The organism is Methylocystis sp. NC52PC, assembly GCF_055698645.1.
In genome coordinates this window covers 3671923-3895962 of record NZ_CP170127.1, presented here as the reverse complement: position 1 = coordinate 3895962, position 224040 = coordinate 3671923, and the positions used below count along the sequence as shown (strand labels likewise).

At 64.9% G+C, this 224040-nt stretch carries 223 protein-coding genes, 1 tRNA gene, 1 pseudogene and 1 riboswitch (2 of these 226 cut by a window edge); of the genes and pseudogenes, 128 read left to right on the top strand and 97 right to left on the bottom strand.

The features are described from left to right. A protein-coding gene (locus ACETII_RS21185) for a hypothetical protein (RefSeq protein ID WP_363349286.1) crosses the window boundary here: on the bottom strand, positions 1-167 show its 5' portion. It extends 16 nt beyond the left edge of the window; the window shows 167 of its 183 coding nt (coding positions 1-167); its start codon is at positions 165-167; its stop codon lies off the left edge, out of view. Between the two features lie 419 nt (positions 168-586). Between ACETII_RS21185 and ACETII_RS21180 the strand changes: the two genes are divergently transcribed. The 18 genes from ACETII_RS21180 to ACETII_RS21095 all read left to right on the top strand — a co-directional run bounded on the left by ACETII_RS21180 (position 587) and on the right by ACETII_RS21095 (position 21135). Then, the gene (locus ACETII_RS21180; RefSeq protein ID WP_363349285.1) at positions 587-1606 is read left to right on the top strand and encodes a 30S ribosomal protein S2; all 1020 of its coding nucleotides are present in this window, start codon (positions 587-589) and stop codon (positions 1604-1606) included. A 133-nt stretch (positions 1607-1739) separates the two neighbouring features. Beyond that, positions 1740-2666: a translation elongation factor Ts gene (tsf, locus tag ACETII_RS21175; protein ID WP_363349284.1), complete on the top strand. Its 927-nt coding sequence runs from the start codon at positions 1740-1742 to the stop codon at positions 2664-2666. A 395-nt stretch (positions 2667-3061) separates the two neighbouring features. Beyond that, positions 3062-3955 carry an SDR family oxidoreductase gene (locus ACETII_RS21170; protein WP_363351165.1) on the top strand — a complete coding sequence of 298 codons (894 nt, stop codon included), beginning with the start codon at positions 3062-3064 and terminating at the stop codon, positions 3953-3955. 81 nt (positions 3956-4036) lie between these two features. Further along, positions 4037-4762: a UMP kinase gene (gene pyrH, locus ACETII_RS21165; protein ID WP_363349283.1), complete on the top strand. Its 726-nt coding sequence runs from the start codon at positions 4037-4039 to the stop codon at positions 4760-4762. 154 nt (positions 4763-4916) lie between these two features. Next, positions 4917-5477 carry a ribosome recycling factor gene (gene frr / locus ACETII_RS21160; protein WP_472786854.1) on the top strand — a complete coding sequence of 187 codons (561 nt, stop codon included), beginning with the start codon at positions 4917-4919 and terminating at the stop codon, positions 5475-5477. Positions 5478-5555: 78 nt separating this feature from the next. Continuing rightward, positions 5556-6332 (top strand): isoprenyl transferase, encoded by a 777-nt coding sequence (locus ACETII_RS21155; RefSeq protein ID WP_363349281.1) that lies wholly within the window; start codon positions 5556-5558, stop codon positions 6330-6332. A 14-nt stretch (positions 6333-6346) separates the two neighbouring features. Beyond that, on the top strand, positions 6347-7195 hold the full coding sequence (locus tag ACETII_RS21150; RefSeq protein WP_472786853.1) for a phosphatidate cytidylyltransferase: 849 nt from the start codon (positions 6347-6349) through the stop codon (positions 7193-7195). A 7-nt stretch (positions 7196-7202) separates the two neighbouring features. Continuing rightward, the gene (gene dxr / locus ACETII_RS21145; protein ID WP_472786852.1) at positions 7203-8435 is read left to right on the top strand and encodes a 1-deoxy-D-xylulose-5-phosphate reductoisomerase; all 1233 of its coding nucleotides are present in this window, start codon (positions 7203-7205) and stop codon (positions 8433-8435) included. Between the two features lie 55 nt (positions 8436-8490). Beyond that, positions 8491-9630 (top strand): M50 family metallopeptidase, encoded by a 1140-nt coding sequence (locus tag ACETII_RS21140; RefSeq protein ID WP_363351163.1) that lies wholly within the window; start codon positions 8491-8493, stop codon positions 9628-9630. Between the two features lie 286 nt (positions 9631-9916). After that, positions 9917-12412, top strand: coding sequence for an outer membrane protein assembly factor BamA (gene bamA, locus ACETII_RS21135; protein WP_363349278.1), 2496 nt, complete (start codon positions 9917-9919; stop codon positions 12410-12412). A gap of 68 nt (positions 12413-12480) precedes the next feature. After that, on the top strand, positions 12481-13539 hold the full coding sequence (gene lpxD, locus ACETII_RS21130; RefSeq protein WP_363349277.1) for a UDP-3-O-(3-hydroxymyristoyl)glucosamine N-acyltransferase: 1059 nt from the start codon (positions 12481-12483) through the stop codon (positions 13537-13539). Positions 13540-13589: 50 nt separating this feature from the next. After that, positions 13590-14054 carry a 3-hydroxyacyl-ACP dehydratase FabZ gene (gene fabZ / locus ACETII_RS21125; protein ID WP_472786851.1) on the top strand — a complete coding sequence of 155 codons (465 nt, stop codon included), beginning with the start codon at positions 13590-13592 and terminating at the stop codon, positions 14052-14054. Between the two features lie 11 nt (positions 14055-14065). Further along, positions 14066-14869 (top strand): acyl-ACP--UDP-N-acetylglucosamine O-acyltransferase, encoded by an 804-nt coding sequence (gene lpxA, locus ACETII_RS21120; RefSeq protein ID WP_472786850.1) that lies wholly within the window; start codon positions 14066-14068, stop codon positions 14867-14869. Further along, entirely contained in the window at positions 14866-15993 is a 1128-nt protein-coding gene (gene lpxB / locus ACETII_RS21115) for a lipid-A-disaccharide synthase (protein ID WP_472786849.1), read from the top strand. The genes lpxA and lpxB overlap by 4 nt, the downstream gene beginning before the upstream one ends. 293 nt (positions 15994-16286) lie before the next feature. Further along, entirely contained in the window at positions 16287-17615 is a 1329-nt protein-coding gene (locus ACETII_RS21110) for an amino acid permease (RefSeq protein ID WP_405044871.1), read from the top strand. A gap of 15 nt (positions 17616-17630) precedes the next feature. Next, the gene (locus tag ACETII_RS21105; RefSeq protein ID WP_472786848.1) at positions 17631-19052 is read left to right on the top strand and encodes a cryptochrome/photolyase family protein; all 1422 of its coding nucleotides are present in this window, start codon (positions 17631-17633) and stop codon (positions 19050-19052) included. Positions 19053-19166: 114 nt separating this feature from the next. After that, positions 19167-20165, top strand: coding sequence for a nicotinate-nucleotide--dimethylbenzimidazole phosphoribosyltransferase (gene cobT / locus ACETII_RS21100; protein WP_472786847.1), 999 nt, complete (start codon positions 19167-19169; stop codon positions 20163-20165). Between the two features lie 52 nt (positions 20166-20217). Next, the gene (locus tag ACETII_RS21095) at positions 20218-21135 is read left to right on the top strand and encodes a LysM peptidoglycan-binding domain-containing protein (RefSeq protein WP_472786846.1); all 918 of its coding nucleotides are present in this window, start codon (positions 20218-20220) and stop codon (positions 21133-21135) included. A gap of 32 nt (positions 21136-21167) precedes the next feature. Here the strand turns inward: ACETII_RS21095 and ACETII_RS21090 are convergent, their stop codons facing one another. Next, on the bottom strand, positions 21168-22193 hold the full coding sequence (locus ACETII_RS21090) for a cytochrome-c peroxidase (RefSeq protein ID WP_472786845.1): 1026 nt from the start codon (positions 22191-22193) through the stop codon (positions 21168-21170). 144 nt (positions 22194-22337) lie between these two features. Beyond that, entirely contained in the window at positions 22338-22415 is a 78-nt protein-coding gene (gene pqqA, locus ACETII_RS21085) for a pyrroloquinoline quinone precursor peptide PqqA (RefSeq protein ID WP_154420341.1), read from the bottom strand. A gap of 400 nt (positions 22416-22815) precedes the next feature. Here pqqA and ACETII_RS21080 point away from each other — a divergent pair, with 400 nt between their 5' ends. From ACETII_RS21080 to ACETII_RS21060, 5 genes are all read left to right on the top strand, one after another. Next, positions 22816-23919 (top strand): formylmethanofuran dehydrogenase, encoded by a 1104-nt coding sequence (locus tag ACETII_RS21080; protein WP_472786844.1) that lies wholly within the window; start codon positions 22816-22818, stop codon positions 23917-23919. Next, complete coding sequence (locus tag ACETII_RS21075; protein ID WP_472786843.1) at positions 23913-25547, top strand: formylmethanofuran dehydrogenase subunit A; 1635 nt, start codon at positions 23913-23915, stop codon at positions 25545-25547. Before ACETII_RS21080 ends, ACETII_RS21075 begins: the two co-directional genes overlap by 7 nt. Further along, positions 25535-26443: a formylmethanofuran--tetrahydromethanopterin N-formyltransferase gene (gene fhcD, locus ACETII_RS21070; RefSeq protein ID WP_363349266.1), complete on the top strand. Its 909-nt coding sequence runs from the start codon at positions 25535-25537 to the stop codon at positions 26441-26443. The genes ACETII_RS21075 and fhcD overlap by 13 nt, the downstream gene beginning before the upstream one ends. Next, a complete protein-coding gene (locus ACETII_RS21065; RefSeq protein ID WP_363349265.1) occupies positions 26440-27249 on the top strand; it encodes a formylmethanofuran dehydrogenase subunit C in 810 nt (269 codons plus the stop codon). Before fhcD ends, ACETII_RS21065 begins: the two co-directional genes overlap by 4 nt. Positions 27250-27316: 67 nt before the next feature. Further along, entirely contained in the window at positions 27317-27532 is a 216-nt protein-coding gene (locus ACETII_RS21060; RefSeq protein ID WP_363349264.1) for a hypothetical protein, read from the top strand. A gap of 6 nt (positions 27533-27538) precedes the next feature. Here the strand turns inward: ACETII_RS21060 and ACETII_RS21055 are convergent, their stop codons facing one another. Next, positions 27539-27856: a DUF1330 domain-containing protein gene (locus tag ACETII_RS21055; RefSeq protein ID WP_472786842.1), complete on the bottom strand. Its 318-nt coding sequence runs from the start codon at positions 27854-27856 to the stop codon at positions 27539-27541. 172 nt (positions 27857-28028) lie between these two features. Here ACETII_RS21055 and putA point away from each other — a divergent pair, with 172 nt between their 5' ends. From putA to ACETII_RS21040, 3 genes are all read left to right on the top strand, one after another. Beyond that, entirely contained in the window at positions 28029-31082 is a 3054-nt protein-coding gene (putA, locus tag ACETII_RS21050) for a bifunctional proline dehydrogenase/L-glutamate gamma-semialdehyde dehydrogenase PutA (protein ID WP_472786841.1), read from the top strand. 137 nt (positions 31083-31219) lie between these two features. Then, on the top strand, positions 31220-31729 hold the full coding sequence (locus ACETII_RS21045) for an Hsp20/alpha crystallin family protein (RefSeq protein ID WP_472786840.1): 510 nt from the start codon (positions 31220-31222) through the stop codon (positions 31727-31729). 117 nt (positions 31730-31846) lie between these two features. Beyond that, complete coding sequence (locus tag ACETII_RS21040; protein ID WP_472786839.1) at positions 31847-32323, top strand: ferritin-like domain-containing protein; 477 nt, start codon at positions 31847-31849, stop codon at positions 32321-32323. Between the two features lie 6 nt (positions 32324-32329). On the opposite strand, the gene ACETII_RS21035 is transcribed toward ACETII_RS21040, so the two are convergent. After that, a complete protein-coding gene (locus tag ACETII_RS21035) occupies positions 32330-32452 on the bottom strand; it encodes a hypothetical protein (RefSeq protein WP_363349259.1) in 123 nt (40 codons plus the stop codon). A 223-nt stretch (positions 32453-32675) separates the two neighbouring features. On the opposite strand from ACETII_RS21035, the gene ACETII_RS21030 reads away from it, so the two are divergent. The 8 genes from ACETII_RS21030 (at position 32676) to ACETII_RS20995 (ending at position 40381) form a co-directional block, all read left to right on the top strand. After that, positions 32676-33887, top strand: coding sequence for an MFS transporter (locus ACETII_RS21030; RefSeq protein WP_472786838.1), 1212 nt, complete (start codon positions 32676-32678; stop codon positions 33885-33887). 128 nt (positions 33888-34015) lie between these two features. Beyond that, complete coding sequence (gene sdhC / locus ACETII_RS21025) at positions 34016-34423, top strand: succinate dehydrogenase, cytochrome b556 subunit (protein WP_363349257.1); 408 nt, start codon at positions 34016-34018, stop codon at positions 34421-34423. 14 nt (positions 34424-34437) lie between these two features. Further along, positions 34438-34833 carry a succinate dehydrogenase, hydrophobic membrane anchor protein gene (gene sdhD / locus ACETII_RS21020; RefSeq protein ID WP_363349256.1) on the top strand — a complete coding sequence of 132 codons (396 nt, stop codon included), beginning with the start codon at positions 34438-34440 and terminating at the stop codon, positions 34831-34833. Between the two features lie 53 nt (positions 34834-34886). Then, positions 34887-36719: a succinate dehydrogenase flavoprotein subunit gene (gene sdhA, locus ACETII_RS21015; protein ID WP_363349255.1), complete on the top strand. Its 1833-nt coding sequence runs from the start codon at positions 34887-34889 to the stop codon at positions 36717-36719. Position 36720: 1 nt separating this feature from the next. Further along, positions 36721-37500 (top strand): succinate dehydrogenase iron-sulfur subunit, encoded by a 780-nt coding sequence (locus tag ACETII_RS21010; RefSeq protein WP_472786837.1) that lies wholly within the window; start codon positions 36721-36723, stop codon positions 37498-37500. A gap of 274 nt (positions 37501-37774) precedes the next feature. Next, entirely contained in the window at positions 37775-38098 is a 324-nt protein-coding gene (locus ACETII_RS21005; RefSeq protein WP_472786836.1) for a hypothetical protein, read from the top strand. A gap of 28 nt (positions 38099-38126) precedes the next feature. Beyond that, positions 38127-39161 (top strand): aspartate-semialdehyde dehydrogenase, encoded by a 1035-nt coding sequence (locus ACETII_RS21000; protein ID WP_472786835.1) that lies wholly within the window; start codon positions 38127-38129, stop codon positions 39159-39161. A gap of 242 nt (positions 39162-39403) precedes the next feature. Beyond that, a complete protein-coding gene (locus ACETII_RS20995) occupies positions 39404-40381 on the top strand; it encodes a hypothetical protein (RefSeq protein WP_472786834.1) in 978 nt (325 codons plus the stop codon). Positions 40382-40816: 435 nt separating this feature from the next. Here the strand turns inward: ACETII_RS20995 and ACETII_RS20990 are convergent, their stop codons facing one another. Continuing rightward, positions 40817-41695, bottom strand: a complete 879-nt coding sequence (locus tag ACETII_RS20990) for an outer-membrane lipoprotein carrier protein LolA (protein WP_472786833.1) — start codon at positions 41693-41695, stop codon at positions 40817-40819. A 220-nt stretch (positions 41696-41915) separates the two neighbouring features. Here ACETII_RS20990 and ACETII_RS20985 point away from each other — a divergent pair, with 220 nt between their 5' ends. Then, positions 41916-42062: a hypothetical protein gene (locus ACETII_RS20985; protein WP_363349250.1), complete on the top strand. Its 147-nt coding sequence runs from the start codon at positions 41916-41918 to the stop codon at positions 42060-42062. A 16-nt stretch (positions 42063-42078) separates the two neighbouring features. On the opposite strand, the gene ACETII_RS20980 is transcribed toward ACETII_RS20985, so the two are convergent. The 3 genes from ACETII_RS20980 to ACETII_RS20970 form a co-directional block, all read right to left on the bottom strand. Then, complete coding sequence (locus ACETII_RS20980; protein ID WP_472786832.1) at positions 42079-44625, bottom strand: DNA translocase FtsK; 2547 nt, start codon at positions 44623-44625, stop codon at positions 42079-42081. Between the two features lie 80 nt (positions 44626-44705). Next, entirely contained in the window at positions 44706-45548 is an 843-nt protein-coding gene (locus ACETII_RS20975; RefSeq protein ID WP_472786831.1) for a YihY/virulence factor BrkB family protein, read from the bottom strand. Between the two features lie 70 nt (positions 45549-45618). Further along, entirely contained in the window at positions 45619-46428 is an 810-nt protein-coding gene (locus ACETII_RS20970) for a DUF72 domain-containing protein (RefSeq protein WP_363349247.1), read from the bottom strand. Between the two features lie 156 nt (positions 46429-46584). Between ACETII_RS20970 and ACETII_RS20965 the strand changes: the two genes are divergently transcribed. From ACETII_RS20965 to ACETII_RS20955, 3 genes are read left to right on the top strand one after another with little or no spacing between them, the layout of a single operon-like run. Continuing rightward, positions 46585-46989: a DUF350 domain-containing protein gene (locus ACETII_RS20965; protein WP_472786830.1), complete on the top strand. Its 405-nt coding sequence runs from the start codon at positions 46585-46587 to the stop codon at positions 46987-46989. A 3-nt stretch (positions 46990-46992) separates the two neighbouring features. Beyond that, complete coding sequence (locus ACETII_RS20960; RefSeq protein ID WP_472786829.1) at positions 46993-47373, top strand: hypothetical protein; 381 nt, start codon at positions 46993-46995, stop codon at positions 47371-47373. Continuing rightward, positions 47373-48527, top strand: coding sequence for a glutathionylspermidine synthase family protein (locus tag ACETII_RS20955; protein ID WP_472786828.1), 1155 nt, complete (start codon positions 47373-47375; stop codon positions 48525-48527). Before ACETII_RS20960 ends, ACETII_RS20955 begins: the two co-directional genes overlap by 1 nt. A gap of 1 nt (position 48528) precedes the next feature. Here ACETII_RS20955 and ACETII_RS20950 read toward each other — a convergent pair whose 3' ends face one another. After that, positions 48529-49230: a hypothetical protein gene (locus ACETII_RS20950; protein WP_472786827.1), complete on the bottom strand. Its 702-nt coding sequence runs from the start codon at positions 49228-49230 to the stop codon at positions 48529-48531. 126 nt (positions 49231-49356) lie between these two features. Between ACETII_RS20950 and ACETII_RS20945 the strand changes: the two genes are divergently transcribed. Together ACETII_RS20945 and ACETII_RS20940 are read left to right on the top strand one after the other, a co-directional pair. Next, entirely contained in the window at positions 49357-49842 is a 486-nt protein-coding gene (locus ACETII_RS20945) for a YbhB/YbcL family Raf kinase inhibitor-like protein (RefSeq protein ID WP_472786826.1), read from the top strand. 23 nt (positions 49843-49865) lie between these two features. After that, positions 49866-50960, top strand: coding sequence for a hypothetical protein (locus ACETII_RS20940; RefSeq protein ID WP_472786825.1), 1095 nt, complete (start codon positions 49866-49868; stop codon positions 50958-50960). A 28-nt stretch (positions 50961-50988) separates the two neighbouring features. Here ACETII_RS20940 and ACETII_RS20935 read toward each other — a convergent pair whose 3' ends face one another. Next, positions 50989-51339 carry a DUF3147 family protein gene (locus ACETII_RS20935; RefSeq protein WP_363349240.1) on the bottom strand — a complete coding sequence of 117 codons (351 nt, stop codon included), beginning with the start codon at positions 51337-51339 and terminating at the stop codon, positions 50989-50991. A 150-nt stretch (positions 51340-51489) separates the two neighbouring features. On the opposite strand from ACETII_RS20935, the gene ACETII_RS20930 reads away from it, so the two are divergent. Next, on the top strand, positions 51490-52266 hold the full coding sequence (locus tag ACETII_RS20930) for a tetratricopeptide repeat protein (protein ID WP_363349239.1): 777 nt from the start codon (positions 51490-51492) through the stop codon (positions 52264-52266). 278 nt (positions 52267-52544) lie between these two features. Beyond that, the gene (gene der / locus ACETII_RS20925) at positions 52545-53948 is read left to right on the top strand and encodes a ribosome biogenesis GTPase Der (RefSeq protein WP_472786824.1); all 1404 of its coding nucleotides are present in this window, start codon (positions 52545-52547) and stop codon (positions 53946-53948) included. 105 nt (positions 53949-54053) lie between these two features. Here der and ACETII_RS20920 read toward each other — a convergent pair whose 3' ends face one another. From ACETII_RS20920 to ACETII_RS20890, 7 genes are all read right to left on the bottom strand, one after another. After that, on the bottom strand, positions 54054-54641 hold the full coding sequence (locus ACETII_RS20920) for a hypothetical protein (protein WP_472786823.1): 588 nt from the start codon (positions 54639-54641) through the stop codon (positions 54054-54056). Between the two features lie 73 nt (positions 54642-54714). Then, positions 54715-55335, bottom strand: coding sequence for a hypothetical protein (locus tag ACETII_RS20915; RefSeq protein WP_472786822.1), 621 nt, complete (start codon positions 55333-55335; stop codon positions 54715-54717). Positions 55336-55410: 75 nt separating this feature from the next. After that, the gene (locus ACETII_RS20910) at positions 55411-55797 is read right to left on the bottom strand and encodes a hypothetical protein (RefSeq protein ID WP_472786821.1); all 387 of its coding nucleotides are present in this window, start codon (positions 55795-55797) and stop codon (positions 55411-55413) included. A 572-nt stretch (positions 55798-56369) separates the two neighbouring features. Next, positions 56370-56951, bottom strand: a complete 582-nt coding sequence (locus ACETII_RS20905; RefSeq protein ID WP_472786820.1) for a hypothetical protein — start codon at positions 56949-56951, stop codon at positions 56370-56372. Between the two features lie 76 nt (positions 56952-57027). Next, entirely contained in the window at positions 57028-57612 is a 585-nt protein-coding gene (locus tag ACETII_RS20900; RefSeq protein WP_472786819.1) for a hypothetical protein, read from the bottom strand. A gap of 249 nt (positions 57613-57861) precedes the next feature. After that, entirely contained in the window at positions 57862-58425 is a 564-nt protein-coding gene (locus ACETII_RS20895; RefSeq protein ID WP_472786818.1) for a hypothetical protein, read from the bottom strand. Positions 58426-58622: 197 nt separating this feature from the next. Then, a complete protein-coding gene (locus ACETII_RS20890) occupies positions 58623-59216 on the bottom strand; it encodes a poly-gamma-glutamate hydrolase family protein (protein WP_472786817.1) in 594 nt (197 codons plus the stop codon). 34 nt (positions 59217-59250) lie between these two features. Here ACETII_RS20890 and ACETII_RS20885 point away from each other — a divergent pair, with 34 nt between their 5' ends. The 18 genes from ACETII_RS20885 to ACETII_RS20800 all read left to right on the top strand — a co-directional run bounded on the left by ACETII_RS20885 (position 59251) and on the right by ACETII_RS20800 (position 77653). Continuing rightward, positions 59251-60267: a methyltransferase gene (locus ACETII_RS20885; RefSeq protein ID WP_472786816.1), complete on the top strand. Its 1017-nt coding sequence runs from the start codon at positions 59251-59253 to the stop codon at positions 60265-60267. Between the two features lie 153 nt (positions 60268-60420). Next, complete coding sequence (locus ACETII_RS20880; protein WP_363349230.1) at positions 60421-60840, top strand: rubrerythrin family protein; 420 nt, start codon at positions 60421-60423, stop codon at positions 60838-60840. Positions 60841-60970: 130 nt separating this feature from the next. Next, positions 60971-62314: a heterodisulfide reductase-related iron-sulfur binding cluster gene (locus ACETII_RS20875; RefSeq protein ID WP_472786815.1), complete on the top strand. Its 1344-nt coding sequence runs from the start codon at positions 60971-60973 to the stop codon at positions 62312-62314. A gap of 257 nt (positions 62315-62571) precedes the next feature. Continuing rightward, a complete protein-coding gene (locus ACETII_RS20870) occupies positions 62572-63162 on the top strand; it encodes a DUF3501 family protein (RefSeq protein ID WP_363349228.1) in 591 nt (196 codons plus the stop codon). 146 nt (positions 63163-63308) lie between these two features. Next, positions 63309-64898, top strand: coding sequence for a peptide chain release factor 3 (locus ACETII_RS20865; RefSeq protein ID WP_363349227.1), 1590 nt, complete (start codon positions 63309-63311; stop codon positions 64896-64898). 174 nt (positions 64899-65072) lie between these two features. Beyond that, complete coding sequence (locus ACETII_RS20860; RefSeq protein ID WP_472786814.1) at positions 65073-65450, top strand: hypothetical protein; 378 nt, start codon at positions 65073-65075, stop codon at positions 65448-65450. Positions 65451-65494: 44 nt separating this feature from the next. After that, positions 65495-66214 (top strand): DJ-1/PfpI family protein, encoded by a 720-nt coding sequence (locus ACETII_RS20855; protein ID WP_472786813.1) that lies wholly within the window; start codon positions 65495-65497, stop codon positions 66212-66214. Between the two features lie 51 nt (positions 66215-66265). Continuing rightward, positions 66266-66712 (top strand): nucleoside deaminase, encoded by a 447-nt coding sequence (locus ACETII_RS20850; protein ID WP_472786812.1) that lies wholly within the window; start codon positions 66266-66268, stop codon positions 66710-66712. A 241-nt stretch (positions 66713-66953) separates the two neighbouring features. Beyond that, the gene (locus tag ACETII_RS20845; RefSeq protein WP_472786811.1) at positions 66954-68261 is read left to right on the top strand and encodes a P-loop ATPase, Sll1717 family; all 1308 of its coding nucleotides are present in this window, start codon (positions 66954-66956) and stop codon (positions 68259-68261) included. Beyond that, a complete protein-coding gene (locus ACETII_RS20840) occupies positions 68159-69304 on the top strand; it encodes a P-loop ATPase, Sll1717 family (protein ID WP_472786810.1) in 1146 nt (381 codons plus the stop codon). Before ACETII_RS20845 ends, ACETII_RS20840 begins: the two co-directional genes overlap by 103 nt. Positions 69305-69465: 161 nt before the next feature. After that, positions 69466-70740, top strand: coding sequence for a serine hydroxymethyltransferase (glyA, locus tag ACETII_RS20835; protein WP_363349223.1), 1275 nt, complete (start codon positions 69466-69468; stop codon positions 70738-70740). Between the two features lie 100 nt (positions 70741-70840). Then, on the top strand, positions 70841-71320 hold the full coding sequence (gene nrdR / locus ACETII_RS20830; RefSeq protein WP_363349222.1) for a transcriptional regulator NrdR: 480 nt from the start codon (positions 70841-70843) through the stop codon (positions 71318-71320). Continuing rightward, positions 71321-72445, top strand: a complete 1125-nt coding sequence (ribD, locus tag ACETII_RS20825; protein ID WP_472786809.1) for a bifunctional diaminohydroxyphosphoribosylaminopyrimidine deaminase/5-amino-6-(5-phosphoribosylamino)uracil reductase RibD — start codon at positions 71321-71323, stop codon at positions 72443-72445. Between the two features lie 73 nt (positions 72446-72518). After that, complete coding sequence (locus tag ACETII_RS20820; protein WP_472786808.1) at positions 72519-73124, top strand: riboflavin synthase; 606 nt, start codon at positions 72519-72521, stop codon at positions 73122-73124. Positions 73125-73322: 198 nt separating this feature from the next. After that, positions 73323-73805 carry a 6,7-dimethyl-8-ribityllumazine synthase gene (gene ribH, locus ACETII_RS20815; RefSeq protein ID WP_472786807.1) on the top strand — a complete coding sequence of 161 codons (483 nt, stop codon included), beginning with the start codon at positions 73323-73325 and terminating at the stop codon, positions 73803-73805. Next, positions 73802-74254 (top strand): transcription antitermination factor NusB, encoded by a 453-nt coding sequence (gene nusB, locus ACETII_RS20810; protein WP_363349218.1) that lies wholly within the window; start codon positions 73802-73804, stop codon positions 74252-74254. Before ribH ends, nusB begins: the two co-directional genes overlap by 4 nt. A 90-nt stretch (positions 74255-74344) precedes the next feature. Then, the gene (gene thiL / locus ACETII_RS20805; protein WP_472786806.1) at positions 74345-75295 is read left to right on the top strand and encodes a thiamine-phosphate kinase; all 951 of its coding nucleotides are present in this window, start codon (positions 74345-74347) and stop codon (positions 75293-75295) included. 165 nt (positions 75296-75460) lie between these two features. Next, on the top strand, positions 75461-77653 hold the full coding sequence (locus tag ACETII_RS20800; RefSeq protein ID WP_472786805.1) for a sodium-translocating pyrophosphatase: 2193 nt from the start codon (positions 75461-75463) through the stop codon (positions 77651-77653). A 53-nt stretch (positions 77654-77706) separates the two neighbouring features. On the opposite strand, the gene ACETII_RS20795 is transcribed toward ACETII_RS20800, so the two are convergent. Continuing rightward, complete coding sequence (locus ACETII_RS20795; RefSeq protein ID WP_363349215.1) at positions 77707-78000, bottom strand: formate dehydrogenase subunit delta; 294 nt, start codon at positions 77998-78000, stop codon at positions 77707-77709. After that, a pseudogene (fdhF, locus tag ACETII_RS20790) lies at positions 77997-80856 on the bottom strand (formate dehydrogenase subunit alpha). Before fdhF ends, ACETII_RS20795 begins: the two are co-directional and overlap by 4 nt. Positions 80857-81129: 273 nt before the next feature. On the opposite strand from fdhF, the gene ACETII_RS20785 reads away from it, so the two are divergent. Further along, positions 81130-83163 carry an NAD(+) synthase gene (locus ACETII_RS20785; RefSeq protein ID WP_472786804.1) on the top strand — a complete coding sequence of 678 codons (2034 nt, stop codon included), beginning with the start codon at positions 81130-81132 and terminating at the stop codon, positions 83161-83163. A 61-nt stretch (positions 83164-83224) separates the two neighbouring features. On the opposite strand, the gene ACETII_RS20780 is transcribed toward ACETII_RS20785, so the two are convergent. Both ACETII_RS20780 and ACETII_RS20775 read right to left on the bottom strand, forming a co-directional pair. Further along, positions 83225-83398 (bottom strand): DUF1328 domain-containing protein, encoded by a 174-nt coding sequence (locus ACETII_RS20780; protein WP_363349213.1) that lies wholly within the window; start codon positions 83396-83398, stop codon positions 83225-83227. A 158-nt stretch (positions 83399-83556) separates the two neighbouring features. After that, on the bottom strand, positions 83557-84414 hold the full coding sequence (locus ACETII_RS20775; RefSeq protein ID WP_472786803.1) for a D-amino-acid transaminase: 858 nt from the start codon (positions 84412-84414) through the stop codon (positions 83557-83559). A 182-nt stretch (positions 84415-84596) separates the two neighbouring features. Between ACETII_RS20775 and ACETII_RS20770 the strand changes: the two genes are divergently transcribed. Together ACETII_RS20770 and ACETII_RS20765 are read left to right on the top strand one after the other, a co-directional pair. Continuing rightward, positions 84597-86000: a glutamate-cysteine ligase family protein gene (locus ACETII_RS20770; RefSeq protein WP_363349211.1), complete on the top strand. Its 1404-nt coding sequence runs from the start codon at positions 84597-84599 to the stop codon at positions 85998-86000. 2 nt (positions 86001-86002) lie between these two features. Beyond that, positions 86003-87037, top strand: a complete 1035-nt coding sequence (locus ACETII_RS20765) for a M14 family metallopeptidase (RefSeq protein WP_472786802.1) — start codon at positions 86003-86005, stop codon at positions 87035-87037. A 46-nt stretch (positions 87038-87083) separates the two neighbouring features. On the opposite strand, the gene ACETII_RS20760 is transcribed toward ACETII_RS20765, so the two are convergent. Together ACETII_RS20760 and ACETII_RS20755 are read right to left on the bottom strand one after the other, a co-directional pair. Beyond that, positions 87084-88487 carry a DUF1254 domain-containing protein gene (locus ACETII_RS20760; protein ID WP_472786801.1) on the bottom strand — a complete coding sequence of 468 codons (1404 nt, stop codon included), beginning with the start codon at positions 88485-88487 and terminating at the stop codon, positions 87084-87086. Positions 88488-88542: 55 nt separating this feature from the next. Continuing rightward, a complete protein-coding gene (locus ACETII_RS20755; protein ID WP_472786800.1) occupies positions 88543-89493 on the bottom strand; it encodes an endonuclease/exonuclease/phosphatase family protein in 951 nt (316 codons plus the stop codon). Between the two features lie 140 nt (positions 89494-89633). Here ACETII_RS20755 and ACETII_RS20750 point away from each other — a divergent pair, with 140 nt between their 5' ends. From ACETII_RS20750 to ACETII_RS20725, 6 genes are all read left to right on the top strand, one after another. Continuing rightward, positions 89634-90323, top strand: coding sequence for a Crp/Fnr family transcriptional regulator (locus tag ACETII_RS20750; RefSeq protein WP_363349207.1), 690 nt, complete (start codon positions 89634-89636; stop codon positions 90321-90323). 91 nt (positions 90324-90414) lie between these two features. Beyond that, positions 90415-90747 (top strand): polysaccharide deacetylase, encoded by a 333-nt coding sequence (locus ACETII_RS20745; protein WP_363349206.1) that lies wholly within the window; start codon positions 90415-90417, stop codon positions 90745-90747. 187 nt (positions 90748-90934) lie between these two features. Continuing rightward, positions 90935-92266 (top strand): hypothetical protein, encoded by a 1332-nt coding sequence (locus ACETII_RS20740; RefSeq protein ID WP_472786799.1) that lies wholly within the window; start codon positions 90935-90937, stop codon positions 92264-92266. 11 nt (positions 92267-92277) lie between these two features. Further along, entirely contained in the window at positions 92278-93159 is an 882-nt protein-coding gene (locus tag ACETII_RS20735) for a FecR family protein (protein ID WP_472786798.1), read from the top strand. A 109-nt stretch (positions 93160-93268) separates the two neighbouring features. After that, positions 93269-95485: a CHASE2 domain-containing protein gene (locus ACETII_RS20730; protein WP_472786797.1), complete on the top strand. Its 2217-nt coding sequence runs from the start codon at positions 93269-93271 to the stop codon at positions 95483-95485. Further along, positions 95464-96177, top strand: a complete 714-nt coding sequence (locus tag ACETII_RS20725; RefSeq protein WP_472786796.1) for an HD domain-containing protein — start codon at positions 95464-95466, stop codon at positions 96175-96177. The genes ACETII_RS20730 and ACETII_RS20725 overlap by 22 nt, the downstream gene beginning before the upstream one ends. Positions 96178-96179: 2 nt before the next feature. On the opposite strand, the gene ACETII_RS20720 is transcribed toward ACETII_RS20725, so the two are convergent. Further along, entirely contained in the window at positions 96180-96674 is a 495-nt protein-coding gene (locus tag ACETII_RS20720) for a CinA family protein (protein ID WP_472786795.1), read from the bottom strand. 289 nt (positions 96675-96963) lie between these two features. Between ACETII_RS20720 and rpsU the strand changes: the two genes are divergently transcribed. After that, the gene (gene rpsU / locus ACETII_RS20715; protein WP_472786794.1) at positions 96964-97263 is read left to right on the top strand and encodes a 30S ribosomal protein S21; all 300 of its coding nucleotides are present in this window, start codon (positions 96964-96966) and stop codon (positions 97261-97263) included. Positions 97264-97295: 32 nt separating this feature from the next. Next, the gene (locus ACETII_RS20710) at positions 97296-97514 is read left to right on the top strand and encodes a hypothetical protein (RefSeq protein WP_363349199.1); all 219 of its coding nucleotides are present in this window, start codon (positions 97296-97298) and stop codon (positions 97512-97514) included. Between the two features lie 271 nt (positions 97515-97785). Here ACETII_RS20710 and ACETII_RS20705 read toward each other — a convergent pair whose 3' ends face one another. The 10 genes from ACETII_RS20705 to ACETII_RS20660 all read right to left on the bottom strand — a co-directional run bounded on the left by ACETII_RS20705 (position 97786) and on the right by ACETII_RS20660 (position 112324). Further along, on the bottom strand, positions 97786-99279 hold the full coding sequence (locus tag ACETII_RS20705) for a bifunctional metallophosphatase/5'-nucleotidase (RefSeq protein ID WP_472786793.1): 1494 nt from the start codon (positions 99277-99279) through the stop codon (positions 97786-97788). A gap of 116 nt (positions 99280-99395) precedes the next feature. Further along, positions 99396-100388 (bottom strand): L,D-transpeptidase, encoded by a 993-nt coding sequence (locus ACETII_RS20700; RefSeq protein ID WP_363349197.1) that lies wholly within the window; start codon positions 100386-100388, stop codon positions 99396-99398. 341 nt (positions 100389-100729) lie between these two features. Then, positions 100730-103123 carry a glycine--tRNA ligase subunit beta gene (glyS, locus tag ACETII_RS20695; RefSeq protein ID WP_472786792.1) on the bottom strand — a complete coding sequence of 798 codons (2394 nt, stop codon included), beginning with the start codon at positions 103121-103123 and terminating at the stop codon, positions 100730-100732. Between the two features lie 116 nt (positions 103124-103239). After that, positions 103240-103479: a CDGSH iron-sulfur domain-containing protein gene (locus ACETII_RS20690; protein WP_363349195.1), complete on the bottom strand. Its 240-nt coding sequence runs from the start codon at positions 103477-103479 to the stop codon at positions 103240-103242. A 9-nt stretch (positions 103480-103488) separates the two neighbouring features. Continuing rightward, on the bottom strand, positions 103489-104454 hold the full coding sequence (gene trxB, locus ACETII_RS20685; RefSeq protein WP_363349194.1) for a thioredoxin-disulfide reductase: 966 nt from the start codon (positions 104452-104454) through the stop codon (positions 103489-103491). Positions 104455-105858: 1404 nt separating this feature from the next. After that, entirely contained in the window at positions 105859-106839 is a 981-nt protein-coding gene (locus tag ACETII_RS20680; protein ID WP_472786791.1) for a mitochondrial fission ELM1 family protein, read from the bottom strand. A 47-nt stretch (positions 106840-106886) separates the two neighbouring features. Further along, positions 106887-107360, bottom strand: a complete 474-nt coding sequence (gene greA, locus ACETII_RS20675) for a transcription elongation factor GreA (protein ID WP_363351160.1) — start codon at positions 107358-107360, stop codon at positions 106887-106889. Positions 107361-107544: 184 nt separating this feature from the next. Continuing rightward, positions 107545-110880 carry a carbamoyl-phosphate synthase large subunit gene (gene carB / locus ACETII_RS20670; RefSeq protein ID WP_472786790.1) on the bottom strand — a complete coding sequence of 1112 codons (3336 nt, stop codon included), beginning with the start codon at positions 110878-110880 and terminating at the stop codon, positions 107545-107547. 472 nt (positions 110881-111352) lie between these two features. Then, complete coding sequence (locus tag ACETII_RS20665; protein ID WP_472786789.1) at positions 111353-111514, bottom strand: hypothetical protein; 162 nt, start codon at positions 111512-111514, stop codon at positions 111353-111355. A 126-nt stretch (positions 111515-111640) separates the two neighbouring features. Continuing rightward, positions 111641-112324: a helix-turn-helix transcriptional regulator gene (locus ACETII_RS20660; RefSeq protein ID WP_472786788.1), complete on the bottom strand. Its 684-nt coding sequence runs from the start codon at positions 112322-112324 to the stop codon at positions 111641-111643. Positions 112325-112484: 160 nt separating this feature from the next. Between ACETII_RS20660 and ACETII_RS20655 the strand changes: the two genes are divergently transcribed. Both ACETII_RS20655 and ACETII_RS20650 read left to right on the top strand, forming a co-directional pair. Then, a complete protein-coding gene (locus ACETII_RS20655) occupies positions 112485-112832 on the top strand; it encodes a c-type cytochrome (protein ID WP_363349189.1) in 348 nt (115 codons plus the stop codon). A 1-nt stretch (position 112833) separates the two neighbouring features. Continuing rightward, positions 112834-113214: a GtrA family protein gene (locus ACETII_RS20650; RefSeq protein ID WP_472786787.1), complete on the top strand. Its 381-nt coding sequence runs from the start codon at positions 112834-112836 to the stop codon at positions 113212-113214. A 4-nt stretch (positions 113215-113218) separates the two neighbouring features. Here the strand turns inward: ACETII_RS20650 and hemF are convergent, their stop codons facing one another. The 3 genes from hemF to ACETII_RS20635 form a co-directional block, all read right to left on the bottom strand. Next, on the bottom strand, positions 113219-114109 hold the full coding sequence (gene hemF, locus ACETII_RS20645; RefSeq protein WP_472788199.1) for an oxygen-dependent coproporphyrinogen oxidase: 891 nt from the start codon (positions 114107-114109) through the stop codon (positions 113219-113221). A 101-nt stretch (positions 114110-114210) separates the two neighbouring features. Then, complete coding sequence (locus tag ACETII_RS20640) at positions 114211-114900, bottom strand: hypothetical protein (protein ID WP_472786786.1); 690 nt, start codon at positions 114898-114900, stop codon at positions 114211-114213. A 133-nt stretch (positions 114901-115033) separates the two neighbouring features. Beyond that, positions 115034-115519, bottom strand: coding sequence for a tRNA (cytidine(34)-2'-O)-methyltransferase (locus ACETII_RS20635; RefSeq protein WP_472786785.1), 486 nt, complete (start codon positions 115517-115519; stop codon positions 115034-115036). A 267-nt stretch (positions 115520-115786) separates the two neighbouring features. On the opposite strand from ACETII_RS20635, the gene petA reads away from it, so the two are divergent. The 3 genes from petA to ACETII_RS20620 all read left to right on the top strand — a co-directional run bounded on the left by petA (position 115787) and on the right by ACETII_RS20620 (position 118505). Continuing rightward, on the top strand, positions 115787-116317 hold the full coding sequence (petA, locus tag ACETII_RS20630) for a ubiquinol-cytochrome c reductase iron-sulfur subunit (RefSeq protein WP_363349185.1): 531 nt from the start codon (positions 115787-115789) through the stop codon (positions 116315-116317). 63 nt (positions 116318-116380) lie between these two features. Then, the gene (locus tag ACETII_RS20625; RefSeq protein ID WP_472786784.1) at positions 116381-117619 is read left to right on the top strand and encodes a cytochrome b; all 1239 of its coding nucleotides are present in this window, start codon (positions 116381-116383) and stop codon (positions 117617-117619) included. A 34-nt stretch (positions 117620-117653) separates the two neighbouring features. Continuing rightward, positions 117654-118505: a cytochrome c1 gene (locus ACETII_RS20620; RefSeq protein ID WP_363349183.1), complete on the top strand. Its 852-nt coding sequence runs from the start codon at positions 117654-117656 to the stop codon at positions 118503-118505. 15 nt (positions 118506-118520) lie between these two features. Here ACETII_RS20620 and ACETII_RS20615 read toward each other — a convergent pair whose 3' ends face one another. Further along, positions 118521-119153, bottom strand: coding sequence for a MarC family protein (locus tag ACETII_RS20615; RefSeq protein WP_472786783.1), 633 nt, complete (start codon positions 119151-119153; stop codon positions 118521-118523). Positions 119154-119363: 210 nt separating this feature from the next. Here ACETII_RS20615 and ACETII_RS20610 point away from each other — a divergent pair, with 210 nt between their 5' ends. From ACETII_RS20610 to guaA, 6 genes are all read left to right on the top strand, one after another. Further along, complete coding sequence (locus ACETII_RS20610; RefSeq protein ID WP_472786782.1) at positions 119364-120662, top strand: homoserine dehydrogenase; 1299 nt, start codon at positions 119364-119366, stop codon at positions 120660-120662. Between the two features lie 12 nt (positions 120663-120674). Next, the gene (locus tag ACETII_RS20605) at positions 120675-121655 is read left to right on the top strand and encodes a fructose-bisphosphatase class II family protein (RefSeq protein ID WP_472786781.1); all 981 of its coding nucleotides are present in this window, start codon (positions 120675-120677) and stop codon (positions 121653-121655) included. A gap of 74 nt (positions 121656-121729) precedes the next feature. Beyond that, positions 121730-123046 (top strand): RsmB/NOP family class I SAM-dependent RNA methyltransferase, encoded by a 1317-nt coding sequence (locus ACETII_RS20600; protein ID WP_472786780.1) that lies wholly within the window; start codon positions 121730-121732, stop codon positions 123044-123046. Between the two features lie 67 nt (positions 123047-123113). After that, positions 123114-123428, top strand: coding sequence for an endonuclease domain-containing protein (locus tag ACETII_RS20595; RefSeq protein ID WP_472786779.1), 315 nt, complete (start codon positions 123114-123116; stop codon positions 123426-123428). Continuing rightward, positions 123374-123511: a hypothetical protein gene (locus ACETII_RS20590; protein ID WP_472786778.1), complete on the top strand. Its 138-nt coding sequence runs from the start codon at positions 123374-123376 to the stop codon at positions 123509-123511. Before ACETII_RS20595 ends, ACETII_RS20590 begins: the two co-directional genes overlap by 55 nt. A gap of 80 nt (positions 123512-123591) precedes the next feature. Next, positions 123592-125193 carry a glutamine-hydrolyzing GMP synthase gene (gene guaA / locus ACETII_RS20585; RefSeq protein ID WP_472786777.1) on the top strand — a complete coding sequence of 534 codons (1602 nt, stop codon included), beginning with the start codon at positions 123592-123594 and terminating at the stop codon, positions 125191-125193. 69 nt (positions 125194-125262) lie between these two features. Here the strand turns inward: guaA and ACETII_RS20580 are convergent, their stop codons facing one another. The 6 genes from ACETII_RS20580 to ACETII_RS20555 are packed head-to-tail and all read right to left on the bottom strand — an operon-like array spanning position 125263 to position 131242. Next, a complete protein-coding gene (locus tag ACETII_RS20580) occupies positions 125263-126054 on the bottom strand; it encodes an energy transducer TonB (protein ID WP_472786776.1) in 792 nt (263 codons plus the stop codon). Next, positions 126051-126497, bottom strand: a complete 447-nt coding sequence (exbD, locus tag ACETII_RS20575) for a TonB system transport protein ExbD (protein ID WP_472786775.1) — start codon at positions 126495-126497, stop codon at positions 126051-126053. Before exbD ends, ACETII_RS20580 begins: the two co-directional genes overlap by 4 nt. Before the next feature lie 6 nt (positions 126498-126503). Further along, positions 126504-127307 carry a tonB-system energizer ExbB gene (gene exbB, locus ACETII_RS20570; protein WP_472788198.1) on the bottom strand — a complete coding sequence of 268 codons (804 nt, stop codon included), beginning with the start codon at positions 127305-127307 and terminating at the stop codon, positions 126504-126506. 5 nt (positions 127308-127312) lie between these two features. After that, positions 127313-127996 carry a Fe2+-dependent dioxygenase gene (locus ACETII_RS20565; protein WP_472786774.1) on the bottom strand — a complete coding sequence of 228 codons (684 nt, stop codon included), beginning with the start codon at positions 127994-127996 and terminating at the stop codon, positions 127313-127315. Positions 127997-128000: 4 nt separating this feature from the next. Next, positions 128001-128681 carry a Fe2+-dependent dioxygenase gene (locus ACETII_RS20560; RefSeq protein ID WP_472786773.1) on the bottom strand — a complete coding sequence of 227 codons (681 nt, stop codon included), beginning with the start codon at positions 128679-128681 and terminating at the stop codon, positions 128001-128003. A gap of 11 nt (positions 128682-128692) precedes the next feature. Beyond that, positions 128693-131242, bottom strand: a complete 2550-nt coding sequence (locus ACETII_RS20555) for a TonB-dependent receptor (protein ID WP_472786772.1) — start codon at positions 131240-131242, stop codon at positions 128693-128695. 329 nt (positions 131243-131571) lie between these two features. On the opposite strand from ACETII_RS20555, the gene hemP (ACETII_RS20550) reads away from it, so the two are divergent. The 3 genes from hemP (ACETII_RS20550) (at position 131572) to ACETII_RS20540 (ending at position 133318) form a co-directional block, all read left to right on the top strand. Further along, entirely contained in the window at positions 131572-131760 is a 189-nt protein-coding gene (gene hemP, locus ACETII_RS20550) for a hemin uptake protein HemP (RefSeq protein WP_472786771.1), read from the top strand. Between the two features lie 157 nt (positions 131761-131917). After that, positions 131918-132097, top strand: coding sequence for a hemin uptake protein HemP (gene hemP, locus ACETII_RS20545; RefSeq protein WP_472786770.1), 180 nt, complete (start codon positions 131918-131920; stop codon positions 132095-132097). Positions 132098-132739: 642 nt separating this feature from the next. Beyond that, entirely contained in the window at positions 132740-133318 is a 579-nt protein-coding gene (locus ACETII_RS20540; protein WP_472786769.1) for a J domain-containing protein, read from the top strand. Between the two features lie 2 nt (positions 133319-133320). Here ACETII_RS20540 and uvrC read toward each other — a convergent pair whose 3' ends face one another. Then, positions 133321-135309, bottom strand: coding sequence for an excinuclease ABC subunit UvrC (gene uvrC, locus ACETII_RS20535; protein WP_472786768.1), 1989 nt, complete (start codon positions 135307-135309; stop codon positions 133321-133323). A gap of 53 nt (positions 135310-135362) precedes the next feature. Further along, positions 135363-135533 (bottom strand): Flp family type IVb pilin, encoded by a 171-nt coding sequence (locus tag ACETII_RS20530; RefSeq protein WP_472786767.1) that lies wholly within the window; start codon positions 135531-135533, stop codon positions 135363-135365. Between the two features lie 157 nt (positions 135534-135690). Here ACETII_RS20530 and ACETII_RS20525 point away from each other — a divergent pair, with 157 nt between their 5' ends. Both ACETII_RS20525 and ACETII_RS20520 read left to right on the top strand, forming a co-directional pair. Then, the gene (locus ACETII_RS20525) at positions 135691-136800 is read left to right on the top strand and encodes a calcium:cation antiporter (protein WP_363349166.1); all 1110 of its coding nucleotides are present in this window, start codon (positions 135691-135693) and stop codon (positions 136798-136800) included. A 16-nt stretch (positions 136801-136816) separates the two neighbouring features. After that, positions 136817-137461 (top strand): glutathione S-transferase family protein, encoded by a 645-nt coding sequence (locus tag ACETII_RS20520; protein ID WP_472786766.1) that lies wholly within the window; start codon positions 136817-136819, stop codon positions 137459-137461. A gap of 545 nt (positions 137462-138006) precedes the next feature. Here the strand turns inward: ACETII_RS20520 and ung are convergent. The 5 genes from ung to tolQ form a co-directional block, all read right to left on the bottom strand. Continuing rightward, entirely contained in the window at positions 138007-138675 is a 669-nt protein-coding gene (gene ung / locus ACETII_RS20515) for a uracil-DNA glycosylase (RefSeq protein WP_472786765.1), read from the bottom strand. A 79-nt stretch (positions 138676-138754) separates the two neighbouring features. Continuing rightward, on the bottom strand, positions 138755-140053 hold the full coding sequence (tolB, locus tag ACETII_RS20510; RefSeq protein ID WP_363349163.1) for a Tol-Pal system beta propeller repeat protein TolB: 1299 nt from the start codon (positions 140051-140053) through the stop codon (positions 138755-138757). Between the two features lie 42 nt (positions 140054-140095). Further along, the gene (locus ACETII_RS20505; RefSeq protein WP_472786764.1) at positions 140096-141280 is read right to left on the bottom strand and encodes a cell envelope biogenesis protein TolA; all 1185 of its coding nucleotides are present in this window, start codon (positions 141278-141280) and stop codon (positions 140096-140098) included. A gap of 10 nt (positions 141281-141290) precedes the next feature. Further along, positions 141291-141740: an ExbD/TolR family protein gene (locus ACETII_RS20500; RefSeq protein ID WP_363349161.1), complete on the bottom strand. Its 450-nt coding sequence runs from the start codon at positions 141738-141740 to the stop codon at positions 141291-141293. Between the two features lie 3 nt (positions 141741-141743). Further along, positions 141744-142487 (bottom strand): protein TolQ, encoded by a 744-nt coding sequence (gene tolQ, locus ACETII_RS20495; RefSeq protein ID WP_472786763.1) that lies wholly within the window; start codon positions 142485-142487, stop codon positions 141744-141746. Positions 142488-142728: 241 nt separating this feature from the next. Here tolQ and ACETII_RS20490 point away from each other — a divergent pair, with 241 nt between their 5' ends. Further along, the gene (locus ACETII_RS20490) at positions 142729-143703 is read left to right on the top strand and encodes a PstS family phosphate ABC transporter substrate-binding protein (protein ID WP_472786762.1); all 975 of its coding nucleotides are present in this window, start codon (positions 142729-142731) and stop codon (positions 143701-143703) included. 30 nt (positions 143704-143733) lie between these two features. Here ACETII_RS20490 and ybgC read toward each other — a convergent pair whose 3' ends face one another. The 3 genes from ybgC to ruvB all read right to left on the bottom strand — a co-directional run bounded on the left by ybgC (position 143734) and on the right by ruvB (position 145659). After that, positions 143734-144153, bottom strand: a complete 420-nt coding sequence (ybgC, locus tag ACETII_RS20485; protein ID WP_472786761.1) for a tol-pal system-associated acyl-CoA thioesterase — start codon at positions 144151-144153, stop codon at positions 143734-143736. Between the two features lie 144 nt (positions 144154-144297). Next, complete coding sequence (locus ACETII_RS20480) at positions 144298-144585, bottom strand: hypothetical protein (RefSeq protein WP_472786760.1); 288 nt, start codon at positions 144583-144585, stop codon at positions 144298-144300. A 33-nt stretch (positions 144586-144618) separates the two neighbouring features. Continuing rightward, the gene (gene ruvB, locus ACETII_RS20475) at positions 144619-145659 is read right to left on the bottom strand and encodes a Holliday junction branch migration DNA helicase RuvB (RefSeq protein WP_472786759.1); all 1041 of its coding nucleotides are present in this window, start codon (positions 145657-145659) and stop codon (positions 144619-144621) included. Positions 145660-145719: 60 nt separating this feature from the next. Here ruvB and ACETII_RS20470 point away from each other — a divergent pair, with 60 nt between their 5' ends. Then, a complete protein-coding gene (locus ACETII_RS20470) occupies positions 145720-146304 on the top strand; it encodes a Uma2 family endonuclease (RefSeq protein ID WP_472786758.1) in 585 nt (194 codons plus the stop codon). Here the strand turns inward: ACETII_RS20470 and ACETII_RS20465 are convergent. The 4 genes from ACETII_RS20465 to ACETII_RS20450 form a co-directional block, all read right to left on the bottom strand. Further along, a complete protein-coding gene (locus ACETII_RS20465; RefSeq protein ID WP_472786757.1) occupies positions 146280-146873 on the bottom strand; it encodes a methyltransferase family protein in 594 nt (197 codons plus the stop codon). The two genes, ACETII_RS20470 and ACETII_RS20465, sit on opposite strands and share 25 nt — an antisense overlap. 66 nt (positions 146874-146939) lie before the next feature. After that, positions 146940-147557 (bottom strand): Holliday junction branch migration protein RuvA, encoded by a 618-nt coding sequence (gene ruvA / locus ACETII_RS20460; RefSeq protein ID WP_472786756.1) that lies wholly within the window; start codon positions 147555-147557, stop codon positions 146940-146942. Then, on the bottom strand, positions 147554-148063 hold the full coding sequence (gene ruvC, locus ACETII_RS20455) for a crossover junction endodeoxyribonuclease RuvC (RefSeq protein ID WP_363349152.1): 510 nt from the start codon (positions 148061-148063) through the stop codon (positions 147554-147556). The genes ruvA and ruvC overlap by 4 nt, the downstream gene beginning before the upstream one ends. Before the next feature lie 60 nt (positions 148064-148123). After that, positions 148124-148555 (bottom strand): iron-sulfur cluster assembly scaffold protein, encoded by a 432-nt coding sequence (locus ACETII_RS20450; RefSeq protein WP_472786755.1) that lies wholly within the window; start codon positions 148553-148555, stop codon positions 148124-148126. Positions 148556-148810: 255 nt separating this feature from the next. Between ACETII_RS20450 and folE the strand changes: the two genes are divergently transcribed. From folE to ACETII_RS20435, 3 genes are all read left to right on the top strand, one after another. Further along, positions 148811-149509 carry a GTP cyclohydrolase I FolE gene (folE, locus tag ACETII_RS20445; protein WP_363349150.1) on the top strand — a complete coding sequence of 233 codons (699 nt, stop codon included), beginning with the start codon at positions 148811-148813 and terminating at the stop codon, positions 149507-149509. Beyond that, the gene (hisI, locus tag ACETII_RS20440) at positions 149509-149892 is read left to right on the top strand and encodes a phosphoribosyl-AMP cyclohydrolase (RefSeq protein ID WP_363349149.1); all 384 of its coding nucleotides are present in this window, start codon (positions 149509-149511) and stop codon (positions 149890-149892) included. The genes folE and hisI overlap by 1 nt, the downstream gene beginning before the upstream one ends. Positions 149893-150099: 207 nt before the next feature. Next, a complete protein-coding gene (locus tag ACETII_RS20435; protein ID WP_363349148.1) occupies positions 150100-151158 on the top strand; it encodes a patatin family protein in 1059 nt (352 codons plus the stop codon). A gap of 55 nt (positions 151159-151213) precedes the next feature. Here the strand turns inward: ACETII_RS20435 and ACETII_RS20430 are convergent, their stop codons facing one another. Together ACETII_RS20430 and ACETII_RS20425 are read right to left on the bottom strand one after the other, a co-directional pair. After that, positions 151214-151645: a CBS domain-containing protein gene (locus ACETII_RS20430; protein WP_363349147.1), complete on the bottom strand. Its 432-nt coding sequence runs from the start codon at positions 151643-151645 to the stop codon at positions 151214-151216. 75 nt (positions 151646-151720) lie between these two features. Continuing rightward, positions 151721-152485 (bottom strand): rhomboid family intramembrane serine protease, encoded by a 765-nt coding sequence (locus tag ACETII_RS20425; protein WP_472786754.1) that lies wholly within the window; start codon positions 152483-152485, stop codon positions 151721-151723. Between the two features lie 396 nt (positions 152486-152881). Between ACETII_RS20425 and ACETII_RS20420 the strand changes: the two genes are divergently transcribed. Together ACETII_RS20420 and ACETII_RS20415 are read left to right on the top strand one after the other, a co-directional pair. Then, positions 152882-153454 (top strand): PAS domain-containing protein, encoded by a 573-nt coding sequence (locus ACETII_RS20420; RefSeq protein WP_363349145.1) that lies wholly within the window; start codon positions 152882-152884, stop codon positions 153452-153454. A gap of 90 nt (positions 153455-153544) precedes the next feature. After that, complete coding sequence (locus ACETII_RS20415) at positions 153545-154159, top strand: PilZ domain-containing protein (protein WP_363349144.1); 615 nt, start codon at positions 153545-153547, stop codon at positions 154157-154159. Between the two features lie 7 nt (positions 154160-154166). Here ACETII_RS20415 and ACETII_RS20410 read toward each other — a convergent pair whose 3' ends face one another. The 5 genes from ACETII_RS20410 to ACETII_RS20390 all read right to left on the bottom strand — a co-directional run bounded on the left by ACETII_RS20410 (position 154167) and on the right by ACETII_RS20390 (position 156902). Then, on the bottom strand, positions 154167-154367 hold the full coding sequence (locus ACETII_RS20410) for a hypothetical protein (RefSeq protein WP_363349143.1): 201 nt from the start codon (positions 154365-154367) through the stop codon (positions 154167-154169). An 89-nt stretch (positions 154368-154456) separates the two neighbouring features. Further along, positions 154457-154684 carry a hypothetical protein gene (locus tag ACETII_RS20405; protein ID WP_363349142.1) on the bottom strand — a complete coding sequence of 76 codons (228 nt, stop codon included), beginning with the start codon at positions 154682-154684 and terminating at the stop codon, positions 154457-154459. Between the two features lie 301 nt (positions 154685-154985). After that, on the bottom strand, positions 154986-155273 hold the full coding sequence (locus ACETII_RS20400; protein WP_363349141.1) for a PsiF family protein: 288 nt from the start codon (positions 155271-155273) through the stop codon (positions 154986-154988). A 218-nt stretch (positions 155274-155491) separates the two neighbouring features. Then, a complete protein-coding gene (locus tag ACETII_RS20395; RefSeq protein ID WP_363349140.1) occupies positions 155492-155833 on the bottom strand; it encodes a hypothetical protein in 342 nt (113 codons plus the stop codon). Between the two features lie 109 nt (positions 155834-155942). Continuing rightward, positions 155943-156902: a histidine kinase dimerization/phosphoacceptor domain -containing protein gene (locus tag ACETII_RS20390; RefSeq protein WP_472788197.1), complete on the bottom strand. Its 960-nt coding sequence runs from the start codon at positions 156900-156902 to the stop codon at positions 155943-155945. 273 nt (positions 156903-157175) lie between these two features. Between ACETII_RS20390 and ACETII_RS20385 the strand changes: the two genes are divergently transcribed. Then, positions 157176-157397, top strand: a complete 222-nt coding sequence (locus ACETII_RS20385) for a hypothetical protein (RefSeq protein WP_363349139.1) — start codon at positions 157176-157178, stop codon at positions 157395-157397. On the opposite strand, the gene ACETII_RS20380 is transcribed toward ACETII_RS20385, so the two are convergent. Genes ACETII_RS20380 through ACETII_RS20370 form a run of 3 tightly spaced genes read right to left on the bottom strand, consistent with a single transcriptional unit; the run spans position 157394 to position 158812 of the window. After that, positions 157394-157690 carry a chaperone modulator CbpM gene (locus tag ACETII_RS20380; protein ID WP_472786753.1) on the bottom strand — a complete coding sequence of 99 codons (297 nt, stop codon included), beginning with the start codon at positions 157688-157690 and terminating at the stop codon, positions 157394-157396. The genes ACETII_RS20385 and ACETII_RS20380 overlap by 4 nt on opposite strands. A gap of 6 nt (positions 157691-157696) precedes the next feature. Then, positions 157697-158590: a DnaJ C-terminal domain-containing protein gene (locus ACETII_RS20375; RefSeq protein ID WP_472786752.1), complete on the bottom strand. Its 894-nt coding sequence runs from the start codon at positions 158588-158590 to the stop codon at positions 157697-157699. 51 nt (positions 158591-158641) lie between these two features. Continuing rightward, positions 158642-158812 (bottom strand): hypothetical protein, encoded by a 171-nt coding sequence (locus tag ACETII_RS20370; RefSeq protein WP_472786751.1) that lies wholly within the window; start codon positions 158810-158812, stop codon positions 158642-158644. Positions 158813-158993: 181 nt separating this feature from the next. Between ACETII_RS20370 and ACETII_RS20365 the strand changes: the two genes are divergently transcribed. Continuing rightward, complete coding sequence (locus ACETII_RS20365; RefSeq protein ID WP_363349135.1) at positions 158994-159641, top strand: FABP family protein; 648 nt, start codon at positions 158994-158996, stop codon at positions 159639-159641. 58 nt (positions 159642-159699) lie between these two features. Here ACETII_RS20365 and ACETII_RS20360 read toward each other — a convergent pair whose 3' ends face one another. Then, positions 159700-159867 (bottom strand): hypothetical protein, encoded by a 168-nt coding sequence (locus tag ACETII_RS20360; RefSeq protein ID WP_363349134.1) that lies wholly within the window; start codon positions 159865-159867, stop codon positions 159700-159702. A 313-nt stretch (positions 159868-160180) separates the two neighbouring features. On the opposite strand from ACETII_RS20360, the gene ACETII_RS20355 reads away from it, so the two are divergent. Next, a complete protein-coding gene (locus tag ACETII_RS20355; RefSeq protein WP_363349133.1) occupies positions 160181-161113 on the top strand; it encodes an outer membrane protein in 933 nt (310 codons plus the stop codon). Positions 161114-161300: 187 nt separating this feature from the next. On the opposite strand, the gene ACETII_RS20350 is transcribed toward ACETII_RS20355, so the two are convergent. The 5 genes from ACETII_RS20350 to ACETII_RS20330 form a co-directional block, all read right to left on the bottom strand. Beyond that, positions 161301-161831: a cob(I)yrinic acid a,c-diamide adenosyltransferase gene (locus ACETII_RS20350; protein ID WP_472786750.1), complete on the bottom strand. Its 531-nt coding sequence runs from the start codon at positions 161829-161831 to the stop codon at positions 161301-161303. Positions 161832-161897: 66 nt separating this feature from the next. Beyond that, positions 161898-162452, bottom strand: coding sequence for a hypothetical protein (locus ACETII_RS20345; RefSeq protein ID WP_472786749.1), 555 nt, complete (start codon positions 162450-162452; stop codon positions 161898-161900). Between the two features lie 80 nt (positions 162453-162532). After that, positions 162533-163114 (bottom strand): DUF7676 family protein, encoded by a 582-nt coding sequence (locus tag ACETII_RS20340; protein WP_472786748.1) that lies wholly within the window; start codon positions 163112-163114, stop codon positions 162533-162535. Between the two features lie 59 nt (positions 163115-163173). Then, entirely contained in the window at positions 163174-165747 is a 2574-nt protein-coding gene (locus ACETII_RS20335) for a TonB-dependent siderophore receptor (RefSeq protein WP_472786747.1), read from the bottom strand. A gap of 121 nt (positions 165748-165868) precedes the next feature. Continuing rightward, positions 165869-166067: riboswitch (cobalamin riboswitch) on the bottom strand. 416 nt (positions 166068-166483) lie between these two features. Further along, complete coding sequence (locus ACETII_RS20330) at positions 166484-166621, bottom strand: hypothetical protein (protein ID WP_363349128.1); 138 nt, start codon at positions 166619-166621, stop codon at positions 166484-166486. A 297-nt stretch (positions 166622-166918) separates the two neighbouring features. On the opposite strand from ACETII_RS20330, the gene ACETII_RS20325 reads away from it, so the two are divergent. From ACETII_RS20325 to ACETII_RS20310, 4 genes are read left to right on the top strand one after another with little or no spacing between them, the layout of a single operon-like run. Then, a complete protein-coding gene (locus ACETII_RS20325) occupies positions 166919-167320 on the top strand; it encodes a FixH family protein (protein ID WP_472786746.1) in 402 nt (133 codons plus the stop codon). Continuing rightward, on the top strand, positions 167317-168555 hold the full coding sequence (locus ACETII_RS20320) for a TolC family protein (protein ID WP_472786745.1): 1239 nt from the start codon (positions 167317-167319) through the stop codon (positions 168553-168555). Before ACETII_RS20325 ends, ACETII_RS20320 begins: the two co-directional genes overlap by 4 nt. Next, positions 168552-169946 carry an efflux RND transporter periplasmic adaptor subunit gene (locus ACETII_RS20315; protein ID WP_472786744.1) on the top strand — a complete coding sequence of 465 codons (1395 nt, stop codon included), beginning with the start codon at positions 168552-168554 and terminating at the stop codon, positions 169944-169946. The genes ACETII_RS20320 and ACETII_RS20315 overlap by 4 nt, the downstream gene beginning before the upstream one ends. Next, on the top strand, positions 169943-173137 hold the full coding sequence (locus ACETII_RS20310) for an efflux RND transporter permease subunit (protein ID WP_472786743.1): 3195 nt from the start codon (positions 169943-169945) through the stop codon (positions 173135-173137). Before ACETII_RS20315 ends, ACETII_RS20310 begins: the two co-directional genes overlap by 4 nt. On the opposite strand, the gene ACETII_RS20305 is transcribed toward ACETII_RS20310, so the two are convergent. From ACETII_RS20305 to ACETII_RS20295, 3 genes are all read right to left on the bottom strand, one after another. Then, positions 173119-175380: a copper-transporting P-type ATPase gene (locus ACETII_RS20305; protein WP_472786742.1), complete on the bottom strand. Its 2262-nt coding sequence runs from the start codon at positions 175378-175380 to the stop codon at positions 173119-173121. The two genes, ACETII_RS20310 and ACETII_RS20305, sit on opposite strands and share 19 nt — an antisense overlap. A 357-nt stretch (positions 175381-175737) precedes the next feature. After that, positions 175738-175815 (bottom strand) — tRNA-Pro (locus ACETII_RS20300). Between the two features lie 43 nt (positions 175816-175858). Next, positions 175859-176467 (bottom strand): MerR family transcriptional regulator, encoded by a 609-nt coding sequence (locus ACETII_RS20295; RefSeq protein ID WP_472786741.1) that lies wholly within the window; start codon positions 176465-176467, stop codon positions 175859-175861. A 159-nt stretch (positions 176468-176626) separates the two neighbouring features. On the opposite strand from ACETII_RS20295, the gene ACETII_RS20290 reads away from it, so the two are divergent. From ACETII_RS20290 to ACETII_RS20275, 4 genes are read left to right on the top strand one after another with little or no spacing between them, the layout of a single operon-like run. After that, entirely contained in the window at positions 176627-177739 is a 1113-nt protein-coding gene (locus tag ACETII_RS20290; protein WP_472786740.1) for a COX15/CtaA family protein, read from the top strand. Between the two features lie 8 nt (positions 177740-177747). After that, positions 177748-178665: a TIGR04222 domain-containing membrane protein gene (locus ACETII_RS20285; protein WP_472786739.1), complete on the top strand. Its 918-nt coding sequence runs from the start codon at positions 177748-177750 to the stop codon at positions 178663-178665. Further along, positions 178652-179482, top strand: a complete 831-nt coding sequence (locus ACETII_RS20280; protein ID WP_472786738.1) for an MbnB/TglH/ChrH family RiPP precursor modification enzyme — start codon at positions 178652-178654, stop codon at positions 179480-179482. The genes ACETII_RS20285 and ACETII_RS20280 overlap by 14 nt, the downstream gene beginning before the upstream one ends. Further along, positions 179473-180033: a hypothetical protein gene (locus tag ACETII_RS20275; RefSeq protein WP_472786737.1), complete on the top strand. Its 561-nt coding sequence runs from the start codon at positions 179473-179475 to the stop codon at positions 180031-180033. The genes ACETII_RS20280 and ACETII_RS20275 overlap by 10 nt, the downstream gene beginning before the upstream one ends. Positions 180034-180118: 85 nt before the next feature. On the opposite strand, the gene ACETII_RS20270 is transcribed toward ACETII_RS20275, so the two are convergent. Beyond that, positions 180119-180523: a flagellar export protein FliJ gene (locus ACETII_RS20270; protein WP_472786736.1), complete on the bottom strand. Its 405-nt coding sequence runs from the start codon at positions 180521-180523 to the stop codon at positions 180119-180121. A gap of 224 nt (positions 180524-180747) precedes the next feature. Between ACETII_RS20270 and ACETII_RS20265 the strand changes: the two genes are divergently transcribed. Continuing rightward, positions 180748-181596 (top strand): hypothetical protein, encoded by an 849-nt coding sequence (locus tag ACETII_RS20265; protein ID WP_472786735.1) that lies wholly within the window; start codon positions 180748-180750, stop codon positions 181594-181596. 2 nt (positions 181597-181598) lie between these two features. Here ACETII_RS20265 and ACETII_RS20260 read toward each other — a convergent pair whose 3' ends face one another. Both ACETII_RS20260 and ACETII_RS20255 read right to left on the bottom strand, forming a co-directional pair. After that, positions 181599-181940: a septal ring lytic transglycosylase RlpA family protein gene (locus ACETII_RS20260; protein WP_363349115.1), complete on the bottom strand. Its 342-nt coding sequence runs from the start codon at positions 181938-181940 to the stop codon at positions 181599-181601. A gap of 211 nt (positions 181941-182151) precedes the next feature. Beyond that, entirely contained in the window at positions 182152-182736 is a 585-nt protein-coding gene (locus ACETII_RS20255; RefSeq protein WP_472786734.1) for a hypothetical protein, read from the bottom strand. Between the two features lie 193 nt (positions 182737-182929). Between ACETII_RS20255 and ACETII_RS20250 the strand changes: the two genes are divergently transcribed. Together ACETII_RS20250 and ACETII_RS20245 are read left to right on the top strand one after the other, a co-directional pair. Continuing rightward, complete coding sequence (locus ACETII_RS20250; RefSeq protein WP_472786733.1) at positions 182930-184105, top strand: AAA family ATPase; 1176 nt, start codon at positions 182930-182932, stop codon at positions 184103-184105. Positions 184106-185101: 996 nt separating this feature from the next. Further along, a complete protein-coding gene (locus tag ACETII_RS20245; RefSeq protein ID WP_363349112.1) occupies positions 185102-185401 on the top strand; it encodes a GIY-YIG nuclease family protein in 300 nt (99 codons plus the stop codon). 570 nt (positions 185402-185971) lie between these two features. On the opposite strand, the gene ACETII_RS20240 is transcribed toward ACETII_RS20245, so the two are convergent. Beyond that, positions 185972-189601 carry a vitamin B12-dependent ribonucleotide reductase gene (locus ACETII_RS20240; protein ID WP_472786732.1) on the bottom strand — a complete coding sequence of 1210 codons (3630 nt, stop codon included), beginning with the start codon at positions 189599-189601 and terminating at the stop codon, positions 185972-185974. Positions 189602-191245: 1644 nt separating this feature from the next. Next, entirely contained in the window at positions 191246-191803 is a 558-nt protein-coding gene (locus tag ACETII_RS20235) for a hypothetical protein (RefSeq protein WP_472786731.1), read from the bottom strand. A 164-nt stretch (positions 191804-191967) separates the two neighbouring features. Between ACETII_RS20235 and ACETII_RS20230 the strand changes: the two genes are divergently transcribed. The 5 genes from ACETII_RS20230 to ACETII_RS20210 all read left to right on the top strand — a co-directional run bounded on the left by ACETII_RS20230 (position 191968) and on the right by ACETII_RS20210 (position 195654). Continuing rightward, positions 191968-192519: an SRPBCC family protein gene (locus ACETII_RS20230; protein WP_363349108.1), complete on the top strand. Its 552-nt coding sequence runs from the start codon at positions 191968-191970 to the stop codon at positions 192517-192519. 21 nt (positions 192520-192540) lie between these two features. Then, positions 192541-193092 carry an SRPBCC family protein gene (locus ACETII_RS20225; RefSeq protein ID WP_472786730.1) on the top strand — a complete coding sequence of 184 codons (552 nt, stop codon included), beginning with the start codon at positions 192541-192543 and terminating at the stop codon, positions 193090-193092. Positions 193093-193361: 269 nt separating this feature from the next. After that, on the top strand, positions 193362-194258 hold the full coding sequence (locus ACETII_RS20220; protein ID WP_472786729.1) for a beta-propeller fold lactonase family protein: 897 nt from the start codon (positions 193362-193364) through the stop codon (positions 194256-194258). Between the two features lie 92 nt (positions 194259-194350). After that, the gene (locus ACETII_RS20215; protein ID WP_363349105.1) at positions 194351-194758 is read left to right on the top strand and encodes an NADH:ubiquinone oxidoreductase subunit NDUFA12; all 408 of its coding nucleotides are present in this window, start codon (positions 194351-194353) and stop codon (positions 194756-194758) included. A gap of 95 nt (positions 194759-194853) precedes the next feature. After that, positions 194854-195654: a DUF2155 domain-containing protein gene (locus ACETII_RS20210; RefSeq protein WP_472786728.1), complete on the top strand. Its 801-nt coding sequence runs from the start codon at positions 194854-194856 to the stop codon at positions 195652-195654. Positions 195655-195682: 28 nt separating this feature from the next. Here the strand turns inward: ACETII_RS20210 and aat are convergent, their stop codons facing one another. From aat to lptG, 8 genes are all read right to left on the bottom strand, one after another. Next, entirely contained in the window at positions 195683-196351 is a 669-nt protein-coding gene (gene aat / locus ACETII_RS20205; RefSeq protein ID WP_363349104.1) for a leucyl/phenylalanyl-tRNA--protein transferase, read from the bottom strand. Positions 196352-196416: 65 nt separating this feature from the next. After that, entirely contained in the window at positions 196417-196740 is a 324-nt protein-coding gene (locus ACETII_RS20200) for an MliC family protein (protein WP_363349103.1), read from the bottom strand. 29 nt (positions 196741-196769) lie between these two features. Further along, positions 196770-198128 (bottom strand): acetyl-CoA carboxylase biotin carboxylase subunit, encoded by a 1359-nt coding sequence (gene accC, locus ACETII_RS20195; RefSeq protein ID WP_363349102.1) that lies wholly within the window; start codon positions 198126-198128, stop codon positions 196770-196772. An 8-nt stretch (positions 198129-198136) separates the two neighbouring features. Further along, positions 198137-198727, bottom strand: coding sequence for an acetyl-CoA carboxylase biotin carboxyl carrier protein (gene accB / locus ACETII_RS20190; protein WP_363349101.1), 591 nt, complete (start codon positions 198725-198727; stop codon positions 198137-198139). A gap of 18 nt (positions 198728-198745) precedes the next feature. After that, on the bottom strand, positions 198746-199177 hold the full coding sequence (gene aroQ / locus ACETII_RS20185; protein ID WP_363349100.1) for a type II 3-dehydroquinate dehydratase: 432 nt from the start codon (positions 199175-199177) through the stop codon (positions 198746-198748). Between the two features lie 135 nt (positions 199178-199312). Continuing rightward, the gene (locus tag ACETII_RS20180) at positions 199313-200104 is read right to left on the bottom strand and encodes a DsbA family protein (RefSeq protein WP_472786727.1); all 792 of its coding nucleotides are present in this window, start codon (positions 200102-200104) and stop codon (positions 199313-199315) included. Positions 200105-200199: 95 nt separating this feature from the next. Next, positions 200200-202776 carry an LPS-assembly protein LptD gene (locus ACETII_RS20175; protein ID WP_472786726.1) on the bottom strand — a complete coding sequence of 859 codons (2577 nt, stop codon included), beginning with the start codon at positions 202774-202776 and terminating at the stop codon, positions 200200-200202. Then, on the bottom strand, positions 202776-203861 hold the full coding sequence (gene lptG / locus ACETII_RS20170) for an LPS export ABC transporter permease LptG (protein WP_363349097.1): 1086 nt from the start codon (positions 203859-203861) through the stop codon (positions 202776-202778). The genes ACETII_RS20175 and lptG overlap by 1 nt, the downstream gene beginning before the upstream one ends. Before the next feature lie 354 nt (positions 203862-204215). Between lptG and ACETII_RS20165 the strand changes: the two genes are divergently transcribed. The 13 genes from ACETII_RS20165 to ppx all read left to right on the top strand — a co-directional run bounded on the left by ACETII_RS20165 (position 204216) and on the right by ppx (position 217271). Continuing rightward, positions 204216-205760 carry a leucyl aminopeptidase gene (locus tag ACETII_RS20165; RefSeq protein ID WP_472786725.1) on the top strand — a complete coding sequence of 515 codons (1545 nt, stop codon included), beginning with the start codon at positions 204216-204218 and terminating at the stop codon, positions 205758-205760. A gap of 205 nt (positions 205761-205965) precedes the next feature. Then, a complete protein-coding gene (locus tag ACETII_RS20160) occupies positions 205966-206376 on the top strand; it encodes a DUF4383 domain-containing protein (RefSeq protein WP_472786724.1) in 411 nt (136 codons plus the stop codon). 69 nt (positions 206377-206445) lie between these two features. Next, positions 206446-206757 (top strand): BON domain-containing protein, encoded by a 312-nt coding sequence (locus ACETII_RS20155; RefSeq protein ID WP_472786723.1) that lies wholly within the window; start codon positions 206446-206448, stop codon positions 206755-206757. 71 nt (positions 206758-206828) lie between these two features. Beyond that, the gene (locus ACETII_RS20150; protein WP_363349093.1) at positions 206829-207314 is read left to right on the top strand and encodes a DNA polymerase III subunit chi; all 486 of its coding nucleotides are present in this window, start codon (positions 206829-206831) and stop codon (positions 207312-207314) included. Continuing rightward, entirely contained in the window at positions 207311-208015 is a 705-nt protein-coding gene (locus tag ACETII_RS20145; RefSeq protein WP_472786722.1) for a class I SAM-dependent methyltransferase, read from the top strand. The genes ACETII_RS20150 and ACETII_RS20145 overlap by 4 nt, the downstream gene beginning before the upstream one ends. Further along, positions 208012-209061: an ABC transporter ATP-binding protein gene (locus ACETII_RS20140; protein WP_472786721.1), complete on the top strand. Its 1050-nt coding sequence runs from the start codon at positions 208012-208014 to the stop codon at positions 209059-209061. Before ACETII_RS20145 ends, ACETII_RS20140 begins: the two co-directional genes overlap by 4 nt. Before the next feature lie 151 nt (positions 209062-209212). Further along, the gene (locus tag ACETII_RS20135) at positions 209213-210124 is read left to right on the top strand and encodes an ABC transporter permease (RefSeq protein WP_472786720.1); all 912 of its coding nucleotides are present in this window, start codon (positions 209213-209215) and stop codon (positions 210122-210124) included. After that, on the top strand, positions 210121-210912 hold the full coding sequence (locus ACETII_RS20130) for an ABC transporter permease (protein WP_472786719.1): 792 nt from the start codon (positions 210121-210123) through the stop codon (positions 210910-210912). Before ACETII_RS20135 ends, ACETII_RS20130 begins: the two co-directional genes overlap by 4 nt. Before the next feature lie 28 nt (positions 210913-210940). Next, positions 210941-211489 (top strand): CDP-alcohol phosphatidyltransferase family protein, encoded by a 549-nt coding sequence (locus tag ACETII_RS20125; protein WP_363349085.1) that lies wholly within the window; start codon positions 210941-210943, stop codon positions 211487-211489. A 3-nt stretch (positions 211490-211492) separates the two neighbouring features. After that, positions 211493-212734 (top strand): AI-2E family transporter, encoded by a 1242-nt coding sequence (locus ACETII_RS20120; protein WP_363349083.1) that lies wholly within the window; start codon positions 211493-211495, stop codon positions 212732-212734. A gap of 3 nt (positions 212735-212737) precedes the next feature. Further along, on the top strand, positions 212738-213442 hold the full coding sequence (locus tag ACETII_RS20115) for a P-loop NTPase family protein (RefSeq protein ID WP_472786718.1): 705 nt from the start codon (positions 212738-212740) through the stop codon (positions 213440-213442). Positions 213443-213511: 69 nt separating this feature from the next. Beyond that, entirely contained in the window at positions 213512-215746 is a 2235-nt protein-coding gene (locus ACETII_RS20110) for an RNA degradosome polyphosphate kinase (RefSeq protein ID WP_472786717.1), read from the top strand. Then, positions 215739-217271, top strand: coding sequence for an exopolyphosphatase (gene ppx / locus ACETII_RS20105; protein WP_472786716.1), 1533 nt, complete (start codon positions 215739-215741; stop codon positions 217269-217271). The genes ACETII_RS20110 and ppx overlap by 8 nt, the downstream gene beginning before the upstream one ends. A 37-nt stretch (positions 217272-217308) precedes the next feature. Here the strand turns inward: ppx and ACETII_RS20100 are convergent, their stop codons facing one another. The 5 genes from ACETII_RS20100 to ACETII_RS20080 form a co-directional block, all read right to left on the bottom strand. After that, positions 217309-218256 (bottom strand): 2Fe-2S iron-sulfur cluster-binding protein, encoded by a 948-nt coding sequence (locus ACETII_RS20100; RefSeq protein ID WP_472786715.1) that lies wholly within the window; start codon positions 218254-218256, stop codon positions 217309-217311. Further along, on the bottom strand, positions 218256-218630 hold the full coding sequence (locus tag ACETII_RS20095) for a group I truncated hemoglobin (RefSeq protein ID WP_363349073.1): 375 nt from the start codon (positions 218628-218630) through the stop codon (positions 218256-218258). Before ACETII_RS20095 ends, ACETII_RS20100 begins: the two co-directional genes overlap by 1 nt. A gap of 141 nt (positions 218631-218771) precedes the next feature. Beyond that, the gene (locus ACETII_RS20090; RefSeq protein WP_472786714.1) at positions 218772-219146 is read right to left on the bottom strand and encodes a hypothetical protein; all 375 of its coding nucleotides are present in this window, start codon (positions 219144-219146) and stop codon (positions 218772-218774) included. A 412-nt stretch (positions 219147-219558) separates the two neighbouring features. Next, positions 219559-220779 carry a ribonuclease D gene (rnd, locus tag ACETII_RS20085; protein ID WP_363349069.1) on the bottom strand — a complete coding sequence of 407 codons (1221 nt, stop codon included), beginning with the start codon at positions 220777-220779 and terminating at the stop codon, positions 219559-219561. A 49-nt stretch (positions 220780-220828) separates the two neighbouring features. Next, the gene (locus ACETII_RS20080; RefSeq protein WP_363349067.1) at positions 220829-221152 is read right to left on the bottom strand and encodes a YbjQ family protein; all 324 of its coding nucleotides are present in this window, start codon (positions 221150-221152) and stop codon (positions 220829-220831) included. A gap of 140 nt (positions 221153-221292) precedes the next feature. Here ACETII_RS20080 and ACETII_RS20075 point away from each other — a divergent pair, with 140 nt between their 5' ends. Next, positions 221293-222216: a tetratricopeptide repeat protein gene (locus ACETII_RS20075; protein WP_472786713.1), complete on the top strand. Its 924-nt coding sequence runs from the start codon at positions 221293-221295 to the stop codon at positions 222214-222216. 67 nt (positions 222217-222283) lie between these two features. Here the strand turns inward: ACETII_RS20075 and ACETII_RS20070 are convergent, their stop codons facing one another. Next, positions 222284-222769, bottom strand: a complete 486-nt coding sequence (locus ACETII_RS20070) for a peroxiredoxin (RefSeq protein ID WP_472788196.1) — start codon at positions 222767-222769, stop codon at positions 222284-222286. Positions 222770-223025: 256 nt separating this feature from the next. Between ACETII_RS20070 and ACETII_RS20065 the strand changes: the two genes are divergently transcribed. Next, positions 223026-224040 carry the 5' end (the start) of an AsmA-like C-terminal region-containing protein gene (locus ACETII_RS20065; RefSeq protein ID WP_472786712.1) on the top strand. Its footprint extends 2483 nt past the window's final position, so the window shows 1015 of its 3498 coding nt (coding positions 1-1015); it begins with the start codon at positions 223026-223028; its stop codon lies beyond the right edge, outside the window.

Here is a 224040-nt window from a genome sequence, read left to right as displayed (position 1 = left end):
ACGGTGCGGCCGACGCCCGGATCGGTGCCGTTGCCCGTACCGTTGGTGCCCTCGGGGGAGATCCAGTCCGGAACCCACGTGAGAGCGACGATGACGAAGCCGACGAAAGCGGCAACCCAGATCAGCATCTTGCCAATGTCGCCGGAGTTGTGAACGTTGACGGCCATGCGTTTTCCCCCTGTTGTTTTTTTACCAGAATGCTTGCCGCATCGAGGTAACCCTAGCTCGATTCAAAACGCTTGGCAATGCGCCTGTAAAACCGGTTTTTAAGGGTTCAAAATTGCCATATAAGCCAATAAATTCATGGCATTAGACTGCGACAACAGGTCGCGGAGGAAATAATTTTTGCGTCGCAAAATTTAAAGTTTTCGCCCTCACGGGTCCTTTCCCGGCGGGCTGCTCGGGCGCGCGCGGGGGTCGGCGCGCAACCGGCGCGACGAGGCTATTGCTCCTTGGCTGCGCTTCGCCTATAAGCGCGCGCATCCCACAGGCGAAAGTCTCACGGCGTCTGATCCAAGACGTCGTTTCCGGTGGTCGGATTTCCGGCCCGTCCAAGCTTTCGCCGAGGCTCAACCGGAGAAAAAACATGGCGATTCCCGATTTTTCCATGCGCGGCCTTCTCGAGGCGGGCGCTCATTTCGGCCACCAGGCGCATCGCTGGAACCCGAAGATGGCCCCTTATATCTTCGGCGCGCGCAACAACATCCACATCATCGACCTCGCCCAGACGGTGCCGCTGCTGCATCAGGCGCTGAAGGTCGTCTCCGACACGGTGGCCAAGGGCGGCCGCGTGCTCTTCGTCGGCACCAAGCGCCAGGCGCAGGACCAGATCGCCGACGCCGCCAAGCGCAGCGCGCAATATTACATCAATTCCCGCTGGCTCGGCGGCACGCTGACCAACTGGAAGACGATTTCCGGCTCTATCAACCGTCTTCGCAAGCTCGACGACCAGCTCTCGGCCGGCGCCCAGGGCGTCACGAAGAAGGAACGCCTGCTGCTGACGCGCGAGCGCGAGAAGCTCGAAAAGGCGCTGGGCGGCATCAAGGACATGGGCGGCACGCCCGACCTGATCTTCGTCATCGACACCAACAAGGAGCAGCTCGCGATCAAGGAGGCCAACCGCCTCAAGATCCCGGTCGTGGCGATTCTCGACACCAACTGCGATCCCGACGGCGTGACCTTCCCGATCCCCGGCAATGACGACGCCGGCCGCGCCATTGCGCTTTACTGCGATCTCATCGCCAAGGCGGCGATCGACGGCATCTCCCGCAGCCAGGGCGCGCTGGGCGTCGACCTCGGCGAGGCCGAGGCGCCGGAAGCCGAGCCCGCGGTCGCCGACAGCGCTGGCGCCGGCGCGGCTTATGAGTCGACGGAAGCCTTCGAGCTTCTCGCCGCCCCGCGCGGCGCGCCCGACGATCTCGCCAAGCTGAATGGCGTCGGTCCGCAGCTCGTCAAGAAGCTCAATGACGCCGGCGTCTTCCATTACTGGCAGATCGCCGCGATGACGCCCGCCGACGTCGAGAAGGTCGACGCCGATCTCAAGCTCAACGGCCGCATCTCCCGCGACGGCTGGGTCGATCAGGCGCGCGCGCTTTTGTCCGCGTAACGCGGACCGTCATTTTTTGGCTTTACCCCGGGCGCCGGCTCTTTCCTGAGCCGGCGCCCGTCGCAATAAACGCCCCAGAGAGCCGGGAAGCCGCCCGCATGCTTCCAACCGGCGAAACAGAAGGATTTCAACCATGGCCACGATCACCGCCGCCCTCGTCAAGGAACTGCGCGAGAGCACTGGCGCCGGCATGATGGATTGCAAGGCCGCGCTCACCGCGACCGAAGGCGAATTCGAGGCTGCGGTCGACTGGCTGCGCAAGAAGGGTCTCTCCAAGGCCGCCAAGAAGGCCGATCGCGTCGCCGCCGAAGGCCTGGTCGCCGCGCTGACCGGGGACAAGACCGGCGTCGTCGTCGAGGTGAACTCCGAGACCGACTTCGTGTCGCGCAACGCCGACTTCCAGACGCTCGTCAAGAACATCGCCGAAGTCGCGCTCAAGAGCGGCAAGGCTGACGCCGCGGACCTCGGCGCGCAGGCCTATCCGGGCGGCGGCACGGTCGCCGAGAACGTCACCAGCGCCGTCGCCACCATTGGCGAGAATCTCACGCTGCGCCGCGCGGCCGCGCTCACGGTCGGCGACGGCGTCGTCGGCCGCTATGTGCACGGCCAGGTCGTCGACGGCCAGGGCAAGATCGCCGTCATCGTCGCGCTGGAGTCGACGGGCGACAAGGAAGTCCTCGCCAAGCTCGCCCGCGAGATCGCGATGCATGTCGCCTCGGCCAATCCGCAGGCGATGGACGCGTCGGGCCTCGACCCGGCCGTGGTCGAGCGCGAGGCCAATCTGCTGCGGGAGAAGAACGCCGGCAAGCCGGAGAACGTGCTGGCCAAGATCGTCGAGTCGGGCGTGAAGACCTTCGCCAAGGAAGTCTGCCTGCTCGATCAGGTCTCCAACCACCCGGAGCACAACGGCAAGACCGTCGCGCAGGCGGTGAAGGAGCTCGAGGGCAAGGCCGGCGCGCCGATCGCCATCAAGGGCTTCATCCGCTACGCGCTCGGCGAGGGCATCGAGAAGCAGACGAGCGACTTCGCGGCGGAAGTGGCCGCGGCGGCGAAGGGCTAAGGCCCCGCGGGCAGGCCGGGGCGCTCACGCCTCGGCCGCGTCAAGAACCAGGCATTCATGCCCCTCATGCTTCGAGACGCCGCCTTCGGCGGCTCCTCGGCAGGAGGGGCTTTTCATTTTTGCGGCGCTCACTGAGGCCTTATCCAGCCGCGCGCGCCGCGCGCGTGCGAAGGACGAGGCCGCCTCGCGATCAGAAACTGAGCGGGCGGGCATTCCCTTCGTTTCCGCCGGGACCGCGGCCGAGCATCCTGAAACAATCCCGATTCCCCCGCGTTTCGCCCGACTGGCGGGGCGCCGGGAGGGTTGCGATGCCTGCGCATGAACATCCAATCGAAGAAACCATCCGGGAGAATGTGTCGGTCAACGGCATCGAGAGCGAGCCGGTCGCGCCGGGCATGACGCAGGGCGATGGTCTGCGCGATCCGCGCGAGCTTTATCCCAAGCCGCCCTTCGACAAGCAGCCGCAGCCCTGGCCGGGCCTTGCCTGCAAGATGCGTCCGCGCCCCGATCACGGCGAGATGAGCTATCGCGGCTCGGACCGGCTCGCCGGCCGCCGGGCGTTGATCACCGGCGGCGACTCGGGGATCGGGCGCGCCGCGGCGATCGCCTTCGCCCGCGAGGGAGCGGACGTCGCCATTAATTACCTGCCCGAGGAGGAGGAGGACGCGCGCGAGGTCGTGGAGCTCATAAATGACGCCGGCTGCAAGGCGGCGGCCCTTCCCGGCGACATACGCGACGAGACCTTCTGTAAGCGCCTGGTCGAGGACGCCGTGGCCGAGTTCGGCGGGCTCGACCTTCTCGTCAACAACGCCGCGCGCCAGCATGTGCACGAGTCCATCCTCGAAATCACCACGGAAGACCTCGACTGGACCTTCCGCACCAACCTCTACGCGCTGTTCTGGATCACCAAGGCCGCGATCCCGCACATGCCGCCCGGCTCGACCATCATCAACACGACCTCGATCACCGCCTACCAGCCCTCGCAGCATCTGCTCGATTATGCGGTGACCAAGGCCGGCATCCTGAATTTCACCTGGGGTCTCGCCAAGCAGCTCGCCTCGAAGGGCATTCGCGTCAACGCCGTCGCGCCCGGCCCGTTCTGGACGCCGCTGCAGCCGTCGGGCGGACAGACGCAGGAGCATCTGACCGAATTCGGCGGCGACACGCCGCTCGGCCGCCCCGGCCAGCCGGCGGAAATCGCGCCGCTTTACGTGCTGCTGGCGTCGGCGGAATCGAGTTACGCAACCGGCCAGGTCTTCGGCGCGACGGGCGGCGAGACCGGACCGTGAGCGCTGCTCACGCACTTGCGAAGGCGGCGCTCGGTTCGTATGTAAAGCGCGCCCCGCCCGAGCAAGACAGCGAGATCCGCCATGCCCGACTACGCTTCGAAGCGATACAAACGCGTGGTCGTGAAGCTTTCGGGGGAGGCGCTTCAGGGCTCCTCTCCCCATGGGCTGGACGCCGTTACGCTGGAACAGATCGCCAGGGATCTCGCCACCGCCTCGGAGAACGGGCACGAGATCGCGGTCGTCGTCGGGGGCGGCAATTTCTTCCGTGGAATCAAAGGCGCGGAAACCGGAATCGAGCGCGCGCGCGCCGATTCGATCGGCATGCTCGCGACGGTCATGAACGGTCTTGCGCTGGAGCAGGCCGTGGAAGGGCAGGGGCGTCCGGCGCGTTGCCTCTCGGCGGTGCCCATGCCCTCGTTGTGCGAATCGTTCTCGCGCCGCGCCGCGCTGCACCATCTCGCCAAGGGCCGGGTCGTGATCGCGGCGGGCGGCACCGGCAATCCCTTCTTCACGACCGACACGGGCGCCGTGCTGCGCGCGGCGGAGCTTTCCGCCGATGCGGTGCTGAAGGCGACCCAGGTCGACGGGGTCTATACGGCCGATCCCAAACGCGACCCTTCAGCGCGACGTTACGATCGCTTGACCCACGACGAGGCCATCGCGCAAAATCTCGCGGTGATGGACACGGCGGCTTTCGCGCTGGCGCGGGACAACCGGATTCCGATCATTGTTTTTTCCATTGGGGAGCCCGGGGCTATCGCCTCGGTTCTATCCGGGGGCGGGCGATCCACCCTCGTCGCGCCATAGGGCCAGGACGCTTTCCACGCGCGTCGGTTCTAAAAACATGCCATAAGGGGCCCTTGCTTCGCGCATCCCGGCCTCCCGCGGGCTCGGGTCGCAAAAAAAGACCGCCCCCGTGCGCGTTGCGTCGCCGGGAGCGTAAGACAGGTTTGGGGAGATCATGACGGATAAATTCGACCTCGCGGATTTGAAGCGCCGCATGCAGGGCGCCATCGCGACGCTGAAACACGAATTCGGCGGCCTGCGCACGGGTCGCGCCTCGGCGAGCCTGCTCGACCCGGTCCATGTCGACGCTTACGGCCAGGTTTCTCCCCTCAACCAGGTCGCCACCGTCAGCGTCCCGGAGCCGCGCATGATCTCGGTGCAGGTGTGGGACAAGGCGCTGGTCATCGCCGTCGACAAGGCGATTCGCGAGGCCAATTTGGGTCTTCAGCCGACCGTCGAGGGCCAGATCTTGCGTATCCGCATGCCGGAGCTCAACGAGCAGCGCCGCAAGGAACTGGTCAAGGTCGCCCATAAATACGCCGAGGAGGCCCGCGTCGCCGTGCGTCACGTGCGTCGCGACGGTCTCGATATCCTCAAGAAGCTCCTGAAGGATCACGCCATCCCGGAGGATGACGAGAAGCGGCACGAGACTGAAGTGCAGAAGGCGACGGACGAGGCGGTGAAGGAGATCGACGCCGCGCTGGCGACGAAGGAAAAGGAAATCATGCAGGTCTGAGCGGCGGCTCGGACTTGGGACCATTGGGGTCAAGCCTGGGTCTCTGTTAGGATTTCTCCGACGAACTGGAACGTGAGGATGGCGGAAGGCGAGATTCTCGACATGGCGGCGACGTCTCTCGGCGTTCCGGCGGCGCCGCGGCATGTCGCGCTGATCATGGACGGGAACGGCCGCTGGGCCGCCGCCCGCGGCCTGCCGCGCTTCGAGGGCCATCGACGCGGGGTCGAGGCGCTGCGGCGGGCGGTGCGCGCCGCGATCGATCTCGAGATTTCCTACCTGACCGTCTATTCCTTTTCGGCCGAAAACTGGTCGCGGCCGCGCGAGGAGGTGCAGAGCCTGCTCGGCCTGCTGCATCGCTTTATCCGCAACGATCTGGCGGAACTGCACGCAAACAACGTGCGCGTGCGGGTCATTGGCGCGCGCGACGATCTCGCGCCCGAGATCGCCGACCTCCTGAAGGAGGCCGAGCAGGTCACCGAGGCCAACACCGGCTTGACGCTCGTCGTCGCCTTTAACTATGGCGCGCGTCAGGAGATCGCCGCTGCGGCGCGAGCGCTCGCACAGATGGTGGCGGAGGGGCGTCTGTCGCCGCAGGAGATCGACGCCGACGCGATTTCCGCGCAGCTCGACACAGCCGACATCCCCGACCCCGACGTCATCATCCGCACCTCCGGCGAGCAGCGTCTGTCCAATTTCCTGCTCTGGCAGGCGGCTTACGCCGAATTCGTATTTCTGCCGATCCTCTGGCCGGACTTCGACCGCGCGGCCATGGTCGCGGCGCTCGAGGAATATGCGCATCGCGAGAGACGCTTCGGGCGGGTCGAGGCCCCGCGCAGCGCCAAGACCGCGTCATGAGGAGGCAAGCTTAAGTGAGCGCCACGCCGAATAGCGCGGGCGCTGGGAGCGGCGGCTTCGCTGATCTCGGCCCGCGCGTCCTGTCCGCCGTCGTGATGGTCGGGGCGGCGCTGCTGACGCTCTACCTGGGTGGAGACGTCTTCGCCCTCTTTTGGATTCTGGCGGGATTTGCGATCAACTGGGAATGGCAAGGCCTTGTCGGCGGCGACCGGCGGCGGTGGCGCGTCGCGGCGGGCGGCGCGGCGGTGGCGGCTGCCGCAGCCCTGGGGCAGACGGGCCTCGTCGGCGTCGCGGCGCTGACCATCGCCGTTTTTGCCGCCGTGGCGGCGAGTCTGGCGGGACCGGAGCGGCGGATCTGGGCGGCCGCGGGCGTCGCCTACGCCAGCGCCCCGATCTTCTCGGTCTGCTCGTTGAGGCAATCGCCCGACCATGGAATCCTCGCCATCGCCTTCCTCTTCGCCATTGTGTGGGGCACGGACATCTTTGCCTATTTCGGCGGCAGGTTGATCGGCGGGCCGAAGCTCTGGCCGCGCGTCTCCGCCGGGAAGACCTGGTCCGGCACGATTACGGGCGTTCTCAGCGGGGCGGCCTTAGGGCTCGCGACCGCCTATTTCGGCGGCGGCCCGGCGCTTGCAGGCGCAAAGACCTTTTTGGTCGCGCTGCTGGCGGCGGCCGTGTCGCAAATGGGGGACTTGTTCGAGTCTTCGGTCAAGCGCCGCTTCGGCGTGAAGGATTCGAGCCGGATCATTCCCGGCCATGGCGGCGTGATGGACCGTCTGGACGGCTTCATTTTCGCCTGCGTCCTGGCCGCGGCGATCGGCGTGGCGGGCGGCAATCCCAACCACAATCTGTTTTTCTGGTGACGAGAGCATGGGTTTGAACAAGGCAAAGGCGAACGGGCGCGCGCGGCCCCCGCGCCGCATCGTTCTTCTCGGCGCGACTGGATCGATCGGCCGGTCCACTGTGGATCTTCTGGAGCGCGATCCCGATCGCTTTTCGGTCTCCGCGGTGGCGGGCGGACGCGATGCGGCGGCGCTTGCGGACGTGGCGCGCCGCACCAAAGCGGAATTCGCGGCGATCCGCGACGAAAGCGCTTATGTGGCGCTCAAGGAGGCGCTGTCCGGCACGAATATTCAGGTCGCCGCGGGTCGCGACGCCGTGATCGAGGCGGCCGTCCGTGACGCCGATCTGGTAGTTTCCGCCATTGTCGGCGCGGCGGGCGTGGAGCCGACCCATGCGGCGATTTCGCTGGGGCGGGCGGTGGCGCTCGCAAACAAGGAATGTCTGGTTTGCGCGGGCGCCCCCTTCATGCGCACGGCGCGCCGCATGGGGGCGCATCTGCTGCCCGTGGACAGCGAGCATAATGCGATTTTCCAGGCCCTCGGCGGCGAGGACCCCGCCCGCATCGAGCGCATGATCGTCACGGCCTCCGGCGGCCCGTTCAGGACCTGGAGCAAGGAGCGCATCGCCGCCGCGACCGTCGACGAGGCGCTCAATCACCCCAATTGGGCGATGGGCCCCAAGGTGACGGTCGATTCGGCCGGGCTGATGAATAAAGGCCTGGAGCTCATTGAAGCGCATCATCTTTTTGGCGTGCCGGCCGAAAAGCTCGAAGTCGTGGTGCATCCGCAGTCGATCGTGCATGGCCTCGTCACCTTCTCCGACGGCTCCGTCACCGCCGGTCTGGCCCCGCCGGACATGCGCGTGCCGATCGCCCATTGCCTGGCTTTTCCCGAACGGCTGACGACGCCGGCGCGGCGGCTCGATTTCGCGCAGATCGGCTCGCTGACCTTCGAGGCCCCGGATTTCGAGCGCTTCCCGGCCTTGAAGCTGGCCCTCGACGCCCTGGGTCAGGGCGGGGGCCTCGCCACAGTCTTGAACGCGGCCAACGAAATCGCCGTCGCGGCGTTCCTCGATCGGCGCATCCCCTTCTCCGGCATCGCCAAACATGTGGCGGAGGCTTGTGAGGCGGCGCTTCGTGACGGCTATGCGCAGGAGCCGGCAAGCGTGGAAGAAGCGCTCGGCGTTGACCATATTGTCAGAGAAAGATCGCGGCGGGCCTTGGCCGTTGACACGCCATCGGGCATGTTAACCCTTCAGTAACCACGCTGCGGCCCGCGGCGTGAAGCGTTGGAGGCGACGAGTGCTAGACATGCTGATGACTTTTGCAACCTACGTCATCCCCTTCGTCTTCGTCCTGAGCATCGTCGTTTTCATCCACGAATTCGGCCATTTTATCGTCGGCCGCTGGTGCGGCGTGCAGGTCGACGCCTTCTCCATCGGCTTTGGGCCGGAGCTTTTCGCACGCGTCGACCGGCGCGGCACGCGCTGGCGCGTCGCCGCCATTCCCCTCGGCGGCTACGTCAAATTCCATGGCGACGCCAATGCCGCGAGCGGTCCCGACGCCGAGTCGGTCGAGGCCATGCCGGCGGCTGAGCGCGCAGTGACGTTCGCCGCGCAGCCTGTCTGGAAGCGTTCGGCGATCGTTTTCGCCGGGCCCTTCGCAAACTTCATTCTGGCGATCGTAATTTTCACCGGCATGTTCTCGATTTACGGCCGGATCACGCTCGCCCCCCGCGTCGGCTCGCTGGTGGCGGGCGGCGCCGGTGAGAGCGCTGGCTTCCAGACGGGCGATCTCGTGCTGTCGATCGACGGCGTCGCGATTCCGACATTCGCGAAGATGCAGGAAATCGTTGCGAGCTCCGCCGAGACGAAGCTGGTTTTCGTCGTGCGCCGGGGCGAGCGGGACGTGACGATCGAGGCCACGCCCGCGCTGAAGGACGTCGAGAGCGCGGCCGGGAAGGTTCGAATCGGCATGCTCGGCCTCAAGGCGTCGACCTCGCCGGCGGACATGCACGAGGAGCGCTACGGGCCGGTGGCGTCGGTCGGGGCGGCCGTGGACGAGACCTGGCAGATCGTCCGCCGCACGGGCGTTTACATCGGCGGCTTGATGACTGGGCGGGAGCGCGCGGATCAGCTTTCCGGCCCGATCGGCATTGCGCAGATTTCGGGCCATATGGCCCAGGCTGCGCCGAAGGTCGGGTTGGGGCCCTTCCTCAACCTGATCGCTATCCTGTCCGTCTCCATCGGCCTGTTGAACCTGTTGCCGGTTCCGCTGCTCGATGGCGGTCATCTGCTGTTTTTCGGCATCGAGGCGATTCGCGGCCGCGCGCTCAACGATCGCGCTCAGGAAGTGGCTTTCCGACTGGGCCTCGCCATGGTCGGCACGCTGATGATCTTCTCGACCTATAACGACATCGCGCGCTTGATCCAGCGCCTGGCCGGCGGCTCCTCCTAAGCCAGCGCCGTTGTCGGCGATTTTTGGCGAAACCGTGGCCGCCGCCACGGTTTTGTCGTTTTTCGCCGGAGGCGTCGCCGGCGATTAACGATCTGCTGACCATGAATCGTGGCTTTGCGGCCACGCCTTCGACAAATTGCTCGAACAGATTTTATTCTGCGTTTGCAGGGTAGGTTAAACCCTGTAGAAGGTTCAACTGGACCGATATGGCGTCTTTCGCCATGTACATATCATTGTAAACATGCCGCGCTCCGGGCGGTGACGTTGCGACGAGGACCTGCTTTACATGCAATCCATCTGCGGCATCTGGAAATCTTCGTCATTGCTGGCCGCCCTGCTGGCGGCGCTGGTGGTGTTGTCAACGCCAGCCGCCGCGGCGATCATCGTTCAGGGCAATACGCGCGCCGACGCGGAAACCATCCGGTCCTATTTCACCGGGTCGAGCCCGCAAGAGGTGGAGAAGGGACTGGAGGCGCTGCGCGACAGCGGTCGGTTTGCGACGGTCTCGGCGTCCCGCAAGGGCAATGACGTGATCATCCGCGTCACCGAAGGCAATCAGATCAATCGCGTCGTCATCGAAGGCAACAGCAAGGTCAAGACCGAGAATCTGCAGCCCGAATTGCGCACCCGCGCCCATGGCGCCTTCAGCCAGCAAGTGGCCGAGGCCGACGTCGCCCGCCTCACCGAGATTTATCGTCGCGCCGGCCGCGCGGCGGCGAAGGTCTCCTATCGCACCGTCGAGCTGCCGAACGGCCGCATCGACGTCGTCTTCGCCGTTGCGGAAGGCGACAAGACCGGCGTCAAGGAAATCCGCTTCGTCGGAAACAACGTCTATTCGAATCGCCGCCTGGTCGGGCTCATGGAGACGACGGAGATGAATCTCCTGTCGTTCCTCAAGACCAGCGACGTTTACGATCCCGACCGTATCGCCTCCGACCTCGAACTCGTGCGCCGCTTTTATCTGAAGAACGGCTACGCGGATTTCCGCGTCGTGAGCTCCGACGCCCAGTTCGATCCCGCCTTGGGCGGCTACATCATCACCATCGTCGTCGAGGAAGGGCCGCAATACCATGTCGCTTCCGTCGACGTGGAATCGCACCTTCCCGACATCAACGGCGCGGCGCTGAGCGATCTGCTGCGCATCTCGCCCGGCGACGTCTATAACGGCGACGCGGTCGAGAAGACGGTCGAGTCGCTCACGCGTGAGGCGGCAAGGAAGGGCTACGCCTTCACTCAGGCGCGTCCGCGCGGCGAGCGCAATCCCGCCGCCCAGACGGTGTCCATCCACTTCGTTCTCGACGAAGGGCCGCGCGTCTACATCGAGCGCATCAACATTCGCGGCAACACCCGCACGCGCGACTATGTGATCCGGCGCGAGTTCGACATCGGCGAGGGCGACGCCTACAATCGCGTCCTCATCGATCGCGCCGAGCGTCGCCTGAACGGCCTCGGCTTCTTCAAGAAGGTGAAGATCACCAATGAGCCGGGATCCTCGCCCGACCGCGTGATCCTCAATGTGGATGTCGAAGATCAACCCACCGGCAACTTCGGCGTCTCCGGCGGCTATTCGACCAACCAGGGCTTCATCGCGGAAGTCTCGGTCTCGGAAAGCAACTTCATGGGCCGCGGCCAGGCTGTCCGTCTGTCGGTGCAGGCGGGCCAGATCGCGCGCGGCGTGAATTTCAGCTTCACGGAGCCCTATTTCCTCGATCAGCGCATCTCCGCCGGCTTCGACGTCTTCGCCCGTCGCCAGGACGCCTACAGCTACTCGATCTACTCGTCGACCTCGGTCGGCGGCACGATCCGCTTCGGCGTTCCGGTGACCGACGAACTCAGTTTCTCGCCGCGCTACTCGCTGTATCAAACGACGATCTCGATCCCCAACACGAACAACAAGCCGTACAATGACTGTACCGTTCCGACGGCGGTCACGCCCGGCCCCTCGCCCTTCTTCCCCTATGACCAGGGCTACCCGAACCTGCAGTACAACTGCTTGTCGAACGGCGAAGCGTCGCTCGCGATCAAGGAGTCGCAGGGCACGATCACGACCTCGTCGATCGGCTATTCGCTGAACTACGCCACGATCGACAACTTCATGAACCCGCACAATGGCTGGATGGTCAATTTCAGCCAGGACGCGGCGGGTCTCGGCGGCTACTCGCGCTACCTGCGCACGACGGGCGACGTCCGCTACTTCCACGAGGTCCCCTATCTGGATGACGTGGTCGGCATCGCGCGCCTGCAGGGCGGCAATCTGACGCCCTTCGGCGGCTATACGCCGCGCATTCAGGACAACTTCAACCTCGGCCCGAGTCTCGTGCGCGGCTTCGCGCCGGGCGGCATCGGTCCGCGCGACTCCAATCTGTTCACGACGTGGAACGCCCGTAACGGCAACTCGCTCGGCGGCACCGACTATGTCGGCGGGTCGCTCGAAGTTCAGTTCCCGCTCTGGGGCGTGCCGAAGGATCTCGGTTTGAGAGGCGCGCTGTTCGCCGACGCCGGCAGCCTTTGGAACTTCCAGGGCCGCACCAATTACGCCAACAATCTGCCGACCATCCCGGGCGTGACCTGTCTCGCCGCCTATACGCCAGAGGCGGGCTATGGCCAGGGCACCTGCGTGGTGCCGGCGTCCAACGGCTTCCGCCTCCGCTCGTCGGTCGGCGCATCGATCCTGTGGAACTCGCCGATGGGACCGATTCGCTTCGACTATGCGGTCGTCACGTCGAAGGCGGCGACCGACATCACACAGAACTTCCGCTTCTCCGGCGGCGCCAACTTCTGATAATGCATTGGCTCGCCGGGCGATCCTCGCCCGGCGAGCCTTTTTGCGTCCGGAGTCCCGCGACCGAAATGAGCGTTGCAGCCTTTTTTCATCTGTCCCGGCCCTTCTCTGTCGCGGAAATCGCCGAGGCGACCGGCGCGACAATCAAAGAGGCCGGCAGGGACGCGGCCCCGCCGGTGATCACCGGCGTCGCCCCGCTCGCCGCGGGCCATCAGGGCGATATCTGCTTCTTCTTCTCGCCGCGCTATCGCGAGGCGCTCGCCTCATGCCGGGCGACGGCCTGTTTTCTGAAGCCCCGGCACGCGCATCTGCTGCCCGAGCGCATCATTGGCCTGCTCGTCGACGATCCCCAGCGGGCCATGACGGTCGCCGCTTCACGCCTGTTTCCGGAGGCGCTGCGGCCGGGATCGCTGTTTCGGGGCAATGGCGTGTCGCCGAGCGCGATCGTGCATCCCGAAGCGCGGCTCGAGCCGGGCGTCACGGTCGACCCCTGTGCGGTGATCGGACCGGGCGCTGAAATCGGGGCCGGCACGATCGTCGGCCCGCAAGCGGTCATCGGGCCGGACGTGCGGATCGGGCGCGACTGCTCGATCGGCGCGCAGGCCAGCGTCATCTGTTCGCTCATCGGCGACCGGGTGATCATTCACCCCGGCGCGCGGCTGGGACAGGACGGCTTCGGCTTCGCGCGCGGCGACAAGGGCTGGCTCAAGACGCCGCAGCTCGGCCGGGTCATCGTGCAGGACGACGTCGAGATCGGCGCCAACGCCGCCATCGACCGCGGCGCCACGCGCGACACCATCATCGGCGAGGGCACGAAGATCGATAATCTCGTGCAGATCGGTCACAATGTCGTCATCGGCCGGTTCTGCGCGATCGTCGCTCAGACCGGCGTCGCCGGCTCCTGTGAAATCGGCGACTATGTGGCGCTCGGCGGACAGGCGGCGATCGGCGGCCATCTCAAGATCGGCGAAGGGGCCGCCATCGCGGCGAAATCCGGGGTCATGCGCGACGTGCCGGCGGGCGCGCGCTATGGCGGAGCGCCCGCGCGGCCGCTGCGGCGCTATTTGCGCGGCGAGACGCTCATCGACAGGATGGCGCAGCGCGACAAGCCCGACGAGGCGATATAAAAGACCCCGCGGGCCGCGGCAGACGCCCAGATCAACGAGGGGGGACGACCATGTCAGAGACTGAAGCCGGCGCGACGCTGGAGAGCGCGGACATTTTGGAGATCATGCGCCTCCTGCCGCATCGCTATCCATTTCTGCTCGTCGACCGCATCGTCGACATTCGTGGAGACGAGGCGGGGGTCGGGATCAAAAACGTCACGATCAACGAGCCCCAGTTCATGGGCCATTTCCCCGAGCGCCCGGTGATGCCGGGCGTGTTGCTGGTCGAGGCCATGGCGCAGACGGCGGGCGTCATCGTCATGCGCGCGCAAGGCCAAACCGAGCGGCCCAAGCTCGTTTACTTCATGACCATCGACGGCGCGAAATTCCGCAAGCCGGTGACGCCCGGCGACCGCGTCGAATTCCACATGACCAAGACCGCGCAGAAGCGGAATATCTGGTGGTATCAGGGCCGGGCGCTGGTCGACGGCGCGCTCGTCTGCGAGGCGCAGATCAGCGCGATGATGGGCGTCTGACTAGCGCCTCGATGACGGCCGCAATCCATCGCAGCGCGATTGTGGAATCGGGGGCGAGGCTCGGCGAGGGCGTCGTGGTCGGACCGTTCTGCCACATCGGCGCCGCTGTCGAGATTGGGCCCGGGAGCCTGTTGCATGCGCATGTGGTCGTCGCGGGACTCACGGCCATTGGGTCCGGCGCGCGCATTTTCCCTTTCGCGTCTGTTGGAACGCCGTCGCAGGATCTCAAAGCCGCTCTTGCGGAGGGTCGGGTCGCCATTGGCGCCGATTGCGTCATTCGCGAGGGCGTCACGATCAATTCAGGCGGCGGCGCCGGCACGCATATTGGCGCCGGTTGCGCCTTGCTGGCCCATTCGCATGTCGCGCATGACTGTCGCCTTGGCGACGGCGTGGTGCTCGCCAATCAAGCGCTGCTCGGCGGCCATGTCGAGATCGGCGATCACGCCTCGATCGGCGGCGGCGCGGCGATTCACCAGAATGTGCGCATCGGCGCCCACGCCTTTGTCGGCGGCCTCGCCGGCGTCGAAGGCGACGTTATTCCTTTTGGCCTCGCGAGCGGCGATCGCGCGCATCTGTTCGGCCTCAATCTCATTGGCCTGCGGCGGCGCGGTTTTTCCGCCCAACGCATCTCGCGGCTGAAAGAAGCGTATCGCCGGCTTTTCGGAAAAGAAGACGCGCGGCCGCTGCGCGAGAGGCTCGACGGCGTGGCCGCCGCCCATGCGGGGGACGCCGACGTCTTGCGCCTTATCGATTTCCTCCGCGCCCCCACGCAACGCCCGCTCTGTGCGCCGCGCGCGCGGACAGGGGGCCGGTGACCCGCATCTTCGTCATCGCGGGCGAGGCGTCGGGCGACGCGCTCGGCGCCGCGCTCATACGCGCCTTGCGCAAGCATTGTCCGCCCCTTCGCGTCGAGGGCGTCGGCGGCGCGGCCATGGCCGAGCAGGGGCTCGCCTCGCTCTTTCCGATTTCCGACATTGCCGTGATGGGATTGACGCCGGTTCTGGCGCGCCTGCCGAAACTCGTCGCCCGCATCGCTCAGACGGCGCGCGCAGTGGTCGCGGCGAGGCCGGATTGCCTTGTAATTATCGACTCGCCGGACTTTACGCACCGGGTGGCGCGCAAGGTGCGGCGGGCGCTGCCCGATCTGCCCATTGTCGATTATGTGAGCCCGACCGTCTGGGCGTGGCGTCCTGGTCGCGCCAAGGCGATGCGCGCCTATGTCGATTGCGTGCTGGCGCTGCTTCCGTTCGAGCCCGAGGCCCATGCGCGGCTCGGCGGCCCGCGCTGCCTTTATGTCGGCCATCCGCTCGTCGAGCGCCTCGACGAGCTTGAGCCTGCGCAGAGCGGGCGGCCTTCGCTCCTCGTGCTCCCTGGCTCGCGACGCGCGGAAATCGCCCGCATGACGCCGCTTTACGGCGAGGCGCTGGAGCTGCTGACGCGCGGGCGAGACGACCTCGACGTCGCCATTCCAGTCGCGCCGGACATGGATGCGCCGTTGCGAGAGGCCTTGCGCAGCTGGCCGCTGGCCCCGCGGCTCATTGGCCAGAGCGAGAAATTCGCAGCCTTCCGGCAGGCGCGCGCGGCGCTGGTCACGTCCGGCGCGGCGACGCTGGAGCTGGCGCTGGCCGGCGCGCCGATGGCGGTGGCCTATCGCGTCTCCGGCCTCGAATCGCGGTTGCGCTTTCTCGTGACGGCGCCTTCGATCGTGCTGCCGAACCTCATCATCGGCGATAACGCGATCCCCGAGTTCATCCAGGAGGCGGCGACCCCTCGGGCGCTCGCCGACGCCTTGGCGCCGCTCCTCGAAGACACGCCAGCGCGCGCCGCGCAGCTCGCCGCCTTTGGCCGGGTGCGGGAGCGGCTGCTCGAGGCCGGCGCCCATCCGAGCGCGCGCGCGGCGGCCATCGTCCTCGATTATGCGGCGCGCGGGCGGGATTGAGGCGGGCTTCGCCAAGGAGCGCGCGCTCGGCCTTTTCCGCTTGTATCTTTTTGCCCCGCACTCATAATCCTTGGGAACTGAAGGCCTCGTCCTGACGGCGCGAGCGACGCTTGCGCACGAAGGACGAGACAGCCTATGGGCGGCTCCCGCCGCTCGCGCGAAAGGGAGCTGCATTGAGCGTCGTGGCGACAAAGAGAATCTATCTCACTCGGAAATCCCTGCATGCGATCATCGCGGCGCATGAGGCTGAAGGCGAGGGCGGCCTCAAACGCGCGCTCGGCTGGGCGTCGCTCATGTCGCTTGGCATCGGCGGCATCATCGGCGCCGGCATTTTCGTTCTCACCGGCACGGCCGCCGCCAATTACGCCGGCCCGGGCGTGATGGTCTCCTTCATCCTCTCGGGAGCCGCCTGCGCCTTCGTCGCGCTGTGCTACGCCGAACTCGCCGCGCTCATTCCGGTTGCGGGCAGCACCTACACCTACACTTACATTACGCTCGGCGAAATCTTCGCCTGGATCATCGGCTGGAACCTCATTCTCGAATACGCGGCGGGCGCCGCCACGGTCGCTGTCGGCTGGGGCGGCTATTTCAATCGCGTTTTGCACGGCTTCAACATCCACGTGCCCGACGCCTTCACCACCCCCACTTTCGCGCCGCTCGCGAGCGATCCGTCGGCGCATGGTTTCTTCAACGTCCCGGCGGCGGGCGTCATCCTCCTGCTGACGGCGCTGCTCGTGCGCGGCACGTCGGAATCGAGCCTCTTCAACAACGTCATCGTCGCCATCAAGGTCACCGTGGTGCTGATGGTGATTTTCTTCGGCGCCGGGCATGTCGACGCCGCCAATTGGTCGCCGCTCATTCCCGAGAACGCCGGCGAATTCGGCGTCTACGGCTGGAGCGGCGTCGCGCGCGGGGCCTCGGTCGTGTTCTTTGCCTATGTCGGCTTCGATTCTGTTTCGACCGCCGCGCAGGAGGCCCATACGCCGCAGCGCGACATTCCCATCGGCATTATCGGCTCGCTCATCATCTGCACGATTCTTTATGTCGCGGTCGCGGCCGTGGCGACGGGCGTCGTTAATTACAAAGAACTCGGCGTGCCGGATCCGATGGCGCTAGTCATGGACCGCACCGGCATTTCATGGCTCGCCTGGGTCGTGAAATTCGGCGCGCTCGCCGGCCTCACCACCGCGATTCTGGTGCTGCTCTACGGGCAGACGCGCATTTTCTTCACAATGGCGCATGATGGATTGCTGCCGGCGGTCTTCGGTCGGCTGCACGCGCGCTACCGCACGCCTGCGGTCAGCCAAATTCTCGTCGGCGTCGTGGTGGCGCTGGCCTCGGGCCTGTTCCCGATCGACATTCTCGGCGAGATGGTCAGCATCGGCACGCTGGCGGCCTTTGCGCTCGTTTGCCTGGCCGTGATGAATCTGCGCACCATGCATCCCGAACTGCACCGGCCGTTCCGAGCGCCGGGCATTCCGGTGATGCCGATGCTCGGCATTTTGTCCTGCCTCGCGCTGATGGTGGCGCTGCCGCTCGACACCTGGCTGCGGCTCCTTATCTGGACCGCTTTGGGTCTCGCGATCTACATGGTCTACGGGGTCAAGCACGCGAGACGCTAAGCGCGAGGAGGCGCAATGGCCGCGCCGCTCATCCTCTGGTTTCGCAACGACCTGCGCCTCGACGACAACCCGGCGCTCGAGGCCGCCGCCCGCAGCGGCGCGCCGGTCCTCGCTCTTTATGTTCTCGACGACGAGAGCGCCGGGCGCTGGCGCATGGGCGCCGCGAGCCGCTGGTGGCTGCATCATTCGCTCGCGGCGCTCGCCGCCGATCTCGGGCGGCTCGGCGTGTCGCTGATCTTGCGGCGCGGGCGCGCCGAATTCGTGCTCGAAGGGCTGCTCGAGGAGACGGGCGCGGGCGCGGTTTATTGGAACCGGCTCTATGAGCCCTGGGCGATGCGGCGCGACGGCGAGATCAAGGCGTCGCTGCGCGCGCGAGGGCTTACGGTTGAGAGCTTCAATGGCGCGCTGCTGTTCGAGCCGGCGCATATGCGCAACAAACAGGGCGAGACGTTCAAGGTTTTCTCCCCCTTCTGGCGCGCCTGCCTCGCCAGCGGCGGACCGTCGCCGCCGCTGCCGGCGCCCAAAAAGCTCGCCGCCGCGCGGGCGCCCGAAAGCGACGCGCTCGACGACTGGCGTCTGCCGCCGACAAAGCCCGATTGGGCTCAGGGACTGCGCGAGACCTGGCGCGTCGGGGAAAAGGCCGCGCGGGCGCGACTTTCCGAATTCGCGAAGGACCGCTTGCGCGATTACAAGACGGCGCGCGACTTCATGGGCGAAGAGGGGACCTCCCGGCTGTCGCCACATCTTCATTTCGGCGAGGTTTCGCCACGCCGCGTCTGGGCGGAGGCGACCAGCCAGGCCGGCGAAGCCGGCCTTCCGTTCTTGCGCGAACTCGGTTGGCGCGAATTCTGCCATCACCTGCTCGTCGCCTTCCCCGAAATGCCCGATCGCGGGCTCGACAAGCGTTTCGACGCCTTCTCATGGCGAGACGATCCCGCGGCGCTCGCGGCGTGGCGCAAGGGCGTGACCGGCTATCCGCTCGTCGACGCGGGCATGCGCCAGCTCTGGCTCACGGGCTACATGCACAATCGCGCGCGCATGGTGGCGGCGAGCTTTCTCATCAAGCATCTGCTCATTCCGTGGCAGATCGGCGAGCGCTGGTTCTGGGATACGCTGGTCGACGCCGATCTCGCCAACAACAGCGGCGGCTGGCAATGGGTCGCGGGCTGCGGCGCCGACGCCGCGCCTTATTTCCGGGTGTTCAACCCGGTGCTGCAGGGCGAGAAATTCGACCCCTATGGCGACTATGTGCGCCGTTATGTGCCGGAGCTCGCCGGACTCGACGCGCGCTGGATTCACCGGCCCTGGGAGGCGCCTGCGGATGTGCTGGGCCAAGCCGGCGTGCGGCTCGGCGAGAGCTATCCGCGTCCGATCGTCGACCATGCAGAGGCGCGCGCGCGGGCGCTGGCGGCGTTCGAGGACGTGCGGCTCAATTGAGACTTTGGGCCCAACGCCCTGCTTGCTTTGCCGCGCCCGGGATGAGAAACCCGCCGGCGTAGCTTGCCCATTGGACCCATGCCCTCAGAGATCAGACCTTTCGAAGAAATCCGCATGCTGTTCGCCGCATTGCCGGGGCCGAGCGCCGACAGCGTCGCGGCCGTGCGGGCGCGCGACGCCCAGCTCACCAAGCCGCCGGGATCGCTCGGCCGGCTCGAGGAGATCGTCGAATGGCTGGCGGCCTGGCAAGGGGCCCCACAGCCCGCTGTCGAGCGGCCGCTGGTCGCGGTTTACGCGGGAAATCACGGGGTCGTCGCGCAGGGCGTTTCGGCCTTTCCGGCGAGCGTCACCGCGCAGATGGTCGAAAATTTCAGGAGCGGCGGCGCCGCGATCAATCAAATCTGCAAGGCCCATGGCGTCGGGCTGAAGGTGTACGAACTCGCGCTCGAGCGCCCGACGCAAGATTTCACCCAGGCGCCGGCCATGGACGAGCGGGAAGCCGCCGCGACCTTCGCCTATGGTTTCGAGGCGATCGAGGGCGGCATTGATCTGCTCGCCCCGGGCGAGATGGGCATTGGCAATACGACGAGCGCCGCTGCGATCTACGCCGCGCTTTACGGCGGCCCCGCGTCGCGCTGGACGGGGCGGGGGACCGGCGTGGACGACGCCGGGCTCTCGCGCAAGAACGCCGCGATCGAGGCGGCGCTGGCGCTGCATGGGCCGCATCTTTCCGATCCGCTCGAGATCATGCGGCGGCTCGGCGGCCGCGAAATCGCCGCCATGATGGGCGCCATTACGGCGGCGCGGCTCAATCGCGTGCCGGTCGTGCTCGACGGCTATGTCGTCTGCGCGGCGGCGGCGCTGCTTCACGCCATGACGCCGGACGCCATCGCGCATTGCGTCGCCGGCCACGTGTCGGCGGAGGGCGCGCATCGGGAGGCGCTGGAGCGGCTCGGCAAGAAGCCGCTGCTCGATCTCGGGATGCGGCTCGGAGAGGGGTCAGGCGCCGGCCTCGCGATCGGGCTCATCAAGACCGCTCTCGCCTGCCATCGCGACATGGCGACTTTCGCGAGCGCCGGGGTAAGCGGGAAAGAAACTCAGCCCGCACCATGAATTGTCATATCGAGACGGTAAGGTTGGCTCAGTCGAAGGGAAGCGCCGCCGCATGAATCCTGCACTTTTGTCCGCCAATCTTTCCCTGGCGTTCCTGCCCGTCGCGTTCCTTGCGCTGCTCGCGCACCTCAGCCATCTCGCGGCCCCGAACCGGCTGATCCATCTCTTCGACGCCGCCATCGCGGCCGGACTGGTTTACCTCTTCGGCTCGCGCGCTCTTGGCTGGGCCTTCATGCCCCGCGAGGCGCTGCTGGGCCTTTACGCCCTTATTTTCGTCGCGGTCGCCGCGGTTTCCATCCAGCGCAAGATGCGAGGCGCCAACGCAGGCTTCGCCTCGGGATCAATGCTGACGCAGAGCGCGGCGATGGCCTATGTGTTCGGCCCGCTCGATTACTGGAAGCCCATCGTCTCGGGCCTTCTCGTCATCTATTTCGGGCTGGAGCTGCTTCGCTGGCTGGCCGGGACCGAGCAGGCGGTCGAACAGCGCGAGGAAACAGACCACCGTCCGCCCCTGTTCCCGCCCAAACGCGTGCGCGGCCGACGTGAAATCGCCCTTGCCGGCGTCGCGGCGGCCTTCGTCTATCTGTTCGTCACCGGAATGGGAAGGACGCCGCCCTCGCTCGCGTCGCAGGAGTCCGCCGACGCTCAAAATACCGCATCCGCGCCGGCGGAAAGCGGCGCGGCCCCGTCCGATGAAACGGCGACGTCGAACGACGCACGAGGCGGCGCCGAGGCCAACGCCAATATGGGCGAGCGGGGGTCCGTGAACGCTTCGGATCCGGCTGCCGCAGCGCCCCAACAGTCGGCCGGGAAGAACCTCTACACGGCGGCCGCCGGCGATACGCTCAAATCCGTTGCAAAGAAGCTTTATGGAAAGCCGGAGAAATGGCGCGCCCTCGCCGCCGCCAATCCCGGCCTCAAGCCTGCGACGAAGCTCAAGGCGGGGCAGGCGATCTCCGTGCCAAAGTAAATTTTGGCGAAGGCCGCGCTTAGACGGGCCTCTTACCTCGCGTCGGGGAAGGGCTCCGGCGCGGCGTAATTCGCCGGGGCCGCGCCCGTCAGAGCTCCGAGGAACGCGACGATGTCCGCGGTCTCCTGCCGGGACAAAGTCTTGCCGAGCTGGGTTTTGCCCATGATTTCGACGGCCTTCGGCAGGTCCTCGACCGAGCCGTCGTGGAAATAGGGCGCGGTCTTCGCTACGTTCCGCAGGCTCGGGACTTTGAAGACGTAGAGGTCGACGTCGTTCTTGGTCACGTCGGCGCGGCCCTTGTCCGGCGTCTTCGCGCCCGTCTCTTTCCAGTAATCCTCAACTACGCCGAATTTCTGGAAGGAATTGCCGCCGACGCCCACGCCGTTGTGACAGGCGGCGCAGCCCGTGTCGATGAACAGGCGCAGGCCGGCGAGCTGTTGCGGGGTCAACGCCTTCACGTCGCCGGAGAGGAAGGCGTCGAATTTCGACGGCGTCAGCAGCGTTCGTTCGAACGCCCCGACGGCGACGCCCCAGTTCCGTGAATTGACCGGGTCCTTGTCGCCCGGGAAGGCTTTGGCGAAGGCCTCGGGATAGGCGGGAATCGCCTTCAGCTTGCCCATGGCCGTGGCCTGGTCCGGATTGCCGAAGCTCGCGGGGCCGAGCAGCGACTTTTCCGCCTGGTCCTCGAGCGATTCGCGATCGCCCCGCCAATGCTGCTTGACGTTGAGCGCAGCGTTGAAAATCGACGGCGCGTTGCGCGGGTTCTCCTTGCCGAAAACGCCGATCGCCTTCGGCAGGCCGTCGCTCGCCTGCCTGTCGGGCAGATGGCAATGCGCGCAGTTTACGTTGCCGTCCATCGAAACCCTGTTCTCGAAGAACAGTCGGCGGCCGAGCTCGACTCGCGCGGCTTCGACCGAGTCCTTGGCGACGGGGACAGCGGGAAGCGGCTGAAAGACTGCCTTCGCCTCGTCGAGGAGTTTCTTTGAATCAAGGGCGCCGGCGGCGGCGGGCGCCGCAAAGCCGGCCACCAGAAGCAGGGAAAGGATGGGCTGTCGCATATCAACCCCGCGGTGGCCCGCGGCCTCTGAAACCAGGCAAAAAAAATCGAGCCAAGTAGAGACGCCGGCGTGCCGCCGCGCTGTTCCTACCGGCTCGATTTTTTGTGAGCAGACCGCCGAAAAGGCGGCGACTCGCGTGAAATCTTAGATTTCGGCCGACGAGTAGGCGGTGACTTCCATGCCCACGCAAACTTCGACGATCACAGGGGTGGTCCAGGCCATTGTATTTCCTCCGTTTGGAACTCAGTCGGCTGCATCCTGCTCTTGGATGTCCTCGGCTTCTCGGGCCGGGCGACGGGGGCAGGTTCGAGCTCGGCGAGACGATTATCACGTTCATCTCGGCGGCGCAATTGGCCTAGCCTGCGCGCCTGTTCAAAAGAAACGCAGGCGCGTGACCGCGCGGGTGCGGCACCTTACGTCTCGACATGGGGCGTGACGGCTGCTAGGCATAATCGGCCTTCGGAAGGGGCGGCGGCGCAAGCGGCCCGGCCCGAAGCGCGTCAAACAAAAAAGCCTTTGAGTTTTCCTCCGGCCGCCGGCATAGCGAGGGCGACTTGGGCCCGCGTGGCGACCCGCCCGCGGCATTTTCAACGACCGCCCAGCGGCACGAGGCAGGAAGCGGATGAGCAAGGCGACGCTCGACGGCAAAGCGATTGCGCTCGAAGACGCCTATAAACAGGCGGCGCGGATTCTGAGCGGCGCGACATTTCCTCTTGTCGGGGGCCTGGGGGCCGACGTTCCGGGCGCCCGCGCGGCGATTCTTCTCGCCGAGCGGCTGCGCGGCGCCTTCGATCATCTCGCCTCGCGCGATTCCCTCGCCGATCTCGACGTCAAGCGCTCCTTCGGCATGTTCACGACGACGGCCAACGAGGCCCGCGTGCGCGCCGACGTCGTGGTGCTTCTCGGCCCCGGCCTGACAAAGGAATGGCCCGGCATGCTGGAGCGCCTCGCGCTCGATCAGGCCCCGCGCCACGGCTCGCAGGCCGGCCAGCCGCGCAAGGTGATCTGGCTCGGGCCGGACGCCGGCGAGACGGACGCCGTTCCCGGCGCCAAAATCATTCCCGCCAGCCTTCAGGAAATCTCCGGCGTCCTCGCCGTATGGCGCGCGCGCGTCGGCGGCCGTCCCGTGGCGCTCGACGCGGCCAAGCTCGAACGCGTCGACGGTCTTGCGGAGACGCTGAGGAGCGCGCGCTTCGGCTGCTTCGTCTGGGCGGCGTCGACCGGGCTCGACGCGCTCGCCATCGAGATGATGCAGGCGCTCGTGACCGACTTGAACGTCACCACCCGCTTCACCGGCGTCCATATCGGGGCCCGCGCCGGCGCCGCAGGCGTGACCCAGGCGTCGGGCTGGATGACGGGCTTTCCGCCGCGCACCGGCTTCGGCCGCGGCTATCCGGAGCACGATCCATGGCGCTTCGAGGCCGCGCGCCTCGTCGACAGCGGCGAAGCGGACGCGGCCTTGTGGATTTCCGCCTTCGACGGCGAGGCGCCGCCGTGGTCGCGCAACGACATTCCGCTTGTTACGCTCGCACCGGCGGGCGCCGCGCCCGCGCGCGGGCTTTACATCGAGGTTGGCCGGCCCGGCGTCACCCATGACGCCGTGCTCATGGCCCAGGAGACCGGCGGCCTGACGCTGCGCGCGGCGACGGCGCCGTCGGACGCGCCGACAGTTGCGCAAGTCATCGACGCCATCATGGCGAATGTTTCGGAGGTCGCGCCTTGCTGACAGTTTTGCGTGGCGGCCATGTCGTCGATCCGGCGACGGGCAAGGACGGCGTCGGCGACGTCTGGTTCGAAGACGGCCGCATCGTCGCGCCGCCGGCGGGCCGCAAGGCCGATCGGGAAATCGACTGCACGGGCCATGTCGTCATGGCCGGAGCCATCGACATCCATTCGCACATTGCCGGCGGCAATGTGAACACGGCGCGCCTGCTGCTCCCCGAGCTGCACCGCGCGATCCGCGCGCGTCTTTCCGGCACGCCGCTCTCGACGGCCAAATGGTCGACCTATGAGACCGGGCGGCTCTATGCGCAGATGGGCTTCACCACCGTCGTCGAGCCGGCGATGGCGCCGCATCATTCGCTGCAGACGCACTTCGAACTCAACGACGTGCCGATCATCGACAAGGGCGCATTGACGGTTCTCGGCAATGACGACTTCCTGCTGCGCCAGTTGCGCGCCGGCGAGTCGGAGACCGCGATCAACGATTATGTCGCTCAAACCGTGAGCGGCACGAAGTCGCTCGGTTTGAAGTGCATCAATCCGGGCGGCTGCGAAGCCTTCAAGGAAAATATGCGCGCCTTCGGTCTGGACGACGAGGTGCCCTTCTACGGCCTTACCTCGCGCAAGATTTTCCAGTCGCTGCAGAAGGCGACGCAGGCGGTGGGCATCCATCACCCGCTGCATCTGCACATGAACAATCTCGGCATCGCCGGCAATATTCAGACGGCGCTCGACACGATCGACGCGTCCCAGGGCCTGCCGCTGCATCTCGCCCATGTGCAGTTCTACGCTTACGGCACGGAAGGGAAGAACGCCTTTTCTTCCGCCGCAGCCGCCTTCGCCGAGAAGATCAACGCCAATCCGAATGTCACGGTCGACGTCGGCCAGGTGATGTTCTCGCAGACGGTGACGATCTCGTCGGATGTGCTGAAGCAGTTCAACAGCATGCCGGGCGGCAGCCCCAAGAAGGGCGCGATCTTCGACGGCGACGCCAATGGCGGCGGCATCGTGCCTTACGCCTACAAGATTTCGAACTACTACAACGCCGTCCAATGGGCGGCGGGGCTGGAGCTGTTTCTGCTCATCAAGAATCCCGAGCAGGTCTTCTTCACCACCGACCATCCGAACGGCGGCCCCTTCACCGCCTATCCGGAACTTTTTGCGCTGCTGATGAGCGCGGATCTGCGCGAACAGGTCATGTCGCGCCTGCCGGCCGAGGTGCTGGAGCACACGACGTTGCCGTCGCTCAAGCGCGAATATTCCTATTACGAAATCGCGCAGATGAGCCGCTCGGGCGCGGCGAAGCTCTTCGGCTTCACCGATCGCGGCGCGCTCGCGCCGGGAGCCATCGCCGACGTCGCAGTCTATAAAGAGAGCCGCGACAAGGCGGGCATGTTCCGCCGCGCGGCTTATGTCTTCAAGGACGGCGACCTTGTCGTGCGCGACGGCGAGGTTTCGCATTACCGTCGCGGCAAGACGCTGCACATCAGCCCGCGTTTCGACACGTCCATCAACAAGCGGCTCGACAGCTATTACGAGGAGCTCTACGGCCTGCCGCGCGGCGTCTTCGACGTGCCGGACGCCGCTCTGCCGCACAAGGACGCCTTTGCGGAGGTCGCATGCAAGGTATAGTTCGCAACGGCGTTCGGATCGACGATAGTTTCGCCGAAGCCTTTCCCATGGCCGCGACGGGACTCATCGTCACGGCGCCGACTCGCAAATGGGCCAATCAGGCGGCGGCGACGGCGACGGGCTACGCCACCTCGGTCATCGGCTGCGACTGCGAAGCGGGAGTTGACGCCGAGCTTTCCGAAGACGAGACGCCCGACGGCCGCCCCGGCGTCCGCCTGCTGTTCTTCGCCTTTTCGGCGAAGGGCGCGGAGAAGGCCCTCGTCAATCGCGTCGGCCAGTGCATTCTCACCTGTCCCGGCACGGCCCTTTATTCGGCGTTCGACGGCGATCTGAAAATCAAGGTCGGCGACTCGATGCGCCAGTTCGGCGACAAATGGCAGACGTCGAAGGCGATCGACGGGCGCCGCTTCTGGCGTGTGCCGGTGATGGACGGCGAATTCTTCGTCGAGGGCCAGGTCGGCGTGCTGAAGAAATGCGTCGGCGGCGGAAATCTGCTGGTGATGGGCGCGGACTGGGAATCGACCATGCGCGCCACCGAGGCGGGGGTGAACGCTATCCACGCCGTCCCGGACGCGATCATGCCCTTCCCGGGCGGCATCGTGCGTTCGGGCTCCAAGGTCGGCTCGCAATACAAGGGCATGAGCGCCTCGACCAATGACGCCTACTGCCCGACGCTGAAGGGCGTGACCAAGACCGCGCTCGAGCCCGACATCGGCTGCACCCTGGAAATCGTCATCGACGGCTTGACGGACGACGCCGTGCGTCAGGCCATGCGCGCCGGCCTCAAGGCGATCATCGATCTCGGTCCCGAAAAGGGCGCGAAGCGCGTCGGCGCCGGCAATTACGGCGGCAAGCTCGGACCGTTCCACTATCACCTGAAGGATTTGCTGCCGTGAAGCCCTTCACCTTCACGCTTCGCCAGGAGCCGCCGCAGCGCGTCGACCTCTCGGCGCTCACGCCCGATCGCCTCGCCGGCAAATCCCTTGCCGAGATCGAGAAGATCGAGATCGGAACGACCCGCGCCTCCGCCAAGGTCGGCGATCTGTTCAAGCTCGCCGAGGGCGACCTCAAGAGCGTCCGCTACGACGGCGGCTCCGCGCGCTTCGACCGCGTCGGCGCCAAGCTGCTGCCCGGCTTCTCGATCCATGTCGACGGCGACGTGGGTTTGGAGCTCGGCCGCCTCGCCAAGGGCGGCGTCATTACCGTGACGGGCGGCGCCGGAGCCTATGCCGCCTCCGGCAATGAAGGGGCCCATATCGAGATCAAAGGCGACGCGGGCGAGATGCTGGCGGGTCCGCTCGCCGGCGAACTCGCCGGCATGTCGGGCGGGCGGGTCGTCGTGCGCGGCAAGGTCGGCGCGCGGGCGGGCGATCGGCTGCGGCGCGGCATTCTGATCATTGAAGGCGACGCCGGCGACGATCTGGGCGCGCGCTTCATCGCGGGCACGATCATCGCGCTGGGTCAGACCTCGGGCCGGGTCGGCTATCTCAACAAGCGTGGCTCGATCATTCTCGCCAAGCGCCCCGAGCTTTTGCCGACTTATGTTGATTGCGGCGCGCATGTCTTTACATTTGCAGGGCTTTTCGCGCGCGCGCTGAAGGCGGACAGCGCCGGCGCGGCGGCGTTGCTTTCGCAAAAGCTGCATCGTTATGGCGGCGATACGGCGGTCTTTGGCAAGGGCGAGATATTGACCCCCGCTTGACCGGCATTACCCTTGCTTAATGTCAAACGCCGCCGTCAGGGCGGCGTTCACGCAAGGGGTGTTGCCGATGAATTTCGTCCAACTCATCCTGACGGTCTGCGCCATTTCCCAGCCGACGTCCTGCGACGAGCGCAAGCTGACGCTCGAATCCGCCACCGGATCGACGCGCAACTGCGTCATGCAAGCTATGCCCTACATCGCGCAATGGTCAGGCGAGCATCCCAATGTGACGGTCACGCGCTGGCGCTGCGTCACGCCGGGCGCCGAGGGCGACAAGATTTAACGGCCTTCACACTTTCGGGTCCGGGTCCTTCGTATTGTCGCGCCCTTCTTGCAAAATCATGCGGCCGCTCGATGAGGCGCGCCGAAAGGCGGCGGCGCTCTGGTAGTCCGCGTCGTTGTACCAGGCCAGCGCGGTCGCTCGGTCGGGGAATTCGAGGATGACCATACGCTCGGCGAAGGCGGTCCCCTCGACCGTCGTCACCTCGTCGCCGCGGGTGAGAAATTTGCCGCCATAGCGGGCGACGGTCGCCGGGGTAAGCGCCGTGTATTTGCGGTAGGTCTCGGGATCGTAGATTGTCATCGTGCAGATGAAATAGGCGGGCATCCGCGTTTCCTGGCTATGGGCGCGAACAGTCGAACGACCCAAGGACTGCTATAGACGAGAGCGTGCGCGCGGAGAAGCTCCAGGGCGCGACCTTTACCGTCCGCCCTTTGCCGGCGCGCGTCGGCGACCCCATATCCTTCTCGCAGGAACTTGAACAAGGCGCTGCGAGCCCATGCCGCACGACCCACCGCCGCCATTCGCCGCGCCCTATGCGCCGCCGGACGAAGCGCTTGCCGCGCGCCTGCTCGCTCACCGCCCGGACCTGCAGACGCGCAACGACATCGAAGGCGTAGCGCGCGCGCTGATCCGCGGGATGCGGGCCGGCCGTAGCGCGCTCGGCGGCGTCGAGGATTTCCTGCACGAGTTCTCGCTTTCGTCCCGCGAAGGCCTCGCCGTCATGGCGCTGGCGGAATCGCTCCTGCGCGTGCCCGACGACGCCACCGCCGATCAGCTCATCGTCGACAAGCTCGCGGCCGGCGATTTCTCTCATCACGCGGCGGATTCGGACGTGCTGCTCGTGCAGGCCTGCGCCTTCGCGCTCGGCTTTTCCGCGCGTCTCGTGGGTCCGGGGGAGCCGCGCGGGCTCGTCGCCGATCTCGCGCGGCGCATCGGCCTGCCGGCGCTGCGCGGCGCTGCGCGGCGGGCCATGCGCCTGATGGGATCGCATTTTGTGTTCGGCGAAACGATCGGCGACGCGCTGGAGCGCGCGCATGGCCGGCGCGAGCGCTTCTCCTTCGACATGCTCGGCGAAGGCGCGCGCAGCGGCGCGGACGCGAAACGGTATTTCGACGCTTACGCAAGCGCCATTGAGGCGATCGGCGCGCAGGCCGGCGACCAGGGGCTCCCGGCGCGCCCGGGCATTTCCGTGAAGCTCTCGGCCCTGCATCCGCGTTACGAGGCGATCTCCCGGGAGCGCGTGCTGTGTGAATTGCCGCCGCTCGTTCTGGAGCTGGCGCGGTTGGCGCGCGCCCGCGATCTCGCTTTTACGATCGACGCCGAAGAAGCGGACCGGTTGGAGTTGTCGCTCGACGTCATTGCGCGGGTCGTGGCCGACCCATCGCTTACCGGTTGGGAAGGGTTCGGCCTTGCGGTTCAGGCGTATCAGAAACGCGCCGACGCCGTGATCGATTATGCGCTCGCTCTCGCCGAGGCGCATGGTCGCCGCTTCATGGTGCGTCTCGTGAAAGGCGCCTACTGGGACAGCGAAATCAAGCGCGCGCAGGAGCGGGGGCTCGCCGAATATCCGGTGTTCACCCGCAAGGCGATGACCGACCTCAATTACGACGCCTGCGCCGCGAAACTGCTCCAGGCGCCGCGCCTCTATCCCCAATTCGCAACCCACAACGCCCGCAGCGTCGCCGAAGTTCTCGTGCGCGCCGGTCAACGGAAAGATTTTGAATTCCAGCGCCTGCACGGCATGGGCGAACCGCTCTATGAAGCGCTCGCGGAGAGGAGCGACGCGCCCGTCCGCGTTTACGCGCCGGTCGGACCGCATCGCGATCTCTTGGCTTATCTCGTCCGTCGGCTGATCGAGAACGGCGCCAATTCGTCCTTCGTCGCGCGGGCCGCCGATCCTCAGACGCCCGAAGCGGCCCTGATCGCCGATCCGCACGACGTCATCGGCGACGCCACGCACGCGCGTCACCCGCGCCTGCCCTTGCCGGCGGAGATCTACGAACCTCTGCGCGGCAACTCGATGGGCGTGGAGTTCGGCGACAGAGCGGCGCTCGCGGCGCTGCTTGCCGAGATCGAAGCGGCGCGCGGCCGCAGCGAGGCCCGCCCGGAAAGCTCGGCCGGCAAGCCGTCGCGCCCCGTCGTCTCGCCGATCGACGGCGCGGCGATTGGCGAGGTGATCGAGTGTGACGACGTGGCGGCGCGTGACGCGATGGCCAGCGCGGCGCGCGCCTTCGCCGGCTGGAACGCCACGCCCGTCGAGACGCGTGCGCGCATCTTCGATCGCGCCGCCGATCTCCTGGAGGCGCGGCGCGGCGTCTTTCTCGCGCTTCTGCAAAGCGAAGCCGGCAAGACGCTCGACGACGCGCTCGCCGAGGTGCGCGAGGCGGCGGATATGTGTCGCTATTACGCCAATCAGGCGCGGCTCGTCTGCCGCGAAGCGCGGCTTCCCGGTCCAACGGGCGAAGACAATCGTTTACGTTACGAAGGGCGCGGCGTTTTCGTTTGCATTTCGCCATGGAATTTCCCCTTGGCGATTTTCCTCGGGCAGGTCGTCGCTGCGCTCGTCACGGGCAATGCGGCCGTCGCCAAGCCGGCCGAGCAGACGCCGCTCATCGCCGCGAGAGCGGTCGCGCTTCTCCATGAAGCGGGCGTTCCTCGCGCGGCGCTGCGCCTCGCGCCGGGCGCGGGCGACGTCGGGGCGGCCCTTGTCGACGATCCGCATACGGCGGGCGTCGTCTTCACGGGCTCCGTGGAGGTCGCACAGCAGATCAATCGCGCCCTCGCGGCGCGCGAAGGGCTTTTGGCGCCGCTCATCGCCGAGACCGGGGGCGTCAACGCGATGATCGTCGACTCTACCGCCCTGATCGAGCAGGTGGTCGACGACGTGCTGGCCTCCGCCTTTCGCTCGGCGGGTCAGCGCTGCTCGGCGCTGCGGCTCCTGTGCCTGCAGCACGATATCGCCCCGGCGGCGATCGAGACGTTGATCGGCGCCGCGAAGGAGCTGCGAATCGGCGACCCGCGAACGCTCGGCGTGCATGTCGGGCCGGTGATCGACGCGGCGGCCAAGGAAAAGCTCGATCGCTATGTGGCGCGCGCCAGGGCCGAGGGCCGGCTGCTCTATGCGGGGGAGGCGCCTTCGGCGGGAACCTTTGTCGCGCCCGCCATCATCCGCCTCGATCGCGCCGCCGACCTGCGCGAGGAGGTGTTCGGCCCGGTCCTGCATATCACGACATGGCGCGCCTGGGCCTTCGAGGCTCTTGTGGAGGAAATTCAGGCGGGCGGCTATGGCCTGACTTTTGGTCTCGAGACCCGAATCGGCGAACGGATCGAGGAGGCGGCGCGGCGGGCGCCGGCGGGAAACATCTATGTGAACCGCAACATGATCGGCGCCATCGTCGGCAGCCAGCCTTTCGGCGGCTTCGGCCTGAGCGGCACGGGGCCGAAAGCCGGCGGCCCCGATTATCTGCGCCGCTTCGTCCGTGAAACAACGGTGACGATCAACACCGTGTCGAGCGGCGGCGACGCCACGCTCCTCTCGCTTCAGGAATAGCCGCGACGTTTCGGCGCAAAGCGTCGCGCTTGAATCGCTGATTTTCGGCCCCGATTTCTACGTCGTCGTCAAAAGGTGACGAACCTCGCTCAAATTCGTTGTGTCATTTGTGCATCATCACGAAACGGAGGAGAAAAATGGCTCAAGAGCAAAACGCCCCGGAAAAAAAGGACGGCGGCGCATTGATCTCTCCCGATCTCTGGGACTGGCGCCCCTTCGAGGCGCTGCGTCGTCAGCTCGACCGCTTCTTCGACGAAGCGCCGTTGCAAAAGCGCGGCGGCGGACTGGAGCCGTTCGGATTCATGGGTTGGCAGGGCACGCCGCCTGTCGACTTCGTCGAGCGCGACAATGATTACGAAGTGACGGCGGAGCTTCCGGGCCTCGATGAGAAGGACGTCGAAGTGAAGCTCGCCGGCGGCGCGCTCGTCATTCACGGCGAGAAGAAAATGGAGCGCGAGGAGAAAAAGGAAGGCATGTTCTTCTCCGAACGGCGCTACGGCTCGTTCAGGCGCAGCTTCCATTTGCCCGAGAACGTCGACGTCGCCAACATCTCCGCGTCTTTCGACAAGGGGGTGCTCAAGGTGACCCTGCCGAAGGCGGTCCAGACCAAGACTGAAGAGAAGAAAATAGAGATCGCGGCGAAATAACAGGCGCCGCCAATGCAGGCGAACCGCCTAGCATATGGTCTTGGAGAGGCGGAAGCGGCGCGCGATAATGCTTCAGCGCGCCGTTTTGTTTTGCGCCTTGCTCCCAAGGATCAGGTCATGAAGGTCGAGGATTTTCTCGCTCACGCCGTCCAGCTGGAGGCGGAAGCCGCCATGCGTTTCGACCAGCTCGCCGACGCCATGTCGACGAACGGCAATCCGAAGGTCAGCAAGTTGTTTCGTCGGCTTGCCGACTATTCGCGCCTGCATCTCTCCGACGCGCGCGCCCGGTCGGGGTTCCGCGAGCTGCCGGAGCTGCGTCCCGAGGAGTTCGTCTGGCCTGATCTCGAGAGCCCCGAAAGCGCCGCCATCTGGGGCGCAGATCCGTTCATCGGGCGCGAAGAGGCGCTGAAAATCGCGCTTCAGGCGGAAATGGCGGGACTGGACTACTACCAGTCGGTTCACGACAACACGGACGACCCGGAGACCAGGATCCTCGCCAAGGAATTCGCCGACGAGGAGCGCGACCACGTCTCCGAATTGCGCAAGTGGATCGCCGCGCACGCCGCCGGCGACGCTTTGCCCATCGACCCTTGAGGCGCGCTAGCGCATCATATGGCTCAGAGCCTCGAAGAGGCCGAAATCCACCGCCGCCAGCATCACGCCAATGAGCGCCGCCTGGGCGATGAAGCGATAATTATAGCGATAGCTGGACTGCGCCCGCATCTGACGCTCCTCTCTCCTTCGCCGGAGTTAGAGGGAGGTTCGGGTCCGGCAAGCGGCCGGCTCTCCAACATTTCTCAATATTCGCCGCGCCTCCCGGCGCCCTCTCCCCGCAGGCGCGTGCGCCAGATCGCGAACGCCGCTTCTCCCGCTTGCGGGAAGAGGGGTGGGGTGAGTGTCCTCCCGGACCTCTCGTGCTAGAAGCCGCGCGAGAACAGGCCCCGATATGATCGACGATTCGCCCCTCCGCTACGCCCGCCTCCGTCAGATCCCGTCGAGCGTCTGGGCGCTGGGGGTTGTCTCCCTGCTGATGGATTTCTCGTCCGAGATGATCCATGCGCTGCTGCCCCTCTATCTCGTCGGCGCCATGGGGGCGACGATGGCGGAGGTCGGCGTGATCGAGGGCGTCGCCGAAGCGACAGCCTCGGTGGTCAAAGTTTTTTCGGGCGCCGTTTCGGATTGGTTCGCGAGTCGGAAGCTGCTGGCGATCCTGGGCTACGGGCTCGCGGCCGCGACCAAGCCGATGTTTCCGCTGGCGCCCAATGTCGCCTGGGTGATGGCGGCGCGCTTCATCGACCGGGTGGGCAAGGGCGTTCGAGGCGCGCCGCGCGACGCGCTGGTCGCCGACGTCACGCCGCCGGATTTGCGCGGCGCCGCTTTCGGCCTGCGGCAATCGCTCGACACGGTCGGCGCCTTTCTCGGCCCCGCCGTCGCGATTCTCGCCATGTGGCTGACGGTCGACGATATGCGCGCCGTATTCTGGGTGGCGACGATTCCCGCCGCGCTCGCCGTCCTCGTTCTCGCCGCCGGCGTCAGCGAGCCGGCCGATACGCGCCCGTCTCGCCCGGCGCGCTTTCCGCTTCACTGGGACGAGTTGAAGCGGCTCGGCGGCGGTTTCTGGCTGATTGTGGCGGTGGCGACGCTCTTCGGCCTGGCGCGTTTTTCGGAAGCCTTTCTGATTCTCAAGGCCGCCTCCGTCGGCTTGCCGGACGCGCTCGCGCCGCTGGTGCTCGTCGTCATGAATATCGTTTACGCGGGCGCCTCCTATCCCGCCGGCGCCTTCTCGGACCAGGGCGACCGACTGACGCCGCTGGCGGCGGGGATGGGCGTGCTGCTCCTCGCCGACGTCGCCCTCGCTGTTGCGCCGTCTCTCCCTCTGGTCTGGGTCGGCGTCGCCCTATGGGGACTGCATATGGGGCTGACGCAGGGACTGTTCGCGGCGCTGGTCGCCGACACGGCGCCGGGAGCGCTGCGCGGCACGGCCTTCGGCGTCTTCAACCTGGCCGGCGGGCTCGCCCTGCTGCTTTCGAGCCTCGGCGCCGGGAAGCTTTGGGACCTCTACGGCCCCTCTGCGACATTCGCCGCAGGCGGGCTTCTGGCGGCGCTATCCCTCGTGGCGATCGTTCCGCTCTCAACAGCCGCACGACGCGCGCCGTGACGGACAGGGTTCATCCTTCGAACCGGGTCAGGAAATGGTAGAGTTGCGGCGCCGCACCATTTGAATTATCCACTCCGAGGGGGCGTTTTTCGGAAACATTCCGGAAAAGCGCGGAAGAGGAAGCAAGCATGGCAAACGCCGGAATCGACGAGCGCGCCGCGAAGCGCCCGCTGTCGCCGCATCTGACCATCTTCAGGCCCTGGCTGACCATGGCCATGTCCATGGCCCACCGCATCACCGGCGTCGCGCTCTATGCGGGCATGGCGCTGCTCGCGCTTTACCTGCTCGGGGCCGGCTTCGGGGGCTTTCTCCACGCGCTCACCGGCTGGCTCGCCTCGGGCTTCATCGGCGGCTTGATCGTCTTCCTCATCACCTGGGCGATTTTCCATCACACGCTCGGCGGGGTTCGGCACGCGCTGTGGGATCGCGGTCTCTACATGGACCCACAAGGCCGCGAGCTTCTGGCTCAGGCGACGCTCTACGGCGGCGTCGGCTTGACGTTGCTGCTCTGGGTTCTCAAGTCTCTCGTCGGCTGAGGAAAGGCGCGTAGATGTCGGTTCCGACTCACTTCAAAAGCGGGCGCACGGGGCAGGGCGAGGCCTATGTCTCTGATCACGAGGGCTCGGTCCACGCCCGCTTCATGCGCCTCTCCTCCTATGCGCTGGCGCCGCTCGGCGTCCTGTCCGCCTGGTGGCTCGCGGGCCTCGTCGGCAAAACGCTCGAGGGCGTCAAGGCCGAGATCGGGCATCCGATTCCGGCGATCGTGCTCATCGTCTTCGGCGTCGTCGGCATGATCCACGCCCGCCAGGGCATGAATGAGATCATCGAGGACTACGTGCATGACGCAGCGCTGCAGGAAAAGGCGCTTTATTGGAACAAGGTCGCATCCATCGCGATCGCCGCCGCCTGGACGCTGGGGATCATGCTGATCGCCGCCCCCAAATAAGCGCGATTTCTGACGAAAAAGCCGCTCAAACGACGACAACAAAGGCTTTGATTATGGTTGCCACTGACGCTGCGACTTCCGTTTCCGTCGGCGGACGGGCCTATCCGATCACCGACCACACATTCGACGTCGTGGTCGTCGGCGCCGGCGGCGCCGGTCTGCGCGCGGTCGTCGGCTGCGCCAAGGCGGGTTTGAACGTCGCCTGCGTCACAAAGGTTTTTCCGACCCGTTCGCATACCGTCGCGGCCCAGGGCGGCGTCGCCGCAGCGCTCGGCAACATGGGGCCGGACGACTGGAAATGGCACATGTACGACACCGTCAAGGGCTCCGACTGGCTCGGAGACCAAGACGCGATCGAATATCTGTGCCGCAACGCGCCGCAGGCGGTCTATGAGCTCGAGCACTGGGGCGTGCCTTTCTCGCGCACGACCGAGGGCACGATCTATCAGCGCCCCTTCGGCGGCATGACCACAGACTATGGCAAGGGCCCGCCTGCCCAGCGCACCTGCGCCGCCGCCGACCGCACCGGCCACGCCATGCTGCATACGATGTACGGCCAGGCGCTCAAGCATGAGACGAAATTCTTCGTCGAATATTTCGCGATCGACCTCATCATGGACGCCGAGGGCGCCTGCCGCGGCGTCGTCTGTCTCAAGCTCGACGACGGCACGATCCATCGCTTCCGCTCGGCGCTCACCGTGCTCGCGACCGGCGGCTATGGCCGCGCCTATCTCTCGGCGACCTCGGCGCATACCTGCACCGGCGACGGCAACGCCATGGTGCTGCGCGCCGGCCTGCCGCTGCAGGACATGGAGTTCGTGCAGTTTCACCCGACCGGCATTTACGGCGCGGGCTGCCTCATCACCGAGGGCGCGCGCGGCGAAGGCGGCTATCTGACCAACAGCGAGGGCGAGCGCTTCATGGAGCGCTATGCGCCTTCCGTGAAGGACCTCGCGCCGCGCGACATGGTCTCCCGCGCCATCACCGTGGAGATTCGCGAAGGCCGGGGCGTCGGCAAGCGCAAGGACCACGCCTATCTGCACCTCGAGCATCTCGATCCGCAAATTTTGCACGAACGTTTGCCGGGCATTTCGGAGAGCGCCAAGATTTTCGCCGGCGTCGACGTGACGCGCCAGCCGATCCCGATCCTGCCGACCGTGCATTACAACATGGGCGGCATCCCGACGAATTATCACGGCGAAGTGCTGCGCAAGGTCGGCGACGATCCGGACGCCGTCGTGCCGGGGCTGATGGCGCTCGGAGAGGCGGCCTGCGTCTCCGTGCATGGCGCAAACCGTCTCGGCTCCAACTCGCTCATCGACCTCGTCGTCTTCGGCCGCGCCGCAGGCCTGCGCGCCGCGGAACTCGTCAAACCCGGCCAGTCGCAGCCGGAGCTCCCGGCCGATTCCGCCGAATTGCCGCTCGCGCGCCTCGACTTCTTCCGCAACGCCAATGGCGAGACGTCCACGGCGACGCTGCGCGACAGGATGCAGCGCGTGATGCAGTCGCATTGCGCGGTCTATCGCACCGGCGAAGTGCTCGCGGAAGGCGTCGCAGGCGTTCATGAAGTCTGGCAAGAAGCGGCGGACGTGAAGGTCACGGATCGCTCGCTGATCTGGAACTCCGATCTGGTCGAGACGCTGGAGTTCGACAATCTCATCGTGCAGGCGGCGGTGACGATCGAGTCCGCGGCGAACCGCAAGGAGTCTCGCGGCGCGCACGCCCGCGAGGATTTCCCTGAGCGCGACGACAAGCACTGGATGAAGCATACGCTGGCGGCGATCGATCGCGACAAGAAGACCGTGTCGATCGATAACCGGCCGGTGCACAGCTACACGATGACGAATGAGGTCGCTTATATCGAGCCGAAGGCGAGGGTCTACTGAGATGGTCGAATTCACCCTCCCCAAGAACTCCGTCGTCGCCGAAGGCAAGGTCTGGCCGAAGCCGGAGGGCGCGGCCAATCTGCGTGAGCTCAAGATCTATCGCTATAATCCCGACAGCGACGCCAATCCGCGCATCGACACCTTCTTCGTCGATATGGACGACTGCGGGCCGATGGTCCTCGACGCCATCATCTGGATCAAGAACAAGGTCGATCCGTCGCTGACCTTCCGCCGCTCCTGCCGCGAGGGCATTTGCGGCTCCTGTTCGATGAATATCGACGGGGTGAATGCGCTCGCCTGCACCAAGGGCATGGACGAGATCGAGGGGCCGATCAAACTCTACCCGCTGCCGCATATGGGCGTGGTGAAGGACCTCGTGCCGGACCTCACGATTTTCTACGAGCAGCATGCGGCGATCGAGCCCTGGCTGCACGCCGGCGTCAATCCGGAGAAGGAGCGGCTGCAGTCGCCGGAAGACCGCGCCAAGCTCGACGGCCTTTACGAGTGCATCCTCTGCGCCTGTTGTTCGACCGCCTGTCCGAGCTATTGGTGGAATTCCGACCGCTTCCTCGGGCCGGCGGCGCTGCTCCAGGCCTTCCGCTGGGTGCAGGATTCGCGCGACGAGGCGATCGACGAGCGGCTCGGCTATGTCGACGACGTCTTCCGTCTCTACCGCTGTCATACGATCATGAACTGCACCAAGGTCTGCCCCAAGGGGCTGTCGCCGGCGAAGGCCATCGCCGAATTGAAGAACATGGCGATCGCCCGGCAGGAGGGGTGACCCTCCGGGGACTTTGGGGCGCGCCCGCACGCGACCCCGCCTGCGGCGGCTTTCGGCGCGATCTTTGACTTCGCCCACGACGCCAGCGCCGCGCGCGTCTCAAAGGGCGGGCCGCCTTTGGCCAGTTGCTCCTCAGAGGCGCAGGCCCCGGTGATCCCGGCGCTTGATCCCGCCGCCTTGCGGGGTTAGGACGGCTGACTGTTTCATGGAGAACAAGGCTATGCGTTCCAGCGCGCGTCTTTTTCGTGGATCTATCCTCCTCGCCGCGTTCCTGATGGGCGTTGGGTTTGAAGCCGCCCTCGCTCAGGAATTGCAGCTCGACCCCAAGGCGCTCGATTCGTCCGGCGCTTCCTCTGTTCAGGTCAAGCGCAAGGGCAAGAAAGGCGCTGACGCCGCCGCCCAGCAGCCGGCGCAGGGCGGAAAGGCCGGCGCCGCCGCTTCCGGGCCGAACCGTCAGTTCGGCGAACTCGAAGGCTGGTCGCCTGGCAAGGCCCCGCCGAAGCCCAAGGACAGCAAGGACCCGGACCCGTCGCCGAGCCAAGGCAACGCTGTCAACGTGACCCCGTCGGGCAATATGTCCGTCGGACTTCCCTTCTGATATCGGCCAAGGCCGCACGGAGTTCAAAATGGCGTATAAGGTCGCCGTCGCCGGCGCCACCGGCAATGTGGGCCGCGAGATGCTCGACATTCTGGCCGAGCGGCGCTTCCCCGTGTCGGAAGTCGTGCCGCTCGCCTCCTCGCGCTCGATCGGCCTTGAAGTCTCCTTCGGCGACAAGACGCTGAAGTGCAAGCATCTCGACACGTACGACTTCTCCGACACCGACATCTGCCTGATGTCGGCCGGGGGAAGCGTCTCCAAGGAATGGTCACCGAAGATCGGCGCGCAGGGCTGCGTCGTCATCGACAATTCCTCGGCCTGGCGCATGGACCCGGACGTGCCGCTGATCGTGCCGGAGGTGAACGCCGACGCGACGGCGGGCTTCACCAAGAAGAACATCATCGCCAATCCGAACTGCTCCACGGCGCAGCTCGTGGTGGCGCTGAAGCCGCTGCATGACGCCGCGACGATCAAGCGCGTCGTGGTCTCGACCTATCAGTCGGTCTCCGGCGCCGGCAAGGAGGCGATGGACGAGCTCTTCGCGCAGACGCGCTCGGTCTTCGTCTCGGACCCGGTCGAAGCCAAGAAGTTCCCCAAGCGCATCGCCTTCAACCTCATTCCGCAGATCGACGTCTTCATGGAGGATGGCTTCACCAAGGAAGAGTGGAAGATGGTCGCGGAGACGAAGAAGATCCTCGATCCGAAGATCAAGCTCGTCGCGACCTGCGTGCGCGTGCCGGTCTTCATCTCGCATTCGGAAGCGGTGAACATCGAGTTCGAAAATCCGATTTCGGCCGACGAAGCGCGCGACATCCTGCGCGAGGCGCCCGGCGTGCTCGTCATCGACAAGCGCGAACCCGGCGGCTACATCACGCCGCATGAGGCGGCGGGCGAGGACGCGACCTATATCTCGCGCATTCGCGAAGACCCGACGGTCGACAACGGCTTGGTGCTCTGGTGCGTCAGCGACAATCTGCGCAAGGGCGCCGCGCTCAACGCGGTGCAGATCGCCGAAGTGCTGATGAACCGCAAGCTGCTGACGCCGAAGAAGGCGGCGGCATGAGCTTGCAATCAAAGAGTTTTTATTCTCGAGCTGAGGACTGGGCGGCAACAATCCTGAATGCTGCTTCCTCCTTCTCAAACTGGTTGCCGTGAGCTCGCCTGCGCACTCGGGGCCGACCCGAGCTACGGCCGTGGACGGTGCGACGGTTCCTTGCACTGGCGCAAACGCCGGCATAGCTTCCCCCTGAGCCGCCGAGTCGGCTCGCGTTGGCCTCTCCCTTTTAATTTGAAAAAGCATCCCGTTTGAGCAGCATCTCTCACCAACGAAAAAGCCTGCGCACACTCACACACGGTTTGCTCCAGTCCGTGTCGAGGTGGAAGAAATGGGCGAAGATCGTATTGGTGCTTGGCGGAGCCCTGATATCGGCGCTAGCTAGCCAGTTTTCCAATCTGTATCCTGCTGAGTTGCGCTGGGCATTCTACCTGACCCAAGGCGTTGCAGCCGTTCTTGTCTTCATAGGTGCCGTTTTATTGGAGGCTGTCGACGAAAACGCCGCGGATGCGCTTAATCGCGCTAACGAGCTGCTAGAGAGCTTAGAGGAACGCGAGAAGGAAATTGAGTCGCTAGGCAATGACTTCAATTGGTTTACCTGTCTTTATGCGACTGCTGGGGCGCTCCGCGATATCGTTGAAAGCGTGATCGTTAATGGGCCGGGCGATTACGTCGACCAGAATAAGCGATTTGGCTCAATGCTTGACGTAGTAGTTGCCGAAAAGGCGATCTTGTTTGGCATTGATTCGGATAGATGGAACTTTGCAGTTTACCTACACGATCCGGTGCTCGATCAGTTGAATTGTGTTGCTTGCCGTAGGCCTATCCGCGCCGAGGAAGACGCTCCACATCGCTCCTGGAAGCCCGGACAGGGCCATGTCGGAGCCGCTTTTCAAATGGAGAGGGAGATTGTCGCTGGGGATACGTCCGAGAGAGAGGCAAGGGCACTTTTTGACTCTCCTGATGCCAGCCGCCATGAAACCGATCGCCGTCATTACCGCTCGATAGCGTCAATACCCATCAGATTGGCCGGCGAGCCGATTGTGGGAATCCTTGTCGCGACCAGTGATATACCGCAGCGTTTTCGTCTACGTCAGCCGTCCGAAGCGGCAATGGACCCGGTCGAGCCATTGCGAATTCTGGCGAGCGCCCTTGCTTTCGCTATCAAAAGCACCGATTTTCATCTCAGGGCGGAAAAGGTCGTGAATCATGAGCCAGAACAAAAGTGAATGGCCTACCTCCGTTATCGAGACGATAGATCGCAAGATTTCGGAGAAACTTCAAAGAGTTGCGGCTGGAAAGGCGACCTCTGAAGAGGTCAGCGAGGCGAGTGGTCTTATCAGAGCGCGGGCAGATTTTATGATGCCGGGAATTTTTAGAGCCGCGCGGGCGCGTAAGGGAGTGAAGCAGGCAAGCTAGCCGGGCGATTGGAAGGCGAGGCCCAGACAAGCCGTTTTGCTTCATTGATCGCGTGCTTTCTCTGATGCTGCTCCAGACAGGGTTGATAGAGGCCGAAAAATGTATGCCTCCTCACAACAGCCGAAACTCTAGGATGTTGCGCAATACGCATGCAATCTTAATTGCGTGCGAAGAGAAGGTACCCGGAGCGGTCAAGCGGCCCTTCGACCGCTTCGGTCGCTACCCACTTGGCAACAAAAGGTTGCTCACTTGCTGATCTTGAACAGCGCCGGGTCGGGCGTCTTGGTCTGATCGATGTTGAAGAGCGTGATCAGCGTCTCGTAGCCCTGCGGGTCTTTCACCTGCCATTGTTTCAGCTTGAACGACCGCGGGTCGAAGATCAGGCGCAGATGCGAGGTGCCGCCGAAGGTGGCCTTGTCCTCGATAAAGATGGTGACGCCGGAGTCGTCGATCTGCACGTCCTGGACGGTGACGTCCTTGTCGAGATCGATCTTCTCCTTCATCAGGAATTTGAGCGGCGTCTGATTGATGAAATAGAGATCCTGCGTATTGAGCTTTCGGTCGCGCACCGCGACCTGCGCGCCGTCCGCCACGACTTCCATGGTCGCCGGCTGGGCATATTCGAAGCGCACCCGGCCGGCGCGCTGCACATGCAGCTTGCCCTCAGAGCGCAGGCCGTCGGCGCCGATCTGCACGAAATCCGCGGTCATCACCGGCGAGGCGTTGAAAAAGGCGTTGGCGCGCTTGAGCGCCTCGTCGCGGGTGAGCGGCTTGGCGGGTTCGGGCGGGGTCGCCGGATTGGCGAGCTGCACCGGCTCGCCCGGCTTCGCGGCGGCGGCAGCCTTAGCGCCCTTCTTGCCGGGCTTTGCGGATTTCGCGTCCGAGGGCTTTTCCTCAGGCCCCTTTGCCTCCGATCCTTTGCCCTCCGATCCTTTAGCCTCCGACCCTTTGGCGTCGGCCGGCTTGGCCTCCGCGGGTTTTCCCTCCACAGGCTTGCCCTCCACAGGCTTGGCCTCAGCCGGTTTTGCCTCCGCGGGCTTGGGCGCGGTGGGCGTGGCCTCCTCGGCGACGGCCGGCGCGGCGAGGGCGCATGCGAGGGCGATGGCAAGGGCGGTGTGCTTCACTGGGCGGTCATCCGGTGTTCAGGGGCCGAGGTTTCGTCTTCGTAACATAACTTGGCGGAAATAGGGGCGCCCCGCGCTCGCAGCCGCGCGCCGTTTTGACTTTCCCCAAAAGGCGGGTCGAAGAAAGCGGCCGCGACCTCGGGAGCCAAAACAATGATCGACTGGATATATGATTATCCACCCGGCTGGGTCGGCTTTTTCGCCGCGACGGGGCTCGCCTTTGTCACCTGCGCCGGCCTATATCGGGCTCGTCACCGCCTTCATCGCGGTCATGGATCGCCCCTTCCGGGGGGAGTTCAACAAGGGCCCGACGGCGATTGTGGATGTGCTGAATAATGTGATGTCGAATCCAAGCGCCCACAAATAGGCAAGCGTCGCCCGCCTCACTCCGCCGCTTCGATGTCGAAGGCGCCGCGGTCGATCCCGCCGCCGACCAGGATCTCGCGCTTGCCGGCATGATTCGGGGCGGAGACGACGCCCTCTTTCTCCATGCGCTCGACGAGCGAGGCGGCCTTGTTGTAGCCGACCGAGAGACGGCGCTGGATGTAGCTCGTCGAGCATTTCTTGTCGCGCAGCACGATGGCGACGGCGCGGTCGTAGAGGTCGCCGCCTTCCTCCGCGTCCATCGAGCCGGGCAGGGGCGCTTCGCCGTCGTCGCCCATCTCGTCGTCGTCGGCGGTGATGGCGTCGAGATATTGCGGCGCGCCCTGGGCCTTGAGATGGGCGACGACGTGTTCGACCTCGGCGTCGGAGACGAAGGGGCCGTGCACGCGCGAGATGCGCCCGCCGCCGGCCATGTAGAGCATGTCGCCCTGGCCCAGGAGCTGCTCTGCGCCCTGTTCGCCGAGAATGGTGCGGCTGTCGATCTTCGAGGTCACCTGGAAGGAGATGCGGGTCGGGAAATTGGCCTTGATCGTGCCGGTGATAACGTCGACGGAGGGGCGCTGCGTCGCCATGATGAGATGAATGCCGGCGGCGCGGGCCATTTGCGCGAGACGCTGAATCGCGCCTTCGATGTCCTTGCCGGCGACGAGCATGAGATCGGCCATTTCGTCGACGATGACGACGATATAGGGCAGCGCCGAGAGATCCATCTCCTCATGTTCGAAGATGGCTTCGCCGGTCTCGCGGTCGAAGCCCGTCTGCACCGTGCGGGTGATCGTCTCGCCGCGCTTCTGCGCGTCGGCGACGCGGGCGTTGTAGCCGTCGATGTTGCGCACGCCGAGCTTCGACATTTTCTTGTAGCGGTCCTCCATCTCGCGGACCGCCCATTTGAGCGCCACGACCGCCTTCTTGGGGTCGGTGACGACGGGCGTGAGAAGATGCGGGATGTTGTCGTAGACGGAGAGCTCCAGCATTTTCGGGTCGACCATGATCAGCCGGCACTCCTCCGGCTTGAGCCGGTAGAGCAGAGACAGGATCATGGTGTTGATCGCCACCGACTTGCCGGAGCCCGTGGTGCCGGCGACGAGGAGATGCGGCATGCGGGCGAGGTCGACGATCACCGGCTCGCCGCCGATGGTCTTGCCGAGCGCGATGGCCAGCTTGTGGTTCGAATGGATGAAATCCTCGCTGCCGATCAGCTCGCGCAGATAAACCGTCTCGCGGCGCTGGTTGGGGAGTTCGATGCCGATGGCGTTTCGGCCCGGCACCACGGCGACGCGCGCCGAGACCGCCGACATGGAGCGGGCGATGTCGTCGGCGAGGCCGATGACGCGCGAGGATTTGATGCCCGGCGCGGGCTCCAGCTCATAAAGCGTGACGACGGGGCCGGGACGGACATTGATGATGTCGCCGCGCACCGAGAAGTCTTCCAGAACGCCCTCCAGAACGCGGGCGTTGGATTCGAGAATGTCTTCTGAAATTTTGACTGCGCCAGCGGTCTTCTTGGGTTCCGCGAGGAGCGTCACCTCGGGATAGTCGTAGACGCCCGGCGCGACCCGCTGCGGACGGGGGGCGGCCTCGCGGGTGACGCGGCGCGTCGGCGCCGGCGATGGGGCTTGCGCGGCCGTCCGCGCCGACGTCGCCCGCTCGGGGGACACGTCGTCGTAGGAGTCCTCTTCATCGTCTTCGACGGCGGCCGCCTGGCGCGCGCGACGGGGCGCGTAAGGCATATAGACTTCAATGTCGTCGAATGTCGGCTCGACGCGCGGCTGCGGGGCCGCTGGCTCCTTGGCGGCCGGTCGCGGGGCGAGGCGGCTGCGCATCTTCCCGGCAAGGCGCAGGAGCGACGCTTTTGCGGTGAGGCCGAGATGGATCAGGGCGCCGATGGAAATGAGCGCGAAGCCAGGCTCGCCGGCCCGATCCTCGTCGTCCTCGGCGTAGGGCAGCGGCTCTTCTTCCGGCTCGAAGGCCTCGTCGCGAATGTCATTCGTGGACTCGAAGCCGAGCCCCATGGCCCCGCTGACCGAGAGAATGGCGACGAAGGCCGCGCCGAGGCCGAAGATCGCCATGATCACGCCCGAGCCCGCAAACATGGTGCGGGGCACGGCGAGAATGGCGTCTCCGGCGACGCCGCCGAGGCCCGTGGGCAGCGGCCAGCGGTCGGTCGGCGGCAGCAGCGAGGCGGTGGCGGCGGTCGCGAAAACGCCGGCCACCCAGAGTCCGAGACGCAGCGCGGCGCGCTCGATGCGGCCGCGCCGGATCATGCGCAGGCCCTGGGTCGCCAGCGGCAGGATCGCCGCAATGGCGCCGAAGCCGACGAGCTGCATGAGAATATCCGCCACCGCCGCGCCCGGATGGCCGAGCAGATTGCGGACATGGCCGCCCGTCGCATGGTTGAAGGAAGGGTCCTGCGCGGACCAGCTCACCAGCGCGAGCGTCATGGCGCCGGCGCTTCCCACCATCAGCGCGCCGGCGGCCTCCGCCGCGCGCCGCGCGGAGAATTCGCGAAGCTGTTCGGAAAAATGGTGAAAGCGATGGCTACGCATGTAAAAAAAGCCCGCATGGGGAGGCGCTTCACGAAGGCGCGCCGACTCCGCGACGGTAAAAAACCTCGGTTAAGACGCGCTTAACCCTCGCCGCGCTTATGCGGAAAGCCCATTGCGACGGTTTGGTTCAGTTCTGCGCCGTAGATGAAGATGAGCGCCAAGGTGTAGAGGAAAACGATCGCGATCATGATCGAGGCCAGCCCCGCGTAGGTCGAGACGTAATTGCCGGCGAAGGCCGCGAGATAGGCGCCGAACCCGGCGCCGAAGGCGAGCGAGAGGATCAGCGTCAGCAACAGGCCGGGCGCGACCTTGAGCAGGCTGCGCCGCCCGGCGGGCAGGAGCTTGTGCGCGGCGAGAACCGCAAGGCCGACGACGGCGGAGGTGACGCCGTAGCGCACCGGCGCATAGAGCGGCTCGAGTTCGTGCATCAGCCCCGGCGCATGTTTCTCCGCGATCGCGCGCGCCAGCGGCGCAAGCACCATCAGAAAGGCGATGGCGAGGAGCGACGCCGCGCCGAGGAAGACATAAATAATCGACTCGAGCCGCAGCAGCCACCACGGGCGCTCATCGCGCACGTCGTAAGCGCGGTTGAGCGCGATGCGCAGCGCCTCGACGCCGCTCGATGAGAAATAAATGGCGAGCACGGCGCCGACGGTGAGCAGGCCGCCGCGCGGCTGGGTCAGCACATTATGGATTTCTCCGGCAATGGGCCCCGCGACATTGGGCGGCCAGGTCTCGAAGATGAGCGCGGTCGCTGCGTCGGCTTCCGCGCGGAGCCCGAGAAAGGCGGCGAGCGCGGTGAGGAAAATGAGAAAGGGAAACAGGGAGGTGAGAATCGAGAGCGCAATATGGCTGGCGATGGCCCAGCCGTCGTCTCGGTTGAGCTTCAGATAGGCGTCGAAAAGGAGTCGGATCAGCCGCATCGCAGCCAGCCTAACGGCGACGGGCTTGGGTGGCTAGCGCGGCGCGGAAGCGGCAAGCCGCTGGCCGACGTCACGCCTGCGCCTCTTGCAGGCGCCCGATCAGCGCCATGGCGGCGGCCGGGTTTCGCGCCTTCGCCCCGCGGATCACGTAGAGAAACACGTCGCGCGCGGCTCGCCTCGGCGAATTGGCGGCGAGCCGCGGCAGATCGTCGGGGGAACCGCCGGCGGCCCAGGTCAGCGCCCGCGACGCCCAAAGATCGAGCCCCGCGGCGTCGTATCCCATGCGCCGCGTCGCTTGCGCGCCCATAATGCGCGCATAGACGAAGGAGGCCGTAAGGTCGGGGATCAGCGGAAAATCGGAGTCGCCCGCGATGACGACGGCGGCGCGATGCGCGCGCGCCAGCGCGACGAATTCGGTCGTTTTGAAACTGTCGTTTCTGACTTCGAGGGCGTGGCGCAAAGCGGCGCCTTCCCATTGCTGCGGCAAGGCTGCGAGAAACCCCTCGAAAAATTGAGGGTCGAATTTGCGGCTCTGCGGAAACTGCCACAGAATCGGCCCGAGCTTCTGGCCCAGCGCCGTGACGCCGCTGTCAAAGAAGCGCAGGATCGATTCTCTCGCCTCCGGCGCGCTGCGGCGCGTGACGGCGTAGCGCGGCGCCTTGACGCTGAAGACGAAGCCCTCGGGCGTGGCGTCGCGCCATTTGAGAAAAGTCTCGCGGGTCTGGGTGCGGTAGAAGGTGGCGTTTATTTCGATCGACGTCAGCCGCCGGCTGGCGAACTCGAGCTCATGCGCGTGCGGGAGGTCTTTCGGATAAAAGAGGCCGCGCCAGGGCGCGAAGCTCCAGCCGCCGACCCCGACGTAAATGCGGCCCGCCGCCATTTGCGCGCTCCTTTCCCAGAGAGCGCAGGTAGCGCGCGCGTTTTGGGGAGCGAGCGGCGAAAGGCGTTTCCTTACGCCGCCGGCTGTGTCGTCGCGCACAGCCCAACGCTTCCTGCGTGATATATTGCCTCGACTCAGCCCGGGAGCAGATTGTTCATGCCGGAGTTCTTTCACGGCCTGTTGGCCTTCGCGGTTTATTTCGCCGGCGCGGTCGGCTTCTGCGCGGCATTCTGCCTGCTCTATTCGCGCGTGACGCGACACGACGAATTTTCGCTGATCGTCGAAGAGCACAATGCTTCCGCCGCCATCGCCTTCGGCGGCAGTCTTCTCGGCTTCGCCATCGCCCTGGCGGCCGCGATTCATCACACCGGTTCCGTCGCCGAGTTCCTGACATGGGGCCTCGTGGCGCTGGTGACGCAGTTTATCGCCTATGGCCTGGCGCGGCTTGCGCATCCCGGCCTGTCGCGCGCGATCGAGGAGAACGCGCTCGCCGCGGCCGTTTGGGTCGCCGCGGTCTCGGTTTCCGCGGGTCTGCTCAGCGCCGCCTGCATGAGCCCGTAAGCCATGACGGAGAAGAAGCCGAAGGAGCCCGGCAAACGCCCGCCTCGTCCGGTCGTCACTCACAAGCCGGCGGCGCGGGGCGCAAATGCGGGTCTTGGGCAGAAGCGGTCGCTGGCCGTAACGCTCGTCATCATGGGCGCCGTGTCGCTCGGCGCCTATGAGGCGTTCGACTGGATCGACCGCAAGCTCAATTGCGAGCCCGATCCCGCCAATCCCGAAGAGCCCATCTGCAAGCATCGCAGCGGCTCCTCGTATCGCCGCTCCAGCAGCAGTTGGTCGTCGTCACACGGCTCGTCTTATTCGTCGCACAGTTCCTATTCGACCCATGGCCTGTCGTTCGGTGGCTTCGGCCATTCCGGCTCCGGCCATTCAGGGGGCGGCTGATGCGGCGGGAATCCTCGCCGCCGCGCGCAGACGCCAAGGCGCATTTCGAGAAGATCGGTTTTGCTTATGCGCAGATGGACGGCGCGCCCTATTGGGACGAGAGCGCCCGCTATGTGTTCACGCTGCGCGAGATCGAGGAGGATATCGAGGCGGCGGCAAGCGAGATCGACGCCATGTGCCTCGAGCTGGCGGGCCGCATCATCGCCAGCGAATCGCTGATGAATCGTCTGCGCGTCCCTGAACACGCTCGCGAAGTCATTGCGGAAAGCTGGAATCGCCGCGACCCCTCGCTCTACGGGCGTTTCGATTTCGCCTATGACGGCAAGGGGCCGGCGAAGCTTCTCGAATATAACGCCGACACGCCGACGAGCCTGTTCGAATCCGCGGTGGTGCAGTGGCATTGGGTCGAGCAACTCGTCGCGCGCGGCGATCTTCCCGACGGCGCCGATCAGTTCAATTCGCTGCATGAGCGGCTCGTGGCTCGCTGGGCGGAAATTCTCGGCAAGCGCTTCGTGCATCTTGCGGCGATGAGCGACAACGTCGAGGATTTCGGCACGGCCGCCTATCTCGCCGATTGCGCCGCGCAGGCCGGCAGCGCCGCCGCGCTGCTCGACATGCAGGACATCGGGCTCAAAGACGCGCAATTCTACGATCGCGACGGCCGCCCGATCGAGACGCTCTTCAAGCTTTATCCCTGGGAATGGATGTTTGCCGACGAATTTTCCCATGCGCCGGCCATGCGCGTCACGCGCTTTCTGGAGCCGCCGTGGAAGGCGGTTCTTTCCAACAAGGGCATGCTGGCGTTGTTGTGGGAGATGGCGCCGGGTCATCCCAATCTGCTCGAATGCTATTTTTCCGACGACCCGCGCGCCGGCGCGCTCGGCAGCTACGCCGAGAAGCCGATCTATTCTCGCGAGGGAGCCAACGTCGTGCTGGTGCAAGAGGGGCGGACCTTCGCAAGCGCTTCCGGCGGCTACGGGGCCGAGGGCCATGTAAGGCAGGCTTTGCATCTGCCGCCGTCCTTCGACGGACGCTATCCGGTCGTCGGCGCCTGGATCGTCGGCGGCGTCCCGGCCGGCATGGGCCTCCGCGACGACGCGACGCCGCTTACGTCAAACCAGTCGCGCTTCGTGCCGCATGTCATCCTGGGATGACTTAGAATTTCGGCGCCGGATGAGTCTTGGGTTCCGGATCGACCCAGTCTTCCGACTCGGTGACAAAGCTGACGCCGCGGCTGTGGAGGAAGTCGATGAGACGCCGCTCGACCTCGTCGCGCAGCGCGAAATCGGGCGTGTAGACGAGGCGCCGCCAGGGCAGGAGCGGCGGCTCCAGCGTGACGGCGAGGATGTAATCTTCGGCCGGCTCGTCGGGCAGGGGCCGTCCGGCATGGGCGATCGCGACCCAAAGCGGTGAAAAGCCCTTCTCGCCGATCCAGAAACCCCACCCGTAATCCTCGCCGACCGGATCTCCGAGCTTCAGACGCTCGCCTTCGCGGGCTCGAAGAAACTCGGTGAAATCCAGCGCGAACTGGCGGCCCGGGTGGCCGTGGATATTCTGCGCGCCGCTCGGATCGCCGACGTAACGGTCGGTCGTCGCCTCGAACAACCGCCCCGCGTTTCGGTCGCGCGACATGATGAGCGCCAGCCGGACATTGGCGGCGGAGATGAGCGCGGCCAGGAGGACAAAGGGGACGAGCAGCGCTTTCTCCGGCGTGAATTCATAGATCGCCAGAGAGGGGTCGAGCGCGGCGGAGATTCCCGTGAGCACGCCAAACGGCAGGAGCAGGATCAGCGCGGCGAGCGCCGGGCCGGACAACAGGGCGACAACAAGGGTCCAAAGCAACCGCGTTCTCGTCATTCAGGCTCTCCCGGCTCCGGCGGCAAAGCAGAAACTAGGCAAATTTGGTGGGAAGGCAAAGGGCCGGCTTTCCAGTCCGGCGCGACCTGCGCGGCGTAGGGTCGCCGCTCCGCAGGAGGCAATGAAATGAAACTGATGAGCGAGGCGTTTATCGACGGCGGGGCCCTGCCGCCGCATTTCACCTGCGACGGCGAAGACATGTCGCCGCCGCTGCACTGGAGCAACGCTCCAAAGGCGGTGAAGAGCTTCGTCCTGTTCGTCGACGATCTCGATGCGCCGGACGGCGTCTTCCACCACTGGGCCTGCTACGATATTCCCGCCTATCACACCGCCCTGGTCGAAGGGGCGGGCCGTCCCGAAGGCTTCGAGGACTTTCGGCATGGCGTGAATGACTTCGACGAACTCGGCTATGTCGGCCCCTGTCCGCCGGAGGACGACGGCCTGCATCGCTATCGATTCCGCCTGCTGGCGCTCGACTGCGCCGAACTCGCGATCCGCACGCATCCGAGTTGCGAAGAGGTCGAGACAGAAGCCTCGAAACACGTTCTCGCGCAGGCGCAGATCACGGGGCTCTATCGACGGCGCCTGGATGAAGGCTCTTCGCCAGGGTAAACTCTGGCCTCCGGGAGGAGGCGATGGGCGTCTTCGATTTTCTGCGGCCCCGACGGGAAAAGGCGGTCGAGCCCGCGATCGAGGCGGTGGCCGAGGCGGTTCGCGCCAATCTTGCGGCGCTCGGCCTTCGTGTCGGCGCGCAGTCTTACGGGAGGCGCTTCGTCGAGATCAGGGGGTCGACGTCGGACAGGCTCATCACCACGCCCGACAGCATGGAGGCGTCCGGCGTCGCCGTGCTCCTCGCTGGCGGCTACGAGCCGCCGGCAATTGTGTTCGAGCAGATCAATTCGATCGAGCCGGGGCTCGGCCGGCGGATGGTTGGGGCCGTGCTGGCGGGGGCGCGGACCAGGCCCGGCCTCTTTCCCTGCGTCAAGGTCAATGACCTCTCGCCATTCCAGCGCGACGGGCGGCGCTGGTGGGCGCATGTGGCGGACGCCCATGGGGACTTCGACTGGCGCATCACCCACGACCCCGACGACTCCCACTGGCCCGCGCCGTCGGAGGATGTCTCCGACACGCCGGATTTTCTGCGCAAGCGTGAGAAGCTTCGCGCCTTGGCTGTCGAATTCGGCCACGACCCCGCCGTCGTGACGCTCAGCCCCGAGCGCAAGGTCTTTCCCTATCTCGGCCAGAGTTTCGCTTCGGAGGGAGAGGCGACGCCCGATGGGCGCGTGACGATCTACTACGACCCCGACATGAGCGACGCGCGGCTCGGCTGTTGTCTCGCCCATGAGCTTCAGCATCTGCGCTATTTCGTGGTCCGCGACGCCTGGCGCGCGGAACCCCCGGACGGCCCGCTGCATCGCCGCTTCGCGCCCTTCACGCCCGAGCTTCTCGCCGCGCAACGCGGCGTCTCCAATTACGCCAATGAACATTGGGACGCCTGGGCGGGGCCCAGCCTACCCCGGCTGTTCTCGGACGAACTCGCGGAGGGCGGCAGCGAACCGATCAACGAAACGATCGCCGAGGTGGCCAAGGCGCTTTACAATTGGGGGCCGGAGGCGCGGATCAATGTCGTCTGGCGGTCGTTGCGCGAGGCCATAGATCAGGAATGCCAGCGCGTCATGTGCGCCCCTCGAACCGCGCCCGGCCAGAAGCGCGGGCCGCCTCGACCGTAAAGGGAGGGAAGAGCGGCGAGCCTCTTCCTCAAATTCCAACGCCGAAGCGCCGCAGGAGCGGCAGCATCATCAGATAGGCGCCCGCCGTCGCCGCCATGGACAGCCCCAGGCTCGTCCAGAACCCGAATCCGTAGCGGACGAGCAGGGGCAAGGTCGGGAACAGCACCAGCGACGGGATGATCAGCCAGAAAATCTGCGCCGAGAGCTCGGCGATCCTGCTTGGCTCGGCGCCATCGATCCTGAGCCAGACGAAGGCGAGCAGGGAGGTGAGCGGCAGCGAGGCGACGAAGGCCGCGACGGCGGTGGAGCGCTTGGCGATTTCCGAGACGGCGACGATGACGAGGGCGGAGAGGAGGACTTTGACGACGTAATAGAGCATGGCGGGCGGGACTGTAGCTTTTCAGCGGCGGGTCGGGCAATGGCGCTTCCTCTCGCGTCATGCTCGCCTTTCCGGCCCGCCTGTGCTAACCCCGACGCTCCCCGCCGGGGCAAGAACAACGGGTCAGGAAACGCAAGGGTCGCGCGAGAGATGTCGGACATTTTCCATGAGGTCGACGAGGACGTCCGCCGGGACAAGGCCGCCGAACTGTGGCGGCGCTATCAGACGCCGATTTTCGTCGTCGCCTTTCTCATCGTCGCCGCGACCGGCGCCTGGAGCTATTATCAGGACAAGCGCCTGAAGGCCGCGGAGGCTGCGAACGCCCGCTATGTGGCCGCCGTGCAGCTCGCCGAAGAGGGCAAGAACGCCGAGGCGGCGGCCGCCTTCGACGCGCTCGCCAAGGACGCTCCCAAGGGCTATGCCGCGCTCGCCCGCATCCGCGCCGCCGAGGCGCGGCCGGATAAGACGCAAGCTTTCGCCGAACTTAACGCCATCGGCGAAGACCCCAACGTCGACAAGCTGACCCAGCATATCGCGCTGCTGCGCGCCGCCTTGATCGTGCTCGAGGGCGACGACCGGCAGAAGCTGGAGCGTGCGCTGGGGCCGCTGATGATCTCGGACGGCCCCTTCCGCTTCTCCGCGCAGGAATGGAACGGCCTCGACGCGCTCTTCAACGACGATTTCGACGAGGCCGAACGGGTCTTCGAGCAGGTGCTCGCCAACGCGGACGCGCCCCAATCCATGCGCCAGCGCGCCTCGGCCTATAAGGGGCTTCTGCACGCCAAGCGCGGCCCCAAGCCCGCGCCGGCCGCGGCTGGCGGCGGGGTCGACGGCGGCAAGATCAACGTCACCCCGGTGATCGAGCCCGAATCCGGCGGGGCCATGCCCGCCGGCAGCGCCCCGCTCGAGGCTTCGCCTGCGAAGTGAGAGGCGGGGCTCCTTCGAGACGCGAGCTTCGCTCGCTCCTCAGGATGAGGCTTCGAGACGCGAGCTTCGCTCGCTCCTCAGGCTTCGAGACGAGAGCTTCGCTCGCTCCTCAGGATGAGGCCTCAGGCAGGATGCGGCGATAGACAGCCCCTCATGCTGAGGAGCCGCCGAAGGCGGCGTCTCGAAGCACGAGGGGCGGTGCTCCGCACTGGTCGTTGACATGGGACCCTCTCCTGCCCGGAGAGGGTTTCGCGTTATAAAGGTTCAAGGGTTCGCCCATGTCTTTCTCGCTCGCCATCATCGGCCGGCCCAACGTCGGCAAGTCGACGCTGTTCAACCGGCTGACCGGCAAGAAGCTGGCGCTGGTCGACGACAGGCCGGGCGTGACCCGCGACCGCCGCGAGGGCGAGGCGAAGCTCGCGGATTTGCGCTTTACGATCATCGATACGGCGGGGCTCGAGGAGGGGGCGCGCGCGACGCTCGAGGGGCGCATGCGCGCCCAGACCGAGAACGCCATCCTCTCCGCCGACGCCATTCTCTTCGTCATCGACGCGCGCGCCGGGGTGACGCCGGAGGACAAATATTTCGCCGATCTCGTGCGCCGCGCGGGGAAGCCGGTGATCCTCCTCGCCAACAAGGCGGAAGGGAAGGCGGGGGAATCCGGCGTGCTGGAGAGCTTCTCGCTCGGCCTCGGCGATCCCGTGCCCTTTTCCGCCGAACATGGCGAAGGCGCCGGCGCGCTTTATGACGCGCTGCGCGAGGCGCTTCCCGAACAGACCGCAGAGCCCGCCGAGGAACACGAGACGCAGGAGGAGAATCTCTACGACGACGAAGAGGACGGCAGCGACCTCGACGTCTCGAAGCCGCTGCGCATCACTGTGGTGGGGCGGCCCAACGCCGGCAAGTCGACGCTCATCAACCGCATCCTGGGCGAAGAGCGGCTGCTCACGGGGCCGGAAGCGGGCATCACGCGCGACTCGATCGGCGTCGACTTCCTCTGGCGCGACCGCAAGATGAAGCTCTTCGACACGGCGGGCCTGCGCAAGCGCGCCAAGGTCGTCGACAAGCTCGAAAAACTCTCCGCCGCCGATGCGCTGCGCGCGGTGCGCTTTTCGGAAGTGGTCGTGCTGCTCATCGACTCGACCATCCCTTTCGAAAAGCAGGATCTGACCATCGCCGATCTCGCCGCCCGCGAGGGACGCGCTTTCGTGATCGCGCTCGGCAAATGGGACTTGGTGGAAGACAAGGGCGCGACGCTTACGAAGCTGCGCGAGGACGCGGAGCGCCTGCTGCCGCAGGTGCGCGGCTGTCCGGTCGTGCCGGTCTCGGGCGCGACGGGGCAGGGGCTCGACAGGCTCATGGAGGCGATCGTCTCCGTCCATGAAGTGTGGAACCGGCGCATCGCCACGGCGCGGCTGAACCGCTGGCTGTTGCAGGCGGTCGAGGAGACGCCGCCGCCGGCCGTCTCGGGCCGGCGCATCAAGATCCGCTACATGACGCAGGCGAAATCGCGCCCGCCGCATTTCGTGCTGTTCGGCAACCAGCTCGAGGAATTGCCGACGAGCTACGAGCGCTTCCTCATCAACGGCCTGCGCAAGACCTTCGATCTCCCGGGCGTGCCGATCCGCATTTCCCGGCGCGCGGGCGAAAATCCCTATGCCGGGAAAAAGCGGAAGGGGTGAAAATCCGTCGATCACCGCCCTCGCTCTGAGAGCCGCCTCAGCGGCTCCTCGACGAGGGGGCTGCGGCGAACGGCATCCCGGCCTGATGAGGCGCTCCAGAAGAGCTCATTGCTTCTCTAGCCGGATTCTGTAGGCCGGGACGTAGGCCGGAAGGGCGCGCGGATCGGACGGGTACCGCGTGGCGAGGTTCGCTGGGTCCAAGGTCGCGATCAAAACAGAGCCGTTGGCCGCTACTGTAAGATTGTATATTGGCCGCGGTCCCAGATACTCTTGCTCCGTCTTATTGCCATTTTGATCAAACCACATAGCATTCATTCCGCTCTTGAAAGGAAGGGAGAGTGTGCCCCTGCAGGCGTCCTCGTCCCACGTCAAGGAATACGTTGGATAGTCGAGGTAATAACCATAGTCGCCGAAAGCGGACGTCGGGACGCCGGGCTGTGGCGGCGTGCGCACGACTATACGGAAATTCCCTCCTCCGCCTTTTGCGTAGTTCGTCGGATCTTTTATGGGGATGAACCCTTTCCAGGTTTCAGACTGGTTCCCGAGCAGCGCGCCCCCTGGGGCGTAAACCGGCCCTGCGCCGCCGCCGACAAACGAGCCGTTCGGCCTGGCGCAGCGGGCCAGGGCCGGCGAAACCAGCGAGACTGCGAAGACAGTGGCGATGCAGATAGGCATAGCGTTGTAGTTAGGCATCTCTCGCTCCCGAGCGTAAGCCGTTCCCGGCTCTGTTTACGCAGATGTATTGGAGGTTGTCCCTGGACCTGCTCTATTGCTTCTCGAGCCGTATGCTGTAGGCCGGGACGTAGGCTGGAAAGGCGTCGTCACGGGGCAGGAATCGTTCGGCGAGGTTCGTTGGGTCCAAGGTCGCGATCAAAACAGAGCCGCCGGCTGCGGCCGTCAGGTTGTATCTGATCTTCGGCAAATGGAGCGGCGTGTCGTTTAACGAAGAACCGCCTGTCTTGTCGCCTTTTTGGTCGACCCACGTGGGGGTTATGTATACGTCATTCGTCAAGCGAAATGAGAGAGCGCCCCTGCAGGCGTCCTCGTCCCAGCTCACAGATCCATCTGGATACTGCATGCTCAAGTGATAATATCCAAAAACGGATGTTGGGACGCCGGGCTGGGGCGGCGTCCGAACGTCTATGTCAACGCTCGACGCCAGCTTCCCTTGCCCTTTTGGGCCAGCCGCCGGCTCCGTTTTCGCGATGAAGGCGTCCCAGGTTTCAGACTGGTTCCCGAGCGGCGCGCCGCCTTTTGAATAAACCGGACCTGCGCCGCCGCCGACAAACCGGCCGTTCGGCCTAGCGCATCGGGCCAGGGCCGGGGAATTCAGCAAGAGAGCGACGATCGTGGCGGTATGAATCGTTAGAAGGTTGTATTTTCTCATCTCTCGCTCCCCGGGGCGCAAGCTCGTTTCCTGCTGTCTATGCAGGCGTTTTCCTTTGTCGCTTCTAGAGCTGCTTCATTGCTTCTCGAGCCTGATCTTGTAGCCCGGAACGAATGGGGGAAAGGCCGAGGGAGACGGTCGGAACTGCGCGGCGAGGCTGTCTCGATCCCAGGACAGAAGCAAAGCCGCATTGTTATCCGTGATCGTGAACTCGTAGGTCTTTGTTGCTCCCCCTACATACGACTGCGTCTTCTTGTTCCCACTTTGATCAACCCACGTGACAAGGGGATTGAAATTCAGGGTGAGAAGGCCTTTGCAATTGTCTTCATCCCAGACGATGGGAAAGCCGCCGGCTGCTGCGGCCGTCCCTTCCGGTAGAATCGCCAAATCCTTGGCCGCATAGAATCCGAAAGCGGAGGTCTGGTCGCCGGGCTGGGGCGGGCTCTGAACTTCGAGCGTCAAGCGCCCCGCCACTTTTTTTGTTGGGAGCTGCAAATACCAACTTTCGACCTGGCCTCCGACCGGCGCGCTCCCAACTAAGGTGACCGGCCCCGCGCCGCCGCCGACATAGACGCCAGTCGGCTGCGCGCATTTCGCCAGGGCCGGAGAGGCCAATAGGAGTGCGACGGCGGCAGCGACGCTGACGGGCGCTATTTTGTTTTGTGACATCTCTCTCGCTCTCCGATCCCAGCCGGTCAGGCGGCCGTTTACAGACAAGCTCAAGATGTCTCATTTTGGCGCAGTTGCCAATGTTGCGCTCAAGTTGTGCGAAAAAGCTCGGGTTGAGTCGCGCGCGACGAAGCGTCGTAAAGGGTCATCCTGCAAAGGCGGCGAGAGAGATAGAAGAAGCGTCTTTCGGTCGCCGGCATCGAACAAAGCGCGAAGCCGCCTTATCGCGCCTTCGCGCCGCGCGGCGCGCACGACATCAGCGAAGGCATGATGTCGTGCTTCGTCACTACGGCCGTCTTTGCGGCTCCTGGACGAGGCGCCGGCAGGCAACGCATCATCGCGGCCTGACGACTCGTCGTTACAGCTTATTGCTTCTCGAGTCGGATGCTGTAGGCCGGGACATAGGCCGGAAAGGCGTACGGATCGGGCCGGAACCCCTCGGCAAGGATGGTTGGGTCCAAGGTCGCGATCAAAACAGAGCCGCCGGCCGCAGCCATATAGTTATATTTTCTGTCCGCCCTGACGTAAGTCTGCGTCGTCGCATTGCCTTTTTGATCAATCCAGGTGGCTTGGAAGGGTTCAACGTCAAAAGTGAGAGTGCCCGTGCATTCGTCCTCATTCCAAGTCAAACGAAATTTTCTAGTCGCGTTATTACGTTCGTAATAGCCGAATGCGGACGTTTGGACGCCGGGCTGGGGCGGCGTCTGAACGAGTATTATACCGGAGCCCACCGCACTCTTTGGACCGCGCTGCGGCTCGTTATAGAGACGTATTCTCCAGGTTTCAGCCTGGCTTCCGAGCGGCGCGCCCCCTTTCGCATAAACCGGCCCTGCGCCGCCGCCGACAAACACGCCGATCGGCTGGGCGCATCCGGCCAGGGCCGGGGAAGCCAGCGAGAGTGCGACAAGAGTGATGATATTGACGAGAAGAACTTCGTATTTAGGCATGTCAAACTCCCCGAGCATAAGCTCGCTTTCCCTGCTATTTGCGAATGTTCATTTCGATGACGTCGCGAGAGAAGCTTTATTGCTTTTGGAGCCGGATGTTGTAGCCGGGGACGAAGGCGGGAAAGGCCAAGGCGGTGGGTTGGAATTGACTGGCGAGGCTGGACGGATCCAAGGCCAACACCAAAGTCGAGCCGTTATCTGCGATCGTGATATTGTATACTTTGTCCGCTCCCCCTAAATACGATTGCGTCTTCTTGTTCCCGCTCTGATCAACCCAGGTGACAACGGGGTTGAAATTTATGGTCAGAGTGCCCGCGCAGAGGTCAGCGTCCCAAGTGATGGGATAGGCGCCGACGGACCCGACTGGCAGGATCACCAAATCGTTGACGGAATAGAATCCGAAAGCGGACGTCGGGACGCCCGGCTGGGGCGGCGTCTGCACTTGGAGCCTCATCCGCCCTACGACTGTTTTTGTTGGGAGCTGCAAATACCACGACTCGACCTGGCCTCCGGCCGGCACGCTCCCCGGTAAAGTAACCTGTCCCCCGCCGCCGCCGACATAGACGCCAGTCGGCTGCGGGCAATTCGCCAAGGCCGGGGAAGCCAGCAGGAGCGCGACGGCAGTCGTAACGCTGAAGTGTAGGAACTTATTTTTTGACATCTCACGCTCTCCGATCCCGGCCGAGTTGAGCGACCGCTTACAGACAAGCTCAAGATGCGCGATTCTCACGTTCGCGCCAATGCTGCGCTCAGGTTGCAGCGTCGAGCGGAAGCTCGCGAACGGGATAGGCGCGAGAGGCGTATTTGCTGCGCAGGTTCAACACGCGTTTAGGCGCGCGGGCGCTACTGTGGCCCCCCGCCTCCGCGCGTAATCAAGCAGCGCCCCACGCATGGGACGCCGCTGCGTCATTTACTCCTGCTCGAGCCGGATGCTGTAGCCCGGAATGTAGGGGGGAGGCGACGCAAGGCCGGCTGGGAACTGAGCGGCGACGCTATCCGGGTCCATCGTCAGTATCACGACGTCGCCGCGATTCGAGCTCCTGTAATTGTATTTTTGAGGTTGGCGCACATACGTCTGGAAGGTTTTTGTTTTATTCTCGCCGTACCACGTGATGTTGACGTTTGCGTCGACCCAAATCGAACCCTTACAGCCCGCCGGATCCCAGGTTATTTTGGCCCCGATCTGGGGCCTGTCAGTAAAGGAATAGGTTCCGAAAAGTGACGTAGCTACGCCGGGCTGGGGAGGCGTCCGAACGTCTACTGACAATGTGCCGTCGAGCGTCTTGGTGGGGAAAGTCAGATCCCAGTTTTCTACCTGATTACCCAGCAATGCGCCTGCCTTAGAAAACGCTGGACCCGCGCCCCCTCCGAAATATCTCCCGCTCGGTTGCGTGCATTTGGCCGAGGCAGGCGCAGCCAGCAAGAGTGCGGCCACAGTGGCGACGCTGACGGGCAGGAACTTGTTTTTTGACATCTCTCGCTCTCCGATCCAGGCCGAGTTAAGCGACCGTTTACAGACAAGCTCAAGATGGCTCGTTTCGGCGGCGCTGCCAATGCTACGCTCAGGTTGTTGGCGTGACGCTCAGGTTGCGCCGTTGCAACAAGCGGCGAGAGCGACGAAGACGCCGAGTTCGGTCGCGAGCGTCGAGCACAGCACGCAGGCGCCGTGTCTCATCCGCCCTGACGCAGCGCCCCGCGCACAGCGTCGGCGAAAGCATGGCGGCTGGCTTCGTCATGCGAAAAGCTCATGCGCAGCGCGCGTGGGATTTCGAGTTGCACGCCCGCGCCACAGCGCCCCCTGTTGCAGATATTTCGGGGGTCGCGTCCGGCGAGCGGATGCCCTTCGCCAACCGGCTTGGCGCGAAACCCGCTGTCCAGAAGCGCGGCGCATATCGAGTCGCGCAACGCCTCGTGCAATCCGCCGACCCAGACAGACGCCCCGTCGTCGCCATTCTTGCGGCCATGCACGCCGATCACGACTTCTGACGCGGCCACGAGTTGCAACGCTTGCGGCTCGTCGAAGCGCGTGGAAGTAATGTGCAGGCCGTCGCCCTTGGCGCGCAGCGTCAGACTTTCGAAGCAATAGAACGAAAAGCATTCGTGGGCGATTGCGAGCGCCGCCTCCGACGTGCCCGGCTCGATGAAGCCGCCGTGCGGCGCGACAATGGCGAGGGGCGAGGCGCGTCGCGCGACTCGAATTCGATAATGCGCGCCCTCGATCTCTCGCGCCGCCAGAGCGGCGAAGCTGTCATATCGATCCGCCATAGAACGAAACTAGCTGCATAGGGAGGCGTATTCCATGACCTTGAAGCCCTCGCCCGAAAAACTCCTCTCGCTGGGCATGTCCTTCTGGAACGCCAAGGCGTTGCTCACGGCGGTGGAGCTCGGCGCGTTCGACGCGCTTTGCGAAGCGCCCGCAGACTGTGAGACGTTGAGAGAAAGGCTGGGCCTGCATCCCCGTTCCGCGCGCGATTTCTTCGACGCGCTGGTGGCGCTGAAGCTTCTCGAGCGCGAGGAGGGGGTCTATCGCAACACCGCCGAAACCGACTTTTTTCTCGTTCGCGGCAAGCCGAGCTATGTCGGCGGCCTGCTGGAGATGGCTAACGCCCGCCTCTATGAGAGCTGGGGCCATCTCTCCGAAGCCCTGAAGACCGGCAAGCGTCAGAGCGAGAACAAGGAGGAGGGCGATCTCTTCGCGGCGCTCTACGCCGATCCGGCGCGGCTGCGGGGCTTTCTCGCGGCGATGAGCGGCGTCAGCGCCGGCGCCGCCAACGCCATCGCCGACAAGTTTCCCTGGAGCCGCTACAAGAGCTTCGTCGATATCGGCGCGGCGCAGGGCATGGTCCCGGCCACAATCGCCCGCGCGCATCCGCATCTGACGGGCGGCGGCTTCGACCTGCCGCAGGTGAAGCCCATCTTCGAGGAATTCGTCGCCGCCCATCGCCTCGCCGACCGGCTGCGCTTTTACGCCGGCGACTTCTTCGCTGATCCCCTGCCGGCCGCGGATGTGCTCATCATGGGCCATATCCTGCACGACTGGGACCTGGCCCAGAAACGCACGCTGCTCAAAAAGGCCTATGACGCTTTGCCCTCGGGCGGCGCGCTGATCGTCTATGAGGCGCTGATCGACGACGATCGCCGCGATAACGCTTTCGGCTTGCTGATGAGCCTCAATATGCTGATCGAGACGGCCGGCGGCTTCGACTACACCGGCGCCGACTGCCAGGGCTGGATGAAGGAAGCAGGCTTCGCGGAGACGCGGGTCGAGCATCTGGTCGGCCCCGACGCCATGGTGGTCGGAATCAAGCGGGGGTGAGGCTTAGGCCCCGCCGCAGCCCGCGCTGGGCGAAAAGCGGCGGGCAAATGTCTAAAATCAGTTGGCCGTCGGCCAGTTTTGAATTATTCTAAGGAAGCGTCGCCGGAGCTCCTGGCGGGTTCCGCGCGCGCCCAATTCTCCTTGGAGGCAATAATGGCATCGCTCAAGGGCAGCAAGACCGAAGAGAACCTGAAGGCCGCTTTCGCCGGCGAGTCGCAGGCAAACCGCCGCTATCTGTATTTCGCTCAGAAGGCCGACGTCGAAGGCTACAATGACGTGGCCGCCGTGTTCCGTTCCACCGCCGAAGGCGAGACCGGCCACGCCCATGGCCACCTCGAATTCCTGGAGGGGGTCGGCGATCCGGCGACGGGCCTGCCGATCGGCAAGACGTCCGACAATCTGAAGGCCGCCGTCGCCGGCGAGACCCATGAATATACCGACATGTATCCCGGCATGGCCCGCTCGGCGCGCGAAGAGGGCTTCGACGAGATCGCCGACTGGTTCGAGACGCTGGCCAAGGCCGAGCGTTCGCACGCCGGCCGCTTCCAGCGCGCGCTCGACGAGCTGAAGTAAGCGCTTTAGATCCCTCTCCCCGCACGCGGGGAGAGGGTCAGGGTGAGGGGCAGAAAAATCAACGTCGGCCCTTTACTCAGCCCTTCCCCGCATGCGGGGAGAGGACGACTCGGGTTTTGACAGGACGATCATGAGAGAAGGCAGTCTCGAAGCGCCCACTCGGCATCCGCTGGACTGGGAAAATCCCGATTTCTATGACGAGGAGAAGCTCGACGCCGAGATGCGGCGCGTCTTCGATATCTGTCACGGCTGCCGCCGCTGCTTCAATCTCTGCGACTCCTTTCCGCGGCTCTTCGATCTCGTCGACGAATCGAAGAGCGGCGAACTCGACACGGTCGCGAGCGCCGATTTCAAGAAGGTTGTGGACGCCTGCACGCTCTGCGACATGTGCTTCCTCACCAAGTGCCCTTACGTGCCGCCGCACGAGTTCAATCTCGACTTCCCGCATCTGATTTTGCGCTATCGCGCAGTGGAAGCGAAGAAGAACGGCGTTGGCGCGATCGATCATGCGTTGACCGAGACGGACCGCAACGGCAAATGGGCGACCCTGATTTCCGGCGCCGTCAATTGGGCGACGCGACGCGGCAGCCCGTTGCGTGGGCTCGAAGAGAAATTCGCCGGCATCGACAAGGACGCCGAACTGCCGGAATACGCCAACCAGTCGCTGCAGGCGAAAGCCAAGGCCATTCCGCCGGCGCGCAACGAGAAGGCGCCCGCGCGGGCGCGCAAGGCGGCGCTCTACGCCACCTGTTACGGCGATTACAACGACACATCGATCGGCATGGCGGCGCTCGCCGTGCTCGCCAGGAACGGCGTCGAGACCGAGGTGGTGCATCCGCACTGCTGCGGCATGCCCAAGCTCGAACAGGGGCTGCTCGGCGAAGTCGCCGAAGCCGCGCGTAAGGTTGCGGCCGCTTTCGCACCCTACATCGAGCAGGGCTACGATATTGTGGCCCCTGTCCCCTCCTGCGCGCTGATGCTGAAATTCGAATGGCCGCTGATTCTGCCCAATGACGTCAGCGTGAAACGGCTCGCCGAGGCGACCTTCGATCTTTCCGAATATATCGTCGACATCGCGCGCAAGGAGGGGCTCGTCGACGGCATGGCGCCGATCGAGGGCGGCGTCGCCTTCCATATGTCCTGCCATTCTCGCGCGCAGAATTTCGGCCAGAAGGGCGCTGAGCTGCTCAATCTCATCCCCCAGGCGGATGTCGCCGTCGTCGAGCGCTGCTCCGGACATGGCGGCGCCTGGGGCTATAAGAAGGGCAATTTCGAAACGGCGATGAAGGTCGGCAAGCCGGCGATGCGCCAGCTCAATACGGCGGGCAAGAAACATGTGGTCTCGGAATGCCCGCTCGCCGGCATTCATCTGGAGCAGGGAATCGAACAGCTTGCCGGCGACGCGCCGAAGCCGGAGCGGGTTGGTCACCCAATCGTGCTGATGGCGCGGGCTTACGGGGTGACGAGCGAATAGAAGCGCGCGGCTCGCTTTTCCTCATCCTGAGGAGGCCGCTTGCGGCCGTCTCGAAGGACGCAGGAAAAAGCCGCTAATACTGAGAGGCGGCCTCGTCCTTCGAGACGCGAGCTTCGCTCGCTCCTCAGGATGAGGCCCAAGTGGATGCGACAACGAGCAAGCCCCTCATGCTGAGGAGCCGCCAAAGGCGGCGTCTCGAAGCACGAGGGGCGCCCTTGGTTTGACTGCGTAGTTCGAGGTTACGGAGCACCAACGAGATGACGAACCGTCACGAACTCACCCGCGCCGACATTCTTCCCTGGGCGGAATACGCCAAGGGGCGCGCCGAGCATCGCCGGCGCATCACCGCGATCAAGCGAAACCGACGCGTCGAGGTCGGTCCCTTCGTGACCTTCTATTTCGAAAGCTTCGACACGATGTGGCTGCAGGTGCAGGAGATGCTGCACATCGAGCGCGGCGGCGACGCGCAGATCCCTGAAGAGCTCGCCGCCTATAATCCGCTGATCCCCAAGGGGCGCGAGCTGGTCGCCACCTTCATGATCGAGATCGACGATCCCTTGCGGCGCGCGCGCGTGCTCGCGGGGCTCGGCGGCGTCGAGGAGACCGCCTTTATCGAGGTCGGCGGCGCGCGGGTCGGCGCCAAAGCCGAAACCGATCAGGACCGCACCAGCGCCGACGGCAAGGCGAGCTCGGTGCAATTCGTGCACTTTCCTTTCACCGACGCCGAGGTCGCGGCCTTCCGCGAACCGAATACGCGGGTGATTCTGGGCCTCTCGCATCCCAATTACAGCCATATGGCGGTGTTGTCGGAAGCGACGCGGGCGGCGCTGGCGCAAGATTTCGCGTAAACCTTCACTGTTCCTCCCTTCGCGCCGAACGCGAAGACGGCCCCGCGAAGCGGGCCGACGAGGGGGGTTGAATCCGTCTCGGGATTGCGAAGGGACGCGCTTGCCTTTAAGGCGTGCGCCAGACCAATTGGCCAAACGAGCTTTCCTTGACGACTCCCGATACCCGAGACCCAGTCTCACGGCGACGCACCTTCGCGATCATCTCGCACCCCGACGCCGGCAAAACGACGCTCACCGAAAAGCTGCTGCTTTTCGGCGGCGCGATCCAACTCGCCGGCGCGGTGAAGGCCAAGCGCAATGCGCAGCAGACGCGCTCGGACTGGATGAGCATCGAGCGCGAGCGCGGCATTTCCGTCGTCACCTCCGTGATGACCTTCGAATATGGCGGCTGCGTTTTCAATCTGCTCGATACGCCCGGCCACGAGGACTTTTCGGAAGACACCTATCGGACCCTTTCCGCCGTCGACGCCGCCGTCATGGTGATCGACGCCGCCAAGGGCATCGAGGCGCGCACCCGCAAGCTCTTCGAAGTCTGCCGCCTGCGCGACATTCCCATCGTCACCTTCGTCAACAAGCTCGACCGCGAAGGCCGCGATCCCTTCGAGCTTCTCGACGAGATCGAAAAGACGCTGGCGCTCGATACGACGCCCGTCACCTGGCCGATCGGCTCCGGCAAGAATTTCGCCGGCACCTATCGTTTCGCGACGAAGACCATTCGCAAAATCGACAAGGACGACGAGCTCACGCAGACGCGCGGCCTCGACGATCCGATCTTGGACACGCTGTTGCCGCAAGGCGCCGCCGACGCCTGGCGGGACGAAGCGATGCTGGCGGCGGAAGGCTCGAAACCCTTCGATCTTTCAGCGTTCCGAGAGGGCCATCTCACGCCCGTCTTCTTCGGCAGCGCGCTGCGGAACTTCGGCGTGCGCGACCTGATCGACGCGATGGCCGAATATGCGCCGAGCCCGCGCGCGCAGGCGGCCGACAAGCGCGCCGTCGAAGCCGGCGAGCCGAAGATGACCGGCTTCGTCTTCAAGATACAGGCGAATATGGATCCCAACCATCGCGACCGCATCGCCTTCATGCGCGTTTGCTCGGGCAAGCTCACGCGCGGGATGAAGGCGAAGCTCATTCGCACGGGCAAGAACATCCCATTGAACGCACCGCAGTTCTTCTTCGCGCGCGACCGCTCCATCGCCGACGAGGCCTATGCCGGCGATGTGGTCGGCCTGCCCAATCACGGGCAGCTGCGCATTGGCGATACGCTGACGGAGGGCGAGGATCTCGTGTTTCGCGGCGTGCCGAGCTTCGCCCCTGAAATTCTCCGCCGCATTCTCATCTCGGACGCGATGAAGGCCAAGAAGCTGCGCGAAGCCTTGCAGCAGCTTGCGGAAGAGGGGGTCGTGCAGGTTTTCACGCCGCATGACGGCTCCGGCTCGATCGTCGGCGTCGTGGGCGCGCTGCAGCTCGACGTGCTCGCGACGCGTCTCGACGCCGAATATGGCCTCACGACGCGGTATGAACAGCCGCGCTTCACCGTCTGCCGCTGGGTGACGTCGGACGATCCCGTCAAGCTCAAAAGCTTTCTCGACTCGCATGGTTCGAGCATCGCCGACGATCTCGACGGCGCGCCGGTCTTCATGTCGCCGTCGGCCTTTCAGCTCAATTATGACGCCGAGCGAAACCCGGACATCAAATTCTCGGATGTGAAGGACTATCAGAAAAAGGCGGCTTGACAGGCGCAAAGCTCCGCCGCCTGGCTTGCCGGGAGGACTGGAGCGGGTTTTCGGCGCAAAGCGACATATCTTATTTCCTCTGGCTTCAGAGGGTCGTCGATGTTTGCAGGGAGCGCCACAGCCGCCTTTTTTGTCTTTGCATTGGCGCTGAGCCCAGCCGTGGTGCAGTCCGGCATGGCCAGGCAGTTAGCCAAGTCTTTACGTCTGGAAATCGCCGAGTCACGGAAATTGGAGTGCGTCTTCGGGAAGGAGGGCGCGCCTTCCAAAGTCACCATCAAGCTCGCCTCCAAGAACTCAGGCGACGACGGGTCCGTCTACAACGGGCGCATATGGCTCGACAAAAAGCTCATGTTCGGGGACTCGATCAAATTTCTGTATTCCAAAACGGAAGACGGCAAAGCGACGCTCGGCGCCGGCGTTCTCACGCAAAAGCGCACGCTCTTCTACACGGAGCTTTTCATCAATTATGACCCCGACAGCGGCGAGGCCACTTTCGAAGCGGCCACGAACAAAGTGTCGACCAAACTGCAGGGACGTTGCACATTGAACTAATTTGCAGCCAATATCGCGGACGAGCTTTCATTGAAAGGGCGGTCATGCTGCAGATTGCAATGCTGATCTATCCGAATATGTTCGACGTCGACCTCATCGGGCCGCAGACTTTTCTGCAGCGTCTCGGCGACGCGGACGTTTTTTATGTTTGGAAAGACCGGGGACCGATCGTCAGCGATCTGGGCGTGACCTACGCCGCCACGCACGACTTCGCTTCCTGTCCCGCAAATCTCGACGTTCTCTTCGTTCCTGGCGGCCTCAAGGGCGCGATCCCGCTCCTGCGCGACGGCGCCGTGCTGGACTTTCTCGCCGATCGCGGCGCGCGCGCGAAATATGTCGCAAGCGTCTGCACGGGGTCGCTGCTGCTCGGCGCCGCAGGGCTGCTCACGGGCTACAAGGCGACGAGCTATTGGATGGTGCGCGACCTGTTGCCGCTGTTCGGCGCCGAGCTCGTGCCCGAGCGCGTCGTCATCGACCGCAACCGCGTGACGGGCGGCGGCGCGACCGCGGGGCTCGATTTCGGCCTGACGCTCGCGAGTTTGCTGCGCGGCGAAGATCACGCCAAGATGCTGCAGCTTCTCGTCGAATACGACCCGCAGCCGCCCTATGACGCCGGCGCGCCGGAACGGGCGCCGGCGGGGATGGCCGAGCGGATCAGAGACAAGCGGGCAGGCGAGATGGCGGCCGCGCGGGAAGCGGCGCATTCCGCGGCGAAGCGGCTGGAGGGCGGGCGAGGGCGCCCGCGATCCTCGAACGGCGCTTGATCGCTCCGCCAGCGATGCGAGAATGCCGCATTGGTTCTCGGGGAAAAGACGATGCTTGCTTCTGACGCAGAATTCATGGCCGAGGCCTATCGGCTCGCCGAAAAGAGTTTCTCGGAGGGCGGGCTTCCGATCGGGTCGGTGCTCGTGCGCGACGGAAAGATCATCGGCGGCGGGCATAATCAGCGCATACAGCGCGGCAGTCCCATCCTCCACGGGGAGATGGACTGCCTCGAAAACGCCGGTCGGCAAAGCACCTATCGGGACACGACCATCTATACGACCCTCTCGCCTTGCATGATGTGCTCGGGAACGATCGTGCAATTCAAGATCCCCCGCGTCGTCGTCGGCGAGAACGTGAATTTCGGCGGAAACGAAGACTTCCTGCGGTCGCAGGGCGTCGAGGTCGTCGTTCTGAACGATCCGAAATGCGCGGCGCTCATGCGTCGTTACATCGAGCTCCACCCCAGCGAATGGGGGGAGGACATCGCCGAGACATAAATCAAGCCTTGTGCAGAGGGGGTTTCGCCCGGCCTGTGACGGTAATACGCATAAGCCGTCCTTTCCATTCGGGTGCCGCGTCGAGTTTGGATTCGCGCCGCCGCTCCCGAGCCTGCAGAAGCTCCCGCAGCCGCCCGCCCTGGCGCGGATTGCCGAGTCAATCAAAGGCAGGCGGCTGAGGGTATTATAGCTGTGGAGATGGCGACGGTGGCAATGCTTTCAAGGAGACTTTGCTTTAAGATTGTCATCTGTCATTCACGTGGATCGTGACATGCTTCAAAAATTTAGGAAAGCATTTTTTGCTTATCCCGGCCAACCCGCAGATTTGGCGGACACCATTAACGCTGCAGTGGAGTTAGCCAATCAGCAGTCGGACCGGGTAAGCATAAAACCCTGGCCAGAAATGCATATTTTCGGAGTCGGCCTCGCTGATAGGGTACGCGAGGAGATAAGCTCCGCGGAACTTGTTCTCTGCGATATAACCACCCGAAACTTGAATGTATATTATGAGGTTGGCTACGCTATCGGATGCGGGAAATCGATCGCGCCTGTGCTCAATGATTCCTTTTTGAACGCAACTAAGGAAGCGACTATTAACGGTTTCTTCGATGGGGTTGGCTTTAGGACATACGAGAATTCACAACAATTGGCTGACGTATGTTTGGATTTTCCACCTCACAGTCTTCTCGACCTTTATAGCAAGCCCATAAATTTTCAGCAGCCCCTCTACATCCTTGACACTCTCAAGAAAACTGATTTTCGAAATGCGATAGTGTCCGCTGTCAAAGCGTCGGGTGTTTTTTTCCGTAGTTTTGACCCGGTCGAGGTCCCGCGTTTCTCTACGATACCAATCGTTTCAGAAATCACTGCTTCCGCCGGGATCGTTGTCCCCTTGTTGGCACCCCACATTGAAGATGCGACTCGACATAATCTGCGCGCCGCTTTCATAGCGGGCTTGGGTCATGGGCTAGGTCGCGAAACGCTTATTTTGCAGCGCAACTATGATCTGGTGCCGATGGATTATCGCGATTTCGTTGAGTCTATTTCAAACGAACGGGAGGTTGATGAGAAAGTCGGAGAATTCGCAAGGACCGCAGTGATCTCGGCGCAGTCCGTATCTCAGGCTAGGTCTCGGAAGTCAAAGAGCTCGCTGCAAAAACTGACGCTCGGATCTTCATCAGCCGAGAATGAATTTCGATCGCTCGATACCTACTTCGTGGAAACCTCCGAGTACCTCAGGGCTATCAGAGGCGAAGCACGAGTCGTAGCTGGACGAAAGGGATCGGGGAAGACGGCTATTTTTTTCCAGGTTCGAGACTTCTATAGAGAAATTCGAAACTCAACGGTAACTGACCTGAAGCCTGAGTCTCACCAGCTGAGCTTATTCCGAGAAGAGCTATTGAGGATATCCGACGTTGGGATATTCGATCATACTCTAGCTGCATTTTGGTACTTCGTTCTGTTATCGGAGATTCTCGTAACTATTCGAGCCACTTCGAGCGAAAGGCAAAAAGGGATGGCAGTGCGCTGGAGCCTATCCGGGAGCTAAGCGCCGTCTTAGATAATTTCGGCGTATTCGACAGCGGAGATTTCACCTCGAGAATTAACAGGCTCGGGAAGACAATCATTGAGGATATTCGGCTATCTCAGGCTAAAGGACTGTCTCTAACTCCGGAACGAGTCACAAATATTGTTTTTCGTGATGGAATAATAAAGATAAGGGAGTTAATTGAGAAGTATGTATCTGATGGAAATCAGATGGTCTTGCTGTTCGATAATATCGACAAGGGGTGGTTGGCGCAGGGTGTAAGTGAATTTGACATACGTCTCGTTCGGCTGCTTGTCGAAACGCTTGATAAGATGCGCCGCGATTTCGAGGCGAAGGGAAAAAAGTTTATGTCAATTGTATTTTTGCGAAACGATATATACGAATTACTCGTGGATCAAACGCCCGACCGTGGAAAGGCTGGCCAAATCCGAATTGATTGGACGGACAGGGCTAAGCTAAAGCAAGTGATTTTTAAAAGACTGCAGGTATCCGCTCGCGCTGACGGGGCTACTTTTGAGCAACTTTGGACAAAATACTTCTCGGCAACAGCCTGTTCGCAGCCTTCTTTTGAGTATTTCGTGGACCATTGCCTCATGCGCCCTCGATTTCTTATTAATCTTATCGAGAACGCCATAGCTAATGCTATAAATCGCGGGCATGAGCGGGTTCAAGAGATTGATTGCATAGATGCTGTTCGGCAGCACTCTCTATACCTTATCAACGACTTCGGTTACGAAATACGAGATGTATCCGGATTTCCGCCGGATATTCTCTATGCGCTCGTTGGCGTATCTCGTTTGGTAACGCAGGAGGAGGTGAAGGCGAGATTTAAGAAATTCGGCGTAGCCGAAGCAGATTTAGACAAGTCGTTTCGGCTGATGCTTTGGTATGGAGTAATTGGGTTGGCGCTTGGTACTGGTGCCGAAAGGTATATTTATGATTACGACTACGACATGAAACGTCTGGATGCAGAAATTCGCATTCACGGCAATGAAGTATTGTTCACCACGAATCCAGCACTGCATGTGGCAATGCAGTCTTGAATAGCTCACCCCGCGCCAACACGCCGCTCTTCCCGTTCCGCCCGCGTCGTGATAAGCGGAGCGCCTCAACTCGCGCGGCATGGAGAGCCGGTTTGTCCCGCGATATCCGGGCAGCCGACATTTTCGCTTATCTTTCGCGCACTTAGGCTAGAGGAAATTCCATGAGCCAGTCCGGTTTCTTCACCAACTCCGTCGCGCAGACCGACCCGGAGCTCGCCAAGGCGATCGAGCTCGAACTGGGCCGTCAGCGTCACGAGATCGAGCTGATCGCGTCGGAGAACATCGTTTCCAAGGCGGTGATGGAGGCGCAGGGCTCGGTTCTCACCAACAAATACGCCGAGGGCTATCCGGGCAAGCGCTATTACGGCGGCTGCCAGTATGTCGACATCGCTGAGAATCTCGCGATCGACCGCGCCAAGAAGCTCTTCAACTGCGGCTTCGCCAACGTGCAGCCGAACTCCGGCTCGCAGGCGAACCAGGCCGTGTTCCTCGCGCTGCTGCAGCCGGGCGACTCCTTCATGGGCCTCGACCTCGCGGCGGGCGGCCACCTCACGCACGGCTCGCCGGTGAACCTCTCGGGCCGCTGGTTCAAGCCGATCAGCTACACCGTCCGCAAGGACGACCAGCGCATCGACATGGAGCAGGTCGCCGCGCTCGCCCGCGAGCATAAGCCGAAGCTCATCATCGCCGGCGGCTCCGGCTATTCGCGCATCTGGGACTTCGAGGCGTTCCGCAAGATCGCCGACGAGATCGGCGCCTTCTTCATGGTCGACATGGCCCATTTCGCCGGCCTCGTCGCCGCGGGTCTGCATCCCTCGCCGTTCCCGCACGCCCATGTCGTCACCACCACGACGCACAAGACGCTGCGCGGCCCGCGCGGCGGCATGGTGCTGACGAATGACGAAGACATCGCCAAGAAGATCAACTCGGCCGTGTTCCCGGGCCTGCAGGGCGGCCCGCTCATGCATGTCATCGCCGCCAAGGCCGTCGCCTTCGGCGAAGCGCTCACGCCCGAGTTCAAGGCCTATCAGCAGCGCGTGAAGGACAATGCGCAGACCCTGGCGCAGACGCTCGTCGACGCCGGCCTCGCCATCGTCTCCGGCGGCACCGAGAACCATCTCATGCTCGTCGACCTGCGCCCCAAGAAGATCACCGGCAAGGCGGCCGAGGCCGCGCTCGGCCGCGCCCACATCACCTGCAACAAGAACGGCATCCCCTTCGATCCGGAGAAGCCCTTCGTCACCTCCGGCATCCGTCTCGGCACGCCGGCGGCGACGTCGCGCGGCTTCGGCAAGGAGGAGTTCAAGCAGGTCGGCGCCCTGATCGTCGAGGTGCTGGACGGCCTGTCGTCGAAGGGCGAAGAAGGCAATGCGGGCACGGAAGCGGCGGTCAAGGACAAGGTCCATGCGCTGACCGGGAAGTTCCCGATTTACTGAGACCAGTCCCTCTCCCCGCTCGCGGGGAGAGGGCTCCCATTTTCTTGAGAACCCTCACCCCATCCGTCTCCCCCAGCGGGAGAGGGTCAGGCTCCCCTCCATGCGCTGTCCCTATTGCGGCTCCTTCGACACGCAGGTGAAGGATTCGCGGCCTGCCGAGGATTCGTCCTGCATCAGGCGGCGCCGGGTTTGTCCGACGTGCGGCGGCCGCTTTACGACCTTCGAGCGCGTGCAGCTGCGCGAGATCATCGTCGTCAAGAAGTCCGGCAGGCGCGCGCCCTTCGACCGCGACAAGCTCACCCGCTCGGTCGAGATCGCGTTGCGCAAGCGCCCCGTGGAGCCAGAACGCGTCGAGCAGATGATCTCGGGCGTCGTTCGTCAGCTCGAGAGCCTGGGCGAAGCCGAAATCGAGAGCCATCGCATCGGCGAATTGGTGATCGAGGGCTTGCGTTCCCTCGACGCCGTGGCCTATGTCCGCTTCGCCTCCGTCTATCGCGACTTCCGGGAGGCGCGCGACTTCAACGCCATCATCGACGAACTGGAAAGCGGCGGCGACATCGCCGGCGACGCCGACGACTAGATGAGCCTTCACACCAAGATCCTCACTCCCGCGACCGACGACGCCTACATGGCGGCGGCCCTGGCGCTCGGTCGGCGCAATATGGGCCGCACGGCGCCCAATCCCGCCGTCGGCGCGCTCGTGGTGCGCGACGGCGTGATCGTGGCCCGCGGCTATACGGCGGAGGGCGGGCGCCCTCATGCCGAGGCGATTGCTCTCGCCGCCGCCGGAGAAGCCGCGCGCGGCGCGACGCTTTATGTCACGCTCGAGCCCTGTTCGCACCACGGCGCCACGCCGCCCTGCGTCGACGCGATCATCGCCGCAGGCGTCGCGCGCGTCGTCACCGCCATGGAAGACCCCGATCCGCGCGTCGCCGGCAGAGGCCACGCCCTCTTGCGTGAGGCGGGCGTCGAGGTCGTCGTCGGGCCGGAAGCGGCGATGGCGCGCTGCGACCATCTGGGCCATTTGCTGCGCGTGACCAAGCATCGGCCGATGGTGACGCTGAAGCTCGCCCAGACGGCCGACGGCTATGCGGCGGGCGCCGTGCATGATCCGCGCCTGCGCATCACCGGGCCGATCGCCGACGCCTTCACCCATGTGCAGCGCTTGCTGCACGACGCCATCATGGTGGGCTCCGGAACCGCGCGGGAGGACGATCCGCTGATGACCGTCCGCCTGCCCGGCCTCGACGGCGCCAGGAAGCTTCGCGTTGTGGTCGACCGCAAGCTCACCCTCTCGCCGGGCTCGCGCCTTGCAGCGACCGCGCGCGAGACGCCGCTGCTCGTCATCGTCGGCGAGGATGTTTCCGAAGACCAGGCGCGCGCCTTCGCGGCGGCCACCGGCGCGGAGATCGCGCGCGCGCCGGCGCAGGACGACAAGCTCGATCTGCTCGCCGCGCTGCGGCTCCTCGCCGACCGCGGCGTCACGCGCGTTTTCAGCGAAGGTGGGCCGCGCGTCGCGGAAAGCCTCCTGACCATGGGGCTGGCCGACGAGGTGATCCTGCACAAGGGCTATAAGCCCTTAGGGCGCGAAGGCCGCCCGGCGCTGACCCCCGCCGCGCGATCCGCGCTGGAGAGGCGCTACCGGATGATCGAGAGCCGCATGCTGGGGATGGACCAGATGACGCGCTATACGCGGATGGATTGAGGCGACGGCCGATGCGCCCCTCGCTCCAACCCTCTTCTCGCAAGCGGGAGAGGGCGTTGATGCGGAGAGAAGCATGTTTACCGGCATTGTGACCGACATTGGCGAGGTTGTTTCGGTCGCGCCGCGGGGCGATCTGAAGCGGCTGCGCATCGCCTGTTCCTATCCGGCCGAGACCATTGCGCTCGGCGCCTCCATCGCCTGCGCGGGGACCTGCCTGACCGTCGTCGCGGTCGCGCGCGAGGGCGAGCGTACGGTGTTCGACGTCGACGCCGCCGCCGAGACGCTGGCCAGGACGACCGTCGGCGCCTGGACGCAGGGGACCCGCGTCAATCTCGAGCGCGCCTTGAAGATCGGCGACGAACTGGGCGGCCATATTGTCACCGGCCACGTCGATGGACTGGCGCGCATCGACTCGCGCGACGATTTCGACGGGATGGCGCGTTTTTGGATCGAGGCGCCGCGCCAGCTCTCGCGCTTCGTTGCGCAAAAGGGATCGGTGGCGCTCGACGGCGTGTCGCTCACGGTCAACGACGTCGACGGCGACCGCTTTTCGATCCTGCTCATTCCGCATACGCTCGCGGTGACGACTTTTGGCGGGCGCGCCGCGGGAGACGCCCTGAACATCGAAGTCGATATGATGGCGCGCTACGCGGCGAGGTTGAGCGGACGCGACGGCTGACAAGGCGGCGCTCCTGTGACATAACACGCGCGCACGAAATCTAAAGAGAAACGGCCCCCACCCCAACCCTCCCCGCTGCGCGGGAGAGGGAGCTAGGTTGCCGCTTGTACGCAGCGAGAAGCTCACGCCGCTCGTGAGCGAACCTTCTCCCGCGCAACGGGAGCGGGCTGGGAAATGGGTCTTCGGAGTTTCAAACGCATGGCAGGTTTTTCACCCGACGACAGCGACGCGACGCCGGTTCCGGGCGCACGGATTCTCGTCGTCGCGGCAAGGTTCAACGCCGATATCGTCGGCCTTTTGCGGGCGGGCGCGCTTGCGGCGATCGAGCGGCTCGGCGCGACCGCGACCGTGATCGAGGTTCCGGGCGCGCTGGAGATCGCCGCCGCCGCCGCGATCGCGCTGGATGCAGCGGAAGAGGACGGGGCTCCGTATGAGGGGCTCGTCGCGCTTGGCTGCGTCATCCGCGGCGAGACATATCACTTCGAAATCGTCTCCAACGAAAGCTCTCGCGCGCTCACCGATCTTTCGGTCGCGCGCCGACTGCCTGTCGGCAACGGAATTCTGACCGTGGAAAACGAAGGCCAGGCGGTCGTTCGCGCCGATCCGGCAAAGGGCGACAAGGGCGCGGACGCCGCTCTCGCGGCGCTTGCGCTCATCCGTCTGAAACGGAGCCTCGCATGAGCCTCGACCAGCGCTCCGCCGCGCGCCTCGCTATCGTGCAGGCGCTGTATCAGATGGAGGTCGCCGGCAAGGGCCTCAACGAAATCTTCGCGGAATTCGAGTCGCATTGGATCGGCCGCGAGATCGAGGGCGTGCAATACAAGCCCGCCGAAATCACGTTTTTCCGCGACGTCTTGCAGGGCGTGCTCACCGATCAGGTGGCGATCGACCGGCAGATCGACCGCGTGCTCTCCGGCGGCTGGCCGCTCGCGCGCATCGAGGCGGTCATGCGCGCGGCCCTGCGCGCCGGCGCCTATGAGCTGCGCGCGCGCAAGGATGTGCCGCCCCGCGTGGTGATTAAGGAATATGTCGACGTCACGGCCGCCTTTTTCGGACCGACCGAGTCCGGCATGGTCAATGCGGTGCTGGACAAGATCGCGCGCGAGGAGCGGCCGGGAGAGATGGGCTAGACCATCCCGGCTCCAGAAACCCTCTCCCCGCCCGCGGGGAGAGGGCAGGGCGGGGCCAGACAGGCCGGTCAGGGAGGGGGCGCAGGCGACATGACGGGGCGCTATAGCGAAGACGAGCTCATCGCCCGCCTGTTCGCGCCCATCGCCGGACCGGCCGGGCTTGGGCTCGAAGACGACGCCGCGCTGCTGCCGGCGTCCTCCGAGCCGATGGTCGCGACGACCGATATGATCGTCGCCGGCGTGCATTTCTTCGCTGACGACCCGCCTGCCCGGATCGCCAAGAAGGCCTTGCGCGTCAATCTCTCCGACCTCGCCGCCAAGGGCGCCGCGCCCGTCGGCTTCTTGCTGTCCCTCGCCTTGCCGCCTGACTGGACCAACGACTGGCTCGCGGCCTTCGCCGCCGGTCTCGCGGAAGACGCCGCCCTTTACGGCGCGCCGCTCATCGGCGGCGACACCGCGTCCACGCCGGGGCCGCTGACGATCTCGATCACGGCGCTCGGCCGCACGTCGCGCTTCGCGCCGCGGGCCGGGGCGCGGCCGGGGGACGCCATCTTCGTCTCCGGGACGATCGGCGACGCCGCGCTGGGCCTGGCCGTGCGGCGCGACCCCGCGCTGGCGGCGCGTCTCTCGCCGGCGGCGCGCGACTGGCTCCTCGATCGATATTTGCTGCCGCGCCCGAGGCTCGACCTCATCGAGACGGTTCGCGGCGGCGCGAGCGCCGCCATGGACGTCTCCGACGGACTTGTGGGCGATCTGGCCAAGCTTTGCCGCGCCTCACGGGTGAGCGCTCTCGTCGAGGCGCCGCTGGTTCCGCTCTCGACGGCGGCGCAGGAGGCGATCGGGCTCTCGCCCAGCCTTTTCGAGACGGCGTTAACAGGCGGAGACGATTATGAAATTCTCTTCGCCGCCGACCCCGCCTTCACGCCTCCGCAAGGCGTCGTCCGTATTGGCGCGATCGTCGCCGGCTCGGCGGCCCCGGCGTTTCTCGACGCCTCAAAAATACAGATGATTTTCGGAAAAACCTCTTTCAGTCATTTTTGACCCGCCATTGCCGCTCTGCCCTGTTTCTGGCAGAAAGTCCGCGGAAATTCGCGGCGGCCCGGGCCGATTCGTCGGCGCGGACGCTCTTCCTTTTTTCCCTGTCGCGCGAACCTCTCGCGATCCCGTCCGGCCGCCCTCGGCCGAGAAACGAAAAGGCGAACCCTTATGGTTTTGTTTCTGACCATCGTCTTCGGACTGATGTCCGTCGCCTACGGCGTAAAGACGTCGCAGGAGCTGCTGAAGGCCGATCCCGGCTCGCAGCGCATGCAGGAGATTTCCGGCGCCGTGGCTGAAGGCGCGCAGGCCTATCTCAACCGCCAGTACAAGACCATCGGCATTGTCGGCGGCGTGATTTTCGTGCTGCTCGTCATCCTGCTCGGCTGGGCGGTCGCTTTCGGCTTCGCGATCGGCGCGGCGCTCTCGGGCGCGGCGGGCTATATCGGCATGAACGTCTCGGTGCGCGCCAATGTCCGCACCGCGCAGGCGGCGACGCAGTCGCTGGCGGGCGGCCTCGACATCGCCTTCAAGGCGGGCGCCATCACCGGCCTTCTCGTCGCCGGCCTCGCGCTGCTCGGCGTCGCGGTCTATTATGCAATCCTCACTTGGTTCGCCGGCTATACGGCGGCCGACCGCGTCGTCGTCGATGCGCTGGTGGCGCTCGGGTTTGGCGCCTCGCTGATCTCGATCTTCGCGCGTCTCGGCGGCGGCATCTTCACCAAGGGCGCGGACGTCGGCGCCGACCTCGTCGGCAAGGTCGAGGCGGGCATTCCCGAGGACGATCCGCGCAACCCGGCGACCATCGCCGACAACGTCGGCGACAATGTCGGCGACTGCGCGGGCATGGCGGCCGACCTCTTCGAGACCTATGCGGTCACCGTCGTCGCCACGATGGTTCTGGCCTCGATTTTCTTCGCCGGCCAGGAAGGGCTTTCCAGCGCGGTGCTCTATCCGCTCGCCATCGGCGGCCTCTCCATCCTGACCTCCATCGCCGGCACCTATTTCGTCAAGCTCGGCGAGGACGACACGGAGTGGGGCAAGTTCGCGGCGCCTTATTTCGCGAAGATCGGCCTCAAGAACGACTCGATCATGGACGCGCTCTACAAGGGCCTCATTGCGGCGGGCGTTCTGTCGGTCGTGGGCTTGTTCCTCGCGACGCTGTTCACCGTGGGCCTCGGCGAAATCGGCAAGGTCAATGGCGAGCCGATTCACGGCATCGGCCTGTTCGTCTGCGGCGTCATCGGCCTAATCGTGACGGGCGCCATCGTCTACATCACCGAATATTACACCGGCACGGGCAAGCGCCCGGTCGTGTCGATCGCTCAGGCGTCGGTGACGGGCCATGGCACCAACGTCATTCAGGGCCTCGCCGTGTCGCTCGAGTCGACTGCCGCGCCGGCCGTGGTGATCGTGCTCGGCATCATCCTCACCTATAATTTCGGCGGCCTCTACGGCACGGCGATCGCGGTGACGACGATGCTCGGCCTCGCCGGCATGATCGTCGCGCTCGACGCCTTCGGCCCGGTGACCGACAACGCCGGCGGCATCGCCGAAATGTCGGGCCTGCCGAAGGAAGTCCGTCAGTCGACCGACGCGCTCGACGCCGTCGGCAATACGACCAAGGCGGTCACCAAGGGCTACGCCATCGGCTCGGCGGGCCTCGGCGCGCTCGTGCTGTTCGCGGCCTATACGAACGACATCAAGCACTTCGCCGCAACGGGCGTGTCCTTCTTCAAGGGGCTCGAGAACATCGACTTTAGCCTGTCGAATCCCTTCGTCGTCGCAGGCCTGATCTTCGGCGGCCTCATCCCCTACCTCTTCGGCGGCATCGCCATGACGGCGGTGGGCCGCGCGGCGGGCTCGGTCGTGGAGGAAGTGCGCCGTCAGTTCAAGGAGAAGCCCGGCATCATGGACGGCTCCGCCCGTCCGGATTACGGCCGCGCCGTCGATATGCTGACGCAGGCGGCGATCAAGGAGATGATCATCCCCTCGCTGCTGCCGGTCGCGGCGCCGCTGGTGATGTTCATCGTCGTGCTGCTGCTCGGCGGCGGCAAGGCCAACGCCCTCGCTGCGGTGGGCGCGCTGCTCCTCGGCGTGATCGTCAACGGCGTCTTCGTGGCCATCTCCATGACCTCGGGCGGCGGCGCCTGGGACAACGCCAAGAAGTCCTTCGAAGACGGCTTCATCGACAAGGACGGCGTGAAGCACCTCAAAGGGTCCGAGGCGCATAAGGCGTCGGTCACCGGCGACACCGTCGGCGACCCCTATAAGGACACCGCCGGCCCGGCCGTGAATCCGGCCATCAAGATCACCAATATCGTCGCTTTGCTGATGCTCGCCATTCTGGCGCATTGGGGCTGATCGAAAGCCAAACGCGTGACGTGAAGGGCGGGGGAGACCCCGCCCTTTTTCGTTCAAGCCTTCGGCGGTCCGTAATAGCCGGGCTTTTTCTGCGTCTCGTCCACGAGCAGCTTGGCGCCGTCGATCACATGCGGCGCGAGCCCCGCGCCGCCGGCGTCGATCAGCGCCAGAAGTTCCTCGCGCATGCGCGGATCCCAATAGGTCCGCAGGTGGTTGCGGATGCCTTCCGCGCGCCGCTCCGGCGGATAGGGCGCGAAGAAGTCGCCGATCTGATTGGCCATCAGAACGATGCGGTCGAGCGCCATCACGGGGATGTCGCCGCCCGTATTCTGCTGAGTCACGCTCATTCCGCCGGCTCCAGTTCGTCGATGCGCGGCTTCGCGGCGTCGCGCGCCACATCGGCCGCGGGGCCGTTCGTGCGCACGACGTCGACGGCCGTCACCTTGTATTCGGGGCAGTTCGTCGCCCAGTCAGAGAGATCCGACGTGACGGCGTTCGCCTTCGATGTCGCATGGTGGAAGGTCGTATAGACGACGCCCGGATTGACGCGCTCCGAGATCTTCGCGCGCAATTCGATCTCGCCGAAGCGGCTCGAAACCTTCACCCAGTCGCCATCCTTCACGCCGCGCGACATCGCGTCCTGCTCATTGATCTCAAGAATGTCTTCGGGGTGCCACATCGAGTTCGGCGTGCGCCGCGTCTGCGTGCCGACATTGTATTGCGACAGGATGCGGCCCGTGGTGAGCAGCATCGGATATTTGTCGTTGGTGCGCTCGGCGGTCGGCACATATTCGGTGAGCATGAAGGTGCCGAGACCGTTGGCGCGCGGGAACTTCTCGCGATGCAGGACCTCCGTGCCCTCGGGCGCTTCCTCGTTGCAGGGCCACTGCGCCGAGCCGATGCGGTCGATGAGCGCGAAGCTGATGCCGCGATAGTTGGGCGACAGCCGCGCGATTTCGTCGAGCACCTCGCCGGAATGGGCGTAGGAGACGTTGTAGCCCATCGCGTTCATGAGCTTGACGGTGATCTCCCAGTCCTGCAGGCCGGCCAACGGCTCGATCACCTTGCGCACGCGCGACACGCGGCGCTCGGCGTTGGTGAAGGTGCCGTCCTTCTCCAGCGACGACGAACCGGGCAGGAAGATATGGGCGTATTTCGACGTCTCGTTGAGGAAGAGGTCATGGAGCACGACGCACTCCATGTTCTTCATCGCGGCGATGACGTGGTGCTGGTTCGGGTCGCTCTGCACCGGGTCTTCGCCCATGATGTACATGCCCTTGAACGAGCCGGCGACCGCGGCGTCGAGCATGTTGGGCAGGCGCAGCCCGGGCTCCGCGTCGAGCGTCACGCCCCATTCCGCCTCGAAGCTGGAACGGGTGGCGTAATCGGTCACGAAGCGATAGCCGCTGAAGACATGCGGCCAGCTGCCGAGACAGCTGCCGCCCTGAACGTTGCCCTGGCCGCGCAGCGGGTTCACGCCCACGCCCTCGCGCCCAAGCATGCCGCAGGAAAGGCCGAGATTGCCGAGGCACATCACGCCCGTCGAGCCCTGCGAATGTTCGGTGACGCCGAGGCCGTAGTAGATGGCGCTGTTGGGGCCGCCGGCGTAAATGCGCGCGGCCTTGCGGATGTCGTCCGGATCGACGCCGGCGAGCGGGCCGATGACCTCCGGCGCATATTTGTCGGAGCCGACAAGCTCCTTCCAGTTCTCGAACTCGTTCACCTCGCAGCGCGCGCGCACGAATTCCTCATTGTAGAGCTTCTCGCGCACGATGACATGGGCGATGCTGTCGAGGATAGCGACATTGGTGCCGGGGCGGATGGCGAGATGCACGTCTGCCTTGCAATGCGCCGATTCCACCGTCTCGGTCTTGCGCGGATCGATGACGATCAGCTTCGCGCCCTGGCGCAGGCGGCGCTTCATCAGCGAGCCGAAGACCGGATGGCCTTCCGTCGGATTGGCGCCGACGACCATGATCACGTCGGCCTGCAGGATCGAGTCGAAGTGCTGGCTCGCCGCGCCGGCGCCGACCGTGTTCGTCAGGCCGAACTGCGTCGGGGAGTGGCAGATGCGGGCGCAATTGTCGATATTGTTGTTGCCGAGAACGGCGCGCGCGAATTTCTGCGTGAGGAAGATTTCCTCATTGGTGCAGCGCGAACTGGAAACCGCGCCGACGGACTTCACGCCGTACTTGGCCTGGATACGCTTGAACTCCTTCGCGGCGTAGGCGAAGGCCTCGTCCCAGGAGACCGGCGTCCACGGTTCGTCGATCGAGGCGCGGATCAGCGGCGTGCGGACGCGGTCGGGATGGTTGTAGTAATCAAAGGCGAAGCGGCCCTTGATGCAACTGTGGCCATGGTTCGCCTTGCCTTCCTTCCATGGCGTCATGCGCACGATCTTGCCCCCGCGCGTCTCGGCCTTGAAGCCGCAGCCGACGCCGCAATAGGCGCAGGTCGTGACGACCGATTTTTCAGGCTTCAACGGGTTCGGCATGGACATACTCTCCTTCGAAGAGGCTCTTTTCCACCAGCGCGTGGCTGGGGCAGGCTTGCACGCAGGCGCCACAGCTCACGCATTCCGATTGAAAGAACGGTTGATCCTGGCTCGCGACGACTTTGGAGTCGAAGCTTCGGCCTGCGATCGTCAGCGCGAAAGTTCCCTGCACTTCGGCGCAGGCGCGCACGCATCTGCTGCACACGATGCATTTCGCCGGATCGAACAAGAAATACGGGTTCGACGCGTCAATGCCGGCGCTGAAGTGGTTTTGCCCTTTGCCGTAAGGATGCGAAGCCACGCCCTCGGCCTTCAGCGTCTCGTGAAATTCGCTCCAGCCGCCGTCGACCTCGCTTGGCGGGAAGTCGGAGAGATAGAGCTCCAACACACCCTTGCGCAGACGCTGCAGCGTTTCCGTCTGCGTGCTGACCTTCATGCCGTCGACGACCGGCGTCGTGCAGCTTGCGGGAAAGCCGCCGCGTCCCTCGATCTCCACGAGACAGACGCGGCAGCTCCCGAAGGGCTCGAGCATGTCTGTCGCGCAAAGCTTCGGGATGGCCCGTCCCGCCGCGGCCGCGGCGAGCATGACGGAGCTGCCGGCCGGAACCGTCACGGAAACGCCGTCGATTTCCAAAGTGACCGGCGCGCCGTCGCGCGGCGGGGTCCCGTAATCAATGTCGTCCTTCAAGGCGCGCAGTTCGGACCACATTCGCGAAACCTCCCCGTTTAAAACGGCGCCGTCGGAGGCCGGGCGCCTCTCCGTTTGCGCGCCGGCAAGACGCGCCTCTTTTTTAGAACTCTTCAAAAAGGCAGTGTAGCGAGGGAAGTCGGCGGGAAATCATAGAAAAAGTGAAATTCATTCTTCGTAAAAACGGATGAGTCGGGCGGAGCGGCGCGGCCCTATCCCCGCGCGGAACATGACAGGCGCCGCCGCTTCCGGCATTATGGCGGCCCATTCCTCGGGCCGCTCCCGCGCAAGTTCATGACCCACCCCTTCTTCTCGCTCCACACGCATGGCTTTGTTCGCGCCGCCGTCGCCTGTCCGAGCGTGCGTGTCGCCGATCCCGCCTTCAACGTGGCGCGCACCATCGAAATGGCGGAAGACGCGCATCGGCGCGGGGCTTCTCTCGTGCTGTTTCCGGAGCTTGGCCTCTCCGCCTATGCGATCGACGATCTCTTGCAGCAGGAGGCGCTGCTTGGCGCGGTCGAGACGGCGCTCGCCACGCTGCTCGCCGCGTCGCGGTCGCTGCATCCGGTGATCGTCGTTGGCGCGCCGCTGCGCCATCAGGGCCGACTTTACAATTGCGCCGTCGCCATTCTCCGCGGGCGCCTGCTCGCGGTCACGCCGAAAACCTATCTGCCGAATTACCGTGAATTCTACGAGCGCCGGCATTTCGCCTCGGGCGCTTTCATTTCCGGAGAAGAGATCGCGGTCGCTGGGACGCGCGCGCCATTTGGCTCGGACGTCCTGATCGAGGCGAGCGACTTCCCGGGTTTCGTCGTCCACATGGAGGTTTGCGAGGACGTCTGGGTCCCGATCGCGCCTTCGGCGCGCGCGGCGCTTTCCGGCGCGACGGTGCTGCTCAATCTCTCGGCGTCCAACGCCATCGTCGGCAAATCCGATTATCGCCAGACGCTGTGTGCGTCCCATTCGGCGCGCTGCCTCGCCGCCTATCTCTACTCGGCCGCGGGGCAGGGGGAGTCGACAACCGATCTCGCCTGGGACGGCGAGGCCGTGATCTATGAGCAGGGCGATGTTCTCGCCCGCGCGCCGCGCTTCTCGGATACGCCGCAGCTCGTTATCGCGGATATCGACCTCGGCCGCCTCCTGGCCGAGCGCACGAGGCAGGGCACCTTTGGCGACTGCGCCGATGTCGAAGCGGGCGCCGTGCAGTATCGCCGCGTGGACTTCGAGCTCGCGGCCCCGCGAGACGTCGATCTCGGGCTTTTGCGAGATGTGCCGCGCTTCCCCTTCGTGCCGAATGACGAAGCGCGGCTCGCGGAACTCTGCTTCGAGGCCTTCAACATTCAGTCGCACGGGCTCGAGCAAAGGCTGCGCGCCGCCGGGATCAAAAAGGTCGTCATTGGCCTGTCGGGCGGGCTCGACTCGACGCAGGCCTTGCTCGTCGCCGTCACGGCGATGGAGCGGCTTGGACTGCCTCGCGAAAACATTCTCGCTTATACGATGCCGGCCTTTGCGACGAGCGACCGCACCAAGAGCAACGCCTGGGCGCTGATGCGGGCGCTGGGCGTGTCGGCGCAGGAGATCGACGTCTCCGCCGCCTGCCGACAGATGCTCGAAGACATCGGCCATCCCGCCGCGCGCGGCGAAACGGTGTATGACGCGACCTATGAGAATGTGCAGGCGGGCGCGCGCACCTCGCTGCTGTTCCGCCTCGCCAATTTTCATGACGCCATCGTCATTGGCACGGGCGACCTCTCGGAATTGGCGCTCGGCTGGTGCACCTATGGCGTCGGCGATCAAATGTCGCATTACAACGTCAACGCATCTGTGCCGAAGACGCTCATCCAGCATCTCATCCGCTGGTGCGCCCGCGACGCGCGCTTTGGCCCTGAGACGGTCGCCGTGCTCGTCGATATTCTCAAAACCGAAATCTCGCCCGAACTCGTCCCCGGCGAAGAGGCGCAGCGCACGGAAGCTTTCGTCGGCCCTTACGCCCTGCAGGATTTCAATCTGTTTTACACGACGCGCTACGGCTTCCACCCAGCGAAGACGGCGTTCCTGTCCTGGCGCGCCTGGCGCGACGCGGGTGCGGGCGAGTGGCCTTCGGTCATCGCGGAGAGCGACCGCTGCGCCTATGATCTGCATGAGATCAAGCATTGGCTCACAGTCTTCCTGCGGCGCTTTTTTGCGACGAGCCAGTTCAAGCGCTCGGCGCTGCCCAATGGGCCAAAGGTGAGTTCGGGAGGCTCTCTCTCGCCACGCGGCGACTGGCGCGCGCCGAGCGATTCATCGGCGGAGGCGTGGCTCGCCGGCCTCGACGACATTCCGTAAAAAAAGGACCGGCCAACGCCGGTCCAGTTGGGAGCACCAAGAGAGAAAAGCGCCTGTCCCGTCAGGCTCGGCGGACGAATCCGATGACCGCCGAGATAACGAAGAGGGCGAGCGCCACCCAGAACAGAATCCGGGCGCCTTCCATCGCCGTGCCGGCGACTCCGCCAAAGCCAAAGAACGCGGCGATGACGGCCACGATGAGAAACAAGATCGCATAGTGCAGCAGGCTGCCCATGTTGACCTCCGTGGGTGAAACCTAACTCGCAGGCACAACGCGCGCTTGCCAGCAGTGTTCCAACATGAACGCGACGGTCGCCACAAAAAGACGGCCAGGGGCGCCGCGGCGTCCCTGGCCATCAACCTCCCGACCACGCGTAGCGCACTACGCGGCGGTCAGACCGCGGTGGCGCGCGCGAAATTGAGATAGATGGCGCGCAGCCGCTTCGCTCTTTCGCCAGGAACGCCCGTCCCCACCGGGCGCCCGTCAATCGCGACGACCGGCAGAACGAGATTGGACGCGCTTGTCAGAAAGGCTTCCGCCGCCTCCTGAGCTTCAGCCACTGTGAAGGGCCGTTCCTCGACCGATAATCCTTCTTGATCGGCGAGCGCCATCACGGCGCGGCGCGTGCAGCCGGGCAGGATCGCCGTCGAATTGGGACGCGTGACGATGGCGTCCTGCTTGGTGATGATGAAGGCCGTCGAGGACGAGCCCTCGGTGACGAAGCCTTCCTGATCCACCATCCAGGCTTCCTGACAGCCGGCTTCCGTCGCCGCCTGTTTGGCGAGCACCTGCGCCAGCAGGGCGACGCTCTTGATGTCGCGACGCGCCCAGCGCAGATCAGGGACTGTCAGGATCTTGACCCCAGTCTGCGCCGCGGGGGAGGCGAGAATATTCTTTCGCTGCGCAAAGGCGACGAGAGTCGGGCGGGCGTTGTTCGGGAAGGAGAAATCCCTTTCGGCCGCCCCGCGTGTGATCTGGAGATAAACGAGCCCTTCGTTGATCCCGTTGCGCGAGACGAGCGCGCGCTCGATCTCGACGATCTCCGGCATGGGCGCGGGACTGGTGAGCCGCAGCGCGTCGAGCGAGCGCTGAAGCCGCGCCAGATGCGCCTCATTGTCGACCAGCCGGCCGTCGATGACCGCCGCGACTTCGTAGACGCCGTCAGCGAAGAGGAAACCGCGGTCGAGGATCGAAACTTTGGCGTCTTCGAGCGGCGTGAACACGCCATTGACATAGGCGACGTCGGACAAGCGGGCTCTCCTGTTATTCTGATTCGTCTCTTAGCGCGGCCTTTCGTCTTGCGGTAGGCGGCAAGACGTGAACTTTGCAGATTCTTCGCCACGACGAGAGCGGGGAGGGGTTCGCGACGCATCGTCGCGCCTGCTTCCCCGACTCGCTTCTAGGTAATAGAAGGGGGCGAGCGGGAGGCGTCGTGGGCGAGGAAATCAGGGCAACCGGATTTACCGGCGAAGACAAGGTCCGCTTCAGGGCCCGGCTCGCCGAAGAGACCGAAATGGCCCGCGCTCTGTTCGCGGCCGGCAAATTTTCGCGCGCGGGCCACATGCTCGGCTTCGAAGTCGAGACCTGGATCGTCGATCACAATTACTTTCCGGCGTCCATCAATCAACTGCTGCTGGAGACGCTCGCGAACCCGCTCGTCGTGCCGGAGCTGTCGCGCTTCAATCTAGAGCTGAACTGCGATCCGCTGCCGCTCGAAGGCGACGCGCTCGGCCTGGCGCATGACGCGCTGACCGAGGTGTGGCGGCGCTGCAACGACGCCGCGCATCGCCATGACGCCAATCTCGTACTGATCGGCACGTTGCCGACGATCCGCGACGAGGATCTGACGCTCGCCAATATGTCGCCGCTCAACCGTTATTACGCGCTCAACAGCGAGGTGCTGCGCATGCGCGGGGGCCGGCCGCTCAAGGTCGACATATTGGGTCGCGAACATCTCGTCTCCGAGCATCGAGACGTGATGCTGGAGGCCGCGACGACCTCCTTTCAGGTGCATCTCAAGGCGCCCGCCGATCTCGCGCATCTCTATTACAACGCCTCCATCGCCGGCTCCGCCCCCATTCTCGCGGCGAGCGGCAATGCGCCTTTCCTCTTCGGCAAGGCGCTTTGGGAAGAAACGCGCATCCCGCTCTTCGAACAGGCGGTGGACGTCCCCGGCCCGGCGCGCGTCTGCATGGGCTCGGGCTACGCGCAACAATCGCTGCTCGAAATCTTCGAGGAGAACCTGCGCGACTATGACGCGCTGCTGCCGATCCACTTCGAGGACGAACCGGCCGCGATGCGCCATTTGCGCCTGCACAATGGCGTCATCTGGCGCTGGAATCGTCCACTGATCGGCTTCGACGCCGATGGCGCGCCGCATTTGCGGGTGGAGCATCGCATTCTGCCGGCCGGCCCGACCTTCGTCGACATGATGGCCAACGCCGCGCTCTACCTGGGGCTCGCCCGCGCGCTGGCGGTCCAGGGCGACAATGGAACGGGCGGCCTCTCCTTCGAGGAGGCGCGGCGCAATTTTTACACGGCGGCGCGTCATGGGCTCGACGCCGTGCTCACCTGGCCGGGGGAGGGCGAGATCGGCGCCGACCGGCTGCTCACGGAGCGGCTGCTTCCGTTGGCGCGGCAGGGGTTGGACGACCTCGGCGTCACGGACCCGCGCGGCTATCTCGACGTGATCGAGGCGCGCGTGCGCTCGGGACAGACCGGCGCGGCCTGGCAGCGCAAAGCGCTCGACGCCTGCGACGGCGACCTCTATGCCATGATGGCCGCCTATTGCGAAGGACAGCGCAGCGGCGCGCCCGTGCATGAATGGGACTTGTGAGAATGACTGTGACCGACGCGCCCTGCGCGGTGATGGATCGGCTGCCGGGAGGCTTTCTCGACTGCCCCGCCAATAGATTGAGCGAAATCCTTCCTGGCCCCACGCTGTTCGATCTGCCGGGGCGCGATCCGCATCCGCTGTTCGTTTCGACCTTGCTGCATGGGAACGAGTATAGCGGGCTCGAAGCGATGCAGGCGGTGTTGCGCCGCCATGCGGCGCGGGGGCTCAACCGTTCGCTGCTGCTCTACATCGGCAATGTGCGGGCGGCGGCGGCGAATGTGCGCACGCTGCCGGCCGAACGCGACTACAATCGCGTTTGGCCGGGCACGCTCTATCCGGACGACCCGCAGGCGGCGACGGCGCGATGGGTCTATGATTTCGCCGCGGCGCGCGGCCTCTTCGCCAGCATCGACATTCACAACAACACCGGCTTCAATCCACATTACGCCTGCGTGCGGCGGCTGGAGCCCAACTTCATCGCGCTGGCGCAGCTCTTTTCGCGAACCGTGGTGCATTTCCAGCGCCCCGTCGGCACGCAGGCGGCGGCTTTTGCCAATCTTTGTCCCGCGATCACCGTCGAATGCGGCAAGGCGGGCGCGGGCTCGGCGACCGAACATGCGATCGAGCTCGTCGAAGCGGCGCTCTCCATTACCCAACTGCCCGAACATGCGCCGTCCGCGCATGACGTCGATCTCCTTCGCACCTTCGCCATCGTCAAGCCGCCGGCCGGATCGACCTTTTCCTTTGACGGGTCGCCCGCGGACTTCATGTTCCGCTCCGATATCGACCGTCTGAACTTCAGCGAACTGTCGCCGGAGGCGACTTTCGGCGTCGCCCGCGCCGGGATGAAACTCGACATCCTGCCCGGCGACGGCGACCACCCGCCGCCGGAAGATTGCTTCGCCTATGACGGCGGCGAGATCAGGCTGACATGCCCCGCCATCCCCGCCATGCTCACCGTCGATCCGCGCGCGGTGGAGCAGGACTGCCTGTGCTATCTGATGCACCGCATCGGCATGGACGGCGCCCCGCTCTGAGCCACGACAAAGGGCAAGCGGGGGAAGGCGCGCCGCCAACGCGCGCTTACTGAACCCGTTGGATCGCCGGCGGCGCCCAGCGGCCGTCGAGCGCTTCCGGCTTTGGCGCATAAAGCCGCATGGTGACGCTGGGGCCGCCCGACGCTAGCGCGGGCAGCCAGTTCGCCTCTCTGTCCGGCCCCGGGCTCGCAGGCTGAATATAGATATCCAGCGAACCGTCTGGATTGTAGGCCAACGGGTCTCTGTCGCCGATGGCAAAGCGGTTGATCGGGTTCGGGATCTGAAAGCCCTTGTCGTCATACATGGTGAGCGACCAGAAAGCCTCGACCGGCGGCAATTCGCCTTTCGCGAAATGCAGCACGTAGGGGCTTCCGCCCTTGAGCGGCTGGCCCTCGCTGTCGGCGAGGTTGAACGGGTAGATGGCGTCCTCCGGCTGGTTGGCGCCGAGGCCGATCTGCGCAACGATGGCGCGCTTCAAATAGTAATCGCCATAAACGCCCATTGTGTCGGTGTTCATCTGCCAGCCGTTGACGACGCGGGCGAGCGTCGGCGTCTTGGCCTTCATCTCCGCCAGCGCATCGACGCGGGCGCGCTCCAGGGCGGCCTTGATTTTCGGGTCCGCCTTCTCGCCGTCGAAACTCTTCCCGGGTTCGATCCCGAGGCGCTTCAACCGCGCGATCTGCGACCAGTCGGTCACATGCGGCGGGTTCGCCTTCATGAGCTCCGCCCCATAACCGAGGAACTTTGCCGCCGGCATGGAATCCACCTGTTCCATGGGCGGCGTCTTCATGTCGACGCCAGGATCGGGCTTGAACGGGGCGGCGGGCTTCTCCGGCTTGCCCCAGCGCGAGAGCGGCGTGAGCTTGTAGCCGTCCTGCACCTCGTGAACCGCCGCGTAATCTTTCGGCCCGTTGGTTTGTGTGCGGCCGACGACCCACACATAGGGGGTCGGCGCGTCGATCCGCTCGACGTCTTTCGGCAGTTTGCCCTTCCAGCCCTGCGGCGTGATCGCGAAATGGCCGGCGGCCGTTCCCGTCGTGCGCTTGCCGGGCGAGGCGAAAACGTCGGTCCACATGTCGAGGAGCGGCAGCAGATAATAGCGCCCCTTGGTGTCCGGGGCCGACATGACGATGGGCTCCTTGGTCAGATCGAGCCAGGCGATCGAATAGAGCGTGTCGAAGTTGGGCCGCACGACGTCGTGGAAATCGGCGGGCGGATATTCGCGCACATGGGCGAAGGCGTTCATCGGGCCGGCGCCCGGCTTTTTTCCGGGCTCCACATTGGTCATGACCTTGCGGGTCACATCCATCGTGACGAGCGGGTAGAAATAGACATAGGCCTCCTTGCCGATCTCATAAGCGTCCTGCTCGGTGAGCGGCTGCGCGGCGCGGGCGACGGAGACGAGCGACAAGGCCGCGACGAACGCGGAAAACGGACTTGCGAATTTCATGTGGCTCTCCTTGCAACCAGCAAAGCTTACAGGCTGGGGCCGTCAACGCAACCAGTCACAGAGACAGCCCCGCAACGATCGGCGCATGGAGCGAGCCGAGGATCGGGTCCTGCGCAAAGACCTCGTCCTCCAGGCCGTCGTTGAGAATGCGCGTCTCGCACCAGCCCTTGGCGAGGGCGTTGGAGACGAGAATATGATCGATGAGCCTGGGCCGGCCGGCATGGATCACCGTGTAGCGCTGCGGGGGGTCGACGCAGACTTCGAGCGGCGTCAGCGCGCGCGGCCCCTGTTGCGTTTCATTGTCGCCGCCGCGCAGCAAGCGCGTCGGCGCGTCATACTCGTCGGCGTTGAAATCGCCGCAGACGGCGAGACGCGCCTCGGGTTCGGCGTCGAAAATCGTTTCGATGAAGAGTCGCGCCTCCAGCGCCTGACCCTCGCGCTTTTGCGCCGCGACGAATTGCCCTTCGACCTGCGACTTGCTCGAGCCTTCCCCGCGCGCGGTGGCGACGGGGGCGGGGCGCGGCGCGCGCAAATGCAAATCGAGCACATGCAGGAGCGTCCCGTCTGGCGGTTCGATCGCGGCATAGAGCAGCGGCCGGTCCCATTCGATGAGAATAGGCTCGGGCGCGACGTCGCCGTCGCGCGGCGGCGGCCATGACCAGCGCTGGACGAGATCGTGATGGATTTGCCGCGCTGTTCGAATGGGCCAGCGACTGAGGAGCACGAGGTTATGAACGTCGGCGGGCGCGTCGGTTCCCGGCCGTACGCTCGCGGCTCGCGCGTAATCGGCGTAAGGCGTTCCGGCCAGCAGCCGCTCGAGCGCGAGATAATCTCGCGGCGCGTGCTTGTGCGGCTTTTGCGCGCCGACCTCCTGCAGGCAGAGCACGTCGGCGTCGAGCGCGAGAATAAGCGGCAGCAGCGCCGCCCGCCGCGCCTCGAACGCCGCCGCGCGCGTCGCGGCCCAGTCGAGGTTTTCGAGATTGAAGGTCGCGAGCCGCAGATCCATCCGCTAATTGTCGCGCGGCGGGCCCCATCGCGCCAGAGAGCAATGGCGACGCCTGCGCCAAAAAAACGCCCCTCGACGGCGCGGCCCTTTGCCGGCACTATGTCGCGCCCCTCTCGTCATCTTTTCCCGGAGCGTTTTCCGTGTCGGTCTTCGACGGCATCCCTTTTTTCGCCGGACTCGATTCGGCGCGCGCCGAAAGCCTCGGCCGCCAATGCGTCCGCAAGCGTTATGACGAGGGGGAGCTTGTCCTCGACTTCGAAGACCCGTCGGAGGACGTTTACTTCATCGTGAGCGGGGACGTGCGCGTGCTGGTCCGCACGGCGGCGGGCAAGGAGATGATCCTCGGCGATTTCGGCCCCGGCAAATTCTTCGGGGAAATGGCGGCGATCGACGGCGCCAAGCGCTCGGCCAACGTCACGGCGCTGACCAACGCCGAGATTATGCTCGCCCCGCCAGGGGTCTTTCGCGACATCGTGCTGCACTCGCCGGAAATTTCCGAGCGGCTGATGCGTCTGCTCACGGCGCGCATACGCGAACTCAACATCCGGCTGTTCGAGCGCTCCGTGCTGGATTTGCGCCACAGGCTCTATTCCGAGTTGTTGCGCATGTCGTCGCCGCGCAAGGGGCACGACGGCCAGGCGATCATCTCGCCGCCGCCCTTCCAGCATGATCTCGCCGCGCGCATCGGCTGCCGTCGCGAGCAGGTCAGCCGCGAGCTCGGCGCCATGATCGAGGAGGGCACAGCCGAGAAAATCCGCGGCGGCCTTGTCCTGCTGCGCCCGGCGGTTCTCGAAAAGCGCGTGCGCGACGCGATGAACGAAGCGGAGTGACGCGTGCGCTCGCGCACGCACGCGCTCTCCGCCAACCCCTATACAGGGTCTAGCTCGCATTATTCGAGCACTGACCTTTGGAGGGGTTGTGATGAGCATCCAGTTGACGCCCATTGCGCGCTGCCAGGAAATCGCCGGGCTCGGCCCGCATGAAATCATGCTCGGCGCGGTGCCGGGCGAGAAGCACGAGCGTCTCCTCGCCCGTTATTGCCGCAACCGGCGCTCGGCTGCTCTCGCGCGTACCGCGATCGTCGCCGACATTCGCGCCGCTGTGACAGATGGCGCGACGCGGGAAGCCGCCGATCTCCTGATCGTGCTGCGCCGGCTTCTGTCGCAGCCTGCGTCGTCTCGCCGGCCGCCCTGCGCGCGCCGCCCGCTCGGCAGGCGCCGCCATGGTCGAGCTGTCGCCTTGGCGCAACATTGAGTTTTTCTTTGCTGCGGGGCTCGAGTCCCGAAAAGCGTTGTCGGCAATTGATTCTTCTTAAGCTGAAAAAGAGATCTGCGACCAGATCGGCGCTCGTCCAGCGCCTGGGCGCTTATTGCAAAGATTAAGGCTGCGGGCGATGATTCCTTCGTTGTGAAGGGGGCGCCCGGTGCTTTCTCTTAGAGCTTTGTCGGCACAGGTTCTGACGGCCGTCTTGATCGTCGGGGCGCTTCACGCGCCCGCGGTCGCGCAGGACGGCGACGCGGAGCGCGATCGCCTCGCCGCGCATATTCAGAGCCATCCCGAGGACGATGCGGCGACCTACCGCTTCGTCGTCCTCGCGACCGAGCTCAAGGACTATGAGGGCGCCGTCGGGGCGCTCGAACGGCTGTTGATGTTCAATCCCGATCTGTCGCGGGCGCGCAAGGAACTGGGGTTTCTTTATGCGCGCCTCGGCAATTGGGACATCGCCGCGCAGCATCTGCGGGAGGCGCGCGAGAGCGAGAGCCTCGACGCCGTCCAAAAGGCCCAGATCGACGCGCAGCTGCCCGACATCGAGAAACGCGCGCAGCCGAGCCGCCTGTCGGTCCGTCTGCATTCGGGTTTTCGGGCGCAGTCCAACGCCAACTATTTCCCCGCCAATAATCTCTTCCAGGTCGGCGGCGCGGGGCTCGTCGCGCCCGGCGGACCGGCGGGCGACGTCAATACGTTTCAGCTCGTCGAGGCGCAGCACGAATATGAGTTCGGCGCGCGGCGCGGCGACCGCCTCGAAACGCGCGGGACCGCTTACGCCACGCAGCAGTTCCGCTTGCCGCAATATAGCGTGGCGCTGTTTTCCGGCTCGATCGGCCCGCGCTTTTTTCTCCCGTCGAGCGCGTTGAGCGGTCTGTCGGTCAGGCCTTATCTCGCGGGCGTCGTCTCGCTGCTCGGCTCGGACAATTATCTCAACGCCGGCGGCGCGGGCGCGAGCGTTCGCGCCGAGCTGACGCCCGACGCCTGGCTGGAGCCCGGCGCCGAATGGCGCAGCCTGTCGGTCGCTCCTATGCGCGGCTTCTTCGGCGTCGCGCCCTCGGCGACACTGTCGACCCTCGCGTCGGGCGACGCCGTGACCGGTTATGTGAGCGGCGGCTATGCGTTCTTCGACACGGTCCGGCTCGAAGGGCGCTTCGGTTACACGCGGGCGAACGCCTTTTACGCCGCGCAGAGTTCCGACCAGATCGACGCGCAGGCGCTGCTGAGGCTCGAGGTCGATCCGCCGCATCCGATGTTCGGGCGCCGCTGGACGATCGCCCCTTATGCGCGCTTCACCCATCTCTCCTTCGACGCGCCAAATCCGCTCGTCTCGCCCTTCGTCGCGCGACGCGACTCGGCATGGACGTACGGCGTCATGCTGGATGCGCCCGTGACCGCCATGCTCGGCTTCGCCGGCAATCTCGAATTCTCCCGCAACGACTCCAATCTGCCGAACTTCCGGACGCAGAACGTCTCGGTCTCCTTCGGCCCCACGGCGAAATTCTAGGGAGACCGCTCATGTCCACAATTCAAAGATTCGCGCTCGCCCTCGCGCTCTTGCTGCCGGCCTTGCCGGCGGCGGCGGAAAAAGTCGGCAACGTCGGGGCCGCCAACCCGGCGGCTTTCGGCGCGCCGCCCGGCGCCGCGCGGCATGCGCTCGCTATCGGCCTCGGCGTCGAAAAGGGAGAGCGCATCGACACTTCGGCCGAGGGCAGCGCGCAAATCATCTTCAACGATTCCTCCACCATGACCGTCGGACGAAACAGCTCGGTCGCCATCGACGACTTCGTCTATCAGGGCGGCGCGGGCGGCCAGGGCGTGCGGCTCGCCAGGGGCGTCATGCGATTCGTCGGCGGCGGCGTGAGCCATGGGGCCGGCGCGACGCTGAATACGCCGACGGCCGCGGTCGGCGTCCGCGGCGGTTCGCTTCTCCTGCGGATCGGCGGCGACTGCGGAACCCTTGTCGTGCATCAGGTCGGCGTCATCGAGGTGCGCGGAGCCGGCGGCGGGTCGCAAATCCTTAACCGTCCCGGTTTCGGCGTCTGCGCCGCCGGGGAGGGCGTTTCGGAGCCTTTCCGCGTGCCGGGCGAGACCATCGCCGCCATTACCGCACAAATGGCCAGCCGTCGCGGACAATCGGGCGGAGCCCGCGGCCGCCACTCAAACGAGAGCGCGGCCGCGCTCGGAGATCACGCGCCCGCGAGCGTGGAGCCGCCGCCGGGGCTCGAGGCGCTTGCGCCCGTCTGGGCGGGCGGCGCCCTGGTCCAGAGCAGCGCCAATGCGACGAATCAGCCTGCGCCGCCCCAGCCGCGCGCCGCGCCTCGGGACGCGCCCGAGACCCCGACGGGCCATTACACCCACTCCTATCCCCATGGGTCCTATTCGCACGGGAAGGACTGAAGCTTTGCGCCTCGGAGCGCGGCCTTGGTCTTGTTGAAGGGCGCAGCGTGAACTAGCGTGGCCAAAAAGCAGGTTGGCCGCGCGCTTGCGCCATGTTCACGGACCCTAGATGCGATCGCGCAAACATATCTTCGTCGTCGCGGCTGTGCTTGCCGGCCTGTTGACGCTGCCCTGGGGCTTGTTGCAGCCCCGCCTCCTCGACGACCTGCGCAACATGGTCTTCGATTATTATCAGCGGCTGTCGCCGCGCGTCTACGACCCAGAGGCGCCGGTCCGCGTCGTGGGCGTCGACGAAGAAAGTCTCGAGGCCTATGGGCAGTGGCCCTGGCCGCGAACGCGCATCGCTGCGCTGGTCGACCGCCTGAGCGAATTGGGCGCGGCGGTGGTCGCCTTCGATTTCGTTTTCGCCGAGCCGGATCGCGCCAGCGCCCGCATGCTCGTCGAGGCCTTGCCCGACGCCAAGCTGCGGGCGGATGTCGCGCGGCTCGTGGCGAAGGCGCCGGATAGCGACGCCCTTTTCGCCGATGCGGTCGGGCGCGGACCGGTCGTGATCGGCGCCACGCTGGCGGCGCAGGGCGCAAAGTCTTTCCCGGCCAAGGGGGGCGTGGTCTCGGCGGGCGACGACCCGCTGCCCTTTGTCTATGAATTCCCGGGCGCCATTTTGCCGCTTGCCGCGCTGATCCAAAAGGCGAAGGGCGTCGGCGTCACCAACTGGCTGCCCGACCGTGACCTCGTCGTGCGACGCGTGCCGCTGCTGTTGCGCGTCGGCGAGTCGCTTGCGCCGTCGCTCGCCCTGGAGGGCTTGCGCGTCGCGCAGGGGGAGCCGAGCATCATCGTGCGCTCCTCGAACGCCAGCGGCGAGACCGCCTATGGCGCGCATACCGGCGTCAACGCCGTAAAGGTCGGCACCTTCGAGATCGCCACGGGGTCGGCGGCCGACGTGCGGCCGCGTTACGCCTTCAGAGATTCGCGACGGACTCTTTCCGCCAAGGCGGTGCTGGAAGGCCAGGTTCCGCGCAGCGAAGTCGAAGGGCGGATCGTCTTTGTCGGCGCGCTCGCGATTGGCCTCGGCGACGTTCGCGCGACGCCGCTGGAGCCGGTCGTCCCCGGCGTCGAAGTGCACGCCCAAATCCTCGAAGCGCTCACCAGCGGCGCGCTGTTGTCGCGCCCCGACTGGGCGCCGGGGCTGGAAATCATTCTCTCGTTCGTCGCCTTTGCGGTGACCATGCCGCTTTTGTTCCTCGCGCCTTTGTCCGTCTCCACGCTTTACGCGCCGCTTGCCGTGGCGGGGCTTTTCGGCGGCTCCTTCTACCTTTTCGAAAAATACGGGATGCTGCTCGATCCCGCCTATCCGAGCCTCGTCGTCATCGGGACTTATATCGTCGGCGCCGTCACCCTGTGGCGCTCCGAAAATTCAGCGCGACGGCAGGTTCGCAACGCCTTCGGCAAATTCGTCGCGCCGGCGGTTGTCGACCGCCTCGCCGAAAATCCGAAATTGCTCGTTCTCGGCGGAGAGACGCGCGAATTGACCGTGCTGTTCTCCGACCTGCGCAACTTCTCCGGCCTCTCCGAAGGCATGAGCGCGCGCGAGCTCACGCAGTTCATGAATGATTATTTGACGCCCATGACCGACGCCATTCTCGAATGCGAGGGCACGGTCGACAAATATATGGGCGACGCCATTCTCGCCTTCTGGAACGCGCCGCTCGACATCGCCGACCATCCGCGCAAGGCGCTGAAGGCGGCGTTGGAGATGCGCGAGGCGCTGCTCGCCTTCAACGCGGCGCGGGCCAGGGCCGCTCAGGAGACGGGGCGTCCTTATGTCGAGGCGCGCATGGGCTGCGGCCTCAACCTCGGTCCCTGCAACGTCGGCAATATGGGCTCGGTGCGCCGATTCGATTACTCGATTCTCGGCGACAATGTGAATCTCGCCTCGCGGCTCGAGGGGGCGAGCAAGGCCTTCGGCACGGACATCATCGCCTCTGGCGCGGTGCGCGACGCGGCGCCCGACCTGGCTTGGCTCGATCTCGGCCGCATCGTCGTCGTCGGCCGCAGCGAGCCCACCCAGGTCTTCGCGCTCGCGGGCGACGCGCACTTTGCTACCTCTCAGCCGTATGTGCGCTGGCGCACATCACACCAAGAAATGATGGCTGAATATGAGGCAGGTCGCTTCGAGGCCGCCGCGGCGCGCGCGGCGGAACTGGCGCGAACTCGTCCCGGCCTCTGGGCGAGCCTCTACGCGGCCCTAGAAAAGCGATATGCGGGCCTCGCCCGCGACGGCGTGCGGGAAGGTTGGTCCTCGGTATGGAATTTGACAAGCAAGTAGACGCCCTCGGCATCGATCCAATCATTGGGAAATACTGGTCGCTTTTGGCCTCACGCCATGACGCCGACGCCTTCGCCGCGCTGGACGCCGGCTATCGAGAGCCCCAGCGCGCCTATCACGCCTGGGGCCATATCGCCGACATGCTGGAGAAGCTCGATCGCCTCTCGTCACTCGCCGCGCGTCCCGACCTGGTCGCCACGGCGATCTTCTGGCACGACTCGGTCTACCTCACCCGCGATCCCGATGGCCGCCCGCGCCTCGATCCCGAAAACGTCCGCGACAGCGCCGAGCTGTTCGAGCGGCATTCGAAATTCGACGCCACCGAGGCGCAGGCGATCCACGATCTCATCATGGCCACCTCCCACCACATGAAGGCCAAGGCGCGAAGGGAGCATTATCCAGGCTTTGCGCGTGACCTCGACCTCTTCCTGGATCTCGATCTCTCTTCCCTCGCCGCGCCCTGGCCGGTTTTCCTCAAGAACCTCGACGATATTCGGTTCGAGTTCGGCTGGGCGCCCGAGCAGGAGTTTTTCCTCGGGCGCACCAAGATGCTGGAGAGCTTCCTTGGCGGCGGCGACGCGCTTTTCCGCCTTCCCGAGACGCGCGCGCTTTGGCTCGACGCCGCCCGCGACAATCTGATCCGCGCCGACGCCGATCTGCGCTCAAAGATGGCCTGCCAGAAATCGGCGTAACCTCAGCGCGTGGAAGCCGCCGCGAGAAGCATTTCGAGCGCCTGCCGCACCGCGCCCGCGCGGATGTCGCTTCGACTCTGCGGCCCGAATCGGCGCTCGACATGCTCCGTCGCCGCGCCGCGCCGCGCCAGAGCGAAGTGGACGAGCCCCACCGGCTTCGCCGCCGATCCGCCGCCCGGCCCGGCGATTCCGGTGATGGAGACGGCGAGGTCGGCGCAGGAATGGGCGAGTGCGCCCTCGGCCATCGCCCGCGCGACCTCTGCGCTCACGGCGCCGTGGGCGAGGATCAGCGCTTCGGGCACGCCGAGCATGTCCTGCTTGGCTTTGTTGGAATAGGTCACGAAGCCGCGGTCGAAAATCTCGCTCGATCCGGCAACTTCGGTGATCGCTCCGGCGACGAGGCCGCCCGTGCACGATTCGGCCGTCGCCGCGACAAGCTTGCGCTCGCGAAGAGCGACGAGAAGTTTATTTGCTAAATCAATGACTTGATGTTGCACGACAGGCCCGGGCTCGATGACGGCCGCAGCTTACACGCCATGGGCGTCCTCGAGCCATAGCCTTGATGCCGCCGCCCTGGCCAATCGCAATTATGGCTGGCGCTTGCCCGCGCATTGCCCTAAATAGAGCCGGCGGGGCCGTTCGACTGTCGAACTGGAGCCTCCCGCCCTCGAATCTTCCTGATACCCGAGTTCTCGCCATTTTCGCTTCGATGTCGGAGCATCGAGCGCATGGTTCGCGCCATCCCCCGAGAGCCGGGTTTCCTCTTTTTTGCAGATCGGAAAACTCGTGCAGGTTTTGGTTCGCGACAACAATGTCGATCAGGCCCTTCGTGTGCTCAAGAAGAAGCTGCAGCGCGAAGGCGTCTTTCGGGAAATGAAGCAGCGTCGCGCTTACGAGAAGCCCTCTGAGCGGCGCGCGCGAGAAAAGGCGGAAGCCATTCGCCGCGCCCGCAAGCTCGCTCGCAAGCAGGCGCAGCGCGAAGGCCTCCTGCCGGCGCCGAAGCAGAAGCCGCGCCCCGCGAAGCCTCGTCCGGCCACGCCCGCCGCGCCGACGCCGTCGCTCACGCCGGCCGCCGGCGGCTTCTGATCGTTCGCGGCCGCGCCGACAGGGGAGTCACCATGGCCCGCAAACCTGCGACGAAGAGCGAGTTCGTTCTCTTCGACGTCGTTTATGACGATGGCAGCCAACGCTCCAATCGTCGCGTTCCCAAGGAAGCGCTGGGCGGGCTCGACGGCGACGCGCCCGCACGCGCGATCCTCGAAGCCCAGGATCTCGAGATCGCCGAACGCTCGGGCCGACCGGCCGCGACGATCAAAACGGTGCGTCGCTCCTCGTGAGCGACCGCTCCTCAGATCTCGGCGGGGGCAATCCGCGACGATAGCGATCCCCCATGCGGCCATAATCCCTCCTCCGGCAGTCCGACCACGGTTCGGCTCGCCCGCGCGTTCAATATCGCCGCTGCGTCCGTGCGGCTGGTAGGAGTTGGGAAGAAAAGCGACGGACTCTGCTTAATCGTCGGCGCTCGAGGGTGGCGTGCAGAACGCGTCGGTAATGATGTATGTCGGCTCGGGGGCGATCGCCGCGGGCTGACACCCAAGGGCCGTGCCATCACTCGATCGTGATCCGCCCGTCGACCGCCGGCGAAATGGTCCCCGCCTTGCGGATCGCCTCGATGACCACCGCGGAGAGCAGCGGCGCCGCGTCCTCGGTGACGAGCGGCCGGCCGCGAAGCAGGGCGTCATAGCCGTCCTTGCCGTTGGCGAGATAGTCGTTCGTCGCGATCCTGTAGAGCCGCGTCTCGTCGAGCGGCGCGCCGCCGATGGCGATGGCGAGGAGGCGCGAGCCTGGAACCGCGTCGCGCCGCAGCGCGAGACGCGCGCCGGAGATTTGTGCGAAGCGCCCCGCATCCTTGCCGAGCGCGCCATAGGCGCTCTCCAGCGCCGCCCGCAGATCGGCGCCGCTGAGTTCGATCGTCACGAGCCTGTTGGCGAAGGGCAAAGCGGCGAGCACGCTCTTTCGCGTCAGCGTCGCGCCGGCGGGGAGGACGGCGTCGCCGCGAATGGCCCCGCCGTTGAGAATCGCCACATCGGCGCCGGTTGCGGCGCGCATGGCGTCGGCGAGGTAGTCGCCGAGCGCGGTCTCGCGCGTGCGCACGCTCGCCTTGCGTCCATCCAGTTCTTTCTGCGTGACGCCGATCGGCTCGTCGAGACCCTTCTCCAGCCGGGCGCGAATTTCGTCGGCGCGCGCGGCGACGGCGGGGTCGGGCGCAACGTCCCCCGTATCGAGGATGCGGAACTTTGGCGACCACGCGACCTTGCGCGCGCCGGCGTCGGACACGGTAACGGCAAGATCGACGGCGACGAGCTGCGCGCCGTCGGCTTGCGTCTCGGCGATGACGGCGCGTCCGTCATAGGCGACGAAGAGATTGTGGTCGTGGCCGGAGAGGATGACGTCGATGAGGCCGGTCTTGGCGAGGCGCAGATCGTCCGTCCACTCGGAATGGGTGACCGCCACGATGAGATCGGCGCCCGCGTCGCGCAGCCGCCGCGCCTCCCGCCGCGCGGTTTCGATCGCCGGGAAAATGCGCAGCGTCTCCGTGTTCGAGCGTTCGCGCGACTCGTCCTCGGTCAGGCCGATGACGCCGATCCGCACGCCTTCCACGTCGATGATCGCGCTGTCGGCGAAGCCCGGCAGCGGACGCCCCGCGCCGTCGCGCAGATTGGCGGCGAGACGCGTGGCGTGCAACGCGTCCATGCGCGCGCGAAATACGTCCTCGCCGAAATCGAACTCGTGATTGCCCGGCGTGAAGACGTCGACGCCCACGAGATTGAGCAGTTCGACGATATGCGCGCCTTTGTCGAGACTCGAGAGAAGCGACGGCGACAGCGCGTCCCCCGCAAGCGCGACGAGGGTCGCTTTGGTCTTGGCGCGCTCCGCCTTCAAGACGCCCGAGACGCGCGCAAATCCCCCGCGCCCATTGCGCTCGTCCATCTCATAGATGTCGCTGAAGACGAGCAGCGTGAGATTGACGAGGCGCTCCGCCGCCGCCGATTCGCAAGACAGCGCGAGAAGGAAGAGGACGACGGCGAGAGGGCGGCGCATGAGTTGATCCGTGTCGGACGCAGGGGCGCATGTTGCCGCCCCGGCATGACAGTTTCAACGCCCGGCGGTGCAAGGCCCGCGTCCACCCCTCTCCCCGCTGGGGGAGAGAGGGGGAATCACCCCGTGGTGACGATGACGAAATCCTTGCCGCTGCGGCTGTCGGGCGAGAGGGGCGCGTCGGTGAGCACCATGGTCATGCCGGGGTGCATGCGCGTCTGCATCGCCTCGACGAAAGCGGGCTCGGCGCCGATTCGCTGCATCACGGCGTCGTCGCGCATCGCCGGCGACGCCGCGGCGCTGTGGGTGATGGCGCTCCACCTCAGGCCGCGCGCGTCATTGGCCGCGCCGTTCAAGACGAAGACATGCGAGCCGAGCGCGTCGCCGCCCTTGAGGGTGAGCTTGGAGCGCGCGACGACGCGGTCGTTTTCGATGAGCTCGATCACACGATCGGCGGAGGAGACGATGACGCTCGTGACGGGATAGCTCTCCGCCGCCGCCCAGTCCGAGGGGTGCTTCTTGCCGTCGAGGCTCGAGACGACCTGCTCGAATTCCTGTTCGGCATAGCCCGAGAGCACCATGCCGGGATGCGTCAGCTCCCAGGGGTCGGTATGCGCGCCGGCGATGATGACCGGCGTGCCGATATGGGTGACGCCGAACAGCAGTTCCGAGAACTTCACCGGCAGGCGCACGCAGCCGTGCGAGGCCGGGTAGCCGGGCAGATTGCCGGCGTGCAAGGCGACGCCGGACCAGGTCAGCCGGTTCATATTGGGCATGGGCGCGTCGTCGTAGATCGACGAGTGATGATTCTTGTCCTTCTCCAGCACGACGAACACGCCCGTCGGGGTCGCATGGCCCGGCTTGCCGGTCGAGCAGGTGGAGACCGCTATTCGGATGCCGTTGCGATAAACGTGGACGCGCTGCTCGGGGATCGAGACGACGACCGACACCGGCCCCGTCTCGGCGCGCTCGGGATGCCAAGTATAGTCTCCGGGCTTGAGCTGCGCGATATCCTTCAGCATTTCGCCGGCAAAGGCCGGCCGGCCTGCGAAAGCGGCGGCGCCCACCAGTCCGAAAACAAAGCTGCGACGGGACGAATAAAGGATGCTCATAATATTTCTCCCCTGTTACCGGGACGTATCGCGCCAGTAACACGGCCGTATCGTTCGGCCAAGTTTCGGAATAAGGGAGAAGCGCATGGCTGTGCGTGCGCCCGCGCACGGGGCGAGGGGGAGGAGCGCCGATGAAACGGTCTCTCGACGTTTCCATCCCCCCCTCTTGCGGGGAGGGTGGCGCGCGCGGCGCGCCGGGTGGGGGACTTGGGGCGGCCGCAAGCCGGTATTAAGAAAGCAGTTTCACAACGCTGCGCGCCCCGCCCGACCCCGCTTCGCGGGGCCACCCTCCCCGCAAGGGGGAGGGATCGTTCGCGGGTGAGGTTGGTTCTCGCGGCTCGTTATGCTTGGGCTTCGCCGGCGACCTTGCCGAAGTCGGCCACGCCCATCATCACCCGACGCAGTTCCGCGAGCAGGCGCAGGCGGTTCAGGCGCAAGTCGGCGTTGTCGGCGTTTACCGTCACATGGTCGAAGAAGGCGTCGACCGGCGCGCGCAGATGCGACAGCGCGCGCATGGCGCCCGCGAAATCCTCCTTCGCCAGCCGCTCGGCCGTCTCCTCGCGGGCCCGGGCGATGGCGGCGGCGAGCTTGTGCTCCTGCGGCTCGATTCGCAGATTGGGCGCGTGGCGGTGGGAATAGGCCTGCGGCCCGTCCTTCTTTTCCTCGGCCTTGAGAATATTGACCGCGCGCTTGAAGCCGGCGAGCAGATTCTTGCCGTCGTCGGTGGCGAGGAATTTGTCGAGCGCTTCGACCTTCTTCGTGATCATGAGCAGATCGTCCTGCAGAGGCGCGGCCGCGGCCGGCTCCTCCTCGGAGTCGGCGAAGGCCACGGCGCCGAGCGCCGCATCAATAAGATCGTAGCGCGCCCCCTTGTCCCGCAAGTAGACTTTCAGGCGGTCGACTAGAAAATTCATGATGGCGTCAATTGTTTCATTTGGATCAGCCAATCCGTGCCTAAACTGCTCGAAATATCCTTTTGCCTCGAACCCTTCATCGCCATGAAGATCAGCAGTAACCAGCGCAATCGAAGTAAAGGGCTCGTAAAGCCTTATTTCTCCAAGGGTATCTGGCGAGCGAACATGCTTGAATTCCCTACCCAAAACGAGGGGGCTATCAGGATCGGAATAATCAAGCTGTCTGCTCACCGAGTCCGATATAAGCACAATTGAATTGTGCAAATTGTCCCAAGCCGACAGTGGTTCCCACAAGCCGAAGAGGAGCATTCCCCTCATAGATAGAGAAATTTCGTTTTCTAATAGGATTCGGATTGCCCCGAGAGCAGCCCGTCGAAGCGCAAATGGGTCTTTCGACCCTGTCGGAATTTCTCTCGCCCAGAATAGCATCACCAGCGTGTCGAGCTTGTCGGCGAGCGCCACGGCGATGGAGACGGGGTCGGTCGGGATGCGGTCGCTCGGCCCCTGCGGCTTGTAATGCTCCTCGCAGGCGGCGGCGACGAAGGCGTCCTCGCCCTGCGCGGTCGCGTAATAGCGGCCCATGAGGCCCTGCAGCTCGGGGAATTCGCCGACCATCTCCGAGACGAGATCGGCCTTGCACAGCGTCGCGGCGCGCGCGGCCTTCTCCGGATCGGCGCCGACGACCGGCGCCAGTTCGCGGGCGAAGGCGGCGAGGCGCTTCACGCGCTCGCCCTGCGTGCCGAGCTTCTCGTGGAAGACGATCTGGTCGAGCTTCGGCAGCCGGTCTTCCAGTTTCGTCTTGAGGTCCGTCTCGTAGAAGAATTTCGCGTCCGAGAGCCGCGCGGCGATGACGCGCTCATTGCCGGCGACGACCGTGGCGCCGCCGTCCGCCGCCTCGATATTGGAGACGAGGATGAATTTGTTGGTCAGCGCGTCGCCTTTGCGAAGCACGAAGCACTTCTGGTTCACGCGGATCGTCGCGCGAATGACTTCCGGCGGGATCGACAGGAAGCTCTCGTCGAAAGAGCCCATCAGCGTCACCGGCCATTCGACGAGGCCGGCGACCTCCTCCAGAAGCCCGACGTCCTCGATAAGTTCGAGCCCCTGCGCGAAGGCGAGGTCCTTGGCGTCATGCAGGATGATGTCGCGCCGCCGCGCCGGGTCGATAACGACCTTGGCGCGCTCCAGCCCCATCGCGTAATCCTCGAAGCGCCGCACGCGGAAGGGCGCCGGCGCGAGGAAGCGATGGCCGCGCGTGACGTCGCCCGAACGAACGCCGTCGACCTCGAAGGGCACGACGTCCGGCGTCTCGGTCTCCGGCCCGAAGGTGGCGACGATGGAATGCAGCGGGCGCACCCAGCGCAGACTCTCTGTGCGCTCCGAAGCGGCGCCCCAGCGCATGGACTTGGGCCACGGGAAGCTTTTCACGATCCCCGGCAGGATTTCCGCCAGCACGTCGATCGTCGCCGCGCCGGCGCGCTCGATGACCGCGAGATAGAACTCAGCGCCCTTCTTGTCCTTCTCGATGCGCGCCTGCTCGAGCGAGGCGAGCCCGGCGCTTTTCAGAAAGCCCTGGATCGCCGCCTCCGGCGCGCCGACGCGGGGCCCTTTGCGCTCCTCGCGCACATCCGGCTGGCGGCCGGGCAAGCCGACGACCTGCAGCGCGAGCCGGCGCGGCGTGGCGTAGGCGGCGGCGCCCTCATAGGTCAGCCCACGGTCGACGAGGGCGTTGGTGACGAGCTTCTTCAAGTCGTCAGCCGCCTGCCGCTGCATGCGCGCCGGAATTTCTTCGGAGAACAGTTCGAGGAGAAGATCGGGCATCCGGGGATCTTTATCGGGCGAGGGTGAATCCGGGACGATGTTTAGAGCCCGATGCGGCGCCGCGCAAATCCGCGAGGCTCAAATCCCTTGAGCGGGGCTTCCCGGAGCCCAGCGCCTTACAGCTCCTTATGCGTGCCGTCGCAGAGTGGCTCTTTCCTTGAATGCTTGCAGCCGCAAAAAAACGCCTTGCCGGTGGCCTCGGCCTTGTAGGCCACGGGCTCGATCCCCGAGCCCTTGTGGGCGCCGTCGCAGAAGGGCTGCTTGGCGCTGCGGCCGCAGGCGCACCAGTAATAGGTCTTTCCTTCCTCCACCTCGACCGGCATGGCTTTCTTCTGGAAGATGACGCGTTCTGTCATGTGTTCTCCTCAAGCGGGCTCGGTGGCCAGCGCCGGCGCGCCGAGCAGAAATTTCTCGACCTCCAGCGCGGCCATGCAGCCGAGCCCGGCGGCGGTCACGGCCTGGCGGTAGACTTCGTCGGCGACGTCGCCGGCGGCGTAGACGCCGGGGATGTTGGTGCGCGTCGTGCCGGCCTCGACGGCGATATAGCCAGAGGGCTTCACCGTGAGCTGGCCCTTGAACAGTTCGGAGGCGGGCGCATGGCCGATGGCGATGAAGACGCCCTCGGCGTCGAGCGTCTGCGTCTCGCCGGTAAGGACATTCTTCACCCGCGCCCCGGTGACGGCGAGCGGGCCTTCCACGCCGACGATTTCATCGATCACATGATTGAACAGAACGGAGACGTTCGCCTGCTGGCGCAGCCGCTCCTGCAGGACGCGCTCGGAGCGCAGCATGTCGCGGCGGTGCACCAGCGTCACATGCGAGGCGAGGTTGGAGAGATAGAGCGCCTCCTCGACCGCGGTGTTGCCGCCGCCCACCACGATGACCTTTTTGCCGCGAAAGAAGAAGCCGTCGCAGGTCGCGCAGGCGGAAACGCCGAAACCCTTGAATTTCTCCTCGCTCGGGATGCCGAGCCATTTGGCCTTCGCGCCCGTCGCGACGATCAGCGCGTCGCAGGTGTAGGTCGCGCCGCTGTCGCCGATCAAGGTGAAGGGGCGGGTCTCGAGACGGGCCTCCACAATGTGGTCGGAGACGAGCTTCGTGCCGACATGCTCGGCCTGAAGCCGCATCTGCTCCATGAGCCACGGCCCCTGAACGGGCTCCGCGAAGCCGGGGTAGTTCTCGACGTCAGTGGTGATCATGAGCTGGCCGCCCTGGTCGAAGCCGGCGATGAGCATCGGCTCCAGCATGGCGCGCGCGGCGTAGATCGCGGCTGTATAGCCGGCGGGCCCGGAGCCGATGATGATGACGCGCGCATGCTTGGGGGCGGACATGGGAAACTCTTTCGAAACGGCCGCGAAGGAGCCCGCAATCTAGCGATTATGCGCCGCGCCGCAAGGCGGCCGTCTCTCCCGCGCCTCATGCCGCGTGGCCGTCACTCACGCCCTCATCGTGAGGAGACCCGGAGGGCAGTCTCGAAGGATGGGCCGCTTGGTCCTGCCGGATTTCCTCGTCCTTCGAGACGCGCGCTTCGCGCGCCCTCAGGATGAGGAAATCCTCCGGCCGGCGTTTTTCGCCCGCAGCTCAGAGAGGCGTTGGCCGTCTCTCTCCCCTCATCCTGAAGGAGGCCCGAAGGGCCGTCTCGAAGGATGGGCCGCGCGGTCCTGCCGGATTTCCTCGTCCTTCGAGACGCGCGCCTTGCGCGCCCTCAGGATGAGGAAATCCTCCGGCCGGCGTTGGGACGGTTGTTCGCCTGCGGCTTAGAGGCGTTGGCCGTCTCTCCCCCTCATCCCGAGGAGGCCCGAAGGGCCGTCTCGAAGGATCGGCCGCCTGGTCCTGCCGGATTTCCTCGTCCTTCGAGACGCGCGCTTCGCGCGCCCTCAGGATGAGGAAATCCTCCGGCCGGCGTTGGGACGGTTGTTCGCCTGCGGCTTAGAGGCGTTGGCCGTCTCTCCCCCTCATCCCGAGGAGGCCCGAAGGGCCGTCTCGAAGGATCGGCCGCCTGGTCCTGCCGGATTTCCTCGTCCTTCGAGACGCGCGCTTCGCGCGCCCTCAGGATGAGGAAATCCTCCGGCCGGCGTTGGGACGGTTGTTCGCCTGCGGCTTAGAGGCTTTGGCGGTCTCTCCCCCTCATCCTGAGGAGGCCCGAAGGGCCGTCTCGAAGGATCGGCCGCTTGGTCCTGCCGGATTTCCTCGTCCTTCGAGACGCGCGCCTTGCGCGCCCTCAGGATGAGGAAATCCTCCGGCCGGCGTTGGGACGGTTGTTCGCCTGCGGCTTAGAGGCTTTGGCGGTCTCTCCCCCTCATCCTGAGGAGGCCCGAAGGGCCGTCTCGAAGGATGGGCGGCCTGGTCCCGACGGACTTCCTCGTCCTTCGAGACGCGCGCCTTGCGCGCCCTCAGGATGAGGAAATCCTCCGGCCGGCGTTGGGACGGTTGTTCGCCTGCGGCTTAGAGGCGTTGGCCGTCTCTCCCCCTCATCCTGGAGGAGGCCCGAAGGGCCGTCTCGAAGGATCGGCCGCCTGGTCCCGACGGATTTCCTCGTCCTTCGAGACGCGCGCTTCGCGCGCCCTCAGGATGAGGAAATCCTCCTGCCGGCGTTGGGACGGTTGTTCGCCTGCGGCTTAGAGGCTTTGGCGGTCTCTCCCCCTCATCCTGAGGAGGCCCGAAGGGCCGTCTCGAAGGATCGGCCGCTTGGTCCTGCCGGATTTCCTCGTCCTTCAAGACGCGCGCCTCGCGCCTCAGGATGAGAAACTGGCGAAATCCGCCGCGATGCGCGCGGCGATCATCGGCGTCGAATTGATGGGCGTATAGGTCCAGTCCTCGAAAGGACCGCGCCAGATGCGGATGGCGCCGGCCGTTTTAAGCGCGGCGAGATAGGCGCGGATCTTCCGGCGCGGGGCCAGGGGTTCGATCACATGGACCGGGACGCCGGTCGCGACCGCTTCGCCGACCATATTGACGCTGTCTCCCGTAACGACGAGGCGATCGGCGTTGGCGAGAATGGAGAGATAGGGGTTTTCGCCCGAACCGTCCCAGCAGAAGCCGCCGGGCCCCGAGAGCGCCGTGCGTAATGCCTGCGCGACCTCGGGCGGCGTGCGCCGCGAGGGCGTCGCCATCACCCCGAACCCGCCCTGGAGCAGGGCGCCGGCGATATGGTCGAGGTCATGGATGACGCCCTCGGCCCCGCCGATCAGCATGGCGACCCTCGGGCGGGGCAGGACGGCGATGCGCGGGTCGGGGGCGGCGCGGGCCTCGGCGAGGCGCGCCGGGGTGATGCGATTCGGCGGCGTCAGCGGCGAAATCACATTGGCGCCCTTGAGACGGTCATGGCGCGGCGCGACGATGAGATCGGCGGCGTTCCAACAGAGCGCCGGGGCGTTGACATAGATCGTGAAGACACGCCCCCCAGAGTCGCGCTTCAGCCGCCGCAGCGCCGGCAAGGCGCGCCGCCCGGCGGCGAGCGCAATGTCCGGGTAGGGTGCGGCATAGGCGAAGGCGTCGCGCGGGTCCGGCGGGCCGAAGGGCGCGAGCGACGAATAAGGCGGGCGCGCGTCGACGGCGCGAATGTCTGGCCCGAGGCCCAGCGCCTCCGCGAGCCCGAGCGTCTGCGCCTCATGCCCGGCGCGGCCGTCGGTAATGATGCGGAGCGTTGCTCCGAGTCTCACTCCCGCTTCGCAGGAGACGGGACGCTCGTGCTCAGCCATTTGAATGAAGGCCACAATCCGCTCCCTCTCCCGCGAAGCGGGGGAGGGCCGGGGAGGGGGCCTTACACAAAAGCGACCTTCAGAATTTCGTAACTCTTGCCGCCGCCGGGTGTTTTCACCTCCACCGTGTCGCCGACCTTCTTGCCGATCAGCGCGCGGGCGATGGGGCTCGTGATGGAGACGCGGCCGCTCTTCACGTCGGCTTCGGTCTCGCCGACGATCTGATAGGCTTTCTCCTCCTCGGTGTCCTCGTCGACGACGGTGACGGTTGCGCCGAACTTGATCGTCGAGCCCGTGAGTTTGGCGACGTCGATCACCTCGGCGCGCGAGAGCTTGTCCTCGAGCTCGGCGATGCGGCCTTCATTGAGCGACTGCGCTTCCTTGGCGGCGTGATATTCGGCGTTCTCCGAGAGATCGCCATGCGCGCGGGCTTCGGCGATCTGCTGGATGATGCGCGGCCTGTCCTCCTGTTGACGGCGGCGCAGTTCCTCTCCGAGCGCCGCATATCCTGCGGCTGTCATGGGCACCTTGTCCACCATTTCTCGCTCTTCGCTCCGATCATATGCGGCGCTCCCACGCAGGCGTTCAGCCGGCGCGAGAGGCGCGTGTCCCGAATCATATGACTGACGGTTTTGCCGCAAAATCGGCGCCGGCAGCCGACCTTCGGCGCCTCAGCGTCCGAAGGGGCGCCGGGGGCGCCGTCCTCATTTCCTTTTTCTCTCAGTCTTTTGCAGGCTCGAAATAATCCTGTAGCGCCCGCGCCTCGAGGTCTCCCGACACATAGGCCCTGACCCCCTGCGCCGCCGCAATAGCGCCTGCGAGGGTCGTATAATAGGGAACCTTATGCAGAAGGGCGGCGCGGCGCAAGGAACGCGAATCCGCGAGCGCCTGGGCCCCTTCGGTCGTGTTGAACACGAGCTGAATCGCGCCGTTCTTGATGGCGTCGACGATGTGCGGCCGGCCTTCCGAGACCTTGTTGATCTTCTGCGCGGCGATGCCCTCCTCCTGAAGGAAGCGGGCGGTGCCGCCGGTCGCGACGACGCTGAAGCCGATTTCTTTCAAGGCTCGGATGGTCGGCACGATGCGGGGCTTGTCCGCGTCGCGCACCGAGACGAAAACGACGCCCTCGCGCGGCGCCTTGGCGCCGCCGCCGAGCTGGCTCTTCACAAAGGCCGCGTCGAAGGCGACGTCGAGGCCGATCACTTCGCCCGTCGAGCGCATCTCCGGCCCGAGAACCGTGTCGACGCCAGGGAAGCGCGCGAAGGGGAAGACGGCCTCCTTCACGCCGATATGTTTCAACGGCCCGGAGGGCAACGCGAAGCCCGAGAGCTTCTCGCCCGCCATCACGCGCGCGGCGATCTTGGCGAAAGGCGCGCCGACGACCTTGGCGACGAAAGGCACGGTGCGCGAGGCGCGCGGATTAACCTCGAGCACGTAGATTTCGCCGTCCTTGAGGGCGAATTGCACATTCATCAGGCCCACGACGCCGAGCGCCATGGCGAGGCTCCTGGTCTGCGCCTCGAGTTCGGCGACGACCTCGGGGGCGAGCGAGCGCGGCGGCAGCGAGCAGGCGGAGTCGCCCGAATGGATGCCGGCCTCTTCGATATGCTCCATCACCCCGGCGATGACCGCCTGCTCGCCGTCGGCGACGCAGTCCACGTCCACTTCAATGGCGTCGGTCAGATAGCGGTCGAAGAGCAGCGGGTTCTTGCCGAGCACCATATTGATCTGCCCGGTCTTGTCATTGGGGTAGCGCGTCTTGATCTCCGACGGCACCAGGGTCGGCAGCGTGCCGAGCAGATAGTCGTCGAGGTCGGTCGCGTCCCGAATGATCGCCATGGCGCGGCCGCCGAGCACATAGGACGGACGCACGACGAGCGGCAGGCCCAATTCGCCCGCGACGATGCGCGCCTGTTCGACCGAATAGGCGATGCCGTTCTTGGGCTGCTTGAGGCCGAGCTTGTCGAGAAGCCGCTTGAAGCGGTCGCGGTCTTCGGCGAGATCGATCGAATCGACCGGCGTGCCGAGGATCGGCGCGCCCATGGCGGCGAGGCCGTGGGCGAGCTTCAAGGGCGTCTGGCCGCCATATTGGACGATGACGCCGGCGAGCGTTCCGCGCGACTTTTCGACGTCGAGGATTTCGCCGACGTCCTCATTGGTCAGCGGCTCGAAATAGAGGCGGTCCGACGTGTCGTAATCCGTCGAGACCGTCTCCGGATTGCAGTTGATCATGATCGTTTCGAAGCCGGCGTCGTCGAGCGCGAAACAGGCGTGACAGCAGCAATAGTCGAATTCGATGCCCTGTCCGATGCGGTTCGGTCCGCCCCCGAGAATGACGACCTTCTTGCCGTCCGAGGGCGCCGCTTCATTGGCGAGGGCGCCGGCGAAGGGCGATTCGTAAGTCGAATACATATAGGCCGTGGGCGAGGCGAACTCCGCCGCGCAGGTGTCGATGCGCTTATAGACCGGGCGCACGCCGAGCGCGTGGCGCGCGGCGCGCACGGCGGCTTCCTCGACGCCGGCGAGGGTGGCGAGCCGCGCGTCCGAGAAGCCGGCGAATTTGAGCCGGCGTAAATTCTCGGCGTCCTTGGGCAGGCCGAATTTCTTCACCTTCGCTTCGAGCGCGACGATTTCGGCGATGCGGGCGATGAACCAGGGGTCGATCTTGCTCGCTTCGTGGATTTCATTCTGGCTCATGCCGAGGCGCAGCGCCTGGCCGACGACGAGCAGGCGGTCCGGCGTCGGCGTGCCGAGCGCGCCGCGCAGCACATTCATGTCGTCGCCCTTGCCGAGCCCCTCGATCTCGATGTCATCGAGCCCCGAGAGCCCCGTCTCCAGCGAACGCAGCGCCTTTTGCAGCGATTCCGCAAAATTGCGGCCGATGGCCATGGCTTCGCCGACCGATTTCATCGCGGTGGTCAGCACCGGCTCGGAGCCGGGAAATTTTTCGAAAGCAAAACGCGGAATCTTGGTGACGACGTAATCGATCGTCGGCTCGAAGGAGGCCGGCGTCGCGCCGCCGGTGATGTCGTTGGCGATCTCGTCGAGCGTGTAGCCGACGGCGAGGCGCGCGGCGACCTTGGCGATGGGAAAGCCCGTCGCTTTCGACGCGAGCGCCGAGGAGCGCGACACGCGCGGATTCATCTCGATGACGATCATGCGGCCGGTGCGCGGATCGACCGCGAATTGCACGTTCGAGCCGCCGGTCTCGACGCCGATCTCGCGCAGCACGGCGAGCGAGGCGTCGCGCATGATCTGGTATTCTTTATCGGTGAGGGTCAGCGCCGGCGCGACGGTGATCGAGTCGCCCGTATGCACGCCCATCGGGTCGATGTTTTCGATCGAGCAGACAATGATGCAATTGTCCGCCTTGTCGCGGACGACCTCCATTTCGTACTCTTTCCAGCCGAGCACGCTTTCTTCGATCAGCACTTCGCTCGTCGGCGAGGCGTCGATTCCGCGCTCGACGATCTCGATGAACTCGGACTTGTTGTAGGCGATGCCGCCGCCCGTGCCGCCGAGCGTGAAGGAGGGACGGATGATGGCCGGAAGGCCGATGTCGTCCAAAGCGTCGAGCGCCGCGGTGAGGGTCTTCACGTGATGCGAGCGCGGCGTGTCGAGGCCGATCTTGGTCATCGCCTCGCGGAACAGTTCACGATCTTCGGCCTTGTCGATGGCGTGCGCCGTGGCGCCGATCATTTCGACGTCGAATTTCTTCAGCACGCCCATCTTCTCGAGCGAGAGCGCGCAGTTGAGCGCGGTCTGGCCGCCCATGGTGGGGAGCAGGGCGAAGCCGCCTGGAACGGCGTAGCGCTCCTTCTCGATGATCTTGGCGACGAACTCCGGCGTGATCGGCTCGACGTAAGTGCGATGCGCCAGATCCGGGTCGGTCATGATCGTCGCCGGATTGGAGTTGACGAGCACGATCCGGTAGCCCTCGGCTTTGAGCGCCTTGCACGCCTGGGTGCCGGAATAGTCGAATTCGCAGGCCTGGCCGATGACGATGGGGCCCGCGCCGATGATCAGGATGGTCGATATGTCGGTTCTTTTCGGCATGTCGCTTCTGTGGTTCGGCGCGGCTCGCGCACATTTGGTCTCGCCCTCGCGCCAAGGACTCCCGTCAGGCGGGCGCCTCGCAACGCGGGGGCGCGGAAGAATTCGTCCTCGGCCCGTTTGCGCGCCCTCTGGGTAAGCGCGCGCATAAAAAAAGGCCGCGTTTCCGGCCCTTGGACCGGCACGCGTCCCGTATGTGCCCATCTTGCGGGCGGCGAGCGGGCGCGCCCGGCTCGAAAGTTGTCGTTTGTTAGACGATTATCCGGCCGATGAGAAGGGGGCAGAAGCCGCGAGCGGGCGGAAGCCGTGGAGCGTAGCCGCGACATTTTTATTGCCCATTTTGGGCGCACACCTGCTCAGGTTGAGCAATTTACGGATTCTCGTACTTTCCAACCACAGCTTTACGGCCAAGATTGAATATGATCAGATTCGGTAAATACTTACTCGGCGGGCGGAAAAAATGGGCGTAATCGATTCAGCGGTCGCCGAGGCGGTCGGCCGACGCATTTTGGAGCGAAGGGGCGCAGAGCTCATCGAATTCATGTATCTGCTCGATGAGAAAAATACCCTTGAATTGCTGCGAGAATTCGTCGTCCTGCGCGGCGAGGACCAGGCCAAAATCGTAGATTTTTTTCAAAAAGATAAACCGCCGCGGCGATCTCAAATTGAGCTTTGGCCGCGACGGCATAAGGGTTCAGCCCGGGGGTTTGGGGGGCTGAACGGGTCGGCTCCGACCGGCTGCCTCCGGCCGGAGCCGACCTGATCATGTTATCAGACCGGAGCGCATCGCGATGACGATCGCCGAGGTCCGGTTGACGGCTTTGAGCTCCTGCTTGATCTGCCGCATATATTTATCGACCGTATGCCCGGAGACATTCAAAATCGCGGCGATTTCCTGATCCGTCTTGCCCTCCGCGGCCCATTTCAAGGCCAGGATCTGGCGTTCAGAGAAGCGCGGCGCTTCGTTCACGCAGTCAATCTTCAACATGCGCGCAAAGGCGTAGTGTGCGAGGAAGGCCAGGCTCCTCTCCAGATCCGGCCCGGACGATAAGGCGGGGCCGAAAAAACCGAGGCCGTAGATGACCGCTTCTTCCGCGACGACCGGAAAAAGCAGCCCTTCTCCACCCTGAATCCATGCGTCGCGGCAACGCGCGCAGTCGACGATCCAGTGGGCAACTTCGCCGGTGTCCAGAATGCGATCGAAGAGATGCGTTCTGCTCGGATTGATGAAAAAGCTCGACGCTTGTGTCGGCGGCTCAGAGTCAGCGATTGGCGGCGGAACGGGCCGCCAGCATGGGGTCCGCTCGCAGGGCCCTGGCGGATTTCGCGACATTTCCTCGGGGATTGCGCCGGCGAGGACGGACTCGACGCCGAATGAAGCGGTGATCGCGAGCAGGCCGGCCCCGAAGTCGCGCGCGGACGCAGCCTCGTCCAGGGACTTGACCATCTCATTGGCGGTGGCGATTCTGGTTAAAAGCCAGCTGCCTTCGGGGATCAAACGCGCTCCATTGCAATTTTGTCGAACGACGACCTGGCCTTCTGCCCGTAAGTGCAAGCCCAGAAAAACAAAATTACTTGAGCGGAAGGGTGGCGATCAAGGAAAAATGATGTGCAGTGACGTTTTCCGACTGGCCCTCGTCCGCTTTCGCGCCTTGAGGGCCGCAACGCTCGCCTGCGCTTTCTGCTTCGCCAGCTTGACGTGGCAGGCGCCGGCGCGGGCGGAGGAGCCGCCCGTCAGCCTTGCGGAATGCGCGGCCTGTCATGGCGCCGATGGCGTCGGGCGGGACGAAGAGATTCCCAATCTCGCCGGCCAGCACGAACGCTATCTCTATACGCAGCTCCAGGCCTTCAAATCCGGCAAGCGCCCGCACAAGGAGATGCGCTACGAGAGCCGCCATCTCTCCGATCAGGAGATGCAGGCGCTGGCGCGCTATTACGCGCAGCTGGCGCGCTGAAATGGTTCCTTTTCGCCAGCTTACGACTTACGCCTCGGTCGGCGCGGCGGCGACGGCGGTTCATTACGCGATCCTCGTCGGCCTCGTGGAGGCGGGCGGCTGGCGGCCGGTGCCCGCGACGCTGTGCGGCTATGTCGCCGGCGGCGTCGTTGCGTATCTCCTCAATCGCCGCCACACATTCGGCAGCGACCGGCCGCACGCCGAAGCCGGTTGGCGCTTCGCTTTGACGGCCTTCATCGGCTTTTGCATCACTTATGCGCTGATGAGCCTGTTCGTGGAGCGTCTCGGGGCGCCCTATCTGCCCGCGCAGATCGTCACGACCGTGCTCGCAATGTTCGTGACTTTTGCGATCAACAGGTCCTGGACCTTCGGGGTCGGGTGACTCTTTAGGGCCATTTCACCGTCGGCGGCATGGAGGACAAGATCGAGTCGACATTGCCGCCGGTCTTGAGGCCGAAAATCGTGCCGCGGTCATAGAGCAGATTATACTCGACATAGCGCCCGCGGCGGATGAGCTGCTCTTCCCGCTGCGCCGCGCTCCAGGGCGTCGGGACGTTGCGGCGCACGAGTTCGGGGTAGATTGCGAGAAAGCTTTCACCGACGTCGCGGGTGAAGGCGAAGTCCTTGTCCCAGGCGCTGTTTTCCGCGTCGCCCGCGCTGTTGAAGTAATCGTAGAAAATGCCGCCGATCCCGCGCGGCTCTTTGCGGTGGGGCAGGTAGAAATACTCGTCGCACCACGCCTTGAAGCGCTCGTAGTCGGCGACCGGATGGCGCTCGCAGGCCCCGCGCATGGCGGCGTGGAAGGCGATCGTATCCGGGTCGGTTTGCGTGCGGCGGGCGTCGAGGACGGGCGTGAGGTCGGCGCCGCCCCCGAACCACGCCTTCGTCGTCACGACGAAGCGCGTGTTCATGTGCACGGCCGGCACATTCGGGTTCCAGGGATGGGCGATGAGCGAGATTCCCGTGGCGAAGAAGCGCGGGTCCTCGGCGGCGCCGGGAATCTGCTTGGCGAATTCCGGCTGGAACGTGCCGAAGACGGTGGAGCAGTGGACGCCGGCCTTTTCGAAGACCCGTCCGTGGATCATCCCCATGCGCCCGCCGCCGCCGGGAGCGCCGTCGTGATTGACCCGCTCCCAATGGCTCAGGTCGAAGCGGCCCGGCTCGGAGGAATCGGCGAAGGGCCCGGCGGCTTCGTTCTCGAGCGCTTCGAAAGCGGCGCAGATGCGCAGTTGCAACGCCTCGAACCATTCGCGCGCCGCGCTTTTGCGCTGTTCCATAAGGTCGTCCGTCACGCCGCCGCCCTTCCTGAGATGACCGGATGACCGACGTTTTGGGGTGGACCGCCCGGCGTGTCAATTGATGGGCCGGGTCGGCTCGATCATTGGCCCTGGGACAACCGCACCCGCCGCTCGGCCGATCCATGGGCCGCGCCGCTGCGTTCGGGCTTCGCCGGCGCGGCCTGGGCCTGCGCGGGCTGGGCGCTGGAGGGTTCGGAGGCAGGGGCGGACTCGACCTCTCCGGAGAGCGCCGCGCCGAGCGTGTAGGCGATCGCCGACCGCACGTCGTAACCGCGGGCCGTCATGGTCATTCGGTAGCAACGAACCGGCGCGCCGAGTTGCGGATTGAGGTCCTTCTTTGCGAGGACTTCGGCCCTGACGTCCTCCGCATCCTTGATTTCCACGAGGTCGAGATCACGAAGACGGTGATCCGCGGCGACATCGTCGAGAAGGCCGGCTTTCGGCCCATCGAACAGGCAGAGGTTGCTCAATGTTCCGACGTTGAGAAGGCGCGCGAGCAGCCTGCCATTGAGCTTCGTCAAGTCCGCCACGGCCTGACCGCCGACGAAACGGCTGTCCCTCGGAAGGATCATCTTGTCGAGCCGCCGGGCGTCGAAGGTGACCTTGGTCCCCATCATCTCGACCTGATTGACGTGGTCGATGAGGCTCCCGATCTTCGCCTCGACAGCCATATGGTTATAGGCGCCATAGGCGAGCAGGCCGGCGAAGGCCGCGGAGGCGAGCGTGCGGTTGAGAATGTTCGGCAGGGCCTGAAGCTTGTCGAGTTCCATGGCGGAGCTCCTATCGAATGGCTTTGCTCAATGAGAGACCCTCCCACGGGGCGGCTCTGCGCGCCGTGCGTTGGCGCACAAAAAGGTTAATGGCCGTTAACTTTTCAAAAAGCCGCCATGCGGACGCGGAGCCTCACGCGCGCGCGTCAGTCCCGAGCTGGCGGAGCGCCTCGCCCATGACCATCGCCGCCGCGACGGCGACATTGAGCGAGCGCGCCGGCGGCGCCATGGGAATGCGCAAGGTCATGTCCGCGGCGGCGAAAACCGCGTCCGGCACGCCCGCCGACTCGCGCCCCGCCAGGAGGATGTCGCCGGGCTGGAAAACACAGGCGGTATAGGGCGTTGAGGCGCGGGTCGAGAGCAGGACGAGGCGCCGCGGGGCGCCTTCCGCCGCCCGGGCGGCGCGCCAGGCCTCAAAGGCGTCGAAAGAGGCGTGACGCTGGATCGTCACCAGATCGAGATAGTCCATGCCCGCCCGGCGAAAGGCGCTGTCCGTGACCGGGAAGCCCGCCGGCCCGATTATTGCGGCCTCGACGCCGAGACAGGCGCAGGCGCGCAGCATCGTGCCGGCGTTTTGCGGAATGTCCGGCTGGTAGAGTGCGAGCATGAGCGGGGGCATGTGTCAGACTTTGCGGCAAATCGACGCGAATGGTGCGCTGCGGCGGGAAACACAGGGCGAATGGCAAAGATTCCCGGCCCGCGCAAGTGGACATGATGGCGGATTGGCGCCACATAAGCCGCGCGCGAGCGGGGTTCAACTGCTTTCGCCGGGCCGTGGCCTTGCGGGCTGGCGCGCGGCGCGTAAAAGTGAAACGATTGCTCTGAGTCGAGTTTGCGCTTGTCCGCCAGGCGCTCTTTGCTCGCAGCGATTGGGAGAGGTCAAGGCGTGAACGATAGAATCGCACAAAAAGCGCCGGCGGAGCCGAGCCGGCGGGACATTCTCTATATCGCCACGGGCGCGGCCGCGGTCGTCGCCGCCGGCGGCATGGTCTGGCCGTTGATCTCGCAAATGAACCCGGACGCCTCGACGCGGGCGCTCGCCTCGACGGAAGTCGATCTGTCGGCCATCCCGCTCGGGCAGATCGTGACCGTGAAATGGCGCGGCAAGCCGGTCTTCATTCGCCACCGCACCCCCGAGGAAATCAAAGCGGCTGAAGACGTGCCGCTCGCCGAGCTGCCCGATCCCGAACCCGATTCGAAACGCGTCCAGAAACCGGAATGGCTCGTCATCGTCGGCGTCTGCACCCACCTGGGCTGCATTCCGACCGGCAAGGCCGGCGAATTCGACGGCTGGTTCTGCCCCTGCCACGGCTCGACCTACGATCTTTCGGGCCGCATCCGCAGCGGTCCGGCGCCGAGCAATCTCGAAGTGCCGCAATATGCTTTCCTGAGCGACACGAAGATCAAGATCGGATAGGCCCGCCGCCTTTTCCGCCTTTCCCGCGCCCTTCGCCGCGCCTGACGCATTCGAGAAAGTTCCATGAGCGGACATTCCCAATATACGCCCAAGAGCGGCTTCGCCCGTTGGCTGGAGCGCCGGCTGCCGATCATCAGCTTCATGTATGACGCCTTCGTCGCCTATCCGACGCCCAAAAATCTCAATTATCTCTGGACCTTCGGCGCCATTTTATCCTTCATGCTGGTCGCCCAGATCGTCACCGGCGTGGTGCTCGCCATGCACTACACGGCCGAAACCACGCTCGCCTTCGACTCCGTCGAAAAGATCATGCGCGACGTGAACTGGGGCTGGGCGCTGCGCTATGCGCACGCCAATGGCGCGTCGATGTTCTTTCTCGCCGTCTACATCCATATCTTCCGCGGCATGTATTACGGCTCCTACAAGGAGCCCCGCGAGGTGCTGTGGATCCTGGGCGTCATCATCTTCATGGTGATGATGGCGACGGGCTTCCTCGGCTATGTCCTGCCGTGGGGTCAGATGTCCTTCTGGGCGGCGACGGTGATCACCAATCTGTTCACGGCGATCCCCGTGGTGGGGCCGTCCATCACCACTTGGCTGCTCGGCGGCTATTCAGTCGACAATCCGACGCTCAACCGATTTTTCGCCCTGCATTATCTGCTGCCCTTCATCATCGTGGCGGTGGTCGCCCTGCACGTCTGGGCGCTGCATGTGACGGGGCAGAACAATCCGACCGGCGTCGAGGTGAAGAACGTCAAGAAGGACACGGTGCCCTTCACGCCCTATGCGACGCTGAAGGACGGTTTCGCCATCGGCGCCTTTGTGGTGCTCTACGCCTGGATGACGTTTTTCGTGCCGAACTATCTTGGCCATCCCGACAATTACATCGAGGCGAACCCGTTGGTGACGCCGCCGCATATCGTGCCGGAATGGTATTTCCTGCCCTTCTATGCGATCCTGCGCGCCATCCCGAACAAGCTGCTTGGCGTGATCGCGCTGTTCCTGTCGATCCTGATCGCCGCCGCCTTGCCCTGGCTCGACAGATCGCCGGTGAAGTCAGGGAGCTATCGCCCGCTGTTCCGCAAATTCTACTGGGTGTTCGTGGCCGTCTGCATCGGGCTCGGCTATCTCGGCGCGCAGCCGGCGGAGGGCGTCTATCTCTGGCTCGCGCGCCTCTTCGCCTTCTATTATTTCCTGCACTACGTGGTCATCCTGCCGCTGCTCCCGAAATTCGAGAAGCCCGAGCCGCTGCCGGACTCCATCGACGCCGCCGTCGCCACGGGAGAGGTCTCCCATGTCTGAGGCCGGCCGCATGTTTGCCCAACAGGACTATTCGATGACCCGCAGACCGATTCTGGCTTTCCTTTCGGGCGCCGCTTTGCTTCTCGCCGCTTTCGCTTCCCCGGCATTCGCGGAAGGGGGCCATCACGAGAAGAAGCCGGAAGTCCATTCCTGGAGTTTCGCAGGGTTCTTCGGTCAGTACGACAAGGCGCAGCTGCGTCGCGGCTTCAAGGTCTATAAGGAAGTCTGCTCGACCTGCCATTCGATCAAAATGCTGGCCTTCCGCAATCTGAGTCAGCCGGGCGGGCCGGAGTTCACCGAGAAGGAGGTCGCGACCCTCGCGGCAACCTATAAGGTCAAGGACGGTCCCAATGACGCGGGCGAATATTACGATCGTCCGGCGCGTCCGAGCGACCGCTTCCCGCCGCCCTTCGCCAATGAGCAGGCGGCGCGCGCGGCCATGTCGGGCGCCTATCCGCCGGATATGTCGGTCCTGGCCAAAGCGAGGGGCTATGGCCGCGGATTCCCGACCTTCCTGCTCGACGCGCTGCCCGGCCTGTCCTATCAGGAGCATGGCGTCGACTACATCGCCTCGCTGCTCGAAGGCTATACCGACCCTCCCCATGACGTGAAGGTTCCGGAGGGGCAGTATTACAATGCGTATATGAGCGGCAACCGCATCGGCATGCCGCCGCCCCTGTCCGACGGCGCCGTCACCTATGACGACGGGGCGCCGCAGACGGTCGATCAATATTCCAAGGACGTCACCGCCTTCCTGATGTGGGTCGCCGAGCCGCATCTCGAGGCCCGCAAGCATATCGGCCAGGGCGTCGTCGCCTTCCTGATCGTCTTCGCGCTGCTGCTTTACTTCACCAAGCGCATGATCTGGCGCGACGTCGCGCATTAGCGATCGGCGCGCGCCTCACGCCAGAAAGCTTCGCGCGCCGTCCATGACGAACTGGACGGCGAGCGAGGCCAAAAGCACGCCGACCAGCTTCTCCATCACAATGCTCGCCGAGGCGCCAAGGAGGCGCTCGACCTGCGTCGCGAGGCGACATACTGCCCAGCAGATGGCGACAACCACCAGAATTGCCCCGATCAGCGCCGCAAGTCGCGCCGGATCGCCATGCGCGTCGCCCGCGATCAGCAGCGTCGCGGTGATGGCGCCGGGGCCGGCCATCATCGGAATGGCGAGCGGGAAGGCGGCGATATGCTTGCCGTTTTCGACCACGGCCCGCTGCGCCGTGGCGGCGTCGCGGTTGATGCGCACGCCGAACACCATCTCGGAGGCGATCGAAAACAGCAGCAGTCCGCCCGCGATGCGGAAGGCGGGAATCGTGATCCCCATGGCCGAGAGCAGGGCGGCCCCGCCAAAGGCGGCGCCGGTCAGGATCAGAAAGGCGTAGAGACAGGCGCGGGCCGCAATCTGCGCCCGAGCGGCCGGCGTCTCCCGCGCGGTGGCGGCGAGAAAGATCGGCGCGAGGCCTGCCGGTTCGACGACCACGAGCAAAGTGACGAAAGCTGTCGCCAGACCGCCAAGGTCGATCGCCGCCATGGGACCTCCCAGCTCGGTCGCCGCCGCCGCACGACCTTCATTCCTTCATACTACCTGAAGTGGCGATGGGGCGCTTCATGCGCCAACGCCCAAAGAGGGGGCGCAGGCCCTCTGCGCTCTTCCTTGATCCCCTGACTGAAATCGTGCACAAGGCGCTTCGCATGGGCGGGGGCGCCCCAGGGTTGATCGCTTTTTCCCGGAAGGGTGGAAATGTCGGAGATTTTGCGCGTCGGGATCGCGGGACTCGGCACGGTCGGCTCGGCGGTGGCGCGGCTGCTCCACCGGCAGGCGGAGGCGCTGACCGCGCGCACCGGACGACGGATCGTCGTCACCGGGGTTTCGGCGCGCGACCAGGCGAAGAAACGCGACGCCGATTTCTCTGGAGCGGAATTTTTCGCGGACCCGGTGAAGCTCGCGGCGTCCGAAAGGGTCGACCTTTTCGTCGAACTGATCGGCGGCTCTGAAGGGCCGGCCCGCGCCAGCGTCGAGACCGCGCTCGCGCATGGCAAGTCGGTCGTGACCGCCAACAAGGCGCTGCTCGCGGCGCATGGCCTGCATCTCACGCAGCTCGCCGAGGAGAAGCATGTCGCGCTGTCCTTCGAGGCCTCGGTCGCCGGCGGCATACCGCTCGTGAAGACGCTGCGCGAGGGCCTCGCCGGCAATTCGATCGAGCGCGTCTATGGCGTTCTCAACGGCACCTGCAATTACATTCTATCGCGCATGGAGCGCGAGCAGCTCTCATTCGAGGAGTGCCTGAAAGAGGCGCAGAAGCTCGGCTACGCCGAGGCTGACCCCACCTTCGACATCGGCGGCTTCGACACGGCGCACAAGCTCGCGATCCTCACCTCGCTCGCCTTTGGCACGCGGATTTCGGCGCAGTCGATCGATATTGAAGGCATCGAGCGCGTCAGCCTCGCCGACATCGAGGCCGCCGACGAACTCGGCTTCCGGATCAAGCTCCTGGGCGTCGCCCAGCGCACGGCGGACGGCATCGAGCAGCGCGTGCATCCGACCATGGTCAGCAAGAACTCGGCGATCGCCCAGGTGATGGGCGTGCTCAACGCCGTGACCATCGACGCCGACGCGGTGCACGAATTGACGCTCGTCGGTCCCGGCGCGGGCGGCGACGCCACCGCCTCGGCCGTCGTCGCCGATATCGCCGACATCGCCAAGGGCGTGCGCTCTGCGCCCTTCGGCCTGCCGTCGGCGCAGCTTTCCGAGCTCAAGCGCACGCCGATGCGCCGCCACGAAGGCGGTTATTACATCCGCATGTCGGTGCGCGACGTGGCGGGCGCCTTCGCCAAGATCGCCGGGCGGATGGCGGAGCGGCAGATTTCGCTCGAGAGCATCATGCAGCGCGGCCGTCGCGGCGCGCCCGGGGCTTGCGTGGACGTGATCCTGATCACGCACGCGACGAGCGAGCATCTCGTCCGCGAGGCGCTGGAGCTTATTTTTCAGGATGGCACGATCGTCTCGCGCGCCCAGGTCATCCGCATCGAGCGCGAATAGGCCCACCGCCTCATGACACTCAAACCGCAGCTCGACGCCGCGTCCATCGACCGCCTGCTTACGATCGAGCTCGCCCGCGCCACGGAGCGCGCGGCGGTCGCGGCGGCGCGACTGCGTGGGCGTGGCGACGAGATGAGCGCGGACCGCGCCGCGGTCGAGGCCATGTATGAGGAGCTGGCGCGTCTGCCCGTGCGCGGCCGCATCGTGATCGGCGAAGGCGACGACGCCGAGTCGTCGCGCCTTCATGTCGGCGCCGAGATCGGCGCGGCGGCGGGCCCGCATGTCGAGCTCGCCGTGGCGCCGCTAGAGGGCGCGACGCTCTGCGCCAAGGACATGTCCGGCTCCATCGCCATCGCCGCCGCCGCCACGTCCGGCTCCTTCCTGCATGCGCCCGACTCCTACATGGACAAGATCGCGATCGGTCCGGGCTATCCCGAGGGCCTCGTCGATCTCGACCGTGACCCGGCCGACAATGTGCGCGCGCTGGCAGAGGCCAAGGGCGTGCCGGCCGCCGAGATCACCGTCTGCGTGCTGGACCGTCCGCGTCACGCCCAGATCATCTCCAAATGCCGCAAGGCGGGCGCCTGCGTGCGACTCATTTCCGACGGCGACGTCGCTGGGATCGTCTTCGTGACCGACCCGACGGAAACCGGCGTCGACATGTATCTGGGCCGGGGCGGCGCGCCCGAGGGCGTGTTGGCCGCGGCGGTCCTGCGCTGCGCCGGCGGCCAGATGCAGGGCCGCCTTGTCTTGGAGACGCCCGAACAACGCGCCAGCGCTTTGCGCCACGGCCTCGACGATCCGCGCAAGAAATACAGCGTCGCCGACATGGTGACGGGCGACGTCGTGGTCTGCGTCACTGGCGTGACCGACGGCCCGCTGGTCGACGGGGTCGTGTTCGACAAGGGCCGGATCGAGACCGAGACCCTCGTCTATCGCTCCGCGACGAGCACAGTGCGCTGCATCGGGGCGCGGCGGCGCCCGCGGATCTAACCTTTCGCGGGCGCGCGACCGCCGGCCGCTGTAAAGCCGACGCCGACGTCCGCCCTTCGCCCGGAAAGCCCTTTATGACCCCCGCCGCCCATATCTCCGCCGCCATTGAAGTTCTGGCCGATCTCGCGCAGCGCCGCCGCCCCGCCGCGGAGGCGCTCAAGGACTGGGGGGCGTCGCATCGCTTCGCGGGCTCGAAGGACCGCGCCGCGATCGCCAGCCTCGTCTTCGACGCGCTGCGCAAGCTTTCGTCCGCGCGGTGGATCATGGGCGCGGAGACGCCGCGCGCGACCATGCTCGGGGCGCTGCGGGAGGCGCGGGGGCTCGACGTCAACGCCATCGCTGCGCTTTGCTCGGGAGAGCGCCACGCTCCGGCGCCGCTGACCGAAGAAGAGCGTCAGCGGCTCGACACGGCGACGCTCGCGGACGCGCCCGCACATGTGCGCGGCGATTATCCGGAGTGGCTCACAGAGCGCTTCGCCGCCGCCTTCGGCGCGCAGGCGGCCGCGGAGGGCTCCGCGCTCGCCACGCGCGCGCCCGTCGATCTGCGCGTCAACCTTCTGAAGGGCTCGCGCGAGCAAGCGCTGGCGAAGCTCGCGCATCTCAATCCCGCGCCGACGCCGCTCTCGCCGATCGGCCTGCGCATAGAGGCCGGGCAGGGCAGGGGGCCGGCGCTCCCCGCCGAAACCGCTTATGTGAAGGGTCTGGTCGAGCTGCAGGACGAGGCCTCGCAGCTCGCCTCTCTTTTATGCGCCGCCGCGCCGGGCGAGCAGGTTCTCGACCTTTGCGCCGGCGGCGGCGGCAAGGCGCTGGCGCTGGCCGGGCAGATGCATAATCGCGGGCAGCTCTACGCCTATGACGCCGACGGGCGCCGGCTGATGCCGATCCACGAGCGGCTGGAGCGGGCGGGGGCGCGCAACATTCAGGTGCGCCAACCGAAGGGCAAGGCGGACGTCCTCTCCGATCTCGCCGGGCGCTGCGACCTCGTGCTGATCGACGCGCCCTGCACCGGCGTCGGCGCCTGGCGGCGCCACCCCGACGCCAAATGGCGCCTCGCGCCCGGCGCGCTGGAATTGCGGCTGAAGGAGCAGGCGGCGCTGCTCGAGCAGGGCCTGCGCTTCGTGAAGCCCGGCGGCCGGCTCGCTTATGTGACCTGCTCGCTCCTGATCGACGAGAACGAAGAGCAGGTCGAGGCGTTTCTCCGCGCGAACACTGACTTTGCCGCTCTTTCGGCCCAGGAGGCGGCGGAAGGCGCGGGGCTTCCCGACCTTGCCCGCTTCGCTTCGCCACATGGGCGGGGGATCAGGCTTTCGCCGGCGACGAGCGGGACGGATGGGTTTTATGTGTGTTTGATGCGGAACTCCCGACCCTTCTCCCGCTTCGCGGAAGGATAAGGTTCAGCTAAGCTTCGTCGCGAGCGTCCCCTCTCCCGCAAAGCGGGGGAGGGACAGGGAGGGGGCGATGGAGAAGGGCAAACTTCCAAAGATTGCCTTCGCCCGGAAGCTTCGCCGGGAGATGACCGAAGCGGAGCGTAAGCTCTGGCATGCGCTCCGCGGCCATCGCTTCAAGGCTTTGCACTTCCGCCGGCAGGCTCCTTGTGGTCCCTATGTTGCTGACTTTCTCTGCCACGCTCTCAAACTCGCGCCACGCATTCCACCGACGCCGAGCTTCTGCGCGACGGTCTCCGCGACAGATGGTTCGCGAAGAATGGATTTTCGGTCTTGCGATTCACCAACGGGCAGGTTTACGCAGAGTTCGAGGGCGTGCTGGAGATGATCCGCCTGCGCGCTGAGGACAGATTACCCCCTCCCCAACCCTCCCCCGCTGCGCGGGAGAGGGAGTTAGACTGTGATAGCTGAGAGACGAAGCTACCACGGGCGTGAGCGTCCCCTCTCCCGCGAAGGGGGCGGGACACGAGGGGGCGACGCCGAAAGAACCCATGACCGCCGCCGAAACCTTCCACCACGACATCGCCGACCGCCACGACAAGGTTCTCATCGTCGACTTCGGCTCGCAGGTCACGCAGCTCATTGCGCGGCGTGTGCGCGAAGCGGGCGTCTATTGTGAGATCGCGCCCTTCCAGCGCGCCGATCGCGCCTTCGCCGAGATCCGCCCCAAGGCGGTGATCCTCTCCGGCGGGCCGTGCTCGGTGACCGACGAAGGCTCGCCGCGCGCGCCGCAAGCGATCTTCGAGTCGGGCGTGCCCGTGCTCGGCATCTGCTACGGCGAGCAGACCATGGCGACGCAACTCGGCGGCAAGGTCGAGGGCGGGCATCATCGCGAATTCGGCCGCGCCGAGATCACGGCGCTGGAGCATAGCGCGCTCTTCGACGGCGTCTGGGCCAGAGGCGCCAGCGCCACGGTCTGGATGAGCCATGGCGACCGCGTCACGGACTTACCGGAAGGCTTCCGGGTCATCGCCGCGTCGGAAAACGCGCCCATGGCGGCGATCGCAGACGAGCAGCGCCGCTATTTCGGGCTGCAGTTTCACCCGGAGGTCGTGCATACGCCGGACGGCGCGAGGCTTCTCGCCAATTTCGTGCACAAGGTCGCGGGTCTCAAATCCGACTGGACGATGGCCGCCTTCCGCGGCGAAGCGATCGCCGCGATCCGCAAGCAGGTCGGCGAGGGGCGCGTGCTCTGCGGCCTCTCCGGCGGCGTCGACAGCGCCGTCGCAGCGGTGCTCATCCACGAGGCGATCGGCGATCGCCTGACCTGCGTCTTCGTCGACCACGGCCTGTTGCGGCTCGGCGAGGCGGAGGAGGTGGTGCGCCTGTTCCGCGACCATTACAACATCCCGCTGCATCACGTCGAAGCCGAGGAGCTTTTCCTCTCGGCGCTCGAGGGCGTCGACGATCCGGAAGTGAAGCGCAAGACGATTGGCCGTCTGTTCATCGAAACCTTCGAAGCGGAAGCCAAGAAGATTGCTGAGGACGGCCGCGGCGCGCCGCAATTTCTCGCGCAGGGCACGCTCTACCCCGACGTTATCGAGAGCGTCTCCTTTACTGGCGGGCCGTCGGTCACGATCAAATCGCATCACAATGTGGGCGGGCTGCCGGAGCGCATGAATATGGCGCTCGTCGAGCCGTTGCGCGAACTCTTCAAGGACGAGGTGCGGGCGCTCGGCCGCGAACTCGGTCTGCCGGAGGCTTTCGTCGGGCGCCATCCCTTCCCCGGACCGGGCCTCGCCATTCGCTGCCCTGGCCTCATCACGCGCGAGAAGCTCGACATTCTGCGCAAGGCCGACGCCGTCTATCTCGACGAGATTCGCAAGGCGGGTCTTTACGATGAAATCTGGCAGGCCTTCGCGGCGCTGCTGCCGGTGCGCAGCGTCGGCGTGATGGGCGACGGCCGCACCTATGATTACGTCGTCGCGCTGCGCGCAGTGACGAGCAGCGACGGCATGACGGCGGATTTCTATCCCTTCGACATGAATTTCCTCGGCCGCGCGGCAACGCGCATCATCAATGAGGTGAGGGGCGTCAATCGCGTCGTCTACGACGTGACGTCGAAGCCGCCGGGCACGATCGAGTGGGAGTGAGGGGGCTGCGGGCTCGATCCCTGGCGAGGGCCGCAATCACCCTCCGGCAGAACTTCTATTCAACCGACCCTATCGCCGATCCGCGCGAAACTGCACGGGCACCTCGAAGGACAGGCTTTCGTCGGCGATGACCGGTGGCGGCGCGGGGACCGGATCGGCCTTCTTCATCATCGTGAGCGCGGCTTCGTCGAAGACGGGGAGGCCGGAGGAGCGCTTGATGCTGTAGGCGAGGATGTGACCGCGTCGATCGAGGGTGAAGTGGACGCTTGCCTCCGCGGCCCGTCGGCCGCCGCCGGCCGGGTAACGCTTGGCGCGATTGAGATGCGCCATCAGCGCCTTCTGCCACGTCAGCTTGACGGCGTTGGCGGCGGCGTCCGCGCCTTGCACCGGCGCGGCCGGGCGGTCGGCCAGCTTTTCGGCTTCGGATTTCGGCGGCGCCGTCGCTTCGGAGGCGGCGGATTCATTCGACACCACCTGCTGGGCCTGCCGCGACTTCTGATCCTCGACCGGCTTCTCCGGCTTCGCGTCGCGCGACAGCTCCGCATCCTCGGCCTCGGCCCGCGCTATTTTCTCTTCGATATTTTCCTTGGTTTCGGCCGAGGCGACCGACGGCGCCGCCGCGGCGGACTCGTCGGTCACGGGGCCGGGCGGATGGTCGAGATGTTCGATCTCGCGCGCCGCCACGGGCTCGAGCGAAATCTCGATCGCCGGCGCGCTGCTCGCCTCCTCGTCGATGTCGCCCCGAAGCGTGAGGAACGCGGTCGCGGCGCCGCCGACATGCAGGAAAATAGCGCAGAGCGTCGCAAGGCCCCAGAGCCTGTTGTTCAGCGCTTCGTTTCGCAGAGCCGCAGCGCCGCTCATTTGGCGCCGCCCGCGTCTTTGCCCCCGCTGTCTTTGCCGCCAGCGTCGAGCGCAACCAACCCAACTTTCAGGAAACCGCCGGCGCGCAGCCGCTCCAAGATCGCCATCATCTCGCCATAGGGCACCGCGCTGTCGGCGCGCAGATAGATGCGTTTGCCTTTCTCGCCGAGATGCTTTTCCAGCGTCGCGACCAGATCGTTGCGCTTCACCGGCGTATCGCCGATGGCCAACGCCAGATCGGATTGGATCGTCACATAAACGGGCTTGTCCGGCTTCTCATGCGGCGCCGCGTTGGAGGCCGGAAGATCGACCGGCAGGTCGACCGTCGCCAGCGGCGCCGCGACCATGAAGATAATGAGGAGAACCAGCATCACGTCGATGAAAGGCGTGACGTTGATCTCGTGCGTTTCCTGCAGATCGCCTTTGCCGAGATGCGCGGCCATGGTCGCTTACTCCGCCGCTTGAATCTTGCTTGCGTGATGTCCGCGATCGAGATCACGCGACACGATGCGCAGCAGCTCGCCCGAGACATTGGAGACGAGCTCGAGATAGGCGCTCGTCTGCCGCGCGAGATGATTGTAGATCAGCACGGCGGGGATCGCAGCGAAGAGGCCGATGGCCGTCGCGAGAAGGGCCTCGGCGATGCCGGGCGCGACGACGGCGAGATTGGTGGTCTGGGCCTTGGAGATGCCGATGAAGCTGTTCATGATGCCCCACACGGTTCCAAAGAGGCCGACGAAAGGCGCGGTCGAGCCGACGGACGCCAGAAACCCCGTGCCGCGCTTGACGGACAAAGCCTCGGCGCGCTCGACTTCCACAAAGCAGGAGCTGACGCGCTCCTTGACGCCGGGCCCGGCGAGAATGTCGGAAGAGAGTTTCAACTCACGCGTCGCTTCCGAGAGGAGAGCGGTGGTCAAACGGTCGCCGTTCCCCAAGGCTAATCGCGCTTCTGCAAGTCCGCGCGCCTCGGAGAGCCTGGCGAGAGCGTCGAGAGCGCGTTGGCGGGCGCGCTTCAATTCAATCGTCTTGGCGATGAGGACGGTCCACGTGCCGACGGAGGCAAGCAGCAGGCCGATCATGACGATTTTCACGACGATGTCGGCGTTTGAAAACATCGTCCAGACAGAAAGATCATGAGGCTTCGTCGCGGCGATCGCCGCATCGACGGCGCGCGCCGTCGGGGAGCCTTGAGCCCAGCTCGCAGAGACGAGGGCGGCGAGAGAAAGCATTCCCAGGAACGCCGATCGCATCATGTTTTTCATGCTTCCGCCCATACTCGAATGAGATTGTGGTAGATTCCAGTAAGCCTCACACAAGCTGGATCGCCTGCGCCAAGCCGATGGCTCAAGGATTGAATCGCCTGGTCCAGATCGAACAGCAAAGCGCGGGCCACATTGTCCCGGATCATGCTTTGCAGCCAAAAAAACGAAGCGACGCGTTCGCCGCGCGTCACTTCACGAACGAAGTGTAGGCTCGTCGAAGGGTAGAGAACGAGATCGCCAGCGGCAAGCTTGACCTCCTGCTGCCCCACGCGGTCCTCGATCACGAGTTCGCCGCCTTCGTAATCTTCCGCCTCCGAGAGAAAAAGCGTGCACGAGAGATCGGTGCGAATGCGGATCGTCGTGCCGGGAATCCCGCGGATCGCATTGTCGACGTGGAGGCCGAAATTCTGCCCGACGCCATATCGGTTGAAAAGCGGCGGAAAGATTCTGAGCGGCAGCGCCGCCGAAACGAACGCCGGGCAGCTCGCGAGAGCCTGCAGGACATGCTCTCCCAGCTCGCGGGCGGCGGGGCCATCCTGGGGAAGCTGCAGATTGTTCTTCACCAAGGAAGACTGCGAACCGGCGGTCGTCCGCCCGTCCTCCCAATCGACCGCCGACATGGTTTCTCGAAAGAACGCCACCTGCTGCTTCGTCAAGACCTCGGGGATGCAGATCAGCATGGGCTTATGCTTCTCCCCAGATTCGGATGAGGTTGTGATAGACCGTCGTGAGCTTGCGCAGGTCGGGATCGTCCCCGCCAATGCGCGGCGAAAGGTCCTGTATCGCCGCGTCGAGATCGCAGACGAGATCGCGCGCTTCGTCGGACTGGATCATGCTCTGCAGCCAGAGAAAGGACGCGAGACGCACGCCTCGGGTGACGGGCGTCACCATGTTCGGACTGCCGGCGGAAAAAAGCACCGCGTCGCCGGCTTGCGGCTTGAATTTCCGGGACCCGAAGATGTCTTCGACGATGAGCTCGCCGCCGTCATATTCTTCGGGTTCCGACAAAAGCAGCGTCGCCGCGAGGTCGACGCGTATGCGCGCGCCGGTCAGCGCGTCGCCGCGCACCGCATTATCGACATGCGGGTCGTAGCGATCTCCCACCTCATATCGCTCGAACAGAGGCGGGAAGATGCGCAGCGGGATCGCCGCGGCGACGAAAGCCGGACTCGCGAGCAGCGCCGAAGCCACCGCCGACCCGAGCTGACGCGATAACTCGGAGTCGGGCGGCGTCTGGCTGTTGCGCTTGGCGGTCTTGCTCGCTCCGCCCGACGCCGCGCCGTCCTCCCACGACGCGCTGGCGAGCGCGTCGCGTAATCGCAGGACTTCCGCCTTTCCGAGGGCGGCGGGAACATGAACGAGCATAGCCGGTCTCCCTAGAAGTTCACATGGGCTTCAAGGTAGGCGGCGCGACCCGGCGCCACCTGGGTGAAGGGCGTCGCCGTCTGGTAGAAGGCGTCGTAATATGTCCGGTTGAAGATGTTCATGAGCGTGAATTTCATCCCCACGTTTTTCGACAGATTCATCTCCGCGAAGACGTCGAAGCGCCAGTAGGACGGTAGAATCGTCGGCACGTTGACGAAGGGGTTCGCCGCCGTCGGCGCCGGGAAGCCCGCCGCGTTGATGACCGTCGCGCCATTCGCGATGATGTTGTTGCCGCCGTAGATCTTCGAGCGGTAGATCGCCTGGCCGCCGATCTCGAGGCCGTCGAGGGGGAGACCGATGAGATCGCCGAATTTGTATTTCGACAACATGCTGAAGGATTCATGCGCAATATTGGCGAGCTGCAGGCCGACGTTTGACCAGGCGAAGGAGTTCTTGACCTTCGACTCCATGATGACGAGGCCGCCGAGCACGCTCCACCTGTCGGTGATGTTGCCGGCGACTTCGAGATCGACGCCCTGGATGTAATAGGCGGCGTTGCCGGTGGTTATGCCGGAATTGATCTCGCGCGCATTGGATACGTCGGTTCGAAACAGCGCCGCCGTCGCGAGCAGATGGCCGAAGAGCTGCCACTTGACGCCGATCTCTTTCGCCCGATTGAACTGTGGCGGGAAAATCTGCACCGCAGTCGTCAGTCCGCCATAGTTGGCTGCGCCGCCATCGAGTTCGGCGCCGACCGGATTGCTCGAGGTCGCGTAGGCCGCATAGAGGCTGACGTCGGGAATGGGCTTCAACACCAACCCGCCATTGTAGTTGATCATCAAGGAATGGTTGTTTGCGAAGGTCGTGCCGAGCTCGTTGCGATTCCAGATCGTGTAATCGTCGGCGCGCACGCCGCCGTTGGCGATGACGATATCCTGATAGTTCGCCGTCTCGATCAGGTAGCCGGACCTCGTGTCCACCCCGATACGCGTCACATTGGGATTGCGGTAGGGTTCGTTGGGGAAAGGCAGATAGGTGCAGGGCAGGTAGAGATTGCAGTTGAGCGGGCCCGCAACGAGCGGCACGCCGTTGAACTCCGAGTTCAGCCCCGCGTAGTTGGTGCGCGTCACCCCCTCGTGCGCGAACTCCACGCCGGTGACGGCTTCATGCTTGATCGGCCCGGTGTAGAAATTGATGTTCGCGTCGGTCTGGTTGTCGACGACATTCGTCACCTGATAGCGGCTCTGCGCGCCGAGCGTCACGGTCCCACGGAAGATATTGGTATTCTGCGCGAGCGTGCCGATGTAATCGACAACCGAGCGCGACTGCCGCAATCGGCTGGTGATCATCAAATTTTCATTATAGCGGTACTGCGCGGTAAACGTGCCGAAGTCCTGCGAATAAGCCTGGAAGTCGCGGTTGATGAGGCCGTACCAAGTGTAACGCGGCGTGACGCCTTCCGGATAGGGCCGGTTGCGAATGCGGTTGTAAGGCACGCCGAAGTCGGGCAGGCCGTTCTGATAGACGTGCGTGTATTGCGCGGTGAAGGTCAGATTCTCGAGCGGCCTGAAGACGACCGATCCGGCGGCGCCGTTGCGGTCGTCGGTGACGAAGCTGCGGCCGGCGACGTTCGCATTCTGGAAGAGTCCGTTGGCGCGGATGGCCAGGATCGGACTGATGACCTTGTTGACGTCGAGCGTGACGCGCTTGGTGTCGTCCGAGGGTCCGCCGATCGCGCGGAAATCGACGAAGTCGCCAATCGTGTTGGCCTGTTTCGTGACGATGTTGATGGCGCCGCCGGAGGTGCCGCGACCGGCGAAGGTCGATCCGGGCCCGCGCAGAATCTCGACCTGTTCCGTGTAGAAATTCTCGCGCAGATTGACGCCCGGATCGCGAATGCCGTCGATGAAAATATCGTTGCGCGCGTCGAAGCCGCGAATGAAGAAGCGATCGCCGAAAGCGTTGCCGCCCTCGCCCGTGCCCAGCGTGACGCCGGCGGTGCTGCGGCCGATTTCGCGGAGCGACCAGGCGTTCTTGTCCTCCAGAACCTCCTTCGTGAGCACGGTCACGGTGCGCGGCTGGTTCAAAATCGGCTGCGTGAATTTGTTCGACGCGAGCCGGACTGCGCGATAGGGCGCAGCCGGATCCGCATAAGGATCGGCCTCCGCCTGGATGAAGAGCGGAACGCTCGTGGCGGCGACGCCGCCGCCTGGTCCGCCAGCCGCCGCGGCCGCGGCGGAAGCAGCGCCGGCGCTGCGCTGTCCTGTCGACGCATTCGTGTGCGCCGTGTGATGCGCCGGTTGCGGCTTGGCGACAACGACGGGCGTCGGCTTCGGCTTCACGGGCGCGACGGGACGCGGCTTTTCGCGCGGCGCGTCGACCTTGACCGGCGGCAAAGTCGTGGACGCATCCTGAGCGAGAGCGACGCTCGCTGTCGAACTGAGGAATGCGGCGACGCCCAGCGCCGTAACCGACCCCTCCCGCAGGGCTGCGCTCGGCGACGGTAGTCGCAAGGTTCTCAGCGAGAGCGGGGACTTGATCGAGCTCGGAACACGTTTCACCAGATGTATCTCCTGCCATGCGGAATTTATCTGCGATGGCTGGCTGGCTGGGCGTTTCGCCGTGGCTGGCTTGCTGGTCGCCTGAACTGCTTTGCTTGTTTAGAAGTTGCTCGCGCGCACACTCAAGAAGAAACTAGGATTTCGTAGTTGGAAGATTTCCATGTTTGTAGCGTTCGGCACATGAAGGGATCGGCTCTGAAACAAAGCGCACACCCTCAGAGGCGAAATGATCAGTTTCCTACAAATAAGCGGTCGCAAAGCTGGAAGCATTCCAATGAGGGGCTTCGTCAGTTGAGGCGCGCGCCCACCTCGTTGGATGTGTTTCAACTATGGAGAAGGAAAGAAGGACGCGGCGTCACAGACAGTCGCTTGCACAAGCGCCCAATTCGGAGTGTCCGGCGCTCGAAATAGACACGCGTGATTTGCTCGGTCGACGCCAAGAGGCGACGATAGTTCATGCCGGAGAACGGTACCGGCTCCGCATCACGGCGAATAACAAGCTCATATTGACGAAGTAATGCTCGCCCGCAGGATGTCGCCAGCGCGCCAGCGCGCGCCGACACCCGTCGAGGCGGATCGAAGTTTTGAACTTTGCTAAATTTCCAATCAACGTCGGCTGGCGTTGACCATGAGACTTGCTTGCTTCAGCGTGCGGCTAAAGCGAGATGGATCACGATGTCAGACCAGCAGGATGAAGAACCGCCCTCTTTACCAACCCCTTCGCCGCAGCCCTTCCTGAAGCAGTATGTCGCGCGCGAGCTGATCGGGCAGGGCGTAGAAGCGATCATCATCCATGACGGAGAACGGTATCGTCTCCGTATTACGAACAACAATAAACTCATCTTGACGAAGTGACTCTGGAGCGCCCTTGGCCCGCCATCCGCTTTCTTCTCCCACTAGAGCCTCGTCCGCGCTCCAGCAAATGGGTGACATCATGTGCGACATAGCAAATGAAAAGAGCCGAATCGACGCAATCCTCGAATGGGCGATGACGCAGTCTCCGGTCCGCCATTGCGTCGATGAGGCGAAACTCGCCGGTTACGGGCTCGCGGTGCTGCGAGGCTGTTACTCCGACTCCTGTCCGGACGAGTGCTTGCGCCAGAGAAGCGCCGAATATGCCGCTTTCATCGCCCGTTCGCGTCGCTCCGACGCTCACTCGTCGGACGAGCCCCTTCGGCGAGCAGGTTAGTGCAATATCGCAAGCGGCCGAGAGCGTCAGAATTGACGGGGTCGCCAAGGCGTAGTCTTTGGCGATGAATCGGCCGCGCTTCCCGTGCGTCGTTCGCGACAGGCCGACGCGCGCGGTGGTTCAGAGTCGCGGCCGTCCGCCGACAACGCGTGAGCGCGCGCAGAAAGGGAGGGAGTCCACGCCTTCCGCCTTCACGCCAGCGTCGCCATTTTTATCCCCGCCCTTTCGCCCGAGGCGCGCACGCCACTTGATCCTGCAACGAAGTCGCGGGAATAGTGGCGACGTAGATCCAATTTCGGGCAGGGCGGATGCCGACGTATCACGAAGTTCTTGGCGTCAGGGAAGATGCGTCGCGGCGCGAGGTCAATGCGGCCTATCGCCGGCTCGCGAAGAAATATCATCCCGACGTCGCGGGCGGAGACGCGGCCATATTCCAGCAGGTCACGGAAGCCTATAACGCGCTGACGATCCGCGGCCAGCGGCAGCAGACGCCGGAGGCTGTGCGTCCCGTGGATCCCGCCCCGCGTCAAGCGCCAAATCCGCCTCCGCGTCCCGGCTTTCTGCGCCGACGCGCCTATCTCATGCTCGCTTTCGCGGCGTTTGTTCTCGGGCTTTTCCTGCTCGACCGCGGCGACGGCATTCACGCGGCTTTCCGGCCGGGCCTGCTTGTCGCGGGCGGGTTCGCGATTCTGTTCAGCGCCGGCTTTTTCGCCAGCCGCCGGCGCGAGTATGCCGGTCTGTCGGACGCGTTGGAGCAGGCTGTCCTGGCGGTGCTGCGTTTCTTCCTCGACATCGTGATGCGCGTCTATATGGCGCTTCTCTTCGTCTTCGCCGTCGTTGCGCTGCTTGCGCTCGTCAACTGGCTCGAGGCGTTCTGGAAGTGGTGAGGCTAGTCGCCGCGCTGGAAGTGGTCATAGACCATGCGCGCCGTCGCCTTATTGATGCCCGGCGCCTTTTCGAGATCGGAGAGCGCGGCGCGGGCGACGGCTTTCGCCGAACCGAAGGCGAGCAGCAGCGCGCGTTTGCGCGAGGGGCCGATTCCCGGAATTTCGTCCAGCGGGTTCTTGGTGAACTCCTTCTTGCGCCGCGCGCGATGCGTGCCGATCGCAAAACGATGCGCTTCGTCGCGCAGGCGCTGCACGAAGTAAAGCGCCGGGTCGTGCGGGGGCAGACGGAAGGGGTCGCGTCCGTCGATGAAGAAGGTCTCGCGTCCGGCCTCGCGGTCGCGGCCCTTGGCGATGGAAGCGAGCGCGACGCCGTCGACGCCGCTCTCGCGCAGGGCCTCGCGCGCCACGTCGAATTGTCCGCGGCCGCCGTCGATCAGCACCAGATCGGGCTTTGTCGGAAAGGCCTCCGGATCCGCATCCTTCTCTGAATCCTTGGCGAGGCGCGCGAAGCGGCGGGTGAGCACTTCGCGCATCATGGCGTAATCGTCGCCCGGGGCGATGTCCGCGCTCTTGATGTTGAAGGTGCGGTAATGGGCCTTCATGAAGCCGGCAGGCCCCGCGACGATCATCGCGCCGATGGCCTGCGCGCCGCCCGTATGCGAATTGTCGTAGACCTCGATGCGGCGCGGCGGCGCAGCCAGTCCGAAGGCTTCGCCGAGCGCTGCGAGCAGCCGCTGCTGGCTCGCGTCCTCCGCGAGTTTGCGGCCGAGCGCCTGGCGCGCGTTGTTGAGCGCATGTTCGACGAGCTCGCGCTTCTCGCCACGCTGCGGAGCAATGACGTCGACGGCCTTCTTGAGCTTGGCGGAGAGCGCCTCCTCGAGGAGGGCGCTGTCTTCGATCGGATGCGAGAGCAGCACGCAGCGCGCCGACGGATGTTCGTCGTAGAATTGCGCGAGGAAGGCGTCGAGCACTTCAGCCTCCGAGAGGCTCGCGTCGGCGCGCGGGAAATAGGAGCGGTTGCCCCAGTTCTGATAGGCGCGGAAGAAGAACGCCTCGATGCAGAAGCGCCCGGCGTCCTTCGCGATGGCGAAGACGTCGGCCTCCTCGACGGTGCGCGGATTGATCCCCTGCGCGCCCTGAATCGCGGAGAGCGCCGAGATGCGGTCGCGCAGCCGCGCCGCGCGTTCGAATTCGAGCCGCTCGGCGGCCTCGGTCATTTCCTGAGCCAATTGCTCGCGCACGCTGCGGCTCTTGCCGGAGAGAAAGTCGCGCGCCTCGCGGACGAGCTCGGTGTAATCCTCGATCGAGATTTCCCCGGTGCAGGGGCCGGAGCAGCGCTTGATCTGGAAGAGCAGGCAAGGGCGGGTGCGATTGTCGTAGAAGCTTTGTGCGCAGGAGCGCAGCAGAAAGGCGCGCTCCAGAGCGTTGAGCGCGCGATTGACCGCCCAAACGCTCGCGAAGGGTCCGAAATAATCGCCCTTGCGGACGCGCGCGCCGCGATGCTTGGCGATCTGCGGCGCCGCGTGGTCGCGCGCGATGAGAATATAGGGAAACGACTTGTCGTCGCGCATCAGGACATTGAAGCGCGGCTTCATCTGCTTGATGAGATTGGCCTCGAGAAGCAGCGCCTCAGTCTCGGTCTCGACCGAGATGAACACCATCGAGGCCGTGCCCGAAATCATCCGGGCGATGCGGTTCACATGGCCGGCGAGCCGCGTGTAGCTCGCGACGCGCTTGCGCACATTCTTGGCCTTGCCGACGTAGAGCACCTCGCCGTTCTCGGCGATCATGCGATAGACGCCCGGGCCGTTCGGCGCATGTTTCCAGTAGCGCTTGATCACGGCGACGCCGCGTCTCACGCTCTCGGGCGTCTGGGGAGCGTCATCTTCGGGCGTCGCCTCGTCCAACGGCTCCGGCGCGGCGTCTGCGGCGTCAAATGCGTCGTCAGCCTCCGGCGGGAGGTCGCGCGTCTTTCCGGGGGGAGGGGTCATGGTCCCCCAGACTTATGCCGCGTTTGCGGTCTTGGGAAGGCTTTCGACGCGGCTCAGCCGGCGGCCGTGGCCCACGCCTTGAGGAGCCCGCCGAAATGCTTGTCGGCCAAGGTCCGTCCGATCGCCTGGGCGCCGGCGTAGACCAGGATGGAAAGGAAGCAGCCGATCGCGGCGTATTCGACCGCGGTTGAGCCGTTTTGATCCATAAGAAACGCTCTGATCATCTGAAATCCCCGATTTCCGTTTCGAAATCGAACGCCTCGGCGCTGTTCTCCCCCCACGCGGCATCTCTGGCGCCAAAAAGCCTCTGGTCAGGCTTGCGCTCGTGGCGCGCCATGGCCAAAGTCCCGCGCGCTTGGCGAGCTTTAGACCGGAGAGATCATGATTGGCGTTGGAGTCACGATCGGCAGCGTCGTCTTTCCGGCGCTGGCGCTCGGCTATGCGGCGGTTTTCGCGGCCACCGAGGGCTGGATCGAAAACGTTCACCCGTCCATGGCCTTCGTCGTGCCGCTGACGGCGGCCGCGCTCGTGATCGGTTCGGTCTTCGCGGCGCTTCGCCACGCGGAGAACATTAGCGCCAAAGTAGGGGAGCCGGTCGGCACGCTGGTGCTGACGATTGCGGTGACGATCATCGAACTCGCCATCCTGACCTCGATGATCAATCACGGCATGGATGACCCGACGGAAGCGCGCGAGGCGGTCTTCTCCGCGATCATGATCGTCTGCAACGGCCTTGTCGGGCTATGCCTGTTGCTGGGCGGGTTCCGCCATGGCGAGCAGGAGCTGCAGCCGATGGGGGCCAGCGCCTATCTGGCCGTGCTGATCGCGCTGTCGATGCTCACGCTCATCATCCCGAATTACACGACCTCGTCCTACGGGCCGACGCTCGCGCCGGCGCAGCTCGTCTTCGTCAGCGTGCTGTCAATCCTGCTCTATTGCGCCTTCCTCTTCATTCAGACGGTGCGGCACCGCTCCTATTTTCTCGACGCGCACGCCGCCGCGCTGGGCGCGCATGCGCATGCGCCGACGACCGGCCAGTCTATTTTTGCGGGAGCTGGATTGGCGGCCAGCCTCCTCGGCGTGTCGCTGCTCGCGCAGCGGGTGATCCCGAGCCTCGAAGAGGCGTTGGCCTGGGCGGGCGTCGCCGAGGTCAATCCCGTGACAGGGGCTTGCGCGGCCTTGCTGGTTCTTCTTCCCGAGTCGCTGAACTCCATTCGCGCCGCGCACCGCAACGCGCTGCAAACGAGTCTCAACGGCGCGCTCGGCTCTGTCGTCTCCACCATCGGCCTGACGGTCCCGACCGTGGCGCTGTTGAGCCTCTCGACGGGACGCGAGATTGTGTTCGGCCTCGGCAGCCGCGACACCGCCATGCTCGTGCTGACGCTGATGCTGAGCGTGGTGAGCTTCGGCGCCGGGCGCACCAACGTCTTTACGGGCCTTGTGCATCTCGTCGTCTTCGCGACATATGCCTTCTTCCTGTTTTTCCCATGAATCAAGGAGCGCGCCGATGAGTGAGAGCGACCTGATCTTCTACCATTCCCCGCAGACGCGTTCTTCCGCCGTGCTGACCCTGCTCGAGGAGCTGGACGCGCCGTACGCTTTGCGCGACGTGAACTTCAAAGTCGGCGCGCAGCGCGAGGCCGACTATCTCGCCGTCAATCCGCTCGGCAAGGTTCCCGCCATCGTCCACGACGGCGCGCTGGTGACGGAGCTTGCGGCGATCTTCATCTATCTCGCGGACGCCTTCCCGCAGAAGAAGCTCGCGCCGCCGATCGGCGATCCGCTGCGCGGGCCTTATCTGCGCTGGCTCGTCTTCTACGGCTCGGCTTTCGAGCCGGCGGTGATGGACCGCTACAACAAGCACGAACCGCAAAGAAGCATGAGCGCCTATGGCGATTTCGAGAGCGTCATGGCGCTGATCGACAATCAGCTCGCGGCGGGCCCCTATCTCTTCGGCGCGCGCTTCACCGCGGCGGACATTCTCTGGGCGACGGCCCTGCGCTGGACGACCGGCTTCGGCCTCGTGCCCGCGACGCCGAAAATTTCAGCCTATGTCGAGCGTGTGGCGTCGCGCCCCGCGTTCGCGCGGGTGGCGGAGACCGACGCGCAATTGCTGAAAGTTCACGAAGCGGCCGCGGCGGCGAAGGGGTGACGCCAGCCACGCCCCCTCTCCCCGCGAGCGGGGAGAGGGTTGGGGTGAGGGGCCAGGGGATTATCACAAGGTTTCATTTTATCATTGTCACTTACTGCCCCGAGCCCCTCTCCCGGCCTCTCCCCGCAAGCGGGAAGAGGAGGAGAGGTTGGGCCTTCCTTGACGACGCCGTTCACGAGCCACGCCCCCCTCTCCCCGCGAGCGGGGAGAGGGTTGGGGTGAGGGGCCAGGGGATTCTCACAAGGTTTCATTTTATCATTGTCACTTACTGCCCCGAGCCCCTCACCCGGCCTCTCCCCGCAAGCGGGAAGAGGAGAAGAGGTTGGCCGTTCATTGACGACGCCGTTCACGAGCCACGCCCCCTTCTCCCCGCGAGCGGGGAGAGGGTTGGGGTGAAGGGCCAGGGGATTCTCACAAGGTTTCATTTTATCATTGTCACTTACTGCCCCGAGCCCCTCTCCCGGCCTCTCCCCGCAAGCGGGGAGAGCCACGCCCCCTTCTCCCCGCACGCGGGGAGAGGGTTGGGGCGAGGGGCCGGGCGGCGGTCACCAGTCGATGGGCGTTTCCCCGTGGGCGACCAGATAGTCGTTCGCCTTGGAGAAGTGCTTGCAGCCGAAGAAGCCGTTGTGCGCCGAAAGCGGCGAGGGGTGGGCGCATTCGAGCACGAGATGCTTCTTGCGGTCGATCCCCGCGCCCTTGCGGCGCGCATAGGAGCCCCAGAGCATGAACACGACGCCCTCGCGCTCGCGCGCCAATGCGTGAACGGCGGCGTCGGTGAAGCGCTCCCAGCCCTTGTTCTGATGCGATCCCGCCTGCGTGGCGCGCACGGTGAGCGTCGCGTTGAGCAAAAGCACGCCCTGTTTCGCCCAGCGCGAGAGGTCGGGGTCGCGCGACACGGGATGGCCGAGGTCCGCCTCGATCTCCTTGAAGATGTTTTGCAGCGACGGCGGCGGCGCGACGCCGGCGCCGACGGCGAAGCACAGGCCATTCGCCTGTCCGGGGCCGTGATAGGGATCCTGGCCGAGAATGACGACTTTCACCTGATCGAAAGGGCATTCGTCGAACGCGCGAAAGATCTGCGCGGCGGGCGGATAGACCGCGCAGGACGCATATTCGCTTCGCACGAATTCGCGCAGCTCGGCAAAATAGGGCTGCTCGAATTCGCGCGCGAGACGCTTTTTCCAGCTGTCGTCGATGCGGACGGGCTTGGTCATGCGTGGGTCATTATCACGCGGCAGGAGTGCAGGACAAAGGGTCGCCGTCCGCCCCGGCGCACGCCGGCGCCACGGCCGCTCAATCCTGCAGCGGCCCCCACGCCGGGTCGCTGGCGTAGCCGGGCGTCGGCACCTGCGTCTCCGAGCGGCCGAAGACGTCGACCATGTAAATCTTCGGCCCGCCGCCGCCGCCGCTGTCGCGGAAGAACATCAGGAACAGGCCGTTCGGCGCCCAGGTCGGGCCTTCGTTGTGGAAGCCCTCGGTCAGGATGCGCTCGCCCGAGCCGTCGGTCTTCATCACGCCGATCGAGAAATTGCCGCCGTTCTGCTTGGTGAAGGCGATGTAATCGCCCTTGGGCGACCACACCGGCGTCGAATAGCGGCCGCCGCCGAAAGAAATGCGCTTGGCGTCGCCGCCGTGCGCCCCCATCACATAAATTTGCTGCGAGCCGCCGCGGTCGCTCTCGAAACAGATGCGGGAGCCGTCCGGCGAATAGGAGGGCGCCGTGTCGATGGCGCTGGTGTCGGTCAGGCGCGTCGTCGTGCGCGAGCGCAAGTCCATTGTATAAAGATTTGTCGACGAGCCCTCGGAAAGCGACATGATGATCTTCTGCCCATCCGGCGAAAAGCGCGGCGAGAAGGTCATGCCCGGGAAATTGCCGACGACCTCGCGCTGGCTGTTCTCGATATTCATGAGAAGGACCTTCGGCTCGCCGTCGTCGTTCAAGGCCATGTAGGTGACGTCGAGCGAGGAGGGCGAGAAGCGGGGGGTAACGACCAACTCGTCGCCACGGGTCAGATAGCGCACATTGGCGCCGTCCTGATCCATCATGGCGAGGCGCTTGCGCCGCTTGTCCTTGGAGCCCGTCTCGTCGACGAAGACGATGCGCGTGTCGAAAAAGCCCTTTTCGCCCGTGATGCGGCTGAACACGGCGTCCGAGAGCAGATGCGCGACGCGGCGCATATTGGCGGACTCGGTGACATATTGCTGCCCCGCGACCTGCTCGCCCGTGGTGACGTCGAAGAGACGGAATTCCGTCTTCAAACGACCGTCGCCCGCGCGCACCGAGCGGCCGGTCAAGACGAATTGCGCATTCGCCGCTTTGTAGGCGGAAAGGTCGGGTTGATCCGGCGAGCCGGCCGCGACGCTCGAATCGACGGGCCGCAGGAAAACCGACCGCTTGAAGTTATTGACGGCGACCGACGTGATGGTGCGCGCGGCGTCGTCGCCGGCGAAAGGCGCCACAGCGATATTGGTCGGCTGAAAGCTTCCTCCCTTGAGATCGATGATGCGGCCGGCGCGGGCAGGCGTGAAAGGCGCCAGAGCGGCGGAGGCGATGAGTCCGGCCGCGGCGCGGCGCGTGATGGGGCGTGTCATTTCAGGCGTCTCGTTGGATGGTCATGTTCAAAACCGACGCCATCAGTTGGCGTCCTGGAAGCGGATCGTCACGTCATGCAGCGCTTCCTCGTAATAAGGCATGAACTCCGGCGGTATGCGCATGGGGCTGCAGCGGCGCACCGCCTGCACGGCCTGTTCGCCGCGCGCTTGCTCCACCGGATTGCTCGAGGGATTGAGCAGGCGCGGTCGCCCCTCGAGGGCGCCCTCGCGGCTCAAATGGAACTCCACGACGGGCGCGAAGGTTGCGCCGCCGAGCGTAAGCGCGGAGGCCCAGCACGGATGATAATGGTCGTGGATATAGGCCGCGATGCGCGCCTCCATCGAGGCGGACATTTTCGGCGCCGTGCCCTCGGGGGCGCCGAGCGACGCCGTGCGAAGTTGATCACCGGTCGCCGCGCGCCGCTGCGGCGCCTCCTTGCTCAAAAGCTTGGAGATGCTCGCGGCGTCGAACTTCGACTTCGGCGCGCTCTCGTCGCCTGACTTCGGCTTCGCGCCCTTGACGCTCTTCTCGGCCGTCTCGCCCTCGCTGTTTTCGGGCTTGGCGGGCTTTTCCTCGGCCTTCTTGCTGTCGAGGAGCTTCGCCACCTCGTCGATCTTGAGGCGCTCCTTCGGCTTTTCGGGCTTTGGCGTCTCCTTCGCCTCCTTCTCCTCGGGCTTTGGGCGCACGGGAGGCTTGGGCTTCACGACCTCGGCCTCTTTCGGCTCCTCCTGCTCCTTCTCCTGCGGCGCGGCGGCCTTCGGCTTGGCGGGCGGCGTCGGGGCGGGCTTCGCCTCGACGGGCTTCGGGGGCTCCGGCTTCTTCTCGGGCTGGGGCCGCGTCGGCGGCTCCGGCGCCGGGGGCAGGGCGGCGATGCGCTTCGGCGGCGTCGGCTCCGGCGTGTCGTCGGCGCCGGGGTCGGGCAGGCGCTTGAGCGGCGGCGGCGGGGTCGGCGTATCCTTCTTCGCCTCAGCGAGCGGCGGCAGCGGCTTGGCTTCGCTTTCCGGCGCGACCTTGTCGACGCGCTGCGAGGGTTTCAGGTCGCGCGCGGTCTTCTCGCCCTTGGCGACCTGATTGAGCCCGTCGTCGGTGACCACCTCGATCGGGATCATCTCCTGCGCATCGTCGAATTTCCGGGCGTCCGAGAACAGGACGAGCGCCGCCAGCAGCAGTCCGGCATGGGCTGCGGAGGAGATGACGACGCCAGGCTCGGAGCGCGAAACCCTCACCGTCGCAGACTCACTTCTTCTCCTGCTCCGTCACCAGAGCGACCTTCTTGTATCCCGCGCTGATGACGAGAGACATGACTTCGGCGATGCGGCCGTAATTGACCGCCTTGGAGCCGCGCACATAGATGCGCTCGTCGAAGCCCTGTTTGACCGTATCCTTCAGCCGGTCGAGAAGCTCGCCGACCTCGACGGGCTGATCCATGAGGAAGATCTGGCCCTTGTCGTCGATCGCGATGGAGACGGGCTTCTGGTCGATATTGAGCGGACCTGCCTTCGTCTGCGGTAGATCGACGGCGACGCCGGTCGCGAGCAAAGGCGCCGCGACCATGAAGATGATCAGCAGCACCAGCATGACGTCGATGAAGGGCGTCATGTTGATTTCCGCCATCGCGCCGTAACGCGGCACCCCGCGCCGGCGTCGGCCGCCCTTGCGTCCGGGCGTGGAGAGCGACGCGCCCATCGCTTAAGCCGCCCGGTCGCGGTTCGAGGCCGCGTGCTGGTCGATCTGGCGCGAGAGAATGGCGGAGAACTCGTCGGCGAAGCTCTCCATGCGCGCCTGCGCCTTGGCGACGTCGCCTTGCATCTTGTTATAGGCGATGAGCGCCGGAATGGCGGCGAAAAGGCCGATGGCGGTGGCGAGCAGCGCCTCGGCGATGCCGGGCGCCACGACCGCGAGCGAGGTGTTCTTGGAGGCGGCGATCGAGCGGAACGACGTCATGATGCCCCAGACCGTGCCGAAGAGGCCGACGAAAGGCCCCGCCGAGGCGACCGTCGCGAGCACGAGGAGATTGGATTCGAGTTTCTCGACCTCGCGGGCGATGGAGACGTCCAGGACCTTCTCGATGCGCGCCTGAAGGCCCATGAAGCTGGCGCTGGCGCCCGTCTGGAAGGAGCGCTTCCACTCCTTCATGGCGGCGACGAAGAGGGTCGCCATGCCCGAGGTCGGACGCTCGGACAGCTTGCTGTAAAGCTCCTCGAGCGAATTGCCGGACCAGAAATTCTCCTCGAACCGATCCATCGAGCGGCGGATGCGCGCGAACAGCAGCGTCTTGTCGATGATGATCGCCCAGCACCAGACGGAGGCCAGCAGCAGGCCGACCATCACGAATTTCACGACGATATGCGCGCCCCAGAACATGCTCCAGATGGTGATGTCGGCGGCGGGGGCGGCGGCGCCGGCGGTCGCGGCGATGTCGGCTGGATTCATGATTTGTCCTTGAAGCGGAATTTGGCGCGCTTTTCCTGAGCAAAAGCGCCGCCCTTATTGCCCGCAATTTCGCCCTTTCTGGGGCTTCGTTGCGCCGCACAAGGATAGCTACCGCCGAAATCTTAACAAGCCGTAAGGGTTAAAAGATCGTGACCCGGCGGCTTAAAGGGGGGCATGTCATCGGACTGTCAGCTTGTTTCTAGATTATGACAGTCGCAATCCTTTGGCCAAAGAGCCCCTCATGAAACGTATCCTCGCGACAGTCCTCGCCTTTTGCGCGATGACTTTTCCCGCCGCCCTGTCCTTCGATCTGGAGCTTTCTCCCTACAAGCCCGTCCGGGTTCTGTCCGGGAAGCTGAAATCCGTCGGTTCGGACACGCTTTTGCGCGAGATGGAGCTTTGGGCGGAGGGCTTCAAAGCCATTTATCCCGGCGTGGAGATCGAGATCGAAGGCAAAGGGTCGAATACGGCGCCGCCCGCTCTGCTTTCGGGCGAGTCGCAGCTCGCCCCGATGTCGCGCCAGATGACCCCGGACGAGATTGCGGCGTTCGAGGCTAAACGCGGTTATCGGCCGACGGGCGTCCTGGTCGCCGTGGACGCGCTGGCGATCTACGTCCACAAGGACAATCCCGTGCACTGCCTCACGCTGGAGCAACTCGACCGCATTTTCGCCGAAAACCCCAAGAGCGCCGGCGGCAAGAGCGCGCATGTCTGGGGCGATCTCGGCGCGACGGGCCCGTGGGCGGCGAAACCGATCACGCTTTTCGGCCGCAACACGCTTTCCGGCACCAATAAATATTTCAAGCAGAACGTGCTTGGCGGCGGCGATTTCAAGGAGGCGGTTCAGCAGCAGGCGGGTTCCGAAGCGGTGGTGAAGGCCGTCGCCGCGGAACAGGGCGCGATCGGCTATTCGGGCATCGGCTACAAGACCGACGGAGTCCGCGCCGTGCCTGTCGCCGCCAGCGCCGGCAAGCCGTGCTACGACACCTCATTCGAGAGCGCCTATACGCGCAAATATCCGCTCGCCCGCGGACTCTACGTCTATTTGCTCAAGGACCCCAAATCGCCGCTCGACACGCTTTCGGGCGAATTCGTGAAATATATTCTGTCCCGCGACGGTCAGACGCAGGCGAAAAAGGGCGGCTATTACCCCATCACCCGAAATATCCGCGAGCATGAATTGACGCGTCTGGGCCTGCTCGCATCCGCGGAGTAGGCGACAGGCGGCCGGGCGCCGCTGCCAGCTTCAGCGATCCGCGCGCAGCGCCTCGAATCTTGCCCGCACCTCGGCCGGCAGGCGTTTGGCGCGTCCATTCTCGACGCAGACCACCTTCACGACCGCCGTCACCAGCGGCTCGTCGCCGCGCATCACGCGCTGATCGAGGCTGAGCGACGCGCCGCCAAGATCCAGCGGCTTCGTTTCGACTGAAAGAAGATCGTCCAGCACCGCCGGTCTGCGAAAATCGAGCTCCATCGCGCGCACGACGAAATAGATCGGCGCGCCGGCCGCGCCGTCGAGGAGCTGACTCTGTTCAAGCCCAAGCGACCGCAGAAGCTCGGTGCGCCCGCGCTCCATGAAGCGAATATAGGAGGTATGATAGACGAGCCCCGAGGCGTCGGTGTCTTCCCAATAGACGCGGACGGAGAGGCGATGGGGCGACGTCATGTGAAGGGCTCGCGCGTTTTGACATGTCAGGGGCGTCGCCGACGAGCGCCGGCGGCCGGGCCTCCTATACCATGTGCGCGCGACGATCGAGCCGTCGGATTATAGGCCCGGCGCGTCGCCGCAGCCGGGCCAATACGAGTACGTCTAGTGGGCGGCTGCGCCCGTATTACCGAGCAGGAACCGGCGAACGCGATTGCCTTCGACCCAGGTGAAGCCGGCGGCGGGATCAGCGCAGGCGATCTCCTGTTCGGCAATGAGCTTGTCACAGAGCATTTCGCAGATCACTTCGATCGGCGCGCTCGCGTCATTCTCCTCGGTCATGCGGTCGATCGAGATTTCGCCCATCTCTTCGCCGTCCGCCCTGCCTATTTTTTGATCATCGATGAATTTGCCCGCGTTCCAGGCAGGGGTGACCGTAGCCGCGCCTTGCATGGCGTTAAGCGCTCGTTTTGTCGCGGGGGAGGCTCAGTCGTTTTCTGCGTCGAAGAGCCCGAATTGTCCGGCCGGCCGCGGCGGCTCCGCAAGGCCCAGATGCCGGAAGGCGTGGGACGTCAGCAGGCGGCCGCGCGGCGTGCGCTGGAGGAAGCCCTGCTGGAGCAGATAAGGCTCGATAATGTCCTCGATGGCGTCGCGGGGCTCGGAGAGGGCCGCGGCGATGGTCTCGATTCCGACCGGGCCGCCGCCGAAGTTCACAGCCACCATGTCGAGATAGCGGCGGTCCATGACGTCGAGGCCGATGGAATCGACGTCGAGCAAGGTGAGCGAGCGGTCGGCCAGCGCCCGCGTGATCGTGGCGGCGCCTTCGACGACAGCGAAATCGCGAACGCGCCGCAGCAGGCGGCCGGCGATGCGGGGCGTGCCGCGCGAGCGCCGCGCGATCTCCCGCGCGCCCGCGTCGTCCATGCCGACGCCAATGACCCGCGCGCCGCGCTTGACGATGAGCTCCAGCTCCTCCGTCGTGTAGAAATTCAGCCGAACCGGGATGCCGAAACGGTCGCGCAGCGGCGTCGTCAGCAGCCCCGCGCGCGTCGTCGCGCCGACAAGGGTGAATTTCGCGAGGTCGATCTTGACCGAGCGCGCCGCCGGCCCCTCGCCGATGATGAGGTCGAGCTGGAAATCCTCCATCGCCGGATAGAGAATTTCCTCCACAGCCGGATTGAGGCGGTGGATTTCGTCGATGAAGAGCACGTCGCGCGGCTCGAGATTGGTGAGCTGGGCCGCTAGATCGCCAGCCTTGGCGATCACGGGCCCCGACGTCGATCGGAAATTGACGCCGAGCTCGCGGGCGACGATCTGCGCCAGCGTCGTTTTGCCGAGGCCCGGCGGGCCCACGAGCAGCACATGGTCGAGCGCGTCGCCGCGCCTTTTCGCGGCCTCGATGAAGACCTTGAGGTTGGCGCGCGCCGCCTCCTGGCCTGTGAAGTCGCCGAGCGACAGCGGCCGGAGGCTCTGGTCCGCATCGTCGTCGCGCTGCTCTGGGCCGACGAGCCGGGCAGGGGTGGTCAAGGATCGCTCCCATGCGCCGGCGCGCGCGCTATGCTAATCTTCGTCAAACGGAGCCGCGCCGTGAATCGCCCGTCCTCGCAATACGAGTATATGTCCCTCGACGATTTCGAGGAACTTCTCGCCGACAAGCCCGCCGACGAAAAGTGGGAGCTGATCGGCGGCCGCGTCGTGCGCATGATGGTCGGCGCGCGGTGGGAGCATAACCGGATCTGCCAGAACGTCGCCACGGCGATGATGACGGATTTCCGGCGCAAAGGCTCCAATTGCCGGCCTTTCGCCGAGACCTTCTGGCTTAAGGAGAGGCTTTTGGACCTCGCCTGTTTCCCGGACGTCATCGTCAAATGTGGGCCGCTGCCGCCTGACGCCACATCCCTCGACGATCCGGTCGTCCTTGTCGAAGTGGTTTCGAAAGGCTCGGCCCAGCGCGACCGCTGGGAGAAATGGGCGCTGTATCAGCGGCTGCCGTCGCTACAGCATTACGTTCTCGTTGAGCGCGATCAGTTGGCGGTTGACGTCTTCGACCGGGTCGAAGGCGGCTTTTTCGAGCGCCCCAGACTCGAGCGGGCCGAAGATTTGCTGCGCCTGCCCGCGATCGGCTTCGAGCTCTCGCTCGCGGAAATCTACCGCGACGTCATTTCCGCCTGAGCGCGCCATCCCAACCAGCGGTTCACGCGGGCGCAATAGGCGCCGAAGGCTTCCGGGTGGCGGGCGCGCAGCGCTTCCTCCTCATGGGGCACGATGAGCCTGTCCATGCCCCAAAAGTGCCCATAAAGCAGCGCCGCCGCGGCCAGCAAAGTCAGAGGACAGAGACCGGCGCCTCCGAGTCCGAAGCCGATCAGCCCGAGCGACCAGGCCAGGCTCTGGAGAAGCGAGACGGCGTACACCGGATTGCGGGAGAACGCATAGACCCCGCTCGTCACCAGCGTCTCGGAGCCGATGAACTGCCGCGCGTCGCCGCCGCGCTTTTCGAGATAGACGACGAGGCCGATCTTGAGCAGGAGCAGCGACACATAGGCCGCGCCGGCGACGCAAAGAGCGCGCGTGCTTTGCGAAGTCGCGTCGCCCCAGGCAAGCAGCAACAGCGTTGTCGCGCCATAGGCCGCGGTCGCGGAGAGATCGACGAGAAAGATGCGGGAGAACTGCAGGTCCTGTCGAACGCGCCGCGCCGTCAGCGCCAGAAAGGCCGCGAGGGGCGCCGCGGATGTCACGCTCATGCCGATCTCCAATCGCGCCGCGCGCCGGCGCGCCTCTTTTATTGTCGACCGAGCTTTAACGTTGCCTTACGCTTTCGCCAATTCCTTCAACCCGTGGCGGATGAGGGCGCCCGTCTCGGCGCTTTCGCCGAGCGCCTTGACGCTGGCGGCGACGGCCGCGGCGGCCTGGGGGCGGCCATAGCCGAGATTGACGAGGGCCGAGACGGCGTCCCGCACCGCGGAAGGGGCGCTTTCATCCGCGTCGCCGGAAAGTTTGGCGACGACTGGATCGACCGAGCCGAAGGCGGGCGCCTTGTCCTTCAGTTCCGCGACAATGCGCGCGGCGAGCTTCGGCCCGACTCCTGAAGCGCGCGCAATCATCGCCTTGTCCTGCGTCGCGATGGCCGAGCCCAGTTCGGAGACGGAAAGAATGGAGAGAATGCCCAGCGCCACTTTGGCGCCGACGCCCTGAACGGTTTGCAGCAGACGGAACCAGTCGCGCTCCGCCTCGCCCTGGAAACCGAAGAGCTTGATTGAATCCTCGCGGACTTGCGTCTCGATGGCGAGCGCCGCCGCTTCGCCGGGGCGGGGCAGTTTTTGCAGCGTTCGCGCCGAACAATGCACGATGTAGCCGACGCCGTTCACGTCCAGAATGACGAAATCCTCGCCGTAGCTGTCAATCAGGCCCTTTAGCTTGCCGATCATGCGAGCGCCGCCTTCAGCGCCCGCGCGCCTCGGTGCTGGGCATGGCAGATTGCGACGGCCAGCGCGTCGGCGGCGTCGGCGCTGGTTGCGGCGCTCGCGGGCAGCAGCACGCGCACCATCATCTGAATCTGCGCCTTTTCAGCGTGTCCCGCGCCAACGACGGTCTTCTTCACGAGGTTGGCCGCATATTCGGCGATGACGAGGCCGGCGAGGGCGGGGGCCATCAAGGCGACGCCGCGCGCCTGACCGAGCTTGAGGGTGGATTGCGGATCGCGGTTGACGAAGGTCTCCTCCACCGCCGCCTCATGCGGCGCATAATCGGCGATGACCTGCATCAGCCCTTCGTGGAGTTGCCGCAGCCGGTTGCCCATGTCGAGCGATCCGTCCGACCGCACCCGCCCGCAGGCGATGAAGGAGAGGCGCGAGCCCTGACACTCGATGACCCCCCAGCCGGTGTTTCTCAAGCCGGGGTCGATGCCGAGGATGCGAATCGGAGGGGCGGTCATGGCGCAACATAGCCGGAACGGCGCGTGCGGGGGTAGGGCGGCCGCCACGCCGCGCAAGCGCTACTGCGCCTCCTCCGCCTTCCCCACAGCGTCAACCACCGCGTCGAACGCCAGCATCGTCGACCCATGCCGCGCCTTGTAGTCGCGCACGGGCTCCAGCACGGCGAGGTCGGCCCATTTTCCTTCGGGGGGCGGGCCGTTCTCCTTCAGCATGCGGCGCAGCGCCTCGCGGGCCTCGCGCAATTCCTGCGGGGTGGAGCCCACCACATTGCGCGCCATGATCGACGCCGAAGCCTGGCCGAGCGCGCAGGCCTTCAACTCATGGGCGTAATCGGTGACTTTCCCGCCCCGAAGGTTGAGATCGACGGTGATCGTCGAGCCGCAAAGCTTGGAATAGGCCTTGGCGGTGGCGTCCGGCTGCGCCAAGCGGCCGATACGCGGGATATTTCCGGCGAGTTCGAGGATTCTGGCGTTGTAGACCTTATCGAGCATGTCACCGCGGTCTCGGCGCGGGGCTTACGTTCGGTCCCGCTCGCCTTTATATAGAGTTTCGAGGGCCGGCGCGAAAGCGGCGGCTCCGGCGCAACGCCGAGGCGCCGCAGCTTCTGCAAGACTCGGGCGAAGTCTCGAATTTCGCGTCGGTTTTATGGTTTCCGAGGGGCGTGATTTGAGGTGATGACCCATGCGTCTTGACCGCATGGAGGCCAGCGTCGCTCGTTGCGGCGCGACAGTTTGAGGAGGCGCCACATGGATGACGTGGTTAAGACCTTTCCCGCCCGCCCCGGTTTCGAAGAAGATCGCACGCCAATGATCGACGCCACGCCTGCGACCGCCGAGCGCCCTGCCGCGTCCGAAGGCGCCGGGAAGAGGCTCGAGCGCCCGTCCCGCGCCGAAGCCGAGGCGGCGGTGCGCACGCTGCTGCGCTGGGCCGGAGACAATCCCGACCGCGAGGGCCTGCGCGAGACGCCCCGCCGCGTGGTGAAGGCGTACGAGGAGTTTTTCAAAGGCTATCAGGAGACCGCGGACGAGGTGCTCTCTCGCGTCTTCGAGGAGGTCGAAGGCTATGACGACCTCGTCCTGGTGCGCGACATCCCCTTCACCTCGCATTGCGAGCACCATGTCGTGCCCTTCGTCGGCAAGGCGCATATCGCCTATTATCCCACAGGCGGCGTCGTCGGCCTCTCGAAGCTTGCGCGTCTCGTCGACGTCTTTGCGCGCCGCCTTCAGACCCAGGAGGCGATGACGGCGCAGATCGCAGGCGAGATCGAGACGCATCTCAATCCGCGCGGCGTCGCCGTGCTGGTCGAGGCGGAGCATATGTGCATGTCCATGCGCGGCGTGCTGAAACAGGGCTCGTCTACGGTAACGGTCCAGTTCTCGGGCGTCTTCCGCGACGATCCGGCCCAGCAGGCGCATTTCTACACGCTGCTGCGCGGCGCCCGTTGATGGACAAGGCGGCGCTGGAGGAGGGGACACAATTTGCGCCCCGTTTCGACGCGAGCGGCCTCATCGTCTGCGTGACGGTGGAGGCCGCGACGCGCGAGATTCTCATGGTCGCCTATATGAACCAGCTGGCGCTGGATAAGACCATCGAGACCGGCGTCGCCCATTACTGGTCCCGCTCGCGTAACGCGCTCTGGCGCAAGGGCGACACTTCCGGACAGGTGCAGCGAGTCGTGTCGCTTTCCGTGGACTGCGACCAGGACGCGCTCATGTTGACGGTCGAAGCCGGCGGCGACGGCAAGGCCTGCCATACCGGCCGCAAGTCGTGTTTCTATCGGCAGGTGACGACTGACGGCGGGCCGCGGCGATTGATTTTTACAGAGTAACGGCGCACGCCGGCTCTTCCTGCATCTGGTCCGCAGCGCCCAAAATAGGCGACGCTTGCTCGAGGCTTGACGGCTCTCGACGGAACCTGCGGCCTGCATAAGGTGTTTGGCCAAAGGTTAACCTCCTGGCCATTTTCGAGGCGCAGCCTCGCTCCCATATAAAATCAAAAAGATTGGCAGAGGGGACGACTGAGCAGGAATTATGTGATGTTATCGCTGCTACGACGCACGGACACTTCGATCACCAGCGAGTCGCGGGAAGTGACGAACGCCACGGAAACACCCGAAAGGGGCGGGCCCCCGGCTGTTTTGGGCGAGGATCGCGACACGCGCACACGGCCCCGCGGCCAGCCGCTGATCGGGCTGGCCCTCGGCGCGGGCGCAGCGCGAGGCTGGTCCCATATCGGCGTGCTGCGCGAACTGTCCGAGCAGGGAATTCATCCAGACATTGTCGCCGGCACGTCCATCGGCGCCGTGGTGGGCGGATGCTATGCCGCCGGCCGGCTGGATCAGATCGAGACCTTCGCGCGTTCGCTCACTCGGCGGCGCGTGTTCACCCTGATGGATCTTTCCTTTTCCGGCGCCAGCCTCATCACCGGCGAGCGGCTGAAGGCGGCGCTGGAGCAGGAGCTCGACTCCCTCAACATCGAGGATTTGCCAATCCCCTTCGCAGCTGTCGCGACGGAAGTCGGGACGGGTCACGAGGTCTGGCTGCAACGCGGCGGGCTGGCCCACGCCATCCGCGCCTCCTACGCGCTCCCCGGCATTTTCGAGCCGGTACGCGTGGGCGACCGCTGGCTTTTCGACGGCGCGCTGGTCAATCCTGTGCCGGTGACCGTCTGTCGCGCCCTCGGCGCGGAATTCGTCATTGCGGTCAACGTCACCGCCGACACGATGTATCGGGCGCGCGTCATTCGCGACGATCCGGCGGCGGCGAAGCGCGCGGCCGAGGCTGGGCCGTTTGGGGACAAGCCAGACATTTCTTTCGTGGATCGCATCCTGCCGCGCTATTTCGAGCGTCAGCCGGGCGATGCGCCGAACGTCGCGACGGCGATGATCGACGCTTTCAACATTATTCAGGACCGCATCCTGCGTTCGCGGCTAGCCGGCGACCCGCCGGACGCCACCATCACCGCGCGGATGGAGGATATTGGCATGTTCGATTTCCACAAGGCCGATCAGCTCATCAATGTCGGACGCTCCGCCGCGAAGCGCGCTTTGCCCAACATTTTCGCGCATATCCCCATTCCGGGCGCGACGGTCTGATCGCTCGACCGATCGCGTCTGCGACGCGATCGGGCCAGGCTTTCAAGTGGGGCCTTCAAGCCTGGGCGATGTATTCGCGCATCGAGCGATGTTCTTCTTCGATGACGCGAATACGATATTTCACCACGTCGCCGATCGAGACAAGGCCCGTCAGACGGTCGTCCCGCATGACCGGAAGGTGGCGACGCCGTTCGAGCGTCATGGTCTGCATGGTGGTGTCGACCGTGTCGTTTTCGTGAGCCGTCACCGGCGCCTGCTGCATGTGGTTTGACACCGGCTCCTCGAGCGCCCGCGCCCCGCCGGTTGCAACGGCCGCCACGACGTCTCGTTCCGAGATCAGTCCAACGACCACGCCGCCGCCGTCGACGATAACCAGGGCGCCGATCCCGTGACGCATCAGCTCCTGGGTCACATGATGCAGGGTGACCGTCGGCGCCGCCGTCACGACATGCCGGCCTTTTTCAGAAAGAATCATTGCAACAGTCATCGCTTCCCTCCCTCGATCAGCCCGGCCCCTGCGCGCGCCGCGGCGGCGGCCCGGCGGCTGTTCAAGCGAAGGGCGCTAGACCTGCCGCCCCCAATGGTCGAAGGCGCTGAAGGTCAGGAGCCCGAAAAGGAACCCTCCGAGATGCGCTTCCCAGGCGATCGGCTCGGACGAACCCATCGCCTCGGGGAAGGCGCCGAAGAGGAGGTTCGCGCCGAACCAGACGATCAGAAAAAGCATCGCCTGTCTGTTCTCGCGAAGCTGCGAAAGCGACGCGGTCCGCGCCCTTGTCCCGCCAATCGAGTCGTAACCCAGCCGCGCGCCGGGGGTAAATGCAAAACGCACGATCGCCGCCATCGTTCCGGAGATCGCCGCCGAGGCGCCGACGACTGGAGTCGCGTCGAGGGCGTGCAGTAAAAAATGCAGCATCGCGCCAGCGACGGCGCAGGCGCCGAAAAACCAAAGAAAGCGGGCGCCGCCGAGACGGCGCGCGACGGGCGCGCCAAAAGCCGCGAGCGTGAGAGCGTTGATGAGAAGATGCGTCCAGCCGCCGTGAAGAAAAGCATAGGTGATGGGCGTGACATAGACGAGCGGGCCGGCCCCGAGAAGGGTGGCGAACTCTTCGCGGCCCTGATCGAGGGGACTCGCGCCGAGCGCGGCAAGAACCCGTTGCGGGGCCAAAAGGAAACTCAGGCGCAAAGGGATGAAAGCGAAGGCGTCGTACAGGGAGTGGACGACGCTTGGCGGCGCGACCGCGACGAAAAGCTGAATGGCCGCCATGACGCCGAGGAGGGCGCTGATCACCCCCGGCAGATTGAGCATCTTCTCCCTGTCGTCGGCCACGTCTCTCTCCAGGCGGTCCCGCGCCAGCCCCCTGCCGCGCCTTGCCGCGACGCCGGCGCTGGAGCAACGCGCGTTGCAGACGCCAAGGAGAGGACAAGGGGAAGCGCCGGAGCAAACGCTCCCCCTCTTATCCGCGTCTTGTCGCTTAAGAAAGATGACTTCCCGAAAACAGTCAGCTTCGTCTTGGTTGAGACCTTCGAAGGAAGCGGAGCTTCTCCCTGTCGCCGGCCCACGCGGCAAATCTCCCATAAGGCTAAGGTTTCGGCAAGAAAGAGATTGAGAAAAGGTTAACCCACGCCCATGGCACGCCGACTGCTGAACGTCGCGTAAGACGGGCGCTGTGGGGGCGCCCTGTTTCGATCTGGCGCAAGCCGCCGGTCACCGGGACGGGAAGAGATGAGACATCAGGTCAGCAAGGAGTTGTTCGCATATTGGAACAAGCTGAGAGGCGCGCGCGCCGCTCCCGATCGCGCGCATATCGATCCGGCCATGATACGCAACATCCTCGCTGACGCCTTCATCCTTGAGGTGGACGCGGAGGGCGCCTTTCCCTTCCGGTTTTCCGGGGCGCGCATCGATGCGCTCTGGCAGGCCGAGCAGAGAGGCGAGTCTTTTGTCGACTTGTGGCAGGAAAAGCATCGTCGCAGCGTATCCGCGACGCTGATGACCGCGATGGACGGCGTCACGCCCGTTATCGCCGGCGCGAGAACGAGCGTCGCCGCGGCAGAGCACCAGCTCGAACTCGAGCTGCTGCTACTGCCCTTGCGTCATTTCGGCAAGACCCATGCGCGCATGCTCGGCGCCCTGTCGCCAGCCCATCCGGCGGAGTGGCTCGGGGAAATGCGCGTGGACCCGCTGGAATTCCTTTCGATGCGCGTCCTGTTTCCGGGGTTCCTTCCTGGCGCCGTCCAGGCAGTTCAGCATGGGCAAACTCGGCCGCGTCTCGTTGTATATAATCAAAACAGATAGTATTATAGTCCGTCTTTTCTTCCGTCTGTAAGAATCCTTAAAGACGCTCGTGGTATCGTTCTGTAACTCGAGACGCAGATACGCGAAGACATGGCGGCCACCCAGCTTGAATACAATCAGTCCTGGAAGCTGCATGAAAGTCGACGGTTCCAGCGCGTGCCCGTCACTTTGTTCGGGCGCTGCATGCTGGAGTCACGGCGCGAATATCCCTGTCGGACGCTCGAGATGTCGCCGGGCGACATGACGCTGATGGCGCCGGTCCGGGCGGCCATCGGCGAAAAGGTCATTGTCTATCTCGACCAGATCGGCCGCTTCGCGGGCGTCGCCACCGACCATACGGAGGCGGGCTTTGCGCTGACGATGAATCTGTCGGCCGCGAAGCGCGACCGGCTCGCCGACCAGCTGACCTGGTTCGCCAACCGCCACGCCGTCAATCTTCCGGACGACCGCCGGCACGAGCGCATCGTTCCGATCATGCCGAGGACCCTTCTGCGGCTGCCCGACGGACAGGAGACCATTGTCAGGATCCGCGATCTGTCGCTCTCGGGCGTCGGCCTGGAGACTGAGGCGCGGCCTGATCCTGGCTTGCGCATCGTCGTCGGCGCGACTCCGGCCATTGTGGTGCGCCACTTCGCCGGCGGCATAGGGGCCGAGTTCGAGACGCCCTTCCGTCCCGGCGAGATTGACGAAGGCACGAGACTTTGAGGGCTGGTCAGCCGCCGCCAATGCCCTCGACGATGCGGCCGCTGCCGTCGCAGCGCGGGCATGGCGCGTCGAACCGGGCGCCTGTGTCCGGATCGGTCTTCTTGCCGGTTCCGTGGCATTCTGGGCAGACATCTTCTCCCGTCCCCGGCGCGCCGGGCGCCGGATCGTCCTCGGGAGTGCGTTGCCGGACGGGAGGTTTTGACGACATGGCTCTCGCGCCGTTCGACGGTAGAGCAGGGGAGATAGCGCGTTGTCGGCCCTCGGCGAGCGGCGCGACGTCCGCTCGCCTTCGGCGGGTCAGCGCTGATCGAGCGGCAGGCGCGCGAAGCGGGCGCGCCGCTCCAGGTCGATCAAGCGCGGCGGAAAGCGCCTGCAGACGGAGGGCCCGGGCCAGCCGTTCACTGGGCTGCGCCATGCCGGCGCATCGAAATCATGCCCGGCGTCGGGGCGTTGCGGAAGCGATCCTTCTGCTGTGACGCCGGCGGCCCGGATCGCATCACGGACGGACGACGGACGAAAATCCATGTTTCCCTCCAGACGGTCGTGGTGAAGAAAGCGGCGGCAAGAGCCTCCGACCCAGCGCCTATCTTTGCTCGAATTTTCTGATTATTCAAGGAGCTGATCGAAAACGGAACATCCCCGGGAACGGGGGCCGCAAATGAAAAGCGGCTTGTCCCCGGCTGGCGGAGACAAGCCGCATACCCCTGAAAACTGCCCCTGAAACCTTGCCGAGGCTAGCGCCTGACAAGGCCGTTCGCCAAGCTTGGCGTTTTACAGGAAGCGACATTCCTCTGCGACTGTCGCAGAAGTACAACTGTAGCTCGCACTACTGACTGGCTGGCGGCGAAACCGCGTCTTTGACGCATTTTCTCGTGAAGCTGGTCCGTGCGGCTCCGGCCAATTTCTTCTCGGCGGCGGCGGCCTCGCAGCCGCGGGTCGCGGCGTCACGCTCGCACTTCTTCATGAAGCTGTTGAGCGCGGCGCCAGCGAGCTTCTTCTCGGTCGCCCGGGCCGCACAATCGGGCGCGGCGGGCGCGGTCGTTTGAGCGGAAGCGCTCAAGTTGAAACTCAACGTTCCGACGGCGCATATCAGCGCAAGGGCAAATCTCGGCATTGGCGGTCTCCTTCCGAGCGAGGCCGGCCAACCCGCCAGCCCCAAGTTGTGGAGGCCTTACTTACCCTTGTCTGGCGCGGGAGCCGGACAATTGGACGCGAACGGCGACACGCCGGGCGTCGAGCAGGGTCCTCTGACATGAAAATTGGCGCCGCAGGCGCCGAGAGCGACCGCCAGAGCGACGATAAGCGCAGCTTTCAACATCGCGTTCGGGTGTCTCAGCAGGCCACCTTGACGCGCTGGTATCGGATGAATGTTCCCCAGTCGTCATATATCGGCTGCCAGGCGGGACACAGACGCGCTCCGCGGCGGGAAGGGGGCGCGGCGTAATAAGGCTCCGCATATTGCTCTTGAGAAGCGACGGCTGCGCCAAGCATCGTCCCCAACGCCAGCCCGCCGATGGCGGCGCCGGCGACCGCGGCCCCGTTATTATACCCGTAGCCCCAGCCCCAGCCTGGACCCCAACCCCATTGGGCCGCGGCCGGCGTGGTTAGGGTGAGGCTCGACGCCAATCCCGCGGCGGCAAGCGAGAGCGAAACAATTTTACGAAGAGACGCCATGACATGACCCCGCTCAAAAAGACAGCGGATACTATACGACGTTGGTCAAGGCTGAACAGCCCGCCTTACGCCTGGGCGCAAGGTCTGGCGTCTGTGACGCGTCGGTCGCTCACCGCGTCGCAAACTGCACGCTTAAGGACGTGCCGGCGCCGCGCGCCACCTCGAGCGAGCCGCCGAGCTGAGTGGCGAACGCCTCCATGATGCCCATCCCCAACGAGCCCATCGGGTCGGCGCTCTCGAGCATGCCCGGGCCGTCGTCGCTGATTTGGAGAAGCAGACGCCCGGCGGCGTCCTTTGCGAGAGAGACATTGAAACGCGCGCCGAGCCCCTTTGAGAACACATGTTTCGCCGCGTTCAGGGCGGCCTCGTTCACCAGCAGGCTAATAGCCGTCATCTGATCGATGGAAAGCTCCGGCGCGCCTTTGATGTCGACCGTCGCCTTGACCGGCAGGTCTCGAAAGGCGTTCGCAAGCATTTCCCGCAACAGCGGCTCCAGGCCATTCCCATAAGCCGTCCCGTCGTGAAGCCGCCGATGCAATTGCGACATCGCGATGATGCGCTCCTCGGCCTCGTTGAGAGTTTGAGCCGCGAGCACCGGATTGCGCAAATTGCGCTGGGCGTTTCGCAGTAATGCGACAACGAGCTGCAGATTATTGGCGACCCGATGCTGGAGCTCGCTGAACAAAGTTTCCTGCACGGCTTTCGCCAGCTCGACGCGCCGAACGGCCTCGCGCAGCCCCGCCACGAGAGCGACGATGAAGCCGCCAACCAGAAGAAAGCCGATAATCGCTCCAACGGTCGCCTTGTCTTTGAGTTCGAAGGAATCGAACGGTTCTAAGTAGAACCGCCATCCCGTGACGGCCGACAGGGCCAGGACGACCGCGCCCTGCCGCCAGCCGCAGATAAGCGTGGCCAATGCAATCGCCGGATAGAAGGTGAGAAATTTCATCCCGCTCAGAACAGGGTCGAACAGGACGCGGACGCCGAGGCTCACGGCGAACAGCGCCAGCGCAATCGTCCAGCTAAGGGGCCCTTGCCGCTTGATCGACGCCCGGCTGAGCTGATGCATCCAGGGCACTGCTTACCTCGGTTGGGACGAATGCGCGCCAGTCATTGCCTGGCTGCTTCATAACCGGAGAGCGCGCTCCCGAGTTCCAACGCTCAGAAGAAGCCATCCCGAATTGGGCGATTGCTGTGACGAAGCTCGGTTTCTCCGCGCATTTTCTCGCAGGAGTTTCAATTTCTTGCCGCGGCTTTCCGGAACGCCGCCGTAATGTAGCGGGTTATCGGCATAACATAGGGGCGGTTGGCGGCGGCCGCGACCGGAAAAGGAAAAAGCAGCGTGCATACTGTTCGGCCCGATATATTCCATAAGGAAAAGGCGCGGGATCACCTGATCATTCAGCGTCAACTGGGCGCCGCGCTTCGGGAGTGTCTGAACACGATCGTCGCCGAGCCGGTCCCAGAGACGCTGACGCGCCTCATCCAGGCGCTGGATGTCGAAACCCGGCGCCCGGACGCCCAGAGCGGCGCCCTGTGCCGCGCGCCCCAGAAAGACCGCTAGTTTGATCTGCGCCTGTCGGGATTTCCGTCGTCATGAACGGCGCCGAGCAGGTCTTTCATCGCCCGCCGCAGGCCGTGAAGCTGATCGATGAGGTGCAGGATGACGCCGACGCCGGGGTCGTTCACGCCCAAGTCTTTCTGCAGCTCCATAATCAGCCTGGCGCGCGCGAGGTCGATCTCGCTGTAATCGCGCTCGCCGGCGCTCTCTGCCGGGATGAGCCACGCCTCCGCGATCCACATCTTCAGCGTCACATGGTCGAGCGCGGCGTGTTGGAGAAACTCTTGCTCTTTCACGGCGCGTCACTCCATGTCCTGGCGCGGATTGTAGGGCGATGCTGGTTTCCAACTCGAAAGAAACGCCTCCAATTCGGGCTCCGGCTGCGTCGGCGCCATGACTTTGAGTCTGACGAGTTCATCGCCGCGCCGGTCCTTGCGGGCGACGCCCTTGCCCTTGAGACGAAGCACTGTGCCGGTATTCGATCCCTTGGGGATTTTCAACAGCACCTTGCCGCTGGGCGTCGCCGCCTTCACCTCCGCCCCCAACGCCGCCTCGGCGATGGTGATCGGCAAATCGAGCAGGATATCGTCGCCTTCTCTGGAAAAGAAATGGTGCGGACGAACGGCGATCTCGATCAGCGCGTCGCCGGCTTCTCCCTCTCCGTGCGACGGCGCGCCTTTGCCGCGCAGTCGCAGGATCTGTCCTTCTTCGATCCCTGCGGGGATCGTCACGTGCAGCGCGCCGCCCTGCGGCAGGGCGATCTCCTTTTGCGCACCATTGACCGCGTCGAGAAAGTCGATCTCGAGCCGGTAGTGGAGATCGGGGCCGCGCGCACGTCGTGATTCCTGCGCCCGACGTCTCAACAGCTCGGCGAAGATATCGTCCTCGCTGAAGTCTGAATACGCCGCCTGCGATTCATACGGATGGCCGGAGGCCGCGGCGTAATCCCGATAGTATCTGTGCTGCGGCCGTTCCGCGCCCGTCGCGTCGATTTCGCCGGCGTCGTAACGACGGCGCTTTTCGGCGTCGGAAAGAAAGTCGTTCGCGCTCGAAACTTCTTTAAACCTTTCTTCGGCGTTCTTGTCGCCGGGGTTGAGATCCGGATGGAGCTTCTTTGCGAGCCGCAGATAGGCTTTCTTGATCTCGTCGGGCGAAGCGGTGCGGGCGACGCCCAGCGTCTCATAGGGGTCTTTCATAGTCGACGAGGATAAACGCCGCCTGCGCGGGGTCAATGTTGGCGGTCGATCCTAAAGCCGCTTGAGCATGTTGTAGCCGAGGAGCCCGCCCAGCGCCGCGCCGGCGACGGCAGTGACGAGACCCGCCATTCCCCCGCCGGCAAGTCCGCCGAGGACCGCGCCGACGCCCGCAAAAATATAGTGGTTCGCTTTCTTCCGAGGGCTTTGGTTTGAATTGCTCATTACGCTCTCCGTCATCAAGCGGGCGCCGATGCGCCGCAACGCGCCCAGAAGAACGTTTTCGTCATGCGAAGGGTTGCAGGCCGCGGCGATTCCTCGCGCCGCCCTGTGCCGCACGCCGTGACATACGACAGGTCCGAGGTTAGCATCGCGGCTGGACATGCGCCTTTCAAGGAAGTCGGCGATGACGGATATTTATGGCCGCTATCTTGCAGATATTTTTACAGAGCCATCCAACGTCGATCCTGACACGCTCGCCAACCTCGGCCCCTTGCGTCCAATGGCCGGCGCGTGGCGCGGCGAGAAAGGCGTGGACGTCAATCCGAAGGCTGAAGGGCCAGAGACGCAAATCTTCGTGGAGCGCTTGGAGCTGCAGCCGATCGACCCGCAAACCAACGGCCCACAGCTCTTCTACGGGCTGCGTTATCATCAGCATGTCGTAAAGCCCGGAGAGGTCGAGACCTACCACGACCAGATCGGCTACTGGCTGTGGGAGCCGGCGACCGGCGTGATCTTGCAAACGCTGGCAATTCCACGCGGACAGATCGCCATGGCGGTCGGCAAGGCGACGCCGGACGCGAGGGAGTTCGAACTTGTCGCGTCGCGGGGTCTCACGACAAGTGGAATTTGCTCCAATCCCTTTTTGGAATCGGCCTTTCGGACCGACGAATATCGCATCCGCGTCAAAATCAACGATGACGGAACGTGGAGCTACGATGAAACCACGCGGCTGATGCTCAAGGGCGAAAAGCTCTTCGAACACACAGACAAAAGTATGCTGTTCAAAATCGGCGAACCGACGCCGAACCCGCTGGCCGCGAGGAAATTCTAGGACACTGAAATCCGTGAGGTCGGCGCCGGGGGACCCACGAGCGCCGACCGAAACGATGTCAGAAGAAGAGCCCCAGGCAACCGCCCGCCAATCCCCCCACGACCGCGGCTGCGATGGTGTTCTGCAGGCCGCCAAGCGCCGCAGCCGCGAGGCCGCCCATAATTACCGCGCCAACGCCCGCCATAATGTAGGTCGTCGAGGTGATTTCGAGTTCTTTGCTAGCCATTTCGTCATTCCTCTCATGATGCTGCGCCTTGTCCGGCGCTTTGCCCCAAAGGGAGACGCGCGCGTCATATTGACGCAGGCAAAGGCTAGCATGAATCGCGCTTCTGTCCAGCGGATTCCGACGAGCCTGCCTCAGGCTTGGAATAGCGGCCGCATCGTCGGGACGCCCCCCCGCCATTGCAACCTAGTGTGGCGCCCTGAGCACAGCCGTCGGCTATTTCAGAAACGATCGGAAATATCCTTTGATTGTGAAAAATGTCTCTGCCAACTTCTTCTAAGCTGCACTCCTGAAACAACAAAATGAGACTGATCTAATGAGACGAATGTTGATTTCGGCCGCAGTATCGGCGCTTGTCGCCGGCTCGGCTTTCGCCGCCGATCTTCCGTCCCGCAAGGGGCCGCCTGTTCTTCCGCCGCCGCCCCCGCCGCCCCCCATGTGGACCGGGTTCTACGTTGGCTTGAACGCCGGCGGCACTTGGGCCGCCTCAGGCAATATCACCAATACCGCTTTTGGCATCGTTCCCGGGCCAGGCGTCTTCCCCCAGCCTGTCTTGTCCGCGGAAGCGGCGGCGAGCGCTACGAGCTTCGTCAGCGGAAACAACAACGGCGGCTTCATCGGCGGCGGCCAGATCGGCTATAACTTCCAGTTCTACAATAACTTTATCGTAGGTCTCGAAGCCGATATCCAGGGCATCGCGGGGACTTCCGGCTCCAGAAGCTTCATTGCGACGACGCCGTCGTCGTTCCCGGCCGGGACAGGCTCCACCTTCACCACGGTTGGACAGTTGCGCGGCAGTCTCGATTATCTCGGGACGGTTCGCGGCCGCCTTGGTTGGCTGTTCACTCCGACCCTGCTGGTCTACGGCACCGGTGGTTTCGCCTATGGCGGCGTGAGCGTGAATAACGCCTTCGTCACCAGCCACAGCTTCGGGGCGTTTTTGCCCTCGCCTCTGACGTCCTTTGGCGCGTCGTCCTTCGCGGACACGCGGACCGGCTGGACCGCCGGCGGCGGCCTCGAGTGGATGTTCTGGCCCAATTGGAGCGCCAAGGTCGAATATCTGTACTATGACCTCGGCAGAATCACCACCACCGCCTACGGCTTCGAGTCGGGCGCTAACACCGGCGGCGTGCAGTTGTGGGGCCTTGGCCTCCAGACCTCGGCGCGGGTCAACGGCAATATCGTCCGCGCCGGCGTGAACTATCACTTCAACTGGGGCGCTCCGGCCCCGGTCGTTGCAAAATACTGAAGCTATGCTGACTAAGCGAAGTCCAGCCTCGCTTCGTTTGGATCGGTAGAAGAAAGCACGGCCGCTGGCCGGCCAGATCAGTGACAAACCCCCGTCATTTTTGGCGGGGGTTTTTTTGGTTGGCGCGGTGGGCGGGGCTCGCGGCTTCTTGCTGCGGCGTCGTCCGGTTCGCGCGCGGCCAGACATCTCATGTCTTGAATGTCGCGTCCGAGCGTCCATGCGAATAATCGGCCTGTCGCGCCAGCACGAATAGCAGATCGCTCAAGCGATTCAGAAAGGCCAGAGATGTTGCTGGCGCAGCCGGCTCAACGAGACCAGCTATCGCGCGTTCGGCCCGGCGCGCAACTGCGCGCGCGAAATGGAGGCGGCAGCTCGCCTCGTCCGCGCCGGGATAAATGAATTCTCGAAGTTCAGGCAGCCTCTCGCTGATGCGGTCGATCTCGTCTTCGAGCGCGATGACCTCGGCGTCGGAGAGGGTCATCTCAGTCGGCCGATCCTCTGCGCTGACGATAGCGCTGATCGTATAGAGCGCACGCTGCACTGAACGCAGCAGGTCATTCGCAGACGGATAGGCGAGACGCGCAAGCCCCACGCTCGCCGACAATTCGTCCAGGTCGCCGACGGCGCCAACGCGCGGGTCGAATTTCTCCGCACGACGGCCGGAAAACAGGCTCGTGGCGCCGCCGTCGCCTTTCCTGGTATAGAGCTTTGCAGTCATCGTGTTCCCTTCAGTGGGAAAAAGGCTGCGGAGCGCCAGCCTTCGCCAGGCGCTCCGCAATGTGCGTCAGATGTGACGGGGCGCGAGCGTCGCCGCTCCCTCGGGCCTCGGCGTCAAGCCGGCGACGAGCGTCTTCACCGCGAGAAGACCGCCAAAGGCGCAGGCGTTGATGAGGAAAATCCGGGTCGCGACGGCCGGGGCAAAATCGTCGCCGCCCTGCAAGACGACGAGATCGATCAGGATCAGCGCGCCTTCATAGACGAGGAAAGCTGACAGGAACGCGGCGACGAGGCCCAAGGGGCCAGACAACCGCCGATGCGCGAGACCGGCGGCTTCGCATGAGAGCGCAGCGATGACGCCGAGCGCGCCGCCCCAGGCGAAGGTCTCAGCGTCGAGAGGATAATGCATGAAGGCGAAGCCCCACGCCTGATTCGCAAGCCAGACCACACCGATCGCCACAAGCGCCTCGCGCCGCCCGAAGCACAGCGCGGCGATCGCCGCAAAGGCCGCGAGCGGAACCGCACAGGCGAAGCCGACGGTGAATAGGACGCTCGCGACCGCGAGCGCCGCGATCCCGATGGCGGGCCGCGAGAGGAAGCAAGGCAAATATCGTGCGCTCATGTCAGTCTCCTTGGTTTTGAGGATGACGATCAGTTGTCCTCGGCGAGGAGGAGCGATTCCGCCGGGTGAAGCGTTCGCGCCTATGCGCCGCGGCGCGCGGACCGGTCGATCGGGTCGGGTTCGGTGAGGCCGAACCATCGCGCCCGAAGCTTGTCCCACAGGGCGAGGCGCGACCAATCCGGCTCCTTGAGAAACCTGTCGGTCTCCGGATGGAGGAAGGGATTGGGCAACAGCACCGTGATCTGCTGCTCATTGGCTCCATTGAAGAGCTGTAAGCCCCAGGACATGGGCACGCAGGAGCGCCCGATCCGGCGATAGATTTCCGCCCGCGCCGTGCGTCTGTGTCGCGCCACCTCCGGCGGCGTCGGACAGCTTCGGGTTCCCTTGTGCTCTCCGATACACAGATGGAAATGCGGGACGCCGAAGGCGACCGTCAGATAGCCATCGAGCATTCCGATCCGCGTCGGCGGCCGATCGGTCTTCATCTCCCAGGCGGCGCCCTGGATGAGGATGCCGAATGTAATCTCTCGCCAATGGTTCTCGAAGAGGTCGCGCAGTAGTTCCTCGAGGCTCGCCGGATCCGTTGGCAGGGAGAACACGTCGAGCGGCGTTCCGTCCGGCTCGACCACTCGTGTTGGAGCATGTTCAGCTACCTCTGACATCACGTCCACCTTCTCTTCTTTGGCGCGCCGCTCACGAGAGGCGTAGCCGCATGTCACATTCAGAACGACGCTTTGATCGAACCGCGAAACGTCCGTGGGGCGCCGATGACGTTGAAATTGTAACCAGGCATGTTCCAACCCACCTGGATTGGATTCGTATAGGGCACGACGTAGCCGCCGGGATGGGCGTCGTCGAAGGCCTGCGGACCCAATCCGCCGGTAACGAAATAGGTCTTGTCGAGGAGATTGCTCACATTGAGCTGCGCGACGATCTTGAATTGGTCGAGGCTGAACTCATAGGCGCCGAACAGACCGACGAGGCCATAGCTTGGCGTCGACTGGCCATAGATATAGCTGGCGTCGTTTGCGGCATGAAAGAAGGGCAGATAGCCGGTGTAATCATAACGCGCCCCCACGCGCAGACCCTTCAGCTGACCTTCCTTGAACTCATAGGCCGAAGCCAGGGAGCCGACATTGCGAGGAACGAAGGGGATCGGCTGTCCGACGACGGGAACGCCGAGGTGCGTCGGATTTGATTTGGTGGTGATGGCGACGGTGTTGGCGTAGGCGAGATTCAGGCTCCAGCCGGGCAGGATCTCGCCCTGAATGTCGAGTTCCGGTCCCTGCGAACGCCCCTGACCGACAAGCGTCACGTGGTTGAAGTCATAGGGGACGCCGATTGGAATATTGGTCTTGACCAGATGGTAATAGGCCGCCGTCGCCTGAAGCCTGTCGCCAAATAGCGATAACTTCAGTCCGGCTTCCTCTTGCGCGCCGGCGCTCGGCGGGGTCGGGTCGTTCGTGCCGTAGACCAGCTTGCCGTCGTAGTTCGGACCGTAGGATTCCGCATAATTTCCATAAAAACTGAGCCATTCCAGCGGTCGCCACAAGAAACCGACGCGCGGCGTAACCCTCTGGCTGACAAAGCGCGAGGTGCTGGCGATCGTGGCGAAGTTGCACGGGATCGCAACGCCTGACCGCCAGTTCGACGAATACGGCCCGCAGAAATTCATATTGTCGGAGGCTCCGGTTCGGCTGTCGATATACTGCCAGCGGGCGCCGCCGAGCACGTGAAGGCCGAACGGCAGTTTGATCTGGTCCTGCAGATAGACGCCGTAATTGTCGGCGGATTGCCGTGTGGCGTTGTAGGGAACGAGCCCGCCGATGGGGGTCGGGAGATAGGGGGCGCCGAATATGGCGACCGTCCCGGGATACTGCGGGATCATGTTCTGACCGCTGAAGTTGTAACGATAGTAATCGGCTCCGGAAAGCAAAGTATGGCTGGCGTGTTCGCCGGTGTTGAAATGTCCGACGAGATTGATCGCCGTCGCATATTCCGCCTGTCTGTTGTCCGACGGATATGAGCCGTAGTTCAGCAGGACATTGTTGGGCGAGTAGGTCTGATAGAAAGGAATGAAGTTGACCGAGGGCAGATAGCAGCTGGCGCTTCCCGGCGTTATGCAGTCTGAGATGGAGGTGGTTCCGCCATTGTTCTGCCAATTGGCATGCAAGATTTGCATGAACAGGGTCTGCTGGATCGACCAATCCTTGCTGAAGTCGTGATGCCAGGTCACCTCGCTGAAGTTTTGCCGCTGGGCGTATGGCGACTGCGGCCCCCAGTTGAAACTGCGCCCGAGCCACAGGGGCAAGAACATCCCGTAATAAGGAACGTAAAACCAGTCCTGATTCATATTGTTCTGCTGGAACTGCGTCGACGCTCTGATCCAGTTGCTGGCGTCGATGTTCCATCTGACGACCGGATTGACCATCGTGTTTCTTGTGTAGTCGAAGCTGCGAAACGACCCGTCGTTCTCATAGGAGAGGATGAAGCGGTAGAGCAGATCCTTGTTGGAGGCGACCGGCCCGGTGGCGTCGACGACCGTGCGATAGGAGGCGTAGCTGCCGATCTGCTGCTGCACGGAGGCGGAAGGCTTTGCGAGCGGCTGCTTTGTGTTGATGTTGACGATGCCGCCGGGCTCCACCGCGCCGTAAAGGATGGCGGCAGGGCCTTTCAGCACCTCGACGCTCTCCACATTGGCCAGCTCGGCGCTGCTCGAGCCGGCGAAGTTGAGGCCGAAACTGTCGACCCGGAAACCGTCGCGGAAGTAGTTCTGCGTCTGAAAGCCGCGAATGATGATCTGTCGGAAGGAATTGCCCAGCGCCGCGTCGCCGCCGCCCGAGGTGGTCACGCCGCTGACGTTCTTCAACGCCTGGTCCAGCGTGATGGCCTGCTGGTCTTCGAGCATGCGCCGCGTGACCATCTTCGTCGTGACTGGCGTATTCATCACCGGCGTGTTGACCTTGGCGCCGAGCGACCCGATCGGCGCGGCATAGGAGGCGGGATTGTTGCAGATGCCGTCGGCGCAAATTTCCCCGTTGTCGCCGGGACCGATTTCCGTGCCGCCGCCGTTGGCTTCCGCCTGTTGGCCGTCCGCGGTCGCCCCACTCGAAAAGGCGCTTCCCGCGCGCGTCCCGGTGGGCGTCGGCTTGCCGACTTCGATAACCGGAAGCGTCTCCCGGCCGAGCGCCGGCGAAACGAGGCCCGCGCAAAGGATGTAGGAAAGAAGGGACGGGCGACGGCGCGCGACGCCGTAAATGCCGCCATTGGCGGCGGTCGAGGAGAGAGTATGCATGAGCCGAGACTCGCAGCAACGTGGGCCGTCACTGCGAAAGGTCTTGTACTGCCGAATTAGCGCCTAAGGCGCGTGACGACAGTTTTGGACCGCCTCGGTGCACCCCGCCCGACGCTCTCGCGCGTGACCACGATCGATGGCAGGTCTCCTGGCTCGCGGGTCGCCGCCTTGAACCGCCTTCCCAGGGTAAGATCCCCAGTGGCTTTGTGGCTCTAAGGCTCGCCGCTTACAGTTGCGGGGGCAGCCTCGGCATAGCGCCGTCAGGCGCGCACCGAGTTCCCTTTTGATCCCCGAAGGGAACCATCGGCGGCAATAACGAAGCAGACCGAACACCATGTCAAGACATTTGTGGCCGGCCATAAAGGCGCCATCGCCGCGCGGCCATCTGATGCAGAGTCGTCGCCCTGCCGCGCAAACGGCGCCGATCGTCCCGTCCGCCGAGCTAGCAGACTTTCGCTGATTGACTCGAGAAATGTAGGACAGTTCGCGTTAAGTCCGATTTCCATCCCCGCTCGTGCAAGCGCCGGAGATCGGCGAAGCTCGCGCAGGGCATGCTCTGTCAAACATGCAAACGCCTCCTTTGCGCTGAGGCGGCGAATTTCATCTCTGCAAAATCCCAGCGCACGCCAGCTTGGCTGGTCTGCACATCCTTTTCGAGGAATGACAAAGACTTTTGACGCAGGACTTGCCGTGCTAATCTGGAGTCCGTCCAGGGGTGTTTATGCAGCGAAGCTGGCTACGCCTTCTCGTCTGTGCCTTCGTCGTCGTCGCGGCTCTCGCGGCGGCGGGGACGAATGCGTTCGCCGCCCCGGACGCCCATCCCTGCGCAGAGATGGCTTTTGGCGACGGCGGGCATAATGGCCACGGCGACCATGGCGCGGTTCCAAGGCGCTGCGACTCGCTCGTCTGCGGCGCTGTTCAGTTAGCGCCTCTCGCCATCATCGGGAAAGCAATCGAGGTCCGCAGCTTCCGTGCGCCACCGCCGCGCGACGACGACGCGCGTCTTGGTTTCACCGGCCCACCCCATCTGCGACCTCCAATCTCCTGAACGCCGAGCAGATAGAGCCTCGGTTTCGAGGGCGCTGACCTGCGCTGGTTCGCACGTGCGCCCGCCTTTGGCGCCGAGATACCGTCCGTCACCGTGCTTCCGCTTGGAAGCAGGAGATCACTTATGAGCGCTTCTGTTTTGCGGCGAGTTGCAAGAGCTCTGCTTGGGTTGGGGCTTCTGTCGACTTCAACGCCCGCGGTCGCAGACATCAGGGACTACGAGTTCAAGCTTGTCCGAGAGAAGGTCAAGAAGGGCCAAGCCGTCGTTGACGTTCGGCTGATTCATAAGCCCGACGATCGGGCGGTCTCGGATGCGGTTATCTTCGCCATGCGTCTGGATATGGCCCCTGATGACATGGAGCAGATGACGAGCGCGATTGAAGCGGTGAAAAGCCCCGAGCCTGGTCTCTACCGGTTCAAGGTCGATCTGACCGCTGAGGGACGCTGGCGAATCTCACTCGCGGCGAAAGTCCAGGGCGAGACGGAGACCCTGCAAGGCCGTCTGGTTTTACAGGCGACCCCATGACCATTCGCCGCCTCACTTTGCCAATGTTGATCGCCATTGCTACAGCGGCGTCGCCAGCCATCGGCGGCGAGCGCGAGGCGGCGCCCGGCTCTAGCGCAGAGAGCGTCGTGGGTTACGCGAGGCGTCTGAGCCCGGAATTAGCGGCGTCGATACTCGACGCAGACGCCGCGGCTCACCGCGTCGGCGCCGCCGGCGTGCAGCCGGACCCGACCGTCACTCTCCAGGCCTGGGACGTAAACAACAAGGGCGTCGGGCAGGTCTGGGTCGGCGCCGAGCAAACCTTCCGCTTGTGGGGCAAGACCGATCTCGAGAAAGGCATTGCGTCGGCCGACGCGGACGCGGCCCGGCGCCGGAGCGAAGCCATCGAACTCGATCTCGTCGCGCGCGTAAAGGCGGCTTACGCGCAATACAATGCGGCGCATCGCGCCGTCGAGCTTTCGAGGTCTCTCCAGCAAAGGGTCGATCAGCTCGCCGAGATTTTGCGGCTGCGTTACGGCGCAAGCTCGGTCAACCAGCAGGAGCTGATCGAGGCGGAGCTCCAAGCCGCCAACGCCGCAACGGACGTGGTCCGCCGGGAGGGAGAGGAAAAGTCTGCGGCTGCCCGGCTGAACGCTCTCATCGGGCGCAAGGCGCAGGCGCTGCTCGCCTCGCCCAAGGGGTTTGCGACATTGAAGACCAAGATGAGCCTCGCCGGCGTGCAAGAACTCGCGAGATCGCGCAACCCTCAGCTTGCGGCGACGCATGCGCAGGTGCGCTCGGCAACCGGGACGAAGGAACTCACCGACCTCAACTACTATCCGGACATTACCGCCGGCGCAAATTTGGTGCAGCGCCGGGATGGCGACACGAGCGGGATGTTCCTGCTGGGGTTCAAGGTGCCGCTCCAATATGAAGCGAAGGACGCCGAGCAGCGCGCCGCGAGCGCCAGTCTCGGCGCCGCGCAGGCTCGAAACGACGCTTTGGGAATCCGTATCGACGGCGAGGTGGCCGAAGCCTGGTTCCGTCTGGAGGCGATCCGCAAGGCCCTCAAGATCTTCGAGCAGCGCCAGCTGCCGCCGGCCAAGCTTTCTGTCGAGACGGCGCAGAAGGGGTTCGACGCCGGAACAACTGATCTTTCGACGCTGCTCGACTCTGAGCGACGGCTTCGCGCCGTTGAACTGGAGCTTCTCGCGCTCCGGGTCGAGGAGCAAAGCAAATACGCCGACCTCGAACGCCTCGCCGGAGGCCCCCTATGAAACGCGGTCCGCTCGTCTTCACTCTTGTCACGACGCTGCTGGCGTTCGGCGCGGCCGGCTATCTCGTCGCGCGCAGTCCGTGGTTGTGGCGTGGATCAAGCAACACGGCGACGCAGAGAACCGCGGGCGCGGGTCCGATAATCTATTACCGTGACCCAGATCGTCCGTTCTTCTCCGCCACCCCGAAGAAGAACGCCGCGGGCAAGGACTATGTCGGGGTCCGGGCGAGCGAAGACGTCAATTTCGACGAAAAGCCCTCGGCCGCTGCGGAGCCTGCGCAGGAGCGATCGTCCGGCCGCCGAGTCCTGTATTACCGCAACCCCATGGGGCTGGCGGATACGTCGCCGGTCCCGAAGAAAGACCCCATGGGCATGGATTACGTGCCCGTCTACGAGGACGAGGCGCAGGATGCGCCGACGGTCGCGATAAGTCCCGGAAAGCTGCAAAGAACGGGTGTTCGCTCCGAGCAGGTCGAACGGCGGCCCATCGCCATCCCTGTGCGTGCGGCGGGGCGCGTCGATTTCGATCCGCGCCGGTCAGCGGTCGTCGCTCTCCGCTTCGAAGGCTTCATCGACTCCGTCCGGAAGGTCGCGGAGGGCGATTATGTTCGCAAGGGCCAATCGCTCATGCGCGTCTACGGGCCGGACCTGTCGAGCGCGGCCGCGGAATATGTCGCGGTGCTCAATTCAGGCCCGGCGGCGCGCGTCGAGGGCGCGCGTCGCCGCCTCGTCAATCTCGGACTAGACGATGCGACGATCGCCTCGATCGCGCGCAGCCGCCGCGTGCCGCGCGTCATCGACTGGCCCGCCCCGCAAGATGGACACGTCATCGAACGTGACGCCTTGAGCGGCATGCGGGCGGCGCCGGGCGAGACTCTGTTCCGGATTGTCGACCATAGTCTCGTCTGGGTTCTGGCGGATGTTCCTGAGCGGGACGTCTCTTCGATCAGGCCGGGGCAGACGGCGAGCATCCGCGTCCGCTCCTACCCGGACCGGCCCTTCAAAGGGCAGGTCGCCCTTGTCTATCCACATCTCAACATGGAGACACGTACGGCGCGCGTGCGCATCGAACTGCCCAATCCGGACGGGCTGCTGCTCGGCGACATGTTTGCCGATGTCGAGATCGAGGCCGCCGGCAAGCAGAAGGTTCTCGCCGTGCCTGAGAGCGCCGTCATCGACGCCGGCAAGAGGCAGGTCGTGATCCTCGACAAGGGTGAGGGGCGCTTCCAGCCGCGAGAGATCAAGATCGGTCGACGCGGGGAGGGCTTCGCCGAGATTACGAGCGGGATAGCGGAAGGCGACCGCGTGGTGACCGCCGCGAACTTCCTCATCGACGCGGAGAGCAATTTGAAGGCCGCCTTGCAGTCGCTCGAGCAAGGAGCCGCCAAATGATCGGGCGCCTCATTGCGTGGTCGGCGCGCAACTTGGTTCTGGTCTTTGTGGGGACGGTCTTCGCCATCGCCGCAGGCGTCTATTCGCTTCGAACTCTGCCGCTCGACGCCATTCCCGACCTCTCCGACGTGCAGGCGATCGTCTATACGGAATATCCGGGCCAGGCGCCGCAGGTGGTCGAGGACCAGGTCACCTATCCGCTCGCGAGCGCCATGCTCACCGTGCCGAGATCGAAGGTGGTGCGTGGCTTCTCCTTCTTCGGCGTCTCCTTCGTCTATGTGATTTTCGAGGACGGCGCCGACGTCTATTGGGCGCGCTCACGCGTCCTCGAATATTTGAGCTCGGCGACGAAGCGCCTGCCCGCCGGCGCGACGCCCGTGCTCGGCCCGGACGCGACGGGCGTGGGCTGGGTCTATCAATATGCGCTCATCGCCAAGGACATGACCCTCGCGGAGCTGCGCTCCTTGCAGGACTGGACCCTGCGCTATGGCCTCGCCAAGGCGGAAGGCGTGGCGGAGGTTGCGAGCGTTGGCGGCTTCGTGCGGCAGTACAACGTCGTCGTCGATCCTAATCGGCTGCGCGCCCTCAATATCCCGCTCTCGCGGATCAGGGAGGTCATCCGCGCCAATAATGCGGACGTCGGCGGGCGCACGGTGGAGCTCTCCGAGTTCGAGTTCATCATCCGCGGGCGGGGCTATCTGAAGGGAATTCCCGATCTCGAAAACATCGTTTTGAAAGCCGGCGGCGGGACGCCGCTCCTGCTGAAGGATGTAGCGCGGGTTGAGCTTGGTCCCGACGAGCGGCGCGGCGTCACTGAGCTGAATGGCGAGGGCGAGGTCGCCAGCGGCGTCGTGCTACAACGCTACGGGGCCAACGCGCTCACGGTCATCGATAACGTCAAGGCCGCTCTGGCGCAGATCGGGCCGAGCCTGCCGAAGGGCGTGGAGATCGTTCCGGTCTATGACCGCTCGGAGCTGATCCATGCCGCGATCGAGACCCTTCGCGAGACCCTCGCCGAAGAGAGCGTCATCGTAGCGTTGGTCTGCGTCGTCTTCCTCCTGCATTTCCGCAGCGCATTGGTCGCGATCATCATGCTGCCGGTCGGCGTGCTCATGGCCTTTGCGGCGATGAAGGCGCTGGGGCTGGGCTCGAACATCATGAGCCTCGGCGGCATCGCCATAGCGATCGGCGCCATGGTCGACGCCGCGATCGTCATGATCGAAAATGCGCACAAGCGGCTCGAGCGGGCGTCGCCATCCGAGTCGCGGATCAACATCCTGATCGACGCCGCGACCGAAGTCGGGCCCGCCCTCTTTTTCAGCCTGCTCATCATCACAGTTTCCTTCCTGCCGATCTTCACGCTCGAGTCTCAGGAGGGACGATTGTTCAGCCCGCTCGCCTTCACCAAGACCTTCGCCATGGCGGCGGCGGCGCTTCTGTCGGTGACGCTGGTTCCGGCGCTGATGGTCATCTTCGTGCGCGGCAAGATCGTCTCCGAAGAGCGCAACCCGATCAACCGGGCGTTGATCTACGTCTATCGCCCGATCATCCGTCTGGTCATGCGCGCCAAGATTCCGACGGTCCTTTTGGCGCTCGCCGTCCTCGGCGTCACCATCCTCCCGGCGCGCCAACTCGGCTCGGAGTTTATGCCGGCCCTGAACGAAGGGGCGCTGCTTTACATGCCAACGACCCTTCCCGGCCTCTCCGTGACGAAGGCCGCTCAACTCCTGCAAACGCAGGATCGGATCATCAAGTCGTTCCCCGAGGTGAAGTCGGCCTACGGCAAGGCGGGGCGCGCCTCGACCGCGACCGACCCTGCGCCGCTCGAAATGTTCGAGACGATCATCGACCTGAAGCCCAAGGATCAATGGCGGCCGGGGATGACGGTCGAGGGTCTTGTCGCAGAAATGGACAAGGCGCTGCAGTTCCCCGGCGTCTCCAACGCCTGGACGATGCCGATCCGAAATCGAATCGACATGCTGGCGACCGGCATCCGAACGCCGGTCGGCGTCAAAGTCATGGGGCGCGATCTGGGGCAGCTCGAAGCGCTCGCGCGTCAAATCGAGAAGGTCGTGAAAGGGGTTCGAGGCGCGTCCTCGGCCTACGCCGAGCGGGTGATGGGCGGTTATTATCTCGACGTCACGCCGGACCGGCCCGCGCTGGCGCGCTATGGCTTGATGATCGACGACGTGCAGGCGACCATTGCGACCGCGCTTGGCGGCGAAGTCGTCACGACGACCGTCGAAGGCCGCGAAAGATATGGCGTCAATGTGCGCTATCCCCGCGATTTCAGGTCGAGCCCGAGAGCGATCGCCAGCGACGTCCTGATCGCGCTACCCGGTGGAGGGACTGTGCCGCTGGGCGAAATCGCAAAGGTTGATCTTGTTCGAGGGCCGACCGCGATCCGGACGGAGAACGGGCAGCTTGCCGTTTACATTTACGTCGACGTCCGCGACCGCGACATCGGCGGTTTCGTGAAGGAGGCCCGCCAGGCTGTCTCAGAGGCGATCGAGTTTCCGCCGGGGGCCTACGCCGTCTGGAGCGGCCAGTTCGAGTATCTCGAACGTGCGGAAGGCCGGATGCGGGTCGTGGTTCCGGTGACGCTCTTCATCATCTTCCTGCTGCTCTACCTCAACTTCCGCACCATCACCGAGACGTTGATCGTCATGCTGTCGCTGCCTTTCGCCCTTGTCGGCGGCGTCTGGCTGATGTGGATGATGAACTTCAACATGTCTGTCGCCGTGGGGGTCGGTTTCATCGCGCTCGCCGGCGTGGCGGCCGAGACCGGCGTGGTCATGCTGATCTATCTCGACGCCGCCATGCGCGACGTTGCCGAAGACCGCGTGAGAGAAGGGAAGCCATTCACAAAGTCCGACCTTCACAAGGCCATCATGCTCGGCGCGGTCGAGCGCGTGAGACCCAAGATGATGACCGTCGTCGCGATCATGGCCGGACTCGTCCCTATTCTATGGAGCACGGGAGCGGGGTCCGAAGTCATGCAACGCATCGCCGTGCCGATGATCGGCGGCATGGCGTCGTCCACGCTCCTGACGCTCGTTGTGATCCCGGCGATTTACGCGCTGGTGAAGGCCGTGGGCTTGCCGAGCGCGGCCACTGGCGCCGCGGGCAGTCTCGCAGGCGAAACACATCCTCGACAAAGGCAGGAGCGCACTCAGACGATCCCTGGGTAGGGCGGCATTTCTCGGGGTTTGCGAGGATCGATCTCCGCTCGCCGCAGGCGCAATGAATTTGCAACGACGCTGACCGAGGAGAGCGCCATGGCCGCCGCGGCGATCGTCGGCGAGAGCAGCAGGCCAAAAGCGGGATAAAGCGCGCCCGCGGCGAGCGGCACGCCCGCAGCGTTGTAGATGAACGCGAAGAAGAGGTTCTGGCGGATATTCCTCATCGTGGCGCGCGACAGGCGTCGCCCGCGCACAATGCCGCGAAGGTCGCCCTTGAGCAGCGTGACGCCGGCGCTCTCGATCGCGACATCCGTTCCTGTTCCCATGGCGATTCCGACGTCGGCGGCGGCGAGGGCGGGGGCGTCGTTAACGCCATCGCCCGCCATGGCGACTATTCGCCCGGCTTGGCGGAGGCGGGTGACGACGGCGCTTTTGTCCTCGGGAAGGATTTCCGCTTCGACCTCTTGGATGCCCAATCGCCTCGCTACGGCGCGCGCCGACGTCCAATTGTCGCCGGTCAGCATGACAACCGAGACGCCGTCCGCGAGAAGAGCGTCCAGCGCTTCTGGCGTGGTCCGCTTTATCGGATCTGCAATCGCGATCATGCCCGCCGCGCGCCCGTCGATCGCCACGAAAATCACTGTGGCGCCGTCCTCACGTAAGCGCTCGGCTTCATTGTCGAGCGCGCTTGTCTCGATACCGGTTTCATCCAGAAAGCGGCGATTGCCGATGACAACCGCTTGCGCGCCAACGCGGCCCTTAACGCCCTTGCCGACTGGCGAATCGAAATCCGACGCTTCGACAAGCGCCAGGCCGCGCTCTTTGGCGGTCTCGACGATCGCGTGCGCCAGCGGATGTTCGCTCCCTCGTTCGAGACTCGCGGCGGTCGTCAGAAGCTCATTCTCGCCCAGCCCTGTAACCGTGTGAATGGCGGTGACGCTGGGCTTGCCCTCGGTCAGCGTGCCGGTCTTGTCGACGACAAGCGTATCGATCTTCTCGAACCGCTCCAGAGCCTCGGCGTTCTTGATCAGCACGCCGCATTGAGCGCCACGGCCGACGCCGACCATCACCGACATCGGCGTCGCAAGGCCGAGCGCGCAGGGACAGGCGATGATGAGAACGGAGACGGCCGCCACGAGCCCATAGCTCATCCTGGGCTCAGGACCCCAAACCGACCAGGCGGCGAAGGCGAGAACGGCGACAAGGATCACAAGCGGCACGAACCATCCGGACACCTGGTCGGCGAGGCGTTGAATTGGGGCGCGGCTACGCTGGGCGGCGGCGACCATGGCCACGATCCTCGACAACATCGTGTCGCTGCCGACTTTCTCCGCAAGCATAACGAAGCTGCCCGTCTGATTGAGCGTGCCGCCAATGACTTTGTCGCCGATATTTTTGGTCACCGGCATCGACTCGCCCGTAACCATTGATTCATCGACTGTGCTCCAGCCTTCGAGGATTGCGCCATCGACAGGCGTCTTCTCGCCGGGGCGGACCCTCAGCCGGTCTCCGACATGCACCTGATCGAGCGCGACCTCTTCGTCTGATCCGTCCTCCTTGACGCGCTTCGCCTTGACGGGCGCAAGGTCGAGGAGTGCGCGGATCGCGCCGCCAGTCTGCTCCCTGGCCCTCAACTCCAGGACCTGCCCGAGCAGCACCAGCACGGTAATGACAGCCGCCGCCTCGAAATAGATCGGCGCGGCGCCATTGGCGTTGCGGAAGGCGGGCGGGAAAAGCGAGGGCGCGAAAGTCGCGACAACGCTATAGGCCCAGGCGACGCCGGTTCCCATGGCGATCAGAGTGAACATGTTCAGGTTGCGGGTCAGGAGCGACTGCGCCCCTCGCACGAAGAAGGGCCATCCTCCCCATAGGACCACGGGGCTCGCCAGGGCGAATTGCGCCCAGTTGGAGAGCTGCGGCGCGACATAGCGATGGAGACCGAGGAAATGCCCGCCCATCTCCAGGATGAAAACGGGAACAGTCAGGGCCAGACCGATCCAGAAGCGCCTCGACATATCCCTGAGCTCGGCGTTTGGCGGCTCGTCCGTCGTTGCGATCAGCGGCTCCAGGCTCATTCCGCAAATCGGGCAATTGCCCGGTCCAAGCTGCTGGATTTGCGGGTGCATGGGGCAGGTGTAGATGACGCCTTCGGTCGATTGTTGAGCCGGCGGCGCGGGGCTTGGCGCAGGGCGATGCCGCCGATGAGTTTCATGCTCGGGATGGTTCGGGTGATGGTCCTGTCTCATCGTCATTTCTTCCCGATTGGCGACGAAGGCTCGATGAAAAGTATATTGGCGCTCAGGCGGAGGCGAGGCGGAACGCCATCACGTCGGCAATCACATGCTCGGCGCGTTCAAGAAGCGCTGTCAACGAAAGAGGCGGAGACGGGTTTCGCCGCTTCTGGACGAATAACGGCAGTCGCGGTTCGGGCGAGCTCGATTGAGCCGCGGGCGCCCGACACTCTCTCAATGCACGGGTTTCTGAAGGCGCCGAGCGACGTCTCGCCAAATCAGGATCACGACGCATGATCCCATCGCCGAGCACAAGGCGCTCGCGGTGATCGAGCGCTAAAAGCAAGCGAATGATTTTTAATGTGTTTCTGAAGCGCATGGTCGGAGTGGCGGGATTCGAACCCACGACCCCTTGTCCCCCAGACAAGTGCGCTAACCGGGCTGCGCTACACTCCGACTGCGCGCCCTTATAGAGACGCGATCGCCCGCTGGCAACGGTCTAACGGCGGGTGACGTTGAGAAGACGCCTGCACTCCTCGATTTCGGCAAGCGCGCGGCGCAATAGCTCGGCCTGCTCGGTGTCCTCGAGGCGCGCCACCACGACGGGCGCGTTGAAGACGGGCGCGGGGACGGGCGGCGGATAGGCGGGCGCTTCTTCAGCGGGGGGAAAAAGCGCCGCTGCAGATGGCTCTGGCGGCTGCTCTGGCTGGGGCGGGTCGAGCGTCGACAGGTCGAAAAGCGTGGGCTCGCGAGGCTCGACGCGCGACGCCTCAGTCGAGGACGGTGGGGCAGGGGCGGGCGCCCCGCCCGTCTGGCGGAGGCGCACGTCGGCGATGACCGCGTCGACTCCCTGTTCCTTAAGGATGCGCTGCACCCCCTTGATCGTATAGCCCTCGCGATAGAGCAGATGGCGAATCGCCTCGACCAGTTCGATGTCGCGCGGCCGGTAGAAGCGGCGGCCGCCGGCGCGCTTGACCGGATCGATTTCCTTGAAGCGGGTCTCCCAAAAGCGCAGCACATGCTGGGGCAGGTCGAGATGCTCCGCCACCTCGCCGATCGTGCGCAGCGCGGCGAAATCTTCCCTTGCTGTCGCGCCCTTGCCGGCCACCTGGCCCTCCGACTCACTCCGCAACGCGAACATTACCCGCAGCGTCAAATCCGTTCAGCCTCAAAAAACGTAAACGACCCGCCGGCTTCCCACGAGGTGTGGACAAGACTTGCCCGCATCCCTTAAGTGCCGGGGGCAAAAAACACCGGGCGATCAGCTATGGAAGACTGGCTTCTCTTTCCCCATCCCGTGGCGGAGGTGCGGCATCACGCAACGGAGGAAAACGCCGTTGCCGTGCGCAACTGGCTGTGGATCGTCGCGGCTCTGGTCTTTCTCATGGTCCTCGTCGGCGGGGCGACGCGCCTCACCGAATCCGGCCTCTCCATCGTCGAATGGAAGCCCGTCACGGGCGTCATTCCGCCGCTCTCGGAGAAAGAATGGCTGGAGGCCTTCGAGGATTACAAAAAGATCCCGCAATACAAAGAGCTGTTCCCCGATATGGACCTCTCGGGGTTCCAGTACATCTACGCCTGGGAATGGGCGCACCGGCTGCTCGGCCGCCTGATCGGCGTGGTTTTCGCTGTCCCGCTCGTCTGGTTCTGGGCGACGCAGCGGCTTCCCGCTTCGGTGAAGCCCAAGCTCATCGGCATTCTCGCGCTGGGCGCGCTCCAGGGCGGGATCGGCTGGTGGATGGTCTCCTCGGGTCTCGTTCATCGCACCGAGGTCGCGCAGGAGCGGCTGGCGATCCATCTCGTCATCGCGGCGCTCATTTTCGCGTCATGCCTTTGGGTCGCGGGCGGCCTCGGGCCGCGCCGGGCGTCGAGCGCCCATGACGGGGCGGGGCGGCTCAAGGCGACCGGCCTCGCCATTCTGGCGCTGGTCTTCGTGCAGCTCTTCATGGGCGGCATTGTCGCGGGCCTGCGCGCCGGGCTCGTCGAAAACACCTGGCCGCTGATCGCCGGGACGTTCATTCCTTCGGCCGACGTCCTCTGGCCGAAGGACCCCTGGTGGTCCAACATTGTCGACACGCCCCTCACCGCGCAGTTCTTCCACCGGATGATCGCCTATGTGATCTTCGCGGCCGCGGCCTTCCACCTCGTCGATGCGGCGATGAATGCGGCCGGCGCGGCGCGCAAGGGCGCCGTCGTCCTGTTCGGCCATGTCGTGGCGCAGATTGCGCTCGGCGTCGCGACCCTGCTGCTGGTCGAGCCGCCCTTCACGGGAACGCCGCATCTCCTGTTGGCGCTGGCGCATCAGGCCATCGGCATGGCCGTCCTGGCCGTCGCGACGCTGCAGGCGCGCCGCCTCGTCGGCGATCTCGAAACCATTTGAGGCAAAGCGTGGAAAACCTTCCGTTTCTCAATCTGTCCGGCCCGGATTTTCTCAACGTCTTCGGGATGCTGGTCATCATCGTCCTCGCCGCGGCCTGGCTCGTGATCCATTTTGCGGACCGGACCGACCGCCTCCCGCCGCCGCCTGTTCCCGAGAAGCCCGACGCCATCGAAATCGCCTTTCTTCAGGGTGGGGTGAACCAGGTTGTGCGCACCGTCATCTATGATTTGGTGCAGCGCGGCTACGCCGCCCTTGGCAAGGACGACAGGGTCATTCCAACCAGCAAGACGCCGGAGCCGGGCGAACTCGACCCGATTGAAACGCGCGTGCTGGGCCTGATCCAGGCCAAGCCAAAAGCGCATCAATTATTCGAGAATCGCGGCCAGCGCGACGCGCTGCTAAAGCTTTTGCAGCCCGTGCGGGCGCGGCTCGCCGCGCAGGACCTCCTCAAGCCGGAACCGGTCAAAATCTGGCGGCGGCGCGCGCAGATCGTCGGCACGCTGGCGCTTCTCGGCTTCGCCGGAGCGAAAATCTATGTGGCGGCGACGACGGGACAGACGAATGTCTCCTACCTCGTCTTCCTGTGCATTGCCGCGATCCTGGCGCTTTTCGCGCTCGCTTATGTGCTCACGCGCAGCCACGCGAGCCGTCGCGGCCGCGCCTATCTCGAAGCGATGGAGCTCGCCTATCGGACGCGTCTCGACCACGCTCTCGTCGAGCTCGGCGCGTCGCGCGGCATGAGAGGCTTCGACGGCGCAGCGCTGTTTCTCATCGGCCTCTACGGATTCTCGGTGCTGAAAGGCACGCCGGACGCGGCCTTCGCCGAGCACTTCAAGCGCGCATCGGGCGACGGCGGCGGAAGCTGCGGGTCGAGCTGCGCCGGGTCCTGCGGCGACGGCAGCGGAGGGAGCTGTGGCGGAAATTGAAGCGCTCGGCTCGGGGCTCGGCTATCGGCCGCAGTTCCGCGCCGACCTTTTCGCCCATCGCTCGCAGGTCGACTTCCTCGAAATCATCGCCGACCATTATTTCGACGCCGCGCCGGAGAAGCTTGCTGAACTCGACCTTCTCCGCGCGCATTTTACTATTGTCCCGCATGGTCTCGATCTGTCGATCGGGAGCGCGGATGGGATCGATCCGACCTATCTCGACAAATTTGCCGAACTGATCGCGCGTATCGATCCGCCCTGGTGGAGCGAGCATCTGTGCTTCACGCGCGCGGGCGGCGTCGACATCGGCCATCTCGCCGCCTTGCCCTATACGCAGGAGGCGATCGACGTCGTCGCGCGCAATGTCGAAGTGGTGCGACGACGCATCGCGGCGCCGCTGCTTCTCGAAAACATCACCACCGTCGTGCGCGCGCCCGGCGGCGAGATGGACGAGCCGGAATTTCTCGCGCGCGTCCTCGACCGCACCGGCTGCGGCTGGCTTTGCGACGTCGCCAATCTCTTTACGAACGCCGTCAATCAAGGCGTCGACCTCGACGCGACATTCGAACGATGGCCGTGGGATCGGCTGGTGCAACTTCATTACGCGGGCGGACGCTGGCGCAACGGCGTCTTGATCGACAGCCACGACTCGGCGACGAGCGCGGCCGTCTGGGACCTCTACGACCGCATCGTGGCGCGTGCGCCGGTCAAGGGCGTCATTCTCGAACGCGACGAGCGCTTGCCCCCATTCGCGGAGTTGCTCGCAGAAGTTGCGCGGGCGCGCGGCGCGCTCCAGGAGCATGGCCGATGGGGCTGAGCCAGACGCAGGCTTTGCTCGCGCGCCTCTTTACTGACGCGGGGCTACGACGCGCCTTCTTCGATGCGCCGCAGGAGACCGCGCGCCGCTTCGGGTTGAGCGATCGGGAGGCGACGGATATGGCGGCCCTCGATCGGCGCGAGGTCGAGGATTTTGCGCAGAGCCTCCTCGGCAAGCGCGCGCTCGACGCCCGCAAGGCGCTGCCGCTGACGGCGAAGGCGTTGGGCAATGATTTTGACAGGCTGCTCGTTCAGGCCATCGAGGGGCCGCCGGCGCCGCAACGTCACCGCGCCGACGCCGCCGCGCTCACAGAGTTCCTGAACGAGCGCCGGGCGGCGTTCGGATGGATCGCGGATCTTGCGCGCTATGAAATGGCCTTTGTCGCCGCGGCGCGGCCGGGCGCTTTCTTCCTGCTTCGCCGCTTCGCTTTTCCGGTCGACGACATTGCGCGTCAACTTGTGGCGGGAGCGACAGTGGCGGCGACGCCGCGTCCGCGCCTCGGCTTCTGGCTGCGCGCGCCGGGCGGACGGCTCTTTTGGCGATTGCTGTAGCCTTCGGCCGCGATCGCGCGTCGTAACGGAGCAGCGGCTTTCAGGACCGCCGCTCCCGGCTTGCACTGACGGCGGACAGGGCGCTTCAGGCGCCCCGGCGATAGGCGTGCGGCATCGCGTGGCGGCGGTCGGCGACGACCTCGATGAGCCGTTCGGCGCCGCGGTCGCGCGCTTCCTGGCTCTGCGCCTTGGCAAGATCCTCGCTGGCGTCCTTGAACTGCGCTTCGGCTTCCTCGAGCTGCGCGCGCAGATCATTGAGGGAGGCGACGATATTGTCCCTTCGCGTGCGCGCGGCGCGGGCATAGGTCGGATAAGCGAAATGACTGGGGTCGGCGATGTTGGCCCGCTGCTCTTCCGTGGCGATCTCGCGTTCGAGCTCATTGGCCATGCGGGTGAATTCGGCGATCATCGCATTGAGCTGAGCGACGCGCCGACGTTTTTCCTCGGCCTGGAAACGCTTCAGGCGGACCAACGTATCCCGCGATTTCATGTTTTCGACTCCGTTACGCCACACTCATAAAAAACAAACCGTTAATTCCGCGAGACGCGATTAATATGCCCGGAGCTGGTTGCTCTTTGGTTACCGCGCGCAAAATTTGCGCGCAGTGTGGCGCCAGTGCAAGAAAGAGTGCGAATTTCCTCTAAAAACAATTTGAAATACTTGAGCGTGGCCGTTAAAAATAACGCGGTTTGCGGCGTTCTCGGCGTGGCGTCATGCGTGTTGCCGGACTGTGTCTCGTTTGTTGTGCGCTCCTCTTCGTCGTGCGACAGGCGCAGGCGGGCGCTTGGCTTTACCCTGCAGGGAAAGGCCAACTCATCACCACGATGGGGTTCGCACGCGCCCATAACGCTTATGACGCGTCGGGGCGGATCGTCTCGACGCAGCCCTATCGTAAGCTTGAGGCGCGCGCCTCTCTCGAACATGGGCTGACGGATTGGCTCACCCTCGTCAGCGAGGGGGACGCCATGAGTTTTCGCGGCGCGCCTGTTCCCTACGACGTGATCGAACTGCTGATCGCCGAGGCGAAGGCCGGACTGCCGCTCTATGCGCCGCCGCTTCAGGCGGTGACATATGAGGGGCTCGGCCTTGGCGCGGCGGGGGCGCGGCTGCGCCTCCTCGAGGCCGGCGATTATGTCCTTTCCGTCGAAGGGCGGTTGCGCGCCGCCTCGCCGCAGGCGCGTCGTTTCCTCGACATGCGCGGCCCCGTCCAGGTCGACGCGCGGCTATTGATGGGGCGGTCGTTCAGCCTCTTCGGCTTTTCGGGCTTTCTCGACGGACAGCTGGGCTTTCGCACCCAGGGCCAGAACGGAAATGAGATCCGCGTGGATCTTACGGCGGGCCTTCGCCCCTTCGAGAGCCTCTTGCTGCTGGCGCAAAGCTTTACCGCCGTCGCCCCGGGCGCCGGCGCGACGACCGCCCTGTCGCAGCAGAAATTCCAGCTTTCCGCCGTGTATGACGTGTCCTCGTCTTTCTCGGTCCAGCTCGGCGGCGTTGCCGCGCCCGCCGGCGTCAATGCGCCGGTCGAGCGCGGCCTGATCACCGCCGTCTGGTGGCGCTATTGAGGTTAGCGCTCGGCGACCGAGATCGGCTCGATCATGACCTGGGCGAGGCCGGCGGACCGAAAGCCGAGGGCCTCCGCCGCGCTGGTCGAGACGTCGATGACCCGCCCGCCGCGGAAGGGACCGCGATCATTGATGGTGACGACGACCGAACGGTTGTTGGTCAGATTGGTGACGCGCACCTGAGAGCCGAAGGGCAGGGTGCGATGGGCGGCGGTAAAGGCGCCGACATGAGCGCCGTTCGCGGTGCGCCGGCCAGAGTAATAGGAAGCCTTGCCAACCCAGGCCGCCTCGGCGTTGCAACTCAGCGCAACGAGCGCGGCGGCTCCAAACACAAAACGCTTCAACAGCACGCTCCTTTTGCGCGCACGCGGACTGCGCGCGCTTCCGGCGCTGGAGAGATCCAGCGCGGCCGGAGCGGTAAGGGGAGGTTTTGGCGAAAGAGTGGCTGAGCGCGAGGATGCCCGCGACAAGCGCGGGCATGACGCTGCGAGCTCTTGAAATCATGGCCGGGCCTGTCCCGGCCATCCACGCTTCGTGCGCATCGGAAGCGCGGGGTTACGCCGCGGCGGCGCTCGCGGTCTGGGCGTGCACGTCGCGGCCGCCGTTCTTTTCCATAATGCTGACGGCGGTTTTTTCCTTGGCTTCGTCCCAGACGCGCGCCCAGAGCAGCAGGCCGCCATGGGACATTTGCGCCTTGACCCAGGTCGCCTCGGCCGAGCCGATGAGCTGGGCGAGGGTCGCGCCGATGACGCCGCCGCCGCCGCCGAGCGCCAGCGCCGCCGCGACCGCCGCGCCGAGCGTGCCGCCCGCCGCCAGGACCATGCCGGCGCCGCCGATGGCGCCGATATAAAAGAGCGCGCCGATCAGCCCCGCCTTGGCTTCGTTGCGCGCTTCCGGGTCGATATAGGCGCCGTGCGGCGCTTTCGGATCGCCATGCAGCTTCTCGGTCGTCACGCTTTCGTCGCCGACCGCCTCGCGAACCACTGTCTGGGGGGCGAGCACGCTGATCGTCGTCTGGTCGAAGCCGTCGGTGAGGAGATCGTCGATCGCCGACTGTAGCCGCTCGAGGTTGTCGAACACGCCGACAACCTCGCGCACCTCGCCGCGCTGCTCGGGGGTGAGAGGTTTTTGCGTTTCCATGTCCGGTGCTCCGCGAGCGCGGCGCGAGCGTAACGCTCCCGACCAACCGCGCTCCCGCTTTGTTAAAGGGAGCGGAGACGGCAGGGTTTCAAGGGGCCGCGGGGCGCACTTGCGGCGACGGCGCGCCGTCCTCATCTGAGGGGCCTGCGCAAAAAAAGCTTAACCAGGGTCGCCCCAGCGACGGCGCGCAGAAATGAAAGGCGCGCTTATGAATTTGCTCGAGACCGTCTCCTCCGCGCTGGCCGCGAACCAGCTTCTCGCCGGCGGCGTCGGCACGCTGGCCTTTGGCGCGATCATGTATTTGTTGCGCGCGGTCCCGGAGCAGGCGCTCGACGTCATGGGGCGGACTCTCTGGACCAAGGTTTTCGTCGAGAGCCTGTCCAACGAATATCGCGACGTCGACGCCTTCATCGAGGGAAAAAGGCTCAACTTCTTCAGCCGGTCGCTCGAGATCAAGGACGGAAGCCTGAAAACCGGCTTCGGCGGCGGCTGGGGGCTCTACGACGGCGTGCTGTTCAAATATTCGAAGACCAAAATCACGCAGGCGGTCGCGCCTTTCGAGACCATCACCGTCTCCTTCTTCACCCGCGACCGCGCCGTGGTCGAACGCTTCATGCACGACTGCAAGCCGGAGGAGCACCGCAACTCGATCAGCATTTCCGCCTTTTCCGCGACGGGGAGCGAAGGCGGCCTGCGCCGGCGCAAGCGCGGACTCGACACGGTGTTCGTGGATCAGGCGATCAAGGATCGTCTCGTCGGGCGTCTCAACTGGTTTCAGGGCGCCGAGGCGTGGCATTCGGCGCGCGGCATTCCCTGGAAGCTCGGCGTCGTGCTGCACGGCCCGCCGGGCACCGGCAAGACGAGCCTCATTCACGCGCTCGCCTCGGAATTCGGCTTCGACATAAAATACGTCAAATCCCTGCACGGCCTCGGCGCGGCCTTCAAGACCGGCTCGAAGAGCGACCTCTTCGTCATCGAGGACATCGACACGATGGCCGGCGGCTTGAGCCGCGACGCAGACAAGCCCGCCGAGGGCGCGCGCGGCGCGCCGCTGCATGAGATTTTGAATTCCATGGACGGCATGCAGACGCGGGACGGGCTGAAATTCATCGTGACGACGAACCATCTCGACAGGCTCGACCCGGCGATCGTGCGGCCGGGGCGCATCGACGAGGTGATCGAGGTCGGGCCGCTGTCGATCGAGAGCGCGCGGGCGATGTTCAAGGCGTTTTACGGGCGCGAGGGGATTGCAGCCTATGCGCCGCGCACCGGCGCCGAGTTGCAGCAGATGTTTGCGACGATGCGCGCGGAGGAGGCGGAGGCCGAGTTGGCGCGCGCTGTGCGGGGCAGGGCGCGGGAGGCGGCGTGACGAGGCCGGCCCTTCGTCCTTTGAGACGCGTGCTTCGCACGCGCCTCAGGATGAGGGACCTTGCAATGTCAAAGCTTCTTGAATGCAACTTTGACAAGCAATCCTCATCCTGAGGAGCCGCAGCAGTCGGCGTCTCGAAGGACGAGGATTGCGACGCCGGAAGTCTGCAGGCGTCACCGCGTTCGTGGCCAATCGGGTCGGCCCCTCGCCCTTCGAGACGCCCGCTCCGCGGGCTCCTCAGGATGAGGGGCCTTTCATCGCCAATGCTGCTCGAAACCAGCCATGACAAGCAGTCCTCATCGTGATGAGCCGCCGCAGGCGGCGTCTCGAAGGAGGAGGACTGCGGCGCCGGAAGTTTGCAGGCGTCATCGAGAGTTCGTGGCCAATCGGGTCGACCCCTCGCCCTTCGAGACGCCCGCTCCGCGGGCTCCTCAGGATGAGGGGCCTTTCATTGCCAATGCGGCTCGAAACCGGCCATGACAAGCAGTCCTCATCCTGAGGAGCCGCCGCAGGCGGCGTCTCGAAGGAGGAGGACTGCGGCGCCGGCATATGAACTTGCATGGATAGAGCGCGGCTTGCCGGGATTTTTTGGCCAGCCGGATCGGCCCCTTTCCTTCGAGACGCGTGCTTCGCACGCTCCTCAGGATGAGGGGCCTTGCAATGTCAAAGCTTGTTGAATGCAACTTTGACAAGCAGTCCTCATCCTGAGGAGCCGCAGCAGGCGGCGTCTCAAAGGACGAGGATTGCGACGCCGGAAGTCTGCAGGCGTCACCGCGTTCGTGGCCAATCGGGTCGGCCCCTCGCCCTTCGAGACGCCCGCTCCGCGGGCTCCTCAGGATGAGGGGCCTTTCATTGTCGAGAGTACTGAAAGCTGTTTGACAAGCAGTCCTCATCCTGAGGAGCCGCCGCAGGCGGCGTCTCGAAGGACGAGGACTGCGCGCCAGGCGCTTGCAATAATGCCAAGCTGTCGCCATCCTTGCAGGGTTGAGGAACGACATGCAGATCGACGGCGCGAGCGTCTATATCGTCCTGTGCGCAGATAACGCCTACTATACGGGATTGACGCGCAAGGCCGTTGAGACGCGCGTCAGCGAGCATAATCTCGGGATCAATGCCGAGTACACGACGCGGCGCCGGCCCGTACGGCTCGTCTGGTCCGCGCATTTCGAGCGTTTAACCGACGCCATTGCGATGGAGCGGCAAATCAAGGGCTGGAGCCGCGCCAAGAAGGAAGCGCTCATCAAAGGCGATTACGACGCTTTGCCTGTGTTGGCGGCGCGGCGGAAGAAAGGTTGACGGGGCCACGCTGGACGCCGGCCCCTCGTCCTTCGAGACGCCCGCTCCGCGGGCTCCTCAGGATGAGGGGCCTATCATTGTCGAGAGTACTGAAAGCAGTTCTGACAAGCAGTCCTCATGCTGAGGAGCCGCCGCAGGCGGCGTCTCGAAGGACGAGGACTGCGGCGCCAGCAGGTTGAAGATGTCGCCGAGGGCCTGTGGCCAATCGGGTCGGCCCCTCGTCCTTCGAGACGCGTGCTTCGTACGCTCCTCAGGATGAGGAGCCTTGCATTGTCGAGTGTACTGAAAGCAGTTCTGACGAGCAGTCCTCATCCTGAGGAGCCGCCGCAGGCGGCGTCTCGAAGGACGAGGACTGCGCCGCCAGCAGGTCGAAGATGTCGCCGAGGGCCTGCGCCAATCGGGTTGGTCCCTCGCCCTTCGAGACGCCCGCTATGCGGGCTCCTCAGGATGAGGGGCCTTGCATTGTCGAAGAGTACTGAAAAGCAGTTCTGATAAGCAGTCCTCATCCTGAGGAGCCGCCGCAGGCGGCTTCTCGAAGGACGAGGACTGCGGCGCAAACCGGTCAGCCGCTCACGAACACCCCGTCGTGCTCCCGCACGTCTCACACTTCAAGCACGTCCCATTGCGCACGAGCGTAAAATTCGCGCACTCCGGACAGGCCTCGCCGACATAGCCCTTCATGCGCGCTTCCGCCCGCTTCTCCGCGACGCCCTGCACGGTTTTGGTCGGTTCGGTCCAGCCGAGCGAGGAGAGCGGCTCTTCCTCCACCATGTCCGGCGTTTCGCGCAGCGCGACGGCGCCGCCTTGCACGACCATCAGCCGGTCGGTCTTGGAGCGCAGCAGGCCGCGCGAGACGACTGAATTCGCCTCCGGCGCCTTGCCCTCGTGCTCGCCCTTGCCGAGCACGTCGTGGCCGATGTCGTCGGGCGAGACATGGGCGAGGTCGTTGCGGCCGAGGTAGGAGACGGCGAGTTCGCGGAACACATAGTCGAGGATCGACGTCGCGTTCTTGATCGCGTCATTGCCCTGCACCGGACCCGCGGGCTCGAAGCGGGTGAAGGTGAAGGCGTCGACATATTCCTCGAGCGGCACGCCATATTGCAGGCCGAGCGAAATGGCGATGGCGAAATTGTTCATCAAGGAGCGGAACGCCGCGCCTTCCTTGTGCATGTCGATGAAGATTTCGCCCAGACGCCCGTCGGCGTATTCGCCGGTGCGCAGATAGACCTTGTGGCCGCCCACCGCGGCCTTCTGCGTATAGCCCTTGCGGCGATCGGGGAGTTTCTCGCGCTCGCGCACGAGCTGATGAATGACGCGCTCGACGATGCGCTCGGCGACATGGGCGGCGCGCGCCGGCATGGTCGCGGCGATGACTTCCTCCACCGCGTCGATGGCGTCGATGTCGTCGTCGCCCTGGATGAGCTGCGCCGACAGCGGCTGCGACAGTTTGGAGCCGTCGCGATAGAGCGCATTGGCCTTGAGGCCGAGGCGCCAGGACAGGAGATAGGCCTGTTCGCAATCCTCGACGCTCGCCTCATTCGGCATGTTGATGGTCTTGGAGATCGCGCCCGAAATGAAGGGCTGCGCCGCCGCCATCATGCGAATGTGGGAGTCGACGGAGAGATAGCGCTTGCCGGTGCGGCCGCAGGGATTGGCGCAGTCGAAGACGGCGTAATGTTCGCGCTTGAGGAAAGGCGCGCCTTCGAGCGTCATGGCGCCGCAGACATGCACATTCGCGGCCTCGATCTCCTGCCTCGAGAAGCCGAGATGCGCGAGCAGATCGAAGTTCCTGTCGTCCAATTGCTCGGGCGAGACCTTCAACACGCCCGTGAGGAAGTCCGGTCCCAGCGTCCATTTGTTGAAGACGAATTTGATGTCGAAGGCCGAGGGCAGCGCCGCTTCGATCGCCGCGAGCTTTTCGTCCGTGAAGCCCTTGCTGCGCAGCGACGCCGTGTTGACCGCGGGCGCATTGGCGAGCGAAGCGTGGCCGACGGCGTAAGCCTCGATCTCGGCGATCTCGCTTTCGCGATAGCCGAGCGCGCGCAGGCCCTCCGGCACGGCGCGGTTGACGATCTTCAGATAGCCCCCGCCGGCGAGCTTCTTGAATTTCACCAGCGCGAAGTCGGGCTCGATGCCGGTGGTGTCGCAATCCATCACGAGGCCAATCGTGCCCGTCGGCGCGATCACGGTGACCTGCGCATTGCGGTAGCCGTAGAGTTCGCCCTGCGCCAGCGCTTTGTCCCAGGCGGCGCCCGCGCGCTGCATGAGCACGGGATCGGGGCAGGCGGCGTAATCGAGCGGCACGGGCGAGGTGTTCAAGCCCTCATAGCCCGCGCGCTCGCCATGGGCGGCGCGGCGGTGATTGCGGATGACGCGCAGCATCGCCTCGCGGTTCTCCAGGAAGCGCGCGAAGGGCCCGCGCTCCTTCGCCATCTCGGCGGAGGTCGCATAGCAGACGCCCGTCATGATCGCCGACAGCGCGCCCGCGATGGCGCGGCCGGCTTCGCTGTCATAGGCGACGCCGGACGACATCAGCAGCCCGCCGACATTGGCGAAGCCGAGGCCCAGCGTGCGGTAATCATAAGAAAGTTGCGCGATCTCCTTTGACGGGAACTGCGCCATCAGCACAGAGATTTCCAGCACGATCGTCCACAGGCGCACGGCGTGCTCGTAGGAATCGACGTCGATGCGCTTCGTCGCCGCGTCGCGGAACTGCAGCAGATTGAGCGACGCGAGGTTACAGGCCGTGTCGTCGAGGAACATATATTCCGAGCACGGATTGGAGGCGCGGATTTCGCCGCCCGCCGGGCAGGTGTGCCAGTCGTTGATCGTCGTGTGGAACTGAATGCCCGGATCGGCCGACGCCCAGGCCGCATAGCCGATCTTGTCCCACAGCGCGCGCGCCTTCACGGTCTTCGCGACCTTGCCGTCGAGACGCTTGATCAAGCGCCAGTCGCCGTCATTCTCGACGGCGCGCAGGAATTCGTCCGTCACGCGAACGGAATTATTGGAGTTCTGTCCCGAAACGGTGAGATAGGCCTCGCTGTCCCAATCCGTATCATAGGTGTCGAAGGAGATGTCCTTGTAGCCCTGCTTGGCGAATTGGATCACGCGCTTGATGTAATTATCCGGAACCTCGCTTTTGCGCGCGAGCTTGATCTCGCGCTTCAAGGCCGGGTTCTTTTCCGGATTGAAGCAGTCATCGCCCGGACCTTCGCAATTCACGCAGGCGCGCAGGATCGCCTTCAAATGCTTCTTGACGATCTTTGAGCCGGTGACGAGAGAGGCGACCTTCTCTTCTTCCTTCACCTTCCAGTCGATGAACTGCTCGATATCCGGGTGGTCGATGTCGACGACGACCATCTTCGCGGCGCGGCGCGTGGTGCCGCCCGACTTGATCGCGCCCGCGGCGCGATCGCCGATCTTCAGGAAGGACATCAGGCCGGAGGAGGAGCCGCCGCCCGAAAGCTTTTCCTTCTCGCCGCGCAGCTTCGAGAAATTGGTGCCGGTGCCGGAGCCGTATTTGAAGAGCCGCGCCTCGCGCACCCACAAATCCATGATGCCGCCGTCGTTGACGAGATCGTCCTCGATCGACTGGATGAAGCAGGCGTGCGGCTGCGGATGCTCATAAGACGACTTCGACTTCACCATTTTGCCGTTGGCGTAGTCGACATAGAAATGGCCCTGGCTCGGCCCGTCGACGCCATAGGCCCAATGCAGGCCGGTGTTGAACCATTGCGGCGAATTGGGCGCGGCCATTTGCGCGGCGAGCATGTAGCGCAATTCGTCGCTGAAGGCCTGGGCGTCTTCTTCCGTATCGAAATAGCCGCCCTTCCAGCCCCAATAGGTCCAGGCGCCGGCAAGGCGGTCGAAGACCTGCTTGGCGGAAGTTTCGGAACCGTAGCGCTGATCCTTCGGCAGTTGCGCCAGCGCCTCCGTATCTGCAATCGAGCGCCACAGGAAGGCGGGCAGGCTGTTCTCCTCGACGCGCTTCACGCGCGCCGGCACGCCGGCCTTGCGGAAATATTTCTGCGCCAGAACGTCGGCGGCGACCTGGCTCCACTGGGCCGGAACCTCGATATTATCGAGCGAAAACACCACGGACCCGTCGGGATTGCGGATCTCGCTCTTCGTCGTCTTGAACTCAATAGACGCGTAAGGAGACTCGCCCGACTTGGTGTAGCGCCGCTCGATTTTCATTCTAAAATTTCCTTGCTAGGTATGGACAACACTCCACACCGCCCAGCCGATCGCTGGCCAGCGACAAAAGTGAACTCACCCACACTGATCTGCTACTGGCCACTTCGGCCGTGCTGGGACTAGCGACGAGCGACTGGGGTGCTCAACACCTACCGAGCGCGACCGTGACAGAGCATCTTTGCGATCCCGCGAACCTTCGAGGCGACCGTCGAACACACCTATTTGATGCGTTGAGCGGCCGTGATGAGTCCATATTCATCGGATCTGTATCCACAAGATATGCGTAGCTGTGCCCAGCTTCCACACAATTAGTGGATAACGGGGATAAATGAAGCGTTAAACGGCGATTCTCGCAAGTACGTTTTAATGAGCTTTTCTGCGCAGTTTGCGCTGACATGGCTGTTTGGGTGCCTTGTTTCGAGGCACCCAAGGGTTTATCTCGGTTTCGGCCGCTCTTTGGTAACGCCTTTGAACGGCGTTCCATTTTGCTTTGCGTCGATAAAGCGCCCGTTCGCCTTATCCCGTTTAATCCATTGCTCGGTCACGGGGTTGAAGGTTTGGGAGCGATCGCGGACGGCACCGTTGCGATGTCCGTCTCCTTTAGGTGGATTGGTAGCCATTTTCACCTCAATCTGGAAGTTTGTCCGCAATTCACACACCGCATAAGAGAGCCAATCTTCACTACCCTGTAGCTTCCACACTCAGGGCAAATCACGTCTGTGAACTTGAGCGGCCTCCTATCTCGTAACTCGAACCAAAAGTCGGTGAACGCGCTAGGAAAATTGAATCTGTCGTGAAACGAGTGCCGATCGTTACATTCGATGGCTAAGTAGGGAGGTGCCATGGAAAGCGCGGCGTAAACGTTTGCTTGCCATTCAGTACTCTCTTCATCTTGGGCAATTCGTAACAAGGAATGCTTGGCAGATGTGAAGCCTTGATGCGGGTGACGATGTAGAATTGCGTGAGCAAGTTCGTGTAAGAGTTTGAAGCAAGCTAAAGGCTCTCCAATTCCCGCCTCCTCCCAAAGCTCTCTGTTTGCATGCAGCGTATTACTAGGCCGCCGAAAAAACGGTTCTCCGTCTTCTTCGAAGAGTACCAGCCTTGGTTTTGCATTGTCGGCACCATTCGTTCCGACGTAAGCTTCTATCGTGGCCCGATGGCGAGGCTGGCACAGATGATCGATACGAAGCCTCAAACGCTCTCTTAAGACGCGCTCCATCAACATTTCATAGGACCGAAAAGTCGCCTTTTGATCTCTGAACATTCGTCAAGCCCTCTAGGCGCGAGCGAAGCCCGGCGCTCAGCCATTTCTGGCTGAGCGATGCTGGGGATCGTCACTCAGACTCGAAAGGCGTGTCACCGACGTCGAATAAGCAATCGCGCTACCGGGACAGCGAAACCGACGAATACATCTAGGAAGAGGGACGCCATGCGCCGACTTTGGGGCGTCGGACGTTGGGACTACGCGCGCCGTACCACCTCCTGTATCTCCAAACTGAGCGAGTCTTAGACGCTCGTCAAGATTTTGTGTCGTTTATCAACAAGGAGACAATATGTAGAGAAGATGGTGAGTAGTGGGGACAAATCCAGTAGTCAGTTTCCATAGGCTCGGCCAGGCGCGAGATTTTGGAGCGAGGGGCCTTTTCAGCGGCAGGTCGCCTCGGGCGCGGGCTTGAGCAAAAAGGCCCGATTCTCTGTGTTTTCAGGACTCAGATAGAGGAATGACGCCCCCTCCAGCGGCCCGGTCAGCTCGAGCCGCTCTCGGATGGTCAGAAGCAGGCCGGCGCCTTTCTGGGCGATCTCGAACACGCCGGAATCGTCTGTGGACAGCCGGCAGTTGCGCACGCCGTCCTCCTTTGTTTTACACCGGCGCGTCTCGGCCGCCGAGAGCGCGGCATTGCAGACGAGGCCGAGCTTCTCCCAATAGCAGGCGCCGATGGTGCTGAAGGCCATGTCGGCGGTGCGCATCACGAGCTGCGCGTCGGCGAGGATTTTGATCTTCTCGCCCGGCGTCTCGGGAACCGAGGTCTTGGTCACGGCGAGGGTGACCCGGCGGACGATCTGCCCCGGATGCGCCTCGAGCCAGGCCGCGTCGTAGCGACGCTCGTAGCAGCCCGAAAGCGGGATGACCTCCTCGGCCGCGGCGGGCCCCAAAACCATAAGAAACGTCGCCGCCAATAAGCCGCGCGGGCTGACAACCATTCATCGCCTCCTTCGAGAATTGGCGCGAAACTAGAGAGCGGAGCCGTCGATGTCATCAGAAAGGCTTGGGAAAGGAGCTCCGCCCTTGACGCCGCCATCTTGGGCGCCCTTATGTGCGGGGCCGCCGCGCTGGCGGTCGTGAGAGAGGTTCAGGAGATTTTCCCATGTCCTTTGTGATTGCGCGCCGCGCTGTCGTCGTAGCGGCCCTGTCGCTTGTTTCCGCTGGGCTCGCCTCGGCGCCGGCCTTCGCGCATGGCCCCTCGCGCCAGAAGGTCGTCGAGAAAATCGAGATCGACGCGCCGGCCGACAAAGTCTGGGCCATCGTCGGCAATTTCCAGGACATGGGCTGGCATCCGGCGATCGCCAAGACCGAAGGGACGGGCGGCAGCGACGTCGGCGCCAAGCGCACGCTGACCCTCAAGGACGGCGGCAAGATCGAGGAATCGGTCACGAAATACGACGCCGCTGGCAAGTCGATCAGCTACAAGATCGACAATGTCGACGTGAAGGTCCTGCCGGTGAATAATTACGCCGCGACCATCACCGTCAAGGACGCGGGCGGCAAGAGCGAAGTCGAGTGGAAGGGCGCCTTCTACCGTGGCTTCATGAACAACGACCCGCCGCCGGAACTCACCGACGAGGCCGCCGTCAAGGCCGTCACCGCCGTCTACACGAGCGGGCTTCAGGCGCTCAAGGCCAAGGCCGAGGGCAAGTAAGAAGGAAACGGGAGAGGGGTCATGGCCGTGCTGGCGCGCCGCGCCTTTCTCCTCTCCGCCTGTGCGGCCCTTGTCGGCCTCCCCAGCGCCGCCAGGGCGGCGCATGCGGCCTCGGTGCTCAAGGTTGTCGAGGAAGGCGCCGTCGACGCGCCGCCTGAAAAAGTCTGGGCGATCCTGGGCGATTTCGCCCATGCCGATTGGCTTCCCGGCGTTTCGCGCGTCGAGGCCGACGGCGGCAATACGCCCGACAAGGCGGTGCGGCGACTCTTCATGTCCGACGGCGGCGTCGTCGCGGAACGGCTCACCCGCTGGGAGGCCGAAAAAATGATGATCGGCGTCCATCGCGAGGGCGATGACGTCAAGCGTCTGCCAGCCGTGAATTTCACCCATATTGCGACGCTGCGTCCGGGCGAAGGCGGCAAGACCATCGTCGAGTGGAAGGCGCGCTTCTATCGCGGCTATCCCAATCCCAACCCGCCGCCGGAACTCAACGACGACGTCGCCATCGCCGCCGTGACGGCGTTGCTCCAAGCCAATCTTGCCGCGCTAAAAGCGAAGGTCGAGGCGCGTTAAGCCGCTTGTTCCGCGGGGGGAGAGGGTCAGGGGGAGGGGCATCAAGAATGCTGGGCCATGATTGCATCCGGACGCCCGCGCGCGCGAGGCTTTCTGGGGAAAATTCAGAGAGACCATGGGGTATTGATCCCTCCCCCTTGCGGGGAGGGTGGCGCGCGCAGCGCGCCGGGTGGGGGTCGTCCGATGGTTTTACGTCTCGCAATGCAGCGAAGAAGGCCAGGCGGGCGCGTGCCGGATTACGGGCCCTTTTGTTTCTCTTCGCGTTTTCCATGCCAGCCCTGGCGGATGAAGCCTTCATCACCGCCCAGAGCGCAGACGCGGTCAATGTGGTCGATCTCGCCGCGATGAAGACCGTTGCGACGCTGCCGATCGGCGGCAAGCCGGCGGGCGTCGCCGTGACTCGCGATGGATCCCGCGTTTATGTGACGAGCCCCGACGGCCAGTTCATCACGTCGATAGACGCCCGCTCGCGCGCGGTCCTCAACAAGATCCCGCTCAAAGGCGCGCCGCTCGGCGTCGCCGTCTCGCCAGACGGCAAGCGCCTTTATGCGACGCTGGCCTATGATCGCCTGCTCCTCGAAATCGATCCCGAGCGCGGCGTCGCCCGCGAGCTGAGCGTCGGGGCCATGGCGTCGGGAGTCGCAGTGACGCCCGACGGCAAGACCGTCCTCGTGGCGGATCGCGACGACAACGGCCTGTCCGTCATCGACGCCGCCAGCCTGACGCGGGTTGCGACCATTCCGGTCGGCAGGCATCCGTTCGGCGTAACGATCGACGGGGCTGGCGCCCGCGCCTATACGGCCAATGTCGAGTCGGACGACGTCAGCGTGATCGACATCGCCGCCCGCAAGGTCGTCGGCGTCCTCAAGACTGGCAGCCGGCCTTATACGGTGGCGCTGGCGGCGGGGCGGGTTTTCGTCGCGGACCAACATGCCGACGAAGTCAGCGTCTTCGACGCGGCGAGCCTCGCGCCGGCGGGCGCGGTCAAGGTGGGCGAATATCCCGAGGGAATCGCCGCGAGCGCCGACGAGAGCCGAGTTTATGTCGCAAGCTGGTTCTCGAACGAGCTTTGGGCGATCGACGCGCGGACCCTCAAGGTCGCCGGCAAGGCCGAGACGGGGGACGGGCCTCGGGCGTTCGGGGCGTTTGTTGCGACGACGAGATGACTGGACTTCGCGGCGCAGCGACGCCATAAGGGGCGCAAATACGCCGACGGAGCGGCGCGGCGGCGCGCCGCAAGCAAGAGGCCAAATCCGAAATGTCCTACATCGTCCGTTTCTTCACGTGGTGGAACAAAGCGACCCTCTCCACGGGCCTGTGGACGCTGCTCTATGGCGAGAAGGTCGGAACGGACGAGTTCGGCAATGTCTATTACCGCCGGCGCGGCGGCAAGAAGGACAAGGCGCTGGGGATCGAGCGCCGCTGGGTGATCTTCAACGGCTATTGTGAAGGCTCAGCCATTCCGCAGGGCTGGTACGGCTGGCTGCATCACACGGTCGATACGCCGCCCACGCAGGAAAACTATGCGCGCAAGGAGTGGGAGCTGCCGCATCAGCCCAATCTGACCGGCACGCCCTTGGCCTATCGCCCGCCGGGATCGCAGCTCTCGACCGGCGAGCGCACCCCCACGGGCGGCGATTACGTCGCCTGGAAGCCGGAGGGCTGAAAAGAGGCCTTTTGAGCTCCTTGGAAAGGCCTTTCTTCCCTGATTTACATGCGCCAGCCTTTTCCTTTGGCCGCAAAGCGCGGCGCGGTGATCTGATGGTCTCATCCTTGCGTAACGGCCTGGCGCTCGGCGCCTTCGCGGCAGCGATGCTCGGCGTCGCCCAGGCCGATCCGATTCGTCATCCGACGGCGGTATTCGCCGGTCTCGACAAGACGACGGGCCGCATCATCAATTTCGACGTGGCGATCGACGAGACCGTGCAGTTCGGCTCGCTGAATGTGACGCCGCGCGTCTGCAACACCCGCCCGCAGACCGAAGCGCCGCAGACGACGAGCTTCGTCGAGGTGGACGAGCTTGTTGTGAAACAGGAGCGTCAGGCCAGGGCCGAGCTCAGGGAACAGGGCAAATCCGACGCCAAGCCGCCGGAAACCAAGCAGGAAGCCAAGCGCATTTTCTCCGGCTGGATGTTCGCATCCAGCCCTGGCCTGCACGGCGTCGAGCATCCGGTCTATGACGTGTGGCTGCTGGACTGCAAGGGCGGCAAGGAAATTGTCCCGCAGCCGGCCACGGCCGGCGCCGAGACTCCCGCACAGCCGGGGGCGGACGCCGCCGCGGCTGCGCAGCCCGACGCAGGGGCGCCGCCGCCGGAAGCAGGCAAGAAGAGGAAATCCCGCAAGGTCGAACCAAAGGCGCCGACCCCGGTTGAGAACACCCCGATCGGCCCGGCCGATTCGGCGCCGCCGCAACCCGCCGTCGACGCCCAGCCGGCCCCTGACGCAGGGGCGGCCGACGCGCCCGCCCAGCCCGGGTCGCGGAAGAAAAAGCGCAAGCCCGCGGCCGCTCCGGCCGCACAGCCGGCCGCGCCGCAGGGCGGGGGCGGGTTTTTCCCGTTCTGACCGACGGTCCTAAAATCGGGATGAGAGGCTAATCCTCGAGCGCCGCCAGCGCCTGACGTCCGCTGACAGGGGCGTCCCGCCCCCATACGTCGTAATTCGCGTGCACGACGAGCGCTTCTTCGAGCGCGCGGTGGTAGGCGTCGCGCGAAATCTCGATCGCGCCGAGCGACGCCAGATGGCTGGTGATGAATTGGGTGTCGAGCAGCTGAAAGCCGCCCGCGCGCAGACGCGCGACCAGATGGGTCAGCGCGACCTTGGACGCGTCGCGCTCGCGGTGGAACATGCTCTCGCCAAAAAAGGCGCCGCGTAGCGCGACGCCGTAAAGCCCGCCAACGAGCTTCCCCTCCCGCCGGCATTCAACCGTATGGGCGAAGCCCATGTCGAACAATTCGCGATACAGGCGACGGATTTCGCCGTTGATCCAGGTCTTTTCGCGGTCGGGCGCCGGGGCGGCGCAAGCGTCGATAACAGCATCGAAATCGCGGTCGACCGTCACCTCGAATTTGTCGGAGCGAACCGTCTTGGCCAGAGAATGAGAGACGATAAAGGTATCGAGCGGAAAGATCGCGCGCTTTTCCGGATCGACCCAGAACAGTTGATCGTCCTCGGCGCTCTCCGCCATGGGGAAGAGGCCGATCGAATAGGCCCGCAGCAAAAGCTGCGGCGTGATGGCGAAAGGCGCGCCGGGTCGTGACATGAGGTCAAGTGTAGCGGCGATTGTGGCAGGCGCCACCCCCCTTTGGCGCAGAGCGCCGTCGCGACCTATTTATCGAGCGCGCATTTCGCCTTTTCGCCGCGCCATTCCAGAACGCCGTCGTCGCCCTTGTTCCAGAACTCGACGCGCTTCGCCGTATAGAGCGCGCCATCGGCTGAAAGGGCGTGTCTCGCGACGACCGTCTCGCCTTTGTAGGTCAGGCGCGCGCGGTCGGCCTGCGCGCCGAGGAAGACGACCGTCAGCTCTGCCGGCTCCTCCGAGACGCAGTCGAAGACAAAGGGGCCGCGAATGGCGCCTTTCGCCGCCGCGGGGCAGGCGGCGCCTGCGACGAGCGTTCCGATAAGCAGAGCAAGGATCGTGCGGCTTTCCACCTGTTCGATCTCCGTAGTCTTCAGCGGCGTCAGAATCCCGGCTCGATTCCGCCCGTCGCCAGGAAGTGCTCCAGCCAATGGATGTCATAAACGCCGTTTTGCACATCGGAGTTGCGCACGAGCGTGCGGAACAACGGCAGAGTCGTATCGATGCCGTCCACAATGAATTCGTCGAGCGTGCGGCGCAGGCGCATCAGCGCCTCGGTGCGGTTGCGGCCGTGCACGATCAGCTTGCCGATCAGCGAATCGTAATTCGGCGGGATCGAATAGCCCTGGTAGACCGCTGAATCGACCCGCACCCCGACGCCGCCCGGCGGATGGTAATAGGCTATGCGGCCGGGCGAGGGGCGGAAGGTCGTGGGATGCTCGGCGTTCACCCGGCATTCGATCGCGTGGCCGTAGAAGACGACGTCTTCCTGCTTCATCGACAGCGGCGAGCCGGCCGCAACTCTGATCTGCTCGCAGACGAGGTCGACGCCGGTGATCGATTCCGTCACCGGATGCTCGACCTGAATGCGCGTGTTCATCTCGATGAAGTAGAACTCGCCGTTCTCGTAAAGGAACTCGATCGTGCCGGCGCCGGCGTATTGCAGCTCGCGCATGGCCTTGGCGCAGACCTCGCCGATCTGGCGGCGCTGCGTATCGTTGAGCGCGGGGGAGGGGCTTTCCTCGAACACTTTCTGGTGGCGACGCTGCAAGGAGCAGTCGCGCTCGCCGAGATGGATCGCCTCGCCCCTGCCGTCGCCGAAAACTTGAATTTCGATATGCCGCGGCTTCTCGAGATATTTCTCGATATAGACCGTGTCGTCGCCGAAGGCGGCCTTCGCCTCGGTGCGCGCAGTGGCCATGGCGACGCCGAGATCATGCGCGTCGCGTGCGACTTTCATGCCGCGCCCGCCGCCGCCAGAGGCGGCCTTCACCAGAACCGGGAACCCAATTTTCTGCCCAACTTTCAGCGCCTCCTTCTCGCCGAGCACCGGCCCGTCGGAGCCCGGCACGCAGGGAATGCCGAGGCGCCTGGCGGTGGCCTTGGCCTCGATCTTGTCGCCCATCAGCCGAATATGCTCCGACTTGGGGCCGATGAAAGTAATGTTGTGCTCTTCGAGAATCTCCGCGAAGCGCGCGTTCTCCGAAAGGAACCCATAGCCCGGATGCACGGCGTCCGCGCCCGTGATCTCACAGGCCGAGAGCAGGGCGGGGATGTTGAGATAAGACTCGCGCGCCGCCGGCGGTCCGATGCAGACGGACTCGTCGGCGAGCTTCACATGCATCGCGTCGGAGTCCGCAGTGGAATGGACGGCGACGGTCGAAATGCCGAGCTCTTTCGCGGCGCGCAGAATGCGGAGCGCGATTTCGCCGCGGTTGGCGATGAGAATTTTGTCGAACATTCCGACCCTTATTCGATCACGAGGAGCGGTTCGCCATATTCGACCGGCTGTCCGTCCTCGACCATGATGGCGGTCACGACGCCCGCTTTCGGCGCGACGATGTCGTTGAAGGTCTTCATCGCCTCGATCAGCAGCAGCTTGTCGCCAGCCGACACGCGCGCGCCGATCTCGACGAAGGGCTTGGCGTCCGGATTGGGCCGCAGATAGGCGGTGCCGACCATCGGCGACTTCACGGTCCCCGGATGATCGGCGAGCGACTCTTCCGCGGCCGGCGCGGGTGCAGAGGGCTTTGACGCCGGGGCGGGCGCAGGCCCCGGGGCGGCGAGAGGCGCTGGCGCATAGGCCTGGGCGACGGGAGGCGCGGCGATGGTGACGGTCGCGGGAATCGGCGGGGCTGGCGTGCGCGCGGCGCGGATGCGCAGATCGCCCTTTTCCACCTCGAATTCGGTCAAATCGCTCGACGCCACCAGCTCGGCGATGGTTTGCAGCAGGGCCGGGTCGATCAGCGGCGCGGCGGCGGGGGCCGGACGGTCGGCGGAGCGGGGGGCCGGGGTGCGGCCGCGCGTGGCTTTGGAAGGCGTTTGTGCTTTGCGCGCCATGGGGGTCTCAGGTCTTTCTCAGATGCTTTCGAGAATGGCCTCGAGGGCCAGATCATAAGAGAGCGGGCCGAAGCCCGCGATGACTCCCCGCGCCGCCGGGGAAATGTAGGAATGATGTCGGAAGCTCTCCCGCGCGTGGACGTTGGAGAGATGCACCTCGATCACCGACGCCTGTGCGCCTTTGATCGCGTCATAAAGCGCAATGGACGTATGCGTCAGCGCCCCGGCGTTGAGGATGACGGGCGCGCCCGCCGCGCCCGCCTCCTGGATCCAGGTGACGAGGTCGCCTTCGCTGTTCGACTGTTTGAAGACGAGCGTCACGCCGCGCGCTTTGCAGCGCGCGTCGAGTCTCTCGCGAATATCGTCGAGGGTCGCCGTGCCATAGATGCCGGGTTCGCGCTTGCCGAGGAGGTTGAGATTCGGACCGTTGAGGACGTGTACGGCTGACATTTCGTTCCTGAAACGATCGACAAAAGCTCGAAAGCGCGGGGCGCTGTCTCTCTTAGCCTCATTATTGGCGCAAAGGAAGCCCGCCGCGTGCGGCGCAGCGGGTTCAGCACGAGGTCGAAATTCAGGCGCGCCCGCTCAGCAGGCCGTCTTGCCGCATCTGCGAATATTGTCGACCTTGACCTTGAGCTGCGCATAAGGAACGCCGCCGACGAAGGCCTCGTTGCCAATCACCCAGGAAGGCGTGCCGTCGAATTTGAGCTGTTCTGCGAGCGTCGCCACTTCCTTGAGCGCCGCCTGCGTCTCGGGGCTGTTGGCGTCCTTTTCGAGACGATCCATGTCGGCGCCGACTTCCTTCGCGGCGGCGAGCGCCTGCGCCTTGCCGATATGGCCGCGCGTCGCCAGCAGCTTCTTGTGAAACTCCCAGAACTTGTCGCTCGGGAGCTGCATGCGCGCGGCGGTCGCCACATGCGCGGCCTCGACCGAGTCGGGGCCGAGAATGGCGAAATCCTTGAGGACGACGCGCAGCTTGGGATCGCCCTCGATCAGCTTGGCGACCGACGCCAAGGCCTGTTTGCAGTATCCGCAGTTGTAGTCGAAGAATTCGACGAGCGTGACGTCGCCGCTGGGATTCCCGACGACCGCCTGGTTCGCGGAGCGGGTGATCTTATCGCTCTGCTCGCCGATGACTTTCTCGCGCATGGCGACTTCCGCCGCGTCCTCTTTCTTCTTCAGCGCGTCGATCGCTTCGCGGATCACCTCTGGATTGGAGATGAGATAGTCATGAATGATCTTCTCGATTCCGGCCTTTTGCGACACCGTGAAAGCGTCGGCGGCGCGCGACGTCGCGACGCCGGCCAGAGTGACGCCCGCAATGGCGGCGAGCGCAAGAGCGCGCCGGGCTGAAGCTAGGGAGAGGGGAAGGCGCATCTCTTTCTCCTTCGTGCGCAAAACGATTGTCCGGCGCTTCTATCAGACGCCCCCGCGCCTGTCATGGAGGGACGCGCGGCGGGCTCGCTTTGCGATCAGGGCAGGCCGGCGGGGGTCGGGTTGCGGACGCCGTCATTCACGAGCACGGAGCCGAGGCCGTAGTTGAAGCGCGCCTCGCCGAGCGTGCGGAATTGCAGAGACACCATCACCGACTGATTGCGCGCGGGCAGGCCCGTATAGGCCTGCGGCTGATAGATCTGCGAATAATTGACCATCAGCGTCGCGCATTCGTCGTGATAGCCGACGCCCGCGCCGAGAGCGGCGACCGAGAAGACCGGCGCCGCGCCGATGAGATTGGTGCCGGTGTAGGTCGTAAAGACCGACGGGAGCGCGGTCAGCCCGTTGTAGAGATAACGGCTCATGTCGAAGGTGACGGTGCCGTTCAGAAAATAGTTCTTGGTCAGGTCATAGCGGCCGGTCGCCGACATGCCCTGGCGCCGCACGTCGAAACCGATCGCCGGCTGCGACGCGTAATTGGCGTATTGGAGCTGGAAAGTAATCGGATCGAAATTGATCGTCGAGAAGAGGTCGATGCGTTTGGCGACGAGGTTGTCCTTGTCGAAGCGCCCTTTGGCGATAAAGGTGACGAAGGAGGCCGGCGCGAAGGCGAACCGTCCGACGATGTCGGAAACGCGCGAGTTGAGCCCCGAGTCCAGGCCGACATTGGCGGCGTCCGCGGTGGCGTAGGAATTGGCCCCGGCGATCTGGCTCGACTGGCCGACCATGGCGTTGACGAAGCCGCCGTTGGCCAGCGACATCGTCGCCTGTCCGCCGTAATTCAGGCGCACGCCGGTCTCGAAGCGGTCGTAGCCGGAGAATTTGCTCCATTCGAACAGGGTCGAGTCGTCGAAGACGAGGCTCTGCGCGTCCATGTTGACGAGCGAGGGGATGGACGTCTGGTTCGGACGCGCCACGAGCTGAACGATCGGCTCGACGACGACGCCGCCGAGCGGGCTGCGCGCGAGCAACGGGTAGCGCCACTCGGCGCCCACGCCCGGCAGGGCCTGGCCACGGAAACGCTGGTCCTGGCCGTCGAAGAAGAAGCCCTGCGCATAATTCGGGATCGGCTGCCAGGAGTTGTTGTAGATCGGGAACAGGCCCTGGCGGTCGTAATCCAGATAGCTGCCGACGAAACGCGCGAAGGCGAAGCTCGTCCAGACGCCGCCGACAGGATCGATGACCTTCCGCTTCCAGGCGCCGCTCAGAGTCGCATGCTCATAATTGCCGCCGACGCCGCGCAGCAGGCACTGGCTGTTCGCGGGGATCGTGCTGCGCTGATAGAGCTGGCAGACGTTGTAGAGGCCGTAGACGGAGTCCAGCGTGCGCGGATTGATCGATTCGTAATTGGCGACATTGGCCGACGTGCTGGTCACATTGGCGTCGATCTCGACCTGACCGCCAATGCCGGCGGTGCGGGCGGGGTCGATGTCGAAGACGCGATTGTAATCGGTGACCGGATGGACCACCGGCTGCTGGGCCTGCACGTCGTTGGGCGACAGCACCTGGAAGTAATAGCCGCGCATGTCGAAGAAGCTGCGCGGCCCCTGGCCGGTCAGGAAGATCGTCGACGAGGCTTCGCGGAAGAAATAGTTCTGCAGCAGATAATTGTACTGCTTGTAGTCCTGCAGGAAAAAGCGGTCCGACAGGGCGGTGATGTCCCAGCCGGCGCGCCAGCGGTCGTTGGGGGCGAATTCGCCCCTCGTCTGCAGCGCGCCGCGCCACTGGCGGTCGCCGGCGCCGTAGGGGGCGATGGCGAAGGCGCTCTGGTCGCCGACATGCGTGCCTTCGGCGCGGAAGGTGAAGGCGCCGTTCTCGAACCGCTTGCGGAACTCTCCCGTGAGGAACGGCCCCTGCCGCGAGAAAACGGTCGGCGTGATGGTCAGATCGGCGTCCGGCGAAATCGCCCAGAAATAGGGCACCCCGAATCCGGCGCCGAGCTGGGAGCGGTAAGTGATAACCGGCGTGAGGAAGCCCGATTTGCGCTTCACCGTCGGATCGGCGGAGGACCAGAACGGGACATAGGCGACCGGCACGCCGAAGAGCTCGAAGGAGGCGTCCTCGTAATAGATCGTCTTTTCCGCGTTGTCGTGGATGATCCGCTTCGCCTTGAGCTGCCAGGTGCGCGGCTTCGAGGGGTCGTCCTTACACGCCTCGCAGGCCGTGTAAGCTCCCATCTCGAAGGTCGTGACGTCGTCGGCGCGCTCGGCGCGCGGCGAGCTGAAATGGGTGTTGTTGGCCGCGTCGACCTGCAGACTCTCGATGAAGCCGGTCTTGAAGTCGTCCGTCAGGTCGAATCGGTCGGCGCGCGCAATCGTGCCGTCCCGCTCCGTGAGCTGGGCGTGGCCTTCCGCATAGACGCGCGAGGTATTGCGGTCATAGACGACCCGGTCGGCCTCCAGCAGCCGTCCCTTATAAAGAATCTGGACCTTGCCCTCGGCGGTGACGATATTCCGTTTCTCGTCGTAGACCATCTCCTTGGCTTCGACGACCATGCGCGCGCCCGCGTCCTGCGGGGCGGCGGCCGCCGGCGTGGCAAGAACGCCCGCGCCCGTCGCGAGGGCGGCGGCGCTGGACATGAGAGCGGAGAGAGAGCGGAGGCGACGAGCGCGCATCAGCCGTCCTCCGAATAGAGTAAGGTAAGCGTGCCCAACATGCTCCCGACAAGCACCGGCGACCAGGCTGCCACGAGGGGACTGATCATTCCCGCGCCGCCGAGATCCGAAAGAACCTTCGTGACGATGTAGAGCACGAAGCCAGCGGCAACGCCACCGGAAAGGGTTTTTGCAACGCCGCCAAATCGAAAGAACCTTAACGAAAAGCTAGCCGAGACCAGGACCATGGCCACGAGCAGCAGAGGTCGCGCGAGAAGCGTCTGGAATTGCAGCCGGTAGCCGCTGGCGTCAAGCCCCGCTTCAGCCGTCCGGTCGGCGACGCCGGGCAGATCCCAGAACGGGGTGCCCTGTGGCGGCGTCGTGGCGGCGGCCGCCTGTTCGGGGGTGAGGTCGGTCGCGAGCAGATAGGAACCGGCGAAGCGTTCAGGCTCGCCCGGCGCGCTGACCCTCGCCGATTCGAGCACCCAGACGCCGGGCTCGAGATGTCCCTTCACCGCCTGCACCCGCTCCACGAAACCGCCCGTCGGCGAATAGATGTTGACGCTGACAGCCGTCAGCTCCCGGCCGCCATTCGCGGTCTCCTGGGCGTAAAGCACCGCCGTGCCGTCGACCCCGTGCTGGCGCAGCCAGAGGCCGTGGTCGACTCGCACGCTGCCGGGCCGGCCGAACAGCTCGAACTCCATCTGGTCGGAGTGCTGCTTCATAATGGCGGAGAGCGGGTTGTAGATCGTCACCGAGACGACGCCGATCGTGAGCGCCGTGAGCGCCGGCGGCGTGACGAACTGCCAGACGGACATGCCGGCGGCGCGCGCGACGATCAGTTCGAGCTTGCGGGTTAAGTCGACGAAGGTCGCCATGGAGCCGAACAGCACCGCGAAAGGAAGAATCATCTCCGCCGCGGCAGGGACCTTCATGGCTGTCATGAGCGCCACCGTGCCCGCCCCGGCGGCGGGATTGTCGCTCGCGCGCCGCAGCATCTCGACGAAGACCACGACGAAGGTCAGGCAAAAAATCGTGAAGAAGATAGCCAGAATCGTGCGCATAAAGCGCAGGGCGAAATAGCGCGTGATCGTCATGCCGATCATGGCCGCGTCCCCGCGACAGGGCCGGCCGGACCGAGCGGCGCGCAGCTTCGCGTCAACGTCCCCATCGGCCCTGGGCTACCCCTTTCCAAAAAAAGCACGGGCGCCGCCCGTTTAGAGATCGTTAAGAACTGGCTAGTCGTTTGCGCGGTCGCAGGCAAGCGCCGACGGCTCCCGGAGCGCGGCTCCAACACATTCATTTTCCAAGCGTTGCTTTTGGGCAACGGCGCATTTAGTCGTCGGATCGCGGCAATTTGGGGGCGCGAATTGACCCGCGCCCTTGGCCGCGATATTGCGCGCCCAATGTTCCTGTAGCGCGGCCACTCCCGACCGACCGCGTCCCCTGCGAGGCTGCTCATGTCGCTCAACGCCAAATTCGAGGTCCTCTCTTTCGACGACGCGGAAGCCGCGCTGCAGGCGCCGGAGGACGCCGGCCGGGCGCGCACCCTCGTCGTCTTCGTGGGAGCGGACCTCGCGCTCGGCGCCCGCGCCAAGGCGCTCGTCAAGGACGCCCAGGGCCAGATCGAGCGCGCCGCCGCCGCCGCCAAGTTCAAGGGCAAGGCTGGCTCCGCGCTGGAGATCTTTGCGCCTGTCGGCGTCTCGGCGAGCCGGCTGCTTTTATTGGGCGTCGGCCCCGGCAATTCCGACGAGTCCGACAAGCCGGCAAAGTTCGAGGATTTTCTGGCGCTTGGCGGCCAGACGGCGGCCAAGCTCGGGCAGGGGGCCGCGGCGATCGTCCTGCTCGATCTGCCGGAGGCGCCGGCGGAGCCGGCGGAGGCCGCATCGCAATTCGCGCTCGGCGGTTGGCTGCGCGCCTATAAGTTCGACCAGTACAAGACAAAGAAGAAGGACGAGGACAAGGACGGCCCCGTCGAGATCAAGCTCGCCGTCGCCGACGCCGACAGCGCCCGCACGCTCATCGCGGCAGCCGGCCAGGCCGCCGAGGCCGTGGTCCTGGCGCGCACGCTGGTCAACGAGCCAGCCAATGTGCTTTCGCCCGCTGAATTCGCCCGCCGCGCTTCTGAACTGATGAAGCTGGGCGTCGAGGTGGAGATCCTCGACGAAAAGGCCATGGCCGAGCTTGGCATGCGCGCGCTGCTCGGGGTCGGGCAGGGCTCGGAGAACGAGAGCCGGCTCGTCGTGCTGCGCTGGAACGGCGGCGCCGCCGACGCCGCCCCGGTCGCTTTCGTCGGCAAAGGCGTGGTCTTCGACACCGGCGGCATCTCCATCAAGCCGGCCGCCTCCATGGAGGATATGAAGGGCGACATGGCCGGGGCCGCCGCCGTCACGGGCGCGCTTTACGCCATCGCCGCGCGCAAGGCCAAGGCCAATGTCGTCGGCGTGCTCGGCCTCGTCGAGAACATGCCGGACGGCAAGGCCCAGCGTCCGGGCGACATCGTGAAGTCGATGTCCGGCCAGACGATCGAGGTCATCAACACGGACGCGGAAGGCCGTCTCGTGCTCGCCGACGCGCTCACCTATGTGATCGAGAAGCACAAGCCGGCGGCGATTGTCGATCTCGCCACGCTGACGGGGGCGATTCTCGTCGCGCTCGGGCAGGAATATGGCGGTCTTTTCTGCAACAACGACGAACTCGCCGAACGTCTGACCAAGGCCGGAACCGCGACCGGCGAAAAGCTCTGGCGCTTCCCGATGGGGCCGGCCTACGACAAGCTCATCGACTCGAAGTTCGCCGACATGAAGAACACCGGCGGGCGCCATGCGGGCTCGATCACCGCCGCGCAATTCCTTCAGCGCTTCGTCGGCAAGACGCCCTGGGCGCATCTCGACATCGCCGGCACGGGGATGGGCTCCCCCTCGAGCGACATCAACCAGAGCTGGGGCTCCGGCTGGGGCGTGCGTCTCCTCGACCGGCTCGTAAAGGATTATTACGAAGGCTGAGGGCGCCCGCGTAAGGCGCGACCCTGGCGACGGTGCGCATGCGGCTCTAGCGGGATGCTTTTCCGCTGGAGCGCGCGCCACCGATTTTTATTTGAAAACCCTTCGCTCCGTCCCACCTAGGCGTTGTGTGACGCATAGGGAATTCGCGCATTCCCAGGATCGACCCGTGAATCGGGTTCGTGCGAAAGAGCGAAAGGAAACTCCCATGGAACGCAGCTTTGCAGCAAGGAGCTGGACGGCCGACACGGTGGCGAAAACCCTCGGCGTGATCTTCATCATCGTCGGCATCCTGGGCTTCTTCCCCAACCCGCTCGTGTCTTATCGTGGCTTCTTCGAAGTCAACACCTTCCACAACATCGTGCACATTGTGTCGGGCGGCATTCTGCTCGCCAGCCCCTACTACAATATGCCGGTGATGACGCTCCGGGTCTTCGGCGTCATTTATGCGATCGTTACGTTCCTCGGCTTCATTTCGCTCGGCTCGCTCGAGGCGATGGGCATGGCGGCGAACCAGCCGGACAATTGGCTGCATCTCGTTATCGCCCTCGTGCTGCTTTGGGCAGGCTTCGCCATGACCGCCGAAGACACGGACCGCGTGACGACGGCGCATCTGTAGCGCGGGCGACAGCAAGCGCGCGCCGCAGTCTTTCGAGGCTGCGGCGCTTTCGTACCCGGGGAGGACGCCATGAGCGCGCTGCCGCGCGACGTCGAGACGGCGATTCAGGAATCCCTTCAGGAGAGCGGCGTCGGCCTGTCGCGGATCGTTATCGAGCTGCATGGCCAGGAAATCGCCGTCAAGGGCGCCGTCAATTCGGAGGAAGAGAAAGCGAAAGCCGAACAGGCGGTGGCGCGGCTCGCGCGTCGCGCTCAGATCCGCTGCGATCTCGAAGTCGCGCTGATCTACGAGGCGGAGGAGGATATCGTCTACGAGGCGGGCATTGAATCCTTCCCGGCGAGCGATCCGCCCAGCTGGGCGTCGGGCTTCGGCAAGGCATAGCGAGAGGGTCTTGCGCGCCGACGGGAGATTGGCCATCAAAGGTCTCGACGCCACCCCGGAGGGGCGCGACCATGGTCGAAATCTCTTTCTTCCATCTCAAGACCCGCCGCGTCGAAGACGCGCTGCCGACGCTACTCGAGCGCTCCCTGTCGCGCGGCTGGCGCGTCGCCGTGCAGGCCGCGAGCGAAGCGCGCATGCGCGCGCTCGACGACCATCTATGGGCTTATAGGCCAGAGAGCTTTCTGCCGCATGGGACGCGCGCCGACGCCTCTCCCGAAACCCAGCCTATTTATCTGACGACGACAGCCGAAAATCCCAACGCCGCCGACGTCCGGATCTTTCTCGAAGGCGTGCGAATCGCGCCCTGCCTGGAGAGCGCGGCGGCGCCTCGCCTGCGGGCGGTTCTGCTGTTCGACGGCGATGCGCCCGACGAATTGGAGAACGCCCGCGATCAGTGGCGCGAGCTGCGCGACGCCGGACAGACGCTCGTCTATCAGCAACAGGACGAGAGCGGCCGTTGGGTCGAGAAGGCGCGCGAACCGAAGGCCGCCTCATGAGCGGCGCCGATTTCGCCGACCGGCGCGCGAAAGCGCGCGCGCGTCTCGACGCCATCGATCCGCACAAGCGCGCCGGCGGCGCCGATGCTGATCCTTATCGACGCGAGTGGTTCGAGGCGGTTTATGAGCTTGCGGGCGATGATCCGGCCGGCGTGCCCTGGGCCGGGCTCGCGCCGCATCCCGCCCTGGCGCAGTGGCTGTCGGGGCGCACGCTTGCAGGTTTCCGCGCGCTCGATGTCGGCTGCGGGCTTGGCGACAACGCGGAAGCGCTCGCCGCAGCGGGGGCGCGGGTCACGGCGTTCGATCTCGCGCCGCGCGCCATCGACTGGGCGAAGCGGCGCTTTCCCGAGAGCAGCGTTGATTATTGCGTCGCCGATCTGTTCGACGCCCCGCCCGCCTGGCGCGGCGCCTTCGACCTCGTCCACGAGCTCTACACCTTGCAGGCCTTGCCCTCGGCGCTTCTGCCCGCGGCCGCGCGCGCGCTTGCTTCTTTCGTTGCGCCCGGCGGCGCGTTGCTGGTCATCTCGCGGGCGCGGGACGACGACCAGACGATCGACGGGCCGCCCTGGCCCCTGACCCGCGCCAATATCGAAGCGCTCGCTGTCGACGGCCTGCGGGTGGCGACGCTCGAAGACGTTCCGGCGAGCGAGACCAGCGTCCGCCACTGGCGCGCCTTGTTTCGCCGTGAGGGCGACGGGTGAGCGCCCCGCTTCTCTCTATTGTCGACGTGAAGAAGAACTACGGCGCCGTCGCCGCGCTCGACGGCGTGTCTCTCGACGTCGGCGCCGGCGAGTTTTTCGCGCTGCTGGGGCCGTCCGGATGCGGCAAGACCACGCTCATGCGCTGCATCGCCGGTTTCGAGACGCCCGACAGCGGGCGCCTGACGCTGAAAGGCGAAGATCTCTCCGGCGTGCCGCCCTATCGGCGGCCCGTGAATATGATGTTCCAATCCTATGCGCTCTTTCCGCATCTCGACGTCTTCGAGAACGTCGCCTTCGGCCTGCGTCGCAAGGGCGAGTCGAAAGACGTGATTCAGTCGCGCGTGAGCGAGCTTCTGGAAATGACGCAGCTCGCCTCTTTCGGCGCGCGGCGCATCAACGAGCTTTCGGGCGGCCAACGTCAGCGCGTTGCGCTGGCGCGGGCGCTCGCGCCGCGCCCGGCGCTGCTGCTGCTGGACGAGCCGCTCGGCGCGCTCGATCGCAAGCTCAGGGAAGAGACGCAATTCCAGCTCAAGGAAATCCAGCGCAAGACGCAAACGAGCTTTGTGATCGTCACCCACGATCAGGACGAGGCGCTCGCGCTCGCCGACCGCATCGCCGTGATGCGCGCCGGCAAAGTGGAGCAGATCGCCGCTCCGGAGGAGATTTACGAGAGACCCGCGACGCGTTTCGTCGCGGGCTTCGTCGGCGAGACCAATTTTATCGAGGGCGTAATTACGCGCGACGGCGCCGCCTTTTTCGAGACGGCGTTCGGCCGCCTCCCGCGCGAGGGATGCGCGTTGCCGGACGGCGCGCGCGCCACGCTGAGCGTGCGGCCCGAGCGCATCGGCGTCTCGCGCAATGGCGCGGGCGTCGCCGGCCGAGTCGAGGACTTCGTCTTTCGCGGCGAATATACGCTGTTGCGCGTGCGCGTCGCGCCGAATGTGGCGCTGCGCGTCGGCGCCTATGAGGGCCGCTTCGCCATCGGCGACGAGGTGACGCTCGCCATTGCGCCCGACGCCGGCGTGCTCTTCGCGGAGGCGCGCTGAGCATGTCGCGCGGCAAAACTCCCCTCATCCTGAGGAGGCTGCGCAGCAGCCGTCTCGGCCTCATCCTGAGGAGGCTGCGCAGCAGCCGTCTCGAAGGATCGCTTCGAGCCTCATCGCCGTCACTTGAGCGTGCGGCTGCGAGGCAGGTGTCATGAAACGCGGCCGCCTTTCGCTCTACCAGCGGCTGACGCTCGCGATCCCCTACCTCTGGATCGCCGCTTTCTTTCTCGCGCCGATGGCGCTCATCGCGAAAATTTCGCTGTCGCATTCGGCGCTGGCGCGACCGCCTTACGAACCGCGCTTCCATCTCTCCGATACGGCTGCCGAGTTCTGGGCCAAGGCGCAGACGCTGACGCTCGAAAATTATCGCGCGCTCGTCTCCGACAGCCTCTATTTCGACGCCTATGTAACGTCGCTCTGGATCGCCGCCGTCTCGACCTTTGCGACGCTCCTCGTCGCCTATCCTTTTGCGCTGGCCATGGCGCGCAGCCCGCGGGCGTGGCGGCCCTTTCTCATCGGCCTCGCGGCCGCGCCTTTCTGGACGAGCTTTCTCATCCGCGTCTACGCCTGGATCGCCTTGCTGAAGGACGAGGGGCTGATCAACACGGCGCTGATGGCGCTCGGCGTCATCGACGCGCCGCTCGTCATCTTCGCCACCAAAAGCGCCGTGATCATCGGTATTGTCTACTCTTATCTGCCTTTCATGCTGCTGCCGATCTACGCCGCGCTCGAGGGACAGGACCCGAGCCTGCGCGAAGCGGCGGCCGATCTCGGCGCCACGCCGGCGCAGGTCTTTCTGCGCGTGACGCTGCCGCTCTCGCGCGACGGCGTCATCGCCGGAGCGCTGCTCGTCTTCATCCCGGCGGTCGGCGAGTTCGTCATTCCCGATCTGCTCGGCGGCTCGGACACGCTGATGATCGGCCGCACACTGTGGAACGATTTCTTCGCCAATCATGATTGGCCGGCGGCGTCGGCGGCGGCCGTGGCGCTCGTCGCCATTCTGCTCGTTCCGCTTCTCTTGTGGGAGCGGGCGCGACTGTCGGAAGAGGAGGGGAGAAGGTGACCCGCTCCGCCAATGTCGCGCGCCTCGCGACGCTCGCCCTCGGCTTTGTGTTCCTTTACGCGCCGATCGTCATTCTGGCGGCCATGAGCTTCAACGCCTCGCGGCTCGTTTCGGTCTGGGGCGGCTTCTCGACCAAATGGTACGCGGCGCTTCTCGACAACGACCTGCTGATCGAATCGGCCAAGATCAGTTTCTCGGCGGCTCTCTTGTCGGGCGCGATCGCGACCTTCCTCGGCCTTCTGGCGGCGGTCGCGCTGGCGCGGTTTGGCGGCTTTCGCTCGCGCATGCTGTTTTTCGGGGCCGTGCACGCCCCGCTCGTGCTGCCCGAAGTGGTGCTGGGCCTCGCGCTGCTCTCCTGCTTCGTCGCGTTCGGCGTCGGACGCGGCTTCATGACGCTGGTCATCGGGCATGTGACGCTCACCATGTGCTTCACCACGGTGGCGCTGCTCGCGGCGTTGCGCGGCTGCGATCCGACGCTCGAAGAGGCGGCGATGGATCTCGGCGCCACGCCGGCGCAGGCCTTCGTTCTGGTTGCGCTGCCCCAGATCCTCCCGGCGCTGGCGAGCGCCTTTCTGCTGGCGTTTACTCTCTCGCTCGACGACCTCGTCATCGCGAGCTTCGCCACGGGACCCGGGGCGACCACCCTGCCGATGCGCATTTATTCGCAGGTCAGGCTCGGCGTTTCGCCGCAAATCAACGCCATTTCGACCCTGTTGCTCGGCGCCGTGGCGCTGGCGTTGGGCGTCTCGGCGCTTGTCATGCAGGCAGGCAGGCGCCGGGGATTGTGATTGGCGCACCGCGCGCCACATAGGGGGCATGGTTTCCCGCTGGTTCGCCTTTCTGCCGAATCTCATCACAATCGCGCGGCTGGTGCTGACCCCGGCGATCATCGCCATGATTACCGAGGCGCGCTGGCAGGCCGCCTTTCTGATTTTCCTCGTCGCCGGCGCGTCGGACGCGCTCGACGGCTGGCTCGCCAAGACCTTTAACCTTCAGTCTGAGCTCGGGGCGGTCCTCGATCCGCTCGCGGACAAGGCGCTGCTCATCTCGATGTACGTGACGCTGGCGATCATGGGCCAGGCGCCGGTCTGGCTCGCCATTCTCATCGTCTCGCGCGACGCGCTGATTGTCGGCGGCGTGAGCGTGTCCTGGTTCGTTTCCCGGCCGATCAGGGTGCGGCCGCATATCGCGTCGAAAATCACCACCGCCGTCCAGCTTCTGCTCGCCGCCCTCATCTTGGGCGGCGCGGCCTATGGCTTCCGGCTGGAAGCGTTGGAAACGCTCCTCATCGGCAGCGTCGCCGCATTGACGCTCGCTTCCGCGACCGTCTATCTGTGGGTCTGGGTCCAGCATATGAGGCCTTGAGCCATGGCGAAGCAGGAGCAGGGGGGCGCCGTCCGTCGCCGGGCGGCGCGCAAGCCCATGGATTTGTCGTCGGCGGCGGCGCCCGTTGCGGCGGCTCCAGAAGCCCGGGTCGTGACGGTCAAATGGGCGGGCCTGAGCCTGGAGCGTCAGTTGATGCTCTGGGGCGTGTCGCTCCTGATCCTCGCCGTCATCCTCTACCTGCTCAGCCCGGTCCTGGCGCCTTTCGTGGCCGGCACTGCGCTCGGCTATCTGCTCGATCCGGTCGCCGACAGGCTGCAACGCTGGGGCGCGTCCCGACTCGGCGCGGCGCTGCTGCTGCTCTCGGGTTTCGTCGCCTTCGTCGTCACGGCGGTCGTCGTTCTGCTGCCGATCCTCACCCATCAGCTCGCGGGCTTCCTCACCGCGCTGCCAGGCTATCTGCAGACGCTCCACGGGCTCGTCCTCGACTGGAGCACGCGCTTTTCCAGCCAGTATTTCAAGGACTTTCTCGAAAAATACGGCCTCGGCGGCGCCGGCGCCAATCTCGACGTCGAGAAATATTTCAACGATCTCGTCTCCCAGAGCGCGGTCCTCGTCGGGGATTTCGTCAAGTCGCTGCTTCTGCGCGGCTATGCGCTCATCAATGTGATCTCGCTCATCGTCATTACGCCGGTCGTGGCCTTTTACATGCTGCTCGACTGGGATCACATGGTTCACATCATCGACGATCTCGTGCCGCCCCGCCATCGCGCCGATGTGCGGATGCTGGCGCGCGACATCAACCGCGCGCTCGCCGGCTTCGTGCGCGGCCAGTCGCTGGTGTGCCTTTTTCTCGGCGTCTGGTACGCCGTCGGTCTTTCCGCCATCGGGCTGAACTTCGGCTTTCTCATCGGCGTGATCTCCGGCGTGCTGAGCTTCGTTCCCTATGTCGGCTCGCTCACGGCCTTCGTGCTGTCCATCATCATCGCCATCGTGCAGGCCTGGCCGCAAATCAATTTGCCGATCGAAGCGGTGGCGATCGTCACCACCGGCCTGATCATGGACGGCTATGTGCTCTCGCCGCGCCTCGTCGGGGCCTCGGTCGGCCTGCATCCTGTCTGGATCATGTTCGCTTTGCTCGCGTTCGGCGCGCTGTTCGGCTTCACCGGGCTGATCGTCGCCGTGCCGGCCGCCGCCGCGCTGGGCGCCGTCATGCGCTTCCTTGCCGGACGATATCGGGCGAGCGCACTCTATCGCGATCCGTCCTACGCCCGCGATCGGGCCTAAGTCATGGGCGAGGGCGGGCGCGGGCCCGCGCAGCTGCCGCTGGAGCTGCCGCTCGCCCCGCGCTTCGGACGATCCGATTTTCTCGCCGCGCCCTCGAATGCGGCGGCGCTCGCCATGGTCGAGCGCTGGCCGGACTGGCCCGATCGCATCTTGACGCTCATCGGGCCGCCAGGAAGCGGCAAGAGCCACCTGCTGGCGATCTTTGGCGACCGGGCGCAGGCGCTTGCGGCCGATCCCGCCAATCTGCCGTCCCTCGCGGCGCTTGCCGACGCCGCTCCCACGGCCATCGCCATCGACAGCCTCGAGAAGGTGCGCGAGGAGACGGCCTTGTTCCATCTGCTCAACTTCGCCGTCGAGCATCGCCTTTTCGTGCTGATGAGCGCGCGGCGGCCGCCGGCCGCAGCGGAGATTGGACTGCCGGACCTGCTGTCACGCCTGCGTCGCGCGCCTGTGGTGGAGATCGGCGCGCCGGACGACGACCTGATGCGCGCGGTGCTCGACAAGCTGTTTCGCGACCGCCAACTCATCGTAGAGGCGCCGGCGCTTGCTTATGCGGCGTTGCGTCTGGAGCGGTCCCTGGACGCTGCGCGCGCTTTTGTCGCGGCCCTGGACCGCGAGGCGCTCGCCCGGCGACGGCCGGTGACGCGGGCGTTGGCGGCTGAAGTCTTGGCGCGTTTCGCCGTTTCGGAGGGCGGGACCGAGGTTTGAACGAAGGCGCTTTTCCTCCTGCCGGCTTCGACGCCATTGTGGCAATATGGGCAAAACGGGACAGCGGGCATGACAGCCAACGTGAGAGACAATACGGCGCGCAGCGCGACCGAGATCGAGGCTGCCGCCATCGAGGTGATGGACCCTGCCGGCGAAATTCTGGAGCATCCGGAAGAGCTCGCGGTTTCGCCGCGCCGCTTCATCAACCGCGAGCTTTCCTGGCTCGAGTTCAACCGCCGCGTTCTGGAGGAGGCGTCCAACCGACGCCATCCGCTTCTCGAACAGCTCCGCTTCCTGTCGATTTCCGCTAACAACCTCGACGAGTTCTTCATGGTGCGCGTCGCGGGTCTGCGCGGGCAGATTCGCTCGGCGCTGACCGCGGTGTCTCAGGACGGACTGACGCCCACCGAACAACTGGCCAAGATCAATGAGCGCGTCGTGCTGCTCACCAATGAGCAGTTACGGCGCTGGCGCGAACTGCGCCGCGAGATCGAGGAGGTCGGCATCGGCATTGTCGAACCCGCCGACGTCTCCAAGGCGGATCGCGAGTGGCTGGAGGATCACTTCCTCAACCGCATCTTCCCGGTCCTGACGCCGCTCGCCGTCGATCCGGCGCATCCTTTCCCCTTCATTCCCAATCTCGGCTTCACGCTGGCGCTGGAGCTCGTGCGGCCCGGAGACCGCAAGACGCTTCAGGCGCTGGTGCGATTGCCCCCTAAGATCGAACGCTTCGTGCATCTCCCCAATTCCGGCGGCGGGCGTGAGCGCTTCATGCTGCTCGAAACCCTGATCGCGATGAACGCGCAGCGGCTGTTTCCCGGCTATCTCTTACGCGGGCAGGGTCTCTTCCGCGTCATTCGCGACAGCGATCTCGAAGTCGAGGAAGAGGCCGAAGATCTCGTGCTGTTCTTCGAGACCGCCTTGAAGCGGCGCCGCCGCGGCTCGGTCATCCGGCTCGAAGTCGCCGCCGACATGCCGGAATCGCTGCGCGCCCTCGTTGCGGACGAACTGGAAGTCGAGCCGAACGAGACTTTCGAAATCGACGGCATGCTGGCGTTGAACGATCTTTCCGAACTCGTCGCGCTCGATCGGCCGGACCTCAAGTTCAAGCCCTATAATCCGCGCTTCCCCGAGCGCGTGCGCGACAATGGCGGCGACTGTTTCCTCGCCATCAAGCAGAAGGACCTCGCGGTCCATCACCCGTACGAATCCTTCGACGTCGTGATTCAATTTCTGCAACAGGCGGCGCGCGATCCCAATGTCGTCGCGATCAAGCAGACGCTCTATCGCACCTCCAACAACAGCCCCATCGTGCGCGCGCTGGTCGAGGCCGCCGAGGCCGGCAAATCCGTCACCGCGCTCGTCGAGCTGAAGGCGCGCTTCGACGAGGAGGCCAATATCCGCTGGGCGCGCGATCTCGAGCGCGCCGGCGCGCAGGTCGTGTTCGGCTTCATCGAACTCAAGACGCACGCCAAGCTTTCCATGGTCGTGCGTCGCGAAGGCTCGGGGCTCGCCACCTACTGCCATATCGGCACGGGCAATTATCATCCGGTGACGGCGCGGGTTTATACGGATATCTCGCTCTTTACCGCCGATCCGGCGATTGGCCGCGACGTGTCGCGCATCTTCAACTACATCACCGGCTATGCGGAACCCGCCGGCCTCGAGCGCATGTCGGTGTCGCCGATTTCGCTGAAGAAAAAGCTCCTCGAGCATATCGAGCAGGAGAAAGAATCCGTCAAAGCGGGCAAGCCCGGCGCGATCTGGCTGAAATGCAATGCGCTGGTCGATCCCGAGATCATCGACGCGCTTTATGGCGCGTCGCAGGCCGGCGTCTCCATCGATTGCATCGTGCGCGGCATTTGCTGTCTGCGGCCGGGTGTGAAGGGACTGTCTGAAAACATCCGCGTCAAGTCGATCGTCGGACGCTTTCTCGAACATGCGCGCGTCTACGCCTTCGGCGGGGGCCATTCGCTGCCGCATCCGCGCGCGCATGTTTATATTTCTTCCGCCGATCTGATGCCACGCAATCTCGACCGTCGCGTCGAGGTGCTGCTGCCGATCGTTAATCCGACCGTGCATCAGCAATTGCTCGATCAGATCATGCTCGCCAATCTCATGGACAATGAGCAGAGCTATCGCGTCCTGCCCGATGGCTCCTCGCAGCGCATCACGCCGGACGAGGGCGTCGAGCGGTTCAACGCCCATCAATACTTCATGACGCATCCGAGCCTGTCGGGACGCGGCAAATCCCTGAAAGAATCGCGCCCGCGTTCGCTCCTGAAACGAAAGCAAGATGCTTAAGCGTTTCTTGCGTCCGCATCCGGTCGAGCAGCCCGCGCCGAGCGCCGCTCGGCCGGTCGCCATCGTCGACATCGGCTCGAACTCCGTGCGTCTTGTCGCCTATCAGGGGCTCTCGCGCGCGCCGACGCCCATCTTCAACGAAAAGGCCATGTGCGGCCTCGGCAAAGGCGTCGTCACCACGGGCCGCCTGCCCGAGGAGGGCGTCGACAAGGCGCTCAAGGCGCTGCGCCGCTATCGCGCTCTGTGCGACATGATGGGCGTGCTCGACATCGAGGTCATCGCCACGGCGGCGGCGCGCGACGCGCAGAATGGTCCGGCCTTCCTCGACGCGGCGCGCAAGGCCATCGGCCGGGAGATCAGCCTGTTGCCCGGCCGGCGCGAGGCGGAGCTCTCCGCCTTCGGCGTCATCTCTTCGATCCATCAGCCCGACGGCGTCGTCGGCGATCTCGGCGGCGGCTCGCTCGAACTCATCGACGTCAAGGGCGATGCGCTCGGCAAGGGCGTCACGCTGCCGCTCGGCGGGCTGGCGTTGATGGACGCGTCGCGGCGCTCGCCACGGGAGGCGACGCGCATCGCGCGCAAGGCGATCGCGGACGCCAAGCCGCTCGAACAGCTCAAAGCCCGCACGTTTTACGCCGTCGGCGGGACCTGGCGTTCGCTCGCAAAGCTCCACATGCGCCAGCGCAACTATCCGCTCGGCGTGATGCACAACTATCGCATCCAGACCGGCGAAGCGGCGGATTTCGCGGCGCTCGTCGAACATATCGACAGCGCGGCGATCGAAGACATCGACGTCGTTTCGACCGCGCGTCGGCCGCTGCTCGCCTACGGCGCGATCGTGCTCGATGAAATCATCCGCCGCGCCAAGCCGCGCGAGATCGTCATCTCGGCGGCGGGGGTGCGCGAGGGCCTCCTTTTCGAGCGTCTCTCGGAAAGCGAGCGCAAGATCGATCCGCTGCTCTCCGCGTCGCGCGAACTCGAAGGCATGTTCGCCCGCGCGCCGGGCTATGGCGACGAACTCATCGCCTGGACCGACGCCTTCCTGGGCTCGAGCGACATCGACGAAACGCCGGAAGAAAAGCGCCTGCGTCACGCGGCCTGCCTGCTCTCCGACATTGCCTGGCGCGCCCATCCCGAATATCGCTCCGAGCGGGCGATGAATATCGTTACGCAGGGGCCTTTCGTGTCCGTCGATCATCCCGGCCGCGCATACCTCTCCCTTGCCATCGTGATCCGTCACGAAGGGCCCGACGGGGGCGCGGGGATCGGCATTGTGCGAAGCCTGCTGACGACGCGGCTCTTCGTGCGCGCCCGCATCCTCGGCGCCGCCATGCGCGCCGCCTATCTTTTGTCGGCGTCGATGCCGGGCGTTCTGCCGCGCACGAGTCTGGCGATGCGCAAAGGCGTGTTGGCGCTGACGCTGCCAGCCGATTACGCCGACCTTGCAAGCGACCGCGTTCTCAACAGACTCAAGACGCTCGGCCGATTGCTGGGGTCGGATGCGGTCATTGAGATTGGTTCTTAGGCGAAGTTTCGAAGCGCGAGGGCAATGTGAATGTCGGTTATCCGCTCGCCGGCGTGAACGCGTCGGAGCGGATCGCCTTCAGGCTGGCGCCGGCCATGAAGAGATCGCGCTTCAGTCTTTTCACCAGATTCTCGCCGCCGCAGAGAAAGAACGCCGTCTCTGCGACGCGCGGCGCTTCGCGTTCGAGCGCAAGAGCGGCGATGTCGCCGCCGGAGTCGAGCGTGGCAGAAACATACTCGACATTGTCCCGCATGCCCGCCAGCGCCTGCAATTCCTCGGTCAGATAGAGCCCCTTGCGTTCGCGCGCGCCGTGATAGAGCCGGATTGGCCCGCGATGGCCCTGGCGCAGCGCGTCGCGCAGCACGCCATAGAGCGGGGCGAGCCCCGTGCCGGCGCCGATCAGCGCCAGCGGCTGCTCCTTGTCGACGCCTTCGTAGAAGCAGGTCCCGCGCGGCCCGGCGACATGCACCCTGTGACCCGGGCGCAGGTCGGCCTTGAGGCGGCGGCTCATGCGGCCGTTTGGATGCAGGCGGATATGCAATTCGAGGAACGGATCTTCCTCGGGGTGGCTCGCCAGCGAATAATGCCGCCGCAAGTCTTCCTCGGCGATCAGCTCCAGGAACTGCCCCGGACGATAGGCGAAGCGCTCCGCTTCGATGCGCAAGCGCAGGACGTCGTGCGAGAGGAATTCGAGCGCCCGTACGACGGCCTCGATCCGCGCGCCCGCATCATCTGGCGGCGCAATCGTCAGCGGCTCGTTCGGCCGGCAGATGCAGGCCAGGAAATAGCCCAGCGACTTCTGCGCGGGCGTGAGACCATTCTGCGACTCCGGCGGCGGGACGCCCTCCGTCGCGCGATGCAGGCAGGTCTGGCACTGTCCGGCCCGACAGGAGCAGGGGGCCTCGACGCCCGCGCGCAACAGGGCGTCGAGAACCGTTTCGCCGGGCGCGACGTCAACCGGGCGATCCCGATAGGTGAGGCGCATCAAGCCGCCGAGCGCCCCAACACGTCGGCGCGCACCGAGTCCGCCAGCGCCGCGACTTCCCGGACCTCCTTCTCGGGAACCCCGAGCTGCCGCAGCGTGCTGTTCAAATTCTCGATCACGGCGTCGACGTGGGAGTCGTTGAGACCTTTCTCCACGAGGCGCTTGTGCGCGTTGCGCATGTCGAGGCCGGAGTAGGCGTTGGGCCCGCCGAAGGCCATCGTCAGGAAGGACTTTTGCTTGGCGATCTGCTGGTCCATGTCAACGCCGTCGAAGAACCGCGCGATTCGGCCGTCAGCCAGCACTCTGCGATAAAACAGCTCCACCGCCGCGTCGACCGCCTTCTCTCCGCCGAGACGCTCATAAAGGGTCGTCATGGGCTCCCTCTTGTCTGTCTTTTTGATGACAAGAGGCTAGTGGGCGTCTATTGGGGTCACAATGACCAGCGGCCGAAAAGTAAATAGATCCAGTAACTTTTGGGCAAGGCGGCCACGCGCGCGTGGCCGCCTGAACGATGGCTATCGCGCCGGGGCGAGCGCGACGCGCTCCGTGCGGATGACATTCATCGCTTCGGCGCTGTAGAGGCAGGTGAAGCGCGAGGTCTTGCCGTCGGCGTCGTCGATATAGGCGGCGCGTCCCGGTTCGACGGTAAGCTGGATGCGGGTCGGGGAGGCGCTCTTCGACTCGGGATCGTCGCTTGCGATCATCATGGTCAGGCGGCAGGCGCCCGAGACGGGTAGGAAGTAGCTCACAACATGGGCGCCGCCGGCGTCGAGACTCGTCGCCATCAGCGGCTTCATCATCGACTCGGACCAGGAGTCGGCGGCCGACACGGGGGTCGCCGCCGCCAGGGCAAAGGCGCCGAGCGCCTGCGCGATAAGCCGTGTTTTCATCATTTATTCCTTTCTTCTATCGCTCTGGGGAGGACAGAGCGATCATGCGTCCCATCCGCCACCTCTCAGGCAGCGAACCGAACGCTGAGTAAAGGTATTCTTGCGTTGCAGCATTTCAATGACGCGCTGCAAAAATCCCCGTTTCCGCCATGATCTACCGCGCTGTTTCGATGGTCGCGCCGCCAATCCGGCGCCCATGATGCAGGCGCCGGAAGCCTTTGCTGAAGCGATGGGAAAGGCCCGCCACGACAAGGGCCTGCAAGCGCGGCCGATAGAAATAATCGATCAGAGGGCCTCTTTCCTGAGCGGCGAAAATCTCGCTTAGCGCCGCATTTATCGGCGGTCTGCTTCTGGCGTGCGCGCGCATCCGCGTCCGATGGTCGCGGACGCGCGTCGGCAGAAGGGCGCTCGTTCAGTTTGAGGCGGAGGCCTCGGCGGGCGCTTCAGCGGCGGCGTCGCTCGAGCGGGACAGGGACGCGTTTTCGGCGTCCTGCCAGTCGAAGGTGACGACCTTGCCGTTCTCGACGGCGAGCGCCAGCCGCCCGCGCTTCAGCTCGAGCGCCTTTTCGCCGAAGATGGTCCGGCGCCAGCCCTTGAGCGCCGGCACGTCGGCCCGGTCGTCGCTGGCGATGGCCTCCAGGTCCTCGACCGTGGCGATCATCTTCGCGGCGACGCCGGTCTGCTCCGTCACCTGACGCAGCAGGACCTTGAGCAGCTCGACCGTTGCGCCGTTCGAGCCGCGTCTTTCCCGCTCGATGCGCGGAACGCCGCTGGGGTCGCGGGCGAGACCGCGCTCCACGGCGGCCAGAATCTCCGCGCCCGCGCGAGACCGCTCCATGCCCTTGGGGAAGGAGCGAAGATTGGCGAGCGCCTCGGCGTTTTTGGGGGCCGACTGCGCAATCTCGATCAAAACGTCGTCTTTGAGCACGCGCGAGCGCGGCACGTCGCGGCTCTGCGCCTCCGCCTCGCGCCATGCGGCGAGCTCCATCAGCACCGCGAGATCCCGGGGTTTGCGGGCGCGATGGCGCAGCCGTTCCCAGGCGTTTTCGGGATGCTGTTCGTAGGTCGCCGGCGACGTCAGCGTCTCCATCTCGTCGGCCAGCCAGTGCAGCCGGTTGGAGCGCTCCAGCCGCGCCTGGAGCGTGGTGTAGATGTCGCGCAGATAGGTGACGTCGGCGATCGCATAATCGATTTGCGCCGGCGACAAGGGACGGCGCGACCAGTCGGTGAAGCGCGACGATTTGTCGAGATTGGCCCGGGTGATCGCCTTCACGAGCTCGAGATACGATGCCTGCTCGCCGAAACCGCAGACCATGGCCGCGACCTGGGTGTCGAACAGCGGGGCCGGAATGAGTCGCGCGAGGCGCCAGATGATTTCGAGGTCCTGACGGGCGGCGTGGAATACCTTGACGACCGCCTCATTCGCCATCAACGCGAAAAAAGGCGAGAGATCGATGCCGTCGGCGAGCGCGTCTATCGCCACAGCCTCCTGAGGCGAAGCGATCTGAATTACGCAGACTTTCGGCCAAAAGGTTGTTTCGCGCAGGAATTCGGTATCGACGGTCACAAACGGGTGGCGCGCAAACCGGTCGCAAACGGTTGCAAGTTCATCGGTGGTGGTCAACAGGCTCATCGAAATGTAGTTTACCCATTTTCGCCGTGGGGCAGAAGCATTTTTGACATTATGCGGCGCGCTCGACCAGAACGGCCGTGCCATAGGCCAGCACTTCCGTCACGCCGTCCATGATTTCGTTGGCGTCGTAACGCATTCCAATGACAGCGTTCGCGCCCCCTTGCGCGGCGTGCTCGCACATATGGTCGAACGCCTCCTGCCGCGCCGTTTCGGCGAGCTCGACGTAAACCGAGAGCTTGCCGCCGAAAACGCCCTGCAGGCCGCCGACCAGATTGCCGACGACGGATCGCGAACGCACCGTAATGCCCCGCACCAGCCCGAGATGACGCACGACGCGGTAGCCCGCAATCTCGTTGGTGGTCGACACTATCACGGCAAACTCCCGAATCGTCGAAGACAGGCTAAGCCTAACCGGGCCTCGGCCGCGCGCAACCTTGGAAAATTGCATTTGCGCGCCGGCGCCGCGCGAGTAGGATCGCCGCGCCACTCTTTTTTCACGGAGCCTATCCACACATGGTCGCCTCGTTCCGCAACGCCGCCCGGGCGGCGGCACTGATGATTTGCGCCGGCTGCTTTGGAGCGTCGCAGGCCTTGGCCGCTCACGCCGGCGGCGTCAGTCCCGGCTGGAAGCTTTGCCGCTCGACCAATCCGGACGAACGTATTTCCGGCTGCACGCAGGTCATTTCCGAGATTGGCAAGGAATCCAAACACAATCAGCTCGCCGCCTATGTGAACCGCGCCGGCGGTTATCAGGCGAAGGGCGACTATGCTCACGCGATCGAAGATTATGGCAAGGCGCTCGAGGTCGACCCAGGCTCGGCGGTCGTGCTGCTGGCGCGTGGCGCGGCCCAGCACGCAAAAGGCGATCTGGACGCGGCCATCGCGGATTACGATCAGGCGATCGCCAAAGCGAAGACCAATGTCGCAGCGTTGATGGCGCGGGCCTCCGCGTGGCGCGCCAAAGGCGAGGCGGAAAAGGCGCTCGCCGACGTCGAAGCGGCCATCAAGCTCGACCACAATTCGGCCGCGCCCGTCGCCGCGCGGGCAAATTATTACCACGCGAAAGGCGATCACGACCGCGCCATCGCCGACTATTCGGAGGCGCTGAAGCGCAACCAAAAGCTTGCGCCGGCTTTGATCGGTCGCGGCGGCTGCTACTACGCCAAGGGCGATTACGACAAGGCGCTCGCCGACTTCGAGGCGGCCGCAAAGCTCGACCCCAAGAATCCGACGGCGCTGTTGAACCGCGCCAACGCCTGGCGCGCCAAGAAGGACTTCGAGCGCGCCAAAGCGGATTACGCCGCGGCCCTGGCGCTCAAGCCCGATCTCGCCCCCGCCAAGAAGGGCGAAGAGGACGTCTCCAAAATCCTCGCCAAAAAAGCGCAGGGCGGCGGCGCTCCGGCTGACGCCGCTCCGCCGGCGGAGCATGAGCACTGAGGGGGCGCGTCCGTCCTGGCCGGGCGTGTCCCGGCCGGCGCGGGGCGTATCGAGCGGGCAAAGGCGCCTACAGCGCCGCCGCGGCGGCCAGCACCTCCTCGGCGTGGCCCGGCACTTTCACCTTGCGCCAGATTTTCGCGATGCGGCCCGTCTCGTCGATGAGAAAGGTCGAGCGTTCGACGCCCATATATTTGCGCCCATACATGCTTTTCTCGACCCAAACGCCGTAGGAGGCGAGCGTTTCCTTGGTTTCGTCGGCGGCGAGCGGCAGGGCGAGTTGATACTTCTCGCGGAACTTGTCGTGGCTCTTTGAAGAGTCGGGCGACATGCCGATGACGACGGTTTTCGCCTTGGCGAATTTGTCGCGCAGGGCGTTGAACTCGATGGCCTCCTTGGTGCAGCCCGAGGTGTCGTCCTTGGGATAGAAGTAAAGGACCACCTTCTTGCCCGCGAGCGCGGCGAGGGCGACGGTCTCGCCGCCGGCGCCCGGAAGCGAGAAAGCGGGGGCCAGGTCTCCTTCTTTCAACAGAGCGACGGGCGCGGGGTGCTCGATCTTCTTCGAGGCTGGCCCTTCCGTCCCCGCCTTGACCTTGACTGCTGAAGAGCCTGCTTTTTTTTCGGCTGGTTTTTCAGGGGACTTGACCGTCGCCGGTTTCTTGCTTGCCGCTTTCGTCGCCATTGCGCCTTCCTTTCGTCGCAACCGCCGCTAAAATTGAGCTGAACAATGCAGGGATGGCGCCGCTGGGGCAAGTGCGCCGCTCGACAGGCAAGCGCCGATTTAGGGCGCCGTGAGCCCGTAGCGAGGATATTTGACAGACCAGTTCGGGCGCGAGGATCGCGGCGATCGGCGGGGCGTCCCGGCGCCGCCGGCGCGGGAGGGTGCGCGCGCGTACGCCGCCGGGTGGCTGCGGATAGCGGCCTTTGGCGGCCTCGTCGCTCTGGCGCTGCTCTGCGTCGCGGTCGGCGTCTTCTTTATTCTGCTGTCGCAGGGGCCGATCAGCCTGACATGGCTGTCGCCGCGCATCGTCGCGTCGTTGGACGAACGCTTCGCCGGACAGTTCGATTTCGAGCTTCGCGGCGCCTCGATCGCGAGCAGCGCCAGCGGGCCGACCTTGTCGATCGACGGTCTGGTCGTGAGGGGAGAGGGCCGCGCCATTCTCGCTGCGCCGCGCGCCGAATTGTCGCTCGACTGGCCCTCGCTGCTGATCGGCCAGATCAAGCCGCGTCGTCTCGAGGCGCTCGATCTGGACCTGAGGCTCTCGGTTCAGGCGGATGGAACGGTCGCCTTTTCAGCCGGCGCGGACCCCGTCACCGCCACGAAAATCGTCCCGCCGTCCCTCGAATCCGCGCCCACGCCCGTCGTCGAGCCGGAGCGCGTCGCGCTGCTCAAGACCGGCGCCGCCGCGCTGCGCAGCCTGATGGACTTCGCGACGAGCCGCAACTCCCCGGTCGGGACGCTCGACCGGCTCGGCCTGATGCAGGGGCGGCTGACGATCGACGATCGCACCATCGACCGCGTGATCGTCTACAAGGACGTCGCCATCAACCTGACCAAGAGCGAGGGGGCCATGCGCTTCAACCTCGCCGCGACCGGGCCCTCCGGACGCTGGACGGCGACGGCGGCCGCGAAAGGCGCGCCGGGCCAGTCCCGCTCCTTCGTGGCGCATGTGCGCGATCTGACCATCGACGAAATCGCCTTGATCGGCGGCTTCCGCACGACAGGCTTCGACACCGACGCGCCGCTCGGCGTCGACATGAGCTTTTCGCTCTCGCCCGACGACATCGTGCTCGACGCCAAGGGCGCTTTCGAGGTCGGCAAGGGCT

Bases quoted from the DNA above. Each gene is read 5' to 3' on its own strand.
- ACETII_RS20735 (WP_472786798.1), top strand. From the start codon at position 92,278: ATGTCCACAATTCAAAGATTCGCGCTCGCCCTCGCGCTCTTGCTGCCG.
- ACETII_RS20595 (WP_472786779.1), top strand. From the start codon at position 123,114: ATGGAGAAGGGCAAACTTCCAAAGATTGCCTTCGCCCGGAAGCTTCGC.
- ACETII_RS20730 (WP_472786797.1), top strand. From the start codon at position 93,269: ATGCGATCGCGCAAACATATCTTCGTCGTCGCGGCTGTGCTTGCCGGC.
- ACETII_RS20875 (WP_472786815.1), top strand. From the start codon at position 60,971: ATGAGAGAAGGCAGTCTCGAAGCGCCCACTCGGCATCCGCTGGACTGG.
- ACETII_RS21105 (WP_472786848.1), top strand. From the start codon at position 17,631: ATGGCCGCGCCGCTCATCCTCTGGTTTCGCAACGACCTGCGCCTCGAC.
- ACETII_RS20110 (WP_472786717.1), top strand. From the start codon at position 213,512: ATGACAGCCAACGTGAGAGACAATACGGCGCGCAGCGCGACCGAGATC.
- tolQ (WP_472786763.1), bottom strand. From the start codon at position 142,487: ATGAATCCAGCCGACATCGCCGCGACCGCCGGCGCCGCCGCCCCCGCC.
- ACETII_RS20500 (WP_363349161.1), bottom strand. From the start codon at position 141,740: ATGGGCGCGTCGCTCTCCACGCCCGGACGCAAGGGCGGCCGACGCCGG.
- tolB (WP_363349163.1), bottom strand. From the start codon at position 140,053: ATGACACGCCCCATCACGCGCCGCGCCGCGGCCGGACTCATCGCCTCC.
- ACETII_RS20600 (WP_472786780.1), top strand. From the start codon at position 121,730: ATGACCCCCGCCGCCCATATCTCCGCCGCCATTGAAGTTCTGGCCGAT.
- ACETII_RS20820 (WP_472786808.1), top strand. From the start codon at position 72,519: ATGTTTACCGGCATTGTGACCGACATTGGCGAGGTTGTTTCGGTCGCG.
- aat (WP_363349104.1), bottom strand. From the start codon at position 196,351: ATGTCACGACCCGGCGCGCCTTTCGCCATCACGCCGCAGCTTTTGCTG.
- ACETII_RS20220 (WP_472786729.1), top strand. From the start codon at position 193,362: ATGCCAGCCCTGGCGGATGAAGCCTTCATCACCGCCCAGAGCGCAGAC.
- ACETII_RS20175 (WP_472786726.1), bottom strand. From the start codon at position 202,776: ATGCGCGCTCGTCGCCTCCGCTCTCTCTCCGCTCTCATGTCCAGCGCC.
- ACETII_RS21010 (WP_472786837.1), top strand. From the start codon at position 36,721: ATGGTCGAATTCACCCTCCCCAAGAACTCCGTCGTCGCCGAAGGCAAG.
- ACETII_RS20625 (WP_472786784.1), top strand. From the start codon at position 116,381: ATGAGCGGACATTCCCAATATACGCCCAAGAGCGGCTTCGCCCGTTGG.
- ACETII_RS20450 (WP_472786755.1), bottom strand. From the start codon at position 148,555: ATGCTCGATAAGGTCTACAACGCCAGAATCCTCGAACTCGCCGGAAAT.
- ruvC (WP_363349152.1), bottom strand. From the start codon at position 148,063: ATGACCGCCCCTCCGATTCGCATCCTCGGCATCGACCCCGGCTTGAGA.
- ACETII_RS20725 (WP_472786796.1), top strand. From the start codon at position 95,464: ATGGAATTTGACAAGCAAGTAGACGCCCTCGGCATCGATCCAATCATT.
- ACETII_RS20215 (WP_363349105.1), top strand. From the start codon at position 194,351: ATGTCCTACATCGTCCGTTTCTTCACGTGGTGGAACAAAGCGACCCTC.
- ACETII_RS20210 (WP_472786728.1), top strand. From the start codon at position 194,854: ATGGTCTCATCCTTGCGTAACGGCCTGGCGCTCGGCGCCTTCGCGGCA.
- pyrH (WP_363349283.1), top strand. From the start codon at position 4,037: ATGCCCGACTACGCTTCGAAGCGATACAAACGCGTGGTCGTGAAGCTT.
- ACETII_RS20965 (WP_472786830.1), top strand. From the start codon at position 46,585: ATGCCGGAGTTCTTTCACGGCCTGTTGGCCTTCGCGGTTTATTTCGCC.
- fabZ (WP_472786851.1), top strand. From the start codon at position 13,590: ATGTCAGAGACTGAAGCCGGCGCGACGCTGGAGAGCGCGGACATTTTG.
- ACETII_RS20900 (WP_472786819.1), bottom strand. From the start codon at position 57,612: ATGTCAAAAAATAAGTTCCTACACTTCAGCGTTACGACTGCCGTCGCG.
- ACETII_RS20525 (WP_363349166.1), top strand. From the start codon at position 135,691: ATGATTGGCGTTGGAGTCACGATCGGCAGCGTCGTCTTTCCGGCGCTG.
- ACETII_RS20120 (WP_363349083.1), top strand. From the start codon at position 211,493: ATGGCGAAGCAGGAGCAGGGGGGCGCCGTCCGTCGCCGGGCGGCGCGC.
- nusB (WP_363349218.1), top strand. From the start codon at position 73,802: ATGAGCCTCGACCAGCGCTCCGCCGCGCGCCTCGCTATCGTGCAGGCG.
- ACETII_RS20275 (WP_472786737.1), top strand. From the start codon at position 179,473: ATGGGGCTGAGCCAGACGCAGGCTTTGCTCGCGCGCCTCTTTACTGAC.
- ACETII_RS20150 (WP_363349093.1), top strand. From the start codon at position 206,829: ATGGTCGAAATCTCTTTCTTCCATCTCAAGACCCGCCGCGTCGAAGAC.
- ribD (WP_472786809.1), top strand. From the start codon at position 71,321: ATGAGCCTTCACACCAAGATCCTCACTCCCGCGACCGACGACGCCTAC.
- ACETII_RS20255 (WP_472786734.1), bottom strand. From the start codon at position 182,736: ATGGAAACGCAAAAACCTCTCACCCCCGAGCAGCGCGGCGAGGTGCGC.
- hemP (WP_472786771.1), top strand. From the start codon at position 131,572: ATGGAGAAGGAAAGAAGGACGCGGCGTCACAGACAGTCGCTTGCACAA.
- ACETII_RS20410 (WP_363349143.1), bottom strand. From the start codon at position 154,367: ATGTCGTCAAAACCTCCCGTCCGGCAACGCACTCCCGAGGACGATCCG.
- ACETII_RS20315 (WP_472786744.1), top strand. From the start codon at position 168,552: ATGAAACGCGGTCCGCTCGTCTTCACTCTTGTCACGACGCTGCTGGCG.
- ACETII_RS20765 (WP_472786802.1), top strand. From the start codon at position 86,003: ATGACTGTGACCGACGCGCCCTGCGCGGTGATGGATCGGCTGCCGGGA.
- ACETII_RS20905 (WP_472786820.1), bottom strand. From the start codon at position 56,951: ATGCCTAAATACGAAGTTCTTCTCGTCAATATCATCACTCTTGTCGCA.
- ACETII_RS20330 (WP_363349128.1), bottom strand. From the start codon at position 166,621: ATGGTCGCCGTGGCCATTATGCCCGCCGTCGCCAAAAGCCATCTCTGC.
- ACETII_RS20290 (WP_472786740.1), top strand. From the start codon at position 176,627: ATGGAAGACTGGCTTCTCTTTCCCCATCCCGTGGCGGAGGTGCGGCAT.
- ACETII_RS20230 (WP_363349108.1), top strand. From the start codon at position 191,968: ATGTCCTTTGTGATTGCGCGCCGCGCTGTCGTCGTAGCGGCCCTGTCG.
- ACETII_RS20250 (WP_472786733.1), top strand. From the start codon at position 182,930: ATGAAAGGCGCGCTTATGAATTTGCTCGAGACCGTCTCCTCCGCGCTG.
- ACETII_RS20880 (WP_363349230.1), top strand. From the start codon at position 60,421: ATGGCATCGCTCAAGGGCAGCAAGACCGAAGAGAACCTGAAGGCCGCT.
- ACETII_RS20615 (WP_472786783.1), bottom strand. From the start codon at position 119,153: ATGGCGGCGATCGACCTTGGCGGTCTGGCGACAGCTTTCGTCACTTTG.
- putA (WP_472786841.1), top strand. From the start codon at position 28,029: ATGCCGCACGACCCACCGCCGCCATTCGCCGCGCCCTATGCGCCGCCG.
- ACETII_RS20340 (WP_472786748.1), bottom strand. From the start codon at position 163,114: ATGTCAGAGGTAGCTGAACATGCTCCAACACGAGTGGTCGAGCCGGAC.
- ACETII_RS20415 (WP_363349144.1), top strand. From the start codon at position 153,545: ATGGCGGCCACCCAGCTTGAATACAATCAGTCCTGGAAGCTGCATGAA.
- ACETII_RS20325 (WP_472786746.1), top strand. From the start codon at position 166,919: ATGAGCGCTTCTGTTTTGCGGCGAGTTGCAAGAGCTCTGCTTGGGTTG.
- ACETII_RS20930 (WP_363349239.1), top strand. From the start codon at position 51,490: ATGTCGGACATTTTCCATGAGGTCGACGAGGACGTCCGCCGGGACAAG.
- ACETII_RS20945 (WP_472786826.1), top strand. From the start codon at position 49,357: ATGAAACTGATGAGCGAGGCGTTTATCGACGGCGGGGCCCTGCCGCCG.
- ACETII_RS20180 (WP_472786727.1), bottom strand. From the start codon at position 200,104: ATGCGCCTTCCCCTCTCCCTAGCTTCAGCCCGGCGCGCTCTTGCGCTC.
- ACETII_RS20800 (WP_472786805.1), top strand. From the start codon at position 75,461: ATGGTTTTGTTTCTGACCATCGTCTTCGGACTGATGTCCGTCGCCTAC.
- sdhC (WP_363349257.1), top strand. From the start codon at position 34,016: ATGGCAAACGCCGGAATCGACGAGCGCGCCGCGAAGCGCCCGCTGTCG.
- ACETII_RS20095 (WP_363349073.1), bottom strand. From the start codon at position 218,630: ATGACGACCCTTTATGAGCGTCTCGGCGGAGAGAAGGCGGTCGACGCG.
- ACETII_RS20390 (WP_472788197.1), bottom strand. From the start codon at position 156,902: ATGCATCAGCTCAGCCGGGCGTCGATCAAGCGGCAAGGGCCCCTTAGC.
- ACETII_RS21060 (WP_363349264.1), top strand. From the start codon at position 27,317: ATGAATTTCGTCCAACTCATCCTGACGGTCTGCGCCATTTCCCAGCCG.
- tsf (WP_363349284.1), top strand. From the start codon at position 1,740: ATGGCCACGATCACCGCCGCCCTCGTCAAGGAACTGCGCGAGAGCACT.
- ACETII_RS20705 (WP_472786793.1), bottom strand. From the start codon at position 99,279: ATGCGCCGCCCTCTCGCCGTCGTCCTCTTCCTTCTCGCGCTGTCTTGC.
- ACETII_RS20100 (WP_472786715.1), bottom strand. From the start codon at position 218,256: ATGCGCCTCACCTATCGGGATCGCCCGGTTGACGTCGCGCCCGGCGAA.
- ACETII_RS20885 (WP_472786816.1), top strand. From the start codon at position 59,251: ATGACCTTGAAGCCCTCGCCCGAAAAACTCCTCTCGCTGGGCATGTCC.
- aroQ (WP_363349100.1), bottom strand. From the start codon at position 199,177: ATGTCAGCCGTACACGTCCTCAACGGTCCGAATCTCAACCTCCTCGGC.
- ACETII_RS20365 (WP_363349135.1), top strand. From the start codon at position 158,994: ATGACGGATATTTATGGCCGCTATCTTGCAGATATTTTTACAGAGCCA.
- ACETII_RS20370 (WP_472786751.1), bottom strand. From the start codon at position 158,812: ATGAGCAATTCAAACCAAAGCCCTCGGAAGAAAGCGAACCACTATATT.
- ACETII_RS20640 (WP_472786786.1), bottom strand. From the start codon at position 114,900: ATGGAACTCGACAAGCTTCAGGCCCTGCCGAACATTCTCAACCGCACG.
- ACETII_RS20745 (WP_363349206.1), top strand. From the start codon at position 90,415: ATGAGCATCCAGTTGACGCCCATTGCGCGCTGCCAGGAAATCGCCGGG.
- ribH (WP_472786807.1), top strand. From the start codon at position 73,323: ATGGCAGGTTTTTCACCCGACGACAGCGACGCGACGCCGGTTCCGGGC.
- lpxD (WP_363349277.1), top strand. From the start codon at position 12,481: ATGAGCGTTGCAGCCTTTTTTCATCTGTCCCGGCCCTTCTCTGTCGCG.
- ACETII_RS20400 (WP_363349141.1), bottom strand. From the start codon at position 155,273: ATGCCGAGATTTGCCCTTGCGCTGATATGCGCCGTCGGAACGTTGAGT.
- ACETII_RS20855 (WP_472786813.1), top strand. From the start codon at position 65,495: ATGCTGCAGATTGCAATGCTGATCTATCCGAATATGTTCGACGTCGAC.
- ACETII_RS20560 (WP_472786773.1), bottom strand. From the start codon at position 128,681: ATGCTCGTTCATGTTCCCGCCGCCCTCGGAAAGGCGGAAGTCCTGCGA.
- ACETII_RS20360 (WP_363349134.1), bottom strand. From the start codon at position 159,867: ATGGCTAGCAAAGAACTCGAAATCACCTCGACGACCTACATTATGGCG.
- accC (WP_363349102.1), bottom strand. From the start codon at position 198,128: ATGTTCGACAAAATTCTCATCGCCAACCGCGGCGAAATCGCGCTCCGC.
- hemP (WP_472786770.1), top strand. From the start codon at position 131,918: ATGTCAGACCAGCAGGATGAAGAACCGCCCTCTTTACCAACCCCTTCG.
- ACETII_RS20975 (WP_472786831.1), bottom strand. From the start codon at position 45,548: ATGCGGCTGATCCGACTCCTTTTCGACGCCTATCTGAAGCTCAACCGA.
- trxB (WP_363349194.1), bottom strand. From the start codon at position 104,454: ATGTCCGCCCCCAAGCATGCGCGCGTCATCATCATCGGCTCCGGGCCC.
- ACETII_RS20420 (WP_363349145.1), top strand. From the start codon at position 152,882: ATGAGACATCAGGTCAGCAAGGAGTTGTTCGCATATTGGAACAAGCTG.
- rnd (WP_363349069.1), bottom strand. From the start codon at position 220,779: ATGAGCCTGTTGACCACCACCGATGAACTTGCAACCGTTTGCGACCGG.
- ACETII_RS21180 (WP_363349285.1), top strand. From the start codon at position 587: ATGGCGATTCCCGATTTTTCCATGCGCGGCCTTCTCGAGGCGGGCGCT.
- ppx (WP_472786716.1), top strand. From the start codon at position 215,739: ATGCTTAAGCGTTTCTTGCGTCCGCATCCGGTCGAGCAGCCCGCGCCG.
- ACETII_RS20520 (WP_472786766.1), top strand. From the start codon at position 136,817: ATGAGTGAGAGCGACCTGATCTTCTACCATTCCCCGCAGACGCGTTCT.
- ACETII_RS20075 (WP_472786713.1), top strand. From the start codon at position 221,293: ATGGTCGCCTCGTTCCGCAACGCCGCCCGGGCGGCGGCACTGATGATT.
- sdhA (WP_363349255.1), top strand. From the start codon at position 34,887: ATGGTTGCCACTGACGCTGCGACTTCCGTTTCCGTCGGCGGACGGGCC.
- ACETII_RS20605 (WP_472786781.1), top strand. From the start codon at position 120,675: ATGACACTCAAACCGCAGCTCGACGCCGCGTCCATCGACCGCCTGCTT.
- ACETII_RS21080 (WP_472786844.1), top strand. From the start codon at position 22,816: ATGAGCAAGGCGACGCTCGACGGCAAAGCGATTGCGCTCGAAGACGCC.
- ACETII_RS20265 (WP_472786735.1), top strand. From the start codon at position 180,748: ATGCGTGTTGCCGGACTGTGTCTCGTTTGTTGTGCGCTCCTCTTCGTC.
- ACETII_RS20940 (WP_472786825.1), top strand. From the start codon at position 49,866: ATGGGCGTCTTCGATTTTCTGCGGCCCCGACGGGAAAAGGCGGTCGAG.
- ACETII_RS20135 (WP_472786720.1), top strand. From the start codon at position 209,213: ATGAAACGCGGCCGCCTTTCGCTCTACCAGCGGCTGACGCTCGCGATC.
- lpxA (WP_472786850.1), top strand. From the start codon at position 14,066: ATGACGGCCGCAATCCATCGCAGCGCGATTGTGGAATCGGGGGCGAGG.
- ACETII_RS20710 (WP_363349199.1), top strand. From the start codon at position 97,296: ATGGCCCGCAAACCTGCGACGAAGAGCGAGTTCGTTCTCTTCGACGTC.
- ACETII_RS20980 (WP_472786832.1), bottom strand. From the start codon at position 44,625: ATGCGTAGCCATCGCTTTCACCATTTTTCCGAACAGCTTCGCGAATTC.
- cobT (WP_472786847.1), top strand. From the start codon at position 19,167: ATGCTGTTCGCCGCATTGCCGGGGCCGAGCGCCGACAGCGTCGCGGCC.
- ACETII_RS21155 (WP_363349281.1), top strand. From the start codon at position 5,556: ATGGCGGAAGGCGAGATTCTCGACATGGCGGCGACGTCTCTCGGCGTT.
- hemF (WP_472788199.1), bottom strand. From the start codon at position 114,109: ATGGAACAGCGCAAAAGCGCGGCGCGCGAATGGTTCGAGGCGTTGCAA.
- ACETII_RS20780 (WP_363349213.1), bottom strand. From the start codon at position 83,398: ATGGGCAGCCTGCTGCACTATGCGATCTTGTTTCTCATCGTGGCCGTC.
- ACETII_RS20125 (WP_363349085.1), top strand. From the start codon at position 210,941: ATGGTTTCCCGCTGGTTCGCCTTTCTGCCGAATCTCATCACAATCGCG.
- ACETII_RS20960 (WP_472786829.1), top strand. From the start codon at position 46,993: ATGACGGAGAAGAAGCCGAAGGAGCCCGGCAAACGCCCGCCTCGTCCG.
- ACETII_RS20660 (WP_472786788.1), bottom strand. From the start codon at position 112,324: ATGGTCAAGTCCCTGGACGAGGCTGCGTCCGCGCGCGACTTCGGGGCC.
- ung (WP_472786765.1), bottom strand. From the start codon at position 138,675: ATGACCAAGCCCGTCCGCATCGACGACAGCTGGAAAAAGCGTCTCGCG.
- glyS (WP_472786792.1), bottom strand. From the start codon at position 103,123: ATGCCCGATCTTCTCCTCGAACTGTTCTCCGAAGAAATTCCGGCGCGC.
- ACETII_RS20635 (WP_472786785.1), bottom strand. From the start codon at position 115,519: ATGCCCCCGCTCATGCTCGCACTCTACCAGCCGGACATTCCGCAAAAC.
- ACETII_RS20490 (WP_472786762.1), top strand. From the start codon at position 142,729: ATGAAACGTATCCTCGCGACAGTCCTCGCCTTTTGCGCGATGACTTTT.
- exbB (WP_472788198.1), bottom strand. From the start codon at position 127,307: ATGATGCGATCGGCGTTCCTGGGAATGCTTTCTCTCGCCGCCCTCGTC.
- ACETII_RS20580 (WP_472786776.1), bottom strand. From the start codon at position 126,054: ATGAGCGGCGCTGCGGCTCTGCGAAACGAAGCGCTGAACAACAGGCTC.
- ACETII_RS20405 (WP_363349142.1), bottom strand. From the start codon at position 154,684: ATGGATTTTCGTCCGTCGTCCGTCCGTGATGCGATCCGGGCCGCCGGC.
- ACETII_RS20950 (WP_472786827.1), bottom strand. From the start codon at position 49,230: ATGACGAGAACGCGGTTGCTTTGGACCCTTGTTGTCGCCCTGTTGTCC.
- ACETII_RS20160 (WP_472786724.1), top strand. From the start codon at position 205,966: ATGGAACGCAGCTTTGCAGCAAGGAGCTGGACGGCCGACACGGTGGCG.
- hisI (WP_363349149.1), top strand. From the start codon at position 149,509: ATGGACAAGGCGGCGCTGGAGGAGGGGACACAATTTGCGCCCCGTTTC.
- ACETII_RS21140 (WP_363351163.1), top strand. From the start codon at position 8,491: ATGACTTTTGCAACCTACGTCATCCCCTTCGTCTTCGTCCTGAGCATC.
- ACETII_RS21000 (WP_472786835.1), top strand. From the start codon at position 38,127: ATGGCGTATAAGGTCGCCGTCGCCGGCGCCACCGGCAATGTGGGCCGC.
- ACETII_RS20970 (WP_363349247.1), bottom strand. From the start codon at position 46,428: ATGGCGGCGGGCCGCATTTACGTCGGGGTCGGCGGCTGGAGCTTCGCG.
- accB (WP_363349101.1), bottom strand. From the start codon at position 198,727: ATGGCGCGCAAAGCACAAACGCCTTCCAAAGCCACGCGCGGCCGCACC.
- ACETII_RS20915 (WP_472786822.1), bottom strand. From the start codon at position 55,335: ATGAGAAAATACAACCTTCTAACGATTCATACCGCCACGATCGTCGCT.
- ACETII_RS21090 (WP_472786845.1), bottom strand. From the start codon at position 22,193: ATGCGACAGCCCATCCTTTCCCTGCTTCTGGTGGCCGGCTTTGCGGCG.
- ACETII_RS20435 (WP_363349148.1), top strand. From the start codon at position 150,100: ATGTTATCGCTGCTACGACGCACGGACACTTCGATCACCAGCGAGTCG.
- ACETII_RS20655 (WP_363349189.1), top strand. From the start codon at position 112,485: ATGTGCAGTGACGTTTTCCGACTGGCCCTCGTCCGCTTTCGCGCCTTG.
- ACETII_RS20920 (WP_472786823.1), bottom strand. From the start codon at position 54,641: ATGCCTAACTACAACGCTATGCCTATCTGCATCGCCACTGTCTTCGCA.
- ACETII_RS21030 (WP_472786838.1), top strand. From the start codon at position 32,676: ATGATCGACGATTCGCCCCTCCGCTACGCCCGCCTCCGTCAGATCCCG.
- exbD (WP_472786775.1), bottom strand. From the start codon at position 126,497: ATGGCCGCGCATCTCGGCAAAGGCGATCTGCAGGAAACGCACGAGATC.
- ACETII_RS21055 (WP_472786842.1), bottom strand. From the start codon at position 27,856: ATGCCCGCCTATTTCATCTGCACGATGACAATCTACGATCCCGAGACC.
- ACETII_RS21170 (WP_363351165.1), top strand. From the start codon at position 3,062: ATGACGCAGGGCGATGGTCTGCGCGATCCGCGCGAGCTTTATCCCAAG.
- ACETII_RS20245 (WP_363349112.1), top strand. From the start codon at position 185,102: ATGCAGATCGACGGCGCGAGCGTCTATATCGTCCTGTGCGCAGATAAC.
- thiL (WP_472786806.1), top strand. From the start codon at position 74,345: ATGACGGGGCGCTATAGCGAAGACGAGCTCATCGCCCGCCTGTTCGCG.
- ACETII_RS20115 (WP_472786718.1), top strand. From the start codon at position 212,738: ATGGGCGAGGGCGGGCGCGGGCCCGCGCAGCTGCCGCTGGAGCTGCCG.
- guaA (WP_472786777.1), top strand. From the start codon at position 123,592: ATGACCGCCGCCGAAACCTTCCACCACGACATCGCCGACCGCCACGAC.
- ACETII_RS21040 (WP_472786839.1), top strand. From the start codon at position 31,847: ATGAAGGTCGAGGATTTTCTCGCTCACGCCGTCCAGCTGGAGGCGGAA.
- dxr (WP_472786852.1), top strand. From the start codon at position 7,203: ATGGGTTTGAACAAGGCAAAGGCGAACGGGCGCGCGCGGCCCCCGCGC.
- ACETII_RS20860 (WP_472786814.1), top strand. From the start codon at position 65,073: ATGGCCAGGCAGTTAGCCAAGTCTTTACGTCTGGAAATCGCCGAGTCA.
- ACETII_RS20610 (WP_472786782.1), top strand. From the start codon at position 119,364: ATGTCGGAGATTTTGCGCGTCGGGATCGCGGGACTCGGCACGGTCGGC.
- ACETII_RS20350 (WP_472786750.1), bottom strand. From the start codon at position 161,831: ATGACTGCAAAGCTCTATACCAGGAAAGGCGACGGCGGCGCCACGAGC.
- ACETII_RS20270 (WP_472786736.1), bottom strand. From the start codon at position 180,523: ATGAAATCGCGGGATACGTTGGTCCGCCTGAAGCGTTTCCAGGCCGAG.
- ACETII_RS20480 (WP_472786760.1), bottom strand. From the start codon at position 144,585: ATGCAAGGCGCGGCTACGGTCACCCCTGCCTGGAACGCGGGCAAATTC.
- ACETII_RS20310 (WP_472786743.1), top strand. From the start codon at position 169,943: ATGATCGGGCGCCTCATTGCGTGGTCGGCGCGCAACTTGGTTCTGGTC.
- ACETII_RS20755 (WP_472786800.1), bottom strand. From the start codon at position 89,493: ATGGATCTGCGGCTCGCGACCTTCAATCTCGAAAACCTCGACTGGGCC.
- ACETII_RS20530 (WP_472786767.1), bottom strand. From the start codon at position 135,533: ATGATCAGAGCGTTTCTTATGGATCAAAACGGCTCAACCGCGGTCGAA.
- ybgC (WP_472786761.1), bottom strand. From the start codon at position 144,153: ATGACGTCGCCCCATCGCCTCTCCGTCCGCGTCTATTGGGAAGACACC.
- ACETII_RS21110 (WP_405044871.1), top strand. From the start codon at position 16,287: ATGTCGCTTGGCATCGGCGGCATCATCGGCGCCGGCATTTTCGTTCTC.
- glyA (WP_363349223.1), top strand. From the start codon at position 69,466: ATGAGCCAGTCCGGTTTCTTCACCAACTCCGTCGCGCAGACCGACCCG.
- sdhD (WP_363349256.1), top strand. From the start codon at position 34,438: ATGTCGGTTCCGACTCACTTCAAAAGCGGGCGCACGGGGCAGGGCGAG.
- ruvA (WP_472786756.1), bottom strand. From the start codon at position 147,557: ATGATCGGCAAGCTAAAGGGCCTGATTGACAGCTACGGCGAGGATTTC.
- ACETII_RS20430 (WP_363349147.1), bottom strand. From the start codon at position 151,645: ATGACTGTTGCAATGATTCTTTCTGAAAAAGGCCGGCATGTCGTGACG.
- fhcD (WP_363349266.1), top strand. From the start codon at position 25,535: ATGCAAGGTATAGTTCGCAACGGCGTTCGGATCGACGATAGTTTCGCC.
- uvrC (WP_472786768.1), bottom strand. From the start codon at position 135,309: ATGACCCCTCCCCCCGGAAAGACGCGCGACCTCCCGCCGGAGGCTGAC.
- carB (WP_472786790.1), bottom strand. From the start codon at position 110,880: ATGCCGAAAAGAACCGACATATCGACCATCCTGATCATCGGCGCGGGC.
- nrdR (WP_363349222.1), top strand. From the start codon at position 70,841: ATGCGCTGTCCCTATTGCGGCTCCTTCGACACGCAGGTGAAGGATTCG.
- ACETII_RS20760 (WP_472786801.1), bottom strand. From the start codon at position 88,487: ATGAAATTCGCAAGTCCGTTTTCCGCGTTCGTCGCGGCCTTGTCGCTC.
- ACETII_RS20395 (WP_363349140.1), bottom strand. From the start codon at position 155,833: ATGGCGTCTCTTCGTAAAATTGTTTCGCTCTCGCTTGCCGCCGCGGGA.
- ACETII_RS21045 (WP_472786840.1), top strand. From the start codon at position 31,220: ATGGCTCAAGAGCAAAACGCCCCGGAAAAAAAGGACGGCGGCGCATTG.
- ACETII_RS20320 (WP_472786745.1), top strand. From the start codon at position 167,317: ATGACCATTCGCCGCCTCACTTTGCCAATGTTGATCGCCATTGCTACA.
- ACETII_RS20870 (WP_363349228.1), top strand. From the start codon at position 62,572: ATGACGAACCGTCACGAACTCACCCGCGCCGACATTCTTCCCTGGGCG.
- ACETII_RS20235 (WP_472786731.1), bottom strand. From the start codon at position 191,803: ATGGTTGTCAGCCCGCGCGGCTTATTGGCGGCGACGTTTCTTATGGTT.
- ACETII_RS20895 (WP_472786818.1), bottom strand. From the start codon at position 58,425: ATGTCAAAAAACAAGTTCCTGCCCGTCAGCGTCGCCACTGTGGCCGCA.
- ACETII_RS20850 (WP_472786812.1), top strand. From the start codon at position 66,266: ATGCTTGCTTCTGACGCAGAATTCATGGCCGAGGCCTATCGGCTCGCC.
- pqqA (WP_154420341.1), bottom strand. From the start codon at position 22,415: ATGGCCTGGACCACCCCTGTGATCGTCGAAGTTTGCGTGGGCATGGAA.
- ACETII_RS20465 (WP_472786757.1), bottom strand. From the start codon at position 146,873: ATGAGCGTGACATCCGCGGCGCCCCTCGCGGCCTTTCTGGCGCTGACG.
- ACETII_RS20700 (WP_363349197.1), bottom strand. From the start codon at position 100,388: ATGAGCATCCTTTATTCGTCCCGTCGCAGCTTTGTTTTCGGACTGGTG.
- ACETII_RS20565 (WP_472786774.1), bottom strand. From the start codon at position 127,996: ATGCTGATCTGCATCCCCGAGGTCTTGACGAAGCAGCAGGTGGCGTTC.
- ACETII_RS20090 (WP_472786714.1), bottom strand. From the start codon at position 219,146: ATGAAAACACGGCTTATCGCGCAGGCGCTCGGCGCCTTTGCCCTGGCG.
- ACETII_RS20955 (WP_472786828.1), top strand. From the start codon at position 47,373: ATGCGGCGGGAATCCTCGCCGCCGCGCGCAGACGCCAAGGCGCATTTC.
- ACETII_RS20890 (WP_472786817.1), bottom strand. From the start codon at position 59,216: ATGGCGGATCGATATGACAGCTTCGCCGCTCTGGCGGCGCGAGAGATC.
- ACETII_RS20165 (WP_472786725.1), top strand. From the start codon at position 204,216: ATGTCGCTCAACGCCAAATTCGAGGTCCTCTCTTTCGACGACGCGGAA.
- folE (WP_363349150.1), top strand. From the start codon at position 148,811: ATGGATGACGTGGTTAAGACCTTTCCCGCCCGCCCCGGTTTCGAAGAA.
- ACETII_RS20345 (WP_472786749.1), bottom strand. From the start codon at position 162,452: ATGAGCGCACGATATTTGCCTTGCTTCCTCTCGCGGCCCGCCATCGGG.
- ACETII_RS21095 (WP_472786846.1), top strand. From the start codon at position 20,218: ATGAATCCTGCACTTTTGTCCGCCAATCTTTCCCTGGCGTTCCTGCCC.
- ACETII_RS20355 (WP_363349133.1), top strand. From the start codon at position 160,181: ATGAGACGAATGTTGATTTCGGCCGCAGTATCGGCGCTTGTCGCCGGC.
- ACETII_RS20145 (WP_472786722.1), top strand. From the start codon at position 207,311: ATGAGCGGCGCCGATTTCGCCGACCGGCGCGCGAAAGCGCGCGCGCGT.
- ACETII_RS20690 (WP_363349195.1), bottom strand. From the start codon at position 103,479: ATGACAGAACGCGTCATCTTCCAGAAGAAAGCCATGCCGGTCGAGGTG.
- frr (WP_472786854.1), top strand. From the start codon at position 4,917: ATGACGGATAAATTCGACCTCGCGGATTTGAAGCGCCGCATGCAGGGC.
- ACETII_RS20540 (WP_472786769.1), top strand. From the start codon at position 132,740: ATGCCGACGTATCACGAAGTTCTTGGCGTCAGGGAAGATGCGTCGCGG.
- ACETII_RS20335 (WP_472786747.1), bottom strand. From the start codon at position 165,747: ATGCATACTCTCTCCTCGACCGCCGCCAATGGCGGCATTTACGGCGTC.
- ACETII_RS21005 (WP_472786836.1), top strand. From the start codon at position 37,775: ATGGGCGTTGGGTTTGAAGCCGCCCTCGCTCAGGAATTGCAGCTCGAC.
- ACETII_RS21035 (WP_363349259.1), bottom strand. From the start codon at position 32,452: ATGCGGGCGCAGTCCAGCTATCGCTATAATTATCGCTTCATCGCCCAG.
- ACETII_RS20795 (WP_363349215.1), bottom strand. From the start codon at position 78,000: ATGAGCGTGACTCAGCAGAATACGGGCGGCGACATCCCCGTGATGGCG.
- ACETII_RS20305 (WP_472786742.1), bottom strand. From the start codon at position 175,380: ATGACGATGAGACAGGACCATCACCCGAACCATCCCGAGCATGAAACT.
- ACETII_RS20650 (WP_472786787.1), top strand. From the start codon at position 112,834: ATGGTTCCTTTTCGCCAGCTTACGACTTACGCCTCGGTCGGCGCGGCG.
- ACETII_RS20620 (WP_363349183.1), top strand. From the start codon at position 117,654: ATGACCCGCAGACCGATTCTGGCTTTCCTTTCGGGCGCCGCTTTGCTT.
- ACETII_RS20155 (WP_472786723.1), top strand. From the start codon at position 206,446: ATGAGCGCGCTGCCGCGCGACGTCGAGACGGCGATTCAGGAATCCCTT.
- ACETII_RS20375 (WP_472786752.1), bottom strand. From the start codon at position 158,590: ATGAAAGACCCCTATGAGACGCTGGGCGTCGCCCGCACCGCTTCGCCC.
- ACETII_RS20225 (WP_472786730.1), top strand. From the start codon at position 192,541: ATGGCCGTGCTGGCGCGCCGCGCCTTTCTCCTCTCCGCCTGTGCGGCC.
- der (WP_472786824.1), top strand. From the start codon at position 52,545: ATGTCTTTCTCGCTCGCCATCATCGGCCGGCCCAACGTCGGCAAGTCG.
- lptG (WP_363349097.1), bottom strand. From the start codon at position 203,861: ATGATCGGCATGACGATCACGCGCTATTTCGCCCTGCGCTTTATGCGC.
- ACETII_RS20785 (WP_472786804.1), top strand. From the start codon at position 81,130: ATGACCCACCCCTTCTTCTCGCTCCACACGCATGGCTTTGTTCGCGCC.
- ACETII_RS20240 (WP_472786732.1), bottom strand. From the start codon at position 189,601: ATGAAAATCGAGCGGCGCTACACCAAGTCGGGCGAGTCTCCTTACGCG.
- ACETII_RS20935 (WP_363349240.1), bottom strand. From the start codon at position 51,339: ATGCTCTATTACGTCGTCAAAGTCCTCCTCTCCGCCCTCGTCATCGTC.
- bamA (WP_363349278.1), top strand. From the start codon at position 9,917: ATGCAATCCATCTGCGGCATCTGGAAATCTTCGTCATTGCTGGCCGCC.